Consider the following 202,979-nt stretch of genomic DNA (forward strand, 5'->3'; position numbering starts at 1 on the left):
AACCAAACGAGAATTCAAAAGGGTTTAGGCTATAAATCGCCAAGACAGGTGTGGTTTGATTATTATCGTCAGGCTGCGTAACTAAAATCTCCCAAGTTTAGTTGTACGGATTTGACGGCAGGGGTCATATCTACAAAGCCAATGAGCAAGGCAAAGTGGTTAAATCAGTGGGGCGCTTTTATCCAAGTTCAAAAACCTGCTCAAACTGTAATCATATCCTTGGTAAAGATGAGCTAACATTAAAAATACGTGAGTGGATCTGTCCTGCCTGTCAGGTTTCTCATAACCGCGACCTCAACGCCAGCATCAATATTTTAAATAACGCGACTGTTATTTTAACAGCGGCATAACCTCGTTTATTGGACGGTGAGTTCCATCGCCAATTAAAAAAAGTCTGTGGAGTCGTGGTCAGTCTAACTCTCAAATGAGAGGTAGCGCGTGACAATGAAGTAGAAAGAAAACGTCAAATCTGGCTAATAGTTAATATTAGTTAGGTTTGAGTAAGATTTTTGGAACGGTTAGAAGCGATGTATGCGGAACTTTTACTTTTAAAGAAAATGATCTATTTATGATAGTAGGGGTTTTTCTGTTCGTAAACCCTCTCTACGTTTTACTAACCCTCTGTATCATCCAAAATACAAGCCCCTGTCCAGAGTTTTTACGGACGTGCGAATGGGTTGTATTCTAAATAAGAATAGTGATAATATGTTGAAAGCTGACCAAATAGTCAAGTATCATCTGGTGTCAGTTTTCTATCGAGACTGACACACAATTGCCGCTACCTTTAATGCCACGCTTTCAAGAGAAAAGGGATGTCTTTATATTTTTAAGTTTGATGGATCATGGTGTGTAATAACCTTCTTTATCTAACATAATAGAGTATTGTAGTCATCAGCGTGCTCAGTATGTGGGTTCGTATCGATCGCTAAGAAGCGCTGTCTAAATGATTGCCATGTGATACAAGTCAAGCACTTGATTTTAGTATGCCAGCCGTTCACGTCCTTAAGCCTTATGCTTATATTTATTATTTTATTTTAGCCGAGTCTTGCTATGATTAGTTTTTATTTGAATGGGAAACGCCATGAGCTAACCCAGCTTAACCCTAATACGACGGTGCTTGAGTATCTACGATTGCATGAAGGCCAAACGGATACCAAGGAAGGCTGCGGTAGTGGCGACTGCGGGGCGTGTACCGTCATGGTGCAGCGCCTACCTGTGGCAGGTCAGCCGCAAGATGATGCCGAACCGTTTTATACCATCAATTCTTGCATCACTTTGGTGTCGCTCATGGATGGTCACCATCTTATGACCGCGTCTTATTTGGCGGACAATCCTGAGCATCATCCAGAACGTGCGTGGCTGCATCCAGCGCAGCAAGCCATGGTGGAGTGTCATGGGTCGCAGTGCGGTTTTTGTACGCCTGGGTTTGTGATGTCGCTTGCTTGTGTCTACGAAAACAATCGTATGCAGAAAAATCAAGAGGTGGTGAGCCAGAGCGCCACAGCCAATCAACTGAGCTATGAGAAAGTGGTTGCCTCGATATCTGGCAATCTGTGTCGCTGCACAGGGTACCGGCCTATTATCGAAGCAGGCCTATTGATGAGCGATATCGGTCAGCGAAGAGAGGCTGAGCAGTCAGCGGTGAAAGACTTGACCATCACTCTAGCGACAGATGTCATGGCAAGTACAAAAGAGTCAGCAGTATCTAAAGAGGCGCCAGTGGCAGCTGCGTTAAACGATGGCGCATCTATGACTGTTGAACCTGCCCTGATTGATGCTGTAAGGCAGTTATATATCCCAAAAACCTTAGATGAGCTTGATGCGCTGTTAGCTGCCAATCCTCAGGCAACTATTTGGGCAGGTGGTACAGACTTAGGATTGAGTGTCACACAGCACTTGGTCGATCATGATGTCATCATTCAGCTCTCAGGGGTTAAGGCTCTAAAATCTTGGACGCTGTCTGACTCAAATAGTGATAAATCGAGTAATCATCAAGCCAAACGCCAATCATTGGTGATAGGCGCTGGTATGAGTTACCAGCAGATGCAACCTGTGCTTGAGCAGTATTTTCCGGTCTTTGCTCAACTGTTTGAGCGTATTGCCTCACCGCAAATTCGTAATATGGGCACCATCGGTGGTAATGTAGCCAACGCCTCGCCGATTGGGGATTTGCCACCGATTTTATTGGCGTTGGATGCGTCCATTCATTTGCGTCATTGCGCGCTTAATCGCGAAAACTCAGGCGGTGAAGCCAAGACAGGTAGTGAAGCCAATAAGAGTAACGCGCTTTATACGGATGAGATCATACCGTTATCAGAGTTTTTCTTAGATTATAAAAAGACCAAGCTGCAAGCAGGCAGTTACGTTGTCGCTATCCATCTTCCCCTGATGCAGGACAACCAGCACTTATTTATTCATAAAATTAGCAAACGTTATGAAGATGATATCTCGGCGTGTTTGCTGGCTGCACGAATCGATGTGTCAGCAGATGGCACGTCTATTGAAAACGCAAAGCTGGGTTTAGGCGGCATGGCGGCAATACCTCTGTTGGCCACAAAGTGTCAGCAAGCGCTTATTGGTCAAGCTACCGAAGTTGCGAGTTTTGAGAAGGCAGCACAAGTGTTATCCGCCGATGTGACACCAATGACTGATGTCAGAGCCAGCCGGGAGTATCGCACCCATGTGGTACAGCGGCTGTTGGTAAAGTGCGGCAAGCAATTGGTAAAAGAATTACAGGCTGAGAGCGTTTGATGGCCAGAGCAATCTAGTAGTGATATTTGCCAAAATAAACAGCAGCATTCATAAAAGCGTACTAATAGAAGAGATTTGCTATGAGCCACCATTCATCCTTATTTGACAGTTACAGTATCCGCCGTGTGCGTCCGCCAAAAAACAAAATTGGCACCTCAGCCAAGCATGACAGTGCGATCAGCCATGTGATGGGGACAGCGACCTATGTGGATGATATCGCAAAACCACAAGGCACTCTGCATCTGGCAGTGGGTAAAAGTAATCATGCCCATGCCCGTGTATTGAATATGGATTTAAGCGCTGTCAGAGACGCTGATGGCGTCGTGGATGTCTTAAGCTTCAAAGATTTACCGGCACAGACAGACATTGGTGCGGTGTTTGATGGTGAGCCACTGATGGTGGATGAACTCACAGAATACGTGGGTCAGACGCTATTTGTGGTGGTGGCAACCAGTCATCGCGCTGCCAAAAAAGCAGCTCTGAAAGCGGTGGTAGAGTATGAGCCACTACCAGCGGTGCTGAGTATTGATAAGGCATTAGAGCAAGAGCTGTACGTGCGCCCGAGTCATTTTATGAAGCGCGGTGATGCAGCGACTGCACTTGAGAACGCGCCAGTTCGTATTGAAGGTCATATTCATATGCGCGGGCAAGAGCACTTTTACCTAGAAGGACAAGTGTCTTATGTGGTGCCTTGTGATGATGGTGGACTAGAGGTATATACGTCTTCACAGCATCCGAGTGAAGTACAGCAACTCGTCGCTGAAGTGACGGATTTGCCGTTCCACGCGGTCAATACAGTCGTGCGCCGTATGGGTGGCGGTTTTGGTGGTAAGGAGACGCAAGCTGCTGCGTGGGCGTGTCTGTGCGGTATCGTCGCTAAACGTCACAATGTGCCAGTCAGCATGCGTTTAGATCGGCAAGATGACATGGTCGTGACCGGTAAGCGCCATGAGTTTGCTAATCGCTATGAAGTCGGCTTAGATGAGTCTGGTCGTATACTAGGCGTCGACATGCAATTGGCTGGACTGTGTGGCTACTCACCGGATTTGTCCGATGCCATCGTCGATAGAGCGATGTTCCACTGTGATAATGCCTACTATTATCCTGCGGCTCATGTGGCAGGGCATCGTTGTAAGACACATACGGTATCTAACACTGCTTATCGAGGATTTGGTGGGCCACAAGGGTTGATGACGGCTGAATATATGATGGATCATATTGCCTATACGTTGGGACAAGATCCGCTGCAAGTGCGCTTGGCAAACCTATATCAAAATGGTCAAAGCACTCACTATGGGCAGACAATTGAGCATTTTGATCTGGCCACCATTATGAGCAAGCTTGCCAAAGACAGTGATTATGAGACACGCCGTCAGCAAATCATAAAAGCCAATCAACAAGCCGCCGCTGAAGGTAGCGACAAACGCCTTGGTATCGCTCTGACGCCAGTGAAGTTTGGTATCTCATTTACCGTGCAGACCCTCAATCAGGCAGGCGCGCTGGTACATATTTATACCGATGGCAGTATCCACCTCAATCACGGCGGGACAGAGATGGGACAAGGGCTATATATCAAAATTGCCCAGATCGTTGCCAATGAGTTTGATGTGGACTTAGATACCGTTAAAGTATCAGCGACGCGTACGGACAAAGTGCCGAACACCTCACCAACTGCGGCCTCATCAGGTACAGATATTAATGGTAAAGCGGCACAAAATGCTTGTCTGAGTATTAAGGCGCGTATCGTTGAGTTTGCGGCTGAGCACTTTGAAGTGGCGCAAGAAGCCATTCGGTTTGAGCAAAATCATGTCTATATCGGTGACAAAGAGACACTCACTTTTGCTGAAATGATCCAGCTGGCGTATCAAAACCGGATTAGCTTGTCGTCTACCGGCTACTATAAAACGCCCAAGATATTTTATGATCGCTCTAAAGCATGGGGTCGTCCTTTCTTTTATTTTGCATTGGGCGCAGCCTGCGCTGAGGTTGAGATTGATACCTTGACAGGCGAGTATCAAGTTTTGCGCTGTGATGTACTGCATGACGCTGGGCAGTCGATCAACCCTGCTATTGATATTGGGCAGATTGAAGGTGGCTTCGTTCAGGGAATGGGCTGGCTGACCGCTGAAGAGCTGATTTGGGATAGTACAGGGAAGCTTGCATCTAACAGTCCTGCCAACTACAAAATTCCAACTGCCCATGATTTGCCCAAGCAGTGGAGTGTCAAATTGTATGACCGAAAAAACAGCGAGCAGACGATTTATAACTCTAAAGCGGTGGGTGAGCCGCCATTTATGTTGGCCGCAAGCGTTTGGTGCGCTATCAATAATGCCGTTGCCAGTCTTGGTGATTATCAGAAAAACCCAGAGCTGACCATGCCTGCGACACCAGAAGCCGTACTGAAGTCAGTCATGCGTATGCAGGGCACCCCTTGGGAAGTGGATGCTGAAGTAGACACCGATACGGTTTTGAGTCTAATCAAGGGTGCGGAAGAAAACAGCGATCTTTATAATGATAAGGCGATGCCGCAAGACGTGCGTCATGCCAAAGACATCGATCCAGCGGAGGTCGAGGGCAGGCAAGTGGATGATCAGCCTGAGGCGATAGAGCATCCAAATGTAGCAGGGGCAAGAGGGCCTGCGCACAGTGAATGAGTCGTTAGCAACACCAGTCGTCTGGTATGACGGTTTGGCGAAATATCAGCAGCAAGGCATTGCCCACGTTTTGGCAACGATCGTAGCAGTGAATGGGTCGGCCCCCCGAGCGCTGCAGGCAAAAATGATCGTCACGCAGCGTAGTATTGTGGACACGCTCGGCGGCGGCGGTTTGGAACACGACGTAGTTACCACCGCGCGGCAACTTTTGAACGGCGAGATGGCCGAAACAGTATCAAAAGAGATAAAGCTCAAAGGTGCTGAGATAAGCTGCAAGGGGCCTACAGAGCCTGCTAAAGCTGTGCGCCGCGATGCTGTTTACACCAAGCACTATCCACTGGGAGCAAAGCTCGCACAATGCTGTGGGGGCAGTGTCACGGTGATGTTTGAGTGTTTTAATGTGACGCCGCCGATGTCGATTCTGGTCTTTGGGGCAGGACATGTGGCTGCTGCGCTAATGACTGTCCTCGCTGAGCTGCCTTGTCAGGTGGACTGGGTGGACAGTCGTCCAGAGATGTTTGAGCGTTATTTGATCAATAAAATCAGCACCAGTACCGCTAGCCAAACCGCCGCTATTCATAAAAATGGACAGGCGCAAGCAGCAGAAAATCAATCAGTGCTTTACCACTTGCCAGCGCACATTCGTCCCCATATCGATGATGAACCTACTGATTTTGTGCGCCCATTTATCGAGCAAGGCGGTCAGCGGTTTATTCTGATTATGACTCATGATCATAGTGTCGATTTTGAGCTGGTGCGGACAGCACTAGATACCGTGGTCGCTAACAGCCCCTCACTAGACCGTGATTTAACGGACAGTAGCTGCTCATCCATTTCGATGCCTTACATCGGCTGTATTGGCTCGGCAACCAAAGCCAAGCGTTTTAGAGATCGTCTGATCCAGCGTGGTTATAGTGAAAAAATAGTGGATCAGTTAGTCATGCCAGTTGGGTTGCAGGTTGGGGGTAAAGAGCCTATGGCTGTTGCGGTTTCAATCGTTGCACAGCTTTTACAACAGTATCATCAGGCTAGCCTCTGAACTTGAATTTGCTACTCACTAAGTACAATCTTATCACCTTTAATTGAAGCGCTCAGTATCATTCAGCCATGTGAGACACACGAATGACCTTACACATTTATCAAGCTCGACTGCTACACTATCTGACTGAAAGTGATCTTACTCTACGCACTGTACCTGATGGCAATGCGCCTGATCCTCTCAAAACGCCGACAGTCATTACAGACACAGAGTTACTCCCTGTTATCGAGGGCGTGCGCATTTGTCCTGAGTATATCGCTGATGGTGCGTTGGTTGTGGATGACGCGACGGGTTGTATCGTGGATTATGGCAGCCGTCAAGCCATGTTAGCGGATTACGCTGATACAGCAGCTCAAGAAGGCCGAGAACCGGTAAAAATACATGACCACCGTGATAAGCTGATCATGCCAGGTTTTATCGATACCCATGTGCATTATCCGCAGATAGACATGATTGCCGCATACGGTGAGCAGTTGCTTGACTGGCTCAATAACTATACCTTTGTTACCGAAGCCAATTTTGGTGATCCAAAAGTGGCGCACGATACGGCTCAGTTCTTTTTAAACCAGCTGCTGGCCAATGGTACGACGAGCGCCATGGTGTTTGCTACCAGTCATCCTTTATCAGCGGAGGCCTTTTTTACGGAAAGTCATAGGCTTAATACGCGTATGATCACAGGCAATGTCCTGATGGATCAAAACGCGCCTGCGCCGCTGTGTGTTCCTGCCGAGCAAAGTATTCGAGACACCCAAGATATCATTGATAACTGGCATGAACGCGGACGTCAGCATGTAGCGATTACCCCGCGATTTGCGATCACGTCGACGCCCAAACAGCTACGTATGGCGGGTGATTTGTATGCCAGTTATGACAGTGTCTACTTACAGACGCATCTGGCCGAAAACCGTGATGAAGTGGTTTTTGTGCAAACCCTTTATCCCAATCATAAAGGCTATTTGGATGTCTACGATGATATGGGTTTACTGGGTCGCCGCACAATGTTGGCCCATGGTATCTACCTTGAGACATCTGAGTACGAGCGTCTGCGTGACACTGGCACACAAATAGCGCATTGTCCCACGTCCAATCTGTTTTTGGGCAGCGGTCTGTTCGATTTACCTAAAACATTAAGCTATACGGGTGTGAGCATTGCCACTGATGTGGGGGCGGGAACGAGCCTGTCGATGCTGACTACCTTATCAGAGGCGTATAAAGTTCAACAATTACAAAGCAACCCACTGTCCGCGCATCAAGGACTGTATCAAATTACTTTGGGCAATGCCCAGTCGTTATTATTGGACAAAAAGATCGGTAACTTTATGCCCAATAAAGAAGCGGATTTTGTCGTGATTGATCTGGGGGCAACGGCATTACTTGAACGGCGTATGGCACAGACCAACACGCTCGAAGAGCAGCTATTTGTGCTGATGATGTTGGGTGATGATAGAGTGATTGAGCAGACAGTGGTCGCGGGCGTGAGTCGCTACCAAAAATCTAACGCTTTATAAACTAGTGAAAAATACTCGCAACGAAAAGCCCCGTTTATGATAAATATAAACGGGGCTTTTATCGGTTTGGACTGTGTTTAACGATCGCTTAGCTGCGTTCGTCTTCTAATTCGATAAACACCTGCCAGTCAGTGATATCTACTTCATGGCAATTGTTGCCATCGCCATTGATACGATCAATCACCAAAAAATCGCTGTCACGGCCAAGGGCCAATAGGGGGTGATGCCAGACATTGGCATCGTACTGTACGCCTTGATGAGACTTGGCATAAAACACCGCTAGATCATCAGGCGACTGTGGCGACGCGCCAGCCTTAGCGACGACCACGATATAATCTTGACCTTCCATCGATACAAATGCTTGCGTCCCAAATGGATGATACTCCATCACTGAGAGCGCAATAGGGTTCTCACGTTTTTTGGCTCGAAAGATACTCATACCAACGGTGCCTCCATCGAGCTTGCTTGCGGCAAGCGCATGATGGCGAACGGCATAGCCATTATTGATCTCATAGCAGTTGTCTGATGTTTGCTCATCAGCACTATACCGTTCAATAACCGAGCCGTATGGGGCAAAGCCTGCTTTGGTTAAAGGCTTAGCCGTTAGGGTGACAGTCATTATTTGGCCTCTTTGCTATCAATATTAGTATCAACACTGGTATTCACTTTGCCATAAACGCGCACGCGGCTGATACCGCCATCAGGGAAGATGTTGACCCGAATATGAGTGATGGGTTGGTCAAGCTTGAGCTGATCTTTGCCAAAGCTGTGGATATCGTTGGCGTTGGTTTTTTGCGGCTCAAGCAAGGTCTCCCAAAACATGCTTTGGGTGACTAAGGTTTGCTCTGGGGTGTTTGGTGCGTAGACGGCTTGGATCGAGACTTTATCAGGATAGTTGCCTTTGAAATGCGCGGTATCTATCTCGATGGCGTCAACCACACCCGCTTGACCTAAGGCAATAATGCACCAGTCGTTACCGGGCTCACGGCGACGACGAGTCTCCCAGCCATCACCCATATTAGGGGCTTTGGTCGGTAACAGTAAATTACTTGCTGCACCAAAGTGCGCATCATTACTGGCGATGGCACGGCCACCGTTTAGAGCGCCTGCCAAATCGATCGTCTCACCTTGTTGGTTAAGACTGGCATCAAGCTGGATATCGCCATAGACGCGCAGACGGGCAACGCCGCCATCTGGATAAATATTCAAACGCAGGTGTGTCACGGTTTGGTCGTTATGGATCTCGATAAAATCATGGTTATGACCTTTTAGGGGTGTCATATCAACAAGCGCTTGCCAGTCTTTACTATCCCAGTCTTCTTTGTTCAAACTGGTAAGTTCAGCATCGTCCTGCTGTAGTAGTTCTGGCGCGTACAACACATCGATACTGGCTGAGGAGGGGAAGTTACCCGTAAAGTGACTGGTGTCAATGTCCAGACCTGCAATTTTGGTCGGGCGGGCAAGTTGAATAACTAAGTAATCATAACCCAGATGGCGCTTGCGACGCGTCTCCCAGCCGTCCATCCATTTACCATTGTCATCGAACTTGCCTACCATAAACACAGGCGCGTCCGGGTTTAAGATACGGCTCTTATCTGCAAAGAAATCATCAGTGGCAAATAATGATTTTGCCCCCAAACGACTGTCCGCAACGTTTGATTTTTTGGTAAATGTAGGCAAGGTATCAGGCAAATTATTGGCGGAGATGAGCTGGCCAACTTCTAAGGTATTTTGACTCATAATGATTCCTGTTATTTAGTAATGGGATTTATTGATAGTGTGCGGCTAGTATGACAAATGCGGGACTACATCCAGTCGGTGATATTGTCTGGCGTAGCAGGGTGGTTGTCATACCAATGCTTGGCGATGTCATCACGGCGACATATCCACACGTCAGGCTTACTGGTGATGTATTGCAAGAATTGTTTTAGCGCTTTGATACGTCCAGCACGACCAATAATACGGCAATGCAGACCGATGGTGAGCATCTTAGGCGTGTGCGCGCCTTCTTCATATAAGGTATCAAAGCTGTCTTTGAGATACTGATAAAACGGTTCAGCATGGGTAAAGCCTGGACTGGACGAAAAACGCATGTCATTGGTCTCTAAACTATAAGGGATCACCAAATGCGGCTTACGGGTGATCGTGTTGCCATCTTGAACTTTGACATCAAGCCAGTAAGGCAGCTCGTCCCCATACGAGTCAGAGTCGTAGATATAACCACCTTGTTCAGCGACTAACTCGCGGGTGTTTGGACTATCACGACCTGTATACCAGCCGAGTGGCTGCCCGCCCAGCATACGCTCAAATATTTTGGTGGCACAGCGAATGTGCTCACGCTCAGTCTCGCGGTACATGTACTGGTAAGTGATCCAGCGCAGACCATGACTTGCGATCTCATGGCCATCTTCTAACACCCGCTCGATAATATGTGGTGTCTTTTCGGCCGCTGCTGCACAGGTGAAAGTGGTGATTGGCAAGCCGTATTCTTTAAAAACATCTAGTACACGCCAAACACCGACACGGCTACCATATTCAAACGCAGACTCGATAGACTGATGCCGGTTGTTAAACTCTGGTGTGCCTAAGATGTCAGACAAAAAGCGTTCTGACTGACCATCGCCATGAATCACGCTGTTTTCCGCGCCTTCTTCAATGTTTAATACAAACTGCACCGCGATTTTTGCGCCACCTGGCCAGTTGGCTTTTGGTGGGTTGTCAGCGTAGCCTTTTAGGTCGCGGGGATACGTACTGTGATCAAAATCACTCGTAATTTTTTGGGTCATTATTAGGGTTCCTATATCGCTTAAAGCAGTCATTGTATAGTCAAATTAACATAAGAAAGATACCGCGGGGCTGGGGTAAATTTTTTGTAGCATCGAGCGGCGTAGGCACAGCAAGCCAGAAAAATTTGTACCAGTCACGCAGCATAGTATCGTGTATCCATTTTATTCAATATTGACCATATCAATCTCAAAAAATATGATTCGCTTTGTGAGACTCGCTCAGCCTACTCAGTGGCGTACTTGCACATGTTTTCTTTGCTACTCAAATCTTTGTAAATGGTCTACTTATATAAGCGCTGCTGATCAAAAACAACGCTGTGTTGGTTTGCCAGTCAAAGTGCCGATACATATGCCACGAGCTGCTGGCGCTCTGCATCGGTTAACTGCGTGATATTGCCAAGCGGCATATAGCCGGTTTGTACGGCAGTCACTATTTTCGCTTTATGGGTTTTTAGATCATTTGGCGATTGTAAAATAATACCTGCTGGAGGCGCCGCAAAGCCTTGTTGGATTGGCTGAGCCGCATGACAAGTACTACAGCGCGTATGCACAACATTCATCATAGCGTCATCTGCCGAAGCGCTTACTGGTACTGCTGCAGTAGTGGTGGTACTAGTACTAACAGTCGCATCAGTATCAGCGTTTGTGTCAGTAACAGCGCTTGTCGCTGGTGGGGTGCTATTGTTGGCCGTAGGCACTACTGAGGCCGTAGCAGGCGTGACAGGGGCTGGCTCAATTGGCTCGGGGCGCATCCAGATAATCAACAATACCGTCAGTATCGCCGGAATGACTAAGTAGCGCGGTTTTTTATGCCCCAAATGTTTTTGATTAAAGTAATGGCGGGCGGTTGCGGTAATGACACCGACGAAGACCAATACCAACCAACCTTGCTCATGAGCATACATCATTGGATAGTGGTTACTGATCATGGTAAAGATGAGCGGTAGCGTAAAGTAGTTATTCATCAGTGAGCGGTTTTTAGCTTGTAATGCCAGTTCAGCCACTTCTTTACCGGGCTTTTCGCCGCGCTGGACACAATCAACGAGCGCGCGCTGCGCTGGCATGATACCAAAGAACACATTGCCGACCATCACCGTACCCAAAATCGCCCCAATGTGAATAAAGGAAGCGCGATCACTGAAGAGCTGGTAAGAGCCCCAGCTTGCGATGACCAGTAAGATAAAAATAAGGGTGCTAAAAATTAATGCGTTTTTACCTAAATGACTACGTACAATGACTTCATAAATAAAGTAACTGCCGAATAAAAACAGTAAGCTTGTCGCAATGGCACCAACATCGGTAAAGGCAATTTTGCTTGGATCGATCAGGTAGGCAGTGGCATTGGCATAATAAACGATAGACATCATCGCCGCCCCAGTCAGCCACGTGGTATATGCTTCCCATTTAAACCAGTGTAGCGTCTTTGGCATCTCTTCTGGTTCGAGCTTGTACTTGGCAATCTCATAAAAACCACCCCCATGCACCGCCCAAAGATCCCCAGAAATCCCTTTATCTGTTTTCCACTGCGGCGGCTTACGTAGACTGAGATCAAGCCACACAAAATAAAAAGAAGCGCCAATCCATGCCACCCCAGCGATAACATGAAACCAGCGGAAAAATAAACTCAACCATTCGAGAAGATAGGCGCCCATAAGTGTCCTTTAATATGATGGTGTCTTAATAAAATGTCTTGATACAAGGGAATGAGGTGTGATAGTGATGCCAGAAAATATATAGGCATATGTTTAACATTAACGATAGATAAGATACACCTCAGACGATAAGTAAGCAGACTATGAACCGCGATAGGTGCTATAACCGTGCGCGCTGAGTAGTAGTGGTACGTGGTAGTGACTGGCATCGTTTACCATAAAGTCGATCACAACTTGCGGGTAAAATGCTGTCAGCTGCTGGGTATCAAAATAAGACAGGGTATCAAACGTCACGGTATAGCGTCCGATGTTTAGCTGACACTCAGTGCTATCGATGGCGGTGTCAAACTGCCAACTGTCTGGTGTGACGCGCCCATCGGCGTTGGTCGTACCATGGGCCAAAAGTGTGGTGGCGCCGCTGTCATGTACGCGGTGTAAGGTAACAGCGATGCCAGCGGCAGGCTTACCAAGATGAGTGTCTAAAATATGCGATGATAGGGTGGCAGACATAAAGCTTCCTTTGTATTCAGTAGAAACGTAAATAGGGTGATATTGCGAGCGTATTTTATAAATGGGCCACTGTAAAAGACACGATGACACGCTTTAGCGAAATTCGCTTAGCCATCTAAGCGGTGCCAAAGAGCTTGTTTAAACGCAAACGTGTGATTTTATTTTGTTCAGCGGCGGCATTGGTAAGCTCAGTGGTGCGATCGTTAGGCAGACGCGCTAGTAGCAGATCGAGCATTTGCTGGGCGCTTTTACCCGTCGCAAAGACAATAAAAATAAAACCAAATTTATCCAGATAGTCTTGATTGCCTTGTGCGAGTGCTTCGAGTACGTCATCCTCGGCATTGTTAGCGCCTGATTGCTCATGTGCTGCGCTATTTTGCGTGTTGCGATACTTCTCTTTTAAAGAGGCGACATTACCGATTTGTGGATGGCCGTCAAAGGCTTCTAGTAAGTCATCCTCATTGGTTTGTAGCTTATGCCAGATATCGTCGCTCTTCATTAATAGCGCATTTTGGTCTATAAAGGGTCGTGCACAGGCAAGCTGATGTGCCCAGTTACTACTGGTACAGCAGGTTAAGAGTCGTGCGATGGCTTCTTCTTGAGACAGAGTGTTAAATTGCGCTAAAGTTAAGCTCACGATGACTTCCTTTTATTATGTTAGGACAGCCCACTACACGTAGCGGACAGTGATTGCTTAATAGTGGTTTAAACATTCTGGTTATTTGCATAAACTTAAGGGTATAGACAGACGTTTAAGGGATTGATATTTTTGGTCTCAGGACCAACTCAAAGTCAAATGACGATATTATGTGTCTTGTCAATCATGTGAGGGTATAGACTGTATTCCGTTTGCTGATGTTTACCTCATGATGGACTGACAATATGAAACAGATTTATAGAGAAAACACTGATACTTTGGCCGCATAAATGACATGATCGAGTCATCTTAGTCATAATGTGAGTGATCTACAGCCCCCATTTTGCTAAAACCTGACTAATTGGTCAACTGTTTTATAATAAATATTTTTATTTAGCCCGTTATATTCCCAAACTTTATGCTCTGATATCAGAATATACAAGGGAGTATAGCGACTACTTTTTCGAACCTGCCACTTGGAATGAGACACTACCGCTATGACGCAACACAACCAAAAGGTCAACATGCTATCTACTGATGCGCCCTCGCATCGTAGTCAACAAGCCACGCGCGCGCACAATCAAGCGCTTATCTTAGCGGCCGCCGAAGAGGAGTTTGTCCTCCAAAGTTTTCGCGGTGCCACCATGCAAGGGATTGCTGATCGGGCAGGATTACCCAAAGCCAATGTGCATTACTACTTTAAAAATAAAAAAAATCTGTATAAAGCCGTATTGCGCTCTATCATCCAAGAGTGGAATGAAGGCTTGGTCACCATGACGGTAGACAGTGACCCCAAAACAGTCATCGAAAAATTTGTGCGGACCAAATTACATCAAGCATTTGTGAATCCTAATCGTCATAAACTGTTTGCCCTTGAGGTCATTGGCGGTGCACCGCACTTACATGATTTTATGTCGACAACCATGAAAGCGTGGGTGCACGATAAAACGCAAGTGATGAGAGAGTGGCACAAGCAAGGTAAGATTGCGATTGACGACCCACTCCAGCTATTGATTTTGATCTGGGCCACGACTCAGCGTTATGCAGAGTTTGAGATCGAAATTGTCGGCTTGATGGATAAGGCGACTTATGATGCAGAGGATGAAGCACGGGCGGCAGAGTTTTTGGTGCCGTTTATCCTGCGAGGCTGTGGCCTTGAGTGAGTGTGATTAAGCCACGTTGATTAGCGGAAGAGGTGCGTAGACTGATTCTATCGCACCTTTTTTACTAATAGATATCTGTCTTACGCCACTTCGCGAATCGGTTTTAAGCCGTCATCAGCATGTTGCGCGGCAGTATCAAACTCGACACCGTAGTTTTTTGGCAGAATCATATCAAGTGTGATCGCCACAATCCCTGACATGGTAACCGCTGAACCAAAAATGTTTTGAAAAAACTGCGGCGTTTGTGAGAGCACGTCAGGCACGAACGCAATGCCTGTCGCTAGCCCCAACGAGGTGGCAATAATTAAGACATTGCGGTGGGTGAAGTTCACGGTAGATAGGATACGAATACCCGCAGTTGCGACCGTGGCAAACATCAGTAGCGTCACGCCGCCAACGACAGGTTTGGGCAGTTGAGTGAAAATGGCCCCAAGGATTGGGAAGAGTCCCATCAAGCATAAAATACCAGCGACATAAAAACCGACGTAGCGACTGGCAATCCCAGTCATCTGGATTACACCGTTATTTTGGCTAAAAGTGGTCACAGGGAACGTATTAAACACTGCCGCAATCAGAGAGTTGATACCATCTCCCAATACACCACCTTTAATACGTTTCTCGTATAGAGGACCTTTAATCGGTTCACCTGAAATCATCGAAGTTGCAGTCAGATCGCCCGAGGTTTCAATACTGGTAATGATGTACATAAAGGCAACCGGAATAAAAGCCTGCCAGTCAAAACCAAAGCCGTACTTAAATGGGATAGGAACCGTAAAAAAAGCCGCTTCAGCGACCAAGGAAAAGTCGATACGCCCCATAAACATAGCTGCGAGCAGACCGAGCATCAAACCGATAAAAATAGCGCTAGAACGAATGACTTTATTATTGATAATGCTAATAAGTACCACACTTGCCAACACGCCACCACCCAAGAGCAGGTTCGGTATACTGCCGAAATCCTCAGCCCCAAACCCACCCGCCAAATCTGTTAGACCTACTTTAGTCAAGGACAGACCAATCGTAACGATAACGCAACCAGTCACAATAGGACTCATAAAGGATTTGAGTTTGGTAATAAACTGACTCAGAAAAATCTCAACAAATGCACCGAGAAATGAGACCCCAAAGATCACTGACAAAATCTCCTCAGGACCACCGCCTCGGTTTTTTACCACAAATCCTGCGGTAAGCACCGCAGCTAAGAAGCCAAAGCTAGTTCCTTGGAGCGCCATCAAGCCAGAACCGACAGGGCCCACTTTACGAGTTTGGATGAAGGTTGCCACCCCAGACACGATTAACGACATGCTAAGAAGATAGGGGATATGTTCTCCTAAGCCTAAGGTGCCTCCTATGATGAGCGAGGGGGTAATGATACCGACGAAAGCGGCGAGTACGTGCTGTATCGCACCTAAAGAGGCTTTAAGGGGGGTAGGACGGTCATGCAGTCTATACAGTAAATCGGTGTTTGCTGGATCGTTTTCACTCATGGTGGTTTCCTCCTAAAGTAACTGCTTAGCACCCGCTTAACTGTAGAGATCAGCCAATGTCATAAATCAGTAGGTAAAAGTTAAACCCAGTTCTTGACTCGTTTGTTCGATTTAAACAATAGGGGCACACATCCGTGTTTGAAACAGCCCACAAACCTGTGTGATATTTGTTGGCTATTACTGTAATAACCTGACCAATTAGTCAGGTCTATTTAGGATATATGCAAAATACAAACCATTGCAATGTTTTTTTTCGATCCTGCGCGTTTACTCATTTGTTACCTAGGGAAGGGGAGAAGGAGCGTGATTTCGCATGAGGCAGTTGCGATAGCGCCATAGCTTTGTGCTAACCATCACCTTATTAACGTGCTGTCCAGCGATACGTCATAAAAAAGCAGCCCCAATCACAATAATTATGATTGGGGCTGCTTTTTATCATTAGGTTGGTAGACTACTTTTAATACTATCCTGTGGCAGCCTTTTGAGACTCAACCCAATAGAATGCTTTTGGCAAATAAAAGATTACTGAGGGCTAGATGACCACACGGGTGAGCGGATGACACCTTGACCAGATTTGCCGAATGATTCACCGCCGTTAAGTGATTTAATCGTTAGCACACCTTTGCCGCCTTGGGTGGAGGCATATACCACGCGCTTACCATTGGGAGAAAAGCTTGGTGCCTCATCGATACCAGTATTGCCCAAATTGGCAGTGATGGCGCCGTTGCTATTCATGATGGCGGCTGAGCGTCCATTTAGAAAGGCAATTTTAGAGCCGTCGCTACTAAACTGTGGACTGGTCGCATAGCCACTACTTGAGACTTTAGACGTACGACCTGAACCAAATTCGTAACGGTAAATCTGCGGCTTATTGAATCCTGCGCGATCACTAACAAATACAAAAGATTTGCCGTCAGGTGCGTAACTTGGCTGTACTTCACTACTCGGCCAGTTGGTGATTCTTCTTGGCTGTCCGCCACTGACGCTCATCTCATAAATATCGGCGCTGCCTTCAAAGCTGCTTGAGAACAGTATGGTGCTGCCATCAGGGGAAAACGCGGGACTCAAATTACTGCCAGCAAAAGGCGTTAACGCTCTGGCTCCACCGCCACTCACATTTTGGACATAAATGACTGGATAAGATTGATCACGTTGTACCGAATAAGCGATACGGTTACCATCTGGCGACCATGTTGGTGAGAATATAGAGCCTGTTACTTCAGTAATGGTTTTGGCGTTTTCACCATCTGCATCCATGACCTTTAAACGTGATACTTTCCCTTTTCCAGTGCCAACTTCTTCAATATAAGCAATACGCCCTGAAAAATCACCTGGAACGCCCGTAATCAGCTCATACACTTTATCAGCGATGACATGGCCTGCATAACGCATGCTGTCTTTATTGTTATCAGCGGTTAGGCTTTGCTTGCCCTCAATAACCCGCCCAGATTTTACATCAATCACTTCGTAATTGGTCACTATTTTGCCGCGATTGCTGCGAGTATTACCGACGACTAAATAAGGAATTCCCATACTTTGCCATACCGGCAACGTACCTGCCAGCTCGCTACTGTTATGCGGCTGCTGTGGTAAGTTCTGACTGGTGATTTTTAGCTCTGTTTTACTCAAATCGTTTAAGACAATCGGCGATAGCACAGAATCACCCGCAAATGGCACAAAAGCGACTTGATTTTTTTGGACAGGAATCTCGTAATCCAACTCTAAGACAACAGGCGCGGCAAGCAAACTAGGCGAAATGAGCAGAGTCGAGGTAGAAGCAAGCAAAGAGGCGAATAGTTTCTTATAGGTATGCATGAGTCGGTTGAGCTCCTAAAATAGGGTGATTATCATTTTTATAGGTGATTAGCGAATCATTAAGATAAGACAGGATATTTTGCGGTACAAGCCACTTAATGTAACGTTATCAATAATATAAGATGTGAGCAACTGATTAATTGCTGCCCTTAAACTGTATGGTAAAGGTGGGGTATTTCGGGTCATCAGTGTCGATTGGTAGTTTGCCCGTGTTTAATACGGCTTGTTTGGCTGCATCATTGACGGCACTGTCAGGCCCTGACGCCGACACATTGACTATATTTCCGCTAGCGTTGACGGTGATGGTGAGCGTGGCACTCTGAGTTGAGCCTCTCGCTGCGGTAGGCGGATGATAGTTGCGTTTGATTAAGCGGATGATTTCGCTGTTACTTGCACCGCGATTACCACTTGAGGCAGATTGGCTGCTGCCTTTGGTAGGGCTAGACGTTGCTATATCACCAGAAATGGTGGACTGTCCATCTGATAGACTAAAGGTTTTACCGGCGCTGCCAGTATTGATTTCTATATTGCGATCATTTTCAGTAGGGCGCGTAATCCTAGGCTGAGTATTTTGTTTACTACGAAAATCTCCCAGTTTTTTTTGTTCTTCTATGCGCTGCTCTTTTTTGTCTTGTTCGACTTGCTCATGCTCTTCTGTCACTGACTCATCTAGTTGTGCGGCCCACTCAGCCATACGGCGCTCATATTCTTGGTTTTGCTCAAGCACGCGCTGATGCTGCTCTTCGCTCATTAGCATGGTGCGGTTGGTAGGATCTTCAGTGCGCGTAAAGACAGGCTCGCGCTGAGAATTTGGCTGGCTTGGGGCTTGAGTGCTAGCGCCACCATCAAAGGTTTCTGTCTGTGGGGTACTGGTTGCATCACTTTTGGTCTGTATCGCACTGGCCGCTGCTGCACGATTGGCCAATATTTGTCCTTGCATTTCAGCCAGCTGTTCAGGTGACACCATGACGGTTTCGATGCTACCAGTGGTTTCTACGTCGGTATGTTGATAGGTATAAATGAGTATGCCAATCACCAGAGCATGAGCCAACACACTGAGCAACGTCGGCAATGTTAGCCCGTTACCTTCAGGTTGGGTTGGCACATAAACGGTAGGAGCGTTACGCATGATAGGGATACTCAAAAACGAGGGTCATCAAATTGTCTACTTTATTATAACAAGCGCTGCTAAGCATAGGGTTTATTACAATGTGGGTGTGGGTAAGGGTGCACCGGTTAACAAACCGACCTTTTCAATACCGGCTTGTTGTAAGGTTGCCATGAGTGTCATGATGGCGCCATACTGATTGTTTTGGTCAGCGTTAATCATGACTTGTAAAGGCTGAGCACCAGCATTGCTACTTTGGTTTTGCAGATTGGATAGGGTATCAATCAGCTCGGGCTCACTAATGGGCAAGTCGATGTTATTTTCATAACTGATAAAAATCTCACCGCTATCGGTCAAAGAAACAATGACTGGAAGCTGGCTTTGGCTCATGGTATTGGTCTGCTCTTTTGGCAAATCCACATCGACACCCGTAATCAGCATCGGGGCGGTGACCATAAATATCACGAGCAGCACCAACATCACATCGATATAAGGCACGACGTTCATCTCCGCATTCAGCGCTTTTTTTTCACGGCGATAGGGACTTTGCTTCATAACCCTCTCACCTGGCTGGCAGTAGATTGGGTCTCTTTATGAGCGATGTGTTCTGCACTGGTCTCACGCTGGAGCATGCCGGTCATTTCATCACAAAATAATGCCCGTGAGTCATAGAGGCGACTAGATTTAGCCGTGAAGTGGTTATAGGCCAGTACGGCTGGAATAGCGGCAAATAAACCCATGGCAGTGGCGATTAAGGCTTCAGCGATACCGGGGGCGACAGAAGCTAGCGTCGCTTGCTCAGTTTGCGACAACCCCAAAAAGGCATTCATGATGCCCCAGACGGTACCAAATAACCCAATATAAGGGGCAACCGAGCCGATACTCGCTAGGGTCGTTAACCCTGACTCTAACAATTGCTGCTGTCGTCCTAAGCCGACTCGTAATTTACGCTCAACACCATCGATGATGTCATCTTTGGGTTGGCGTTTTTTATGCATTCTTAAATACTCCGAAAACCCGACATAAAAAATTTGCTCAAGCCCTTGACGCTCAGGTGAGCCTTGCACCCCTTGATAGAGTTTGGCCAAATCTTCCCCTGACCAAAACCAAGTCTCGAACTGTTGATCGAAGTTTTTGGCTGTACCAAGCCGCGCACTCATACGAAATATAATCACCCAGCTAAGTAGAGACGCTAACAGCAATAACGCCATCACAATCTGTACCAAAAGGCTGGCTTGAGTAATAAGGTCGATAATATTTAAGGATTCAGGCATGTATGGGCTCATGGATAATGAATAATAACTGGCATGGTGCGATACGCAGATTAAATCGTAACGTCGCTAACTAAAAATAGAGTCGCGCGATCATTCTGCATACTGATATCAACCGCCTAGTGTACTGCTAAATACAGAAAAGGTCATTTATTAAAGTGTTAAACCGATCGAAAATGCGACGTATCCAACTTTTGGTACTTGTCAGTATTTTCTAGTCACCATAGAAGCGAAGTACTACGTTTGTGCCAAATACAAAGGTAGGTGTTTGCTCAGTATCTTTCAGTCAACGCAAATGATAGTTTTATACGAATTAGACACTATCAGAGATTGAGTTTGTAAGATAACTCGTCTAATATGTTACGCTTTGTTACTACGTTCTTCTTAATTGTGGCATCATTATTTTTTGCTAAAATCATGTTGAATTTTAGGTAGTGGCAACTTTTTACTGGCCAGTCGGGGCGACACTTATGAATGCAATTGAACGCTATTTTGGGATTAATGGTGACAATACCACGATCAAAACAGAAATCATCGCTGGTACAACCACGTTCTTGACAATGGCTTACATTATCTTTGTCAACCCTAACGTATTAGCAGATGCGGGTATGGACAAAGGCGCTGTATTCGTGGCCACCTGTTTGGCGGCCGCGGTAGGTTGTTTTATCATGGGTATTTATGCTCGCCTACCGGTGGCGTTAGCCCCTGGTATGGGTCTCAACGCCTTCTTTACGTATGGCGTGGTTCTGGGTATGGGCTATGCGTGGCAAACAGCGTTAGGTGCCGTGTTTTTGTCTGGTTGTATCTTTGTACTGCTCAGCTTGTTTAAAGTTCGTGAAGCGATCATTAATGCCATTCCAATGTCTCTTAAAAATGGGGTAGTCGCTGGTATCGGTGCGTTCTTAGCCTTTATTGCCTTACAAAGCGCCGGCATTATCGTAAGTCACGATGCGACTTTAGTTGGCCTTGGTGATATGACGTCATTTGGTCCTATAATGGCCTCGTTGGGTTTTATTGTTATTATCGGTTTGTCTTACAAGCAAGTCCCAGGTGCGGTCACGATCGGTATTTTACTGGTTGCTTTGATTAGTTTACTAACAGGCTACACACAGTTTTCTGGGATTGTCTCTGCGCCGCCTTCAATTGCGCCAACGTTGCTACAGCTTGATATTGCTGGGGCGTTCGATGTCGGTATGATCAGTGTGATCTTTGCCTTTTTGTTTGTGGATTTGTTTGATACCGCAGGTACCTTGATTGCGACGACGAGACAGGCCAACCTGACTGACAAAGATGGTAATATCCATAATATGGGCAAGGCACTATTAGCCGATTCAACAGCGACTGTGGCAGGCTCATTACTAGGTACCTCATCGACGACTAGCTATATGGAAAGTATCGCTGGGATTGCGACAGGTGGCCGTACAGGCTTGATGGCAGTCACGGTTGGGGTGTTATTTTTATTAAGTGTTTTCTTTTCTCCATTAGCGGGAATGATCCCTGCTTACGCGACTGCTGGTGCCATTTTTTATGTGGCTGTCCTTATGATGGGCACACTAAAAGACATCAACTGGGGTGACCTCACAGAAGCGGCGCCTGTGGTGGTGGTATTGCTCTTTACGCCGCTGACATACTCTATCGCGGACGGTATTGCACTCGGCTTCATCACTTTTACGGCGATTAAAGCAATTGTGGGCAAGTTCTCTGAGATTAGTGTGGCGGTATGGTTATTAACCATCATTTTATTACTTAAGATTGTCTTTTTATAAGACACATTTTTACCGTAGGGACGGCTCTCGTAATCTCGCCCTCTTGATCATAAAAGATCAAGAGGGTTTTTCTTTGACAGCGACATCGTCTTAGGCAACAGCCTAATAATATGGACTACAATTAAACCCCAATACTAAACAGTAAATAGCAAAATGTAACCAACGCGTCATAGTCTGTAAACTACTGATAACTGGTTGGTTTTTTGGCAATATATTAATTTGTGAAAATAATAAATAGTGTTAGTTTGAAAATTTTTTTCATGCTACCATGCCCAAGTTAAGCGCATCACCTCAATCAACGCCGTAGAGGTTTTTCTTACAGTGAATTAGCGTCATATAAGATGGCAGATTTAGTGATAATCAACGCGATGTTTCCTTATCGTTATTTTGATAAGCCACTAATGAGTCTGACCATCACACTCCTTTCACTACTAACAAGAAGAAGGCACTAATGCCGCTTAACTGTTTGTTGTTGCCTTTGTATTGTTAACGTAGCCCGTTTAACACTCGAACGACCTACTTAACCATTTCCAGCCTATGCTGGATTTTCCCGTTTTGTGATGGTGCTGTTTGGTCTTTTGATTATTGCTGTGAGTATCAGTTAATGACCACTATTAGGTTAATGGTAGTCATAAGCAGTGAGACAGGACGATCAGAATTCCTAAAGCACCATTTATTATGGTTTTTAAACGATAGTTATGGAGTTGTTATGAACCCAATAGACCAGTTTACCCCAGAAGAGCCGATTTTATTTGATCCTGTCGATTTGCTGTCGCCAGAGTATATTGCCCAGTCATCAGAAGAGCTGCATGCGCGTATTTCGCCATTGTATAGCGCCGATGAAGATCGCTGGTTGTCTCAATTATTGCCACTTGCCAAACCTAGTACGGATGAACGCAATGCTGCTGCTGAGCAAACGCGCCAGTTGGTTGAGCATGTCCGTAATGATGGCAAAGCTGTCAAGATGGTTGATTCGTTGTTGCTCGAGTACAGCCTTGATACCCAAGAAGGTATCTTGCTTATGAGCTTGGCAGAAGCGCTGATTCGAGTACCAGATAACTATACGGCTGACGCGCTTATTCATGACAAGATGAGTGTGGCTGACTGGAAAAAACATATAAAAAATGACAATGGTTTTATGGTCAACGCCTCATCGTGGGGTATGATGATGACGGGCCGTGTCGTGAGTATTGACAGTAACACCACCGCATCCGGATTTTTGGATCGCATGACCAAAAAAATGGGCGAACCTGTTATTCGTAGTGCGATGCAAAAAGCCATGCGTATTATGGGTCATCAGTTTGTCTTGGGTGAGAGCATCGAAGAGGCGAATAAAAACAGTCAACCGTATCGCAATAGAGGGTATACCTACTCGTTTGACATGTTAGGTGAAGCGGCGATTACCCATAAGGATGCGGAAAAATACTTCAATGACTATCTGCATGCGATTAGAGCCACTGCCAGTATTAAAGTCAAAGAAGGTATGCCAAAGCCTTCGGTATCTATTAAGTTATCGGCATTGCATCCACGCTATGAAGCCACGCAAGAAGCGCAAGTGATGGGACTGCTACGTCAACGCTGCTTATTGCTTATTGAAGCGGCACGTGAAGTGAACGTTGATATCAGTATCGATGCGGAAGAAGCCGACCGTCTTGAGATTTCTTTAAAGCTATTTGAGTCTTTGTACCGTGACAACTTGACGGCTGGATGGGACGGTTTAGGAATCGTGGTCCAAGGTTATTCTAAGCGTGCTATTGCTGTTTTGGCCTGGCTTGCGCGTCTGGCAACAGAAGTGGGTGACCGTATTCCAGTACGTCTGGTGAAAGGCGCGTATTGGGACACTGAGATTAAACTTGCTCAACAAAAAGGCTTGTCAGGTTATCCTGTGTGGACGCGCAAAGAAGGAACGGATACGGCTTATCTTGCTTGTGCGCGTTTCTTATTGTCAGACCATCTACGCGGGCTAATTTGGCCGCAGTTTGCCACTCATAACGCGCATACACTGGCGTCCATTATGACCATGAGTCAACATAGGGACTTTGAGTTCCAGCGTCTGCACGGTATGGGGGATGCACTTTATGATCATATTTTACAAGCTTATCAAATCCCTGTGCGTATTTACGCGCCCGTTGGGGCACACAAAGACTTACTGCCGTACTTGGTACGCCGCTTGCTCGAAAACGGTGCCAACAGCTCGTTTGTGCATCAGTTGCTAGATAAGTCTTACCCGATTGATAAACTGACGGTACATCCCTATGACAAGCTGCTGACCAATGCGACGTTGCACAACCCAGATATTCCATTACCACTAGAGATCTACGGTACACGACGTGCGAGCTTTGGTCCCAATATATTTGTAGAGTCGCAGTGGCTACTATTTAAATCTGCTATCGACAGTCATTTGCATAAAACCTGGTCGGCCACTTCTATTATCAATGGTAAAGCCATTGATGAGTATGGGGCTGATGGCGTCGCCCAAAAGCTTGACCGTCAGACCGTCCGTGCGCCTTGGAACAATGAAGTCAGGGCTGGTGAGGTAACCTATGCCAATGCAGCAATCGCCCGTCAGGCTATCGATGCGGCCGTAGCAGGGCAAAGTACGTGGCAAACAGTACCCGCCAGTAAACGCGCTGAAATACTACGCAAAACTGCCGATCTTTTCGAAGAAAACTACGCTGAATTGATGGCGCTGTGCCAAGTGGAAGCTGGTAAGACCATGCAAGACAGCATTGATGAGATTAAAGAGGCGGTTGATTTCTGCCGTTTTTATGCTGATGAAGCCGAGCGTTTAGACGAGGTGGTATATGAGTTTACAGATTTGGCAGGTAAGCCGTCTCGTCAAGCTTATAAACCACGTGGCACCTTTGTGTGTATCAGCCCCTGGAACTTCCCATTGGCTATTTATACTGGCCAAATCATGGCAGCGTTAGCAGCGGGTAATACGGTGGTGGCGAAACCGGCCGAACAAACCAGTTTGATTGCCCATTTTGGGGCACAGTTAATGTATCAAGCGGGCGTCCCAACAGAAGCCTTGCAGTTAGTGATTGGGGCAGGCGAGGTTGGTGGTGCACTCACAGCGGCTGATAACATTGCCGGAGTTATTTTTACTGGCTCAACCCAAACCGCTCAACGTATCAATCAAAGCCTAAATGATCATGCGCAAACCAGCGGTGATTTGCCTGTGTTTATCGCTGAGACTGGCGGTCAAAACGCCATGATTGTCGATTCGACAGCGTTGCCTGAACAAGTCGTGAAAGATGCTGTGTTATCTGCCTTTGGTTCAGCAGGTCAGCGTTGTTCAGCTTGTCGTATATTGTGCGTGCAAGAGGAAATGGCCGATGATTTGATCGAGCTGCTGCAAGGGAACATGGCTGAGCTGGTGGTCGGTAATCCACTATATGCTGCTACAGATGTGGGCCCAGTGATTGATAACGATGCCAAACAAGGTCTTGAAGCCCATATCGAACGTATGAGCGCGGAGCCAACGGCTACTATTTTGGCACAAACACCGATGAGTGCCAGCTCGGTCGTGAGTCAGGAGCAGTCAACCTTTGTTTTACCAACCGCGATTGAAGTAAAAAGTATCGATGTGATTGCGGGCGAACACTTTGGCCCCATCCTGCATGTACTGCGTTATCAAGCGCGTGACTTAAACAAACTGATTGATGCCATCAACGGAACAGGGTTTGGTTTGACTTTGGGTATCCACAGCCGCATCGAAAATACGGCTGAGCACATCGAGCGTCGTGCTTTTGTGGGTAATACCTACATCAACCGTAACCAGATTGGCGCGGTCGTAAACGTTCAGCCCTTTGGTGGTTGTGGGTTGTCTGGTACTGGACCCAAAGCCGGTGGTCCACACTATGTCGCGCGTTTGATGCAGTTAAGCACAGACCAGTCAACCACTGAGCAAACAGCGTCTCAAAATAATACCACACCCATTCAAACAGAAATCGCGTAAGGAGTAGCAACATGGCGACTGAATTCAAAAAAAATCATGCCCAGGTTTGTGAGTCTTGGCGATTGCTTGGCGCAGTGAATCGCGCCGTTTACCTGCAAGCGGCCGTACCAAAGCTGGCATTGCTTACAGGGGATGCCAATAAGGCAAAGCGCCTGTTCAATCACTTGTTAAGTGCGGCGCCGAGTTTGGATGAAGTGCATCGCATGACGGGCGCGACTGGTGAATCTAACGATCTGTATGTGACCGCCCGTGGTAAAACGATGGTCATCGGCGGTGAGTCAGCGAGAGCAATGGCAGTGTTAGGCCAGCTCATCGCCGCGTTATTAACGGGCAATGAAGTTATTTTGCATTGCCCAAGCCAAGATGAGATGTGTGTTGAAGCGGCCAACATACTTTACGGCACAGGTATCAGCGATGATGTGTTGAGCGTTGCTAACGATTCGCAAACGATCACGCTTTTGTATATCGACCGTCTGGCGCAAGTTGCTGTTTCAGGCAATCGAGATGAAGTGCAAGCCATCAGTCAAGAGCTGGCCAATACCGATGGTATCCTGACGCAAGTGATTGCGGTCACTGATATGGAAGGCTTGTCAGAGATGCTCACACCAGACTATCTGCATCGCTTTGTCACTGAGCGCGTCAAGACAATCAATACCACTGCTATCGGTGGCAATGCAAGCTTACTTGAGCTTGGTACAGAGTAGAGGTTTTCATTAAAGTTGCGCTTAGCCTTTATAAACGCTAAGCGTCATTACCATCGTGTTGAAAGCTAGAAAATAAAAAACCGATGTCTGAACAGTATTCAGGCATCGATTTTTTATGTGTTTATATACAGTATGCAGTGTTATCACACTCAACCAGACTTGTTAGGTTAAACGTTATTCAGCAAACTCTATCCAAATCCAGCCATTTTCTAACCATTCGCTTAACTCATCTGGATCTACGTCCTGCACATCTTGACCGTATAAACGCTCACCATTTGCCAAACGTATAAGTACAGCCATTGCCGCCTCATCAAGACCATCAATACGCTGACCATTTGCATATAGCGTGACACCATCATGGGTTTGATTATAGAGCAGACGATTACTATAGTCCGCTTGTAGGGCTGCACCCTCTGTTAAAGCCTGCAGCAATTCGTCAGTATCTAAGGTGTCTTCTGGCATCAGGGCATCGTATTGACGCTTGCTAACCACTTCAGAGACGGCTTGACGAATGATATGATCACCGCGCTCCGATTGCAGCATTTGTAATAATTGAGCTTTGATCGCATCGATACTATGCGTTTGCAGCTCACCTGACGCTTGCAGCATTTGGGGGAGCAACATTGGGATAAACAAGTCACTGTCGTTGGTTGCGATATCAGCCATACTGTCGATGATTTGCATCAAGTTTGGCCGACGACAGCCAAAAGAGAAGGTCAAACAATCATCTTGTGCCACCCCAAAGTGAGACAGTTTCGGCGGTACGTAGAGTACATCACCCGCTTCTAATATTTCATCAAAGACAATCTCGCCCATATCATCAAAGAGGCGAATTGGCTCGTCAGCGACAAACTCTGTGTCTTTATCACAAAATTTGCCCAACTGCCAACGGCGATGGCCATATCCTTGCGCTAAAAACACATCATAATCGTCGTAGTGTTTGCCAACCGAGCCACCCTTAGGGGCGTATGAGACCATAATATCATCACGTTGCCACTGCGGGATGAAGCCAAACGCTTGCCATAATTGACCAAGCTCTGGCGACCATTGCTCAAGATTCTGTACCAGTACGGTCCACTGTTCTGGCAGGTTGGCAAAATCCGCTTCCGTCAATGGGCTTTTTTTCAGTTGCCACTGCGCCTGACCTTCTTTTTTACTGGCTGCTTGGGTCAGCAGTCTTGCGGAAGCATCTTCTTCAAGCGCAAGGCCCAGCATGTCCTCGGGTTCAAACATGTCAATTAGTTGCGGTAAGCCTTGTTTGATGAGTAGCGGCTTTTTTTGCCAGTACTCTGCTAAAAACTGCTCAGGCGTGATAGATTCCGGTAAACAAAGTGGCATAGAAGTCATTGATACATCCGTATTTGAAAATGGGTATGAGGTTAATAGTAAAGGGCGCTTTATAGGACGGTTTGAATGGTTTATGATTGTCGCTTATCTGATGATTACTGTCAGAGCAGCCAATCAATTGTAGGAAGTTTATGAAAAAATTACATTTTATCGTGATCATCAGCAGCGTTTTTTTACTACAAGCCTGTGTCCATAAGATTGTTACCGTGCCCGCTAAAATCGCTTATAAAACCACCAAAGGCGTGGTCAAAGGCACCGTCGCTGTTGGGAAAGCTATTATACCGGGTGACAGTGACGATGATAATGACAAAAAGGATAAAAAATAAAACCTTACCCATCCACTATGTATGGTTAAAGACCAATCATAGTATCCAAAGTAAGGTTGTTATCTATCGAGACATAAATGGGTGGTCAGTCGAACCCATTTATATCTGTGCTTAGCGACTATTAAAGTTTGGCAATCCACTCTTTAATAGTACGGGCTTGCTCCGCAGCGTTACCTGTATAGGTAGCAGGTGTCATCTCGCGTAGACGAGCTTTGTCAGCGTCGCTTACCGCAGACAACTCATCACTTTCAACGAACGTCAGCATGGCTTCACGAGTCATGGCATTACCGCGGGTTAGGGCTTTTAGCTTCTCGTATGGGTTTTCTACGCGGTAGCGACGCATCACCGTTTGAATTGGCTCAGCCAACACTTCTTGTGCTTGATCAAGATCGTCATTCAAGCGCTGGGCATTTAATTCAAGCTTACTGACGCCTTTTAAGCACGCATCAAAAGCGATCATGCTTTGTGCCAGACCAACACCAATATTACGCAGAACCGTTGAATCAGATAAATCGCGCTGCATACGTGAAATGGGTAGCTTTTCACCCAAATGTGCAAGCATAGCATTGGCAACGCCCAAGTTACCTTCTGAGTTTTCAAAGTCAATCGGGTTGACTTTATGTGGCATGGTAGAAGATCCCACTTCACCGTCTTTTAGGCGCTGTTTAAAATAGCCTAAGCTAATATATTGCCAAATATCACGGTTAAAATCGATTAAGATGGTATTGAAACGTTTTACCGCATCAAACAACTCAGCGATATAATCATGTGGCTCAATTTGCGTGGTATAAGGATTAAAAGTCAGCGCTAGACGCTCATCAATGAACTGCTCTGCATGCGTCTGCCAGTCAACCTCAGGGTATGCTGAAAAATGCGCATTATAGTTACCGACTGCGCCATTGATTTTACCCAGTAGTTCAACTTGACTGATTTGCTTGATTTGACGGGCGAGGCGGTAAGCCACGTTTGCCATTTCTTTACCAAGCGTCGTTGGGCTGGCTGTTTGACCATGCGTACGTGACAGCATTGGTTGGTCGGCATGAGCAACGGCCAAGTCTGTGATGCTATCGATCAGTTGCTGCATTTTAGCGACCACAATCTCGCGGCTGTCTTTGAGCATTAACGCATACGATAGATTGTTAATATCTTCACTGGTACAGGCAAAATGAATGAATTCTAATGAGTCAATGAGCGCATCCTGACCACGGAATTTATCTTTGATAAAGTACTCAACCGCTTTTACATCGTGATTGGTTGTGGCTTCGATGTCTTTAATCGCTTGCGCGTCGCTTTCACTAAAGTCATCGACAATGCTGTTTAAAAAAGCATTGGTATCCGCATCAAACGCTGCTAACTCACCAATGGCACTATTATCCGCTAGTGACTGTAACCAGCGAATTTCTACCGTAACGCGGGCTTTAATCAGACCAAATTCAGATAAATACGGGCGCAAGCTGTCCGCTTTGGACGCATAACGGCCGTCGATTGGGGAGAGTGCGGTAAGTGGGGTCATAGCAATACCTCAAGTGGTTATTGGGAGTGGAAGTGACTCAGAAAAAGGAAAAAAGACATCAAAATACAAAAAAATTAAAATCCGCAAGGCGCATCGATAGAGGCAATCACGCCACCACCCAAACACACTTCATCTATATAAAATACCGCTGACTGACCAGGGGTTACCGCCCGTTGTGGCTTGTCAAATACCGCACGGACTTCGCTACCATCAGCATTTGTCGCAAACACACGGCATGCTTGGTCTGGCTGACGATAGCGAGATTTTGCCATGCAGCGGAGTCCCTCACCGCTAAAAATATCGTTTGGTGGGAGGCCATCGATCCAGTCAAGCTTGTAAGCGTGCAGCTCATTACTCATCAGCATGGGATGCTCATGTCCTTGGCCGACGATTAAACGGTTTTTATCTAAATCCTTGGCTAATACAAACCACGGCTCTTCTGGACGGTCTTTGACGCCGCCAATGCCGATGCCACCACGTTGCCCCAACGTGTAGTACATCAAGCCATCATGAGTACCGATGGTTTTGTGGTCATCCGTGACAATGTCGCCTTTTTGTGCAGGCAAGTACTGTTGTAGGAAGTCTTTAAAACGGCGCTCACCGATAAAGCAAATACCGGTAGAATCTTTCTTTTTTGCGGTAATCAGATCATGCGCTTCAGCAATTTGACGCACCACAGGTTTTTCAAGCTCGCCCACTGGGAATAGCGTTTTGGCAATCTTATCGCCGCCCACCGCATGTAAGAAGTAGCTTTGGTCTTTATTATTATCCAGTCCACGTAATAGCTGGGCGACAAGCGTACCCTCTGCGTTGGTATAGTTCACACTGCGGCGCGTATAGTGACCGGTAGCAATATAGTCAGCACCAAGGGTTAACGCGTAGTCTAAAAACGCCTTAAATTTGATTTCTTTATTGCACAGTATGTCAGGATTGGGCGTACGACCCGCTTTGTATTCTGCTAAGAAGTGCTCAAAAACCCGATCCCAATATTCCATGGCAAAGTTAGCCGTATGCAGCTTGATGCCGATCTTATCACACACAGCTTGCGCGTCTGCTAAGTCCTCCATCGCGGTACAGTACTCAGTACCGTCGTCTTCTTCCCAGTTTTTCATAAACAAGCCTTCTACCTTAAAGCCTGCCTGCTGGAGTAAGACGGCCGAGACAGAAGAGTCGACCCCACCTGACATACCCACAATCACATGTTTGGCATTTGGATTGTCGATATCGGCAAGCGTTAAAGGACGATGGGCGGTAAAAGTATCTGAGTTTGGTAGGATGGCTGACATAGAACGGCTCAACTATTTATACTTTTTCCAAAATTTATAACGGCGCAGACAGTAAGAGCACGACGACAATGGATCGTCTTAGCAAGTTGACAGTGCCAGTTTTTCTTTTGGATTTGGTATTATGATAAAATAAGCGTCACATTATACCAGTTAATTGAAACTGGTGGCGACCTATGGCATTTTACTGTGAGGAAAATCGCTTTCAAAATTCAGATAGTGGTTTTGAATAATTTTAATCACAATGTATTAATTTGGAATAATAATGATAAAAATTGGACAAGGTATCGACGTTCATGCTTTTCACAATAATGGAGAGCAGCAGCAATATGTCATACTAGCGGGTGTGCCCATCGAGCACACCCACAGTTTGCTGGCACACTCTGATGGTGATGTGGTGCTACACGCGCTCGCAGATGCATTGCTTGGGGCATTGGCGCTTGGTGATATTGGTCAGCATTTCCCTGACACAGACGCGGCGCACGCTGGTTTGGATTCGAGAGTGTTGCTACGCTACGTTTATAGCAAGGTACGAGAGGCCGGATATAAGCTTGGTAATGCTGATATCACGGTCATGTGTGAGCGCCCAAAGCTTGCGCCCCACAGTCAAGCCATGCGCGATAACATTGCCAGCGACCTACAAACCGATGTGAGTAATGTCAGTGTTAAAGCCACTACCACTGAAAAACTGGGATTCACAGGGCGCCAAGAGGGCATTATGGCCAATGCCGTGGTATTATTGGTCTCTAACGCTACCGAAGTTTAACGTTTAACGGCTGTTTATGCCAATATAGCAATTGTGCTTGTAATATGGCGGCACTCGCCCCATGTATCAGCCATATTGTCATCCAATACCTTTGCAATATCGCTATTTTAATGTATTGCCTTTTTAATGTACCGCCTTATCAATAGGAGTTTTTATGAGTGAGCAAACCCCAAATACTGCTACAAATGATGTCGAACAACTGATTCGTGACCAAATCCGTGACAACAAAGTTATTATCTATATGAAAGGCACGCCGCAATTTCCGCAGTGTGGTTTTTCTGCCCGTTCTATTGAAGTATTGACTCAGATTGGTCGTCCTTTTGCGTTTGTCAATATCTTAGAAAATCCAGAAATTCGTGCCACGTTGCCAAAAATCGCCAATTGGCCAACGTTCCCACAGTTGTGGATCGACGGTGAATTGATGGGCGGATCAGATATTATTTTGCAGATGTATCAGTCAGGTGAACTAAAACCATTGGTCGAAGCCAATAGCCCAGCTGCTTAATACTAAAAAAGGTTTATGGCATTACTATTTATGGCATTGTTATGATGTTTTAAAAATCAGTGATACATGAATCCGTTTTGCTATTGAAGCACCACGAACCCAAGTAGTCTTATGGCTATTTGGGTTTTTTGTTGTTTTTGCCCTTTATTGCTTTTACAGGTTTTGACCCCATATAGGGGTTAACATAAGCGAAATGACAGTGGCTAATAAATAACATAGTTAATCCGCTATAAAATAAATATAGCGCGACCAAGATAAATTTTTCATCGACTCTGTCTGCGCAGACACAGCAAGCAAGGACAATTTATCTCAGTTGCGCGTCGTAGTGTATGGGCTTTTTATCTAAAGCTGGCTGTAAGTACAATTAACAAAAAAGAGAATCTTATGAGTAATCAAACACTTGATGAACAAGCGCAAAAAGCCGCGGCCGAGCAAGCACTTATCGAAAAGCGTCGTGAGCGCCTAAAAAATGACTCTATGCGTATCATTGAGATCGCAAGCAACGAGGCCAACTCAGCCCTTAAGTGTATTCATCAGTTGAGTGTGGCAGGCGGCGCGACAGAGGCGACTTATATTGCTATTGAGCAGCGTATTGTTGCAGATCAAGATCCTGCTGGCGCTTATCATTTGGCACTACTGGCGCAAAGCACGTCAGATTTGCCGATTGATGCGCGCCAGCTGATTGAGCTTGTGGTCAATAAAGGTGACAATCAGCAACGCTTAGCACTACTCAAAAACTTACCGCTACCGCCCGTTGATATCATTAAAGAACAGATTTTAGCCAGTGATGATGGTGATGCTATTGGTCAAATGAATGCGTATTTGCAGATCAATCCAGAAGGTTATGGCAGTCACCATATGCTGGCTAGTGGTCAATCAGATCAAATCGTACCCCTGAGTCCAGGTAATTCGTCAAATTAATATAGATAATTGAGAGGTAATCTGGCCGCTTTGATAGGTGGGTTTTTCTATCACTTAATTTTAACGGTTTTTGTCTTAACGTTCTTTAAATGTCAAAAAATTGTTATAATTACCGGTTATCTACTTAAGTTTTAAAGACTTATATCATCCGTTTATAAAATACGACTGACGTTCATTAATCAGGTAGTAAGTTGTTGTTATCAATAATTTATCGGCGAAAATAACGTCATTCAAGCGAGGCATGCATGCAATATCCAAAAAATTACGACGTGGTAGTGATCGGTGGTGGTCATGCTGGTACAGAAGCTGCTTTGGCTGCCGCACGTATGGGCGCGCAGACCTTGCTGTTAACACACAATATTGAGACCCTAGGACAGATGAGCTGTAATCCAGCGATTGGGGGAATTGGTAAGTCACATCTAGTACGTGAAATTGATGCGCTGGGTGGAGCGATGGCACTTGCGACGGACAAAGCAGGTATCCAATTTCGCGTGTTGAACAGTCGTAAAGGTGCGGCTGTCCGTGCCACTCGTGCGCAAGCGGATCGTATTTTGTATAAAGCCGCGATTCGTCATACGTTAGAGAACCAGCCAAATCTAGATTTATTTCAGCAAGCCGCTGATGATATCTTGGTAGAGAATGGTCGTGCTACCGCAGTTGTGACTTCTACAGGCATTATTTTTAAGACCGAAACGGTGGTGTTGACCTCAGGGACTTTCTTAGGCGGGGTTATTCATATTGGGCTTGAGAACTCAAATGGTGGCCGCGCAGGCGATCAGCCTTCTATCAAGCTTGCCGATCGTTTGCGTGAGCTGAAACTACCCGTTGGACGTCTAAAGACGGGTACGCCAGCTCGTATTGATGCGCGCAGTGTTGATTTTAGTGTCATGACGGTACAACCAGGCGATACACCGCTACCAGTCATGAGTTATATGGGTGATGTTGCTATGCATCCTGAACAGGTTAACTGTTATATCACGCATACCAATACTCGTACTCACGACATCATTCGTGAGAATCTTGATCGTTCGCCCATGTTTTCTGGAAAAATTGAAGGTGTCGGACCCCGTTATTGTCCTTCTATTGAAGATAAAATCCATCGTTTCGCTGATAAAGACAGCCATCAGATATTTATCGAGCCGGAAGGGTTGACCACGCATGAGCTGTATCCAAATGGTATTTCGACCAGTTTGCCATTTGATGTGCAGCTAGACTTTATTCATAGTATGAAAGGGTTAGAGAAGGCGCATATTACTCGTCCAGGCTACGCGATTGAGTATGATTACTTTGATCCGCAGAGCTTGAAGCCAACGCTTGAAACCAAATCTATTGATCGTTTGTACTTTGCAGGTCAAATCAATGGTACGACAGGCTACGAAGAAGCGGGTGTGCAGGGTTTGCTGGCAGGGACGAATGCGGCGTTGGTGACTACCAACAACAGTGAGTTTGAGACGTGGACACCGCGCCGTGATGAAGCCTATCTTGGTGTCTTAGTGGATGATTTGATTACCCATGGCACCACGGAACCATATCGTATGTTTACCAGCCGTGCTGAGTATCGTTTGCTGCTACGCGAAGACAACGCTGATCAGCGCCTAACTGAGACGGGTCGTAAGCTTGGTTTGGTTGATGATGTGCGCTGGCAGGCCTACCAAGAAAAAATGGAGGCAATCGCCACAGAGTCCTCACGCCTAAAAGACATGTGGGCCACGCCTACCAATGCCTTGGGACAGCAAGTGACTGAGCAAACAGGGGAGGTGCTATCAAAAGAAGCGACGGCCTTTGATTTGCTAAAACGCCCGCAGATTCATTTTGCTGACATCGCTGCTATCACTGACTCAAAAGTCGATACACAGGTGGGTGAGCAGATAGAAATCTCTGTCAAATACGCAGGCTACATAGATCGTCAGTCCGATGAGATTAATCAGATGAAGCGTCTGGAAAATACCGCGCTGCCGGTGGATTTTGATTACACGGTGGTCTCTGGGTTATCAAATGAAATTGTACAAAAGCTCACGCAAGTGCGCCCTGCAACGCTTGCCCAAGCGGGACGGATAAGTGGTGTGACGCCGGCTGCTGTACAGTTACTAGCAATGACGGTCAAAAAACAAAAAAAGGCAGCAACGGCATTAAATTTATCGTAAGCAATCAGTAAAAGAATCCTAAAAGAGCTCATAATGAGATAACGTTGTGAGCTTTTTTTATGTCTAAACGGTAACAATGTCAAAACAACTTAGGCCGTCTTTATGCTGTTTTGAGAAGAAATAATGGGTAGAATGGAAGTTAGTAGTCAATGATGCTAGTTTCTTACAGAAAAGGAGCGATTTTATGCCTTACGATAAATTATCAGACTTGCCAGACGAGGTAAAAGACAACTTACCCAAACATGCTCAAGAGATATTCAAAGCGGCTTTTAATAGTGCGAGCGAACAGTACGATGAGGAGTCACGCTGGTTTGCTATTGCATGGGCAGCCGTTGAAAATGTTTATCAGAAAAATTCTGATGGTAAATGGGTAAAAAAACCAGATCACAAATAAATACTGAATCAGTGACGATTCCATCTACCTAATTACTTACACTGACCTATATCACACATGCTCTCATGGCTCAATAACATGGCTTTGAGTACGTGGTTGATTTGAGCTTATCTATGATTGAAGCTATTATATTTGCGATTACTATCGTACTGCCCAACCTTGCTTTGATGGGGTTGGGTTTTTTTATGCAAAGACACGGACAAGCCAGCAAAACCTTTATCGACCAGTCGTCAAGCTTTGTTTTTAACTACTGTTTGCCATGTCTGTTGTTTTTTAGCGTGGTCGATAGCGACGTTGATTATGGTAAGCAAATCACGTTGATCGTTGCTGGAATTCTTGTGACCTTTATTTTATTTATTGGGGCAGAGTTTTACGCCAAGCGTTTTGTTGGTAAACCTGCCGATCAAGGCGTGTTTGTCCAAGGCGTGTTTCGGAGCAATATGGCCATTATTGGACTAGCAACCGTTGCGAATGCCTATGGGGAGCGAGGATTAAGTATCGGTGCTGTATATATGGGGGTGGTCACGATACTGTTTAATATTTTAGCCGTCATTACCCTGAGCCGTGTCTCTAAAAAGGTGGATGATACGTTACGCAGTCGTAGTTTGATGATTGTTAAAAAGCTATTTACCAATCCCTTAATACTGGCGCTGGTGGCTGCATTTGCGTATAAGGCGTTCATGTTACCACCGCTTACCGGTGTCATTCATACGACGGGCGACTTACTAGCAGCAGTTGCATTGCCGTTAGCATTGATTTGCGCTGGTGCCAGTATTGATTTGAAGTCGATGCTACACCCGTCAGGATTATCCATGCAGGCTAGTATTGGGCGTATTGTTATTGCTCCATTAATAGCCATCGCGATTGGATTGGGATTTGGTTTATCCGGTGTACATATGGGCGTGCTTTTTTTGATGGTGGCATCGCCAACTGCAGCAGCCAGCTATGTGATGGCAAAGGCTATGGGTGGCAATGACGTGCTTGCGGCGAATATTTTAGCGTTTACCACGGTCGTAGGGATGTTTGGCATGGCGATTGGGGCCGCAATCTTACGTGTGTTAGGTCTAATGTAAGATTATTTTTAGCGTCATACCATACAAATAAGCCCAATAAGGAGAGGTGCATTGGTACACTCACACTGCCGTTTTTAAACCAAATAGTTCCACCGAATATCCATATGCGGAGTGAGCGTTAACGTGTTGCAAGCGTGTGACATGTGACTGTGTTACTCATGCGTATAGAAAAAGCCCTCTTTTTTAATCAGAAAAGAGGGCTTGTCTTATTTTAAATTGTCTCGATTGCGCTTATCTTCTCGGCGCTGTTTACGCTTTGGGCTGACTCGGTAGGTAAAATAGACACCCACTACCGTCACGACAAACAACGCTGCAATGTAAAAAAATATCGATGAACCAATAAAAGTAGAAAATTCCATGACCTTTTTCTCGTTATAGTTTATCAATAATTATGCAAGTGCTATTTACGATTGTAAAGTAAACAACTTTAGCTGAGATGTAAGTTCAAGTGAACGCAAGCGTGCTGCCTGATCATAGACATTGGCCGTAACGATCAGTTCATCAGGCTGATGCGTGGCTATAAACGCCTCAAGTTTTGGTTTGACGGTTTGCACAGAACCAATAAAGGACACTGATAACGCATTATCTACCATCATTTTCTCAGCAGAACTCCAAATGCTGTCCATATCATGAGTCGGCTTTGGCATTTGACCTGTTTCACCACGGCGCAAACGTACGAAACTTTGCTGAGCTGAGGTAAAATGGTAATGGGCGGTCGCATCGTCATCCGCCAGTAGCAAGTTTGCTGCCAACATCACATAAGGTTTGTCCAAGTACGCTGATGGTTTGAATTGTTCACGATAAGTACTAATCGCTTGAGCGAGCATTTGCGGTGCAAAATGAGAGGCAAACACATAAGGCAGCCCAAAGTGTGCGGCTAAGGTGGCGCCAAACAGAGAAGAACCTAGAATCCAGATAGGAATGTTGGAGTTCGCCCCAGGGAAGGCTTGTACAGGACTGTCTTCTGTATCATTGCCTAAAAAATACATCAACTCTTGTACATCTTGAGGAAAGCGTTCAGCGTCTTTCATTTGCCGACGTAATGCTTGAAAAGTGGCGCCATCCGTACCAGGGGCGCGGCCTAAACCCAAATCGATGCGGTCTCCGTACAGTGCCTGTAATGTACCAAACTGCTCGGCAATTACGAGAGGCGCGTGGTTTGGCAGCATAACGCCGCCTGCACCGATACGTATGCGCTTGGTTTGACTGCCGATATGCGAGAGTAGTACTGAGGTTGCCGCACTAGCGATACCTGGCATATTGTGGTGCTCTGCCATCCAAAATCGGTTTAGACCGAATTTTTCTGCTTGCTGCGCTGTCTCGACAGTTTGAGCGATGCCTTCAGCGATGGTTTTACCTTCAGGAACGGGTGCGAGATCTAAAAAGGATAAGGGGATTGTATTACTCATAAATCATCCAGTAAAATAGTTAATTATTTTCTATTGATATGCTTGTGGTCAGTGCTAGTTTCAAGTAGATCTAGCAAGTATTAATAAATCATAACAAACCGTGCAATGCGACTTTGCATTGCGCTGCATGGCGATTAATCGGAAGTACGCTTAATCGTTAATAGTTTTATTGATAAGTAGGCGTACGCCACAAAAAAAGCAGGTGACCGAGTCACCTGCTTTTTTGGTTTATCCAGTTCTAAAACAAAAAACTGGACGATTACTAGAACGGTCTGATCAATAACACATAATACTATTCGGCTTGATCGGCAAGTTTATAGGCCATGACATAGTCACCAATAGTTGTGCCAACTGAACCATGTCCACCAGCAACCAACACTACCATTTGCTCACCTTTAGAGTTCAAGTAGGTCATTGGCGTGGCCTGACCGCCTGCGGGGATGCGCACATTCCACAACACGTCGCCATTTTTTAAATCATAAGCGCGGAAATTGTTTTCAGTAGCAGCTGACAAGAATGCCACGCCCCCTTGGGTAATAATGGGTCCACCAATACCAGGAACACCCAGCTCCAGTTTTAGTGGAATAGGCGATAAATCCTGTACAGTACCATTTTTACGCTGATAGGCAATCTCACCGGTCGCTAGGTTAGCCCCTGCTATGGTGCCCCATGGTGGCTGCTGACATGGTACGCCTAACGGTGATAAGAAGGGTCCCATTTCTACCGCATAGTCTGCGCCTTTATTGGCATTAACCCCTTGTTCACCTTTATTGGTTTCTGCATCACCAAGATTGTCTCTGGGAATGAGTTTTGACTTAAATGCCAGATAAGTTGGCATACCAAACATTACGCCATTTTTAGGATCGACAGCAATACCGCCCCAGTTAAAGGTACCGAAATTGCCAGGATAGACTAGAGTGCCTTCAACCGATGGTGGCGTATAACGACCATCATAATTGAGCTGATTAAATTCAATACGGCACATCATCTGATCAATTAAGCTTGCACCCCACATGTCTTTTTCAGTGAGTGGCTCAGGCTCAAAGCTCAAAGCAGAGTAAGGCTGCGTGGGAGCGGCGTGTTCACCTGCTACCAGATAACCTTGTGGTGCTGGGCGCTCTTTGATCGGTACAATGGGTTCACCTGTCGCACGGTTTAGGACATAGACATCGCCTTGTTTAGTAGGAACGACAAGGGCAGGCTGCACGCCATCGGCGGTGTCTAGATCCAGTAACGTGGGCTGGGCAGGTGTATCCATATCCCAAAGGTCGTGATGAACAAACTGCTGAACCCAGCGTGCTTCACCTGTTTTGAGATCTAAAGCAACAACGGACGTCGCGTATTTTTCTTCAGCGGCGTTTCGATAGCTACCTAGTTGGTCGGGCGTACGATTACCCATTGGGAAATACGCCAATCCAAGCGCTTCATCGGCACTGGCTGTCGACCATGAATTTGGCGAGCTGGTGCGATAAACTTGGGTTGGATCATTGACGTCAAAAGGTGCTGTTTTGTCAGGATCGCCTGAATCCCAGTTCCACATGAGCTCGCCAGTATTGACATCATAAGCACGGATAACACCAGAGGGAGAGTTGACATCATAGTTGTCATTGACTGCCCCCGCCACAATAATAACACCGCCTGCGACGATCGGTGGAGAGGTCGAATAATAGTAACCGGCTTGCTTAAAGGGCATGTTATGCATCAAATCTAACGCACCATCGTCACCAAAATCTTGACAACGTTGTCCAGTGTTTGGGTCGAGTGCGTATAATTTGGCATCAGAGGTAGGAATAAAGATTTTGGCATCACATTGAGTCGAGGCGTTATCAAAAGTGTTGCCCGCAATTTTTTGTACCATCACATTGCTGGTGGTCGCTTTACTAGTAGCAGTGTTGATGACACTACTATTGCCACTTGCTGCCGTATTGGTGTCTGCAACGACGTTATCAGCACCCGCTTGACCAGCATAATAGGACACGCCTCGACACGTTTGGTGTTGACGTTGTAGGTTTTTCTCTACTTTAGGGTCAAACTTCCACAAGGTCTCACCAGAGTCTGCATCCAATGCCAGTACCCAGTTGTGCGGAGTACACATGAATAAAGCATTGCCGATTTTTAGGGGCGTGGCTTGATAGGTCGTCTCACCGACATCATTAGGACCTTTTACATCGCCTGTTTGGATTTGCCAAGCAAGCTCTAAGTCTTTAACGTTACTGGTGTTGATTTGAGTCAGAGGAGAGTAGCGTTGCCCATAGTCAGTACGACCATATGCACTCCATTCACCCTCTGACGTTTGCTCACCATTTGATAGTGGGTCACCAAGATTGGCAGACGTATCAGTTGAAGTGGCGGTCAAATCAAGTTCGCCTAATTTGTCAGTGGCGTTGTTTGCTAAGCTGCCAAAAGAAAGCAGGGCACCAACACCAACGCTGGCTAACAGACCCCAATAATAAAGAGGGTTTTTCTTAAAAGTGTCTTTATTTAGCGCGCTGTTAGTATTATCTGCCGATACTCGGGTTTTCTTGCCGTGCATCTTATTAGCTACCCAAGGCAATAACATCAACAGGCCAAATATGAGTGGAAAGCCGACTCGAGGCGCTAGTGCCCACCAATAAAAGCCGGACTCCCAAAGTGCCCACGCGACAGTGGCAATAATAAAGACAGTGTAGAGCCCGTAAGCACTCCAATGTCTTTTAAACAATAAAAATGCTGTGACAAGCATCGTGATGCCAGCAATAACATAATAGGGACTGCCCCCTAAAGAGAGCAGATAAGCGCCGCCGATCAGCAAAGGGGCGGCAAAAACTGCCATAATGATCGCTACGAGTTTTTCCATGAGCGGTATCACCTGTTTACATAAGAGCAAATGGACATGCAGTGATCGACACCCAGGCACAATTCAATGTCTAGGCGTCCAGCAATACATGCAGAAATAAAAAATAAGTCAAACGTTGAATAACGTTCTAGACTCTATTTTATCACTTATACATAAGCTCGGTAAAGGTAGGGTAAGGTGACACCAGCCGTTTAGCCGCCTTGTTTTAGTTGTCAAATTGTTTCTGACACAGCTCCATAAAGGCACGTCCGTATTGGCGAATCTCTGCGTCATCACGTACGGCCATCCAACTGGTGAAGCGTCCAAAATGATCCACTGGAATGGCCGTTAAGTTTTGATAGTGGCTCGGCTCAAACGCCATTTCTGCGATAATACCAATGCCTAAACCAAGACCCACGTAGGTGCTGATCACATCAGCATCGAGCGCTGCTATGACGATATCTGGCTCTAAGCCTGCTTCCTCAAAAGTCTTGTCAATCGCTCCGCGTCCTGTAAAGCCGCCGTGATAGGTGACAATGGGGTAGCTGGCAAGGGTCGGTAAGTCAATAGACGCTTGGTTGGCAAGTTCATGATCGCTTGGTACGATGACGCGATGCGTCCAGTCATAGTATCGGTAGCATCTGAGGTAACTGTTATGAAGTAGAGACTCGGTGGCAATACCAATGTCCGCTTGGCCACGAATGACCATCTGCGCGATGGTCTCAGGATCTGCTTGTTGGAGGATTAAATTGACCTTAGGAAAACGATCTTTGAATTCTTTTACCACTTGTGGCAACACATAACGCGCCTGCGTGTGAGTGGTGGCAATGGTCAGTGTGCCGATATTTGGATTGTTAAAATCAAGGCTAAGGTTTTCAATCGTACGGATTTCAGCAAATATCGATTCGATGTGAGGCATGAGTGCTGTGCCCATAGAAGTCAGGCCGGTCAGCCGTTTGCCTTGACGAATGAAGACTTCGGTTTTAAGTTGATTCTCAAGCGCAGCAATGTGTTTTGACAAGCTCGATTGACTGGTATGCAGTACTGTCGCTGCTTGGCTTAAGTTATAGCCATTAATCACCGTATGCCATACTGTCTCCAGCTGTTTGAGCTGAATTTGTAAATGCCGCTGATTGACCACTACATCGATTGCCATTATTGAATCCTATTGTGTAAATATACAAACCCTGTCTGTATACATAAAATGAAAAGGTAAAAATATGTCGTAAAGGAGTAGTGTAAAACAAAGTTATTATTCTTGTATATAATAAATAGCTATCAATTTATAATAATTGGGAATATAGAGTGTCTCATTTATTTAAAGATAAGCAGGAATGATGGGAAATAAGCGGCCATGACTGCATAAAAAAACCGCTGTCTTCTAGAAGACAGCGGTTTATCGATTGTACATTCAATCACTAAGATTGGAGTGAATTAATACCTCACTCAGCGATATCAAAACGATCCGCATTCATGACTTTGTTCCAAGCGCGGACGAAATCATGAACGAATTTTTCTAGATTGTCGTCTTGCGCATATAGTTCAGCGTAAGAACGCAATATAGAGTTTGAGCCAAACACCAAGTCCACACGGCTGGCTTGCCATTTGGTTTTTCCTGTACTACGCTCGCGTACCTCATAAGTATTAGCGGTACTGCTTGTGTTATCGCTTGTTTTTACAGGATGCCAGGTGTAGTTCATATCCGTTAAGTTGACAAAAAAGTCATTGGTCAGCACGCCAGCTCGTTCAGTAAAGACGCCGTATTGGCTTTGACCATGATTGGTATCTAGCACGCGCATACCACCGATCAGCACCACCATCTCAGGCGCGGTCAAGCCCATCAATTGAGTGCGATCGAGCAGCATCTCTTCAGGTGATACGATGTACTCACCTTGGACCCAGTTACGATAGCCATCGTGTAAGGGTTCCAAATCAGAGAATGAGTCCGTGTCAGTCATGGCGTCGGTTGCATCACCGCGTCCCGCTTTAAATGGGACAGTGATGTCTACGCCCGCGGCGTCTGCGGCTTGCTCAATCGCGGCATTACCAGCCAAAACAATCAGGTCGGCTAAGCTGACGTCTTTGCTAAATTCCGTTTGAATACGTGTCAACGTCTCAAGCACACGTTGGAGCTGCTCAGGCTCATTACCTACCCAGTCTTTTTGCGGTGCTAGACGAATGCGCGCACCGTTGGCGCCGCCGCGATAGTCTGAGGCGCGGAAAGTACGTGCGCTATCCCATGCCGTGATGATTAGCTCACGGCGGCTCAGCCCACTACTTAACATTTGCGATTTTAAAGTTGCAATATCATCAGCCGTCAAGTCAGTGTTGCCGGTTGGAGTAGGATCTTGCCAGACAAAGTCTTCTTCTGGTACGTCTGCGCCTAAATAGCGAGACTTAGGACCTAAATCACGGTGCGTCAGTTTAAACCATGCTTTTGCAAAGACTTCATCGAAATAGTCTGGATTTTGATGAAACTTCTCTGAAATCTCACGGTATATAGGGTCTTTGATCAAGGCCATGTCCGCATCAGTCATGATTGGGTTGCGGCGTACACTTGGATCGTGCGCATCTAGCGGGCGGTCTTCTTCTTTGATGTCGGTTGGCTCCCACTGCCAAGCACCTGCTGGACTTTTAGTCAATGCCCAGTTGTGACCTAACAGAAGCTCGAAGTAGCCGTGATCCCATTGAGTAGGATTGGTTGTCCAGGCCCCTTCAATACCACTTGTAACGGTGTCGCCTGCATTGCCACGACCTTTAGGATTGCGCCAGCCTAAGCCTTGCTCAGTCACATCAGCGGCTTCTGGTTCATCTTCTAATACAGTCGCATCGCCATTACCATGACACTTACCAACGGTGTGTCCACCCGCGGTCAATGCCACCGTTTCTTCATCGTTCATGGACATGCGAGCAAAGGTAGTACGCATGTCTTTAGCGGTTTTTAGTGGGTCAGGATTGCCATCAACACCTTCAGGGTTGACATAGATTAAGCCCATCTGTACCGCTGCTAACGGGTTTTCAAGCGACTCACGGTTTTCATCGCTGTCGTAACGATTTTCGGTAGCGGCCAGCCACTCACGCTCCGAGCCCCAATAGATGTCTTTTTCTGGATGCCAAATGTCAGCGCGCCCACCAGCAAAACCTAAGGTTTTAAAACCCATCGATTCGTAGGCCATATTGCCCGCTAAAATCATCAAATCTGCCCAAGACAATTTACTGCCGTATTTTTTCTTGATAGGCCATAACAGGCGACGGGCTTTATCAAGGTTGACATTGTCAGGCCAGCTATTTAATGGGGCAAAGCGTTGGTTACCCGTATTAGAGCCGCCGCGACCGTCAGCACGACGATAAGTACCAGCAGAATGCCATGCCATACGAATCATAAGACCACCATAATGGCCCCAATCTGCTGGCCACCACTCTTGTGATTCAGTCATTAAGTTTTTTAAATCTTGCTTAACCGCTTCTAAATCTAGCTGCTTAAAAGCCTCCGCATAATTAAAATCCGCACCCATAGGATCGGTCTTTTTGTCATGCTGATGCAAGATGTCTAAATTCAAACTGTTCGGCCACCAATCAGTGGCGGCAGAGGAAGTGGTGGTGTGGGCTTGGTGCATGACAGGGCAGCCACCCATACTAGGGCGCTGTGGCGCGTGAGCGTGATCTATATTTTCACTATGAATGGTGGGACCTTGGTCGTCACCTTGATCATAGGTGGTGTTAGTAGCAGCCGTACTGCTGTTGTGATTTACAGGGCAACGCTCCATGTCTGGCGTCGCTTTTTTATCATTTGGGGTAGCGGTTGAGTCGGTCATTGTGTAACTCCTAGACTATGGTGATAGGGTGGATAAACAGTTAATCGTCATAACCATTGCTTATGTACTAAGCATAACTAAGTATTTATAATTTATAAAACTTATATATAAGGATTATAAGTTTTAAATAATTAATCGTGAAAAATCTTAACATTTTAAATTATCAATGCGCTATCAACGTCCTTATTCGCTATCGCTAAATGATCTGGCGCTACTGTCACCTATACTTATATATTACACGTAAAGTAGTGAATTGCTAGCCATCTTTAATGAGAGAAGATAGAAAGGAAAACATCGGTCAATGTAACCTTAATGAAAAGCTAGCGTCATCTGCGTTACCCTATGAAAAATAAGCCCTCCCTAAACCTTGCAATCAGTCAGTTAATGCAAAAACATCTAGTCAAGGTAGGCGTTCTCAAGTACCATAATTGAATTTTGTTATAACGGCCGTATTTGTGCAACGTTAAGCAATTTTTATCGATCCTCATTGTCGACATCTGATAAAAATGATTGATAAAAATTGTGCGCAGTTGTGTTCTTTGTCCCAAGTGTTAGTGAGTGATTATGTCTGCTGTCAAATCTGTACCACCCAATCAAACCGATGCCAAAAAATCATGGGGTGAGGCGGCGAAAGCGTATCTCGATCGCCGTGCTATTATCATGTTGTTTTTGGGCTTTGTTGCTGGCATTCCAATTCTGCTTATTTTTTCAAGTTTGTCACTATGGCTTCGTGAAGCAGGTATCGATCGCAGCGTCGTGACTATGTTTAGCTGGGCTGCCTTGGGTTACTCGTTCAAATTTATTTGGGCGCCGCTGGTCGATGCGGTACCGCTGCCTATATTAACCAAATTATTGGGTCGTCGCCGCAGCTGGATATTGGTCGCTCAATTACTGATTATTCTGGCCATTTGTCTGATGGCCAGTGTCAATCCAGTCGATGAAAGCAGTCTGGTTTGGATGGCAGTTGGTGCCGTCCTGCTTGGTTTTTCTTCTGCCACGCAAGACATCGTCATCGATGCGTACCGTATCGAGCTTGCGCCGCCAAGTCTGCAATCTGTACTATCGGCGATGTATACGGCGGGCTATCGCTTGGGCATGATTGTTGCGGGTGCAGGCGCTTTGTACTTAGCAGACTATTTTGGCTCGACAGAAGCACTTTATAGCTATGAGGCGTGGCGTAATACCTACTGGATTATGGCGGGTGTTATGGGGATTGGTGTGGTCACTACGCTCCTCATTCATGAGCCGGTGAGTGAGCAGGTACGTGTGCCGCGCCAGACATCAGACTACACGCGTTTGGTCTTGGTCTTTGCTTTATCAGTGATTGGTTTTGTCATGGTGTTTGCCAATGTTGGGGACATACTGCCTGACACTGAAAGCGCGCTATGGGGCTTTTTAATTGAAATGGTGCATTTGGCGTTGAGTTTGACGACCGCGTTAGTCATTGGTTATGCACTAGTAAAAGTCGGCGTGGTCAAAGAAGAGGTAGCAAGAGCGACATGGATCGAGCCTATTGCAGATTTTTTTCGTCGTTACGGCAAAAAAGCCCTGTTACTACTGGCGCTGATTGGACTCTACCGCATATCTGATATCGTCGCTGGCGTGATCTCCAACGTTTTTTATCTTGATATGGGCTTTACTAAAACAGATATTGCCAACGCTGTGAAGTTGGTTGGGGTCGTTATGGTGATTGCGGGCGGCTTTTTAGGTGGCCTCATGGCGCAAAAGCTGCGCATGATGCAAGCGATGATGGTCGGCGCGATTTTGGCCTGTGTGACCAACTTATTGTTTGTGCTGTTGACTTATCATCAAGGCAGCTTGCCTGTGATGTACATGGCGGTGATTTTTGATAATTTAGCGGCAGGATTGGCCAGTGCGGTCTTTATCGCCTTCTTATCCGCACTGACGTCTATTCGTTTTACGGCGGTACAGTACGCCATCTTTTCATCGCTTATGACCTTACTGCCGAAAGTATTGGGCGGTTATTCAGGTACTATTGTTGATAATATGGGTTATCCATTCTTCTTTATTTTCACCTTTGCCATCGGTATTCCAATTTTGGTGCTGATTTATCTGGTTGATAAACATATCGTCATTGGTGACAACGATGATATCTACGGAGATAATGATGGCAATGATGACGGTGGCAACGACGTCACCAATAAACTTGCCAAGGCCAATCCGAACTTGACAGATACCAAAGAGCCACCACGCGCATCAGAGTAGTGGACGGACTCAGTAGTACGTTAGTTTTTATCACCTACAATATTTTTAAGAGTAATTTATGACCACAGTAACCATTCGTCAAATAAAGCAGCACATTCAGCAACTGACGAATGGCGACACGGATAATCAGCTACCATCGTTTTGGCTAACGGATTGGTTGCTACATGTCATTCATAAACCTGCGTTGTTTTTACTCACTGATGAAGGCTATGAGCTGACGAGTAGTGAGCTTACGCAGTTCAATGCGGGTGTGGTTAAAATGCAGCAAGGGACGCCACTGGCCTATTTAACGGGTCAGCAAGCGTTTTGGTCCCTTAGCTTTACTGTCAATGAGCATACGCTGATCCCTCGGCCTGATACGGAAGTATTGGTCGAGCAAGTATTAGGCTGGATAAGTACTCAACCAACGTGCACAAGTAAGAAACAACTACTTGATTTAGGCACTGGCTCAGGTTGTATTGCCATCAGTCTTGCGCATGAATTAAAGCATGCCAACTGGCAAGTGGTCGCTGTCGATCTATCGCAAGAAGCGCTTAACGTTGCTTGGCATAATGCCGTTGTCAATGATGTCGCCAACATTGAATTCATACAAAGCAGCTGGTATAACGAGCTGTCTATATATGAGAAAAAGTCATTTGATGTCATCGTCTCCAATCCCCCTTACATCGATGAGGCAGACGCGCATTTAGCACAGCTAAAAGCCGAACCTATCAGTGCGTTAAGTGCGCCTAGGCAGGGTTTGGCTGATATCGAACATATCGTAGAGCAAGCATCGCCCTATTTACGCGTAGGGGGGCTGCTAGCAATTGAACACGGTTTCGACCAAGGCGCTGCTGTCCGTCACATATTTTTGGATAACGGTTTTGAGTCCGTCAATACGGTGCAAGATTATGGCGGTAATGATCGCGTCACGCTTGGCCAGAGTCAATAAGCAGATAGCTGACAATCATCGTTTTAATAATAACGATTATAGTTGAAGATTTTTTAGTTGATAGTTTCTTTTAATCAGTAGTCAGTTTTATCATAATAAAGTTGTTTAATCATCGGTTTCAAATAAATCATAGGTTTCAAATAAGTATGACGCACTCACTCGAGACAGGGCAGTTATTAGATGAAGAGTTGCTGCGTTATGCGCGGCAAATATTGCTTGATGGCTGGGATATTGATGCTCAGCTAAGATTGAAGTCTGCGCGCGTGGTAATCATTGGTGCAGGTGGACTGGGTTGTCCCGCTTCTGAGACCTTGGTGCGAGCAGGACTGGGACAGGTTCATCTGATTGATGATGATGTGATTGAGGCGAGTAATTTACAGCGGCAAACGTTGTTTTTGCCCGAAAATATCGGTCAACCCAAAGCCCAGACAGCGGCGACAATGCTAAAGCTTATCAACCCATTGATAACGGCGCACGGTACGGTGGCACGATTGAATGAAGACAACGCTTATGAGTTGCTCGATATGGCAGTGAGTAAGCCTGATTTACTCTTAGACTGTACGGATAATTTTGCCACGCGTGACATTATCAATCGCATCAGTGTGCGCTATCAAATTCCGCTATTGTCGGCTTCAGCGATTGCAATGCAAGGGCAGTTGGCGTTGTTTGAACCGCATCTAAATACGGGTTGCTATCACTGTGTGTTTGGTTCAGTGGTACTTGATGAAGCAAGTGATGAGCGTACTTGCGCCAATTCAGGCGTGCTTGCCAGTACCACGGCCATTATGGGCAACCTACAGTCCAATGCCGCCTTGCAATACTTGGGATTAACCAAAAATCCACTGACAAACAAGCTGCTACTATGGGATGGTAAGCAGATGCAGCAACGGCTGATGGGTTATCGCAAAGATCTAGAGTGTCCTGTCTGTAGCAGTCACTAATCTTTATTGAACACTGACTGTTTAACGCATGCTTGCCTGTCCTTTAATCTTCTTTTTATTACCATAGTTGTTTTTTATGAAAATTCATCGTCCGCATTTATTAAAGCACACTTTTAATGTTGTGAATCGTGTTCGCCAGACGGCGAGTGTTGCTGGTCTATCGGCGCTAAGAGTCGCCAAAGGTGAAAAGCCTGACGCGATGCTACTCAAAGAGACGTTTGAGCAGTTAGGTACGACATATATCAAAATTGGTCAGTTTATTGCCAGTACGCCCTCACTGTTTCCACGTGATTATGTCACCGCGTTCCAGAGCTGTTTGGATCAAACCACGCCATTGTCTTACGCTTATATTGAGCAAGTATTAACAGACGAGTTGGCGATTGATGGTCTGACGCTTGACGAGATGTTCGCCCATATTGACTCAGAACCGTTAGCATCAGCCTCTATCGCTCAAGTTCATGCGGCACGTCTACACAATGGTGATGAGGTGGTGCTAAAAGTACAAAAACCTGGTGTCGAGACCATCATGCAGACGGATTTAGGCGTTTTGCACGGTGTCACCAAATTGCTTGAGATACTGATGCCATCGATGAAGTTTGCCAGCATCGCGCCGATTATCGATGAGATCCGTCTGCGTATGCTTGCTGAGACAGATTTTATCGCTGAGGCGCAGAATATTCGAGATTTTCAGCAGTTTTTAGCGGTATCAGGGAATACCCGTGTGGTGGCCCCAAAAGTATACGAGGCGCTAACGACCAAGCGGGTACTGACCATGAGTCGCTTATACGGCGTCTCTATGGTAGATGAGTCGCTAATGCGTCAGTACTGCACGGATCCTGCGCAAGTTATGGCAGATACTTTAAATACATGGTTTGCCAGTCTTATGCTGTGCAATAGTTTCCACGCTGATTTACACGCTGGGAACTTAATGCTACTGACTGATGGTCGCATTGGCTTTTTGGACTTTGGTATCGTTGGCAAGTTAAAAGCAGAAAGCTGGCGCGCGTGTATGGGTATGATGCAAGCGATGCAGGACAGTGATTATCAAGCGATGGCGCGCCATATGATCGATATGGAAATGACTCATGGTGGCAATCAGGTGGACGTGGTGGCGCTGGGGGATGATTTACAGCGTATGATGAAAAATATCATGGCAGAAGACAAAGCCTTTACTAGCGGTGTGCCTTTTAACAGTAAAGAGCAAGCCGATGAGCTTAATACAATGATGCTTGAGATTGTCGAAGTGGGTAAGCGTCACGGTATTCACTTTCCCCGTGACTTTGCTTTGTTGACCAAGCAGATGCTCTATTTTGATCGCTTTATGCGTACACTTGCGCCTGACATGGATATGTTCAACGATCAGCGCGTACAAATGCTCGGACAAACAAAGACCGAGACGGATACAGCGTCAACGTTGGATGTGTCCTAATTTTTCATAATGTTTTAAATGATCTGCTCGTTACTGCTTTCGACTGTTTTAACACAAAGGATTGTGTGCTAGCTGCCACAAAATGGCTCTGTCATGATGACTGCTTTCAAAAGCCGTGCGTTTCCTACGATTACCAATGAGACCGCTATTGCTTTTATCGGTCTTTATTGCATGGCAGTGGTCATGGGTTATGGGCGCTTTTTGTTTACCGCCACTTTGCCTGATATTATGGTGCAACTGTCGTTATCGACGACGATTGCAGGCTGGCTTGCTTCCATCAATTACATCGGTTATTTTATCGGTGCACTCATTGCTATGTTTGTCCCTCAGCGTTCGACATGGCAAGCAATGATGCTATGGACGGTGGTGAGTGTCGTGACGACGATGCTGCTGGTCGTGCCCGACATGTCATTAAGCCTATGGTATATTATTCGGCTGTTGGCAGGTATTGCAAGCGGGATAGCGATGATTTTAAGCTCATCCTTTGTCATTCAAAGCTTAACCCTTGCACGCCGATCGGTACTCTCAGCAGTACATTATGCCGGTATCGGTGTTGGGATCAGTGCCTCTGCTATATTGACTTGGTGGTTGTTGGTATTAGGCTATCATTTTGATGTGATTTGGCTAGTGGCGGGGTTGAGTAGCCTGCCGCTTTTGGGGTTACTCTGTGCCATAAGGCCCAAGAACTCTGACTCTATTGATTTAAATCATGCCAGTCCGCGCCTCTCACTATATCAAACGTATTTAAGCTTTAAACACGCCTTGTACGAAGCTATTGCAGGACATCATAAAGCCATTGCTTTATTGTCAGCAAGCTACGTGCTGGCAGGGTTTGGCTATATTACGTCTGCGACTTTTTTACCTGTTATGGCCGCCCAGCGCCTCACAACGCAGACGTATGCAGGGCTGCTCATTTGGTTGGTTGTGGGTATTTTTGCGATGCTCTCTAACCCCTTATGGGGGGCCCTAGCCAAACGAGTCGGGGAAATAAAAACCTTAATAGGCTTAACCATATTACAAGCGTTTGGCATGTGTTTGCCGCTCTGGTTTGACGGGGCTGTGGGTCTGTATGGTAATGCCGCCATTCTAGGACTGACTTTCGTTGGTATGGTATCAATGACCCTGACGTTGATTAAAAACATCAATCCCGCTTACTCAAATTTGCTCATAGGGCTGGCCACGCTGGCCTATGCGTTAGGGCAGTTCTTAGGGCCATTGGTGACAGTGGGCTTAGCAGGGCAAGACGGCAATTTCAATGCCGGGCTACTCGTTGCCGCTATAGGTCTATTTATTGGTTTGATACTACTTTTATTGTTCCGTCGACAAACCAACCGCGAAAGCTGATGAGCATGACCTAAACCACACTACGGCTAAATACTTCTCGCAACTCAAAACTGGTATGTACTTGCGCGACGCCTTCGATACGATTTAGTCTGTGTAAGAGAAACTCTTCATAATGCGCCATATCACGCACCCGAACTTTAATCAGATAATCTTCTGTGCGACCAGTGACAATACTACAGCTGACCACTTCATCAAAGCTTTGGATCTTCGTTTCAAATTGCTCAAAGCGCTCAGCAGTGTGACGGTCCATACTAATCGCAATAAAGACCGCTAGTGGGTAGCCCAGTTGCTGTGCATCCGTTTTGGTATGATAGCCGGTAATAATCCCTGCCTCCTCTAAACGTTTAATACGGCGCGCGCAAGGAGTGGCTGATAAGTTGACGCGTTCGGCAAGCTCAGTAATACTCATGCGTGCCTGCGTTTGTAATAAGCGTAATAACTGTCTGTCGGTCTCATCTATATCGGCTAAAACCTCGTTATCAGAATGGCTGTTTGGCATGATATGCTAATTTATTAGTGGATTTACCTAATTATAGGCAGTTATCAGATGTTTTTCACTAAAAAGGTGGGATTTTTAATGAAAGAAAGCTGATTTCTATGCTAAAAATTTTGATATTATAATGGTATAAGTATGGGTTATCTCGTATGATAAACAGATGGTCTCATCGCAGCCCTCAGCCAAAAATATAAACGCCCACCTCATCTAAGGATTGATTATGTCTGACCAAGCCACACGTCATGTAGCCTCAAAAACTGCAAAGATGACACCAAAAAGCGCCGCTTTTGACTTCCGTAAGTATCGTCCTTTTGCGTTTGCGCCTTCACTGCCAGATCGCACTTGGCCGAGCAAGACGATTGAGAAGTCACCAATATGGGCAAGTGTGGACCTGCGTGATGGCAATCAGGCGCTGATTGATCCGATGACCATCGAACAAAAAATGCGCTTTTTTAAAACGTTAGTAGACGTTGGTTTTAAAGAAATTGAGATCGGGTTTCCGTCAGCCGCACAGGTTGAATTTGACTTTGCTCGTAAACTCATCGAAGAAAATCATGTGCCTGACGATGTGACGTTGCAAGTTTTAGTACAGGCCCGTGAGCATTTGATTGCCCGTACCTTTGAATCATTAAAAGGCGCAAAGCGGGCGGTGGTTCATGTTTACAATTCAACCAGCCGTGTACAACGTGAAAAAGTGTACGGTAAAGATAAAGCTGAGATTAAAGAGATTGCTATTGCGGGCGCCAATTTGTTGGTTGAGTACGCGGCTAAATATCCTGAGACTGAATGGGTTTTCCAGTACTCGCCTGAAAGCTTTAGCCAAACAGAAACGGCTTATGCCGTAGAAGTCTGTGATGCGGTTTGTGAAGTATGGCAGCCGCAGCAAGGGCAGGAAGTCATTCTTAATTTACCAGCGACCGTTGAAGCCTCCATGCCTAATGTGTTTGCCGATCAGGTTGAATACTTTTGCCGAAACCTTGCCCAGCGTGAGCATGTGATTATCAGCTTGCACACGCATAATGATCGTGGCTGTGCGGTGGCCGCTGCTGAACTTGGCGTCCTTGCTGGTGCTGATCGCATCGAGGGTACGCTATTAGGTAACGGTGAGCGTACGGGTAATATGGATATTATGGTCATGGCCATGAACCTATTTAGCCAAGGCATCGACCCTGAGCTGGACTTCAGTAACATGAGCGAAATCGTGCAGGTTGTGAGTGAGTGCAATAATTTACCTTTGCACCCCCGTCATCCTTATGTGGGTGAGTTGGTCTTTACAGCCTTTAGCGGTTCGCATCAAGACGCCATCAAGAAGTCTCTCGATTATAATGAGAAGCATCAAGATGAGACCGACAATGTTTGGGATGTGGCTTATCTGCCAATTGATCCGGCGCATATTGGTCGCAGCTATCAAGATGTGGTGCGTATTAATAGCCAGTCTGGTAAAGGCGGCGTCGCCTACATTCTACAACGTAACTATGGCTTTAACTTACCACGCTGGATGCAAATTGACTTCAGCGGTGTGGTACAAAAGCAAGCTGAGATGGCGGCGCGAGAGCTACAGAACGATGAAATCTTACAGACTTTTGAGGATACGTATCTACAGCAAGGCAAGTTTGAACTATTAGATTATAGTGTCAACAATAAAGGCGGTGACGTTTATTTTAACGGTCAAGTGCAAATGAATGGTGAAATCATCAATATTGATGGCACCGGTAATGGCCCATTATCATCGTTTATTGATGGTCTTGCACAGCACACGGGTAAATCACTCCATATTATTAACTATGCTGAGCATGCGATTAACCCGCATCACAACAGCGCTAACGGTATCGACGATGATACCAATAGTGATAACAAGACCAATGCGAATGCCGCAGCTTACATTCAGCTCAATGTAGATGGCGAGGTTTACTCAGGCATTGGTACTTGCAGCAGTACGGTATCGGCCATGCTAAAAGGCGCTTTATCCGCCTTTGCTCAAGCAGTAAGTACTACAGCCGCTTAACGTCACAGGGTGGTTTAACAGCTAACACTAGCTCTTTCTCAACGTCATTGCTTCTTGTGTCTTGCAAGTAAAGCGATGACGTTATTTTTTTGAGCAAGTAAGAGTGCTAGTATGATACAACACAAAGCACACTAAGTTGTTATCATGTTCTATCGTGTCTTTTTTACAGACATCGCGACGAATAGCATAATGTTACTTGTGTTTTTGGTGTCTAAGACTTACGCTAATGTACATAGCGCACATTATTATAATCAAAAGGTTAATTATGGAACCTCTATCATTTGCTTCATTTTCATTGGCATCTATTCTGGCATCATTGCCAGCAAATGGTGAAGTGATCACCAAACCGACCATTACCACTCACATTAGCCCTGCTATTGCTGGACAATGGGAGATAGATTTAGATAGTGGCGTCACGATGACAAAAGAGGCGGAAGCTAAATTAAGAGGCAGCCAAAAGGCGAAGAGTGACGAACCTAAAGTACTTGCTGGTACAGAAGGTGGTGTTCTGACTCAAGAAGAAAAGCGTGTTCTCAGTATACAGCCCAATACCAATAAAAAATTAATCGCATCTGCTAAAAAATCTAACCAATGCCGTGAGCTATATAACTTTGGCGCTGACAATGAGATGTGGTCAGTTAGTGGCAAAGAATGGACGTACGGCCGCTACTTAATCACACACCGTGAAGAAGGGCTGCCTATTATTGCGCTTAAAACAGTGTATGACAACAACGAAGTAGACTGTTCTGGTAATCAGATTGATCAGACCGATGAAGCGTTGATTGCCTTTTTAAGTCATGATGACAATCACATGCAGTGGTGTGCTGACCCTGATGGTAAAGAATGCTTTATGAGGTTCAATAGAATTCTACCCTAAACAGTGAGATGAGCAAAACGTATCGACTATGAAAAGATCCATTTAATTACACTAAAAAACCGCTACTCAATAGCGGTTTTTTAATGTGTATAATTTATGGCAGAGTGCTTATGGCCAAAGTTATGCTGGTTTTTTGGCTTGGTTTGCGGTTAAAAGCTCTCTTTCAAGATAGTGAATGTTTTGCGCTTCATGGACAAAGTTTTTATCCGCCAAAATGACATCACGATGCAGGGGTATGTTGGTTTTGATACCTTCAATCACTAGCTCATCAAGGGCATGGAGCGTTTTAGAGACCGCTTGTTGGCGGGTTTGACCATGACAGATAAGTTTGCCTATCAATGAATCATAATACGACGGTATCTCGTATCCAGGATACAAGTGTGAGTCAAAGCGCACGCCCGCGCCACTGGGGGCAAACAACTGGTTGACCGTACCAGGGCACGGCATAAAGGTCGCTGGATCTTCAGCATTGATACGACATTCAATCGCATGGCCTTGAATCTCAATCTCACTTTGACGATAAGACAAGCCGTAGCCCGCAGCGATTTTCAGTTGTTCAACGACCACATCAATACCAGTAATCATTTCAGTGACTGGATGCTCAACCTGTACCCGAGTATTCATTTCGATAAAGAAAAATTCATTATTTTCAAATAAAAACTCAAACGTACCGGCGCCGCGATACTTCACCAGCTCACAAGCTTTTACGCAAGCTTTTAGGATGGGCTCACGAACGTCATCAGGAATGTCAGGAGCAGGGGCTTCTTCTAGTACTTTTTGGTGACGACGCTGCAATGAGCAGTCCCGATCGTATAGATGGATAGCATTACCGTTACCATCACCAAGTACCTGTACTTCTACGTGACGTGGGTTTTGTAGATAGCGTTCCATATAGACGGTATCGTCGCCAAACCACAGTTCAGCTTCTTGTTTTGCGGCTTGTACTTGTCCGATAAGCTCATCAAAGCGCTCAACGACTCGCATGCCGCGACCACCGCCACCAGAAGCCGCTTTAATCAGTAGCGGAAAGCCAATGTTGCGCGCTTGTTCTTCGGCATTATGTAGTGTGACGGCACCCACAGAGCCTGGCACTGTCGGCACGCCGGCCTTTTTCATGGCATTAATCGCTGAGACTTTATTACCCATTAGGCGGATGTGATCAGCGTTAGGACCGACGAAGGTTAAGCCTGCTTCTTCAACTTGTTCAGCAAACTCAGCATTCTCTGATAAAAAACCATAACCAGGATGAATGGCGTCAGCACCCGTGATTTCAGCAGCGGTCAAAATGGTATTGATATCAAGATAGCTTTGATTGGCATTAGGTTTGCCAATACAGATTGCCTCATCAACAAAGCGCAAATGCATCAAGTTTGCATCAGCCGTGGAATAGACGCCAACGGTTTCTATTCCAAGTGCTTTACAAGCTCGAACAATACGTAGGGCAATCTCACCTCTATTGGCGATGAGCAGTTTTTTTATCATGGGGTCATCCTTGTCGAAGCGGCAGTCATCGACTGAGTCTCGATATATGGCATCGTACTATTAAAGATAACGTGACACATATCAAAAGACATCAGTCATAATGAAGTAAAGGGTGGCAAATAGCGTTACGCTTTATAGCGTATGACAGGTTGGCCAAACTGTACCACTTCAGAATTATCTACCAAGATTTCATCAACAATGCCACTTTGAGTCGCTTCAAGAGGGTTCATGATTTTCATGGCTTCAATGATGCCTAAGGTATCACCGGCTTGAACTTTTTGCCCAATCTTTACGAATGGGGGATCGTTCGGACTTGGTGCTGAGTAGAAAACACCAACCATGGGAGACGTCTCAACGCTACCCGCTTTTTCTGCTGGTTTTGGCGCAGCAGCAATAGGCGCCGCGCCTGCAGTAGGAGCGGCCATCATTGTAGGGGCAGGCGTATCATAGTGACGAGTCAAGCTGATATGTTCGTCGTCTGAGCTGATTTCTAAATTAACCAGTTCGCTTTCTTCCATGAGTGCAATTAGGGTGCGTATTTTTTCAATATCCATAGTTTTAATCTTGCCTTGTACTAAATTCGAGAAATAGTGTAACTAAATATTGTGTAAATATTGTGTAGATAACTGCTAATGATACCTATATTCATGGCAATGAGCAATCGATGTACAGTTGTTAACTGAGTTTTTTTACATATTATGACGTAAGCGGGCTTGCGAGTAAGAAATATTCAATGATTTATCATAGTCTATGTGCCCATGGAGTGCTAGTCATTATCACTAGTGACGACATTTGAACGGGCACATAGTTAGCACTCCATAAAATGGTTACACTGATACTCATGTTATGGGTATAAATTTTAGCTCGCTATTTGTAAGCGTAACAGAGACAGCAAAGAAACTTGGCCCGTAGCTCTGTATCACTTTAAAGCCTTATAACTATACTCTAAATCAACATACCCTAAATCAACGCCAGATTGTGGTTAAGCGTTTTTGTTGATAGCGCAGTCGTAGGGTCAGTAGAATAGAGGATAAAAATAGACCTGTGATTAATGCCATCCAAAACCCTTGTGCACCGACGTCAGTAAAGCGCACTAAGTAAATACCGAGTGGTAAAGCAACCAGCCAATAACAAAACAGCGTGACCCACATTGGGACGGTGGTGTCCTGCATACCGCGTAATATACCCGCTACGTTCACTTGCCACCCATCAAACAGCTGATAAGCAAGCGCAAAGATAAGTAGGTGCATAGATTGCGCGATCACCAATGGATTGTCAGTGAAGGCGGCTGCCAGTTGTGGTCTAAATAGCCATATTCCCAGCATACAAGTGAGCGCGATCAATACGGTCCATATCAGACCAGTGGCTTGCACTTGACGTAGCGCCATCAGGTTTTTTTCACCAAAGCGATTGGAGATCATGATGGTCAGAGCCATGGCGACCGATATGGGTATCATAAACAGCTGTGACGTTACGGCCAGTGCCACTTGGTGTGAGGCGGTTGCCAACTCACCCAAAGGACTAATGACCAGCGCTCCTAAGCTAAACAGACTGGCCTCAAAGAAAATGGATATGCCAATAGGTATACCAAGCTTAAGCAGCTTTTTGATCTGTGTGCGATTCGGACTGGCAAAGGCATAAAAAAAACGTGTGCTGGCAAATTGCTGGCGCTTAGTGAAGCTGGTGTAAGCGGCAAGTAATAGCACATTTATCCATAACACTAAGGCCGTCGCGACCCCGCAGCCAGCCCCGCCCATCTCAGGCATCCCAAACAGACCATGAATAAAAATATAGTTCAGAGGAATATCGGCCAGCAGGCCAATGATACTAATAACGGTCACCGGCTCAGGTCGTCCAAGCGCCTCGCAATAACTGCGTAGCACGGCATAGACTGCCAGCGCTGGGAAGCCAAATGACACGCCATGCAAATACTGCGTAGCAATCGGCTGGATATTTTCAGGTACACCCATGATTCCAAGTACACTTGGGGCTAAATTGACCACAATAAAGCCAATAATACCAATGACGCCAGCCGTCCATAAAGATTGTTGCGTGATATGGGGTACTTGACTGTGCTGATCTTGCCCTATCGCCTCACCAATCAGAGGCGTGGTTGCGATTAAAACACCCGTGGCTAATAAAAACAGCGGTAGCCAAATCCCAGACCCAACAGCCACAGCCGCCAAGTCCAGCGCAGAAACTTGACCTGCCATAATGGCATCGACTACACCAAGGGCTGCTTGGCAAAACTGAGTGATTAAAATAGGCAGTGCAAGCACGCCTAAACGTAAACTGTAACTTTTGAAATCTCTAAAAGATAATGGGAAAGCCATAGTGAGCAACTTTTTATTCTTTGCAGTCATTATTATTGATGAGCAAACACTGCCATCAACAAGTTAATAGCGAGACAGTAAAATAGGAGTAGTGCCGATAATACTCCGATAAATAATATGAGCAAGCCCATATGAACAGAGTAAGAAAATAAAAGTGAAGGCACAAAAATAAAAATAACCCGTCAATCCAAGCAGTAGATTGACAGGTCATAAATAAATAAGATGGTAAAGAAGCTGGGGTATGATGTCAACGGCTTCTTCACCGGTGGTTTTAATTGACCGACGGTATTAAGGTTTATGGATACCATCAAAGTTTTGCGTCACCTGATAGAAGATCTAGGGTTTCTGCCATGGCCATAATGGCGTGCCAATGTTTGGGCTCTAGTGGCATAATGGTCAACTGCTCACAGCCTTTTTTAAGCAACAGCGAGTCTTCAAGCGCGGGTAGAAACTTCAGTTCTGACAAAGGTAGAACGTCTACAAAGGCCTGCTCAAAAGTCACATCGACCATATACCAGCGCGGTGCATCTTCGGTTGCGAGCGGGTCGTAGTGACGGTGCTCGGGGTGAAATTGCGTGGGATCAGGATAGCCTGCTTTACTGACAGTCATGATGCCAGCCACCCCCGAGGGTTTGGCGCTAGAATGATAAAAGAAAACCTTGTCACCAACACGCATATCATCGCGCATAAAGTTGCGGGCGCGGTAGTTGCGGACACCATCCCAACTGTCTGTTTCTAACCGTCGCAAATCCTTAATCCCAAAAAACTTAGGGTTAGATTTCATCAACCAGTAAGCCATATAATTCATCCTTCCATTATTGGCTATTGATTAGCCGTTTTATATCAAAGCGCTGTGGATAGCGTTAATCCACCATAAACATCATATACAGCTACTGGAATAAAGATTACTTGTATGCTGTGTCTACGCTGACAGAGGCGGCGCAGCATTTATCCCAGCCGCACATCAACATTAACGTAAAACTATGTCTTGTATCGACTATATCTTGCCGATAAGTTACCAGCATTAACACCCATTTTTGTAAGTGGCTTTATGGATACTTTTGTTATCATCGTGCTTTTCTTTATGCGGTCTAGCCGTTATCCTAGCGCTACTTTTGCTAATCACAGCAGCTAACCATTTATTGAGACATTCAATTATGTCAAATACCAAACCTGTTCACGTATCAGACAATATCAGCCCGCCTAATAACGCCACTGTGGGCACGATAGACGTAAAGGATATCCCACTAGCGCTTTATATCCATATCCCGTGGTGTGTCAAAAAGTGTCCTTATTGCGATTTTAACTCGCACGAGCTGCCGATAGATACCCAACTCTCCATGTATGACGAGTACGTAGATGCGCTATTGCTAGACGCAAGTATGCAACAGTCATTGTCTCAAGGGCGCAAGATTGGTTCAATATTTATTGGAGGGGGGACCCCGTCCTTGCTGCCCATTGCCCAGTATCAACGACTATTTTCTGGCCTACGCCATGTCTTTACATTTGCTGATGACATCGAAGTGACGATGGAAGCCAATCCAGGCACGCTAGAGCACGCACCTTTTGCCCAGTATTTGAGTGTGGGTATCAATCGCTTATCGATTGGTGTGCAAAGCTTTGCTGCTGATAAATTACAAACGCTTGGGCGTATACATGATCCTGTTCAGGCATTATCAGCCATTCAGGCCGCGCGTGCGGCTGGCTTTGAGCGGGTCAATGTGGATTTGATGCATGGGTTGCCGCAGCAGAGCATGGATGAAGCGCTGGCTGACATACAAATGGCGCACGATGCAGGTGCCACGCATATCTCTTGGTATCAGTTGACGATTGAGCCCAACACCGTGTTTTATCGTAGCCAGCCTATACTGCCAGATGAAGACAATCTGGCGGATATTGAGCAAGCAGGTCAAACCTTACTACAGCAATTGGGCTACAACAATTATGAGGTCTCCGCTTGGGCGGGCGCATCAGATAAACCATGTCGGCACAATGTTAATTATTGGCAATTTGGTGATTATCTCGCAATTGGCGCAGGCGCGCATGGCAAAGTGTCAATAGGCAACAACGCCTCAGCACGAGATAGTAACGAGTCGAGACCGTCCGACAAAGATAAAGTGCTAGAGAATGACTGGTTGGCAGAGGCAGGTATTTATCGTTTTAGCAAATCACGTTTGCCTAAAGATTATATGCTTCAAGACGGTATGCGCTATCAACCAGCTGCGCACTCTGATACTCACCAAAATGCACCAAAAATGGTGGGCTGGCAAAAGATTGCTAGTGATGAGCTGGTTAGTGAGTTTATGCTAAATGCGCTACGGTTACACGGCGGGGTAGATTGGGCATTGTTTACCGCAAGAACGGGAGTTGGTTATCAGGACATTGCAGGACAAGTGAGCAAACTCGTGGAGCAGGGATTATTGATAGACAGCTCTGAGCAGCTACAGCCGACAGCGTTAGGACAGCGTTATCTCAATCAGATATTACGAGCATTTTTATAGCACGGTCTTTTACCCGTACTCTTGGGTCAAAAGATAAGAGGATAAAAAAAGAGCTTATCAAATAAATGATAAGCCCTTTTAAAAGTCTAAGAAGTGAGTACTTAGATTTTTTGTTTGACGTCTGTCGCTGTGTTACTTACTGCTTCACCAGCGCCTTCTACGTCTTGGCCTAGACCTTTAAAAGTGTTGCAGCCAGTTAGAACAAACATAGCAGTTAAAGATGCGATGATTACTTTTTTCATAATAGTATCCTCAAAAATAAATGGGTTGTTAAAAATAATAACAGTGACGCTAAGCGCTGGGCGCAAGCTTCACTGAGGGGTATTAGACACGCTGATAATGTATAACTATTATCTCGCTATCCGTTACAGACATCATAGAGAAAGTTAAAAACGCTGCCCAGTATCAAAATGTAATTATTGCCAGTAAACTGTAACTTTTATTTACACACAGCTCATCAATTTCACCATAGTTCGGCTTTACCACTTAAGGAGTTAGTATGACCATTCACATTGTACTGGTAGCCCCCAAAATGCCTAGTAACACGGGCAATATTATTCGGTTATGTGCTAATACGGGCGCCCAGCTGCATTTGGTCAGGCCTTTAGGGTTTGAGCTTGATGATAAAAAGCTACGCCGTGCAGGCTTGGACTATCATGAGTATGCCCATCTACAAGTACATGATGATTGGACAGCAGCAAGACAGGCACTACAAGCTGCTGACTGCCAAACCGTTACCGCTCTGACCACCAAACTGAGTCAACCTTTCTATGACTATGACTTTATTGGTCAGCAAGAGGCTGGGGCCACAGGTGAGGCTTTAATGCCTAATATTGCGCTGGTTTTTGGTTCTGAAACCGCCGGATTGGCAGATGAGATTCGTGAAGATATTGGTGCGAGCAATTGGTTGCGATTGCCGATGCTGGCTGATTCACGCAGTTTAAATTTGTCCAATAGCGTGGCAATATGCCTGTATGAGATATGGCGTCAGCAAGGCTTTCGTGGCGATGAAGGCCGTAGTATCGGTTATGAGACATTAACCGTCTATGACTCAAAATAAACACTCAGATGCTGACTGGTGTGCTCAAAATGCTAAAGGACTAATGCGGAGCGGAGCAGTCCCCATTAGTCTTTATAAACAATAGTTTTTATAAACAATTAGGCGGCTTAGGCAGGCCAGCAAGGCGATTTACATGGCGGGCGACCAAGCCAGTATTGAATAATTGCTGCAATTTTTGATTGTTGATGTCTTGCTCCGGCAAGGTTTTTTGTAGCCACTTAATGAGCGGCCTTGTCGCTGGCGCGTGATTAAATTTAGCAAAAAACGCCCGTACTTGTTGCAAAATCTGTATATGCTCAGTGCCTAAATCCACATCTAACGTGTTCGCCAGTTGCTGGGCAATATCGGGTGTCCAAAGAGTATGGTCACACAAATGGCCATCTTGATCTAGCTCAATGTTCATAGCGGTCATAGTAGGGGTGGTCATATTATTGTTGCTCATAAGGCTATGGTCACGACTTTATCAAACTGATTGTCTTGAGTCAGATTGACCCACTCTGTGTCTGTCAACACACCACTTAATTTAGCGGATAGATTTAACTTGGCGCTGGTATTAGTCGTGAGCTGAGCCACATCATCGGCTAGCGCGTAAATACCCGCGATACCTTGTATCTCGCTATCAGCGACGTAGGCATCGAACCAATCGATAAAAGCGACCGTGGTGCCAAGCAAGACAATACTGTCACCAGTACGCCACGTGCGCGACATCTCTTCGGTACTGCGCCTAAGCGTGTCCATGGTACTGTGTAATTGATATAACGTTGTCATAATGATGTCCAATTGCGGTAGTTATTCTAGTATCAAATATTCTCGTATCAAACAGGGCAGCTCATATCGGGTTAAACAGAGAGTATTGCCATTAGAATCTCAGTATCTGCTCAAAGGCTTGCGAGTTTATCACATCCGGAACTAGTGTCAGTTGTGAGGCCAAATCGGCTGGCAACATCCCTATGGCCCAGCCACTAAAGACATCATCAGGCAGCCAAGCGGCTGGCATATCGTACAGCTCAAGCGACTGAATCATGCCATGCAAGCGTGACTCAGGTTGCATCAATAGGCCAAAGACTGGGGCGTCTAAATACAGCTGTACTTCATGGCCAAAGGTAGCCAACGTTAGCGCAAGCGCACAGCCTTCATAGCTGGCCATCTCTGTCGGCGTATGCAGCTGAATTAATAATTTCATGATTGGTTCCTAATCTGTTTGATCGGCTAGGATCGATATCGTAGCGTCCGTTTTATAACATTGCAGTCTATCAAAAAAGCAAAAGAGGACTCCACCCGACATTAGGGTGGCGGTGAATTTTGCATCGCTGGCTAGCCTTGCTGGTTCTGAATATATTGTTTAATAATATCTAATGGCGCACCGCCACAAGAGCTTGCAAAGTAGGAACGTGACCAAAGCACAGGCTTGGAATAAGCTGCTCTTAAATCAATAAAACCTCCCCTCATTCGCCTACTTGTGACTGACTTCAAGTTATTAACCAATTTGCTTAATTGCACTGTTGGTGGATACTGGATAAGCATGTGAATGTGATCCGCCTCACCGTTACATTCCTTTAGCTCAGCATCAAAACTTTTACAGACCTCAGCCACACACTGACTAAAACACTCATGATGCAACTCACCTAAAACCTTTTTTCGGTACTTAGTAATAAAAACTAAGTGAACGTGAAGATTAAAGGCGGCATGGCGATTTTTATATATCTCACTCATTGCAACAAATATCCTTAAATGCTAGTATTATAAGCATAATATCAAATACATACTCATTAATAAAGAAAGCATTTATGAAACTCAACAAAGCGTATAAATTTAGGCTTGAGCCTACTATAGAGCAGGAGATTATTCTAAATAATCTTGTCGGCTCAGCGCGTTTTGTTTGGAATCACATGCTGGCAATCTCATTTGAGATGTTTGCTAAAAATGACTTTATCAATGCCACCAACCTCGTTAATAAAATCATGGATCTAAAGAGTAATCCTGATTTTGCCTTTCTGAAATCTAGCTCTAATGCCGTGTCCTTACAACAAAAGGTACGCGATCTTGCGTCTGCTTGGTCACGATTCTTTGACCCCAAAGTACACGCCAGATTCAAAGAGAATAAAAAGAAACCCAAAAAGCCCAAGTTCTTTAAACTGGCTGATGGCACAGAGATTCAACGACGGGCACTGATGCCACAATTTAAGCGCAAAGCAGATGGCTGCGATTCAATCAGACTGGTTCAGTTTGATAAGTATTGCCGTGTTGAGGGCAACCGCATCAAACTACCGAATGGCATTGGTCTAGTGAAATTTAGAAAGTCTCAAGACATCATCGGTGTCATCAAGAATGTCACCATTAGCAAGAAGTCAGGTCACTGGTACGTGTCGTTTGGCACTGAGCGCGAACTGGCCGAAAAGCCGGTTCACCCTGCCACAAGCGCCATTGGCTTAGACATGGGGATTAGCAAACTCATCACCACCTCAAACGGTGAATATATCAAACCCAAAAACAGCTTTAAAGCCAACCAGGTTAAACTTGCCAAATTACAGCGTCAATTAAGCAGAAAAGTTCTGTTTAGCCAAAACTGGAAAAAACACAACCGCAAGATTCAAAAGCTCCACCATCATATCGCCAATATTCGTCATGACTACTTGCATAAAATCACCACCAGCATCAGCAAAAACCACGCCATGATCGCTTGTGAAGATTTAACAGTCATCAATATGTCGACATCAGCCAGCGGGTCGGTGGAGAACAAAGGCCGTCAGGTCAAAGCCAAGTCAGGATTAAACAAATCCATTTTAGATCAAGGCTGGGGTATGATGATTGATATGCTTGAATACAAGCAGCAGTGGCGCGGCGGCTTACTTATCAAAGTAAACCCACGCTACACCAGCCAAACCTGCTCTCAATGCCAGCATATCGCCAAGGAAAACAGACAAACTCAGGCAAAGTTTGAGTGCGTCAAATGTGGTCATAAAGCCAACGCTGATATTAATGCAGCTCGTAATATTTTATCGGCAGGACATGCCGTTTTGTCTGCGGAGGGAGGATGCAGTCAAGGTCGCCCGATGAAACAGAAAACTTGTGACATTCGTGAGAAAGTCGCCTAAGAGCTTAGGCTTTTAGAATCCCCTACTTGAGCTTGGCGAAAGTGGGGGGAGTGTGTCAATCAAGTGATCCGTTATTTCAGTGAGAGACGGTTAAAACTGCATTAAGTGACGACTGCCTTGCATCATCATGGCAAGCTCACTAAGTCCAACTAATGCAAAACCTCTAGCAAGATTATTGCCATCAAGTTGATGACGCGTGCTGTTATCTGTGTCGCTGACACCGCGACTGAGTGCGGTACTGACACAGACGGGCAGTGACAACTCGTACTGCTCAGCGAGATTTTGCCACTCTTTGGTTAAGTTAACTTGGTCGGCAGACTGCCAGCGTAAACAATTGGCGATATGAGCAGCGTCTCCATAAAAAAACACGTTTAATGTGCTATTTTGGGTATTGTCTTTATGAGCGGTGCTTTGCAAATGAGCGCGAGCATAGCGTAATGCCAGATGGGCAAGTGGGTGACTAGGATCAGCAGTCAATAGGAGTAATGGCGTAGTAGGTGTCATAGGAGGTCTTATCAATCATCTGTGCTAAAGTTGTTTATGCTAACATAAAGCCGTTCAAAGCAAATAGGTTCACGGTTATTAAACATAGTTTTGTGTCAAATATTGACATATTCCGTACGGTTATTTGATACTGTGACTGCCTCGTAAGAAAAAACAATAAACTTATAGGCTAGGTTCACGTAGTCTTATCACTCTATATAAGGAGTTTATGTCCCTATGTTACCTGCTATGCCTTCACGTATGAACCATGGTACCGATTATCAGCCGACGGCCGAACAACTGCATGTCCTGCAGACGGCGAGTGCCTTTGCTTATCAGATTTGGGAAAGCCGGACGGTATCATGTCAAACGTTTTTACGTAGCTATCCATTAGATCAGACTCTAACGCGCCAGCAAATAGACGATTTGATTCAAGACTATACGTTGGATGAAAATTATCAACTCGCTGATGAAGCGAAGGTCATGAGCGGTCTGCGCCATCTGCGGATGCTACTGATGATGCGCTGGATTTGGCAAGACGCTTTACAGATGATAGCACTTGAGCAACTGACCGATGAGCTGTCCGAATTTGCCGATGGTTGCATCTCGTTTGCGAAAGACTATACGTATCGGCATTTGATTAAAAAGTATGGTGAACCGACTTTTATTAATGCACAAGGTAATGTACAAATTGATGACATGGCGATCATGGCCATGGGCAAGCTTGGCGCTCAAGAGCTGAATTTATCGAGTGATATCGATCTCATTTTTGTCCATCAAGCACGCGGTGAAACCAATGGGAATAAAGACGAGGGCACTCGTAGTATAGACAACAAGCGTTTTATGACAAGGCTCGGTCAAGGTATCATCAAATTGCTTGATAATAAGACGGCCGATGGTTTTGTCTTTCGAGTCGATATGCGCCTGCGTCCGTGGGGTGATGGGAGCGATTTGGCCATTCACCTTTCAGCGTTACAAAAGTATTTTGCTTTGCACGGCCGCGCCTGGGAGCGTTTTGCTTGGTTAAAAGCACGGGTAGTGGGGCAGGTAGAGCAGCCTTTCTATGATGAGTTACAAGCGCTTATCAAGCCATTTGTCTTTCGTTATTATGTGGACTACAGTGCCTTTTCAGCACTTAGAGAGATGAAGTCGCTTATCCAAAATCAGGTTGCTCAGCGTGAGGATTTGGATAACATTAAGCTTGGTGCCGGTGGTATTAGAGACATTGAGTTTATCGTACAAGCCTTTCAGTTGATCTATGGCGGTAGACATCCACAGCTACAGATTAAGTCCTGTTTGCAATCGATGCAAATGTTGTACGAACTCGGATATCTAGAGCTATCAACGTTTGAGCAACTACAATCCGCTTATCGATTCCTGCGTCGGCTTGAGCATGCCATTCAGGCCATTAACGATCAGCAAACTCAACGCTTACCACATGATCCGCATTGGCAACATAACCTGGCTCTCATACTTGGATTTGACGATTGGGACGCATTACTAAGCAGGCTCAATCATCATCGGGACACTGTCAATGATCCATTTGAGCGTATGGTCACGGAACGCCAAGTGCCTGATCAAGAAGGTGTGGATCTTGAGCCCGAACAACTCGATGCGCAGATAGCACGGTTGAATGAAGTGCTCACCGCAGAAAATCGTGAACTGTTACAAGAATTTTGGCAATCAAAGATGGTCGCCAATTTAAGTGACGAGGCGAGAGAGCGTTTGGATGATGCGTATCCTGTGATTGTGCATGCACTATTGGCGCATCAAGAACAGCAGCAATTGGCCAATACAGCCCTGCCGCGTCTCATGGCATTGCTTGAAGCTATTTGCCGCCGTTCTATCTACTTGGTCATGATTGCAGAAAACCCCAATGCAACGATAGAGTTAATACCGATGCTATCGGCCAGTCCTTGGATTGCAAAAGAATTGGCTCAGTACCCTGTTTTGTTAGACAGTTTTTTACAGCAACGCTATCGTCATTTACCGGACAAGCTTGAGTTGCGTGATATTTTGCGCCAACAGTTATTGCGGGTAGAACCCAATGATGAAGAAGAGCTGCTTAGCGTCCTGCGGTTGTTTAAAAAGAACCAAGTGCTGGCAGTTGCCGCCAGTGACGTGTTAGCCGAGCGTCCGATTATGAAGGTGTCTGACTCTTTAACGTATATCGCAGCAGTCGTATTGGAAGCGGCGTTGGAGCGCGCGTTTGCCGAGATTGTCAAACGTTATGGTTATCCTATCGGTAAGGATGGTGACCCGGTGACGGAAGCTGATTGCGGCTTCGCTATCATCGGTTATGGCAAACTTGGTGGGTTAGAGCTGTCTTACGCTTCCGACTTAGATTTGGTGTTTTTACATAAAATAAAAGAGCAGGGCATGACCACTGGGGAAAAATCAGTGAGTGGAATGAAGTTTGCTGCGCGCCTGGTGCAAAAGCTGATGAATTACCTTAATACGCAAACTCGAGATGGGCGCGTGTATGAGATTGACATGCGTCTACGTCCTTCTGGTAATGCTGGCATGATGGTGGTGTCTTGTGATGCGTTTGAGACTTATCAGCTTGATAAAGCATGGTCATGGGAGCATCAAGCGCTGGTTCGTGCTCGAGCCATTTGTGGAGATCGACGTGTGACAGCACGTTTTTGTGACATTCGGCGAGACGTGCTGGCGCTGCCGCGTACGATTGAGCAAGTACGTAGTGAAATCACCAGCATGCGTATAAAAATGCAAAAACATCTAGGCACCAGTCAATGGCAACAACAAGCTGGTAAGTTTCATCTTAAGCAAGATGCAGGTGGCATTGTAGACATTGAGTTTTTGGCACAGTTTGCTGTGTTGGCGTATTCGCACGAATATCCAAGCTTGACCAAATGGAGTGACAATGTCCGTATTTTTGCAGAAGTTGCGTTACTTGGTATTTGGGACGAACAAGTCTGTCAGGACTTAACCGATGCGTATCTCAGAATCCGTGCTGCGACCCACCAGTTGGCGCTATCAGAGCAGTCATTACTGGTAGAGGAGTCGCTATGGCAGGAGACGCGGGCATTGGTACAAGCACAGTGGCAGCGTCTAATGGGTGTGGAGTCCCCTAAAGAATAATATCAAACTTGTTGCTACTAGGGGTTATTAAACAGTTACCTAAAACCTATCTAATCTTAATTATTTATAATTAAAATAAGCAATTCATCTATCAACCAAAAGAAGTTAAAAAAGCATTATGATCCGTGGTCACTCAATCGAACTCAAACCCAACAACGTACAAGCAAATCACTTTGCCCGTGCTTGCGGTGTGGCGCGAAAAGCCTACAACTGGGCTTTGCATGAGTGGCAACGACAGTATGCACTTGACAAGGCGTATCGTGAGGCGTGTTTGGCGACTGGTATTGAGATTGATACCAAAAAGCTAAACAAACCCTCACAAGCGAAGCTCAGACGCGAATTGAATGCTATTAAGCGTGAATTATTTCCTTATATGCTGGAAGTCACCAAATGCGCTCCGCAAGCCGCAATCATGCAATTGGGTGATGCTTATAACAACTTCTTTAAAGGCCTCACGAAATACCCAACGGCTCGTAAGAAAGGGCGTGACGATAAATTTAGTCTGTCTAATGACCAATTCGCTATCAAAGGTAAGTCCATTCGCATACCCAATCTAGGCTGGGTTCGATTAAAAGAAGCATTGCGATTTGACGGCAAGATCATGTCAGCCACCATCTCCAAGCGTGGCGGTAAGTGGTTTGTCAGTGTGGCCGTTGAGATGCAAGCATCTTCACTTCCTACTAAAAAGACAGGTAAAAGCGTGGGCATCGACCTTGGTATTACTGATTTATTGGTTTTATCAGACGGCACTAAAATCAAAGCACCAAAGCCACTAAAAGCAAACCTTAAAAAACTAAGAACGCTAAACAAAGTGCTCAGTCGCAAGAAGAAAGGTAGTAAAAACAGAGAAAAAGCGAAAACCAAGCTCTCTCGTTTGCACTACAAGATCAGGAGTATTAGGCAAGACTCTCTCCATCAAATCACATCAAAGCTGGTCAAAGCGTTCGATGTGATGGCAATTGAGGATTTAAACGTCAAAGGTATGGTCAAGAACCGCAGATTGTCACGGGCGATCAGTGATTTGGGTTTCTTTGAATTTAAGCGACAGCTTATCTACAAAGCCAATGAGCAAGGCAAGACGGTAAAGTCAGTTGGGCGCTTCTATCCCAGCTCCAAGACCTGTTCAAACTGCAATCATATCCTTGGTAAAGATGAGCTGACGTTGAAGATGCGCGAGTGGATCTGTCCTAGCTGCCAGACAAAACATGACCGCGACCTTAACGCCAGCATCAATATTTTAAACAACGCGACTGTCATCTTAACAGCCGCATAACTCCGTTTTATTGGACGGTGAGTTCCATCGCCAATTAAAAAAGTCTGTGGAGTCGTGGTCAGTCTAAGTCTCAAACGAGAAGTAGCGCGTGACAGTGAAGCAGAAAGAAAACGTCAAATCTGGCTAATAGTTAATATTAGTTAGGTTTGAGTAAGATTTTTGGAACGGCTTGCTGATACTCAAAAAGACTCTTAAACTGTAATGCTTTATCATAATTAAAAACCCTGTGACCACCAACCAAAAGATTTCATTTGCCAACACGGCCAGTGATATAATCGGTTGAGTTTTAAGTCATAAAAATTGTCGCTGCGGTGTTATGATACGATGTTGATACCCACTGTTAAATACAACCTACCTAAAAAAGTTAGACGTCAGTGCTAACGTAAGGACTATAAAATGAATATGGCAACACAAGATGGTAAGCTTTGGATGAATGGCACGATGATTGAACAGCCAGATGCTAAAGTCCATGTGCTCACTCACAGTCTGCACTATGGCATGGCTGTGTTTGAAGGCGTGCGCGCTTACCAAACTGCCGATAAACGTACGGCGATTTTTCGCCTAAAAGAACATACTGAGCGTCTACTCGGGTCTGCAAAAATCTTTCAAATGAATGTACCCTTTGATGCAGCGACTCTAGAGCAAGCGCATAAGGATGTGGTCAAGCAAAACAACTTAGCAGAAGCCTATATCCGACCGCTGATTTGGGTGGGTGCAGAAAAACTGGGTTTGTCTTCACGTGATAACAGTATCAACGCGATGGTCGCTGCTTGGCATTGGGGCGCTTATCTTGGTGACGAAGGTATCAAAAACGGTATCCGCGTAAAAACCTCATCGTATACGCATCACATGCCAAACGTCACGATGTGTAAGGCGAAAGCATCTAGTAACTACCCTGTGTCTATCATGGCAAACCAAGAAGTCACTCGTAGTGGCTATGATGAAGCGATCTTAATGGATCCACAAGGCTTTGTTTGTCAAGGTGCTGGCGAGAACTTATTTTTAGTGAAAAACGGTGAGCTACACACCCCAGATTTGTCTGGCGGCGCTTTAGACGGCATCACTCGTCGTACTATCCTTCAGTTCGCGGCTGATTTGGGTATCAATGTTATCGAACGCCGTATCACTCGTGATGAGTTTTATTTAGCAGATGAAATCTTTATGACCGGTACTGCTGCTGAAGTCACGCCTATCCGTGAGTATGATGATCGTATAATCGGTAATGGTGGTCGTGGCCCGCTGACTGAAAAATTGCAAACCCTCTACTTTGATGTGGTGCATGGTCGCAATGAGAAATATATGGACTGGTTAAGCTTTATTGACTAACCAAGCCATTACTTTCAAGGCTAAAAAGGCTGAACATAATTGTTCAGTCTTTTTTTTATGCTAATATAGCCATCATATTTATTCACACGATTAAAGTGAGCAGCCAATGCCAATAGATTCTAGTGCAGCAGATAATAAAAACGTCAAACAAATCATTTGTATTAAATGGGGGACAAAGTATGGTGCGGATTATGCCAATAAATTATACGGCATGGTCTCTCGTAACATCACGCCACCGTTTCGTTTTGTCTGTTTTACAGATGATACGACCGATGTACGCCCAGAAATCGAATGCCAAGAGTTGCCACCGCTAGATGTCACTATGCCGACCAATACGTTGGGTAAATGGCCAAAGTCGCGTTTATGGGGTGAGAAGCTAGGTGATTTGACAGGCACAGTGCTGTTTGTAGATTTGGATGTGATTATAGTAGACAGCCTTGATCCTTTCTTTGAGTATGGGGAGCCAGATGACGTTATTTTGTCCTATAACCCGAGTAACCCCTTAGAGCGCTTAGGGCAGACTTCTTGCTTTAGATTTCAGGTAGGATCGCTTGTTTCATTACAAGAGACATTCAAAGCCGATCCACAAGGTATCGCTGATGAGTATCGATTTGAGCAGCGCTTTGTCACTCGGAATGCCCCAGGCGGTGTTAAGCTGTTTCCAAAGGCATGGGTAGCACATTTTAGACGTAAATGCCGTCAGCCATTCCCGCTGAACTATATCAAGGAACCAAAGATTCCTAAGGGTGCCCGTATCGTTATCTTCCCTGGCGACTTATACCCTACGCATGCTATTGAAGGTAGATACAACAAAAATGCGGCTAACAACGCCAAAGATCACCTAAAAAGACTCACTGAACCCAAAAATTTAAAGAGACCACTACGTCATTTGCGTCATTTTATCTTACCAGTAGGGTGGATAGAAAAATATTGGAAAGAGTAAGCTCAATGCTATATTTGAGTACTTTCACGTTAAAAAATCAGTATTAAAGCTTTATGTCATAGATATGAGACTTGGAGCATTCATCAGTCAACGGATATAATTATGAAAACAAATGATACTATTAGAGTTTTTGTCGGTTGTGACCCAAATAACTGTGATCTAGAGCAGATGATGGTATTAGATTATAGTATTCATAAACATACCAGTGTACCAGTTGAAATAGTATGGATGCAATTATCGCGTGATCCTAATAGCTATTGGTATTCTAATCCTGAGACTGGTGAAGGATGGAATACTACTAATTGGGACACACCATTCTCAGGGTTTCGCTGGGCGATTCCAGAATATTGTAATTATTCTGGACGTGCTATTTATATGGATACAGATGTCGTTATTTTAGATGATTTGTTAAAATTGTGGAATCATCCAATTGATGGGAAGTCTATAGTAGCGGCTAAGAAAGTTTCTAAAAAGACTCGTATGTGTACCTGTGTATGGGATTGCAGTCGTGCTAAAAATAGTCTTCCTTCAGTTGAGAAAATCATGGAGGACGCTGATAGTCATAAAAGAATAATGGAAATGATAAAAAAGAACCCACGACTTTTAGCACCCTTCAATGACAGCTATAATTGTATTGATGGAGAGAGTTTACCGATAGAAGATATTAAAGTTTTACATTATTCTGATATGGGTACGCAGTTTAGTCACAAGTACTCATTGAAACGGCTTGAAGCAGAAGGTTCAACGCATTGGTTCGATGGAGAGGTTTTACCACACCCTAGACAAGATTTAGTTGAATTATTTGATAACTATTATAATGAAGCTTTGACTAATGGCTATCAACTAGAGAATTATCGAATAGATCCTTTTGGTACCTTTCCAAAAAAAACTCAAAAAGGCTATGTTGGTAATCAAGTTACCCGTCCAACGTCTTCTAAATCTCTGTTTGCAAGGCTGTTCAAGCGCTAATAGTTTCTATAATACAGTTGTAATTTTTTCTAAAGAATGTGCAATAATTTATTTATAGGTCGTGTTATATGAATCAGCATAAAAAAATAGCGTTACTCGTTATTAATTGCTTACAAGGTGGCGGTGCCGAACGTGTTGTACTTACGCTAGGACAGGGATTCCATGAATTAGGTTATGAAGTACATGTTTTAAGATTCAAACCTCTGATTGAGTACGATCTAAATTCAAATCTAAATTACCATATACTTAAATTCAAACCTTATAAGCTAATACCAGGTTCACAACGTCGCGATAAAATTTTTGCTCATGCAGTAGATAAGTATATTTTAAAAGAAATAGGCAGCCCTGATATCATATTATCTAATCTTGATCGGGCTGATAGTATTATGAGCAACAGTGAGATGCCTAATATTATGTATGTCATTCATACTACATTGTCGTTAAGCCATCAAGCTAACCAAACCAGCGAGTCTCATAAATTAAAGCAAAAGTTAATTAATAGGTATTCTAAACACCCTTGTATATGTGTGAGTAAAGGCGTTCAGGAGGATCTCATAAATTATCTTGGTGATATCACTCCTATAACAACTATCAATAACCCTATAGATAAAGTTGCCATTGAGAAAATGGCTGAAGCATTTGTTCCTGACTATCAAAATTATATTGTGCATATTGGTAGTTTCAAAGAAGCAAAGCGGCACGATATTTTATTAAAAGCATATGCTCAAACAGATATGTCTCTACAGTTACTGATTTTAGGGAAGGGTAAGCTCAAACGTGAAATAGAGGCATTAATTATTGAGCTCGGTCTAGAAGGTAAAGCGATATTGGTGGGTTTTCATGACAATGCCTTCCCTTATGTGAAAAATGCAAGTTTTGAAATATTGACATCCAATAGAGAGGGGTTCCCTTTAGTTATTGCAGAAGCCTTAGCCATTGGGATTCCAGTCATCAGTACTGACTGTCAGTCTGGTCCTGGCGAAATGTTACCTGCAAAAAACTTGATGTTGACAGATGATATTCATTCAATTAAAGAAAAGTTGAGTCAAGCGATGAAAGATCCAAATCAATTTAAATCTGATTTTGATGATAGTCTTCTTCCGATAAAAGTAGCCAAAAAATATCTTGAGTTTATGGACAGTCACAAATAAGAGAAAGATTATTAAACTCTATTCGTCCCACCATTTAGACCAATCGTCTTTATGTAATGATCTGAGGGCATTGAAAGCGGTATTATGATGTTGTATCTTTTCAAATACGGTTAGTAATATAGTAGTGGCCAATCTATCAGTTTTATAGAATGTTTTATAACGTTTACGCATATTTCTTAAGCTATCATCTCCGCCGACACGGAAGTAGGTAAGACCATCGTACAAGGGTAAGTCGCTAGCATAAAGTAGTTCGATTTTTTCAGCCAATAATGATGTATGTTCGGTATTAATAGGTAGCTGCAGAAAGTTTTTGGTTTCATAGGTTCTTAAGGTATTCATTAGAGTAATGACATTCATTAGAATAGCAGCTCTAAGAGTATTATTTGAGTGGTCAATAAAAGTATCGCAGGCTGAGACTATCCAGCGCAACGAAAGATGCTTTAACAAATAGTCGCTCTCTGCTTCCCATAATCTCTCAAATTCAGAAAATGTTTTATCTATTTTATATTTACGACGCATCAATATAATAAGTGTATTGTGATAAAAGCAGAGCTCAGATTCCCCTAGTGATTGGTATTTCAAATTATTCAAATGATTTTCTAAATCTTTGCTTTTGCGCTCATCTGTTAGTGCCTCAATATCACACATTGACTCAGTAATAATTGTTGCTTTCATCTCATCAAAGCTTTTACCATCATAATTTTTGATAATTTTACCCGCATTCAATCTTTTTTCGCTTCGGAATACTAACAGCAATTTTCTTTGCCAATTTGAAGATGTAGTCATATGTTTAGAATCCTTTGAGCAAATATAGCGATATTAAAGATCAAACGCTTGAATTATAGGAGTTGGAGATTTTTTGTTCTTATTTAAACTGAATAGTATTCTCTATACCAATCCACAAATCTCTCAATACCCTCTTCGATACTGGTTTCAGGCTTAAAGCCAGTATCATCTATCAATTCATCTATATCTGCATAAGTAATCGGCACGTCGCCTGCTTGCATCGGTAGTAGGTTTTCCTGAGCCTTTTTGCCACACGCGTCTTCGATGGCAGTGATAAAGCGGCGCAACGTGACGGGCTGGTTATTGCCAATATTGTAAATCTTATAGGGGGCAGACGCTGTAGTAATAGTAGAATTTTGGGGTAAGGGAGGTTTGTCTATTATTCTAATAATGCCTTTGACGATATCATCAATATAGGTAAAATCACGCTGCATCTCACCATTATTAAATACATTGATGGGCTCTCCAGCTAAAATCTTTTTGGTAAAAGAAAAATATGCCATATCAGGTCGGCCGTAAGGACCGTAAACAGTAAAAAATCGCAATCCTGTCGTCGGGATATTATACAAATGACTATAGCTGTGGGCCATAAGCTCATTGGATTTTTTGGTGGCCGCATATAGGCTGATAGGAAAATCAACACAATCAGCAGTGGTAAATGGCTGTTTAATATTCATGCCATAGACAGAGCTAGAGCTGGCATAGATCAAGTGCTTGATATCGTGGTGACGACAGCCCTCTAATACGTTAACAAAGCCAACCACGTTCGAGTCAATATAGGCATTTGGATTTTCGATAGAGTAGCGTACGCCTGCTTGAGCACCCAAATTAATCACGGTATCAAATTGATAGGTGGAGAAGAGATTGGACATTGCTGTGCGATCAGCAAGGTCTAATTTCATGAAAGTAAAATTTTCTGGTGCTGATAGCTTACTTAATATCTGTAAACGCTCTTCTTTTAGACCAACATCGTAATAGTCGTTGATATTATCAATACCAACGATATGATAGTCTTTATTGGGTGAGTTGGTGTCTAACAGGGCTTTGATCAAGTGAAAGCCTATAAAGCCTGCAGCGCCAGTGACTAAAATTTCCATCAGTCGCTCCCAAAGAGATCTCGAGTAAACACTTTGTCGGCCACATCTTTTATATCATCAGATAGGCGGTTTGCGACAATGACATCACTCATTGATTTAAACGTCTCTATGTCTTGAATAACTCGTGAGTTAAAGAAGTCATCTTCTTTTAGCACAGGCTCATACACCACAACTTCGATACCTTTGGCCTTAATGCGCTTCATAATCCCTTGTATGGCAGAGGCTCTAAAGTTGTCTGAGCCACTTTTCATGACTAGTCGATGTATACCCACAATTTTTGGCTGCCTTTCGATAATTTTATCAGCAATAAAGTCTTTGCGTGTTCTATTAGAGTCGACAATGGCTCTGATAAGGTTACTTGGCACCTCATCATAATTTGCCAATAATTGCTTGGTGTCTTTAGGAAGGCAATATCCGCCATAACCAAATGACGGATTGTTATAATGATTGCCAATACGTGGATCCAAACCAATGCCTTCTATAATCTGTTTGGTGTCGAGACCAAACATCTGAGCATAAGTGTCAAGCTCATTAAAATAAGCCACGCGCATGGCTAAATAAGTATTGGAAAACAATTTAATCGCTTCAGCTTCAGTTGGGCGCACAAATAATAAGGGCACGTCTTTTTTAACTGCGCCTTCAAGCAACAAGTTGGCAAATACTTCAGCACGTTCAGACTGTTCACCAACGATGATTCGGGAGGGGTAAAGGTTGTCATGCAGGGCTTTGCCTTCTCGTAAAAACTCAGGCGAAAACATAATACGATCAGTCGCATACCGTTCTCTGACCGTGACCGTGTATCCGACAGGAACAGTAGACTTTATAACAATAGTCGCCTGTTGGTTCACCAACAGCACTTGTTCAATCACCGATTCTACCGTTGACGTGTTGAAATAGTTGGTCTTGGTATCATAATCAGTTGGCGTTGCTATGATGATAAAATCGGCATCTTGATAGGCTGCGGCAGCATCAAGCGTTGCAGAAAAATTGAGGTTTTTATGCGATAAAAACTCGTCAATATCTTCATCTTCAATAGGAGATTGCTTCGCATTTAACAACGCTATTTTTTCAGGGAGGACATCGACAGCGACGACTTCATTGTGCTGTGCCAACAACACTGCATTTGATAAGCCTACGTAGCCTGTCCCTACTACTGCTATTTTCATAATGAATCCACATGATTTTTAAGTTTACGCTATGAATGATTTAATCCAGTACTAAATATAGTCAATTCTAAATAAAACAGAGACATCATATTCTAACGTGGAACTGGTATAAATTTTTCTGGCGTGCTGTGCCTGCGCAGACAGAGGCTGCAAAAAATTCATCCAGTCCCACTGTATCGCTTTTATACTGAACTCATTATAGTTCTAAGATCAACACAAGCTGAGGCCAAAGCCAAAGCGGCAATTTAGGGTCATTCACTGCTGTTTTTTACTACTGAGCGTGGCAAATAAGCTGAGAACTTATGAGTCATGGCTTGGCTGACTTTTTTCTGTAGGTCTGGCTCAAGAAGGTCTAAGCTTTGAATACAGCCGTATTTAACAGTTTCATTCTCCAAAGTAACTATAAAATCTTCTACGCTACTTTTGTTTTTTAAATAGTTGACAGGTATATTTGGCTTTAGTTCTGCCTCGTCTTTTTTGATTTTTAGATGGTTCATCAAGGTGACAGGGTTTACTTGGGCGACGTTTCTAAATTTATATTTAATCTGTTCTATCAAAAAGTCAGGATTACTGAGTAAATGGTTTTTTAAAATATTTTTATCGATAATATGGGGGTAATGATGTATCTCAAAAAATCGATCCATACCCAGCACTTTCGCACTTAACATCTGCGCTACGGTGTGGCTTGGCTGTATTGGTGTCCCAAATAATTTAAAGCGAGATTTGCGAACATTGAGCTTGGCATTCAAAGCAGCATTTTTGCGCCAATGCCCATGAATGATAAGCTTTTCATTGTCCAAAAAATCATTGATCGTCACTGGTTGATTAAAAAAGAAATCATCGTTCATATAGATAAAGTGGGCAGACAGTCCTTCGATATTCCATATCATTGTCTCGATCGATCGGGTATTAAACGTCGGTAAGTACTGCTCATATCCAGAAAATATGTCTTTATGATCGATGATGCGTATTTTATCGGCTGAACAAATATTTTGCTTAGCAAATTCATCGATGAAGGCTGGCCGTTGTTGGTCCGTGACAACATAGATATGACGGCAAAAAGGCACGTATTTGATGATAGACGCAATATTATAGTAGATCTCATCGTCACTAGCGAAACGTGTGGCCGTTACTGCCTCTGAAGCCACTGATTTGCCCGATTTATAAGCTTCTCTTTTTTGTTTAAGGCGAGGGTCGTCGCCATCTACCCAAGCAATGACCACGTCTAGTGTTTTTCCGTCAGGTTGTTTCAAGATGTTCCCCATGTGCTTATTGCCAGTGCTCTTTTAGCCAAGGACTTGGTTTCACATGACGGTACCATTTGCCACTGCCACCTTTGATAGCGTCTGGTGGATTGATCTCACCATGAAAAATAACGATTTTTGCGCCATCTGGTAGGGTAGGTGTTCGTACAAAGTTAAATGGGATGGGTGCGATGCATTGATATTTAAAACTCACGCACCATGTCTTGTCCCAATACTCCAGATGATGATGTTCACGTAAATAATTCGACAAATAGGCTTGTTCGTGGCGAACTTGCTGGCGAATGGTATCAAAGTTACGCTCAAAATTTGCTAACAAATCAGGGTAGGTATTCATACCGATGTTAAAGCGATACACAGAGCTGTTACCAATCATCCGCCACGGTTTTTTCCAGTCACGGATGATGACCACACTGTCTTCATGGGCGGCTTTATAAGTAAAAAAAGCATCAATATTATCGACAATCACAATATCAATATCTAAAAATAATGCCACGCCTTTTAGATCGTAAAGTTCAGGCTTAAAGGTAGTCAGCTTTTTCCAGCCACGCTCAGGGCCTGCGGGTAGGTCCATTTTAGGAATAGGATAACAGGCAATAGTAGGGTCAATGCCAGTACTGTCATCAGTGAGGCAGACCATTTGAAAATCTAAAGTCAGATGGCGGCTGACCATGTTATACAAGCGATTGACGTACTCAGGACCATATTTATCGCCCCATTTCATACAAATAATATAACGCTGTTCAGCGGCATTTGCGTTGGTTTGCGTTGGGTTTGGAGGTTGGGTCTTAGTTACGTCAGATGTCATAATGCACTCATATTGAGGTAAGTGAATGATCAATGTTAAAAATGGTATGAGGTAAAATTCAGCCAATATTAGCACATTGTGTCTAATGCTACGTTTAAATAGTTAAACGATAGTACGGTTATTATTTATGATTATCGAGCTTAGCGTTATCATTAACGTCATTATCAGTACGTTCAAAATCTGTAGAGTAGTGAGCTTGAATAAAGGCTTTTAAAGCTGCTTTATCCGCATTATAAGGATTGCCTAAATTTGGGATACGTTTAAAACGACGATAGCCCCACATATAATGGCTATATTTATCCTCAATCATACGCTGCATGGCCAAATTAAGCGCATGAGCCGCTGTTTTTGCATCGCGATCATAAAGTGCTGGATCGTCAAGCTTATAGCAATAAATATCGAAACCGTGCCCGTCCTCACGGCGAATACAAGATAGACCGACCAGTGCACATTTGGTCTTGCTGGCCAGTTTGGAGGCGAGGGTGCTGGTTAATGTTTCGATACCAAAAAAAGGCACAATCACACCACCTGAAGGATCAGGAACATGATCAGGTAGCACAATACTAAAACCGCCCTGCTTAAGGGTTTTAAACACCGCTTTCACACCACTACCATCGGTAGGTACTAGTGTCGCATTCAGACGCGCACGCCCCTGAAGGATAAACTCATTCGCGTATTTGCCGTCAACTGGTTTATACATAATGGTTGGTGAGCCAAATTGATTGAGCCACGCGTTCATCATCTCCCACGTACCAAGATGCGGTACGATGGCGAGCATGCCGTTGGGATTGGCAAGGCCTTCCAATAAAATATCTTGATGATGGACATCACGGATCTGATTGATGCTCCATTCAGGCGGCATCGCCCAGCTCTTAATAGACTCAATGCTAGTCAAGCATTGATGGTAGACAATATCTTGGGTTAACGATTTTTTCTGAAGATCAGATAAGGTGGGAGCAATCAGCGCCATATTAATACGAATGGTACGCCTAATACTTAAGTTGGGTAGTTTGACAATCACCCAAGCAGCAAAACGTGCCAGTATCTGCAAAACAGACAATGGCACGACTTTAAAAATATGATACGGATTCATAACCACTCGCATAGCAATGAATCACATAACAAGCTGTGTAGATAGCAACTAAGCATCATCAAGCGTTTTATTGAGCAGATTTGTTGGTATCAGCTTGTGCTTTTTCACGCACACGAATGCCAAGATCACGTAACTGCTTACTATCGACTTCAGCAGGTGCCTGAGTTAGTGGGCACTCAGCAGTTTTGGTTTTCGGGAATGCAATGACGTCACGAATAGAGTCCGCGCCTACCATGAGCATAATCAGGCGATCTAAACCAAAGGCCAAGCCACCATGCGGCGGTGCACCAAATTTTAAGGCATCAAGTAAGAAACCAAATTTATCTTCAGCTTCTTGCTCGCCGATACCTAGCGCATCAAGTACGGCTTGCTGCATATCATAGGTATTGATACGTAAGCTACCACCGCCAATCTCAGTACCGTTTAACACCATATCATAAGCGATAGACAGGGCAGATTCTGGGTTGTTTTTTAGCTCTTCAACTGAACCTTTAGGCTTAGTGAACGGATGATGCATGGACGTCCAACGACCATCGTCAGTCTGCTCAAACATTGGGAAGTCTGTTACCCAAAGCGGCGCCCACTCACAGGTAATCATTTCCAAGTCTAGACCGATTTTTTGGCGTAGTGCACCGATCGCATCGTTCACAACGCTGGCTTTATCAGCACCAAAGAAGATAATATCGCCATCTTCTGCAGCAGTACGCTCGATCAGGCTGACCAGTACATCGTCAGTCATGTTTTTGATAATTGGAGACTGTAGGCCAGATTCTTGATCCACACCGTTGTTGATCAAGCTTGCGTCATTGACTTTGATATAAGCCAAACCGCGTGCGCCATAGATACCCACAAACTTAGTATAAGCATCGATTTGCTTACGGCTTAATGAGGCGCCACCAGGGATACGTAGGGCTGCCACGCGACCTTTAGGATCGTTCGCAGGACCGGCAAATACTTTGAAGTCCACGTCTTTCATCAAGTCGGCAACGTCAACCAGTTTTAGTGGGATACGCAAATCAGGCTTGTCTGACGCATAGTCACGCATCGCTTCAGCATAAGTCATACGCGGGAACTGCTCAAACTCAACATCCATCATAGTCTTAAATAAATGCTTAATAAGACCTTCGTTGATGTTCATGATTTCTTCTTCGTTCAAGAAAGACGTCTCGATATCAACCTGAGTAAATTCAGGCTGACGGTCGGCACGTAAGTCTTCATCACGGAAGCATTTAGCGATTTGATAATAACGGTCAAAACCTGACACCATCAATAATTGCTTAAATAGCTGTGGTGATTGTGGTAATGCAAAAAAGTTACCAGGGCGGGTACGTGATGGCACAAGATAATCACGTGCGCCTTCTGGCGTTGCACGAGTCAAAATAGGGGTTTCAACATCCAAGAAGCCATGATCGTCTAAGTAACGACGAATCGCTGAGGTTGCTTTGGCACGGAACACCATACGCTCTTGCATTTGTGGACGGCGCATATCGAGGTAGCGATATTTGAGGCGCAAGTCTTCTGATACCGAGGTTTTTTCGTCATTCAATGGGAATGGCGGTGTCTCAGATTTGGCCAATACTTCAATTTCTTTGCCCAACAGCTCAATTTGGCCGCTGGTCATGTTATTGTTTTCAGTACCTTCATAACGGCGGCGTACGCGACCAGTTATCTTTAGTACGTATTCAGGACGTACGGCGTCAGCAGTGGCGAACGCTTCTGGTGTATCAGGATCGACAACTACCTGCAAGATACCTGCGCGGTCACGCATGTCTAAGAAAATCACTCCACCGTGATCGCGACGACGATGTACCCAGCCTACGATACTAATGGTTTGCTCAAGTAAGCTTTCGGTTACGGCTCCGCAATATTCGTCTCGGTATTCGCTATGCGTCATAATATAATTATCCAGTTATCAGCCCAATTCGAAGTACAATAATGCAGCCATTGCTGTGGGTTTCAAGCTTTTTGCAAAAAAAACACACAAACAACGCGATTAAGACATAGGGTCATCACGTTGGCTGCAGAAAATTTGATATAAACGCATATTATGCCTAATCTCCCTTTGTTATACAACCAGCGGATTTTAATCCAAGCGCAGTCATGCTCAAGTATCAGCTGTATTGATGCAACAGTACTTATATTGAGTTAAATATTGTCATTCTGCTTGAAAATACTGTCAAGCGTGCTCATATCAACCGCACGCTAATAAAAACAGCCATATTGATATATCTACTGACTTGAGGACTTGTAATTATGCTATTTCATCCGCCCAAAAATCCTGTTGAACTAAAGGTTCTTCATCTTAATGAAGCGCAAAAGCAGCGCCGTGAAGATTTAATGGAAGCGACCCAAGGCAAAGCTGCCCTCAAACAATTTAAAAAAGTAATGGCCAAAAAAGCCAAGAAAGCGCTAAAAAGCAAAAATAAAAAGAAAGATGCTGATAATAAATCACAAGTATTCGTTTTAGACTTTGATGGTGATATCAAAGCGACTGCGGTCAAGCACTTACGTGAAGAAATCAGCACGCTTATTAGCACAGCAAATAAAGGCGATGAAGTCATCGTGCGCCTAGAATCAGGGGGCGGTTTGGTGCATGGTTATGGATTAGCAGCGGCGCAATTGGCCCGTCTAAAAGACGCTGATCTCAAACTAACGGTATGCGTGGATAAGGTGGCGGCAAGCGGTGGTTATATGATGGCGTGTGTCGCAGACAATATCATTGCCGCACCTTTCGCCATTATCGGCTCAATCGGTGTGGTGTCACAACTGCCTAACTTTCATAAGTGGCTTAAAAACCATGACGTAGATTATGAGATGTTTACCGCGGGTGACTATAAGCGTACGGTGACAGTGTTTGGCGAAAACGATGCAGAAGATCGTGCTAAGTACCAAGAAGAGCTTGAGCAGACGCACGAGTTGTTTAAACATTTTGTGAATACGTATCGTCCAGCATTAGAGGTCGCTAAAGTAGCCACTGGTGAGCACTGGTATGGCGAAGATGCGCTAAAGCTTAACTTGATTGACAGCTTGCAAACCTCCGACAGTTATATTTTAGAGCGCATGGAAAACAGCGACGTGTATGCCCTACATTCACGCCAAAAGCCGACGCTAGCAGAGAAGCTCGGACTTGCGCAAGCAGCAGAGGCGACCCTTAGCATGGCAGTGGATAAACTGCCGGATGCGTTAGCACGTTTTGACTTAAACAGCCGCTTAAATATTTTAAAATAATGTTAAATAACATCATGATGCCTCATAGCTAATATTTTAGTGGTTAGATGACCTACTGTACATTGTTTGTATTTTGTAAAAGGCGTGTCCTAACTGGTCGCGCCTTTTTGCTGTTTATTCATAATCGCTGTGTTATAAATGTAGCGTATAGAAGACAGTATACGTACGTACACTATATGCTTCTTATATCAAAAAAAATTATTGAAACGTGATGCAGATACTCCATAAGGAAAAGGAAGTCCCCTATGTCTAACAATACATTGATGTTTACGGCAACAGAGCATGGTCAAGCCATGCACGCCAAAGTCAAAGCGTTTATCGAGACGCATATTGAACCAATCGAAGCGCAGTTTTGGCATGATTGTCATGAGCAAAACCCTGATGGTAATTGGCGCAACTGGCAGTGGCCAGAAAAGTACGAGAGTTTGCGCAAACAAGCACGCGAAGCTGGCTTATGGAACCTGTTTTTGCCTGATGACACGTTAGGCGCTGGACTGTCAGTGACTGACTATGCCCCTATTGCGGAGTTGACCGGACGCAGCTTATTAGCGCCTTATGTGTTTAACTGCAATGCACCCGATAGCGGTAATATGGAGCTTTTGTGGCGCTATGGCTCAAAAGAGCAGCAAGACAAGTGGCTCACCCCAATTTTAGAAGGTAAGACGCGCTCTGTGTTTTGTATGACAGAGCCGGATGTGGCCTCAAGTGACGCGACCAATATGCAAGCGACTGCCGTGGTTGAGGGGGATGAGATTGTCATCAACGGCAGTAAGTGGTGGTCATCTGGCCTAGGTGATCCTGCTGTTGATGTTTTGATTGTTATGGCCTATACCCCTGATGAAAATAAAGACCGCCATCATCAGCATTCGATGGTACTGGTACCAGCAAAAACAGCCGGTGTAAACATCGAGCGTATGCTCAAAGTATTTGGTGATTATGACGCGCCGCACGGTCATGGCGAAGTCAGCTTTGACAATGTACGTGTGCCAGTCAGCCACTTTATCGGTGGGCCGGGTATGGGGTTTGAGATTGCGCAAGGTCGCCTAGGGCCAGGACGTATACATCATTGCATGCGTTGTATTGGTGCGGCCGAAAAATCGCTAGAGCTGGCCGTTAAACGCGGTATGGAGCGTACGGCTTTCGGAAAGCCGTTATTACAATTGGGCGGTAACTTTGAGCGCATCAGCGATGCTCGTATCAAGATTGATCAAGCACGTCTGCTTACCTTGTATGCGGCACAAAAAATGGATGCGCAAGGCACAAAAGCGGCACTCACTGAAATCTCTGCCATTAAAGTCGTTGCACCAACCGTGTTGCAAGAAGTGGTGGATATGGCGATACAGATTCATGGTGGTATGGGCGTGTGTCAAGACACCATGTTGCCAAACTTCTTTGCGCAAGCACGAGCGCTCCGCTTGGCCGATGGTCCTGATGAGGTGCATAAAACCATGATTGCTAAGTTAGAATTAAAGCGTCAAGGTTTTAGCCGCTCGTCGAAATCTGAAAAGTCTTAATTTCAATGATTACTACCTTCGATGACTGGTTGTGAGGATCATTCATAATGTCACCGCTTAAGTATTATCGGAGTTGAGAGACAAATAAGGCCAATGAAGCATTCACTATTAATGATTCAGTAGTGAATTTTTCATCCCTAAACGACGTTAGAAAAATAAATGACCACATGATAAGGAATGTCTCATGGTAACTGACACTCGTGCCAAAAACACTGGCATCAAAGACACTCAGGCCAATAATAAAGTACTGGATAAAGGCGGCGCCGTTCGTGAGGGCGAAGAGCTGGATGCCAAAGCTGTCAGTGAATGGCTGCGCAATCAAAATGTTGAGGTAATAGGGGAGCCGACCGTCACTCAGTTTTCAGGGGGCGCGTCAAACTGGACGTATCGTTTGCAGTATGAGGGTGACAATAAAAATCAAGATTTAATATTACGCCGACCACCAAAAGGCACCAAAGCCAAATCTGCCCATGACATGGTACGCGAATATACGGTCCAACACGCACTAAAAGATGCTTATCCTTATGTGCCTAAGATGGTTGCATTATGTACTGATGAAGACGTGATCGGTGCTGATTTTTATGTTATGGAGCGGATGGAAGGTATCATCCCTCGTGCCAATTTACCAAAGGGGATCGATCTGGATCCTGAGCAAACTCGCGTGCTTTGTACCAATGTCATTGATGCTTTGGTTGAATTGCATCAAGTGGATTATAAGGCACATCCTGATTTAGTGAATCTTGGACGCGGTGAGGGTTACTGCGAGCGTCAGGTTAGTGGCTGGGATAAGCGGTATATCAAAGCGAAAACGCCTAACGTTCCAAGTTTTGCTTTGGTCAGACAGTGGCTTGGTAAACACACCCCGGCTGATAGCCAAACTTGCCTCATTCATAATGATTGGCGCTTTGATAATGTGATCTTAGATGCTGATGATCCAACTAAAGTCATCGGTGTCCTTGATTGGGAGATGGCAACACTAGGGGATCCTTTGATGGATTTGGGCAGTGCATTGGCTTACTGGATTGAAGCAGATGACAATATTGTCATGCAGCAGTCGCGTCGCCAGCCCACCCATTTAGAGGGTATGATGACTCGTGATGAGGTGGTGGCTTATTATCTTGAGCAAACAGGATTAGAAATAGACAACTGGACCTTTTATGAAGTGTTTGGTCTGTTTCGTTTAGCAGGTATCGTTCAGCAAATTTATTATCGTTACTATAATAAACAAACACGCAATCCAACGTTTAAGAATTTTTGGATCATTGTGCATGTACTCCATGCTAAATGTCTTAAGTTAATTGCTCAGTATGAGGGCGAGGCATTATTTACCAGCCATGTACAGCCGCACTTACAAGACATGGGGGTGGATGCGGCTACGATTGGGCAGTTACCGAGTCCTGTGCAAGCGGTTATTAAAGGCATTTTACCAAAAAGCTATTTTTTGCCCACTTCTTATAAATCTGAAGAGCCTGAGTAACCAGTATCTAGGGCGACCCTTAATGTAATCGATAGTCATCTCGGTGGTCTAAAAGTGGCTAAATTTTGCCAAACAGCTGGATAATATCTTAATGTTATCTGCGCTGTTTTTCTTGTTTGACGGTAATTTATTTCATTTTTACCACCACTATTAAAATGATGACACGCCTAGAAAACCACGCTTGATAAAATACAATAAAAAGGTACTATTTTATGACAACCATACTGTTGGCGCGTCATGGCCAAGCGTCCTTTGGCCAAGAAAACTACGACCAACTCTCAGAGCTTGGCGGTATCCAAGCGCAGCTGCTTGGACAGCATTACGCCACCACACAGCGCCGTATTGATGCTATTTTTACGGGTAGCTTGGTTCGACAGCGAGACTCTGCTCAGCATTTCTGGGAGCGCTATCAATCATCTATCACCTCTGAACACAGTAATGGCGCGCTGGCATCTGTCATCGATGTAAATGAGCCCAACAGTTATACACTGCCAGAGTTTGATGAATTCAATCATAAAGACGTGTTTATCAAATCTGACCCTGTCTTTAATAGTCGAGCCGCGATCGCGGCTGAAATTGCTAAGTCAGATGTTCCAGACACACGGTTAGCTGAGCTATTTGATCAAGCGATGCAGCGCTGGCATAGTGGTGACAATGATCAGGATTATGTTGAGAGCTGGCCACAGTTTAGCCAGCGGGCACAACAAGCACTGGAACAAGTACGTCAAAGAGTGGCAGGCTTAAACTTAGATCGTGATAGTACGGTGTTGGTTTTTACCTCAGGTGGTGTGATCGCTGCTATTACCGCACAGTTATTAAAGCAAGGCAGTCAAACCGCTTATCAATTGAATAAAAGCTTGGTCAATACTGGGGTAACGTCTGTCACATTAAAGAACCAAAGTGCTCGTTTAATGTCTTTAAATGAATACAGTCATTTATTTTCTGAAGGCAAGCGTTTTGTAACGTGGCGATAAACGGATCAATGGTGGTAGTGACACAATAGAAAAGAAGGAGTCGTGACCCTAAACACGCAAGCGCTATTATAGACTATCAAAAAAGCGAAAGAGGACTCCACCCGACATTAGGGTGGAGGTGAATTTCGCATCACTGGTTGGTTTTTTGACTCAGGTATTACACAACCTACTCATTGAAATAAACACCCTTAAATTCTAGTATTATAAGCATGTTATCAAACACACACTCATTAACAAAGAAAGCATTTATGAAAATCAACAAAGCGTATAAATTTAGGCTTGAGCCTACTGCAGAGCAGGCGGTTATTCTAAATAATCTTGTCGGCTCTGCGCGTTTTGTTTGGAATCAAATGCTGGCAATATCGTTTGAGATGTTTGCTAAAAATGAGTTTATCAATGCCACCAACCTCGTTAATAAAATCGTTGGCTTAAAAAACAACCCTGATTTTGAGTTCTTAAAAACAAGCTCAAATGCCGTAACCTTACAACAAAAGGTACGCGATCTTGCATCGGCTTGGTCACGATTCTTTGACCCCAAAGTACACGCCAGACTCAAAGAAAATAAAAACAAACCTCGTAAACCCAAGTTCTTTAAACTGGCTGACGGCACAGAGATCCAACTACGACCTCTAATGCCACAATTTAAGCGCAAATCCGATGGTTGTGACTCAATCAGACTGGTTCAGTTTGCTAAATACTGCCGTATTGAGGGCAACCGAGTCAAACTGCCTAATGGCGTGGGCTTCGTGAAATTTAGAAAATCGTAAGAGATCATCGGCACGATTAAAAACATCACCATCAGCAAGAAATCAGGGCACTGGTACGTGTCATTTGGCACTGAGCGCGAACTGGCCGAAAAGCCGGTTCACCCCTCTAAAAGTGCACTAGGCTTAGACATGGGTATCAGCAAACTACTCACCACCTCAAACGGTCAGTACATTAAACCTAAAAACAGCTTTAAAGCCAATCAGATCAAACTTGCCAAATTGCAAAGAGGACTAGCAAAGAAAAAACTGTTTAGCGAAAACTGGAAAAAGCAAAAGCATAAGATTCAAAAATTACACCACCATATCGCCAATATCAGACAGGACTACTTGCATAAAATCACCACCAGCATCAGCAAAAACCACGCCATGATTGCTTGTGAGGATTTGAAGGTCGCCAATATGTCGACATCAGCCAGCGGGTCGGTGGAGAATAAAGGCCGTCATGTCAAAGCTAAGTCAGGATTAAATAAATCCATTTTAGATCAAGGCTGGGGTATGATGGTCAATATGCTTGAGTACAAGCAGCAATGGCGCGGTGGATTACTGATCAAAGTAAACCCACGCTACACCAGCCAGACCTGCTTTGAATGTAAGCATATCGCTAAGGAAAATAGATAAACTCAGTCCAAGTTTGAGTGCGTCAAATGTGGTCATAAAGCCAACGCTGATATTAATGCAGCTCGTAACATATTAGCGGCAGGACATGCCGTTTTGTCTGCGGAGGGAGGATGCAGTCAAGGTCACCCGATGAAACAGAAAACTTGCGACGGTCGTGAGAAAGTCGCCTAAAGGCTAACGCTTTTAGAATCCCCCATTTGAGCGCAGCGAAAGTGGTGGGAGTGTGTCAACCGACTCTATCCAATATTGAATAAAAAGGACTGTCCATGCAAAACAAATGGAGAAACTTAGTAGTCAAAAGCGCCAACCAAGGTAAAAGTCAGCTGTTTAGTGCGATGCAACCCTCACGCTATTTACAAACCTTAAATAAGCAGCAGGCTGGAAAAGGAAAAACGGTGCTTATTACTGGTGCTAGCTCAGGTTTGGGTGAGGGCATGGCAAGACTCTTTGCCAAGCTTGGTTATAATCTTGCAATATGCGCACGCCGAACCGATCGTTTAGCGCGTTTAAAGGCAGAGCTAACCTCAAAATATCCCAATATCCGTGTTGAGTATCGAGCGCTTGATGTTAGCGATTACGATGCTATTTTTGCCGTGTTTGACGCCTTTGCCGATGATTTTGGTGGTATTGATCGGGTGGTAGTAAATGCTGGTATTGGTGACAGTCGCCGCATTGGTAAAGGACGTTTTGATACCAACCGCCGCACGGTCGAGATTAACTTTATCTCGGCATTGGCGCAATGTGAAGCGGCGATGAATATCTTTCGCGCTCAGAACAGGGGGCATCTGGTCGTGATATCAAGCATGTCAGCGATGCGTGGTCTGCCTAAGCACTTGACGGCTTATGGCGCTAGTAAGGCAGGCTTGGCTCATTTAGCAGAAGGTATCCGTGCTGATATGCTTTTAACCAAATTGCCGATTAAGGTTTCTACGATTTATCCAGGTTACATTCGTACTGAGATTAATGAAAATGCCAAACCATTACCGTTTGAAGTGGATGCGAAGACGGGTACTAAAGCAATCGTCGCAGCGATTGAGGCTGGTGTAGATGAAGCCTGTGTACCAAGTTTGCCATGGTCAATAGTTGGGCAGGCGATGAAGCATTTGCCATTACCGTTAATCAATAAATTAAGTTAACACGGTTAGTTGTATCAGTAGTAGATAAGAAAAAGCCCTCTATGTTTAATGTAGAGGGCTTTTTTATACGCTGTTTCCGAGGTTAGAGGGTTTGAGGATTGTCTAACATGTGCTGTTCACGCAGCTTTTGGCGCAGCACTTTGCCTACATTACTCTTTGGCAGTTCGCTGACGAACTCTATGTGGCGTGGGCACTTATAACCCGTCAAGTTATCTAGGGCAAAGTCTTTAATATCACTTTTGGTGACATTGTTGTCAGCGGGGACGATATAGATTTTGACCGCTTCACCTTGATGTTCATCAGGAATACCAATCACCGCACAGTCAATAATTCCATCACAGTCTAGCATGACGGATTCAATCTCATTGGGGAAGACGTTAAAGCCTGAGACCAAAATCATATCTTTTTTGCGGTCAAGTAGGGAGATATAGCCTTGTTCATCCATACTAATGATATCGCCAGTACGGAAGTAGCCATCGCTGGTAAAGTCGTTTGAGTTGTCTTTATTGAAATAGCCGGAGGTGATGTTTGGGCCCTTAATGCACATCTCACCCGCTTGATTTAATCCTACACGTTCACCATTATCATCGACAACGATAATATCGACACTAGGAACGGGGATGCCAATAGTCCCGTTGAATTTACGGTCAGTAATGACGTTCGCAGTACCGGCCGCGACGCCTTCAGTCATACCCCAACCTTCCACCATCGGGCAGCCAGTAACATCTAACCAGCGGGCAGCTGTTTGCTCAGTTGCGGCCATACCACCAGCTTGGGTGATGCGTAGTGAGCTAAAGTCTAAGTCTTTAAAGTTTGGCTGGTCAAGCAAGCCTTTAAACAGCGTGTTGACCGCTGGGAAAATGTGGAACGGCTGTTTGGAGAGGGTTTTGATAAAGCCTGGCATGTCGCGTGGGTTTGGCACCAGGATAAAGGTGTAGCCTGAGCGCATACCCAATAAGCTAAGCATAAAAGCAAAAATATGATAGAGCGGTAACGCCATGACCATATTGATATATACCTCATTGATCTCTGAGGTCACAGGACGGTACCAAGCTTCTGACTGCATCGCGGCTGCTACGACGTTACGCTGAGTCAAAACAGCACCCTTAGACAGACCTGTCGTGCCACCCGTGTACTGTAGGATGGCTTTTTGTGGCATGCTGGTTTTTGGTGCTTGGATAGGTAAATTTTTCCCTTTTTTTAGCACATCAGGGAACTTGGTGACATTGTATTTAGGATCATTAAGGTTGTATTTGGGTACTAAGCGCTTGACCTGACGGATGACTGTATTGACCAGTATTCCTTTTAATCCCATCATATCACCCATCTTTGATAGGACGATACGCTTGATATTTGTTTCTTCAATCACCTGCTCGAGCGCTTGCGCAAAGTTATCGACCACAAAGATAACCTGAGCCCCTGAGTCATTTAACTGATGGCGTAGCTCACGGCCTGTGTATAGAGGGTTCACAGGGGTGCAAACATACCCTGCACGTAAAATACCAATCATCGTTGGCAAGTACTGAGGCACGTTTGGCATCATGAGAGCAACGACACTGCCTTTAGGGATCCCTTGAGCTTGTAACCATGCTGCCACAGCAAGTGACGCCTTATCAACGTCGCCATAAGTGTGAGTGACGCCCATACAGATAGTCATTGGATGCATACGAAAGCGGTTAAAGCACTCTTCATATAGCTCTATGAGGCTCTCATACTGATCAGGGTTAATAGTCTTGGGTACGTTTTCTGGATATTGAGCAAGCCAAGGCTTATCTGCTGTCATACTTAGCGTCCTTAAATGTTGAGATAAGTTAAGGTTCTATAAAGAAGTAGTCACATCCATGTCAACAATGCCAGTCATCGCGTTAAACGCAATGGATTGTCGCGTGCTATCCTATTTATTCACAGACTGCTCAAATACGGGCCTTTATGTCGTTTATTCAACTACTAAGAGCAAGCTTATCAGTCGAGTAAACGGGTAATACTGGTGCTACTAGAACGTATCACTTATAAACAAAGCGAACAAACTGACTTTTAATGAATGTAGTATTTACTTACATTAATAAAGAGTAGCGTAACGTATTTTGGCAATACATTAACATAACCACTATTGATTTCGTTACACTTATAAAAGAACTTAATAGTTTATAATTAAGTTTGATAAATGGAAGAATATATGGTGTAACTCTAAAAGGATGAATGGTAGGTAAAAGAAGATAAACGGTAACTTCTTTAGGAAAATCCAATAAACATTATATTTAACCTTTAGGAATGAAGGATAGTTGATAAATTATTCTTAACCTAACATTTACAAACTGGCAATGTTTTGCATAAAAGTTATGGCCTTACATGAAAAAAGCACGCCACACTGAGTGTAGAATGCTTTTTGGTCATAGATTGACTACGTATTACGCAGGATGGTCGGCACGGTGTTTTTCACGCAGCTTTTGGCGCAGTACTTTTCCTACGTTACTCTTGGGTAATTCACTGACGAATTCTATGTGGCGTGGGCACTTATAACCCGTCAAGTTATCTAGAGCAAAGTCTTTAATGACTTCTTCAGTCACGTTATTATCAGCGGGGACGATATAGATTTTGACCGCTTCACCTTGACGCTCGTCAGGAATACCAATCACCGCACAGTCAATAATTCCATCACAGTCTAGCATGACGGATTCAATCTCATTAGGGAAGACGTTAAAGCCTGAGACCAGAATCATATCTTTTTTGCGGTCAAGCAAGGTAAAGTATCCTTTATCATCCATGCTGGCAATATCGCCAGTACGGAAGTAGCCATCGCTGGTAAAGTCATCACTACTGTCTCTGTTCAGATAACCTGAGGTCACGTTTGGCCCTTTGATACACATCTCACCCGCTTGGTTTACGCCAACTCGCTCACCATTTTCATCAATAAGAATGATGTCGACGCTAGGAACAGGGATGCCAATAGTCCCGTTGAATTTACGGTCAGTAATGACGTTCGCCGTACCGCCAGCGACACCTTCAGTCATTCCCCAACCTTCCACCATCGGGCAGCCAGTGATTTCTAACCAGCGTGTAGCTGTTTGCTCAGTTGCAGCCATACCACCAGCTTGGGTGATGCGTAGTGAGCTAAAATCTAAGTTCTTAAAGTTTGGCTGATCAAGCAAGCCTTTAAACAGCGTATTGACCGCTGGGAAAATGTGGAATGGCTGTTTGGAGAGGGTTTTGATAAAGCCTGGCATGTCGCGTGGGTTTGGCACCAAGATAAAGGTGTAGCCAGAGCGCATACCCAATAAGCTAAGTGAAAAAGCGAAGATATGATAGAGCGGTAATGCCATGACCATATTGATATATACCTCATTGATCTCTGAGGTCACAGGACGGTACCAAGCTTCTGCCATCAATGCAGCAGATACTATATTGCGCTGTGTCAGTATAGTGCCTTTAGACAGACCTGTCGTGCCACCCGTATACTGTAGGATGGCCAATTGGTCTAAGCTCATTTTTGGCGCATGGAACGGTAAGTTTTTCCCTTTTTTTAGCACATCAGGGAACTTGGTAACTTCATGCTTGGGGTCGTCGAGCTTATACTTAGGGATGAGACGCTTGACTTGACGGACAATGGTGTTGACCAACATTCCCTTTAGTCCCATCATATCACCCAGTTTAGATAAGATAATACGTTTGATTGCAGTCTCATCGACTACCTGCTCGAGCGCTTGCGCGAAGTTATCGACCACAAAGATAACCTGAGCCCCAGAATCATTTAACTGATGGCGTAGCTCACGGCCTGTGTATAGAGGGTTAACAGGCGTGCAAACGTACCCTGCTCGTAAAATACCAATCATCGTTGGTAAGTACTGAGGCACGTTTGGCATCATGAGAGCAACGACACTGCCTTTAGGGATTCCCTGAGCTTGCAACCATGCTGCCACAGCAAGTGACGCCTTATCAACGTCGCCATAAGTGTGGGTGACGCCCATACAGATAGTCATTGGATGCATACGAAAGCGGTCAAAGCACTCTTCATACAGCTCCATTATACTGCTATATTTATCTGGATTGATCGTCTTAGGTACACCATTAGGATAATGGGCTAGCCAAGGTTTATTCGGCGTCATAGTCAGCGTCCTTGAAGTCTAAAATAGGTTGAGATTGTGTAGTAAAGCAGTCTTATCCGTGTCAATAAAACCCATCAGCGCTGACATAAAACGTGTATCGCTGAGAGTAATCCTATCCTTATCTATTGACTGGCTGCTAGGTTTTAATTGCTGTTGTACGACTTTACTTAACGATTCTTCAGGAACCGAGCTAAGTAAAACAAACAACTCAATAATACACTGTGGCTTTTGTAAAAGCGCTATCTGTTATTTATCATCAAAATAATAAATAAATGATACATTTAAGAAATACATTAGCATGAATACACGCTAATACCACACTAATATGCAAGACTGTGCAGTACAAAAATAAAGATGAAAAGTTCAAATTATGTCTAATATAAGACTAGCAGGTCTCTCGCCAGCTCTCAGCTTGAGATAAAGTGACAAGTATTGCGATTATATGTGTAAAAGACATCAGCTCTTACCGACCTATTAAACGAATATTTGCCAAAATTTAGCATAAGTTAGCAGAGTGAGAGTACGCTCAGCCCAATACCGTTCATTTCTTGATAGGGATTAAGGCAGAATAAGTTGTTTGTTTTTATTAAAAAACCGCCGATAAATGAGTAAAGTGCTGATCGTACAGCCAAGCGTGCTACTTACACATATCAGGAACATGGTGACTATCTGATAACGAACGGCTTGAGTGGGATCAGCCCCAGCCAGTATTTGACCCGTCATCATACCGGGCAAGCTGACAATGCCGACAACCAACATAGAGTTAAGCGTGGGCGTCATACCATTAATAATTGCGGCCCGTATTGGTTCGTGTACCGCTTCAAATGGACGAGCTGCTAGGCTTAACATCATCTCAATTCGGCCTTGCTGCTCGTGAAAGCTTTCAATCAGCTGATTGCTGGTCAATGAAATAGCGGTCAAAGAGTTGCCTAATATCAAACCTAAGATAGGGATAATAAACTGCGGTGTATACCAAGGCTGGACGTTTAAAATAACAGTGATGGCTATGGCAGTGACCAATACAGCCGAAGCACTGACTGCGAGAAGGGTATCGACCAACAGGCCTTTATAGTGGCGTTTGACACGATTTTTGGCCGCGCTCCCTGCAATGAGGGTCATAATGGTTAAAATCAGTAGTACTTCATACCACTGTTCACGGGCAAAAATCCACGCCAATATCAGACCAATAAAACTCAGCTGAACAACAGTACGAATAGCAGCGGTTAAGAGGGTTTTAGTGAGCTGCAAGCGTAGTTGCCAAGAGATGATAAGGACGATGATAATAAGGCTGCTGGTAAGAGCAATATCACCATAAGTTAAAAATATTTGCGTGTCGTCCATACCGATCATAGTGACTCATTATCAAGGAGATGAAAGCAGGGTGAGGTCCAACGAGACTGTGTGCAAAATTTTTGTGTGTTGATCTTAGGGTTAGGGCGTGTCCTCAATTCAATTTATCTCATTTTGATGAGCATTTTTAAAATAAAGACGGGCCTAGAACACTTTACTTAATACGCCTGCTTGCATAGACCAATGCTGATCAGCGAATGGCATGACATCTTGTGTGTCATGAGTCACCCATAACAACGTACGCTGCGTCTCGGCCCGAGCCCAGTTAACGAGTAAATGTACCAATTGGGTTGAAACTTCGCTGTCTAAAGCAGCGGTAGGCTCATCCAATAATAGTACTTGCGGGCTCAGTTGTAAAAGACGTAAAGTATTGACCAGCTGTCGCTCACCGCCGGATAAGTAATTGGCTTCTTGCTGCAAAAAATCAGCGCTACGCCCGAGGGAGGAAAGCTGCGTGATGTGCCAATCCATATCAAAATTTCGATGCTGATGGGCTTGTAAATTATAAGGCATTTGTAGGTTATCTAACACACTACCTTCTAATAGCTGGGGGCGCTGAGCGAGTAAGGAGACTTGTGTGCGCCACTGCGTCGGCACAGTATCATGGATACTGTGATAACTTGGGTTATGTAGTGGGTCTACGCTTTGCAAGCAGACCTCACCGCTATCCATGGGTAATAATCCTGCAAGCACGCGTAATAATACTGACTTGCCGCTACCAGAAGCACCAGTCAAAACCGTCACCTGTCCTGCTAACAGTTTGCCACTAGCATCGCTTATTAATGGATGCTGATGAGGGGCTGAGACGGCCTCTTTATTGGCATTGTTCTTTATTTTGGCGAGCCACTTGTAGTATGTGCCGGATAGGGTGGATGCGGTAGTAGAACGGTTTTGTTGACTTGGCTCCACGCTCATAGAGCGCTTATTATGTATGCAGATACTTTTAAATTCTAGCATAAGGCGCTTCTTATGAGTGTGTTAATAAAATAAGTCATTACTCATCAGCATTTTGTGTGATCGCTTGTTGAATGGCGTCCCGTAAGCTTTGAGGCACACGAATAGGCCGCATAGGCGCAGTACGAGTAGCTTGAGTCTCATCGTTAGACATCGACTCTGGTGTTACTTGGTTTTGTACGCAAGCAATCACAATTTTAGCGCTACTTAATAAATGGTTACTGTTTTTGGTGTGGTCGGTCGAGTTACCTTTTGGTGTATGCCGGTGAATGCTTTGATAAAATACCATGCTGGCAGGTTTTAGTTCGACTTTATCGATACGCACGTTGATGATTTCATCTAAAAGGATGGCTCTTTTATATTGCAAATCTGCTTGGCTCACAACAAAATGCTGTATGTCGCCGCTATCAGACTGTAGAAAGTAACCGTTTAAACCAAGCTTAGTAAACCAGTCACGTCGGCAGTTTTCAAAAAAGACCAGATGGTTGGCATGATAGACTATGCCACCGGCATCAGTATGGTTGATGTAAACGTTATAGTCAGTCGCAAACAGCGGTGTGGTTGTCTGGTCAGATTGTGCCTTGTTAGCAATTGATATGGTGTTTGTAGGGTTGCTTTTAGGGGTTGTCATAGTAATACTCAATCAAGTGTTGATAGCGGTCATTTAATAAAGGTGATTTAATAAAAATCGATGTGTGTGATAATAATAGCTACTCTAGCTTAAGATATAAAGGCACGCAACAGAAAGGCTGGCCTACGACTGTTATCATGGTTGTTTTAGCGCCACATTTTAATCAATTAGTATAGGATGGTTTATGCCCCGTTTTGTCAGTTTTAACATCAATGGTATTCGCGCCCGTCAACATCAGCTTGAGGCGGTACGCGAGGTAATCGATCCTGATGTGATAGGTCTACAAGAAACCAAAGTTCACGATGAGCAGTTTCCACTCGATAACATAGAAAGTCTTGGCTATCACGTAGAATACTTTGGACAAAAAGCCCACTATGGCGTGGCTTTACTGTCCAAGGTGGCCCCTATATTTGTCCAAAAAGGCTTTCCTGACGAAGATGGTGAGGCACAAAAGCGTTTTATCCACGCTCGCTATGAGTTTGAGGGACGCGAAATTGATGTGCTTAATGGTTATTTTCCGCAAGGAGAGAGTCAAGACCATCCCACTAAATTCCCAATGAAGCGGGCTTATTATGCTGATTTAATGGCTTACATTGATACGTTAAAAGCGGAAGGACGTTCGCTTGTCATCATGGGTGACATGAATATTGCTCCAGAAGATATCGATATCGGTATTGGTGAGGTCAATGCAAAGCGCTGGCTTAAAAACAGAAAAACCTCTTTTTTACCAGAAGAACGCGCGTGGTATAGCGCATTGATGTCGCGAGAGCTGACCGATACTTACCGTTTGCACTATCCAGAGAGCACAGAGTTATATAGCTGGTTTGATTACCGCAGTCGTGGTTTCAATGACGATCCTAAGCGTGGCTTACGTATCGACCATATCTTATGCACCGCTGATCTCGTTGATACTTGTGTCGATGCAGGTATCAGTTATGAACTACGAGCCATGGAAAAACCCTCTGACCATGCGCCAATTTGGTCGGCATTTGATCTGAGTAAATCGTAGTAATGATAGGGTGTTTGCCAAAAAACACTTTACTATATAAACAATACTGAAAGTTAAAAATAAGGATGTAACGATGGCCGTCGGAAATGTTGCAGTACCCAATACTATTTATCCTATCGAAGGTATCAAGCTCAGTGCCACTGCGGCAGGGGTACGCTATAAAGATCGTGACGATTTGGTCGTGATGGAAATAATCGATACCGCCACCACTGCAGTTGTCACGACAAAAAATACCTTTTGTGCCGCCCCTGTACGCGTACTGCGTGAGCATTTTTCTAAGACCAGTCCACGCTATTTAGTGACCAATACTGGCAATGCCAATGCGGGTACTGGCGCTGATGGTAAGCGTCGAGCCATCGATATCTGTGCGGCATTGGCGAGCAAAGCAGGTGTGGATGTGAGCGCCGTATTGCCATTCTCTACAGGTGTGATTGGTGAGCCGTTAAATAGCGATGCTGTTATTGCGGGCTTAGATGAGGCCATTGCTAATTTGGCTCCTAACAATTGGCTAGCTGCGGCTAATGGTATTCGTACCACTGATACTATTCCCAAGCTTGCCAGCCAAAAAGTTGATGTGGGTAATCTCAGTTATCACATTACCGGTATGTCAAAAGGGTCAGGGATGATACGCCCAAATATGGCGACCATGCTAGGCTACGTGGCAACCGATGCCAATATCACGGCTGACTTATTACAAGAGATGCTAAGCGCAATCAATGAACAGTCTTTTAATCGCATCACAGTCGATGGCGATACCTCAACCAATGACTGCTGTGTCCTAGTAGCGACAGGCACGGCCAGCTCAGAGATCATTGACAGCCCAGAGCATCCGCACTATCAGCCAGTGTTTGCGGCTTTAACTGAGGTTTTTGTACGCCTAGCGCAGTTAATTGTACGAGATGGTGAAGGTGCGACCAAGTTTATGACAGTAAAAGTCACTGGTGGGCAGACGACACAAGAGTGCTGCGATGTGGCCTATGCGGTTGCGCATTCACCTCTAGTGAAAACAGCATTCTTTGCTAGTGATGCCAACTGGGGTCGTATCTTGGCGGCAGTGGGTTATGCTGGAATCGAAGATCTCGACACAGAGCAAGTCGATGTGTATTTAGATGAAGTGATGATTTGCCAAAATGGTGGCGTTGCCCCTCATTATACAGAAGAGGCGGGCAAGACGGTCATGAGCCGCCCTGAGATTACCATTCATATCGATCTTGCTCGTGGCGAAGCCAGTGATACGGTTTATACTTGCGATTTATCCTACGATTACGTCAAGATTAATGCCGATTATCGTAGCTAAAGGTTTTTATACCTAGTAATTTTTCGCTGTTCTTATCGTTAAGCCAGGGTGCGCATCACTCTGGCTTTTTATTTTTTATTGTTTACTTCTCATTTTGCCTGATTAGCAATTCACTCTATTATTGCATACGTTTTCTTAACATCAGTTGCAAAAGCTGACGTTACTTTACAAAGCAGTCATAGAGGGCAAGCGGATTGGCGACCTATACTAGTTTTAGTAAAGGAAAGGCAGTATTATTGATTCTGTCAGACTCTCGTTAAATATTTTTATTTAGCGACGTTTTATCTAGCATCGACAGTAGCATGATAACAATGACCCAATTGCCTGATATGTTTTGAGTATGTATTAATCACAACAAGACGTTCACAACAATAAATTCAAACAGGTAATAGAGACTTAACCCAATTAACTGAGGATTAAATAATGAAAAAATTAGCACTTGCAGCATTGATGACGACTTTTGCCCTTTCAGGTTGTTCTACCATGGGTATGGACAATGAGCGTACGATGGTTGTGGAAGGACAGCCCATGAGCGTTAAAGTGGTTAACATTCCAAGCTTTGAAGTAGAAATAGCGCCACGTAAAGCAGTCTGTGACCTTACTGCTACTGATGGCAGTAAAGTTGAAGCACAGTGCTTGCAGTATCGTCAGACGTATCACAAGAACTATACGACACTAAATGGTAATATCCAAGGCTTTACTTATGAGCCAAATTACCGCTACGTGCTTGATGTACGTCAAGAAGCTGTAACTGCTGAAGGCTCTAACGTGGTACAGCCAGTTTGGATTCTAAATGAAGTAGTGTCAAAAACTGCTGAATAATCACATGGGTACTCGCTTGTATTTATAAGCGGCTACTCTCATATGATAAAGGCCTCTAATTCGTTAGAGGCCTTTTTTGTCGCTATTTTAACTGATTTAGCAATTTAGCAGTTCACATGATAACTGTACAAATGACAATGGCGTTTTAAATTAACATTGGCTGTAGTTTACACTGACGCCACGGGTGGCCGTTGGTATGCGATTATCCGCATAGACGGCAAGTCCCCCGCGAGCGGTCTCTTTATATTTATCTGACATATCAGCTCCCGTCTGTTTCATGGTTTCAATGGCTTTGTCCAAAGAGACAAAATGTTGCCCATTGCCTCGGCAGGCGAGACGTGCCGCATTAATTGCCTTCACGGCGCCCATGGCATTACGTTCGATACAGGGCACTTGCACCAAGCCGCCAATAGGATCACAAGTAAGTCCTAAGTTGTGCTCAATGCCAATTTCTGCTGCATTTAAGCACTTGGCTGGTGTGCCGCCCATAATTTCTGCTAGGGCAGAGCCTGCCATAGCACAGGCGGAACCGACTTCCCCTTGACAGCCTACTTCAGCGCCAGAGATTGAGGCATTCTGTTTAATCAAGCTACCGATAGCGGTGGCGTTCAATAAAAACTTGCGCACGCCCTCTTGGCTGTAGTTGGATAAGAAGTCACGATAATAGTGTAATACTGCTGGAATGATACCGGCAGCACCATTGGTAGGGGCGGTGACGACTTTACCGCCATTGGCATTTTCTTCGTTGACAGCCAGTGCGTATAAATCAACCCAGTCCATCGCTGCCAATTTATCATTTTTTGATATGGGCTGGTCTTTTTCAGCACTCAGCTGCAAATGCAAATCCTGTGCACGGCGTTTGACATCGAGACCACCAGGTAAAATGCCAGCATTTTCACACCCTTGTTTGACACAATCTTGCATCACCTCCCAGATACTATCTAAGTAGGCATAGATTTCTTCTTTATCATGGAAGTGGCACTCGTTTGCCAGCACTAAGTCACTGATACTTAGCCCATGTTGATCACACTGATCTAGCAGCTCTGCGGCGCTATTAAAAGGGTAGGGCACACGATCGATAGTTGGGCTGGCATGGTCTTCGTCTGGGTTGTTGGCATCTTCTTCATTGATCACAAAGCCACCGCCGACGGAGTAGTAAGTTTGCTGATAACGTGTGCCGTCTGCCAGTATTGCTCGAAGTGACAACGCATTGGGATGATAAGGAAGCACGGTATCGTCGTACCAATAAATATCCTGCTCCGTATCAAATGCCACTGTATGGGCACCTGAGAGATTCAATTTTTTCTCAGAAAAAATAGGAGACAGATAATTGCTAGTCATGCGTGTATCAATGGTGCTGGGTGTATGTCCAAGCAAGCCGAGTAGGATGGCGGTATCGGTTGCATGTCCTTTTCCTGTCGCGGCTAAAGAGCCATAAAGCTCAATTTCAATCTTTTGAATGGCAGTCAGCTCTATCTGCTTTGTCAATGAGGCTAAAAAAAGATTTGCGGCTACCATTGGTCCTACCGTATGAGAGCTTGATGGACCAACGCCGATTTTGAATAAGTCAAAAACACTAATCATAGAAAATTACCGAAAGTTTTAAGGGCTTTAGCACGCTGTGTAGATGCTTTAGGCGCTTTTATTGAGAATAAGATAGGCCGCCATCACTCTTAGGCACCGATAAGAGGTGTGTATGAGGCATTGCCTGTGAAAGATCAAAGTAAAGGAGTACAAATGGTGACTGAATAATAACTTTTATTTGTTTTGAAACTCCGCTATCATGCACGGAGTCAACGGCTATGTAACATCCTGTAAGTGGGGGAGCTGTTATAAAGTACGTTGAGCCATAACGGTTTAAAACCATTTTTAGTAGAACATATCCGGCCCCAGACATCTAGCAAAACATAGTCATCATACCAAATATTACTTTTGGTTTGCCATATTACAATATAAATGAATAGATTAGGGCGGCATATTATAAATGTAAGAGGGTCAGAGTTACAGTAACTTCTAACCACGTATCTTATCTATTAATCTCTCAATGTCATTTTTTCATTAATTGTCGCCTATTATTTTAGCTCAGCTCACATAGGACAAGCGCGCATGCCATCTCAAAAAGACCACTCATCACCTTCAGAAAACAGCGCTCACAGTCAGTCAGCTCAAAACGCGTTAGAAGCTGCAGGTGTCGAGTCAGCAGCCCTCCATTATTCACCCAATCCAGACTTTGAAAATGGGCGTTGGTTTCCGACATGGCGTCCGTATAAGGGCGATTTAGATCGTGATCCAGTCGGTATCAACGACTATTTGCCACCGTCAAAAAGTATATTATTGGGTGTCCAGCATACTTTTGCGATGTTTGGGGCGACTGTATTAGCACCTTTATTGATGGGCTTTGATCCTAATTTAGCCATTTTGATGTCGGGTATTTGTACCGTGATGTTCTTTATGATCACAGGCGGGCGCATGCCAAGTTACTTGGGCTCAAGCTTTGCGTTTATTGGTCCTGTCATTGCAGTTACCGCTTACGCAGGTGCAGGGTTTAACGATAACTTGAATGTCGCGTTAGGTGGCATCATGGCTTGCGGTATCATTTATGCGTTAATTGGTCTGCTGGTGATGAAAACTGGCACAGGCTGGATTGAGCGCTTGATGCCGCCAGTCGTGACGGGTGCCATCGTCATGATTATTGGTCTCAACTTAGCCCCAGTGACTATCCAAGGGGTGTCTGCGAATCAGTTCGATGCTTGGATGGCCACATTGACTGTGTTGCTTATTAGTGGGGTGGCCGTGTTTACACGCGGTATGCTACGTCGTCTACTATTATTGGTGGGCTTGGTATTGTCTTACATTGCTTATTTTGTGATGACTAACATCATGGGCTTTGGGACGGCTATTGACTTTAGTAGTGTGGCAGCTGCTTCGTGGTTTGGCCTGCCGAGCATTCATACCCCGCGCTTTGAGATGAGTGCCATTGTTTTAATTGCGCCTGTGGCCTTTATTTTGGTTGCTGAAAACTTGGGGCATTTTAAGGCTGTCGAAGGTATGACCAAGGCGCGTGTAACGCCTTACATGGGGCGAGCTTTTTTTGCTGATGGCCTAGCGACCACTTTTTCAGCAGGATTTGGTGGGACAGGCGTCACCACTTACGCGGAAAACATCGGGGTGATGGCCGTGACCAAAGTCTATAGCACCACGATATTCGTTGTGGCAGGGTTAGTGGCAATCTTGCTAGGTCTATCGCCAAAGTTTGGTGCCATCATTCAAACGATACCAGCGGCATTATTGGGCGGGGCTTCTATTGTGGTGTTTGGCTTGATCGCTGTTGCAGGCGTAAAAATTTGGATAGACAATCACATCGACTTTAGCAAAAACAGCAATCTGATTATCGCTGCTGTTACTGTCATCATGGGGACCGGTAATTTTAGCTTGCACTTAGGCGGCTTCGATTTGGGCGGTATTGGCACGGCTACTTTGGCTGCTATCCTTTTGAATGCTTTGTTTAATCAAGGATCTGAGGCGAAGGCTGCCCGTCAGTCCTTGGCCAAGTAACCAATGGGCTTTTATATATAACCTTCTTAAGACGTTATATGTAACTGAGCAAAACTAAAAAAGCGCCCAGCCTACACGTAGGTTGGGCGCTTTTGCTTGGAAAACAGTATTCAGGTTACTTGTATTTACGTTTATAAAATCGAGCAAAAAACCGATAACGGCGTAGCGCGCGTGGTTTAGGTTTTAATGAGCCTAAATAAATGGCAAACATAGTCAGTAGGGCGCCGCTCCATTGTAAAGTGTTAATCGGTTTGCCCAGCCAGCTATAATCAATAACCAGTGCTGCGATGGGTTCCGTTAACAGTAACAACCCCGTCAATGCCAGAGATAACTTAGGTATAGAGTAGGCAATCAGGCCCCATGCCAAGCACTGCATGACGGTGCCATATACCAGAACCCAGCCGAACTCAGACCACGTATTGGGTAGGATACTACCCGTATCAAATATCACCATCGGCACGATCATTGCTAGTACGCCGCCGATACTAATCAGCTGCATCAGCATAAATATCGGTGTCGGCTCAGTGTCATGTGTTTTACGGATAAAGGTCATCGAGGCTGCTAGCATCGCCCCTGAGATGATGCCGGTGACAAACCCCCAAGTAGCGGCAGTGTTGCGTGCAAACTCAGGACTGCCTATCATTGCCACGCCGAGCATCGCTAAAAACAAACTGATAAGCTGAACAATAGATTGGCGTTCATTAAAATACAAAAAGCCGATCGCCGCCAAGAAAAAGATTTGTAAGCTATTGAGTAGAGTTGAAATACCAGGACCAACGGCATAAATACTCTCGTGCCATAGGGCCAAATCCAACCCTAAAAACACGCCTGACAATAGACTGTAAAAGATAGCACGTCTTGAGCGCGGTAGGCGTTGCCCCGTAATTTTGGCTAAGACAGAGAATACGATACCTGAAATAGCTAGGCGCCAAAACGACATCGCCCACCCACCGATGTCAACGTGAGCGACGATCAAACTACCCAGACCAAATATGATACAGCCAATGACTAAGCCAATAGGGGCAGACCGTGTAGAAGCGATAGCCATAGGTTGTCCTTATATCCGTACTATTGTTATTTATTTCAGACTATTAACATGGGCGTTAACCCAAGCCATATTGTCGAGGTTTTGAACCTAAAATGAAATGGTTAAACCATAATTTATTCTGATTATTAAATTGGTTGCCACGATATTGACTGCTACTTAGTATGGCGTGTTTGTATAGTCGAGTAACATCCTTACAGGAATGACATTGGCACAGATCACAGCGTTTGCTAATCTTGTGATTTATAATGGGAATATGTTATAAAATTTTACCAAAAACCCCAGTACTATCCACTTAGGTTTGCTTATGTTTCGACGATTACGATCAAAACGACCACGATCTTTTGTCTGTAGTTCACCGCCCTCAATGTTACAATATGGTTTTGCTATTAGCATCTCATCTATCGTGCTATTGGCAATGCCGACTGCACAAGCAGCCAGTTGTAACATTCCCAAAAGCTACTATAAAAATGTCTCTTGCACAGCGAGCAGTCGCTATTTTTTAGCAACGAAAGATTTCGGTGCGCCAGTTGCTTTGATTGACCGTAACGGCAAAAGGGTGGTCGACTTGACACGCTATCAAAAAGTCGATGTCAATAAGCTATCGGGTGGTCTATTGCCTGTACTGCGCAACAGTCATGTCGGCTATCTGAATATGCAGGGTCGTGAAGTCGTACCGGCGATGTATGATATGCTGTCAGAAAGCCAAGGGTGGGCGCGCCCCGTCTCTGATGGCCGCATCGTGGTGAAAAGAAATGGCAACTATGGCGTCATTAACACCGCCAATCAAACCATCGTTCCGTTTTCGGCCGCCATTAGCGAAATTGATAATTATCAAAACGGTGTCGCACGAGTAAGCAAAAACAGTACGACCAGCTGGTTGGATAAAAACGGTAACGTGAAGAGTGATCCAAATAGTAAGAATAATGAGCAGGCCACAGCAAAACAAACAGAGTCTAATCGTTTTACGACGCTACAACCGCGTCAGCAAGATGGTAAATGGGGGTTTGTGGACGACAATAACGTGACCATGATTACCTATTCTTTTGATGAAGTACAGCCATTCTCTGAAGGATTGGCTGGCGTACGTATTGGCAGGGAGTGGGGTTTTGTTAATCTTGGCGGTGAGCTGGTGATTCCTTTTCGCTTTGCGAATGCGGGCGTGTCGGCTGCGGGTCACTACAAAGGTAAGCCGGCGTTTGTATTTACAGCGGGCAAGGCTTGGATTGGTAACTTAAAAAATGGCGATAAGATGTGCATCGATAAAGAAGGGGCTGGTGTCAGTTGTGACTAGATTTACTGCTTAAAACCCAAGTCCAACACATAGTTAACACACTTTAAAATAGGTACAGTGCTACTGGTATTAATTTTCCTTGCGTGCTGTGCCTACGCCGACAGAGGCTGCGCGAAATCAATACCAGTAGCACGTGGCACAGCGTGCCAATTTTATTTTGGATTGACTATACTAGATCTAACATAAAAAAGAGGGTAAAACCTACGTGTCAACGACAGGTTTTACCTTCTTTTTATATTAAGTTCACTCAAAACCAAATTAGCAAAAGCTATTTAGCCAATAAATGATTACTAATCAAATCGACCATATAAGGCTGATAGTACTCGGGAATGTCGTGCGCCATTCCTTCGATTAAATGAAACTTGGCATTAGGAATGGTCTTGGCAACCACGCGTCCTTGGGAAGCTGGCAGCAACCCATCTGCGCTACCGTGTAGTACGATCGTTGGTGCTTTGACTTGTTTACTGAATCGGCTGATAGAGCCTGAAGCCAAAATCGCATTGAGCTGTTGTACCGTACCGAGCGGATGAAAGTTACGTTGATACCGTATTTTGGCAATTTCACGGACCATACGCACATTCACGTGTCCAGGCGTACCAACCGTCTTCATAAACCAGACGCTGTGACGCACGATATCACGCTCAGAATGGCTCTCAGGACGATTAATCAGGGTATATAACTGCTTGGGTTTTGGGGGTCTTAAAAATGCGCGGTTGGTTGTGGTAAACATCAGTGCCATCCGCTGTACCAAGCTTGGATAACGGGCTGCCACAATCTGTGCGATCATACCGCCCATAGAAGCCCCTAGCAGATGGGTGGTACCAAGGTTAAGCGCTTTAATTAAACGCGCTGTATCCTCTGCCATGTCGGTTAGGTTATAAGCAACTGGCGCGCCTTTATTAGACAAGCCAGTTTGCAAACGCATCATCATTTTGAGTTGACTGATACGGGGTAGACCCTCAATTTGGACTTTAGACGACAAACCAATATCGCGATTGTCAAAACGAATCACAAAAAAACCGGCATCAATAAGACGTTTGATGAAATTATTTGGCCAAAATACCATTTGTGAGCCAAGACCCATCACCATCAATAAGGGCGGGTTGTCGGGATTACCACCTGCCTCAACACAAAGCTCAATACCATCACCGATATCGATCATTGCTTGGTGAAGATGTTCGCTAAGATCAGAGTCACGCCACTGATGCGCCCCGAATTTCTGCCACTCAGAAGTTGGATAGTGACTAGAGTTTTCAGCTACGGTTTCAGACAGCTCTGTGCCATTGATATCATTTGATTGGGTCATGAAGCATCCTAATTAGAGTGTCGTCTACTAAACTTCTAGCATCTCAAAATCAAGCTTGCCGACACCGCACTCTGGGCATGTCCAGTCATCAGGAATGTCTTCCCATTTGGTACCAGGCGCAATGCCTTCTTCAGGGCAGCCAAGCTCTTCATCATATATCCAGCCGCAGACGATACATTCATAACGTTTCATAAATAGTCCTATCGATCATTACCAGTATTACAGTCAGTTGTTAACGCTCATTTAGAGTAACAGTCATTATATTAGACTGCAAAAGCGCACGTAGTTTAGCATATAACCGTGATTTTCGTCGTTAAGTTTACACTTGTATATTGAGATTATTTGGCTTTTATCAAGCCCATTATTTGCTCTGTTTTGAGATGAGTGATACCACTTGTATGCCGTAAGCCGAAAAATTTATCCCACCTGTGCTATAATACTCGCCGCAAAATTCATAGTGATGTTCACGCGTCACTACTGTGATCTATATTGTAGTGTTATTTAAATACTGTTATCTAAGCCATATGAACTAAGGGTTATTATGAGCAGCAATGCCGCCATGTCCGTTAACAACGTAGCCGATCCGTCTAACATGCTCAATACTGACCATCGATTTTGGCAAATTATTCGTACAGTACCAAACTTCCCAAAAGTTGGCATTGATTTTTATGATATTACGCCGTTACTGCGCAGTCATATTAATGATGTCATCGATGCGCTGCTTGCAGCATTGCCAGACGGGTTGATGGATGAGGTAGACTGCCTAGGGGCGGTAGAAGCGCGTGGGTTTGTCTTTGCAAGTCTGCTGGCAGGCCGCTTGGGTAAAGGCATGATTTTGCTGCGTAAACCAGGTAAACTGCCACCGCCCGTTGCCAATAAAGCCTATGCGTTGGAGTATGGTAAAGACACACTTGAGATGCAAAACAACCTACCACCTGAACGTGTACTGTTGGTCGATGATATTTTAGCCACTGGTGGCACGTTGACGACGGCTTATGAGCTTTGCCAATCAGCCAACCATACCGTGGTAGGCGCATTGGTCTTGCTAGATTTGGTTGATTTGCATGGCGAGTTTCCAGTGCCAGTTTATACGGTGTTAAAGGCTTAATTCTAGGTTTTTGAGTTATTATTATCAAATACAAAAGCGCGCTGAATGATGTCAGCGCGCTTTTGTATTTTGGCCACTCTTAAACTTTTTAAGTCATCTGCTCATAGCGTTTACACGCCTCATCAACTAGGGTGCGACCAATCGTTTTTGGATTCGTGAGTGTAAAGTCCTTTGTCGTCAGTATGGGCTTTTCTGAATGCCAAGACTTTGTGACTTTATCATCAGCGTTGTAGTTAACGTAAGCTCTTTTATAATAACTGGCATCTTTGCAAGAGATCAACAGTTGCTGATCACTATGATGAATGCTGTTTTCTTTGGCTTCTTTTAGGTCGTTTTTTGGCGTAGGGTACGTTTTACGAATAGACACTGTGATATTTTTGACATTTTTATCATCTATGATATTGATATCTGAGCTTTCGATAGAGTCCAAATCTAAGCTAAAAATTGAACCGGTAGGACTTTCTGACACTTTTGACCAGTTCACTGCATGTGCGCTGATGGCTAGAGCACCCCCTGCTAATAACACTGATAACCGTTTCATAATCAAGCCTTGCTGCTTATTGTTTAAAAGTAGGTCATAGTAGCCAACTTATTATGAGTAGGCAATTCTCTTTTGTGGCCTACCATTCACGCTCGTAAAATAACGTCGATATCAAGGACTGCCCATATGGATTAGTTACGCATCGCCGTCAACGTTTGCGCAAGCTCATCACGAGCGCCAATAAAGCCATCAATTCCCTTTGGTAGTAAGTCTTGTGTGATCGTGTCTTGTTGATAGGCTGCACTAAATTCTTCACGCGTTAAGCTCACTCGAGTCATATCAGCCATATCCATTGACATGCTTGGCGATAGCTGACGAGTAACCTTAGTGTCCATTGCTGCTAGCTCATCGATAAGGTTAGGGGCTATCGTCAATAGGTCACACCCTGCTAGTGCCAATATCTGCTCAGTCGAGCGAAAACTTGCGCCCATCACTTGAGTATGATAGCCATGTTGTTTGTAGTATTGGTAAATGCGCTTCACCGATTGTACGCCCATATCATCAGAAGCAGGTACATTTTGACGGTTTTGTTGACGTTTTTGCCAATCTAAAATACGACCAACGAAAGGCGAGATCAGGGTCACGCCAGCATCCGCACAAGCAATCGCTTGGTGCTGCCCGAATAGTAAGGTCAGGTTACAGTGGATATCTTGGGTTTCAAGATAGCGTGCTGCCTCAATACCCTGCCAAGTAGCAGCCATTTTAATCAATACACGCTCTGAGTTGATACCTGCTTTTTGGTAAGCCTCCATAAACTCTAAGGCTTTATCGATGGTCGCTTGAGTGTCATAAGACAAACGGGCGTCAACTTCGGTAGAAACCCGACCGTCGATGAGCGCTAAAATATCACAGCCAATCTGTACGGTAAGCTCATCAATAACAGCATCTACATTGCCGTTATGACGGCTCATGGTTTCTGAAAGCATGCCTTGGTTGTCAGGATGGACAAGCGCTTTGGTAATGAGGCTCGGGTTGGTAGTCGCATCGATAGGTTTTAGGCGCGCAATGGCGGTTAGATCACCAGTATCAGCAACAATAGTAGTCATGGTGCGAAGCTGTTGTAATGCGCTCATCATTTATCCTTTTTTAACAATTACGAGAGTGTTTTCTTATCTATGGGGTAGGGTCTTATTTATATACTACTATTTGGTAGTCGCTTTAAACTGTAACACAGTTTTTAACCAGTGTTCTTTGATAGTTTGCTCTTGCACCGCTGTCACCTGCTGTCACTTTGCCCATATTAGCTGGTTTCCGCGCATTTACATCTGTTTGCACCCATTTACACGTGGGCACTGACGATAGTTTTTGTTATAGTAGAACAGGTCAGCTGTCAGGCGGCGGTATTTGCCGTTTGATGTATTGTCAGTATGTAGTAATCGTATAAGATAGGACAAGCAAGGTACAATATTTTTGCTAGACTTGTCTGTTGAGTACTAAAATAAACAGCGTAATACCTAACAGTGATAAAAATCAGTAATAACATTAGAAAAAGGATGGGCGGTAATGAGTGAGCAGTCATCAGAGCAAAATGTGGATAATCTAAATCAAAGTATCAGCGATACCACAAATGAAAAAGAGTTTTTGGACAGTATTCGTCAAAACATTGATGCAGTAGACTGCGAGATTCAGACGTTAATAAATAACCGCGCTAAGCTGGCTCAGCAAGTGGCAACCGTCAAAAAAAATCACATTGCCAATAACGTGGCAACTGACAGCAGCAATCCTATATTTTATCGTCCTGAGCGCGAAGCACAAGTGCTAAAAGCGGTGATGGAGCGCAATACTGGCCCGATCGCTGATGAAAAAATGGCGCGTTTGTTCCGTGAGATCATGTCGGTCTGTTTGGATCTAGAAGCCCCGCAACGCATTGCTTTTTTGGGTCCAGTCGGCACCTTTACTCATGCTGCAGCCCTTAAGCATTTTGGTAAAGCGGCCGATACGGTGCCAATGACGACCATCACTGATGTGTTCCGTGAAGTAGAAGCAGGCACGGCCATGTATGGTGTGGTACCCGTAGAAAACTCATCAGAAGGCGTGGTCAATCACACGCTAGACGGCTTTTTATCTTCTAGTCTTAAAATCATCGGTGAAGTTGAGTTACCGATTCATCAAAATTTCTTAGTCGCTGAACACACCAAAATTGATGGTTTAAGCCGTATTTATTCGCATCAGCAATCATTGGCTCAGTGCCGTCATTGGCTCGATGTGAACTTTCCAAATGTTGAGCGCGTGGCAGTCTCGAGCAATGGTGAAGCGGCCCGTCGTTTAAAAAACGAATGGCATTCAGCAGCGATTGCAGGCGATGTGGCTGCGGCGGAATATGACTTACATAAGCTTTATACGAATATTGAAGACAATCCAAGTAACACCACGCGCTTTCTCATCATCGGTCACGAAGCGATTGCACCGTCAGGTCAAGACAAAACCTCTATCGTGGTCTCCGCCCATGATAAAGCGGGTGCGCTGATCGAAATCTTAAAACCTCTGTCGTATCATGGCGTCTCTATGACCAGTATTGAGACACGCCCTGAACGTCCTAATAAGTGGGCCTATGTCTTCTTTATTGACATGAACGGCCATATCGATGAGGCAAATGTGAGTGCTGCTATTAATGATATCCGTCCGTTGGTCAAAGATGTGCGTATACTAGGCTCCTACCCAAAAGCGGTATTATAAATAGGATAGAGGCCACGCCCTTATCATCAATAGCGGTCATAGCCCACTAAAACCAACAAGCTTCATCAATGATAGATGTCTTACCACATCTAAGGATAAATCATGCAGTCACCTCAATCGACACAGTCAAATTTATCACCGCTAGTGCCGGCCTATGACAGTATTTTAGAGTTGGCGCCTTATCAAACAGGAAAGCCTGTTGAAGAGTTGACGCGTGAGTATGGCATCTCAGATGTGGTAAAGCTGGCCAGTAATGAAAACCCGAGGGGCTGCTCACCGCATGTGACGTTGGCAGTGACTGAGCAATTGGGTCAGTTGTCGCGTTATCCTGATGGTAATGGGTACTATCTAAAACAAGCTTTGGCTGATTTTAACGATGTCAATGCGGATCAGATTACCTTAGGTAATGGCTCTGACGATTTGCTTGATATTTTGGCGCGTAGTTTTGTAGGTGCTGATGACACCATCGTTTATAGTCAGTATGCGTTTATTATTTATCCGATGCTGGCTAAAATGCAGGGGGCAACGGCTATAGAGGTGCCTGCTCATCGCTTTGGTCATGATCTAAAAGCAATGAGTCAGGCGGTTCAAGACAGTCCCAGTACTAAGATGGTGTTTATTGCCAATCCTAATAACCCAACGGGCACTCAGCTTGAGCGTAAAGCGCTACGCGAGTTTGTGGCTAGTGTGCCAAGTTCGGTGTTGGTAGTGTTAGATGAAGCTTATATTGAATACAGCCCTGAAAGTAACAATCGCGCGCTGTTAGATGAATTTAACAATGTGGTGATTGTCCGTACGTTTTCTAAAGCGTATGGATTAGCAGGTCTGCGTGTCGGTTATGCACTTAGCTCAGTACCGGTAGCAGATTTACTCAATCGCATTCGTCAGCCATTTAATGTCAGTCGTGTGGCACTTGCTGCGGCCGCGGCGGCACTTACCGATCAGGACTTTATCGAAAAAACTCGAGTGACAAATGATGAGCAAATGCGTTGGTTGGAAAAACAGTTTGACGCGCTCGGATTGGGGTTTGTTAAATCACATGCCAACTTTATTATGGTCGAGGTAAAATTTGAGATGGAGGACACCACGGCTGCTATGATTCACCAAGCGTTACTGGAACAAGGTGTTATCGTGCGGCCACTGAGCGCTTATGGTCTACCTAATTGGCTGCGTATTACCGTCGGCTTAGCAGAGGATAACCTGCGTTTGATTGATACCTTGCGCTCTATCTTGACCGAAGACTGATAAAGTAACTATCTTTTTCAAAGAGATAAGTCTCTCTGTTAGCCACTAAATTTTATGATACGAACGTTAGACTGTTTTGTCGAAATGAACGTTCGTTTGCACAACGAGAAAAGCCGTGAGTCGTCAGCAAAAAAATCATCAGAATAATAATCACCCCCTTTTAACCACTCAGCCGCCATTATTTAAGCAAGTTTGTGTGATTGGACTTGGGTTAATCGGTGCCAGTCTTACACAAGCCATTAAAGACAATGGTTTGAGTGAGCGCTTAGTCGCCGTCGATCGGCATGGTCCAAGTATAGAAGAAGCCATCAAACAAGGATTGCTGGATGCGGGCAGCTCAAGACTGAGTGAGGTGGTCGATGGTAGTGATTTGATTGTCATTGCGGTACCAGTACAGGCGGTACAAGCAGTGTTCAGTGATATTAAACAGGCGATGGATGACGGGCAGCTTGCTACCGATTGCATGATTAGCGATGTCTGTAGCACCAAGCTCAATATCATTGAGGCGGCCAAAGCGGTGTTTACTTCTTTGCCAGTGGGCCTGGTGCCAGCGCATCCGATTGCTGGCGCTGAGAATTCAGGGTATCATGCCAGGCGCGCTAACTTGTTTGTCAATCATAGCGTTATTATCTGTGAACTACCCACGACCAATGAGAATTCTATTGCCAAGCTACGCCTGTTGTGGGAGTCGGTAGGGGCAACGGCTATGTCAATGGCCGCTGATCATCATGATGCGATATTGGCCCACACCAGTCATTTGCCACACTTACTGGCGTTTAATTTGGTTGAGCAGCTGGCAAGCCATGATGACAATTTGGATATGTTTCGCTATGCCGCTGGTGGCTTTCGCGATTTTACCCGTATTGCTGCTAGTGACCCTAAGATGTGGCACGATATATTTTTTGCCAATCAAAGCGCGATTGTCAGTGCCCTTGACGAGTATGGCGTCTACCTACAAACCATGCGCCAGCTTATCATTAATAAAGATTCAACCGCCCTGATGGGACTTTTGGGCCGTGCGCAAGCCGCGCGGCGACATTTTGGCCATATGTTAGCCAGCACCCCTTATACGGATACTACTGCCATGTCAGCTTCTTATATTATTACGCCAAGCAACACCGTTTCTGGCACGATTACCATTCCTGGTGACAAGTCTATCTCTCATCGCAGTATTATGCTGGGTAGCCTTGCAACAGGCGTGACACAGGTTACTGGATTTTTGGAAGGAGAGGACGCACTTGCGACGTTGCAAGCGTTCCGTGACATGGGCGTGAGTATTGAAGGGCCTGATAACGGCAAGTTAACCATCCATGGGGTTGGTATGCATGGCTTAAAACCGAGCAAAACCCCGCTTTATATGGGTAACTCTGGGACCAGTATGCGCCTGCTGTCTGGTATCTTAGCGGCACAGCCATTTGATAGTGTGCTGACTGGGGATACCAGTCTAAACAAACGACCGATGGAGCGTGTGGCTGCACCGCTACGTATGATGGGTGCTGTCATACAAAGTACGGGGCATAGTGGGACCGCGCCACTCAGCATCACTGGACGAGATACGGTCGGCAAACCATTACAAGGCATAGCGTATGATATGCCAGTCGCTTCTGCACAGATTAAGTCTTGCTTGCTATTAGCGGGTCTATGGAGCGAGGGCACCACAACGGTGACTCAGCCAGAAGTCAGTCGTGACCATACCGAGCGTATGCTATCAGCCTTTGGCTACCCTGTGACAGTAGAAGGCAACCGCATCAGTGTAACAGGCGGCGGCACACTGACAGGTGGTGATATCGCCGTACCTGCTGACATCTCTTCAGCGGCCTTTTTTATGGTGGCTGCTGCCATCAGTCAAGGTAGTGAGCTGACCCTCACGCAAGTGGGTATTAACCCGACACGTACTGGCATTCTTGATATCTTAAAATTAATGCAAGCCGATATCAGCTTGAGTAATGAGACACATGTAGGCGGTGAACCAGTCGCAGATATTACGATTCGCAGCTCAAACCTGCAAGGTATTGAGATACCGGAGTACTTAGTGCCGCTGGCGATTGATGAGTTTCCAGTGTTATTCATTGCGGCTAGCTGTGCTAAAGGCCGCACGGTATTGACGGGGGCAAAAGAGCTTCGGGTCAAAGAATCCGACCGCATTGCGGTTATGGCCGACGGTTTGCAGACGCTTGGCATTGATTGTACGGTCACGGATGATGGGTTAATCATTGAAGGCAAAGGAACTGCAAGTAACGGTGCTGCAAGTCAAAGCGGCAACGTCAATAACAGTCACCCTATCTTTGGTGGTGGCCAAATTACCTCACATCATGATCATCGAATTGCCATGAGTTTTGCGGTTGCCAGTTTACGGGCTTCAAAGCAAATTGTCATTGAAGGGGTCGAAACCGTCAATACCAGCTTCCCAGGATTTGCTGAGCTTGCCAATCAAATTGGTATGTCCATTCAAGTTGATGATGCGAGCGCTTAATGCTTGATGGCTTCGCTTTTAAGAAAGTAAGTCATGCACCCATAGACTCATCCATAGGGTAATAGTGCTTATTTACTGACTTTTAGATAAATGTGTTTCAAAATAGTGGTTATCGTTAGCAATGTGTTGATGTCGATACGGACATTCGCACATTGCTTTTTAACTTGTGTCCTACTTGTAGTAACCCTGTGTTTTTGCGGTTCACCTAAAAATATAATCATAACTAGGCGACCATGCGCGAGAATACGCTTTGCTCTAAATGAAGTTGTACTGACTTATGACTACTCAAAACGTCGTCAAGAAACCGGCTGTCCCTATTAAAACGACCAGACGTGGCATCGTAACCGCGCTGATTGCTTTTTTTATCTGGGGCGGTTTTCCGTTATATTTTAAACAGTTGGCTGCCTATGATGCAACCGAGATCATTGGCCACCGGATTGTCTGGACATTCATGTGCTTACTTATCGTATTGGTGGTCACCAAACGCTGGGGGTGGGTCGATACCCTAAAGAAAAACCCAAGATGGATCGCATTTTCTTTTATATCGGGTTTGATTATCGCAACGAATTGGCTCACGTATGTATGGGCGGTCAATCACGACCGTATACTTGAAGCCAGCTTGGGGTATTTTATTGGGCCGTTGGTGGGCGTGGCTTTATCAATGATTTTATTCAAAGAGCGCTTGCGACCTTTGCAATGGATCGCCATTGGCTTTGCGCTACTCTCTGTGGTTATCCAAGTGGTGATGATTGGTAGTCTTCCTTGGATATCGCTCATCTTGGCTTTTAGTTTTAGCACTTATGGTACGATTCAACGGCAAACGCCTCTGACGGCTGTCGATGCCATGTTTGTTGAAACAACGATGTTGGTGCCGATTTGTCTGTGGTGGTTTTGGCAGGCAGATGTGGTCAGTAGTCAGCTGAGCTTTTGGTTCAGTCCAAGCATTTGGCTACTGATGATTGCAGGTCCTATTACCTTGATACCGTTGTTACTGTTTAATAAATCGACCAAGCTGGTGGCCTATAGTATTTTAAGTTTTATGAACTATCTGACCCCGACCTTTATTTTCTTCTTAGCGGTGTTTTATTATAACGAGCATTTCGATTTACATCGTTTGGCGGTGTTTGGGTTGATTTGGTTGGGTCTGCTCTTGTTCAGCATTGATTTGTGGCGCCATCGTCCCAGTAAAGTATTAAAAGCTGAGCGTCTACGTGAAGAGGCGTTGCAGCAAGTTAAATAAAAACCTTCCACTAAAAATGTGAATTAAAAATTAGCAAACAAGGATGACAGCATGTTTCATACCCAATCTGACGTAGTATTTATAAAAGGTTTAAAAGTAGAGGCGGTGATTGGCGTGTATGAGTGGGAACGCGCGATCACTCAGCCATTATTGATCGACATCGCGCTTGAGACCGATATCAGGCGTGCCGCTAAATCGGATGATGTCACTGATGCGCTGAACTATAAGGCGGTCTGTGATGATGTGAGCGAGTGGTGCCAAGCCATTAAAGCGAAGCTACTTGAGCATTTGGCTGGACAAATCGCAGACAAATTGCTGACTAAATATGCCAGTCACAAAGTCACGTTAAGTATTGCCAAGCCGACTGCCATTCAGCAAGCGGATGCGGTTGGTGTGCAAATCACTCGTCATGCCGCCGCTTCCTCTGATGAGCCTGCGGTGAACCACGCTGATAACCATCAATCTAACGATGTATAAAAAGTTGGCTGACTTGAATTTTGAGAAGTTAGAAAAGCGTGCGCCCGAAGCGTTGCAGGCGCAAACGTTGACGGCTGTCGTATTGGCTTTGGGGAGTAATTATCACGCTGAGACGTATTTACCGATCGTGCGCGAGCATCTAGCAGCGTTAGGTGAAATGCAGCTATCTAGCGCTTTTCAAAATCCGGATTTTACAGCGACTCTTGCGCTGCCAAAACCTGACTATACCAATCAGTGTGTCTATCTGTCTCTAAAATCGTCCACAACGTTGCAAAAGCTACAGCAAGTGCTAAAACAATTTGAATGTGATTGTCATAGGCAACGCTCAACAGAACGGTCGCTGCCTATAAAAAAAGTCACCATGGATATTGATATACTGCTCGTGAATGTGGGTCTTTCCAAAAATAGCCTAAGCAAAAATGAGACATCTAAGTGGGTAGTGATGTCAGATCGTTACCCATTCAAAGCGCATGAAAAAACTGGCATTGAGGAGTTGATAACGACTGGTTTTTTAGGCAGTTAAAAGACCATTCAAACGAGAAAGCTGTTATCAACAATATTGCGTATTTTTCTTACTGAAGTCTGAGCAGAACATGTAACCTAACTGACTTCCTTCTCTCCAAAATGGGGGAAGGAAGCTGAAGACTGGTAGACGTTTTACTTTAATGTCGCGTCGGCTTCATCTGCCTCAGCACGACCAATGACATCTAAGTCTTCTAAGCAGAGCTTATCGTATTCTTTTTTGCAAAAATCAGGATCGAGTTGGCACATCGCGGCTTGTAGCTGATCTAGACGATTTTCTGATTGTTGAATGTGCTCGAGCATTTTAGCAAACGCTTCTGCGACAGGGTCTTGTGAAGAGGGGTCAATACCATAAGCCTGAAAAGCGGTGGTGCGTGCTGTGCTGGCATTTGAGTTTTTAGTCTGGTTTGTATTTGCGGTACCGGCCTGTGCTACTTTTTCTTGCTGCTTGGCATCTTGTACTTTGGTGGTGAGGGGATTGCCTTTTTCATCATGATGGTCTGAGATCATACGGGCTGCACTACCGACCATGGTGGCGCCTGCTGGGACAGGTTTGACCACCACCGCATTTGAGCCTATTTTTGCGTTTTTACCGACGGTAAATGGACCCAAAACTTTTGCACCCGCACCAACTGTGACACCATCTTCTAGCGTTGGATGGCGTTTGCCATTATTCCAAGAGACCCCGCCCAACGTCACACCATGATACAACGTGACGTCATTACCAATCTCAGCGGTTTCACCAATGACGACGCCGACACCGTGGTCAATAAAAAAGCGCTTGCCAATTTTTGCGGCAGGGTGAATCTCGATACCAGTCATGATGCGTGAGCCGTATGAGACAACACGTGCTGCCAGCTTTTGTTCGTTATTCCAAAGACAATGCGCCCCGCGATGTAAGATAAGCGCATGAATGCCAGGGTAGGTCAGTATGACCTCCAGGCTATTACGTGCCGCAGGGTCACGGTTGAACACCGCATCAATGTCTTCTTTGAGCTCTTTTTTGATACGGGTAAGCGATTTGAACAATTTGGATGGCAGTGACATAAAGCGTCCTATCTATTCGTCGGTAAAGTGTCGTTTCTAAAAAATCTTACAGCTTTCTCTTAATTTATCACTATTATCTTTTAATGTTAGTGAAATTTTATTTCTGCTTGCGCTGTTCCAGTTATAGCAGCTTTGCACTACAAAATATAGTGATGAGCCATCAAAAAAAATTGCCGATAAACGAATATCAGTTTATTAGGGCGTGTCCTCATTTTAAAAATGGTGATAAATTGCAGTCAAACAGCGGCAAAATTTAGCCATTTTTAGTCCAGTTAGATGACTATCGATTGATTGAGGACACGCCCTAGCATCAATTTTAGTGGTCAGAATACTACTAATAGGCTGTCAAAACCTCATGCTAGCTGCACTATATTGCTTTTAAAGTATTTTAACTATGGTTGGCTTTAAGATTAAATCGGCTGCCTAGTCTTTTGAGATTTTAGCAATCACAGCACTTAACAGCTGGTATTCTTTTTGGTCAAGCTGTAATCGCGAGCCCAGTCTGGAGAGTCTCGACGGCAATGATTTTAAGTGCTCGCTGTCTGCTAAACCGCGCTGAACCATCAGCTCGGTCATACGCTGAGTAAGCTGTTGCAGCTGCTGCTGGGTAATGGCTGGCTCATCCCATTGCTGACGTATATGGACGTCTACTGTTGGTTGAGCCGTTGTGCTCAAGTTGTTATCTAGGTTGTTGTTGGTCGTTTGAGCGTGTGTCTGCGCGTAAGCAAAGATAAAGCTGGCAATGACTTGTACGGCTGAGGCGACATTGAGAACGGGATAGGCTGGGTTGGCATCGATTTGAATGTGATAGTCTGCGTAAGCCAACTCTTCATTGGTCAAGCCACGATCTTCACGACCAAATAAGATGGCAATATTTGGTTTGCTTGAGGACGGAGCGCTTGCATTGTCATTGGCTATATCGAGAGTGGACTGCTTATCGACAAAATCAAACATAATCTTGGCCGCTTGCGTTGGTGTCACCACAGGACGTGGTAAATGACGACTACGACTACTGGCGGCAAACACAAGCTGACAGTCCGCTAACGCAGACTCTAAGGTAGGTACTATCATTGCGGATGACAACAGATCACTACCACCGGCAGCGTGAGAAACACTGGTGTCATCAATCGGCCGCTTAGGGTCAACGACCGTCAAACGTGATAAACCCATGGTATGCATGGCACGGGCGGCCGACCCAATGTTGGCGGGCAATGTTGTGTTAACCATGACCACTTGCACACAAGCAAGATAGTCACTCACACTATAAGCTTGGGGTGCTGAGGCGGTAGATGATGAATAATCGTTACTCATTTATTGTCCCAAACGTTGATTTATTTCTTGTTCAGCACGTTGTAGTGCTACTGCGATGTCTTCAATAAGTGCAGTTTGCTCACTGATGCGGTGTTCACAACATAGTTTTTGTAATTGACTGCTAAGGTTCACCAGTTGCGTGGTACCCAAGTTGGCGCTCGCGCCTTTTAGGGCATGGGCAATTTCAAAACCGTTGGTATTGTCGTTTTCTTGCTGCGCGATTCGTAGGGACGCGACTCGCTGTTGACTGTCAGTCATATACACTTGTATCAAATCAGCAAAATCTTCTTCTAGCAAGTCACGCATATCTTCAAATTGCTCATGATTAACAATTTCCTCAGTCTGATTAGTCACCGTATTACGTGGGATGTCAACCATAGTTTTATATCCAGTTTTTGAAAGTTAAAGTAATAAAATCGCTATGACAGATTTTTTGCGGTAAAAAAGCCTTAGTTGTAATGGAAGTGTAAGTTATCTTCACTCACCATGCCCTTTAACTGCTGTAAGTTGTCGTCGTTAGGGTAGATGCGCCAATGCTCAGATAGACCAACATTCGCAATACCGAACGCCTCATAAATGCTGAGCCCAAGTGGCAGACAGTTATCATTAATGGACGTATCGGTATTACTCAACGCATTATTGGCATAGCTATTGCCATTTTGCAGCGCATCTTGACTCATATCATTTTCTAAAGCCAATAAATCATTACCGTCTTCATCGTACAAGCTACCACCCATAGCAGGATCATAAACGCTATTGTTACTATGGCCACCTTGCTCGTCCTGCTCACTGTTATACGCTAAGCGCGGTGCAGGTATGATGTCTGCTTGTGCTGATTTGAGTAAAGGTTGCAAGCGTGTGAGCAAGTTAACGTCGCTACCATGAACTTTTATACTGATTTTTTTGAGCCAACGCAAGCGCGCGTCAACCATACTCATGGCACTATCAAGACGCGCAAATAAACGTCCATCACGCTCACGGATACTGCCTTTAATAATAACCACTTCATCGACTTTTAGCTGCTCTTTAACACGGTTAAAGCGCTCGGCATAACAGCTAACTTCAAGACGAGAAGACCCATCATCCAAGGTAATCACATTGCGATTACCAAAATTGGCAATATCGATAATAAGGCCTGCAAAATAGCAGCTGCCGTTATAGCCGGTATCAGTGAGTTTATCTAGTCGTATGCCTGAGGTATAACGTTTTAGCTCATCCAAATACTCATTGATGGGGTGTCCGGTCAGGTATAGTCCCAAGGTGTTTTTTTCAGCCTTTAGACGATGCTTATCACCCCAAATGAGCTCTGGCGTCATTACCAATGGTGGCGCGGCGACCACGCCATCCATCTCACCAAACAAATCCATCATACCGATCTCGCGGTTTTGGCGGTCTTGTTCAGCGGCTTGCACAGCACTTGGCAACTGACTCATCAATGCACCGCGGATCTCGTAAGCCGCGTCTGCTGGCAAGTCAGGTCGTAGTGTCGCTGCAAAGTCATCAAAACAGCCTGCGCTTACTAACGCTTCAAGCGTGCGTTTGTTGACTTTTTTGATGTCTACTCGGCGACAAAAGTCATATAAGTCTTTAAAAGGGCCATTCGTGCGACGGGCTTCCACAATGGACTCTACCGCCCCTTCACCAACGCCTTTAATAGCCCCAAGTCCATAAATAATGTTGGTCGGGGTGTCAGCAACGAAATGCCACTCACTACGGTTAACCGATGGATTCACCACGGACAACCCAAAGTTTTCACGGCAGTCGTTGATAAAGAAGACGACATTGTCGGTGTTGTTCATATCAGACGTTAGGACTGCTGCCATAAACTCAGCAGGGTAGTACTGTTTTAGATAGGCAGTCTGATAAGCCAAAACGCCGTAAGCTGCCGAGTGTGAGCGGTTAAAACCGTAACCGGCGAACTTCTCCATCAAGTCAAAAACGCCGCCTGAGGTGACTTCATCAATGCCTTGGGAAGTGGCACCTGTCACAAAAATATCACGCTGTTTGGCCATCTCTTCGGGTTTTTTCTTACCCATGGCGCGGCGCAACATATCTGCCCCGCCTAAGCTATAGCCCGCCATCACTTGCGAGATCTGCATGACCTGTTCTTGATACACAATAACGCCGTTGGTGTTTTCTAAAATTGGCTCAAGATTGGGATGATCATAAATGACTTCTTCGCGGCCGTGTTTACGGTCGATATACATCTCTACCATGCCCGCATCGAGCGGACCTGGACGATAGAGCGCACACATAGCGATCACATCTTCGATATTGGTCGGTTGTAATTTGGCTAAGTATTTTTTCATACCCATGCTTTCTAACTGAAAGACGGCCGTGGTTTTAGCGTCTTGCAACAGCTTATAAGCTTTGGTGTCATCTAATGGCAAATCTTCTAATACCAAGGCATCAACGCCTTCTTTAGCGCGGCGTAGATTGATGTTTTCAACCGCCGCGTTAATGACGGTTAGATTACGCAACCCTAAAAAGTCAAACTTCACCAGTCCAACGGCCTCGACATCATCTTTATCAAACTGACTGACGCGATGACCGTCGTCATCACAGTAAATGGCGCTAAAATCAGTGATTTTATGCGGTGCGATCAGGACGCCACCAGCGTGTTTACCGACATTGCGACACACCCCTTCAAGTTTAATGGCCATCTCCCAAATCTCAAGGGCGTCTTCATAGTCCATGTTGTCAGGATTGGAGATTAAGTCTTTAAGCTGTGGTTCTTGCTCAAGTGCTTGGCTCAGCGTGATACCGGGTGTCTTAGGGATCAGCTTAGATATTTTATTGGCGAGGAAGTATGACTTGCTTTGTACGCGCGCCACATCGCGCACCACCGCTTTTGCTGCCATCGTACCAAAGGTGATGATCTGTGAAACCGCGTCACGACCATAAGTTTGCGCCACATAATCAATAACTCGATCACGACCTTCAATACAAAAGTCGATATCAAAATCAGGCATGGAGACACGCTCAGGATTTAAGAAACGCTCAAACAACAGATCATAATGGATAGGGTCAAGATCAGTAATGTTCAAAGCGTAGGCAACGAGTGATCCTGCACCAGAGCCACGACCAGGACCTACGGGTACACCATTAGCCTTTGCCCAGCGAATGAAGTCCATAACGATGAGGAAGTAGCCGGGGAAGCCCATCGATAGGATGATGTTCAATTCATACTCTAGGCGTTCGTCATATCTTTGACGAAAGTCACCCCAGTTGTCACGACGCTCGGCAACAGGGAAGAGCTTGTCTAAGCGCTGTTCAAGGCCACGCTGGGACTCTGCGCGAAAAAACGACTCAATCGTTTCACCCTCAGGTACTGGAAAGTCAGGCAATACATTAATGCCAAGCGTCAAGGTCACATTACAGCGTGTGGCTAACCGTAAGGTATTGTCAATAACCTGAGGAATATCCTCAAATAACTGTGACATTTGATCTTGAGTTTTAAGGTATTGCTCATCTGAGTAGGTTTGCGGGCGATTTGGATCAGCAAGAACGTAGGAGCCTGCAATACAGACACGGGCTTCATGCGCATCAAAATCATCTTGTTCTAAAAACCGCACATCATTGTGGGCAATGATAGGAATGGCGTGTTTGGCCCCTGAGTGAATAGCGGCTTTAATAAACGCGTCTTCCCCTGAGCGATTGGTCCGCTTGATGGCAAAATATAAGCGATCGTCAAACTGCGCTTGCCATTCAGCGAGTAACTCATCGGCTTTTTCTGGCATAGAGCCGACTAAGGCCTGACCCACGTCTGATTTTTCAGCGAGCAGTACGATCACACCTGCTGCATGCTCTAAAATATGGCTGCGCTTAATGACCGGCGTGCCATGATTGACAGGGTCAGCGCGTCCTTCGGTAAACCCAAGCGAGACGATACGGGTAATATTTTGATAGCCCTCGTTGTTCATCGCAAGCAGGGTTAACCTTGTGTCTTCATTATCCATGATGACTTCACTGCCGATAATCGGTTTGATACCAGCGCCTAGGCAGGCACGATAAAACTTCACCGTCGCATAAAGGTTGGATAAGTCAGTCAACGCAAGCGCGCGTTGATTGTCAGCCGCGGCGGCTTTGACCAGCGGCTTAATACGTACGATAGAATCGGTGATGGAATATTCGCTGTGAATACCAAGGTGTACAAATGCCATAGAGGACTCTTACGGATACGAGCAAAAAAGAGGCTAATAATAAAATAAAGCTATTATTATCAATGTTTTATTAAGAAAAAATGAGACAAATAATACAGTGAAAGTTGTATGTATTCGTTTTAAATTAGGTCGGTAATAATACCATTATTTGCCGTAGACGGCCACTGCTTGAATTTAGTAATTGCTATTAGATAGACCGTTTGTTTCTTACACTCAAGTGCGAACTATTGATGCTTTTTGCTCTAATAATTGATAGTATAAACATTTGTTACTAAGTTATTAAGATAAAGGTGACTATACTTTTCACGCACACTGTACAGGCAGTCAAAAAAAGACGATAACACTATGAGTAATATTACGAAGCTGCCCGCATTTGGTGACATGTTAAATGCAGGAATACAAACCATAAAAAACCTAAGTACACGGAATACTATTGGTCGCACTGTGTTTTATAGAGAGTTTGAAAAGTCGGCGCAAATTGTAAACGATCATAAAGAAATCAATTACATGAGTAATTACGACGTACGTCATGAATGTCATGACGGCTCACCTTGTTATGATGAAATTATTGATTTGATTTTATTGTGCTTATCTGCGATGGGTTTGGTTAAAGAGGATAAGTTTAGCTTGGTACCGAATTTAAATCAAAACTTCGCTAATTTTATTACTTTTGATGAAAAAGTAACGCCAAAAAATATCATACGTTTAGACCCTTTTGGTAAAGTCTACTTTTGGTTAGCTGGAAACAATTTTACTCAGTATATCGGTGAAGGTATCCCAAACAGTGACTACATTGCCAATTTAAAGCGTTTTGATAATAAAGCTTTTGCGGATTTGCAAAAAGTAAATATTGCTGCGTATGGTAAAAATGGTGATGCACTTGTTAATCATTTAATAGAAGAGACTCAGCGTCGAACATCTATATTTATGAATAATTATGCGGATGCCACCGTTGGCAATGACTTCGTCAAAGTAACGCCGGACATGATTATGGCTCAGATTGAGAGCTTATCGCCCTTACAGTTCGAATGGTTCTGTCTGAAACTGATTGAACGCTCTTTAGAAATTGAAAGCCCCGAAAGTAACTTAACTTCTCGTCATACAGGACGCTCAAACGACAATGGTATTGATGGCCTTATTATTCAGGATTTCCCAGATGGCGAGGTGCATAACTATTACATTCAAGCCAAACTGTACAGCACCGGCAATAATATCTCTAACGGCGATTTGAGAAATTTTATAGGCGCTTACCCACCACAAAAAACCAATCATCATGGTTTGTTTATTACCACAACAAGCTTTACCAAGCCTGCACAGGAATATGCCAGCTCAACTGATTCGCACAGTCTTATTCTGATCGATCAAATGAATCTAATTGAGCTTATGATGCAACATAAAGTGGGTTTGAAAGAAGTAAATGCCAAACCAAAGTTGTTACTAGACAACGAATTTTTTGAAAAAATTAAATTATATTGATGTTTGTTGCCCTGTCTATATAAAGAGACAGGTATTAATAAATCAATATCCAACCACCGCCGCATCGACAATACGTGGATCAGAAGATCCATAAACGCCATTCGGGGTGATCATAATCGACTGCGTGGAGCCCATCGCGGCTTTTGGGCTAATCGTATGCCCCATTGATTCTAGTTTTTTGATGGTATCTACATTGAGCGCTTTTTCGATACGAATCTCATCGGGCAACCATTGGTCATGAATGCGCGGTGCGTGAGTCGCCTCGGCGATATTCATATCATGGTCGATGACATTTGAGAGGATTTGGGTGACCGTAGTAATGATGCGGCTACCACCTGGGCTACCAGTGACGATATAGGGCTTGCTGTCTTTGAAGACCAGCGTTGGACTCATAGAGGATAGCGGACGCTTATTGGCTTCAACGGCATTTGCCTCACCCCCTAGTAGGCCGTAACCGTTCGGCACACCCGGCTTGGCAGAGAAATCGTCCATTTCATTATTCAATAAAATACCTGTCCCCTCAGCGACCAGACCCATGCCGTAAGAGAAGTTTAGCGTATATGTATTCGCTATCGCATTGCCATCCTTGTCGACAATAGAAAAGTGTGTGGTCTGATCACTCTCATACGGGAGTGGATTGTTGGCCTTAATTGTCGATGCTGGCGTGGCTTTGTTTGGATCAATCAAACTTCGTAACTTATCAGCGTAAGCTTGTGACGTTAAACCGCTGGCAGGGACATCGATAAAATCAGAATCTCCTAAGTATTCAGCACGATCCGCATATGCCAACTGCATGGCCTCCGCCATTAAGTGAATGGCTTGGGCGCTGTTTTGTCCGTAGTCTTTTAGCGGATAGCCTTCTAAAATATTTAAGATTTGGACGATATGAATACCGCCAGAGGAGGGCGGCGGCATAGAGACAATCTCATAGCCACGGTAGTCGCCTTTTACAGGCTCGCGAGCGATGGCTTCATAGTTGGACAAATCCTGTAAGCTCATCCGCCCGCCCGCGTCATTGACTGCTTTTACCAATTTACTGGCCGTTTCACCTTTATAAAATCCATCGGCTCCTTTGGCAGCGATCAGCTTGAGTGAACGAGCAAGCTCCGGTTGCGTCAAGCGCTCGCCCGGCTGATAGGCGCTGCCGTCAGCTTTAAAAAACACCTTCTTGGTACTTGGCCACTTTTGTAAGCGCTCGCTTAATGCCGTGAGTGATTCAGACAAGCCAGCAGTGACTTCGATACCATCCTCTGCCAATGCTATCGCTGGTGCCATGACTTGCTCGCGGCTCATTGTGCCGTGATCTTCTAGCGCTTTGAGCAGTCCTGCGACTGTACCCGGTACGCCAACGGCGAGACCATGATAACGAGATAAATCACTAACGGCATTGCCATCACTATCCAGATACATATCGCGAGAGGCGCTACTTGGGGCTTTTTCACGATAATCGAGTGCCACGGTTTTGTCCTGCTTGGCATCATAAATCATCATAAAACCACCACCGCCAATGTTGCCTGCGCGTGGTAAGGTAACGGCTAGCGCAAAGCCAACAGCAACCCCAGCATCCACAGCATTACCGCCATCTTTTAAAATCTGAAGCCCGATATCAGAGGCCAGCGCTTCTTGGGTGGCGACCATGCCATTCTTTGCCCAAACTGGATGATGAATGGCATCTTCAGAATAGATGGCTTGGTCACTATTAGCATTGTGGGCAGTGTTAGCCGTAGATTTAAGGGTGCTGGTTTTTGCTCGGGTGATGCGCTTGGTTTCAGACAGGACGGTTGGATTGTCAGCCATGATGGCTAAGTTTATCGCGCTGGTATTGATGGCGGTGGTGTTGACCGTAGCGTTATTGACTGAAGTGGTTGGATCTGCCGCATGCGCGGAGACAGACAAAAATAGCGTACTACTGATAAATAAGATACTGGATGTTAGGAGTGTGTTAATTTTTGGTTTATTTTGCTGAGCCGTTTGACGATAAGAAAGTGATTGTGACATCGCAAAGTCCTTTTTACGTGAGTGGGAATGTAAGCTTACAAGAAGTTGAGCTCATCAAGTGACAAAGAGATAAAGGTATCTGAATAGTAGCGAAAATAGGGAGTGGGAGAAAGGTGTTTATGACAATTTACTTTTTATCTTGTTCAGACTGCGAGTATTGTTACAGCTGCTAGAAGCCATTTGGTATCATTTTGGAGTCATTGATTGGGTACACAATGAGCGGGTGGGTGTATGGTGGTAGGCGAAAAAAAGTGCACCGTTTATACGATGCACTTTTTGATTTGATGACACTTAGTACTATAAGACACTTAGACTATCAGACATGACGCATGAATGTCATTCTGTCTTTAACGATGATTTACATACCTTGGTGCTGTTTACCATGCATTTTACGGTGTTCTGAGCCTTTATGACCTTTAGCCATTTTTTCAGCTTTTAATTTGGCCATTTTGTCGCGCTGCTCAGGCGTCAAGACTTGAGAGATGGCGTGTTGCATTTGTATGCGTTCGATAAAGCGCTGTTTTGCTTTAGCGGCTTGCTGATTGGCCAAACGATTGACGGCAGCGTTGTTTAGCGTGCTTGCATTGGTCAGCGCTTGCACCTGCTGGTGCATTTGCGCACGCTCTGCTTTGTGTTGGGCGCGATCGGTTTTATAGTCACCGTGTTTTGCTTCTATGATGGCTTTGATTTGTGCTTGCTGCGTCGCAGTCAGATCCAACTGGGACATGGGGCCTCTCATACCGCCTTTTTTCATCCCATCTTTATGCTGCATTTTGCTGGTCTTGGGCGCTGTGTCAGTGGTTGCATTGACGCTAGTACACGCAGTAACGGTAAATACACTAGATATGGCGATTACTGAGCCCAATAGTAGTTTTTTCATGATGATATCCCTTATTTAACTTAATTTTATATGGAGTGGTTAAATGAACAGTAAGGTCTTACTTGGCCAGTATCAGCTTTTCAGCATTTTTTAGGACAATAGATAAGTGCCATATTTACTGTTGATAGTGGCTATCTTACGACAGTTAAAGGTTACGAACATTTATGAAATATTAAGAAAGGTAACGTTTATGGCGTATTGATCAGCACATGCCTGATAATATGAGCGATAAAGCTAGGTAACGCTGAAGGAGACAGACGTGCCAAATATACTGTTAGGCGACGATGATGAAGAGTTGACTCAGTTATTACAAGAGTATTTGCACAATCATGGTGTGACATGCGATTGCGTCCACGATGGAGAAGCAGTGATTCAGAAACTTAAGACGGCGAATAGTAAGGTTGTGACTTATGACTTGCTGGTACTTGATATTATGATGCCAAAAATCGATGGACTGAGTGTGCTACGTCAATTACCAAGTATCAGTGATATCCCCGTGATCATGCTGACGGCAAAAGGGGAGGAGATTGATCGTATCATTGGTTTAGAGCTTGGCGCTGATGATTATATTACCAAGCCCTGCAATCCTAGAGAGCTACTGGCGCGCATCAATGCAGTGATTAAACGTACTAATGTGGCTGCATCGGAGCACATGCCTTTACCTGAAAGTCGCTTACAACTTGATCAAAATCAGCGAGTTTGCCAGATAGATGGCACAGAGTTACAAGTGACTGGTACCGAGTTTGATCTGTTGGTCGCGCTGCTTAAACAAAAGGGTGAGGTCGTCAGTAAGACGTGGCTGTCAGAGCATGTTTTGCAGCGTGAATTGCAGCCGTTTGATCGAAGTCTTGATGTTCATGTTTCGCGTCTGCGTAAAAAACTACAACCTTTTCACGATGAACCGATCAAAGCGGTTCGTGGGAAAGGGTATCAGTTGGTACTTTAATGATGGATTCAATGATGAAAACGCCTATATTTAAGGTACGAGTCACCATTTTTTGGCGTCTATTTTTAAGTCTGTTATTGACGATTTTAATGACCTCTGTTTTGTCTATTATAGTGGAGCGTTGGCTGGTTGAGAAAGAGCTGACGGCTCGCATGGATGTGCAAATTGACCGTTTACTGATTAAGCGTCAGGAGATGGTTGACGCGTTACAAGCTGGAGATTTGACGACAGTCAGGCAGATGTATCGTCAAGACCGTTGGCTGATGAGTCAGGTTAGAGTCTATGATGAGCAAGGGGCCATCATGTTTCCGCGCTATCTGGATAGGGGTGAGCAGCGCAGGCAAGAGCGTATGCAAGAGGATAATCAAACGATAGATTCGTCATCCATACAAACCGCACAGTCAGTACCAGCCATGTCCAAATTGGATACTATTAAAAAGTCGAAAGACGACGATGGTGTGTCGCGTGATAAGCCGTCTGTTTTAAACCATATTCTATCCCCAATGGTACCGCGTAGCGCTACGTTAGCTGACCCTGATAATCGCCCTGAATTGGCTGACGTGACAGTTGTGTTGCCAGACAAGCAGACAGTCATTATACAGCTGCGCCCACATTTGCGTTTCTCAGATGTGATAGAGCTGCAACGTGGCAACTTTCCGATACGTTTGTTATTGATTATTGTTTTTAGTGTCTTAGTCTGTGTCTGGCTCAGTCGTACGCTGACTCGGCGCATTCGCCGTGTCCAACACACGGTGCACCGTATGATTGACGGCGACTATCAGGCTCAACCAAATCTATCCAAAATGGGGGATGATGAGTTGGGGTTATTGGCCAAAGATGTGGCCAAACTGTCCACGCGCTTGGCTGAGAGTGAGCTGGCACGCAAGCAGATGTTAAGTGATATCTCACATGAGCTACGCTCGCCATTGGCGCGTCTGGAAGTTGCCACTGAGCTGACTCGCGACTTTGCTCCTAATGCCAGCCGTTACCTTGATCGCATTGATAAAGAATCTACACGTATGAATGAGTTGATTGGACAGATCATTCATATCCAATCTTTACAAATGCAGCAATACACTGTCGATAGTCTAGAGAGTGAAGCGGTCGATATCTCTGAGATTATCAGTGAGATTGGACAAGATGTTTGTTTTGAGTTTCAACATAAAAACGTGAGCTGGCAATGGCAATCACCCAAATTTTCATCAAAAAATTCTCCAATAACTTCTTGGACGGTGCTTGGCAATCAAGAACAGTTGCACAGTGCCCTTGAAAATGTCATCCGCAATGCTTTTATGCACACGGCCTCTGATTCAGTGGTGATGGCTGACGTTAAAAAAATAGAGGTGGCTAATAAGATACCTGCTATTCAAATCAATATAACAGATGCAGGCGGCGGCATTGCAGATAAAGATCTAGAGCGTATTTTTCAACCGTTTGTACGCCTTGATTCTGCCCGTCACCGAGAAACTGGGGGCTATGGGCTGGGGTTAGCAATTGTCCACGCTGTGGTGATGGCACATAAGGGATATATCAATGTTTATAATCGCCAAGATGGCGTACAAGGATTGACGGTGCAGATAGTACTGCCTATGAGACACGGAAGGTAAGTTCGTACAGACAATAAAGGCTAAAAACATTATATTCATTTATAAGAATATAACCGATAAGTGGTATTAATCATCGGATAGGCTGCATTGTTACTCTCTATATATTCGGTAATACTAATATATAGAGAGGGTGATAAACACTTACAAGAAAAAACGTCTTGTTAACTTTAATGCAAATGACCGCCTAAAAAAGGCGATAGGATTATAAGCTTATACCCCGTTTTATTTTGTGATATCGACTCTCTGAAAGATAGATTTTATCTCTGATTTTTTCAAATCTGACAAATCTGTAAGGGAGTACATATCATGAACCGCATCTATAAAGTCATCTGGAATGAAGCCTTAAGTTGTTTTACCGCAGTCGGTGAATATGCAAAGGGACGCGGCAAATCTTCCAAATCTAGTGTTAACTCTAACGCTACCATCAATACAACGTCTAATCTGGCTTCTGTCAATAAATTACGCCTAAGTGCTATTGGACTAGGACTGCTGGCTGCTGGTTTTGGTATGCAAACCAATGCGACAGGTACTGACAATCATCATGAGGGTAACTATAGTCATAGCCACGGCAGTCATGGTGTCCACAGTCATAGCCCTGGTAACAACAGTCACAACAATAATTCTAACTCTGGTGGCTCAGGAGGTTCAATAGCGCTAAAGTTTGAAGGGGATAATGCTACAACTATTACACGCAGTGATGGTGAGACACTCAATATCTTAGGCGGTGCAACAGGACCGCTAACGAATGGCAACATTGGTGTCTTTGGTACAGGTGATACTTTAACCATCAAACTAGCTCAAAATATCGATCTTGGTGCTGATGGCAGCCTCAAAACTGGCGATACCTTAGTCGACAACTCTGGTATCAAAATCACGGCTAGTAGTGTAGCCAATAATGTCGTTTTGAGTAGTAGCGGCTTAAATAATGGCAATAACAAGGTAATTAATGTAGCTAACGGGTTGATTAATGCTAGTAGTAAAGATGCGGTTAATGGCTCACAACTGCATAGTTTAACCAATACCGTCGCTGCCAACAAAACCAAGTACTATAGTGTCAATTCAACCGCTACTGGTAATGCCAATAACGATGGCGCAACCGGACCGAATGCTATGGCTATGGGCGGCAATGCAACTGCTACGGGTGGTCAAGCCATCGCTATTGGTAGCGGAGAGAGTGGGCAGAACACCGTAGCTAGTGGACAACAGTCTATCGCTATCGGTGCAAACGTCGTGTCAAAAGGTGCGTCTTCTATCGCTATTGGAGGCGATGATCTAGATGATGCCTCAAAAGCCAATATCAATGGGACCTCAGCATCCACACTCAATGGCGGCGATGTCAATACTACTTTCTTCTCCTATACAGGTCGTGATTTGGTTGAAACGCCGCGCTATAAGGTAAACACTGAGTCAGGTGGTGCCGCCTCCATAGCTATTGGGGCAAAGTCGCTATCTGAAGGTGCACTATCTACCGCTATTGGCATACAGTCCTCTTCATCTGGTGTCGCGTCTTCTGCCTTTGGTATCGGTGCTTCAGCAAGTGAAAAAGGATCAGTCGCACTTGGTGCAGGTTCAGTGGCTAATGTGGCAGGCGGCGCAGATGGCTATGTTCCAACAGGCGCAAGTATGGGAGCGACCACCGCCATCACAGCGACACAAAGCGGCGCAGATTACGGTGCTGTTTCAGTAGGAAGCAGTATTGAGGGCGGTGCTCGTCAGATCGTCAATGTCGCTGCCGGTAGTCAAGACAGTGATGCAGTGAACGTGGCCCAGCTCAAAGCATTAGATACGATCGTTGCTGGCATTGATTTCCCTATTCGCTCTAGCAGTACCCAGCCATACACCACGTCAGTCACAGGCATTGATGCTCTTGCGGTTGGCTCTAATGCTAATGCAAACGGTGATAGTTCAACCGCTGTTGGAGAGAATGCGTTTGCAAACGGTATTCAGGCTAGTGCCTTTGGTGCTGGTGCAGAAGCAACAGCCCGTAGCAGTTTGGCGTCAGGTTTTGAGGCTAAGGCTAAAGGTGGCGAATCAGTTGCGCTAGGTGTCAAGAGTAGTGCAGATGGTTTAGGTGCGACAGCTGTTGGCCCTACTGCTAGTGCGCGAGGCGAAGATAGTGCAGCACTAGGTCGTCGCTCTCGAGCGGATGGTGATGGTGCTTTAGCGTTAGGCGGCTTCTCTAAAGCTGTAGGTGCAAACGCATCAGCGGTTGGCTTTAAAGCTGAAGCTACTAATAAAAATGCGACAGCGATTGGTGTCAATGCTAAAGCCTTAGGCGAGCGTTCAGTGGCTTTAGGTGAAGGTGCGCAAGCTACTACTCTGACAGGTACGGCTATTGGTTCGCGTACGCTCGCTAGTGCAGTACAAAGCACCGCAGTTGGTGTTGGCTCTAAGGCAACTAAACAATGGGCAACGGCTATGGGCTTTAGTTCAGAAGCAAATGGCGTTAGTTCTGTTGCTCTAGGCGATCGAAGTGTAGTGGACGGTAAAGAGTCGATAGCGATAGGTAAAGGCAATACAGTGAGCGGTGCTAACTCAATCGCCATAGGGACTGAGAATGACGTAACAGGCAACAATTCAGGTGCATTTGGTGATCCTAACACCATCACTGGCTCAGGCAGTTACGTGATGGGTAATGACAATACGGTTGGTAACGACAATACTTTTGTTCTAGGTAACGAGGTTAAAACCACTCAAGACAACAGTATTGTGCTAGGCAATTTATCTACTGATCGTGCTGCCACCACTGAAACTGGAATTATTATTAACGGAACGCCTTATACTTATGCAGGCTCAGCGCCAGTAGGGGTAATGAGTGTTGGTTCAGTTGGTAATGAACGTCAGATCATTAACGTCGCCGCAGGCGCTGTCAACGCAACCAGTACCGATGCTGTTAACGGCAGCCAGTTGCATGCGACGAATGAAGCCGTCGAAAGTAACACGACTACTATCAATAAAGGCTTTGGTTTAAAAGCTGCTGATGGTTATGTCGTACAAAAATCATTAGGTCAAGCGGTAGAAGTCGTCGGCTCTAATGACAACATCGACACAAGAGTGAGAAATGGCAAAATAGAAGTCAAGCTCAATAATGATCTTGATCTAGGCAGCAACGGCAGTATCAGTACAGGTAATATCTTTAGTGGCACTCAAGTTAATCGCTTGGGCATGGTCACAGGTGGTCTAGCAATGGGCGGTGTGACTACAGTTAGTGGACTTGGTGTGACGGTAACAGGTACAAATCCATTATCTAATGCAACGTTGACCAGTGATGGTCTAAGCATGTTCAATGGCCCAAGTATTACTAAGTCTAATGGTATCAATGCGGGTAATAAGAAAGTTACAAACGTCAAAGCGGGTGTCTTAGACAAAGACGCTGTCAATGTCAGTCAGCTGAACAGCTCAACTGCCGCTGCTAAAACAGAAGTGGTTGCAGGTACTAACGTTGCTGATGTTGCGAAGTCGACAGGTGATAACGGTCAAGATGTGTATACCGTTAATGCCAATGGCACTAAAACCTCAGCAGGCTCTTCAGCAGTAACAGTAAGCGCCGCTACTGATACCACTAACTTAACTGATTACGCGGTTGATTTAAGTCAAGATACTAAAGACAGTCTGATTAAAGCAGATAATTCAGTGCAGTATAATAACTTAGCCAAAACTAGTGTAACACTAGGTGGCATGGGTTCAACCTCCCCAGTCACACTGACTAACGTCGCTGCGGGCGATATAAGCGAAGCTAGCACCGATGCAGTCAATGGCAGTCAGTTATTTGAAACCAATACTAAGGTTAACCAAGGCTTTGGTTTAAAAGCTGCTGATGGTCAAACGGTAATGAAACAGCTAGGAGAGCAAGTTGAGGTAGTTGGTTCTAATGACAACATCGACACAAGAGTAAGAAATGGCAAAATAGAAGTCAAGCTTAATAACGATCTTGATTTAGGCAGCAACGGTAGCGTTAAGATGGGTTCGAGTTTTCCTTTCGGACTAGGAAGGACAACGACGCTTGATCGTTCTGGTCTCACAACAGGTAATTCCTTATTAAATACAACCGTTGATGGCTTAGGTGTTAGAACAGGTAATGCCCTCGTTAACACGAGAGTTAGTAGTTTGGGTGTTACTGTATCAAACCCATTCTCTACTACCGTTCTATCTAGTAGCGGTCTTAACATTGACGGTGGACCAAGCATGACGACTACTGGTATCAATGCGGGTAATAAGAAAGTTACAAACGTCAAAGCGGGTGTCTTAGACAAAGACGCTGTCAATGTCAGTCAGCTGAACAGCTCAACTGCCGCTGCTAAAACAGAAGTGGTTGCAGGTACTAACGTTGCTGATGTTGCGAAGTCGACAGGTGATAACGGTCAAGATGTGTATACCGTTAATGCCAAGGGTTCTAAAACCTCAGCAGGTTCTGCTGCAGTAGAGGTAAGTTCTACTACGGATACCAATAACATGACTGACTACGCAGTGGACTTGAGTGAATCCAGCAAAGCCAGTCTAGTAAAAGCGGACAGCGCTATACAGACTGTCATCACACAGATTGATGGTCAAAATGTCAAAACTCTGGATAAAACAGACAATACTGCCAATTTCCTAACAGGGGATAATATTGTTCTCACCGCTGAGGACAATGGTATTAAAGTGTCTACAAAGGACAAGGTTGCCTTTACCGAAGTGACTACAGGCAACACCTTGGTAAACACTGGTGGTGTCAGCTTCCTAGAAGGCAGTACCGTCAGACTGAGCAGCACCGGTCTTGACAATGGTGGTAATCAGATCAAAGGGGTTGCTGCCGGTGTGTTAGATAGCGATGCCGTGAACTTTGGTCAATTACAAGCCACGACTACCACAGTGGATAAAGGCTTAAACTTTGGCGGGGATAGTGGGACTGACGTCAACCGCAAGCTTGGTCAAAAGCTCACGGTTAAAGGTGGCGATACTATCGATGCTGATCCAGCGACGAAAAACATTAGTGTCACCGCTAATGGCGCTGATACGTTAACTGTCAGGTTGGCTAAAGATATTAACCTTGGTGATACAGGAAGTGTCACCACTGGTAATACTCAGGTTAATAATGCGGGTATCACTTTATATAACGGTGATAACAACCAAGTGGCGCTGACGAACAATGGGCTTAACAATGGCAACAATAAAATCACGAATGTGGCTGATGGATTGTTGAGCACTACTAGTCAGGACGCAGTGAACGGTCGTCAGTTATTTAAGACTAACGAAAACATCGCTAAAGGCATCAAAATTGGTGATGGCAATAGCGCCAACGACCAGCAATTCGCCTTAGGAGATACCATCAATGTGACCGGTGATAGTAATCTTACTACCGTTGCTTCTGCCACTGGTGTTCAGGTTCGTCTCAACAACCAATTGGACTTGGGCGACGATGGTCGTATGCAGATAGGGGATAGCATCATGAACAGCACAGGTTTTACCTTTGTTGATAATGGCTTTGGTAGAACGGTCTTGCTGAGCAGCCGTGGTTTAGACAATGGTGGAAACCCAATCCGCAATGTCGGTAAAGGCACTCTAGACACTGATGCCGTAAACGTCGGGCAATTAAACGAAGTCGCCGTTGCTTTAGATCAAGGTTGGGGGGTCACAGCTCAAGGTGATATTGCTACCATGGTCAGACAAGGAAGCACGGTTGATATGAATAGCAAAGATGGCAACATTAAAGTGTCTAGAACGTTAGTCAATAATGCTGCTATAGGTGCAAGTGCGGCGGCGGTACCTGCTGGCCCGAATGATATCAGCTTTGATTTAAATCCAGATATTAGCGTGGTTAGCGTCACAGCGGGTGATACCATTATCAACGATAACGGTCTCACTATTGCGGGTGGTCCGAGCGTCACTAAAAGTGGCATTGATGCCGCTGATAACAAGATTACCAATGTTCAAAATGGTGCGGTGACAGCAGGCAGCCAAGATGCCATCAACGGTGGTCAGCTCTATGCACAAGGCAGTGGTATCAGCAGCATTATTGGCGGTAATACCGTCTACAATCCGCTAGATGGTACTTTTACCAATAGTAATATCGGCGGGACCGGTCAAGGCAATATTGATGGTGCGATTGCTTCTATCAGACAAGGTACGATTGCAATCAATGAAAACGTACAAAATAACACCACGGCGATCACCACTAACACCACTAATATTGCCACTAACACCACCAATATCAGCACCAATACTACAAACATCGCGGCCAATAAGGACAGGCTCGATGCTGGTCTCAATTTTGGGGCAGACAGTGGTGCTAATATCAACAAACCAGTCGGGGATGCTAGCGTCTTAAGCTTCACAGGTGGTAACAACATAACGACCACCGCAGAGGGCAGTAGCATCAAATTTGACTTGAATGGTAACATTAACGTAGATAGTGTGACCGCTGGTACGACGGTTATCAACAGCAACGGTATTAGTATGCAAGATGGTCCAAGTATGACCGCTCAAGGTCTATATGCAGGCAATCAGCGTATGACTGGTGTTGCTGATGGGGTAGAAGCTCGAGACGCCGTGAACTTCGGTCAATTAGATGCGGTTAGTAGAAGACTAGGTGACAACATGAATCAATTAGGCTATAAAATTGGTGAAGTTGAAGACGATGCAAACGCGGGTATTTCAGCCGCCATGGCGATGTCCTCACTACCACAAGCCTATATTTCAGGTAAGTCGATGATAGGAGGCGGTGTGGGTACGTACAATGGAGAAAGCGCCGTTGCTATCGGCTTCTCTAAACTATCTAATGACGGTCGTTGGGTCATGAAGCTAAGCGGTACCGCAGATACGCAAGGCAATGCAGGTGCCTCGATCGGTGCAGGCTTCCATTTCGACTGAGTAAGCAGCCGCGCCAAGTATTAAGATGATTAACAAGACACAAAAAAGCAAGACAGTCGCTGTCTTGCTTTTTTATGGATTAAAGAGATAGGGTTTAACGCATTTAGACAGAGAATAAAAAATTTTCTTAAGTGGCTATTCGTTTTCCCATTGGTTTCCACTGGCGTTAGACACTCATTACAGGAATGCTTTGAGACTTATTAGGCTTTTGGCGCATCAGGTTGCACCGTAGGATCAGCGTCTGCAAATGCTTTTAGCGTGCGACAATGCGTATCGATGTCGACGATATTAGGATAAGCACTAAGATCCACCTTAAAGCGGTGAGCAGAAGAGACTTGCGGAACCAAATAGCAATCTGCAAAAGTAGGGCTGTCACCGTAGCAGAATTTTCCACGAGTTTTATCGGTCGCTAGGCGTTTCTCTAAAGCGGCGAACCCCTCACTCATCCAGCGGTTGCACCATGCCATCACTTCCTTCTCATCTACTGACAACTCATGGCGTAGATACTGTAAGATACGACGGTTGTTGATTGGGTGAATGTCACAGCCAATCATGGCGCTCATAGCGCGCACGTGCATACGACCAGCTGGGTCTTTAGGTAATAAGGGATTTTCAGGATAGACTTCCTCCAGCCACTCTAAAATAGCCGGACTTTGGTACAACAATAAGTCGTCAGCTTGCAGAACAGGCACCAATCCTTGAGGATTGATGGATTGAAACGCTTTCTCTAGCTGCTCATCTTGCGCCAGATTAACGGTGATATTATCGTAATCTAAGCCTTTTAAATTCAAGGCGATACGAGTACGGTAAGAGGTGCTGCTACGAAAGTAGCCGTAAAGTTTCATCATTATTAATTCCTTTTATTGTGGTATGTTGACTGTAGAATAAGACGTTATAATGATTGATACCAAGCTTATTTCACACAGTCAACGACAAGTATTACTGAGTCACGTTTTTATTTAATTGATATTTAATCGAGCAACCCATGCCAGTAGCCAAAAGCCTTATAGATAACTCTGCCACGAGCAAAAACCAAAGTGGCGTGCAGTCACTCGAGATTGGACTGTCGATATTAGATGTTCTCATTGAGCACAACGAGCCTATGATGCTAAAGGACATCGGCCAAGTGATGCAGATGCATCCGGCAAAGTGCCATCGTTATTTAGTCAGTCTCATTCGTAAAGACTACGCCCGTAAGCTTAGCGATGGCCGCTATGGACTAGGCGAGAGGGTCAATGCCTTGGCAGCGTTGGGGCACACAGGATACAATCAAAACAATGTATTGGAGCGTCTCACGCAGGTTGCTAGTGAAATAAAAGACATTTTCAACTGCGGGGTACAAATCGCTAAATGGTTTAGTGAAGGCCCTATCATCATACAATCTGTTGAGCCGGACAGCCCAATTAGCATTATTACACGTATTGGTTCACGTATGCCGCTGACGACCTCGGCGACAGGACAGTTGTTTGCGAGCTATCAACCTGACAAGATTGTTAAGCCATTGGTCATGGCAGAGTGGCAGACAAAAAATGACGCGGTAATAGCCGATAAATGGCAAAATTTTACCCAACTGCAAGCTAAGATTCGCACCCAAGGTTATGCGACCGTCACGGGCGATATGTTGATGGGTATCAATGCCATCACAGTACCTATAATCTTGCCCCCACTTACCAGTATTACGGCTTCTCAGCCCTTTAGCAATGACAAGCCCTCTGTCGAAAGCTTGCCACTAGAGTACGCCATTACAATCATCGGAACCACAGAGCAGCTACCAATGAGTAAACAACGTAACGTGGTTGAGCAAATAATAGCGATAGCGCAGCGGTATCAAGTGGCATAGCCAAGAACACAGGCGCTACCTTAGGGAGTAGGGTGCATCAAGTGAGGCTTACTCACCGACAGGGACTACCTCGCGTGCCTCAGCCAATTCTTCAGCATGCAAAAATTGAGTATGCGTTGGTGCGCGTTTGGTACGTGCCCACTCATCAAGCATCTCTTGCTTCATCTCTTCGGTGATCATAGAAATTTTTGATTCGGAAGCGGAGTCGTCATAGGTCAGCTCTAAGCGGTGACCGTTGGGATCAAAGAAGTAAATAGAATGGAAGATACCATGATTGGTCACCCCGATCACATCGATCCCCGTTTTTTCTAAATGATCTTTAGCCACCAGCAACTCTTCACGATCTTTAACCTTGAGTGCCAAGTGCTGAACCCAGTTTGGTGTATTGGGATCAAAGCCCATCTCTGGTTGATTGGGCACCTCGAAAAACGCCAAAACATTGCCATTACCCGCGTCTAAAAAGACATGCATATAAGGGTCAAAGGCTTTGGTCGAGGGTACATGATCTTCAGCGAATGCGAGGATAAAATCCATATTTAGATGTTTTTGATACCATTCAACGGTTTCTTTGGCGTCTTTGCAGCGGTAGGCCACATGATGGATTTTTTCAATTTTAAAGCTCATATCAAACTCCTTTTGATAAGGCGTGTCACTCAACAAGCCACCAGTACAGGAAGTGAGATGACTGGTAGCTCGGTTTGATTCATTGCACGCCTGTTTTATGTGTCAATACTATTTGTCAAAATCAAAGTTGATAGCGGGTAATACTTTGCCGCGTACTTCCCCAAAACCGACACGAATGCCGTTCTTTTCGCTATAGCCTTTCATGATCACGGTATCGCCATCTTCGATAAAGCTGCGGGTCTCGCCACCTTTGAGTGTGACGGGTTTGGTGGCGTTCCAAGCGATCTCTAGCATTGAGCCATAAGAGTCAGGCGTTGAACCTGAAATGGTACCTGAGCCCATCATGTCACCCACTTCTACTTTACAGCCAGTGATGGTGTGGTGGGTGAGCTGCTGAGCCATTGACCAGTACATGTATTTAAAGTTGGTTTCGCAAACCACCGTGGCGCTCTCAGCATTTTCAGGTAGTAGCTCTACCGATAGATTGATATCAAAGCTATTATCCGTGTCTTTTTCGTTCAGATAAGCAAGCGGTTTTGGCTCTTGGGTTGGACATGAGGTTTTGAAAGGGGCCAACGCATCCATGGTCACAATCCAAGGGGACACTTCTGAGGCAAACGTTTTGGCGTTAAATGGGCCTAAAGGCACGTATTCCCACTTTTGTATGTCACGGGCTGACCAATCGTTGAGCAAAACCATGCCAAAGATGTGCGCAAAAGCATCATCTACTGCAATCGGTTGACCAATATTATTGCCTTTACCGACGACAAAAGCGGTCTCAAGCTCAAAATCCAGACGCTTACAGGCTGAAAAAACAGGGCGCTCATCGGCATTTGGTTTTAGCTGACCCGATGGGCGTACAACATCTGTACCAGTCACGATAACTGTACTAGCACGGCCGTTATAGCCAACTGGCATCTCAGTCCAGTTAGGGAGGAGCGCATTGTTCGGGTCACGGAACATAGTACCCACATTGGTTGCGTGCTCTTTAGAAGAGTAAAAATCTGTAAAGCCTGGTACTTGCACAGGCAGGTGCATGGTGACGTCTGCTTGCTTAAACAGGGCTTTTTTCTGCAAGTCTGCGTTGTCACGTAAGGTGTCATTGTCACTAGATAGCAGTGATTGAATGGTGTGACGGGCCTGGGTCCAGTTATTTCGACCAGAGTCAATAAAAGCATTTAGGGTGGGTTGATCAAAATAGGAACCACCCTCTAAATTTAACAAACCTTCTGCTTCGATGACAGACAGATCCAATACTTGCTCGCCAATGGCCACACCAGCGCGGCGTTTGCCATCGGTAGTGTCGCTAAAAATGCCATAAGGCAGATTATGAATAGAGAAATCAGAATCGCTCGCGATGTCGATAAACGAGGTGAGGGCGGTGTCAGTCGTTGACATGAGGGGCTCCTTGCTAAGAATGAATAATAAATTACGTTATAGTTAACCACTTATGAATAATGTAATTTATAGAGGCGTATATTGCAAGGATTTTTATGCAGAGTTTTTATCACTCGTGTTACGCAGGGCGGATGTGGTGGGTTGCTATTCACTTTTATTAGTTGAGAAAACACCGTGCATAAAAAACACCGCGCATAAAAAAGGCTGAGCAACTAAATTGCTCAGCCTTGTCTGTTATTATCTGTTTTTTCTAAGCCATGTCATTGGCTACAAAACCGAATCAGTCTTTTAAAACGTCTGCCATCGCATTGGCAACATAATCGATATTGCTGGTGTTTAAGCCAGCCACACACATGCGTGAGTTAGAGACCATATAAATACCAAACTCGCTTTGTAGACGTTCGACCTGCTCAGGTGTTAAGCCGGTAAAGCTGAACATCCCATTTTGACGGGTAATATAATCAAAGTCGCGGTTAGGAATTTTGGCTTCTAACACGGATTTGAGCTTGAAACGCATGGCTTTGATGCGATCACGCATCGCATACACTTCGCCAACCCACTGTTCGTGTAACGCTTCGTCATTCATCACGATATCGACGACGCGGCCACCGTGTGACGGTGGGCTTGAGTAGATACGGCGTACGGTAGCATTTAGTTGACCAAATACACGCTCGGTTTCGTCTACGGTTGGACAAACCACCGATAAACCACCAACACGCTCGCCATACAGCGATAAGTTTTTAGAGAAGGAATTGCTGACAAATAATGGCAAACCCATATCGACGGCTTTACGAATGGCATAAGCGTCGCTGTCCATGTCTTCGCCAAAGCCTTGGTAAGCAATATCCATAAATGGAATCAGTTCACGCGCTTGAATCACGTTTAGTACCGTATCCCATTGCTCACGGGTCAAATCCATACCCGTTGGGTTGTGGCAGCAAGGGTGGAGCAAGACCACATCATTTTTATTCAACGTCTCAAAGAACGCAATCATCTCATCAAACTTGACACTACTATTGGCTTTGTCGTAGTACGGATATTTGCCAACGACAACATCAGAGCCCTCAAAGATGGCAATGTGGTTGCCCCACGTAGGATCGCTCACGTAGCACTTAGCTTGCGGGAACCAGTCATGGATGAATTCAGCGCCGACTTTTAGGGCACCAGAACCACCGATCGTTGCGATAGTCGCCACCAAACCGTCTTTTAAGATTTGAGCGTCTTTACCAAAGAGCAGCTCCTGACAGCCTTTACGGTGTCCTGGCAAGCCTGCCATAGGGAGGTACGGGCGAGGAGCGATAGGGTCTGCAATGCGTTGTTCGGCAGTTTTTACACAGTCGAGTACAGGCAGTACGCCGTTTTCGTCATAGTAAATACCAATGCCTAAGTTGACTTTATTGGGGTTGTTATCCGCCAAAAATTTTTCCATCAGCCCTAAAATTGGATCACCAGCGTAATAGTCGATACGTTCAAACATGTTGCTTCCTTATAGAAATATAAATCGAACCGGCAAAAATCATAGAGCAAATTGACGGTTAACTCAATATGAGATTCAGTTATCTTGAATAATTAACCAAATAGTGGGCTAAAATTATTTTTTTTAGACGTATATAAGCGCGAGTCACGCTTGAGTGGACAACACTTAGACACGTTGTAAGTCATTAAAATGGCTAGAAAAATAGGTCTGCAAGAATGCCTTAAAGGCAATGGTGGCAGGGGACATCGCTCTAGAAGAGCGTTGGTATATAAAAAATTGACGCATTTTAAAAGGTTGCATCAATGGCCTCATTTGTAAGCCGTTGGCGCTGACCCAGTCAATGACCTCAGGCATATAGGGCAGACACAAGGTGATACCAAAGCCTTGGCGGGTCATCTCAAGGGCGGTGGACATAAAATTTACTTTGTAGCGAGCTTGCTGGATATGGGTCGCAACCCTGTCATCCAGCTCTGCCGTTACTTGCTCGATAAAGGGGCCTTGCAGCGTGATCAGCGGAATACCCAGTAAGTCCTGCCAAGTGATTTCAGATTTTTGCGCCAACGCATGGTTATCCGGTGTGACCACACAAAACGGTAGTTGGTACAACAAATCGGCGCTGATATCGTCCTCAGTCTCCATAAAACCAAGCTCAGTACCAACCCCTAAATCCACTTCAATATCTTGAATGTGTCTGAGCAAATTTTCTGCCGAACAATCCAATAACGACACACTAATCTCAGGATGCTTCTTGGCAAATTGGGCGATGACTGCTGGCATAGAGGAAGCTGCAAACTGTGAAACGGCAAGCCGTACTTGCCCTTGCGCTAAGCTTGTCAAGCTACTGGCCTCATTTTCAAACAGTTGCATCTCATTCAAGATGCGCCGAGCTTGCGGTAATAAATGCCGTCCTACGGCTGACAAAGACAGCTGGCGGGTCGTACGGTCAAATAACACGATACCGAGGCTGGATTCTAGCTCTTTAATCAAGCCACTGACGGCAGATTGGGTCAAATGCATCTGATCGCTGGCACGAGTAAAACTGCCGTTGTCAGCGACGTTGATAAAAGCGGTTAATTGGCGAATGCTGATATTCATAAGTAAACCTGATAAATAAATCATAAAAAACAATTAGTCTTATAAATAAAGCTAATCTAATATAAATACATCGTCAATAAGAATTATTGATTGAAAGTACTTTTTTATACTATTTTACTGTGTTTTATACCACCAATTGAAATTAAGGATGATGACAATGGCAGATTTATTTGACAACCCAATGGGCCTAAATGGGTTTGATTTTGTTGAATTCGCCTCCCCTAAACCCGACGCGGTCGACGCGTTATTTAAACAGCTTGGCTTTGTGCATGTGGCCAACCATCGTTCAAAAGACGTCGCTTTGTACCGTCAAGGTGACATCAATCTTATCCTAAACCGTGAGCCAAAAAGTCAAGCCAGCTACTTCGTTGAAGAGCACGGTGCGGGTGCTTGTAGTATGGGGTTTCGCGTACAAGATTCTCAAAAAGCCTACGAGCGTGCCATTGAGATGGGCGCTCAGCCAGTAGACGTGCCAACAGGCGTGATGGAGCTGAGACTACCTGCTATCAAAGGCATCGGCGGCTCGCTGATCTACTTAATTGACCGTTATAAAGATGGTGAGTCTATCTATGACGTCGACTTTGAGTTTTTTGCTGATATTGATAGAAACCCGATTGGGCATGGCTTTAAGGTTATCGATCATTTAACCCACAATGTGTACCGTGGTCGCATGGCTTATTGGGCAAACTTTTATGAGCGTATTTTTAATTTCCGTGAAATCCGCTATTTCGATATCAAAGGCGAATACACAGGTCTGACCAGTAAAGCCATGACCGCGCCTGATGGCAAAATCCGTATACCATTGAACGAAGAGTCAAAGCAGGGCGGTGGCCAAATCGAAGAGTATTTAATGCATTTCAATGGTGAAGGTATCCAGCATATTGCCTTAGCCTGTGATGATTTGTTTGCTAGTATCGATAAGTTAAAAGCCGCTGGTATTCCGCTGATGACGGCGCCAAATGATAGTTACTATCAGATGCTTGATGAGCGCCTACCAGGCCACGGCGAGAATGTTTCTGAGTTACAAATGCGCGGTATCTTGCTAGATGGTACGACTGAAAGCGGCACACCACGTCTATTGCTACAGATTTTCTCTGAAACCATCTTGGGTAGCCCCGTGTTTTTCGAATTTATCCAACGTAAAGGCGATTACGAAGAAGGCTTTGGTGAAGGTAATTTCAAAGCGCTGTTTGAATCCATCGAGCGCGATCAAGTACGCCGCGGCACGGTTGGTCAACAAGAAACGGAAACGCCGTAGTTTTCAGTCAGGCTTTAACTCAGTAAATCTTTTAAACATGATAAATGGGCAGGGCAAAAGGAGTTTGTCTTGTCCCTATCAACCTTTTACTTACCAATAAGGTAACTGAAATAAGTGAGTGATAAGTCAGTGATTGATATGTAGGTCGCTGGTCGTAACGTTACTCATATCAAAAACTTACTAATCGCAAAGTAAAAGATTGATCGCAATAAAAGGAGTATAGGCATGGAACGCCAACAACATACCACTGCTCACAACACAGTCAGTGTGAATGACACACTCATCTCTAAAGTCGAGGCTATAGGCACTGATGCGTCTACTCATGACGACGCCACTCATAAAAAGCCACCTTACATCTCACATCAACCAGATAGCCATGGTTATATTCATTACCGTGATGATGACAATGCCATGTGGCAAGCACTGCTTGCGCGTCAAGCCGATCAAATCCCCAATCGTGCTTGCTCAGCCTACATAGAAGGTTTAACGAAGTTAAATCTCCCCACCACGCACATACCGCAGCTAAGTGACATTGATGAAGTACTACAAGCGACCACAGGCTGGAGGACAGCGGCTGTTCCTGCATTAATCAGCTTTGGCAAATTCTTTAAACTGCTGGCTGATAAGCGATTTCCTGTGGCGACTTTTATCCGTCGATTTGAAGACATGGATTATATCGAAGAGCCTGACATTTTTCATGAAATCGTCGGACATTGCCCGCTGCTGACCCATCCTGCGTTTGCAACGTTTAATGAGACTTATGGCAAGCTTGGTCTTAATGCGACTAAAGAAGAAAGGTGGTTTTTGGCACGGCTCTATTGGTTTACCATTGAGTTTGGTTTGGTTGGGCGCCGCCGTGAAGATCGCAGAATCTATGGCGGCGGCATTCTAAGCTCACCTTCTGAGACGATCTACGCGCTGAGTGATGAGCCAAAAAACGGCCCAGAGTATCGAGCCTTTGATTTATTGGATGTATTACGTACGCCGTATCGTATCGATCAAATTCAGCCAATTTACTACATCATCGACGATTTAGATACGCTATTTGACATCGTCGATAGTGACATCATGGGCGTAATCAAGCAAGCCCGCACACTCGGATTGTTCCAGCCTACATATTCAGTTAAAACCAGTTAGTGGCCTAAAAAATAGTTTTGGCGTGTTAAATATTTAGAGAAGGGTAAACCGACATCGACACAGGTATATGTGTATTAAAAAAACAATCGTTAAAATAAGGATATTATGATGACTGAGTTATCACAAGGCAGCTGCGAAGCGTGCCGTATTGGCGCACCGACAGTCGATGAGACTGAGGCACGCGTGCTGTTACAACAAATACCAGATTGGTCATTGATTGAAGTCGATGGCATCAAACAGTTACAACGACAATATAAATTTAAAAACTTCGTTAAGGCGATGGCATTTGCCAATCAACTGGCAGAAATAGCCGAAGCAGAAGGGCATCACCCAGGCATCCTAGTCGAGTGGGGCAAAGCGACCGTAACGTGGTGGTCGCACAGTATTAAAGGTTTGCACCGTAATGACTTTGTCATGGCGGCTAAGACCGATGGCTTATTTGATCAATAATCCGATTGGTAATCGCCAAACAAACTCATTAAACTTGCCTCCACTTAAATTCAATATTTAAATTCAATCTAACGCCAGATTACGCTGGCGCTCTAAGGATGTGTGATGCCTCCAAAAATATTAACCCAAATTTCACCTCAACTGGCATTTATGATTTCTGCCATTGTCATTGCCATTATGGGCGTTACCATGATTGGTTTTGGCTGGGTGCCTCATTTATCGCTCATACTCGCTATCTGCGTTCTACTGGCTATTGGTCTGTTTAAAGGCTTGAGCTTTGATGAAATGCAACTGCAAATGGCATCAGGGGTTATGCGGGGTATTGGTGCGATATATTTATTCTTCTTCATCGGTCTGATGGTCGCCGCCTTGATGATGTCAGGTGCCATTCCAACGCTGATGTATTTCGGCTTTCAGTTGATATCCCCTGAATATTATTATATTTCCGCTTTTGTATTAACGTCTATTATCGGTATTGCGTTGGGCAGTAGTTTGACGACAGCGGCAACGTTAGGCGTGGCGTTTATTGGTATGAGTAACGCCTTTGATGCCAATGTTGCGATTGCGGCTGGTGCGGTCGTCTCGGGTGCGTTTTTTGGAGACAAGATGTCGCCGTTATCTGATACTTGTACGATAGCCTCCTCTGTGGTGGGCATCGATTTGTTTGAGCACATTCGTAATATGATGTACACCACCGTACCAGCGTGGATACTGACAGTCATTATTTTTTGGTTTTTCTCAGGGCAGACGGCAGGTTCTGATCTCAGTCAAGTGACCGTATTGCAAGGCCAGCTGATTGAAAGTGGCTTGGTGCACGGATATGCGGTGTTGCCCTTTGTGGTACTGGTTGGGTTAGCGGTTTTTCGCGTCAATGCCATCTACACGATTATTTGTACCATCGCTGCCGCTCTTATCATTACTTACTTGCATAGCTCGCCAAGCTTTGGGCAATTGGGTGGCTATCTATTTGCAGGCTATGCGCCCGCCGCTTCATTAGAGCTTGGAGAGGTTGGGGGTATGCTGTCGCGCGGCGGTGTGCAAAGTATGTTCTTTACTCAAGCGATTGTGATACTGGCATTAAGTCTTGGTGGGCTTTTGACCGCATTAGGTATTTTGCCAGCCCTATTATCAGGTATAAAACACACATTAACCACGTCAGGACGTGCCATATTTGCCGCTGCGATGTCAGCACTCAGTATCAACGTGCTGATTGGTGAGCAGTATTTAAGTATCTTGTTGTCTGGTACTGCTTTTCGTCCCACATTCGAGCGCTTAAATCTACATCCCAAAAATCTGTCTCGCACCATTGAGGATGCAGGTACAGTCATCAATCCACTCGTGCCTTGGAGTGTCTGCGGTGTGTTTATCAGCCAAGCGTTAGGCGTGCCTGTGCTTGACTATTTGCCTTACGCGTTCTTCTGTTATTTGTCGCTACTACTGACGATACTGTTTGGTTTTACAGGACTAACGATTAGTCGGGTAAAACGTCATGAGCCAGTTAAAGCAGTGTAAGAGATTTTTACATCAATAAAGTCTTTATCTCAAACAACTAGGGCGTGTCTTCAATGAGGGCGCGCCCAAGTTTTTTAAAAGCTTTGCAGCATGACAGTATCGTTGTTTAACGCCACTTGATAAGCAGCCAGCGTTACATTTCCATCGTCTAAGCACTGTCCTGTGGCAAGGTTAAAGCGCTGTTTATAAATAGGCGAGGCGACATAAAGCACTTCTTCGTCTGTGCCCGTCTCATTCACAATCATTGTGCCACCAATCAAACCGCGAGACAGCACGTTGGCTTGACTGAATGGGTCATAATTATCAAGGGCGAAGAGGTCGTTTTTTTTGGTGCGAAAGATGGCAATTTGTTTGCCCTCTATCAGTGCGCAAACGCCTGTGTCAGGAATGATGTCGTTCAGGCGGCAAATAGTGTGCTGTTTCATGGAGCGTTATCCTTGAGTATGGTCGCGTTAGTAAAGTGTTCTGCTGGTCTCTAATTAAGCCAATTCCACCACTTGAATGGCCGATTTTTCAGCATCCGTGGCGGGGCGGATTTGATCGCGTTCGGTCACAAACACGACGTTGTCATCGCCTTGCTCACTGTTTACAAAGTGACGGAAGCGTTTGAGCTTTTCGGTATCGTTAATCGTCTCAGCCCACTCACAGACGTAATTTTCGATGAGCAGCGCCATCTGTGCTTCAAGCTCCTCGGCAATCCCTAAGCTGTCCTCAATAATAACCGCTTGTAAGTACTCAAGCCCGCCGTCTAGACTTTCGCGCCATTTTGAAGTGCGCTGGAGCTTGTCGGCTGTTTTGATATAAAACATAATGATGCGGTCGATGTATCTGACTAGGGTTTCGGTATCGAGGTCGGTTGCGAACAGCTCGGCGTGGCGCGGCGTGATACCGCCATTACCGCAGACGAATAAGTTCCAGCCGTTTTCGGTCGCAATCATGCCAAAGTCTTTGCTTTGCGCTTCAGCACACTCTCTCATACAACCTGACACCCCCATCTTAATCTTGTGCGGTGAACGCACGCCTTTATAGCGATCCTCTAATCTTAACGCCAGACCAATGCTGTCATCGACGCCATACCGGCACCAGTTGTTACCGATGCAAGACTTCACGGTGCGTAGCGATTTACCATAGGCATGACCAGTCTCAAAGCCTGCTTGCACCAATTGTGTCCAGATATCAGGCAGCTGCTCCATACGTGCACCAAATAAGTCCACACGTTGTCCGCCTGTGATTTTGGTGTATAAATTAAATTCTTTTGCGACTTGCCCCAGCACGATGAGCTTGTCCGCTGTGATCTCACCACCCGGTACGCGCGGCACGACTGAATAAGTGCCGTCTTTTTGGATATTGCCCAAGTAGTAATCGTTGCTGTCCTGTAGCGGGGTTAGTTCAGGCTTGAGCACATAATCATTCCAGCACGACGCCAAAATAGAGGCAACGGTCGGTTTGCAAATCTCACAACCATGACCGCGACCATGCTCCTTCAGCAGCTCATCAAAAGTTCTGATACCATGAACGCGAATCAAGCTGTACAAGTCTTGACGAGAATAAGCAAAGTGCTCGCATAAGTCGTTGTTGACCTCAAAACCAAGCGTTTTGAGTTGGTAACTCACGGTGTCTTTTACCATTGGCGCACAACCGCCGCAGCCTGTGCCGGCACTCGTTACGGTTTTTATGTCAGAAATCGAGTACGCGCCGTTTTCGACTGCGCAGCAAATCGCCCCCTTCGATACGTTGTAACAAGAGCAAATCGTGGCGGTATCGGGCAAATTGTCGATGCCCATCATAGGTTTTTCGACGTTGGGTAGTATCAGGCTTTCGGGATGCGCTGGCAGATCAATGTCATTGAGATACAACTGCAGCAAGTTATTATAATCTTCGGTATCACCGACCAACACGGCACCAAGCAAACGTTTATTGTTCGCTGTGGTGACAAGCTTCTTATAAATACCTTCGGCAGGGTTTTGGTACAGGTAGCTTAGACTGTTGTCAGCAGCACCATGCGCGTCGCCAATACTACCGACATCAACGCCCATCAGTTTTAATTTGGTGCTCATATCAGCGCCCGTAAATCTTTGTTCCTGATTGCCGGCAATTTGGGCGGCACAAATGCTCGCCATGCTATAACCGGGTGCGACCAAGCCAAAGACTTGATTGTTCCACACCGCGCATTCGCCAATGGCATAGACATGCTCGGCATTGGTGCGACATTGCTCATCGATCAAAATACCACCTCGTGCTCCCATGGTAATCCCGCATTCAGGGTTGTTTTTTATTATGCCATCTTGCGGCCTGATACCCGCACTAAACACAATCATATCGGTATCTAATGAGCTGCCATCGGTAAATTGCATGGTGAGATAATTGGCATCACTGTCTGCACTATCTGTATTAGAAACAATGTCTTGGGTGTTTTTGCCTGTTAGGACTGTGACGCCCAGCGCCTCGATTTTACGCTTTAAAATCTCGCCACCTGCCGCATCAAGCTGAACCCCCATCAACTGCGGGGCAAACTCGACCACATACGTATCAAGGCCAAGGGTAACCAGCGCTTTTGCCGCTTCTAGTCCGAGTAGTCCGCCACCAACCACCACGCCTTTTTTGACTTTGGGTAATTCAGCAATGGCCAAAATCTCGTCCAAATCTGCAATTGTACGATACACATGACAGTGCGGATGCTCACGACCGGGAATCGGTGGTACAAAAGGATACGATCCTGTTGCTAGTACCAGCTCACTGTACTCAATTTTCTCGCCAGCTTGCGTGGTTATAGATTGATTGATCGAGTCGATCTCCACAACTCGCTGGTTTAAATGCAGTTGTATTTTTGATGAATCATAAGTGGTTAAATCGACTAGGTTTAGCTTGCTGGCATCTTTGTGCTCAAAATAACTGGACAAATACACACGGTCATAAGCAGGGCGGTCCTCTTCTGCAAATACATGAATCTCAAATTGTTCATGCAAGCCTTGCTCAATGGCTCTCTCAACAAAATGATGACCGACCATGCCGTTGCCAATCACGACTAAGTTGCCTTTACTTTCTGTGTTTGTGTTTTTTGTGCCTATTGTAGTGCTACTCATGCGTCTGTCCTCTATATAGCTGATAAATGACATTTAGATGCCTACTCATACAGAGCATTCAATAATTGTGCCAAGCAACTTTATTCTTGTGTATTTCTTGAGGCACGCCGTTATAAGCGGTTGAGTAAAAGACAAGGGCAAACAGTATGCTTATTAAGGTTTCTGAGAAATTTAACAGAGGCAAAAGAAAAAAAGATGCCTCTGTCTGTGTTGCTGATCATAATGTCGATTATAAGTTTTCTATCAATGCCTCCATAAGATACAAATGCACCAACATAGAGATTACGTTGCCCCAATTTGGGTTCTCTCGTTGTGGGTAGGTCAAAACACTGCTTTTGTTTTTCTCCTCTTTTTTTGGTTCTTATAAAAAGGGTCATAAAGTTTTAGTGCCGTGGTAAAAGCGTCGTAAAAGCTTAGCAAGCAGGCGTTGTAGCTCTGCCTTAAAACCCTTGCTCATTTTAAAAACGCAATTTATTACCACAACTGGCATAGCCATTGCACCGCCTTAACTGTCTTAATGGATTTTTTTTGAACATTTGACGCTTTGCAATAACCGAGAAGTTAACCATTTAAGGAAGCCGCTGCCTATGTCATCGTCATCATCGACCCCTGTTGCCTCTACCCCAGACAAGCTAAACGTCTTATCTTTTTCAGGTAAAAATAAAATTCTTCACTTAGGTTGGATGGCGTTTTTTCTGACCTTTTTTGTGTGGTTTAACCACGCTCCGTTTTTATCCGCGATTGGTGAGACATTGAGTCTCACAAAAGACCAAGTCAAAACGCTTCTGATATTGAACGTGGCGTTGACCATCCCAGCCCGTGTCATTATCGGTATGTTGACCGATCGTTTCGGCCCGCGTCTTGTCTATACGGCGATTTTGGCTATCGGTGCGATTCCTTGCTTTACGTTTGCGTTCGCGCAAGATTACAACACCTTGGCGTTGTCCCGTTTTTTATTGGGGTTTGTTGGCGCAGGTTTTGTGGTTGGTATTCGTTTGATGAGTGATTGGTTCCCAACCAATGAGCTGGGCACGGCGGAAGGGATTTATGGGGGTTGGGGCAATTTTGGTTCAGCCGCAGCGGCATTACTACTACCCACCGTGGCGATTATAGCGGCAGCGATCTTTGGGGGCGATGAAGGCTGGCGTTATGCCACCGCCGTGTCAGGTGTGGTGATGGCGCTTTATAGTGTGATTTTTTATAAGATGGCGCGAAACACGCCTAAGGGTGCGACTTACTTTAAACCCAAAAAGTCGGGCGCTATGATGGTGACCTCATCGGGCGACTTTTGGCTGATGATGGTGTTTAAATTACCCATGTATTTGGCACTAGCTTTGTTGGCATGGAAGCTATCACCTGCGGGCGTGAGCCTGCTCAGCCAGTCTAGTGTCACGCTGATTTATATTGGTCTTGCTGTCCTGTATATCTACGAGTTCATCAGCAGTTATCGCTTTAATAAAGAGGTCTTTACCACGCCTGTGCCTGACGCGCATCGGTATGACTTTAAGCAGGTCGGTATTTTAAATATTCTGTACTTTGCAACTTTTGGTTCAGAGCTTGCTGTCGTATCGATGTTGCCATTGTTTTATCAAGAGACCTTTAATCTCTCGATCGTTATGGCGGGCGTGTTGGCGTCGAGTTATGCTTTTATGAATCTGATGTCACGTCCTGGTGGGGGTTGGCTCAGTGATAAGTTTGGTCGAAAAATCACCTTGCTGATTTTGACAGCAGGTTTGGCTGTTGGGTATTTGTTAATGGGCATTCTTGATTCAACATGGCCACTTGCGCTCGCGTTGTTAATCACCATGTTTTGCTCGTTTTTTGTGCAGGCAGGAGAAGGGGCGGTCTTTGCGGTGATTCCATTGATCAAGCGTAGTATGACGGGGCAGTTCGCTGGTATGACGGGTGCGTACGGTAACGTTGGTTCGGTGGTCTATCTCACGGTACTGAGTCTGGTGTCTTATCAAGTGTTTTTCTTCGTCATCGCTGCGACGGCAGTGGTGGGTTTCTTTGCGCTGTTTTTACTCAAAGAACCTGAAGGGGTCATTATTGAAGAGATGCCAGATGGGTCATTTGCTGAGATTCAAGTCAGTCATAGCTAGCACGAGAAAATAAATAAGGATGATTTTGAATACCATTCAAAAAGACATACAAAAAAACAGTCAACAAGGTGCTCATATGAGTGTCGATCAGGCAAGTAGTGCTGCAAGTGTGGCAATGAGTAGGGCTAGTGAATCCAGTCACCACAGCGTAGACTCTGCGTTGTGGTGGCTTGACTTTTTTACGATGAAAGGTCGTAAAGCCGAAAACCAAGACAGTCTCCTGATCACGACCTGCCTGCCGCGTTATCTTTTGGGTACCGCGTTGACCGAGTCTGACGACGTAAATCAAGACAACGCTTCTAAACCATCAGCACCACTGTTGGTGCTGATGGCAGATGGGGTAAGTGCTTGCCAGTTTCCCAAGCAGGCAAGCCAGCTGGTCGTCAATACGGTCGCGGAAAAAATAACGTTAGCCTTATCAAAGTTGCCGCACGTACAACAGCCGTCACAAGATCAGCTTCCAGCCATGCCTTTATGTTTGGATGATGATCATGTTGCTAGCATCATTAGGACGGCGGTAAATAAAGCCAATGATATGTTGTATTTTCCGCAAGCGTACCAGCGGGTGCCGCCTTTGTTGTCTACGCTGTCAGGGTTGTTGTGCATTGGTGATAGTATCCATCTGTTTCATACAGGCGATTCTCGTATTTACCGTGTTGGATTAGACAATCTGACGGTTCTTAGTGCAGACCACCGCATTCATCGGGGGGAAGACAAAGGGGCGCTGTCGGCGGCTATCGGCGCAGATGGACAGCTTGATCTACAACAGTCGGTGTTTACGCTGCATCAAAACGAGTGCTTGGCAATCATGACGGATGGGATTTATGAGCACATCGATGAGGTTGAGTTAGCGTTTGAGCTGTGTACAGCGGCGACAAACATGTGTCAGGCGCTGTCGGCCACGCACAGCTTGCCAGCAGGATTTCATGCCAGTCAAACCTTGTGCGAGCACGCTTTTACAGAAGGCAGTCATGACAACTTAAGTATGATCATGCTAAGTATGAATGCGATGCCAAAACCATCCAATTTAACAGAGAATTCTGGCGCTCGTTTTGAGTGTGATGGCTCTCATCTTGAGCATAATACCAGCGCGACCCACGATACTCCTCGCTATCAGCTGCCGCCAGCTTTAGAAATAGGGGGTAGCATTGATGGTTTTACCGTGCTGAGCATCATTGCGCGCACTGCCCGCAGTCACGTGTATTGGGTACAAGATAAAGACTGTAATGACTTTGTGCTGAAGTCGCCGAGCCTTGATACCATAGCGGATGGTCATTATTTGCGTGATTTTTTACAAGAGCGCAAAATTGGCCTGAGCTTGTCAAAGCACCGCCGCGCGGGCGAGTCTGCTTATAATCAAGCTGACCCCAATCGCTTGCAAGCGATGGATTCAAACAAAGCCCACGTTCATGGAATGGGCTCTGGGCTGAGCGGCTCAGGGCTACTGCGTTACTATCCAGTACCCGCCAGCACCACCTATCTATATCACCTAACTGAGTATATCGAAGGCGAGAGTTTACGTGACTTCATTGAACGACATGCGCCATGTGATGTTTGGCAGACCTATGATTTGCTGACCAAAATAGGTATGGCGGCGCGAGTGATGCACCGCAATTATCTCTTGCACCAAGATATCAAGCCCGAAAACGTGCTGTTGACCAAATCAGGCGCGGTGAAACTGATTGACTTTGGCTCTGCCAGCTCATCAATCTTAAAAGGTAGTACACGTCCTCCCAATGGCGATCTGCACTACGCTGCACCAGAGTACTACAGTGATGCACCAAAAGGGGTGCACTCTGATCTGTTCTCAATCGCTGTGATTGGTTATGAGCTATTGACAGGACAGCTGCCTTTTGGTTCGCAAGAGTTGATGAATCCGAAGCAGACCTTAGTCATGCCAACGCAGCCACTGCGACAACAAAACATACCGCCTGTTAGCCAACAAGCGCTTGTACGGGCGCTACATCCCAATACCAATGTTCGTTATCAAGCCATCGGTGAGTTTTTACAAGATTTCAACCCTGATAACCGCGCACGCAGCCGCGATCCTGAGCCACTTATTAAACGCAATCCTTTACTGGTGTGGCATGGCATTTGCTTCGTACAGACTGTCATCATTGTCTTGTTGCTATGGGTACATCTGTCATAGGTTGCCCATTTTCAAAGACGTGTCATCACTTGTTTAACGCTGCACTATGCTGCTAAGGAACTTCGTTTTATGTTGCTCCATACATCAAAAAATGCCGCCAAATCTGCGATTGATACAGATTCCCCTGACATACCTATCCATCAAGTTGTAACCGACCATACTTGTGAATGTAGTAATGATAAATATGGTAATGATAAATATAGCGCTGACGAATACAGCACTGATGCTCACAAAACCAACTGTTGCCACGATAAAATGGGTAGCGAGGGTGTTATCATCATCGGTGCGGGTATGGCAGGTAGCCGTTTCGCCATTGAGCTTGCACGGGTGCAGCAGCAAAGTATACAAGCGAAAAATGAGCGCTTAGACAACCTGCATTTAAAAAGCCCTGACATACCACTACCCATTACTCTGATTGGTAAAGAACCACAAGTAGGCTACAACCGCATTATGTTGTCGCCTGTACTCTCAGGAGATGCAGCGTTTGAGGACACCTATTTATACGATAAAGCGGATTACGAGGCGCTGGGTATCACCGTCTTGGCTGGGTTGAGTGTCGATACGATTGATACTGAGCAGCAGTCTATTGAGCTTGACAATGGACAAGTGCTCCGTTATGCCAAACTGGTCATTGCCACTGGTTCAACTGCCCGCGTTATTCCATTTCCCAATCATACGGCAAAAGGCGTTCATGTGTTTCGAGACGTGGCTGATGTCACAGCTTTGATTGAGTATGCTCGTCAAGGCAAAACAGGATTGGTGATTGGCGGCGGCGTACTAGGGTTAGAAGCCGCCTGTGCAATGGCCATGCAAGGGGCAAGCATGACCGTCATTCACGTGGATGACTATGTGCTCAATCGCCAGCTGGATTTGCCAGCCGCCCAGCTTTTACAAGCTGAGTTAAGTCGCCGCGGTGTTGGTCTTGAGGTATCTGCAAAGACAGAAGCCATCGCCATCAATGATAGGGACGAGGTGTGCGGGTTGGTCTTAGAGTCTGGCCGTATCTTACCGGCTGATTTTATCGTGATGGCAGTGGGCGTGATACCCAATACCTCCTTGGCCAAAGACAGCGGGCTTGATGTCAATCGCGGTATTGTCGTTGATAACTGCATGCACACCAGCTGTCCTCATGTGTATGCGATTGGTGAGTGTGTCGAGCTAGATGGGGAGCTGTTCGGCATGATCGCCCCGGTAAATCAGCAAGTTGATACGCTCGTCACGGTTTTAAAAGAAGCGGTAATATCAAGCTCCGTCATAGCAGCAGATAATACCAAATCCTTACAAACGCACTGGAAACCCTTCGTCAGTAAACCCTTGTCATTAAAATTAAAAGTATCTGGCGTGGCAGCCTATTCGGCCGGTCAAATTGCCTTTGACGATGGCGACGCTGAGACCATCGAAACCCTCGTCTATCGCCAGCCTACCTTAAACCATTATCACTGTCTCTACCTGAAAAATAATCGGCTCGTTGGCGCCGTACTCTATGGTGATGTCAATGATGGCAGTTTCTACAGTCAGCTTATTACGGATAACGTCGATGTATCGGGCATAAAAGATCATTTAATCTTTGGTAGCGCTTATTGTGATTTAGACGTACTGGCTATGAGCAATGTCAGCACTGATAGCACAAGTGACGACGTAGACATGACTGAATTAGTGGAGGAGGCGTCATGAGTGACATGGCTATTCATAAAATCTCAGCGACCAATACAATCACAGATGCCAGTCATACCAAGCAAACGGCTGCGTCAAGTCATTTGGCTCACCCCGCTAAAACAGCGATGAGCCAGACGATAGCGACTCATACCATCAGCACTGCTGAAGATGTCCATGAAGCATCATCGCTGACCCCAGCTGATGGCGCGAGCAAAATGATACGTACCACTTGTCCTTATTGCGGCGTCGGTTGCGGTGTCCTAGCGAGTGTTAATGATAGGGGAGTAATCAGTGTCAAAGGAGACCCCGAGCATCCTGCTAACTTTGGCAAATTATGCTCAAAAGGCAGCGCGCTTGTCCAGACGCTTGGCACCGAGCGCCGATTGATTCAGCCTTACTATCAAAACAAGCGGGCATCCATGCAGCAACAGCAGCCTCTGCCATTGAATATCGCTTCTCACTTGAATCCTATCAAAACGTCTGATAGGCAGCCACTTATTGAGAACACCGATTGGGACACTGTGTTAGGGGATATTGCTAAGCGTTTAAATGATACGATCGATAAGTATGGGCGCGACAGTATTATGTTTTATGTCTCAGGCCAGCTATTGACTGAAGACTATTATGTTGCCAATAAATTCATCAAAGGCTTTATCGGTAACAATAATATCGACTCCAATTCTCGGCTGTGTATGTCATCAGCGGTAGCGGGACATAAGCGCGCGTTTGGTGCAGATCTGGTGCCGGGTAATTATGAGGATTTTGAAACCTGTGACTTATTGGTACTGGTTGGCTCAAACATGGCATGGTGTCACCCCATCCTGTTTGGGCGTTTCTTGACGGCCAAAAAATTGAACCCAAATAAAAAACTGATCGTGATTGATCCGCGGCGTACGGACGCTTGTGAGTTTGCCGATTTGCATTTGCCCATTGCGGCTGGTACTGACACGCATTTATATAATGGTTTATTGCGTTATCTTGAGCAGCACGGTTGCCAAGACAAGCAATATACTAGGCAATGTGTGGGTGTTGATGAGGCTTTGTATGCAGCCAAAATGTGGACGATTGACAAGGTGGCGAGCGCCTGTCAAGTGTCACCCGATAGTGTCCGTCAGTTTTATGAGTGGATTGCTGCCAATGACAAGACCGTGACTGCATTTAGTATGGGGGTGAATCAATCCAAAAGTGGCACAGACAAGGTCAATACCATTATCAACACCCACCTATTTACGGGGCGCGTGGGTCAAGTAGGGGCGAGCCCATTTTCATTGACTGGTCAGCCCAATGCGATGGGTGGGCGAGAAGTTGGCGCGCTTGCCAATTTATTGGCGGCCCATTTGGACTTAGACAATAGGGAGCATCGTCAGCTGGTGGTGGATTTTTGGGCGTCCCCTCAGTCTATCGCTGCAAATGTTGGTGTCAAAGCTTGCGATGCTGCCGATGCAATTTTGGATGGGCGCATCAAGGCCATTTGGATTATGGCAACCAATCCTGTGGTGAGTTTGCCAGAGGCGGACAGATTTCGCCAAGCGCTGGCTGAATGCGACTTGGTAATCGTGTCGGACTGCTCAGTAGACAGTGATACGGTAAAATGTGCTGATATTGTCCTGCCGGCCCAAGGTTGGAGCGAAAAATCAGGCACGGTGACCAATTCTGAACGGCGCATCTCGCGTCAGCGATCTTTACTGCCTGCGACAGGTATGGCAAAGCCTGACTGGTGGATACTGTCGCAAGTCGCCAAGCGTATGGGGTTTTCAGGGTTTGATTACCAGCACCCCAGCGAGATATTCAATGAGCACGTGGCATTGACAGCCTATGGCAATGATAAAAATCAAACTGTCTCAACCAAAAACCAGCCGCGTTATCTCAATCTTGCCAAAGACCTGTCTGTTTTGATGGCAGAGGCAACGCATAGCAATCACTCTATCCACCATCGGCGCATGCCAAACGCGCTTAGCAATGAAGACTACGACATGATGCGGCCATTTCAGTGGGGCGGCGCGCGTATTTCAATGACTGAGGCGGCAAATGAGCGGTCAGATGATTTATTAGGTGATATGACTATTCAGACGGCCTCTTGCATCAAAGCACAGCTGATAGCCATCACGCCTGCTGATAATGCCAGTGTGCCCAATCGGCACCGACACAAGCAAAGACACAAACGGCGATACAACAATATATCGTCAAAACTGAATGCGCCAACCCTTGATTTGCGTCTCATCACAGGTAGATTGCGCGATCAATGGCATACCATGACTCGAACGGGCCTCGCCCCGCAGTTAAATCAACACCAGTCAAAGCCAGTGCTGACGCTACATCCTGATGATGCCGCGCAGCTTGGTGTGGAAACTGATGATTTTGTACAACTGCATCGTCAGTATGAAGAAGGTGTGATAGCTGAGCAAGAGGCAAGTCAGGTGCTGGTACAAGTGGCAATGAGCGATGTGATGCGAGTTGGTGATGCATTTATGTCGATGCACTGGAGCAATGCTTTTGCCAGCTTTGCCCGTATGGGTACGCTTATTCCAACGGTCGTTGATCCGCACTCAGGACAGCCCGAGCTTAAAAATTCAGCCATCCGTCTTACCGCAGTGCCCATGCACACGTTTGGTAAGATTTTGGTGCATCCTGACTGGCAAGACACCGTTATAGTGCAATTGCGTACGATCTTGGACAATTTTGAGAAAAAGAGGGTGCAAGAAGATGTATTCGAAAAAAAGAGTCACACAGGGACAAATGCTGCTTTGGCAAACCAATTGCCCGCCCTTACTTGGAACTTAAGCCGTCAAATGAATAGTGTACTGATTAATTTTGCCAGCCCAAATATCAGTGTGAGTCATACTTTAAACACCTCTGACTTTTGGCAGCAGCTTGCAGAAGCGATACAACCTTTAGGGCAGTTGGCATCACAAACGCACACGACCAATACGGCGTTTACCGTCAGTAAACAGCGTGATCAATTGCGCTTCATTATGACCCAGTCCATTCGTGCAGCGGTAAACAGCAGCGTGTCAGCCAGCACTGATCATACAGACAGTATCGCAACAGAGGGTGAGGGGGCTAATGAGAAACTCATCATGGCTGTCTATCTTGCACCAACGCCCAAGGCCTTACCCAGTGTCCAATGGCTCGATAGCTGCTTTGCCGATGCCAATCAAATGCCTGTCAATCAGCGTTATAAATGGTTACTGGCTGGCCGTCCTGCCAGTGGCTATGTCGATCCTGGGCCACTCGTCTGTTCGTGCATGTCCGTTGGCGAAAACCGTATTATTGAGGCGATCACTAAGCAGGGCTGTACCAGTGCGACAGCTGTTGGAGAGCAGTGCCGAGCGGGTACCAATTGTGGCTCTTGTGTCGGTCAGATTAATGACTTAATCACAAAATATACTCAATTAGAGTCAGCTTAATGGCTTGGTGGCATGTCGCTTGCAACGGATAATGTGCGACTAAAAATTGGCTGAGCCTGAGTAGAAGTTTACTAAATCGCCTTATTTTTAGTACGCTACTTTACTGTACTTATACTGTCATCAGGAGCGACCATCATGCCCAATTCACCTGCCTTTATTGCAAACAGCGCACCCTACGGTTTAACGAGTCAAAGTCGCATGGAGAGTGGGGTGCAAGACACCCAATTGAGTCAGAAACAAGGCGCGGTCTATCTGGTAGGCGCAGGATCTGGTGACCCCGAATTGTTGACGCTAAAAGCGCTGAGGGTGATGCAGCGCGCAGATGTGGTGCTGTACGACAGTTTGGTCTCTGAAGATATTTTGGACATGTGTGCGCTGACTGCCGAAAAGATATTCGTCGGTAAACGTCGTGCCAATCATGCGCTACCACAAGAGGGAATCAATGAGCTGCTCGTCAAGCACGCCCTTGCTAATAAAACAGTGGTTAGACTAAAAGGCGGTGATCCTTTTATTTTTGGACGGGGCGGTGAAGAGATCCAAGAGGTAGTACGGTATGGTATTTTTTTTGAATCTATTCCTGGTATCACTGCAGCCAGTGCCGCGGCGAGTCGCGCGGGTATCCCATTGACACACCGCGATCACGCCCAATCGGTGCAGTTTGTCACAGCTTGTAAAAAACTGGGCGCACCCAATGAGGACTATAGTGAATTACTGGACAGTACTCAGACGGTCGTTTTTTATATGGGATTGCATCGTTTGGATGAGATGACAAAAGGGTTGATAGAGGCAGGGCGAGACGGTGCGACGCCGTTTGCGATCATCAGTCACGCAAGCCTACCCACGCAGCAAGTACTCATCGGCACGTTAAAGGATATCGCCGAGCAGCAAGCATCCGCCAGCCTGCCCACACCAGCACTGCTGATTATGGGCGATGTGGTCAATTTGTATGGTGAGTTTGCAAACTATAACCTTGCGTCACTTAGTCAAACCTTGGAAGTCAGTTGTGTGTAAGCAGGATATCAGACAGGCTCATAAGTAGCCTCAGTCTTTGCGCCAATATACCTTAATAACGGAATCACTACGCTCTAATCCTAGCCTTTGTTGAATCAGCCCTCGAAGTGCTTTTGCTGTACCCGCCTCTAAAGCGCCCCAAACCTTCTCAATTTGTAGAGGGTGGTTAGTCAGATAGTTGGCCAATGTCTGATCAATTAAGACAGCCAACTCTTTTCCTGAATGGATCTTACCTGCCACCAAAGGCAACAGCATAAAGTTGTTGTCTGTTTGACACTCAGTACTTTGTCTTGTCTTGTCACCGTTTTTTTTATCAGTGCCTATTTTAACTGCATCAAAGTACGCTTGATCGGCTAGCTCTTGGGTGACACAAAGCACCAAAGGCGGTATCGGATTGTCCCAAAGCTCCAGTAAGCGTGCCACGGTGGGCATCGAGGTTTCATCAGCAATCAGTAATGCTTGTCCATCCTGCAAATGGGCCGTTTTTTCAGGGAACTCACGTTTACTCATGACGGTATCGCCTATTTGTAATGAGCTTGCCCAATGACCACCGGGCGTATCCCCATGCAAAAAAACATCAACCCATGCGCGTACGCCATCTGACGTCTGCCATGCTTTTCTTAATGTGTAATAGCAATGAGCACGCGTAGGCGAGGCCTTATCGCCCACGTTTTGTGAAGCGCTGGCATTATGCGCCAAATCAAACAAGTACGCATAACCTGCTTCATCAACGGGGACAGAGTTTTTATTGGAGACATCCAACGTAGACCCCGTCAATTCAAGTCGCAGCATATTTGGACTGACCTTATAGCTGTCCTGTACTAAAAAAGTCTGTTTGGTCAGTTTGATGGTTTTTTTGCCGAGTTTTTTATCCGCTTGTTGTTTGAGCAAAATATATTGCGTATTTAAGTCACTAAACTGGGTGATGGGCGCTGTAAAGGCTATAAAAAATGTCGGGTTGTGTGCCTGAGCAGACGTTTTTTTTGTGCCTTTATATTGTATTTGTAAAGCGATTGCCTCGGCATAGATATCAACCAGCTGTACGCTTGCCTCATCCATGTCTTCTGACGACAGAGAAGTAAAAGCGGTCAAAAACCCGAGCAATTCATCGTAATGCTCTTCATTGATGTGAGTGATGGCGCTGGCAAGTTCAGGAAAGTTTAAGGGGGTATAGGCGTTTGCTTGGGCATAAGAAGTGGGATTAGCAGAGGAGGTAGAATGGGTCATTTATATACTCACGAACAATAGTGGAGGAAGATAAAAAATATATTAAGTTAATGATAATTGTTTTTATTATCATTTACGAGTAAAATCAATTTTTATTGGCTTTTTTAGACAAATATCACGACTTTAATGAACGACGGGTAACTATATGTTATGTGCAGATCAACTGACCATCAGCCGCCAAGGCAACACGTTACTAGACAATGTGAGCTGTGAGATGGATACCAATGAGCTGGTCGCCTTAGTGGGGCATAACGGCTCAGGCAAATCCACTTTGATTAAAGCGTTGGCAGGTGAGATGACAATTAATGGTGGCAGTATCCGCTTAGATGAGCGCCACATTAGCGACTACAGCAGTAAGGAGCTGGCCAAGCAAATGGCCTATCTACCGCAGCAATTGCCGGATGCGGCTGGATTTACGGTGCGCGAGCTGGTCATGCTAGGACGATATCCACACCAAAAATGGCTACAAAAGCCCAACCAAATTGACAAGGATAAAGTTGCACAAGCGATGCGTATTACTCAAGTAGAGGCGTTCGCTGACCGTACGACTACCACGCTGTCAGGCGGTGAGCGAGCACGAGTTTGGCTTGCCATGTGTCTGGCGCAAGACACCCGTTATCTATTGCTCGATGAACCATTAGCAGCACTGGATATGCATTATCAATTAGAAGTGATTCAGCTTATTCGTCGTTTGGTCGATGAGCAGGGCTTGTGTGTGATTATTATTGTGCATGATATTAATCTGGCCGCGCAGTATGCGGATCGAATTATCGCCCTAAAAAACGGCCGAGTTTGTCACAAGGGTGATATCAAAAGCACCATGCAGCCCAACATACTGCGCAGTATCTTTAATGTGGATATGCAGCTGCTCCGTCATCCTATAACGGGACAACCTGTCGCCATCGCTTGATGTCTGATTTATCTTCTTTTTTTATTCATTGATTCTTCTTACTCGCCTAAAAAGATAGACCGTTATGTTTTCTGTTCTGTATAAATACAAATTCTTTCGTCTGATAATCAAACCTTTAATATCTGATTGTTTCAATTTTGCGCTGCTTAAGCGAAAGGGATGGTCTGTCATCACGGCATTGGTATTCACCACTGCACTTACTGCATGTCAGCAACCAACAACGGGGCAAAAAGATGCTCGGATAGATCAGTCTGATAACGTTACAATCAATATTGCTTCTCCTGATTGGGGCAATGCGGCGACGTTGACGGCCATGGGCTATCCTCCGATTGCGACAGGCGATATCAGAGTGTGGGACAGATGGGTCGGTACGCCTAAACTGCCGACCTCGACGGTTGATGTCGGTATCCGTTATCAGCCCAATGCCGAGTTAATCGCTCAGCTGCCAGTGGATATGGTCGTGGATAACTTTTTTTATGAGCATGCTCGCAATCTTTATGGCGACGTCCCCGCAGAGTCGATTATGTTTGCTGCTAAAGGGGAGCGTGCGACTTGGGCGGATTATACTGAGCCAACTCGTCAGCTGGGCAAACTGATCGATGTGCCTAAACTGGCTGAAGACTATGTTATCAAAAGCCATAAAGATATCAATCTTGCTGGTGCGCGCCTGCAACAGCGCTATCCACAAATCAAGAAATTTGCCGTCGTACAGTTTGCGGATGCTAATAATATGCGTATGTATGTTGCTAATAGTTTGTTCCAGCCCGCGCTTTCACAGATGCAAAAAGAGCTTGTGGTACTGGGCATAGGCAATAGTTACGGCTTCGTTCCGATACGAATGGGCGATTTGGCGCAGTTAGCTGAAGACGTGTGCTTATTAATTATAGATCCCCTTAGTCCAATCACTAGGGCTGAGATTAAAGACAGTTTGGTGTGGCAACGCTTAAGCTATGGGAACCAGCGTTGTATGGGCGAGCTGCCACCCGTATGGATTTATGGCGGCATGTCATCATTGGTAGGGTTGGCACATAACTTATCCACTGTTGAATTAAAAGGCGGAGCTGCGTCATGAACACCCATATTGACAATCACCCTCAACACCTTAATGCCAATAATACTAATAATAATGCCAATCCTATGACGTCACTTTCCACTTCTCAGTCGGTTGAATTATCAAAGCAGTCCCCAAAAATGAGACAACAATCATACGTCCCCCCGCCAACTCCGCCGCAACAACAAAACGTCTCCTTGTTCATTAATTCTTGGCGACTGTGGGTTATGGTTACCACCCTCATCCTGTTGTCATTATGGAGCAGTTGGGCATTGATTGCTCAGGAGTGGACGCGCCCACTAAGCGAGTTATTTCTTCCAAGCTCGCAATTGGATATCGCCAGTATGGCAACACAGCTACATCTAGTGGCGACCAGTATCGTGGCGCTGTTGGCAGGAGGGCTGCTTGGGGTGGTCAGTATCTTGCTACAGCAACTGGTCAAAAACCCGCTCGCTTCAGACACCACCTTGGGTGTCGGCGTAGGAGCACAATTGGCGATGCTGATCGTGACGCTGTTTTTACCAAGCTTGGCGATTTATGGTGGTGTTTATGTCGCCTTTGTCGGGGCAGTTATCAGTATGGGGCTGGTTTTTGCTTTATCGGCACCCAGTCGATTTAACCCTTTGATTTTAATATTGGCAGGCTTGGTGGTAAATATTTTGCTCGCTGCCGTCGCCAACGTATTGGTGTTATTTTTTGCTGAACGTAGTAACGGGATGCTGTCGTGGGCCGCGGGTTTTTTGGCGCAAAACAGCTGGTCTACCAGTGTGATGCTTGCGATTACCACGATCGCGATGACGGCTGTGTGCTTGCCTTTATTGAAGCCACTGACCTTGATGAGTTTGGATGACATGCAAGCCAAGCGTTTGGGGGTGCCGATTAACGGTATACGTGCCACCGTGGTACTTATCGTGGCTATCGTGACGGCTTTGGTGGTCAGTGAAGTCGGTCTGATAGGCTTTATTGGTCTTGGTGCTGCAAGCTTAGTCAATGCCCTTGGTGTTTCTTCAATCAACAAGCGTTTGGTCGCTGCTTTTGGCCTAGGTGCCCTGCTGTTATGGCTAACCAGCAACGTGGCGTTATTACTTGAGCCGATACTGAGTATGCAAATTCCTGCAGGGGCTATGACGGGAATTCTTGGGGCACCACTCATTATTTGGCTGATTTTACGTCAGCGACGTGAGCGTATAGAGACAGTGATTCCAACGCTGACGGGTAAGAACATGCCTGTCGCATATTGGCGCTGGGGTCTTGGTGTGGTCGTGATGATCGTACTGGCTTGCCTTTTTGTGCAGGATGTCAACGGCTGGGGCCTGAGTACGGACTGGGCAATCACCGAGCAGTATAGACTACCACGCAGCTTGAGTGCGGCGGCAACGGGTCTGATGCTGGCTGTTGCAGGTGTATTGTTACAAACACTCACGCGTAATCCGATGGCAAGTCCAGAGGTATTGGGGGTCAGCTCAGGAGCCGCGCTTGGGGTTATTTTAGGGTTTTTATTGCTACCAAGTTTAGGAATTACCGCTGGCGCAGGTACTTTGCTGATGTCAGGATTGTCTGGTGCGATAGCCGTATTGCTATTGATTATTTGGCTGGCACGCAGGGTAAGCTCAGGCTATCTGTTATTGGTTGGTATCGGTATTGCTGCCATGATGGATGGAGTGATGCACATGGTCAAGCTGTCTGGTGATCCGCGCCTAGAGGCGATGCTCAGCTGGTTATCAGGGACGACTTATAGCGCTCAGCCTAGTACGGTATGGTATCTCATCGGCATTGCGCTTGTCTTATTTGCCTTAAGCTTATTATTCATCAAACCCTTACGGGTTCTTGGTTTGGGTACGGGCGTCGCTCGCACGCTAGGGGTGGCCGTAACCCCAGTGACGATAGCGCTATTAGCACTAGTGGCAGCGCTTAGTACAGCCAGTACGCTTGCGGTAGGACCGCTCAGTTTTATTGGTTTGATGGTGCCACATTTGGCGACCTCCCTTGGTGCGGTAAGACTTGAGCGACAACTGCCTTTGGCGGCACTATTGGGCGCAGGGGTGATGGTGTTGGCAGATTGGGTAGGACGCTACGTCATCTTTCCGTATGAGCTACCGGCGGGCACTATTGCTGCCATCATTGGTGGCGCTTATTTCTTATGGCTGATTCGTAAAGTGCCCGTGGCCGTGAGTCGATAGTTTCCCAGAAAAAAGACAGGTTGATGACAATGCTGATGAGTTTACACTTGTGAGTATTTGTCGTTTGTCTGCGACTGAGCGTTAACAAACCTTGTTTTTGTACCAATTCTTGAGTTAATCGTTCAAAAATAAATAAAGTGGGTTGACAGCTGCGCAAAGGTCATCAATAATACGTTCCACAAATGATAATGATTATCACTTTTATTATCATTTAATATTTTGATCGAGGTTGTAGTGGATTTACACTATGTTTTTTAAATAAAGCTGACTGCACTAGTAATCATCACGTTTTTAATAACTGTGTTTTTAAGAGCCATATTTTAATAACTGAGCTTTTAACCCCTATTGTGTTCAATGATGGTATCTACAAACAGTCTGCAAACATTAAAACTTGTATTCGAGTTTTAGTGCATAAGCCGAATAAGGTTCGATGCTATGTCTACGTCTTTCTCAAAAGAAAAAAACAATAATAAACGCTATTTACATCGCCAAGCGCAGTTTGAATCCAAGGTGCGCAGTTATCCTCGCAAACTGCCTTTTGCGATCCAATCAGCTACAGGCGCTTGGATTACTGATGTGGAAGGCAATAAGTACATAGACTGTCTATCGGGCGCAGGGACACTGGCACTTGGGCACAATCATCCTGTGGTCACTGAGAGCATCAAACAGCTTTTGGACAGCAATCTGCCGATGCACACCTTAGACATTACCACGCCATTAAAAGACAAATTCAGCGAATTTATGTACACGCTTTTGGCGACCGAGAGTGACGAGTATTGCTTGCAGTTTTGTGGACCAACGGGCGCTGATGCGGTAGAAGCCGCGATGAAATTGGCAAAACAAGTCACTGGTCGCTCAGGCATCGTCAGCTTTAGTGGTGGCTATCATGGGATGACGCATGGCGCGCTTGCTGTCACTGGCAATCTGGCACCCAAGCAAGGCATTGAAGGCCTGATGAGTCCGGTACAGTTTTTACCGTATCCCAATGCTTACCGTTGCGCTTTTGGTTTGTCTGCTGAGCAAAGTGTCAGCGCTCATATCACTTATTTTGAAAATTTTTTAAAAGATGTAGAAAGCGGCGTGGTCAAACCCGCGGCCGTCATTTTAGAAGTCATTCAGGGAGAAGGCGGGGTCAATCCGGCACCAATTGAGTGGCTCAAGCAGGTACGCCGAGTGACCAGAGAGCTTGATATTCTATTGATCATTGATGAGGTGCAAACGGGATTTTGCCGTACGGGAAGCTGGTTTGCGTATCAATACGCAGACATCGATCCTGACATGATTGTCATGTCAAAAGCTATTGGCGGCGGTCTGCCACTTGCGATACTCGGTGTTAAGAAGCAATACGATGCCTGGCAAGCGGGCAATCACTCGGGCACCTTCCGTGGCAATCAGTTGGCGATGGCAACAGGACTTGCCACCCTCGAATATCTAAAAGACAACGATATGGCAGCTTATGTGGCTGAGAGCGGCGCTTGGTTTATGTCAGAGTTAAAAGGACTACAAAAACGCTATCCGAGAATTGGGCATGTCAGAGGTCGAGGCCTGATGATCGGTGTGGAGATTATAGATCCGGCTCTGCCTAGACACAGTGATGGCAGTTATCCTGCCGATAGTGCGGCGGCGGCAAGCATTCAGCAGGCGTGTTTTAGACACGGTTTGGTCATTGAAAAAGGGGGACGCGGCGGCACCGTCCTGCGCTTCTTGCCACCGCTTAATGTGACAAAAGACGAGCTACACCAAGTATTAGACAAGCTAGAGCAGGCGCTACAAGAAAATCAGTAGCGCATCGTAACACTCGTATAATTTTAGCTTAAAAAACGCATAACAATAATCGCATCTCTCATTTTAATAGAGGCGCAAGACAAACTGGTGAGGATATTTTGCATTTATTAAACGAGAAAACCAGTGAGCAATACCTCACACATATGCATAAAACGAGTGCCATCATTAAACAGTGGCTCAATGACAACAACGTCTATTCAGGTGGGACCCCGCAGCAAGTGCAAGCAGCGAATTCGGTCAGTATTCAGTCACAAGGACGAGATATCGAAGCCATACTGGCGGATATACAAGACAAGTTTTTGCCCAGCTCTGTATCCACGGCACACCGTCGTTGTCTAGCGCACTTGCATCCACCGACCTTAGTGATTGGTCAAATTGCCGAGATGATCATTGCGGCGACCAATCAAAGTATGGACTCTTGGAACCAAAGCCCTGCCGCCACTTATATCGAAAAAGATTTGATCGAGTGGCTGTGCCAGCTGTGCCATTTTGAAACCAGTGATGATGTTCAAATACACACTCAAACAGACGCTGATGCTGATAACCAAGCAAGACACAAGGCAGGTGGCGTGTTTACCAGTGGCGGTACCCAAAGCAATTTGATGGGATTGCTCTTGGCGCGCAATAAGTTCTATGCAGCCAAAGGCATCAATGTACACAAAGACGGCATGATGGGTCAGCCGCGCGGCATCATTCTTTGCTCAGACCAAGCGCACTTTTCTATCGAAAAAAATGCAGCATTGTTAGGGCTTGGCATTCGGTGCGTTGAAAAGGTAGGTACCGATGCGAGTGGCGCGATGCTTGTCTCTCATCTACAGCAAAAAATAGAGGAGATAGGCGCGGATAATGTGATGGCAGTGATTGCCACGGCTGGCACCACAGATTTGGGTGCGATTGACCCTTTAGCTGACATTGCCAAGATGTGCCGTGAGCATAAGATATGGCTACATGTGGATGCGGCTTGGGGCGGGGCTTTGCTCCTGTCTCAGCGTTATCGTCACCTCATTGACGGCATACAAGCAGCGGATTCCATTACTTTAGACTTTCACAAGCATTTCTTTTTGCCGATCAGCTGCGGTGCTTTTTTATTACGGGATCAACAAGACTTTGAGAGCATTCGTCATCATAGTGAGTATCTCAATTCCTCCGATGATGAAAAAGACAATATCCCAAATCTGGTCACGTATTCTCTCCAAACCACGCGTCGATTTGACGCCTTAAAGCTTTGGATGGCGCTTGACTTATTAGGGACGGATGATTATGGCGCATTGATTGACAACTGTCTTAGGACAGCGAGACAAGCGGCAGAGCTGGTTGAAGACCACGCTGATTTTGTGTTAGTGCATCAGCCGATTATCAGCAGTGTCTTATTTTACTTTAAACCAAAAGATACCGCGTTGTCCGATCAGCAGCTGTCTCAGTTAAATCGCCAAATAGCGCAGGACTTGTTAATCAATAATATTGCCAACGTGGCCACCACTCAATACGAGCAGCACCTTTGCCTAAAATTCACTATTTTAAATCCTAATACGCAAGCCTGTGACATCAATACCATTATAGAACAGATGACTATCGCTGGTTTTAATCGACTCCAAAATTATGAGGGACAGCCCTATGATGCAACAAAAAACGCTTGATCGTTTGACACTACAAAATTTAGTGAATGCCTACTGTTACGAGACAGGGCGCGGCAAAATCATGCCAGTCAAGGGGCAGGACTTACTATATAAACAGATCTCGCAAGACAAGCCTGTTTTGGTATTAAATCTGGCACAGCACAACACTATTATGGCGGTGCCCGTGGACAGAGTCAGCCAGTTGGGTCAGCACCGTTTTGCTGACACGCCTTCTGTATTAAATGCAGCTTCATTAAACGACGCTCAATCAGAACCTCAATGGCTAAAACCGTCTGCTGTGAGCCTTGCGTCTTTTATTATCGAAGACATCGTGCATCAGCACAAAGATGATGTAAAACTCGATGGTAATGGTGTACTAAAGCGCTGGCTTGAAAGCTATGAAGGGCTGCAAACTATTTTAGCGCATCGCAGTGATGAGCTTGATGACATTATCGATGACACACAAGATTTTATTCAAACCGAGCAAAGTCTGATTTATGGACATGCCATGCATCCGACCCCAAAGGGTCGTGCAGGTTTTTATGGTGCTGAGTGGGCAAAGTATGCCCCCGAAACCAATAGCAAAACGCAGCTGAACTATTGGCTGGTGCATCCGGACTATATTGTCGAAGAGTTTGTCGATGGCGATAGTATTACCGCTGAGCTAAAGACCAAGCTACTCGCGGATATGAGCGACTATCAACGACAGCTTATCAACCAATATCCCAACCATAAATTATTGCCACTACATCCTTGGCAAGCGACGTTTTTGCAGCAACAAGTCTGGTATCAGGCGTTAACTGAAAAAGGTCAGCTGTTTGATTTGGGCGGGCTTGGCTGGCATCTGCATCCGACGACATCAGTGCGTACGCTCGCGGCATTTGAGGCACCGTGGATGTTTAAGTTATCGCTATCGGTAGCGATTACCAATTCTGTGCGTATCAATTTGCCCAAAGAGTGTAAGCGCGGTATGCACGCCTGCCGGATATGGCGTAGCGATTATGGTAAGCAGTTGGGCGCTGAGTATGACACGATTGCGGTATTGAACGATCCTGCGTGGATTGCGTTGTCTATAGACGGCAAAATCATCGATGAGACCATCTGTATCTTGCGTGACAATCCTTTTACTCAGTCCATGCAAGTCACCAATCTTGCAAGCTTGAGCCAAGATCATCCCACTCGTCTCACCAATCGCTTTGCCACTTTATTTGCGTCTATCCATCAGCGTACCGGTAAGCAGTTGGACGAGATTGCAACTGAATGGTTTGACACTTATCTAAAAGTCGGTTTTATACCGCTCATCCACATGTACTATCAGCATGGCATTGGTTTTGAGGTGCATCAGCAAAACAGTCTGATAGAGCTAAAAGAGGGCTATCCTGCAAAGTTTTGGGCGAGAGACAATCAAGGGTTTGGCTATATTGCTGAGTATGCGATGCCGCTGATTGATGCTTATCCTGAGCTGATTAGTGAAGGTGAGTGCGTCATTCCAGAAGATTTTGCCGATTCGCGCGTGGCCTATTATTTAGTTGGCAATACTGTTTTTGGTCTTATCACCGCGATTGCTCGTACTCAGCTTGTCAGTGAAGCCACTTTATTGGCCACGTTTCGAGATTGCTTAGAGATGCTGGACCGTCAGTACCCGCATCGCTCGTTATTTGATCTATTACTGCGTAGTCCGACGCTACCATTCAAAGGTAATCTGCTGACCAGACTTCATGCGCTAGATGAGCTGACGGCACCTGTTGAAACCCAGTCTATCTATGTCGATATTCCCAATCCTATGAGCGCTTAGGGTCGGTATCGTCGATACTCAATGAAACAGATATGGGTCGTTGTAGTCAGTTGAAAATAAAATCGATACATTAATATCCCATTCCCTGTGTAACGATTTTAAACAGGATGGACGATAGCATGTAGAACTGGTACAAGTTTTCCTCGCTTGCTGTACCGATAATGACAGAGGCTTTGGAGCATTTATCTCAGTTTTGCTGACAGACTTTTATGTTGACTTAACGATAGCTCAGTATCAATCAATATGTAAATAATCGGTATAAATCAGTAAGGAATCAACGTGTTAGATCTTCTCGGTATCGGTTTGGGGCCATTTAATCTTAGTCTAGCGGCGTTGCTCGACAAAACAGACGTCAATGCCAAATTCTTTGAGCAAAAGGCGGGGTTTAATTGGCACAAAGGTATGATTTTACCGCACACCACACTACAAGTGCCCTTTATGGCGGATTTGGTGACATTGATAGATCCGACCAGCCCGCATTCATTTTTAAACTATCTGCATACGCAGCATCGACTGCTCAAGTTCTATTTTTTAGAGGATTTTAAGATTTATCGTAAAGAATACAATCACTATTGCCAATGGACTGCAGGGCAGCTAGGTAGCTTGGTGTTTGATGCGCAAGTGATAGAGGTGGCGTTTAATCAAGACTGTGATGAGAGTTCCAACGCTAAGGAACATAATGGATTTGTCGTGACGGTTCAGGAACAAGGCGAGCAAAAAACGTATTACGCCAAAAACCTAGTCATAGGCACGGGCACGCAGCCGACGCTACCGACTGCACTGCAAAAACTGGCCAATCAAGCACCTGAGCGCTGTATGCATACCGCGCATTTTGCCAATAACTTCGATCTTGAAGCCATTCAGGCAAAAAGTAGCAAACACAATGACAATAAGTCAGACGATAGATTAACCAAAATCGTGGTGTTGGGATCTGGTCAGTCGTCAGCTGAGGTATACCGCGAATTGTTTGACCAGCAACTTGATAGCAATGATGAGCCAAAATTCCAATTGGACTGGATAACCCGCTCGTCTGGTTTTTTTCCGATGGAATACTCGCCATTGGGGTTAGAGCACTTTAGTCCCGCCTATACCGATTACTTTTATCAGTTGGACGGCGCGACCAAAGCACAAGTCGCGCCCAAGCAGGACTTGCTCTATAAAGGCATGGGGTTTGACACCATACGCGATATTTATCATAAGCTCTATGAGCGCAGCATTGGCAATCAAGCGCCATATACGACACTACTGTCCAATTGTGCCGTGATCGAGGCAACCTTTGACGATACTTTATTTGATGACACCTTAAAAGTAACGTTTGAGCAGTGTGAGCAGCAGCAGTTTTTTACGGCGGATTACGACTGCCTCATCGCTGGCACCGGTTATCGTCATGCGCTGCCTACCTGCCTAAACCCATTGCTACCATCCATTGATTATGATGAATTTGGCCAACCAAAGATTGATCGGCACTACGCGTTGATGTATCAAAATCGTGATAGTAATAGCGGCAAAGTCTTTGTACAAAATCAAGAAATTCATACTCATGGCGTAGGTACTCCTGACTTGGGGCTGGGTGCCTATCGAGCCGGGCAAATCATCAATCAATTACTAGGTAAGGCCATTTACGACACCGATGCATTAGAGGTGTTCCAAAAATTTGGCGCATCCTCCTAATGCCATGGTCATCATATCAATGAGCAGTATCGCGATTTATTTTAAAAGGCGTACGTTTTTACTAAGAGAAATTTTGCAAAGCCTCTAAACCACACAATAAGGAACCATCCATGCCGACCATCACACAAAATCTGCCAGCCACCTTTGCCGTAGAGGCTTATGGTAAGGCGTTTGGGCTACGAGCGGTTAAATATCCTGAAGACATGCCAATGCTCTATAAATGGATGCACGCTGAGCACGTGGTCGATCAGTGGCAATTGCATCTGCCTATGCCGCAGCTGCGCGTACATTTTGAGAAAATGCTGGCCGATGACCACCAGCGTCTCTACATCATACTTTGCGAGGGCGTGCCTATTGGTTATACGGAGATTTATGAAACCGCTCGTGATCGACTGTCTTATTATTATAAAGCCAAAGACACTGATATGGGCTGGCATATTTTATTGGGTGATCCTGCTGTCGTGGGCAAAGGTTATTTGAAACCAACAGGGATGATGATCAGTAAGTTTATCTTTGAGCATACCGATGCCAAAAAAATAGTGGTCGAGCCGGATAGCAAGGTTGAGGTGTATAAATGGGTGGCCGATGGTTTTGCCTATCACGTACAACGACTGATCGACATGCCTGAAAAAAAGGCATCGCTTTACTTTTGTCATCGTGATGAGTTTTTTGAATCGAGAGGCTATCTTAACTTTTATGGTGCCGTTGCTTCATAAATGAAATTTTTACGCTCCCTAAGTCTATCACTTTTTACAACGCTTGGCAGTACGGCAGTGCTGGTCACGCCCTTACTGGTCAATGATATAAATGATGGCATCTCTTAACAGCAGTCAGGAACTGACAGGTAAGTCGCGTCAACAGGTGCTGCTGACACTATTGCTTGGCGGTACAGTCATCAGCTTTAGTAATAGTGCCCTCAATCCTGCTATTCCCATCTTTATGTCGGTGTTCGACGTCGATATTGTGATGGGCGGCTGGGTACTGAATGCTTATGTGCTGTCTATGAGCGTGGGGTTAATGCTCAGCGGCTATTTGCATAAAAAATTTGCGTTTAAGCCGGTTTATTTAACCGCAATCATTGGGTTTATGCTGGGTTCAGTGATTGGTATGTGTGCGCCCTCCATGACGATGGTGATTGTAGCGCGCGCTATACAAGGGCTGAGTGGGGGTCTGACGATTCCGCTGTCTATCGGCATGCTCTACCAGATTTATCCGCAGCATAGACACGGTAGAGTGATGGCGCTGTGGGGCATCGTTATTATGATGTCGCTGGCATTTGGTCCGTTAGTGGGTGCTTACTTGGTTGAGCAATTTACATGGTGGACGTTGTTTGCTGTGACGCTACCGCTAAGTGCGGTGGTCACTCTGATGGTTTGGCAGTTTTTACCAAATATCGGCTCGTCCAAGGTTGATAAGACTTTTGATGTGATAGGGTTTGTCAGCTTATTGGTTTGGCTGCTGGCTTTGATGACATGGCTGAGCACGCTCAAAACAGATTTTCATAACAGCCCTATAAGCGTGATTGAGACCAGCCTGATTGCTGCCATGTTCTTGATATCTTTTATGGTTTGGTGGGCGTATGAGCGCCGTCAGAGTCAGCCATTATTGAACGTACGCTTGTTTAGCAATACCGTGTATCTGCACAGTACGATTATCAGCGTGACGCAAACCTTGGGTCTGATGGTGGGTTTGTTGTTATTGCCTATTTTAGTTCAAGAGGTCATGGGCGAGAGTGCCTTATGGACTGGCGTGATTTTGATGACTGCGACGCTGATGTCTAGTATCACCACGCATTTTGCAGGCAAGCGAGTGGATAAGCACGGCGCTAGAGACATAGGGATGTTGGGCATCACCCTTAGTGCGTCGTCCATGCTGCTGCTGGCATGGTGCTTGTATCAGCCAACGCTTTGGTTATTGATATTCATCATGAGTTTACAAGGGGTGGGGGTGGGATTGGCCTATTTACCCACCACCACGGTTGGTTTTAGTAGCTTAGCCAAAGAGGTGGTGACAGAAGGTGCGGCGCTCAACAACATCAGTCGCCGAATCGTTTCTACTATTTTTATAACGTTGGTGACGGTCTACGTGGCAGGGCGCGGGGCCCAGTTGTTAGCGACGGGTAGTACACAAAGCGTTGGCACGGCTATTCAAGAAGTGTTTGTTATGCTGGCTGTGATTTTGTTTTTGACCATCTTTTCAGCGCGGCGATTACCCAAAGCTGTCTGAATGAATGATCGAACGCTCAACAAACCCTGCTCGACCAGTCCATCAAACAAACCAAACTAAGGCGTTTTTTTAAACAAAAAACGTAAATAATTATCATTCGCTTTAAAATTTATTAATCATATCTACTTAATTCAACCGCTTATTTTTTTAGTTTTAAGAGAGGGTAGTGAACTATGAAAAATCATCAAATAGACCATAAAAGTCATCGCCAAACTATTGACGTGACTGCGCCGTGGCAAGCGCCAATCGATCATAAGATCATGCAGCGCGTAGAACAACGCGTGATCAAACAACTCCTACAAGCACTGCTGTATGAAAACATCATTGAGTTTGAATATGAGAGTGCGGCATCGAGCAGTGACGCCGTCCTCTTAGACTTTACCATCAAGGCCGCTGATAATATCCATTATCAGGCTCAAGGTTATATCCATTATAGCTTTGAGATTATTCGTTTTAATGATTGCAACGTACAGCGCATCATCGCTGGCAAGGCTTACAATGCCACGCTTGAGAATGTCATTAGTGATATTTTGTTAAAAATAGAAGATGCTGCGTTAAAAGACAGTTTTATCAAAGAGCTGCGTCACACTTTAATCAATGAAACCCAAGTGCAGCGACTGTCGCTTAATTTATCAGTACCAAATATGGCAACTGCTGTTGATACGCTCACTTACGAGCAACTCGAAGGCTATTTGATGGCGGGGCATCCATATCATCCTTGTTTTAAGTCGCGTATCGGCTTTGATTTACAAGACAATTATGACTATGGGCCAGAGTTTGATCAAAATATCGAGGTGGTTTGGTTGGCGGTCAAAAAGGATCTGTTGGTCAGCAATACCGCTATTGATATTGATGTCGACGAGTGGATTAAAGACTATGTAGGCGCGGATAATTTTGCCGCGTTACATGACAAGTTAACCCATATCCTTGCGACCACGAGTGAGCAAAATGAAAACGAAGCCACTACGGCTACCGCTTATGGTTTGATACCCGCACATCCTTGGCAATGGCAAAACACCTTAATTTTAGCGCTACAACCACTCATTGAGACACAAGAAGTCATCTATCTGGGCGGTACGGGCAACCAATACCGCGCCCAGCAGTCGATTCGTTCCTTGTCTATGTTGCAAGCAGATAAAGCTTATTTAAAACTCAGTATGCATCTGATGAATACCTCAAGCACTCGTATCTTAGCCAAGCACACAGTGATGAACGCCGCGGTCGTGACCCAATGGCTGAATCAATTGGTGGCAGAAGATGGGGCAGCGCAGGCGCTACAAATCGCCTTTTTGGGTGAGACAGTGGGTGTCAGTCTAGATCATGAGATGCTACAACAACGTGGCTACCAGCACCCACATATCTATGGTGGACTGGGCGCGATTTGGCGTGAAAACGTGAGCCAATATCTATCGACCAGTCAAACGGCCTTTCCTTTAAATGGGGTCAGTTATATCCATACGGACGGCTCGATACTCATTGATCCTTGGATTAAAAAGTACGGCGCTGAGGCTTGGACTGCCCAGCTTATCAAAGTAACGGTGGCACCGGTACTGCACCTCTTGTTTGGTCATGGTGTCGCTTTGGAGTGTCATGCGCAAAATATCGTACTGGTCCATGAAGCGGGCTTCCCCGTAAAAATCTTATTAAAAGATTTGCATGACGGCGTTCGTTATTCTCCAAAACATCTGACCCGCCAAGATTTAATTCCCAATTTTTATAGCTTGCCTGCCGCTCATGCCGCGCTCAATCGTGGCTCCTTTATCGAAACAGATAACACCGATGGTATTCGAGACATGACGGTAGCTTGCTTGTTTTTTGTAGCATTTGCGGACATTGCTACCTTTATGCAAACCCATTATCACTATCCTGAGGCCGAGTTTTGGCAACAGGTGTCTGACTGCGTCACAGAGTACCAGTCTCGTCACCCAGAGCATAAAGCAAGGTTTGCGCTGTTTGATGTTTTCGCTCCGCAAACGCGCATTGAGTCTTTGGCGAAGCGTCGCTTGTTCGGCGATCAAGTATTTCCAATCAAATACATCAACAACCCATTAGCCAAAAGCCGAGTACAGATGCCATGTTAAACATGGAGACAGTGCCAACTTTATTTCCGGTTCAGACGGATCATCCAAATATCAAACCAGACGTGGCAAGGATACAAAGCGCGTTGATTACGTATCTGATCGAGTGCGTTTTACTTGAGCAATGGATAAAAGATCCACTGATTGAGGTGACGACGACGATTGACTATCTAGCCAGCCAAAAATGGCAGCAGTGTTTGGCATCATTACCAAGCGCTTATCAAACGTGTTTTGCTCAAAATAACCCGCTATTGGTGATTCAGACGAGTAAAGATGACCGCTTACTGTTACTGGTAGAGTCGGGGTATACGGCGGCATGGCGATTACATAAATCATGCTTGCCCGTTTTATACCGCCAACAAAATACGCCTCATCTCAACGACTCTGGGCTTAATAGCGATGGTTCCAACGATCATTCGTTTAAACCACTAGAGATCGTAGAAACCGTAGAGACGCTTCTGGATATTTTACTGTCTGCTATGGATCGCGCATCTTTGAGTGAGACCGGTATTATAAAGCTAAAAGAGAGCTTGCAAGCGTCCTTAGTTGCCAAGACCCAGTCTGCTCGTGCTGACATCACCACGACGGTTTATGGTCAACCGCATTGGTATCAAACGCTAATCGCCGCCGAGCAATGGGGCTCATTAATGGATCGGCCTTTTCATCCATTGGCAAAGGGCAAACTGGGTTTTACCGCCATAGAGTATGAGCGCTACATGGCAGAGTTTCATCAGCCCATTGCGTTGGCATGGGTAGCAGTTGCCAAAACTCACCTCATGGTGGCGGATCAGGTAGAGGACATCAACAGACAGAATCCAGCGGCGTATTTATTAGATAAAGCACAGCAGAGACGTCTGGCAGAGGAGATGGCGGAGCGTCATTTGAGCGATACGTATGTGGCGCTACCTGTACATCCGTGGCAGTTGACTCAGGTGATTGAGGATGCTTCTGGCAATGGTTCTTTTGGTCATTCTTCCTTTAATAATGATGCTGATGGTTACGCTGATAGCTATGCCAAGGATTTGGCAGATGGCACGATTGTCAAATTAATCTTTAATGCGCCAACCACTTATGCCAGCGCCTCCATGCGTAGTATGTTATTGAGTGCCGATACACCGCATAGTGTCAAGCTGCCGATAGGGGTGTATGCCTTAAACTCCAAACGCTATTTGCCAGCCCTAAAACTGATTAATGGTGAAAAAAACCAAGCCATTTTGATGCAGGCAAGACAGATAGATGGCACATTATCAGAGACACTGCGGCTGTGGGATGAGCGTGTTTGGTGGGGCTATATGTCGCCCATGCATCTACATAACAAGTGCTCGACCAATCATTATTTTTATCAAGAAAAACCCACGCATCTGGGCGCGATGCTCAGAAGTTTGCCTGCTGATTTGTGCAATGATCAAGTCCGCCTGATGCCTATGGCAAGCCTAGGTATGTTGGTCTATAAAGAAGGCGTCAGTCATCATCCCTTTGATGAGATGATTCAAGCAAAGTATTCAGGCTATCAATCAGCCTCCATGAAATTAGAGGATATAAAATCTGCGGCTATTGAGTGCTTCCAAAATCTGTGCGATGTGTTTTTGGGTACCATGCTGCGCTGCTTACGTTTGGGGCTTGCGCCAGAGATGCATGGACAGAATATAGTGATGGTCAGCAAAAACCATCGTTTCACCAGTTTATTGCTGCGCGATCACGATTCGTTACGCATTTACTTACCGTGGCTTGCGCGTCATCAGATCGCAGATCCTGAGTATGTAAGCCCGCCCAATTTTACAAACCGACTGTACCGAGAGACCTCGCAAGCGCTGATATTTTATTTACAGTCTTTGGGTATATTGGTCAATATCCGCGCCATCATTGAAGCGCTGTCTGAACATTATGATCTTAGTGAAAAAGTGTTGTGGCTTGAGGCAATGAGCAGTATTGAGAACGCGCTGGCATGTATTGACTTTGATGCCGATCAATCGCAGTTTATCCGTGAGCAGCTACTGACCAATCCATACTATCCGCATAAAACCTTGCTATTGCCCGTCATTGAGCGCGGTGACGATCCTCATGGCAGTATGCCAGCAGGGGAGAGCAGAACCATCAATCCTTTTTTTAGAGCAAAAAACATCGAAGCAAACCTTATGGTGGATTTAATACGACAGGATGGAGAGATAAAAAGCAATGGATGACATCGATATTATTGATACGCTTATAGAAAACTATACAGGAATAGCCACATCCACGATTGGTCATTTGACCGAGGTGGGGTATTTACCAGACATCAAAGCGCTATCTTCTTGTACGCACACGGTCGCTGGAAAAGTCGTGACAGTGATTTTGAACTCCGATAACACAGAAGTAATCAATCAAGCACTGATCCAAGCGCAGCCTAATGACGTCTTGTGTATTGATGCGCAAGTATTAGGTATCAAAGCGTGCTGGGGCGCGTTGCGTACTTGCGCTGCTATTTATGAAAAGCTTGCAGGCGTCATTGTCATTGGACAGGCAACCGATTCATTACAAATTCAGCAACTGGGTTTTCCTGTGTTTGCTCAAGGCGTGAGCGCGGTCACTACGTTCAAGAGTCATGAAGCAAAAGGCGTGTTGGGAGCTGACATCCGCTATCGTTTTGGCGCGCAAAGCTCCCTTATTCGCTCAGGCGACATTGCTATTATGGATAATGACGGGGTGTTTGTATTGCCGCTAGAAGTTGCTCAGCAGTTATTGCATGATTGCCAAGACAAGCATCAGCAAGATGAGACAAAATTCCGGCTATTTTTTGACGCTTATAAAAACAATCAGCTGGACTTATTGTTTTAGTCACAGGTAGGTAGGGCAGATGAGTATGTCAATAGAGCTGGTGATGCCTCTTTCTGACGCACTTATCTGTTATGTAGGACCCAGTAACCTTTGAATTTGTAAATAGGTATAGAAGTGTTAATAATTATCATTTACAATACCATTCACAAAATTAGTACGCTCTGCAAGAAAATTTAAACATAGCACCGATATTTCTCCATCTTTCAGTTACTCTTCAAATAAGTGAAATGACAATGAAAAGCCATCATCAAGTTGCTCTATCCGTTCTTACTTTATGTATTAGTCAGCAGTTATATGCGCAAACCAACGTCACTACCCCAATGACAGGCACGGCCGAAAACTCGGTAGCCAGTGAGGTACCAAACGTGACTTTAGATACTATTACGGTCACAGCCAAAGCCAAAACAGGGACAGCATTGGCACAAAAAATCAGTGAGATGCCAGCGGTTACCCAAGTGATTGGTGAAGAAGATATTCGAGAGCAGGCCACAGGCAACCGTACGACAGGCGATATATTGGCTCAGCTGATTCCGAGTTTGGGTGCCAGTAGTGGCTCAACCAGTAACTATGGTACGACCATGCGTGGCCGTCCAGTCCAGTATTTGCTGAACGGTGTGCCTTTATCAGGATCACGCAGCTTGTCGCGAGAGCTAAACAGTATTGACCCAGCCCAGCTTGAGCGAGTAGAGGTGTTGTCTGGTGCCACGAGTATTTATGGTGCAGGCGCGGCAGGCGGGCTGATCAATCTAGTGACTAAGTCAGCGGCAGGGATGGGTTTTACGGGTCAAACCCGCTTAGGGATTGATAGTAGTCGTGAATTTGAATCAGATTCCCTTGGTTATCATGTGGGACAGAGCTTGGGTTATGGCGGCGAGCGCGTCTATGGCCGTCTAGATGTGGACTATGACAATAAAGGCGGCAAGTTCGACAGCCACGGCGACCGTATCGGCCCAGATGTCTATCAGACCGATCAGCAAGATACAGAGTCATTAAGTGTCAATGCCAACTTGGGTATGGACATCGATGACAGCCAAAGCGTGAATCTGGCGGTGACTTATTATAACGATGAGCAAGATACCGACTATGGTCCAGATTATGGTAAAAATTTACAAGTATTGTTAGATCCTGATGCAGCACCTCCCTCATTAAAAGCGATCGATGGTGCGCATATCGAAAATCAGCCTTATACCACCAAGACCTCAGTAAACCTCAATTATAACAATGACGACGTTGCTGGTTCTAACCTAAGCATTACGGGTTACTACCGTGATGAAAAAGGCCGTTTTTATCCTTCTGGCAAAACTGCTGATAAACAAGCCTCTGAAGTCTGGCAGACAAACGGCCTAACCGATGAAGACACGTTAGGCAAGCTCCTAGGCGCTGCAACTTACGTGATGCAGTCAGAAGCCGATATCGAAGTAATGGGTTTACGTGCAGCGATGCAGACGGACACAGAGCTTGGTGGCAAACACACACTGTTGAGCTATGGTGCGGATTTTGAGCGTGAAAACAGCGAACAAACCTACTATGGGCAAGACTTAAACCAGTTCATCGCCAGTAATGGTCTGACCGCTGTGTCTAACGGCAAGACTTACAATGCTGGGCCAGAGACCACCATCGATAAGATTGGCGCGTTTGTCAATGCGGATATAGATATGACGGATAAATGGCATGCTAGTGCTGGTGTGCGCTATCAAAAGCTCAAATCAAAAACGGATGCCTTTATCCCGATTTATGAGCAACTGTTAGACGAATACTTTAACGATCCTCGTATCATTGGTGTGAGCAAGCAGTATGGCATTGACTATCAGGCCGGTGAAGTAGCAAAGGGTGATACTGACCATGACAAAACCTTGTTTAATATCGGCAGCAGTTATCAGCTAACACCGAACGATCAGATATTTGCTAATTTCTCACAAGGCTTCACGACCGCTGACATACAGCGTGCCCTACGTGATGTGCGGGCAGGTTTTGTGGTGAACTCGGACAACGTGCAGCCAATCGCCATTAATAACTACGACTTAGGCTGGGAAGGTAAGCGCGGTGATACGTCAGCTAGAGTAACGGGTTTTTATAACACTTCAGATAAAACCGTTCAGTTTACCAACGACTATACCGTAGAAGTAGTCGATACCGATGAGCGTGTCTATGGCGTAGAAGGCTCGCTCACTCAGGATATCAGCGATAACTGGCAAGTAGGCGGTAGCGTGGCTTATACGCGTGGTCAGTATAAGAAAGACGGCGATTGGCTTGAGCTGGATGCGGTGCGCTTGACCCCACTCAAAGGCACGGCATTTGCACAATATAACTTTGATGAAGGCAGCAATATCCGCTTGCAAGCGTTGGCAATTGGCGGCGATGATAGAGCCTTTAAAGACCAACAAAAAGACCCTAATACAAGTGCGCAACCCGTCACAGGTTACATGACGTTAGATGTATTGGGTCAAGTAAAAATGCCTGTCGGCCGTGTCGGTTATGGCGTTTATAATGTACTCAATAAAGACTATCAAACGGTCTATCATCAAACCACGTTTGGCGATATGAACCGTCTACCCGCCACAGGTACCACGTATGGCCTGAGCTATACGGTGGATTACTAAGAGGTCGCAAATACTTATTGAGTAACTACTTATCGACTAACGTAGGAAGTTCGCCGCGTACGCTCCTAGCCCTAGATTAACTGCCGAGCTATAGCCCTAAGAGTATCGTTGTTAGCCGCTACCTGTTAGCGGCTTTAGCTTTGAGCACCCCCACGTTTGTCGCTACTATATTTTTATTACAAATGTAAATGTTAATAATTATCATTATTATTTGTATTATATTTATAATGTTGCTAGAGTGTACGTTCTTTAACACCAGACAGTGGATATTGCTTTGCGCAAGCTCTTGTCAGGTGGTGGGCTGTATTCATACTTTAGTCGTTTAGCTTGTGTCATTGAAAGGGTAAAAAGTCCGTTTAGTCTGCTAAAGCGCCAACTTTACTTATGTGCCATGTCTTAAGATTCATGCGCTTTGTTCATCTGTCCTCATACTGATGTAACAAATGGGCGTTATGGCATGTGAGCATCCTTTTATCAAACAAGCTAAAAGGTCTTGATAAAACTAAGTACTTTTAGGATTGTTATTTATGCCAATGTTTTCAAATGCTTCTACCGATAAAACGTGTGTTTATTCACGCAAGCCGCAACGCGGTTTAGCAACCAATCAGGCCTTGCTAAGCATCGCCATTGCGTCTATTTTTAGTACGACTGCGTTTGCTGCTGAGAGTAATGAGCGTCTTACACCGCAACAAATAGCAGCACAAGAGGTTGCCGAAGAACAATCCATGCCAAGCGTTGAGCTGGACACGATTGTCGTCCGTGCGGCGAGAGATGAGCTGGTGCAGGCTGCTGGTTTGTCCATTATCAGTGAAGAGGCGATCGAAAAATCATTACTGTCTAATGATGTCGCAGAAATCGTACGTAAAATGCCGGGTGCGAATCTTTCAGGAACGTCTACTTCAGGTCAGCGGGGCAACCAGCGTCAAATTGATCTGCGCGGGATGGGACCAAATAACACACTTATTTTAATCGATGGTCGTCCCGTCACATCCCGTAATGCTGTGCGTCCTGGTCGTGCCAGCGAGCAAGACACTCGTGGTGACTCACAGTGGGTACCACCAAGCGCCATTGAGCGCATCGAAGTGTTGCGTGGTCCGGCTGCAGCTCGTTATGGCTCTGGTAGTATGGGCGGGGTGGTGAATATCATCACCAAGTCTCCCAATAAAAAAGAGTTTTCTGTGACTGGACATTATGAAATGCCAGAAAGTGACCTTGAAGGCAAGGATTGGCGTACTAACATCAATATGGCCGGCCCGTTGACGGACAAGCTGTCTTTTCGTACGACGCTTGGATATCATGACAGTGAAGGGGATGACCCTTATATTAATGAGGAAGAGGCTCAGATTGTGGATGGTCGTGATGGACCAGCGGCCTCTGTTGCAGCAGGCCGTGAAGGTGTCGAAAATATAGACGCTCGTCAGCTTTTTGAATACGCCATGGATGCAATGAATACCGTCGGCTTTGAGGTACATTATAGTAATCAAAGTAACCGCTGGACAGGTGATTCGCAGTTTCAAACGGTGGATGAGGAATTGGTCAACACCTTGGCAGGCCAAGAAACCAATAAAATGGAGCGCTATGGAGCTGCATTCACTCACCGCGGTGAATATGATAACACCAGTAGTAACAGCTACCTAGAGTATACGCGTACCATTAATGAGCGTCTAAACGAAGGTGCTGCTGGTCGTTATGAAGGTCAAATTTTGCCATCTGAGGCAGGAGAGTATGTCTGGACAGAAGCCACTTATGACACGCTAAACGCTAAATCAGAGTGGGATATTTATTTTGATCGTCATACACTGACTGCTGGCACAGAGTTTCGTGGTGAAAGACTAGACAATCCGCTGGTTTCTGATTTCGTGTTTGAGGAAGGCTTTGAGTTTGGCGATACAGAGACTGATCCAGCTAAGCGTGATCCAGTTTCAGACGCTTATCTTGTTGGTGCTTATTTAGAAGACAATTACCAAGTTACGCCTGATTGGTACATCACGCCTGGTGTACGTCTTGATTATCACAGCCAAACAGGTACCAATTGGTCACCGAGTCTTAATACCACTTGGGACTTTAGTCCGAACTGGTCGGTAAAAGCGGGTGTCAGTCGCGCTTTTAAAGCACCAGCGCTGTATCAGCTCGATCCAAACTACATCTACTACACCAGAGGTAATGGCTGCCCATCTTGGATACCTACTGATCAACGAGGCTGTCAAGTACTGGGTAACGCTGAGCTTGAGAATGAGATTTCTTGGAATAAAGAGCTGTCTTTCATCTACGATGATGGTACTGGGCTTAACGCGGGCCTGACTTACTATCATAATGCTTATGACAATCGAATAGGTGCGGGGATAGAGCGCGTGGCTGTAGACAATGCGACCAATCGCTCGATTTTCCAGTGGGAAAACCAAGGGGAGGCTATCATTGAGGGACTTGAAGGGTTTGTAAAAGTCCCCGTTACTGATACGGTCTCGTGGACAACTAACTTGACGGGTAATATCCGCTCAGAGCGTAAAGACAATGGTGAGCCGTTATCCTTAATTCCTAAATTTACCATGAACTCAAATGTCAATTGGGACATCACTCCGCGCTGGAACACGGATGTTGGCGTCAGCTACTATGGCACCATTGAAGCCCCTGACGTTTCTGTGACTACGGGTGATGCGCTTGACACACTAAAACTTGACCGCAAACCCTACGCGATCGCTAACGTTAGCACGCGTTATAAACTGACGGATGACATCACTGTGGGGGCGGGTATCAAAAATCTATTTGACAAGCAAATTAAACGAGAAGGCACGGGTACAAATGCCGGTGCCCGTACTTTTAATGAACCTGGCCGTTATTATATCTTTGATATCAGCGTTGATTTTTAACGTCTCGTACTGCCAAGCTTTTTTAGGATAAAAGGTCTGGGTGAGGTTTGAGCAGGCCCAGACCTTTTTATGTATTGTTCTTTAGGTTCTTTTTTAATAAATGGTCAAATATAAATGGGCCAAATGGTAAGAAAGACCCAAGTACGCCTGCGGGTATGGTCCAGTAAGGCGTTTTTATTTTAACGGCCGTCACCATCAGTATGATGATGTAAGCGATGAACAATATACCGTGTGCCATACCGATGTATTGCACAGCTTCTGAGATGCCCATCATGTATTTTAGGGGCATGGCAATGCAGAGTAATAATAGAAAAGAAGTGCCTTCTAGGTAACCTATGATCGTGAGCGTTTTTAATGTGGAGTTTTGTTTTTTGCTCAGATTAAGGGCGGGTTCGATAGTGGGCGTAGCCTGCGACACTGTATGTTCCTCTTGTAATATCAGTAAATAACGTAGGGGTGAGCTGTCAATATTGGTATGATACTAGATATGCGAAGCGCATTTGAGCTTTATTATTAATCGCCCTATATCCCCACTCTAAAGTACAAGCTAAAGTGTAAGGATATAAGGCGATTTTGGTCAACTATGATGTGAATAAATATGCTGTTCTTTACGTTACCCCGTATTACGCAGACCAGCCGCCAACGCATTGATACTACGGATGAGTGGGTCTTCAACGGCAAGAGTACCGTCTTTATCTGTAGTCTCTTCTTGTCTGGCACGTTTTAACAACTCGATTTGTATATAATTAATGGGATCTAAATACGCGTTTCGCCATTGCAGTGACGCGGCAAGATTTTGTTGATTAGATAATAAGGAGCTTTGGTCCAGTAAAGCGTTCAGGCCTGAATAGGTGAGCTCATGTTCATCAATGACGGCTTCCATGATGTTTTCACGTAGCGTGTCGTCGTCGCACAATTGGCTATAGGCCTGAGCAATACTCATCTCAGATTTGGTAAAAGCCATCTCGATATTGCTGATAAACACGTTAAAAAATGGCCAGCAATCATTCATCTCCTTCATCAATGCTTCGTCTTCTTTGACGCTATGCAGCGCACTACCGACGCCATACCAAGCAGGTAACGTAAAACGGGCCAATGACCACCCAAATACCCAAGGGATCGCTCGCAAGGTCGTTTTACTGGGTAAGCCTTTTTTACGATGGGCTGGGCGTGAGCCGATATTTAATAAAGAAATTTCCTGTACTGGGGTCACCTGTGAGTAGAATTGATAAAACCCTTCCGTGTGATCCGTAAGTTTTCGATAACGCCGCTCACCTGCTTCTGCTAAACGCGCAAAGAGTGACTCATAAGTTGGCAACTCAGGTGGTTGGACGACAAATCTTGAGGAGCATGCTTTAAGCGTACCGGTAATACCCATGGTCAGCTCAAATACAGCGGTATCGGTGTTGGCGTATTTGGCATAAAGGACTTCGCCTTGTTCCGTGACTTTAATTTGTCCGTGTAGTGTACCCGCTGGTTGAGCTGCGATAGCATCATGGGTTGAGCCACCGCCACGACTGACAGAGCCACCGCGACCATGGAATAAGCGGGTTTTGATGCCATATTCATCCGCGATACGATTGATGGTTTGCTGCGCACTATAAAGTTGCCATGCCGAGGTGATGATACCGCCATCTTTTGAGGAGTCTGAATAACCCAACATGATTTCTTGGGTGTTATCTGAGTGCGCAAGCAGTCCTCGATACAGCGGGTTGTCCAAAACGGCAGGTAATATATGATCGATGTTTTTAAGGTCTTCGATGGTTTCAAACAAGGGTGCGACGGGTAAATCAGCGGACAGTTGCCCTTTGTCATCAACGCTGCATAAGCCTGCAAAACGCATGAGTAGCAACACCTCAAATAATTGACTGGCGTTGTTGGTCATCGAAATCACATAACTGCCAAAAGTATCTTGCCCGACCAGTTGACGTAAGGTCGCCACAGAGTTCATCAACGCCAATTGCTCGCGGGTTTTATCGCTCAAGTTGTCGCTATAGATGAGCGGTGTGCCGGGTCTTTCAAGCAAGCGCGTCAGCCACTCTTGCCGCTCCGTTTCATTAAGCGTTTGATAGTCTGGCAAATTAGACGCACTGGCAAAAATATCGGCAATGACTTCACTGTGATAAGACGACTCTTGACGAATATCGAGCGCCGCTAGATGAAAACCACAGGTTTTGACCAAACGAATCGTATCGAGCAATAAGCCTTCGCCATGCGCGGTATCGTGGGTATTCACACTTTGACGGATGATACGTAAGTCTTCTAGTAGTTCTTGTGGGTTGGCGTAGGCGTCTTTGTTAGCCTCACGATCATCACCTTTACTTTGAATCAGTTGATTGGTGGCTTTGACTTTATTAAGAATCAAAGAGAGTAACCGGCGATAAGGCTCGTTACTATAATCATCAAGATTGTAAGCAAATACCCGCTGATCAAGTTCGGCGTAATGGTTGATCTTGGCATACACCTCAGGGGCAATCGTAACGATTGTATCGCTATGAATCAGCTGGCGGCGCAGTTTTTTAATCAACACTTGATAGTGACGCAAGACAGTATCTGCATGCATCAATACGGCCATTTCTGTGGTGTCGTGAGTGACAAAAGGATTGCCATCTCTGTCGCCACCGATCCAAGACCCAAAGCTTATGAAAGCGGGTAATGGGTAGTCGGTAAGCTCTGGATAAACCTCAACAATGGCGTCTTTAATATTACGGTAAACCTTAGGAATGGCATTGAATAAACTGGCATTAAAATAGTGTAGACCATTATTGATCTCATCATAGACTAAGGGCTTACGCGTACGCACTTCATCCGAGGACCACAATAAATCAATCGTTTGTGCCGTTTTTTCTTTCGCTTGCTCGTAGGCAAAACTGTCTTCTGCAAGATTGTTTAAGGCGTCGCTATGCGTGAATAAACTCTGCAATAGATTCATCGTTGTCCGGCGACGCGCTTCAGTAGGATGCGCGGTAAAGACAGGAATGAATTTTAGCTGATCAATCAGCTCCTGCATTTGAGTGGGTTCAACATTGCGCGCGCGGCATTCAAGTAAGGTGCGACGAAACGAGCCTTCCCAGCTTTGATCGGACTGCATACGTAGTGCATGGCGCTCTTCACGCAAATAGTTTTCTTCACTTAAATTGGCTAAGAAAAAATAGATAGAAAAGCTACGGATGACGTTTTTTAGGGTCTTATTGTCTAATGAGGCAATAAAGTCAATGAGCTGCTGCTTGTTTGCTTCGTTAGGCGCGCGGCGCTGCTGGATAAAACCTTTTCGTAGGGTCTCAATCGTATCAAGCGTTTGTTCGCCAGTCTGACGAGAAATCGCATCTCCTAGAAATGACCCTAACAAGCTAATGCGTTCACGTAATACGTTGTTATCCATAATCGTCCTTAACTTTCTTATTAATAAATAAACGGGCTCTTAGTGCAGCAGAGTATTAATAAAGTAGAGAGTTTATCAAGCGCAGTCAAGTCACTTTGGAATGTGCGACTTATTTAACAAGCGTCACAGGCACTTGTTCTCAAAGCGCTGATAGATGAGGCGCTAAGAGATATGTGTTCATATAAAGATAAGTTGAGTCAGTTTTAAAATGTCTGTAAGGTTGTTTAGTCAATCTACGTTTTAGTCGTGGTATTATTATCCGCCTGCTGTTACCTGACCCAGATATCACTAGTATTCGTTAATTCAGAAAAACGGTTTTTTATGAAGAGTCATATACGTGATCAGTGCCATATCTTATTCAAAACACTAAACCAATTTTTTGACGTCACCTTTTCAATGAGTTGATCGGAGAAGTGCCGTTGTTGCATGCGCTCAATCAGCACTTCGAGGCGACTGATATCAGACAAATCATCAGGCAACAGGCAACCATCAAAATCAGAGCCAAAACCAACATGGTCTTCACCTAGATGGTCAATCAAATAGGCCAGATGATCGACAATCACATCAAGCGAGGTTTGCGTGTTACGCTGTCCATCCGCACGAAGAAAAGCAACGTCAAAATTTACCCCAACCATACCATCGCTTTGTTTGATGGCCGCCAGCTGGCGATCGGTCAGATTTCTTGCTTGCTGACACAAAGCGTGCGCATTGGAGTGGGTTGCGACAATAGGCTGATCAGCGATCTCTAGCGTATCCCAAAAAGCGCGCTCATTCATATGTGATACATCGATCAGCATACGCTTGTTACGACACGATAAAATAAGGTCTTTGCCTTGATTTGTGAGACCAGAGCCTGTATCTGGCGAGTGCGGAAAGGACGCATTTAAGCCATCACCAAAGAGACTTTTTCTATTCCAAAGCGGACCGATACTTCTGAGCCCAGACTCATAAAAAACATCCAACAATTCCGGCTTAATGGCTAAAAATTCAGCACCTTCAAGGTGAAGGACGATGGCCAATTGTTGATTTTTTTGACAGGCTCGAATTTGTGCAATAGACGTACAAATTTGAATCTGACCATCTGAGCGCGCCTGTAATTGCTGTGCAAGCGCTAACTGGGCACGGCAAATATCAATGATTTCTTGCGGAGTGAAGTCTGAGTGCGAAGGATTTACTAACTTGTCAGGATGGTTGTTTTTAACATAAGCGTAGGGCGGCAAGAAGATAGAAAACAATCCGCCCATCCATCCCGCTTTTTGGCAGCGCTTTAAATCTAAATGCCCCGGTAACGTGCCATAAATAAAATCATGCACAGGATCTTCTGCTGAGCTCAGCCACAAGCGGGTTAATAGATCATTGTGTCCATCAAAGATGACTGGCTGAGTATTCATATTTAATCCATTACCGTACGAGTAGGAATCAATTGCTCTTGGCTTAATAGTTTAGAATTTTTAGGGTTCCTAAAGCGCAACTCTTCAAAAGGGACGGGCGTTTCGCTGTTGGCCCGCGCTTCTTCAATCAAGTAGTGATAAGGCGATTTGCCACACACAGGATCAGCATTTTTGGCATCGCCCGTCAGCATAAAGGCTTGGCAACGACAACCGCCGTAATCGCGTTCTTTGTCTGGGCAGCTTTGGCACATGTCGGGCATCCAGTCGTCACCGCGAAACTGATTGAAGCTGGCAGAGTCATACCAAATGTCTTTTAGAGGCGTTTGTCTTACATTAGGAAAGTCTATAGGCATCTGTCTGGCGGCATGGCAAGGTAGGGCAGTGCCATCGGGTGCTACGGTTAAGAAAATCTTGCCCCAACCATCCATACAAGGTTTTGGGCGCTCTTCGTAGTAATCAGGCACTACAAAAATGAGCTTGCATTTGATCCCACGTTCTTCAATCTTTTTGCGATACTCATTGGTAATGAGTTCGGCTCTAACCACTTGCGCTTTGGTCGGCAATAGACCTTCGATATTTTCAAATGCCCAACCATAAAACTGACAGATAGCCAGCTCAACAGTGTCTGCTTCAAGCTCTAAACACAGATCAATTATCTGATCGATCTGATCAATGTTTTGCCGATGAATCACAAAGTTAAGCACCATTGGATAGTCGTATTGCTTGACCAAACGCGACATCTCATACTTTTGTTCAAAAGCATGTTTTGAGCCTGCCAAGGCATTATTGACTGTAGGATCGCTGGCTTGGAAACTGATCTGAATATGCTGAAGACCAGCTTCTTTTAGACTAGCGATTCTAGCCTCAGTCAGTCCCATACCTGAAGTGATCAAGTTGGTATAAAAACCTTGTTTATGGGCATAAGCGACCAGTTCTTCTAAGTCTTGACGAACGAGAGGCTCACCACCAGAAAACCCAAGCTGCACCGCGCCCATCTGCCGCGCCTGATCAAACACATCAAACCACTCCTCTGTCGTCAGCTCCTGCTTATACTGAGCATAATCAATGGGGTTTGAGCAATAAGGGCATTGCAATGGGCAACGATAGGTTAGCTCCGCAAGTAGCCATAATGGAAGCCCTACTGGCGCAGTCATTCTAACTCAATCCAATGTTCACGCTGGGCCACCAGCATATACTCGATAATGTCTTGCTCGATTTCAGGAATGTCACCAAACATGGCTTTCACCTTTTTAATAATATCAGCAATGGATGCTTCACCATCAATATGTTGACCAATGATGCTGGCACTGTCATTGAGTTTGATCATACCTTCAGGGTACAGTAAGACATAAGCGTTTTGCGCCGGCTCAAACTGAAAGCGATAACCATGCCGCCACACCGGTACGATAGATTGGTCTAGATCAGGTAAACTCATTTAAACAATCCTTTATGCCAGACATTATCAGTCGTGACGCTTTGGTAAGGGGCTTGGTTATGGACATAAGCCAAGCTCAAAGCATCCAAAATCGTCCATAAAATATCAAGTTTAAATTGTAGGATCTCAAGCATGCGTTCTTGTTGTTCAACCGTTTTGAATGAGTCTAATGTGATGGTTAGGCCGTGCTCAACATCACGGCGGGCTTGACTCAAGCGTGAGCGGAAGTAGGTGTACCCTTCTTCTTTAATCCAAGGATAATGCTTTGGCCAAGACTCCAAGCGAGATTGATGAATCTGCGGAGCAAAAAGCTCGGTCAGTGAGCTACTGGCCGCTTCTCGCCACGACGTACGGCGAGCAAAATTCACATACGCATCCACAGCAAAACGAACACCCGGTAGCACCAATTCTTCAGAAATCACTTGCTCACGAGTCAGACCAACCGCTTCTGCCAGACTTAACCACGCTTCACGGCCCCCGCCATCAGGATATACCCCATCTTGATCAATCATGCGCTGAATCCACTCTTGACGCACCCGCTGATCGGGGCAATTTGCCATAATAGCCGCATCTTTTAGCGGGATGTTGATTTGATAGTAAAATCGATTGGCGACCCACGCTTGGATTTGCTGCTGCGTCGCTTGACCTTCGTGCATCATGATATGAAAGGGATGGTAAATATGATAATACTGACCTTTCGCCAAAATCGCTTGTTCAAATGCTTCTGGGCTAAGTGCTGTTTTTTCTGCTTGCATCGTCTTCACCTTGCTGTCGCCTTACAATTCAATCTGCATGCCATCAAAAGCTACTTCAACCCCATGTTGTTTTAACTGGGCAGCTTGTTCAGATTTTTCATTGAGTATCGGATTGGTATTGTTGATGTGGATCAATATTTTGCGAGTATGGTCGAGTTGATCTAAATAATGGAGCGAGCCGTCTTCGCCGCTGATATGTAAATGCCCCATGTCTTGACCGGTTTTGGTGCCGACACCGCATTCTTGCATTTCGTTGTCAGTCCATAGAGTGCCATCAATCATCACGCAATCAGACGTTTTCATGATTTGCATAATGTCATCGTCAATTTTGCCCAATCCCGGCGCATAAAAGAGTTGTTTTTGTGTTTTTAAATCTTTCACAATCAGAGCAATATTATCGCCATCATGCGGATCATTGCGATGCGGCGAGTAGGGCGGTGCTGAGCTTCTAATTACCAAAGGGGTCAATTCTAAATTGCTGAAGCCTTCAATGTTAAATGTCTGTTTTGGATCAATTTGATTGTATTGTAGGCCGCCATTCCAATGCTTTAACATGTTAAAAATAGGGAATCCTGTCGTGAGATCTTGATAGACCATGTCGGTACACCACACAGGAATTGGACAACCTTCGCGCAGGGTCAATAGCCCTGTGGTATGGTCAAGCTGACTGTCCATCAAGACCACATTGGTGATCCCTGTGTCTCTCACTCCACGAGCTGGCTGAGCCGCCTTAAACTCAAATAATTGCTGGCGAATATCCGGTGACGCATTGAATAAAATCCAATCTGTGCCATTTTCTGATATGGCGATTGATGACTGGGTACGAGTCTGTGCTTCAATCGTCCCTTGACGAACGCCATGACAATTATAGCAATTGCAGTTCCACTGTGGAAAACCACCACCAGCCGCTGAGCCTAAAACATGAATATACATAAATCAATATTTCCAAAAAAATAAAAGCCCTAATCATCTAGGGCTTTTAATGGATTGAGGTCTAGTAAGTTTTAACGAGCTTCGAAATACATCGTGATTTCGAAACCGATACGAATGTCTTGAAAAGCAGGTTTAGTCCATTGCATGGGATTACTCCAAAAGGATATGATGGATTCATCGTTGAGATGACTGAAAGTAATTATCAATGGTAGTATAAGCTGACCCTTTATGTCAATTTGTTAGATGTTAACTTGGTAGGTTTTAGTAATGAAGCCTGAGGGCAAAATTCAAACTGTATCTGTCTTGGCGGTTTAGCTGTTTTCACCTGAGAATCTGTAAGAAGTTTGATAGGCATGGTCAAAATGACGGTATCCTGTTTGGTGGTATCGGTGAATACCGTAAACTACCATGGCTTATCGGCAAACAAAAAACCCTTGCAGCGCGTGGCATACAAGGGATTATCGGTAATTAAAATTATATTTGATGGCGCGCCCACCAAGACTCGAACTCGGATCGGTCGCTTAGGAGGCAACTGCTCTATCCTGTTGAGCTATAGGCGCATTATGGAGAGACATTGTAGGAAAAAGCTGTCATAAAAGCAATCAACAAAACCTAAATAGAGACAATTTATCAGGATTTGCCGTTACTAAGCGCATCAGCGACATCTACAGATGTATCATTTGATGCTTGTTTTGCCCGTGATGTTGGATTAAATAAGTCGTTTACGCTATTTTTATAACCTTCAATATTGTGATAATCATATTTTTTTAATATGTCTTGTCCTGTGCTTGAGAGTAAAAAGTTGCGGAAGTTAACAGCGGCAGTATTGTCTGTCAAAATAACACCTTCAAGCGTTTTCTCGTCTCTCAACGCATAGTTGTAAGAGTTTAGGGTGCGTGAATTTGTATCATCTATCTTAGCCGTGTCGGTTTTACTGATCGCTTCTTCTTGATTGTTTTGAGCGGCTTGTAGCTCTGCTTGTAATGGTGCAAGTCGTTCTGTGGGCAGGCTATCATTAGCGATAATCATATCTACACCTACCACAAACTCTGAGCGCTCATCGTCACTAGAAGTGGCATTCGATAGTGTCAGAAGAGTATGAGCGGGTACGTAGCTTGCCTGCACTTGTACGTGAGGATAGCGAGACTCAAAGCTGACGACGACATCTTCTAAGGCTGCTTGTAAATTTTCTTCCGCTTGTATGTATAAGGTGCTGTTGGAGACGGCATTTTCCTCTTCTTCAGGCACTACGATAGGTTCTTTTTTGTTGGCCATGACAGGTAGGGGGTCTATGTTCTTACGATTATGAATCCATAACCAAGTGAAGACAGCAATGAAGAGTATCAAAAGCAGTAAAATCAGCCCAGCCAGTAGCAGCTTGTAGTCTTTCATAGGTGACCGCTCTTCTTGTTAGTTGGTTTATGTTAAACGTCAAATAAGACAGTGTACGTGACGTATGGCTTGGTTTAAATCTGCTGATGCAGCACTTCGTCTGCTAAGTCGGCCAGCATTTCTGCAAAAACATCTGTATTTTCAGAGGGTTTTATTGCCTGTTCACTGCTTTTATGACCAGTACCAGTACCGTCACCGGAGCGCGCGGGTTGATAGTTTGAAGGGGAAGTGGAGTGGTTGTCAATCGCTTTTGTAAGCGTTGTCGCTTGATGCGCTGCTAGTGGTGATTGCCCTGTGGTAAGTTTGTCTTTAAGCCACCTAAAGCCGTGTGCTTCCCACCATGCTTCAAAGCGTGGTAACGTACTGCCGCGCACTGCGTTCGGCAAATTTAGTGTCCGCAATTTTTTTGCCAACACAGGGTCGCTAATAGCCTGATGAATACTGAGATAGAGGGCACTGCTATCATCAGTAAATGGGCGCCTATTTTGCCATGACGTGTTATCAATTTTCATACGCGGCAACTGCCATAATTCACCACGATAGTAAACCACGTATAAACGTTGTTGAGGGTGAACGAAAATGGCATCAATAGGACGCAAGGGCATAGTGTTAAATTGTCTCGTTGATAAAAAGTTAAATGTACACAAGGCACAGAAGTGGCACTAAAAAAATCGTCATTCTCTCTTCTGTTAAGCGTGAGCTGTTGTTAAACATGAGCAGCGTAACAAGGCGACACCAGCCGTCGCAAGGTATTATAATACTGGTATCTACACTAGTAAACGATAACCATCAATGGCACACTGACAGTCAGCGCAGTTTTAATGCTCATCGTCAATGTCTGAGAACAATGAGCGTTGTCACTTTTTGTTTATAATCATCATGCTAGCAGAAATGCAATACCGTAACGACTGCCAAACATGTATTGATGAGTATCGTTTGTGGCTTGATCTTTATTTTTATCAACATCTTTAATCTTAGATTTTTTATCTTATCTACTTTAATTCGTGTTTGTTCGTCTCATTATTCTACCATTTCATCTAGATTATCCTCTATGTTTACTATTATTCAATCGCACCGTACCGAAAATCTTGTGGATCAATTGCTCTTGCAATATCAGTCAAAGGAACAATCTGTTTTTGAGCCTTTTATTGTCATTGTGCCCTCAATGGTATTGGGCGACTGGTTGGATAAGACGATTGCCAGTCGTGCTGGCATCAGTACGTTGGTGCGTACTAAATTTTGGGGTCAGTATCAGTGGACGCTGATGCAGGATGTGCTCACCCGTCATAACGCCTATTTGTTAGAGAATAACCCTGAAACAGCAGTTTTGAATGTGCCTGAAGTTGCCGTATTATCGCCGACAGTGATGCAATGGCGCCTGTTTGGGTATCTGACTTACTATCAAGAGTCGATTGTTAAAAATGAAGCGCACCCAGTACACCCGCTATTGGCGTCTTTGATTGAGGGGCCACAAGAAAATGTTAAACAAGACGCTCTACGACTAGACACGGCACAACAAGATAAGGCGCAGCAAGATGCGCGTATTTGGCAGCTGGCAAGTGATTTGACCCGAGTGTTTAACCGCTACTTAACCCACCGTGAGGATTGGTTAGCATTATGGTCAAATAATGAGCCACTTGATGTAGATGCACTGATAGCGGATAAAGACGCGTTATCACTGCGCTTTGACAAGTATGCACGCGGAACGCCTGAGTGGTTAATGGAGCATTATGTAGAGCTGGAAGTTGCGCAACGATTCTTATGGTCGCATCTGTTTGCCGATGTTCATCAGCACCGCGTGACCATTGAAGACAATTTCTGGTCAGCCTTAAAGCATAATAAGGCAAATGAGCGTGATCAATTGCCCAAGGTGCTGCGCATTTTTACCATTCAGCAACTGCCTCAGACCGAGCTTGATTTTTTACAGCGCTTATCGCAATACATGGACATCACATTATTACACTACAACCCCTCAAAGCTGTTTTGGGCAGATATTGTCGATAAGTCGTGGTTACAGCGTCAACAGATCATCAATCCTGAAAGTGTGTTTTTACGTGATTATGGGCATAGTTTGTTGTCGCGTTTGGGAAAACAGTCTCGCGATACCTTTGCCATGCTGGCGAATTTGTCAGGTAATGAGCAATATCAAGAGGCGCTTGTCGAATGGCAGGATAATTTTGATACTAGTTTTGATGAAACGGGTAATACTATTGATGGCAGCGTCTATGATGTTGATAGCGCTGATAGCTTTCAAGAGGCACAAAACACCTCAAGCTTATTGCGACGTTTGCAAAACGATGTGTTGATGCTGGATGAGCAATCGACCCAGCAGGCGACAGCGGCAAAAGTGTCAGAGGCCGTCAGTCAGCAAATAGAGTTGGGCTTTGAGCAAGAAGCGTCAGACACGCCATGGTACGACGATGACGTGCTAGAAAATAAGCGCTTTGAAAAGGATCGTTTTTGGGCCATATCATCGCAAGATAATAGCCTAAGCATTCATTCGTGTCACAATTTACAACGCCAGCTTGAAGTACTGCGTATTATGATTGGTCGCTGGCTAAATGAACCTATCCAAACGGGTGAGAAAAAACGCCACATATCCGATATTGTGGTGTTGCTACCGGATGTTGAGCGACATCATGCGCTCATTGGTTCTATTTTCGTCAGTGGTAAAGGTCAAGATGGTTTGACCTTGCCCGCAAAGGTAACGGGTGTTGTCGATACTGACATTCGTCAGCTATGGGAAGCGATTATTGGGTTTTACAAATTGTTGGGCAGTCATAGCGCCCGTTTTGAAGCAGCTGAGGTCTTAGACTGGCTGATGTTGCCTCCTTTGTTTGAAAGCTTTGGGCTGACTCATGAGCAAATGAGCCGTGGTTGTGATTTATTGGTAGAAGCGGGCTTTATCCGCGGCTTTGATGAGCGGCATCTTAAGCAAACCTTAGACGCTAATGACTACGATTATCGCTTTAGTTTTGCCCAAGCGTTAGACCGATTGGCCTTGGGGCTTGTGATGCCAGAGGCCAGTTTGAGTAATTGCTTATACCCTTTGCGTGAGGGTGAGTGGGCAAGTACGGCAATGCCTGAGATGAGTTTGCCATTGCCACAAGTGAGCCTAAATGATGCGATGATTGTGGAAGCGCTTAGCCGTATCTATGTAGGTTTGGTGGAACGACGTGACGATCATACCCAAAGAATGAAAGCGGAAGATTGGCTGGATCAGATTGAGACGCAAGTGATCCATCGCTACTTTGGCGATGTCGATCAAACGCGGACGATGCGTGCCATATATAATGCCATGAATGGCTTTAAATCAAGTTTGCGCGCCAATCGTCATTATAAACAGTACGCGAGCGGTGATAGCGCCAATAAGGAAGTGGAACAAAGGCTGGCAGGCGTTGAGCAGCTACCATTAAAGCTAAGTTTTATGCTAGATAGTATCGAAGACGAGTTAGAAAGTCAGCAAGTCAGTGCTGAGCCCACTGGCGTAATTACATTTGGTCGATTTGGTGCCCTTAGGAATGTGCCTTTTGAATTGGTGGTGATGCTTAATATGGATCTTTCTGAGTTTCCTGCGCGTGACCGTGATAACCGATATGACTTGATCAAAGCCACTAACGCTCGTCGCGGTGATAGAGTCAGCGAGGATGATGACAATGGGGCATTTTTAGATGCGATGCTGTGTGCACGTAGTGCGTGCTGGATATTCTACAATGGTCAAAGCCTGACGGATACGCATGAGCACTTACCAGCCAATCCAGTCAGTGAGTTGCTACAGTTCTTACAAGGTGAAGTACAGTGGCAAGTGAATTCACTTGACACCCTGCCTGAAAATATTGACCCAACGACCGAGAGTCTCAAACGCTATTTACCTAAGCTGATCAAACAATGGTTAGTGACTGAGCATCCCGCATTGCCTTTCCATCGCAGTTTATTTGAGACAGACATTGAAGGTACGGATGCTTCTGAGCAACAGACCAACATCAATGCCAATGAGCGTCAGTCCAATGATGATGCTCAGGATAGTGGCTCTATTAGTGTAGCGGATGAGCTGGGTATTTTATTAAATAAAGCCATGCGTAAAACCAAGCTGGCGCAGAAAAAACAATTTCCACCCGCGCCGCTATGGCAAGCTGTGTTTGATACCTTAAATGGTAGGATCGCGAGCGAGCACACGCAACTAGTTGGTCTGCCAACCAAAACACAGTACGGAGCAATCGCTACGATGCTTGGTCAAGGCTTGGGTCAACTGGGACAAGTAAATAATCAAACCTTATCTGTCTTGGCTGAGATGTTAGCGCTAGATGATACTTCTGATATCAGTGAGGCGACTAAAGCGATTATCCAATTTGTATTTAACATCGGGGAGATAGATATTGAAGGCAGCCTAGTTTATCAAGTACGTCACCCGGCCAAAGCATTTTTACGTACTCAAAAAGTGCATGTGGTGCAAGGCGAAGAAGCGTTGGCGCATCAAGAGCCACTGTTTTTAGACAGTTTGACGACTTATCAGATTAAAGCGCATTTGCTTAAGTCACTGGCGGCTAATGCAACCGAACAAAGTGATGGCAATGCAGCGATTGAAAATGCTAACGCCACTATGATGTACCAAAAAATGATGCCAGCAGGGGTGGCGCGCCAAACCACGCTACCCAATCAGCAACGAAAACTACAGCAGCAATGTGTGGAGTTCAAAGAGCAGTTAATTGCTAATGGTTTTGATGAGGGCAAAGAAGCGGCCACAGGTTTGCAGCTACTGACTGCAACGAGCGAGCATTCTGTGCAGCTAGAGCTAAAGTCGGTGATCAATAGGGTTAAGACTATTGATACTAATGAGTCAAGCTGTCAGACGGATATTGAAGCAATGCTGACACTGTTGCCAAAGGCTATTAAGATTAAAGGTCTGGTGCCGATAGATGCTCATAAGCAGGCAGGCGTATCTTATACTGAGCACTCACCAAAGCAGTGGTTAAATATTTTGCCAAATTCTGCGAGTCCCAGACACTTACTCAAGTTTTGGTTATCACATTTATACTGGCAAGTTGCCAGACGCACCACAGCTGAGCAAGTGGCATTAAACGATGGCACAAGTATTTGGCGCTTTAATAAAGCCAGCTCGCAAGTAGATAGCTATAAAAATACTATCGCATTCAAGCTAAGTCCTATTGCCTATGAATATGCGGTGATTGAGCTGATTAAGTGGGCGATTTTTGGCAACCTGTCAGGTCAAGTTCCTATTACGCTACTGCCTGAGTATGCACTCAACTACCTTGGCAAGCGTTCAAACGTTAAAGAAAACGAGGGCACAAATGGCGGCTATTGGCCAAAACGTGCAGATTTTTCCGACTGGTTAAGACCCAGTTATCATTCAGACACGGTATACGATAACTGCTCACAGCACGCCATTTGGCAATACCTATTGCGCGATCAAGACGCATTTAAAGCGCTAACAGCGGCCTTAACTACCTTGGCACAGCCGCTGTACGAGCCAATGTTTGTCGCACTAAACGGTTTAGATAATTAGCTAGGATGGCTACCGCCCAGTTTATTTCGCTGTTTATTTTGACCTGATAGATTTTGATTTCATAGATAATCATTAAAAGTACCCCACTCTCAACTTCGAAAGTGATTGAAAAAAGAAGAGCACCTCACTAATCTATTGTTTTCGACCAAGAATACAATGGAGTTGTGAGATGCCCATAGACGAATTTATCATCAATATCTATTTAAT

General features: G+C 45.2%; 150 protein-coding genes, 1 tRNA gene and 1 pseudogene. 79 read left to right on the plus strand and 73 right to left on the minus strand.

Translation table 11 applies throughout. The features are described from left to right. Positions 1 to 101 precede the first annotated feature (101 nt). The 5 genes from DVY93_RS04110 (at position 102) to guaD (ending at position 7,952) form a co-directional block, all read left to right on the plus strand. Positions 102 to 350 carry a transposase gene (locus DVY93_RS04110; RefSeq protein ID WP_269062812.1) on the plus strand — a complete coding sequence of 83 codons (249 nt, stop codon included), beginning with the start codon at positions 102 to 104 and terminating at the stop codon, positions 348 to 350. A gap of 700 nt (positions 351 to 1,050) precedes the next feature. Continuing rightward, the gene (locus DVY93_RS04115) at positions 1,051 to 2,751 is read left to right on the plus strand and encodes a xanthine dehydrogenase small subunit (RefSeq protein WP_230709262.1); all 1,701 of its coding nucleotides are present in this window, start codon (positions 1,051 to 1,053) and stop codon (positions 2,749 to 2,751) included. 80 nt (positions 2,752 to 2,831) lie between these two features. After that, positions 2,832 to 5,405 carry a xanthine dehydrogenase molybdopterin binding subunit gene (xdhB, locus tag DVY93_RS04120; protein ID WP_198334714.1) on the plus strand — a complete coding sequence of 858 codons (2,574 nt, stop codon included), beginning with the start codon at positions 2,832 to 2,834 and terminating at the stop codon, positions 5,403 to 5,405. Continuing rightward, positions 5,398 to 6,444 carry an XdhC family protein gene (locus tag DVY93_RS04125; protein WP_230709264.1) on the plus strand — a complete coding sequence of 349 codons (1,047 nt, stop codon included), beginning with the start codon at positions 5,398 to 5,400 and terminating at the stop codon, positions 6,442 to 6,444. The genes xdhB and DVY93_RS04125 overlap by 8 nt, the downstream gene beginning before the upstream one ends. Positions 6,445 to 6,527: 83 nt before the next feature. Further along, positions 6,528 to 7,952 (plus strand): guanine deaminase, encoded by a 1,425-nt coding sequence (gene guaD, locus DVY93_RS04130; RefSeq protein ID WP_230709266.1) that lies wholly within the window; start codon positions 6,528 to 6,530, stop codon positions 7,950 to 7,952. A gap of 88 nt (positions 7,953 to 8,040) precedes the next feature. On the opposite strand, the gene DVY93_RS04135 is transcribed toward guaD, so the two are convergent. The 6 genes from DVY93_RS04135 to uraD all read right to left on the minus strand — a co-directional run bounded on the left by DVY93_RS04135 (position 8,041) and on the right by uraD (position 13,537). Beyond that, complete coding sequence (locus DVY93_RS04135; RefSeq protein WP_230709269.1) at positions 8,041 to 8,571, minus strand: ureidoglycolate lyase; 531 nt, start codon at positions 8,569 to 8,571, stop codon at positions 8,041 to 8,043. Then, positions 8,571 to 9,692 (minus strand): allantoicase, encoded by a 1,122-nt coding sequence (gene alc / locus DVY93_RS04140; RefSeq protein ID WP_230709271.1) that lies wholly within the window; start codon positions 9,690 to 9,692, stop codon positions 8,571 to 8,573. The genes DVY93_RS04135 and alc overlap by 1 nt, the downstream gene beginning before the upstream one ends. Positions 9,693 to 9,757: 65 nt before the next feature. Continuing rightward, positions 9,758 to 10,738, minus strand: coding sequence for an allantoinase PuuE (gene puuE, locus DVY93_RS04145; protein ID WP_230709272.1), 981 nt, complete (start codon positions 10,736 to 10,738; stop codon positions 9,758 to 9,760). 332 nt (positions 10,739 to 11,070) lie between these two features. Continuing rightward, positions 11,071 to 12,390 (minus strand): urate hydroxylase PuuD, encoded by a 1,320-nt coding sequence (locus DVY93_RS04150; RefSeq protein ID WP_230709273.1) that lies wholly within the window; start codon positions 12,388 to 12,390, stop codon positions 11,071 to 11,073. A gap of 141 nt (positions 12,391 to 12,531) precedes the next feature. After that, positions 12,532 to 12,900, minus strand: a complete 369-nt coding sequence (uraH, locus tag DVY93_RS04155) for a hydroxyisourate hydrolase (RefSeq protein WP_230709274.1) — start codon at positions 12,898 to 12,900, stop codon at positions 12,532 to 12,534. Positions 12,901 to 13,015: 115 nt separating this feature from the next. Next, complete coding sequence (uraD, locus tag DVY93_RS04160; protein WP_230709275.1) at positions 13,016 to 13,537, minus strand: 2-oxo-4-hydroxy-4-carboxy-5-ureidoimidazoline decarboxylase; 522 nt, start codon at positions 13,535 to 13,537, stop codon at positions 13,016 to 13,018. A gap of 497 nt (positions 13,538 to 14,034) precedes the next feature. Between uraD and DVY93_RS04165 the strand changes: the two genes are divergently transcribed. Next, on the plus strand, positions 14,035 to 14,700 hold the full coding sequence (locus DVY93_RS04165) for a TetR/AcrR family transcriptional regulator (protein ID WP_230709276.1): 666 nt from the start codon (positions 14,035 to 14,037) through the stop codon (positions 14,698 to 14,700). Between the two features lie 80 nt (positions 14,701 to 14,780). Here DVY93_RS04165 and DVY93_RS04170 read toward each other — a convergent pair whose 3' ends face one another. The 5 genes from DVY93_RS04170 to tolQ form a co-directional block, all read right to left on the minus strand. After that, a complete protein-coding gene (locus DVY93_RS04170; protein ID WP_230709278.1) occupies positions 14,781 to 16,187 on the minus strand; it encodes a nucleobase:cation symporter-2 family protein in 1,407 nt (468 codons plus the stop codon). Positions 16,188 to 16,709: 522 nt separating this feature from the next. Continuing rightward, positions 16,710 to 18,002 (minus strand): PD40 domain-containing protein, encoded by a 1,293-nt coding sequence (locus DVY93_RS04175; protein ID WP_198334724.1) that lies wholly within the window; start codon positions 18,000 to 18,002, stop codon positions 16,710 to 16,712. Positions 18,003 to 18,138: 136 nt separating this feature from the next. Continuing rightward, the gene (locus DVY93_RS04180) at positions 18,139 to 19,146 is read right to left on the minus strand and encodes a cell envelope integrity protein TolA (RefSeq protein ID WP_230709280.1); all 1,008 of its coding nucleotides are present in this window, start codon (positions 19,144 to 19,146) and stop codon (positions 18,139 to 18,141) included. A gap of 60 nt (positions 19,147 to 19,206) precedes the next feature. Further along, on the minus strand, positions 19,207 to 19,665 hold the full coding sequence (tolR, locus tag DVY93_RS04185; protein ID WP_198334726.1) for a protein TolR: 459 nt from the start codon (positions 19,663 to 19,665) through the stop codon (positions 19,207 to 19,209). After that, positions 19,662 to 20,396 (minus strand): protein TolQ, encoded by a 735-nt coding sequence (tolQ, locus tag DVY93_RS04190; protein WP_198334727.1) that lies wholly within the window; start codon positions 20,394 to 20,396, stop codon positions 19,662 to 19,664. Before tolQ ends, tolR begins: the two co-directional genes overlap by 4 nt. Positions 20,397 to 20,851: 455 nt before the next feature. Between tolQ and DVY93_RS04195 the strand changes: the two genes are divergently transcribed. The 3 genes from DVY93_RS04195 to DVY93_RS04205 all read left to right on the plus strand — a co-directional run bounded on the left by DVY93_RS04195 (position 20,852) and on the right by DVY93_RS04205 (position 26,812). After that, positions 20,852 to 22,147, plus strand: a complete 1,296-nt coding sequence (locus tag DVY93_RS04195; RefSeq protein WP_193006788.1) for an NCS2 family permease — start codon at positions 20,852 to 20,854, stop codon at positions 22,145 to 22,147. A 709-nt stretch (positions 22,148 to 22,856) separates the two neighbouring features. Beyond that, the gene (gene putA / locus DVY93_RS04200; RefSeq protein ID WP_230709281.1) at positions 22,857 to 26,108 is read left to right on the plus strand and encodes a bifunctional proline dehydrogenase/L-glutamate gamma-semialdehyde dehydrogenase PutA; all 3,252 of its coding nucleotides are present in this window, start codon (positions 22,857 to 22,859) and stop codon (positions 26,106 to 26,108) included. A gap of 11 nt (positions 26,109 to 26,119) precedes the next feature. Next, positions 26,120 to 26,812, plus strand: coding sequence for a 1-pyrroline-5-carboxylate dehydrogenase (locus tag DVY93_RS04205; RefSeq protein WP_193006786.1), 693 nt, complete (start codon positions 26,120 to 26,122; stop codon positions 26,810 to 26,812). 174 nt (positions 26,813 to 26,986) lie between these two features. Here DVY93_RS04205 and DVY93_RS04210 read toward each other — a convergent pair whose 3' ends face one another. After that, a complete protein-coding gene (locus DVY93_RS04210) occupies positions 26,987 to 28,159 on the minus strand; it encodes a cupin domain-containing protein (protein ID WP_198334729.1) in 1,173 nt (390 codons plus the stop codon). Between the two features lie 131 nt (positions 28,160 to 28,290). On the opposite strand from DVY93_RS04210, the gene DVY93_RS04215 reads away from it, so the two are divergent. After that, positions 28,291 to 28,485, plus strand: a complete 195-nt coding sequence (locus DVY93_RS04215) for an NF038104 family lipoprotein (RefSeq protein WP_198334730.1) — start codon at positions 28,291 to 28,293, stop codon at positions 28,483 to 28,485. A gap of 121 nt (positions 28,486 to 28,606) precedes the next feature. Here DVY93_RS04215 and purB read toward each other — a convergent pair whose 3' ends face one another. Continuing rightward, complete coding sequence (gene purB, locus DVY93_RS04220) at positions 28,607 to 29,998, minus strand: adenylosuccinate lyase (RefSeq protein WP_230709283.1); 1,392 nt, start codon at positions 29,996 to 29,998, stop codon at positions 28,607 to 28,609. 74 nt (positions 29,999 to 30,072) lie between these two features. Beyond that, the gene (mnmA, locus tag DVY93_RS04225; RefSeq protein WP_230709439.1) at positions 30,073 to 31,185 is read right to left on the minus strand and encodes a tRNA 2-thiouridine(34) synthase MnmA; all 1,113 of its coding nucleotides are present in this window, start codon (positions 31,183 to 31,185) and stop codon (positions 30,073 to 30,075) included. 361 nt (positions 31,186 to 31,546) lie between these two features. Here mnmA and ispF point away from each other — a divergent pair, with 361 nt between their 5' ends. The 6 genes from ispF to DVY93_RS04255 all read left to right on the plus strand — a co-directional run bounded on the left by ispF (position 31,547) and on the right by DVY93_RS04255 (position 37,084). Next, entirely contained in the window at positions 31,547 to 32,047 is a 501-nt protein-coding gene (gene ispF, locus DVY93_RS04230; RefSeq protein WP_193006781.1) for a 2-C-methyl-D-erythritol 2,4-cyclodiphosphate synthase, read from the plus strand. A 154-nt stretch (positions 32,048 to 32,201) separates the two neighbouring features. Next, the gene (gene grxD, locus DVY93_RS04235) at positions 32,202 to 32,552 is read left to right on the plus strand and encodes a Grx4 family monothiol glutaredoxin (protein WP_198334733.1); all 351 of its coding nucleotides are present in this window, start codon (positions 32,202 to 32,204) and stop codon (positions 32,550 to 32,552) included. A gap of 384 nt (positions 32,553 to 32,936) precedes the next feature. Continuing rightward, positions 32,937 to 33,473 (plus strand): hypothetical protein, encoded by a 537-nt coding sequence (locus DVY93_RS04240; protein ID WP_230709285.1) that lies wholly within the window; start codon positions 32,937 to 32,939, stop codon positions 33,471 to 33,473. Between the two features lie 245 nt (positions 33,474 to 33,718). Beyond that, positions 33,719 to 35,617 (plus strand): tRNA uridine-5-carboxymethylaminomethyl(34) synthesis enzyme MnmG, encoded by a 1,899-nt coding sequence (gene mnmG / locus DVY93_RS04245; RefSeq protein ID WP_198334735.1) that lies wholly within the window; start codon positions 33,719 to 33,721, stop codon positions 35,615 to 35,617. 184 nt (positions 35,618 to 35,801) lie between these two features. Further along, entirely contained in the window at positions 35,802 to 36,011 is a 210-nt protein-coding gene (locus DVY93_RS04250) for a ChaB family protein (RefSeq protein WP_198334736.1), read from the plus strand. 113 nt (positions 36,012 to 36,124) lie between these two features. Beyond that, positions 36,125 to 37,084 (plus strand): AEC family transporter, encoded by a 960-nt coding sequence (locus DVY93_RS04255; RefSeq protein WP_198334737.1) that lies wholly within the window; start codon positions 36,125 to 36,127, stop codon positions 37,082 to 37,084. A 206-nt stretch (positions 37,085 to 37,290) separates the two neighbouring features. Here the strand turns inward: DVY93_RS04255 and DVY93_RS04260 are convergent, their stop codons facing one another. From DVY93_RS04260 to katG, 5 genes are all read right to left on the minus strand, one after another. Further along, on the minus strand, positions 37,291 to 37,443 hold the full coding sequence (locus DVY93_RS04260) for a hypothetical protein (RefSeq protein ID WP_193006776.1): 153 nt from the start codon (positions 37,441 to 37,443) through the stop codon (positions 37,291 to 37,293). A gap of 45 nt (positions 37,444 to 37,488) precedes the next feature. Further along, positions 37,489 to 38,493 carry an LLM class flavin-dependent oxidoreductase gene (locus DVY93_RS04265; protein ID WP_193006775.1) on the minus strand — a complete coding sequence of 335 codons (1,005 nt, stop codon included), beginning with the start codon at positions 38,491 to 38,493 and terminating at the stop codon, positions 37,489 to 37,491. A 292-nt stretch (positions 38,494 to 38,785) separates the two neighbouring features. Next, entirely contained in the window at positions 38,786 to 41,329 is a 2,544-nt protein-coding gene (locus tag DVY93_RS04270; RefSeq protein WP_230709287.1) for a membrane-bound PQQ-dependent dehydrogenase, glucose/quinate/shikimate family, read from the minus strand. 205 nt (positions 41,330 to 41,534) lie between these two features. Then, positions 41,535 to 42,464, minus strand: a complete 930-nt coding sequence (locus DVY93_RS04275) for a LysR substrate-binding domain-containing protein (RefSeq protein ID WP_193006773.1) — start codon at positions 42,462 to 42,464, stop codon at positions 41,535 to 41,537. Between the two features lie 286 nt (positions 42,465 to 42,750). Continuing rightward, complete coding sequence (gene katG / locus DVY93_RS04280) at positions 42,751 to 44,943, minus strand: catalase/peroxidase HPI (RefSeq protein ID WP_230709441.1); 2,193 nt, start codon at positions 44,941 to 44,943, stop codon at positions 42,751 to 42,753. Between the two features lie 744 nt (positions 44,944 to 45,687). Between katG and DVY93_RS04285 the strand changes: the two genes are divergently transcribed. From DVY93_RS04285 to DVY93_RS04305, 5 genes are all read left to right on the plus strand, one after another. Continuing rightward, the gene (locus DVY93_RS04285; protein WP_230709289.1) at positions 45,688 to 47,349 is read left to right on the plus strand and encodes an AmpG family muropeptide MFS transporter; all 1,662 of its coding nucleotides are present in this window, start codon (positions 45,688 to 45,690) and stop codon (positions 47,347 to 47,349) included. A 58-nt stretch (positions 47,350 to 47,407) separates the two neighbouring features. Beyond that, positions 47,408 to 48,280 carry a peptide chain release factor N(5)-glutamine methyltransferase gene (gene prmC, locus DVY93_RS04290; protein WP_230709290.1) on the plus strand — a complete coding sequence of 291 codons (873 nt, stop codon included), beginning with the start codon at positions 47,408 to 47,410 and terminating at the stop codon, positions 48,278 to 48,280. A 146-nt stretch (positions 48,281 to 48,426) separates the two neighbouring features. Next, entirely contained in the window at positions 48,427 to 49,221 is a 795-nt protein-coding gene (locus DVY93_RS04295) for a HesA/MoeB/ThiF family protein (protein WP_198334741.1), read from the plus strand. Between the two features lie 76 nt (positions 49,222 to 49,297). Further along, entirely contained in the window at positions 49,298 to 50,650 is a 1,353-nt protein-coding gene (locus tag DVY93_RS04300) for an ABC1 kinase family protein (RefSeq protein ID WP_198334742.1), read from the plus strand. 93 nt (positions 50,651 to 50,743) lie between these two features. Then, positions 50,744 to 51,994, plus strand: a complete 1,251-nt coding sequence (locus DVY93_RS04305) for a YbfB/YjiJ family MFS transporter (protein WP_230709292.1) — start codon at positions 50,744 to 50,746, stop codon at positions 51,992 to 51,994. A 10-nt stretch (positions 51,995 to 52,004) separates the two neighbouring features. Here the strand turns inward: DVY93_RS04305 and DVY93_RS04310 are convergent, their stop codons facing one another. Next, a complete protein-coding gene (locus DVY93_RS04310) occupies positions 52,005 to 52,493 on the minus strand; it encodes an Lrp/AsnC family transcriptional regulator (RefSeq protein ID WP_193006767.1) in 489 nt (162 codons plus the stop codon). Between the two features lie 217 nt (positions 52,494 to 52,710). Here DVY93_RS04310 and leuA point away from each other — a divergent pair, with 217 nt between their 5' ends. Together leuA and DVY93_RS04320 are read left to right on the plus strand one after the other, a co-directional pair. Beyond that, positions 52,711 to 54,495 carry a 2-isopropylmalate synthase gene (gene leuA, locus DVY93_RS04315; RefSeq protein ID WP_193006766.1) on the plus strand — a complete coding sequence of 595 codons (1,785 nt, stop codon included), beginning with the start codon at positions 52,711 to 52,713 and terminating at the stop codon, positions 54,493 to 54,495. 265 nt (positions 54,496 to 54,760) lie between these two features. Further along, positions 54,761 to 55,372, plus strand: a complete 612-nt coding sequence (locus tag DVY93_RS04320) for a hypothetical protein (protein ID WP_230709294.1) — start codon at positions 54,761 to 54,763, stop codon at positions 55,370 to 55,372. Between the two features lie 120 nt (positions 55,373 to 55,492). On the opposite strand, the gene accC is transcribed toward DVY93_RS04320, so the two are convergent. From accC to DVY93_RS04340, 4 genes are all read right to left on the minus strand, one after another. After that, positions 55,493 to 56,854: an acetyl-CoA carboxylase biotin carboxylase subunit gene (gene accC / locus DVY93_RS04325; RefSeq protein WP_230709296.1), complete on the minus strand. Its 1,362-nt coding sequence runs from the start codon at positions 56,852 to 56,854 to the stop codon at positions 55,493 to 55,495. A 125-nt stretch (positions 56,855 to 56,979) separates the two neighbouring features. Continuing rightward, a complete protein-coding gene (gene accB, locus DVY93_RS04330) occupies positions 56,980 to 57,408 on the minus strand; it encodes an acetyl-CoA carboxylase biotin carboxyl carrier protein (RefSeq protein ID WP_193006763.1) in 429 nt (142 codons plus the stop codon). A gap of 411 nt (positions 57,409 to 57,819) precedes the next feature. After that, the gene (locus tag DVY93_RS04335; RefSeq protein WP_230709298.1) at positions 57,820 to 59,187 is read right to left on the minus strand and encodes an MATE family efflux transporter; all 1,368 of its coding nucleotides are present in this window, start codon (positions 59,185 to 59,187) and stop codon (positions 57,820 to 57,822) included. 307 nt (positions 59,188 to 59,494) lie between these two features. Next, positions 59,495 to 59,986 (minus strand): EVE domain-containing protein, encoded by a 492-nt coding sequence (locus DVY93_RS04340; RefSeq protein ID WP_230709300.1) that lies wholly within the window; start codon positions 59,984 to 59,986, stop codon positions 59,495 to 59,497. 358 nt (positions 59,987 to 60,344) lie between these two features. Between DVY93_RS04340 and hemW the strand changes: the two genes are divergently transcribed. After that, positions 60,345 to 61,688, plus strand: a complete 1,344-nt coding sequence (gene hemW / locus DVY93_RS04345) for a radical SAM family heme chaperone HemW (RefSeq protein ID WP_198334748.1) — start codon at positions 60,345 to 60,347, stop codon at positions 61,686 to 61,688. Between the two features lie 101 nt (positions 61,689 to 61,789). On the opposite strand, the gene DVY93_RS04350 is transcribed toward hemW, so the two are convergent. Continuing rightward, on the minus strand, positions 61,790 to 61,930 hold the full coding sequence (locus DVY93_RS04350) for an entericidin A/B family lipoprotein (protein WP_193006759.1): 141 nt from the start codon (positions 61,928 to 61,930) through the stop codon (positions 61,790 to 61,792). Between the two features lie 257 nt (positions 61,931 to 62,187). On the opposite strand from DVY93_RS04350, the gene DVY93_RS04355 reads away from it, so the two are divergent. After that, positions 62,188 to 62,748, plus strand: a complete 561-nt coding sequence (locus tag DVY93_RS04355; RefSeq protein WP_193006758.1) for a tRNA (cytidine(34)-2'-O)-methyltransferase — start codon at positions 62,188 to 62,190, stop codon at positions 62,746 to 62,748. 88 nt (positions 62,749 to 62,836) lie between these two features. Here DVY93_RS04355 and DVY93_RS04360 read toward each other — a convergent pair whose 3' ends face one another. The 4 genes from DVY93_RS04360 to tnpA all read right to left on the minus strand — a co-directional run bounded on the left by DVY93_RS04360 (position 62,837) and on the right by tnpA (position 64,461). Next, positions 62,837 to 63,151, minus strand: coding sequence for a TusE/DsrC/DsvC family sulfur relay protein (locus tag DVY93_RS04360; RefSeq protein ID WP_193006807.1), 315 nt, complete (start codon positions 63,149 to 63,151; stop codon positions 62,837 to 62,839). A gap of 35 nt (positions 63,152 to 63,186) precedes the next feature. After that, positions 63,187 to 63,516: a hypothetical protein gene (locus tag DVY93_RS04365; RefSeq protein ID WP_198334750.1), complete on the minus strand. Its 330-nt coding sequence runs from the start codon at positions 63,514 to 63,516 to the stop codon at positions 63,187 to 63,189. Positions 63,517 to 63,607: 91 nt separating this feature from the next. After that, positions 63,608 to 63,931: a hypothetical protein gene (locus tag DVY93_RS04370; RefSeq protein WP_193006756.1), complete on the minus strand. Its 324-nt coding sequence runs from the start codon at positions 63,929 to 63,931 to the stop codon at positions 63,608 to 63,610. Between the two features lie 131 nt (positions 63,932 to 64,062). Then, positions 64,063 to 64,461, minus strand: a complete 399-nt coding sequence (gene tnpA / locus DVY93_RS04375; RefSeq protein WP_198334751.1) for an IS200/IS605 family transposase — start codon at positions 64,459 to 64,461, stop codon at positions 64,063 to 64,065. Positions 64,462 to 64,535: 74 nt separating this feature from the next. On the opposite strand from tnpA, the gene DVY93_RS04380 reads away from it, so the two are divergent. Continuing rightward, the gene (locus DVY93_RS04380) at positions 64,536 to 65,843 is read left to right on the plus strand and encodes an RNA-guided endonuclease InsQ/TnpB family protein (RefSeq protein WP_230709311.1); all 1,308 of its coding nucleotides are present in this window, start codon (positions 64,536 to 64,538) and stop codon (positions 65,841 to 65,843) included. A gap of 90 nt (positions 65,844 to 65,933) precedes the next feature. On the opposite strand, the gene tusD is transcribed toward DVY93_RS04380, so the two are convergent. After that, on the minus strand, positions 65,934 to 66,347 hold the full coding sequence (tusD, locus tag DVY93_RS04385; RefSeq protein ID WP_198333495.1) for a sulfurtransferase complex subunit TusD: 414 nt from the start codon (positions 66,345 to 66,347) through the stop codon (positions 65,934 to 65,936). A gap of 216 nt (positions 66,348 to 66,563) precedes the next feature. On the opposite strand from tusD, the gene glnE reads away from it, so the two are divergent. From glnE to DVY93_RS04415, 6 genes are all read left to right on the plus strand, one after another. Continuing rightward, on the plus strand, positions 66,564 to 69,428 hold the full coding sequence (glnE, locus tag DVY93_RS04390) for a bifunctional [glutamate--ammonia ligase]-adenylyl-L-tyrosine phosphorylase/[glutamate--ammonia-ligase] adenylyltransferase (RefSeq protein WP_414706645.1): 2,865 nt from the start codon (positions 66,564 to 66,566) through the stop codon (positions 69,426 to 69,428). Between the two features lie 118 nt (positions 69,429 to 69,546). Continuing rightward, positions 69,547 to 70,701, plus strand: coding sequence for an RNA-guided endonuclease InsQ/TnpB family protein (locus DVY93_RS04395; protein WP_230709318.1), 1,155 nt, complete (start codon positions 69,547 to 69,549; stop codon positions 70,699 to 70,701). A gap of 396 nt (positions 70,702 to 71,097) precedes the next feature. Continuing rightward, positions 71,098 to 72,027, plus strand: coding sequence for a branched-chain amino acid transaminase (locus DVY93_RS04400; protein WP_193006625.1), 930 nt, complete (start codon positions 71,098 to 71,100; stop codon positions 72,025 to 72,027). A gap of 106 nt (positions 72,028 to 72,133) precedes the next feature. Then, entirely contained in the window at positions 72,134 to 72,970 is an 837-nt protein-coding gene (locus DVY93_RS04405; protein WP_230709320.1) for a glycosyl transferase, read from the plus strand. A gap of 102 nt (positions 72,971 to 73,072) precedes the next feature. Beyond that, positions 73,073 to 73,939 (plus strand): glycosyltransferase, encoded by an 867-nt coding sequence (locus DVY93_RS04410; RefSeq protein ID WP_198333497.1) that lies wholly within the window; start codon positions 73,073 to 73,075, stop codon positions 73,937 to 73,939. 68 nt (positions 73,940 to 74,007) lie between these two features. After that, the gene (locus DVY93_RS04415; protein ID WP_198333498.1) at positions 74,008 to 75,090 is read left to right on the plus strand and encodes a glycosyltransferase; all 1,083 of its coding nucleotides are present in this window, start codon (positions 74,008 to 74,010) and stop codon (positions 75,088 to 75,090) included. 18 nt (positions 75,091 to 75,108) lie between these two features. On the opposite strand, the gene DVY93_RS04420 is transcribed toward DVY93_RS04415, so the two are convergent. From DVY93_RS04420 to aspS, 7 genes are all read right to left on the minus strand, one after another. After that, positions 75,109 to 75,876 carry a hypothetical protein gene (locus DVY93_RS04420; RefSeq protein ID WP_230709322.1) on the minus strand — a complete coding sequence of 256 codons (768 nt, stop codon included), beginning with the start codon at positions 75,874 to 75,876 and terminating at the stop codon, positions 75,109 to 75,111. 83 nt (positions 75,877 to 75,959) lie between these two features. Then, positions 75,960 to 76,973 carry an NAD-dependent epimerase gene (locus DVY93_RS04425; RefSeq protein ID WP_230709324.1) on the minus strand — a complete coding sequence of 338 codons (1,014 nt, stop codon included), beginning with the start codon at positions 76,971 to 76,973 and terminating at the stop codon, positions 75,960 to 75,962. Next, positions 76,973 to 78,139, minus strand: a complete 1,167-nt coding sequence (locus DVY93_RS04430; protein WP_198333501.1) for a nucleotide sugar dehydrogenase — start codon at positions 78,137 to 78,139, stop codon at positions 76,973 to 76,975. The genes DVY93_RS04425 and DVY93_RS04430 overlap by 1 nt, the downstream gene beginning before the upstream one ends. A 251-nt stretch (positions 78,140 to 78,390) precedes the next feature. Then, on the minus strand, positions 78,391 to 79,392 hold the full coding sequence (locus tag DVY93_RS04435; protein WP_404671889.1) for a Stealth CR1 domain-containing protein: 1,002 nt from the start codon (positions 79,390 to 79,392) through the stop codon (positions 78,391 to 78,393). A gap of 16 nt (positions 79,393 to 79,408) precedes the next feature. Then, positions 79,409 to 80,209, minus strand: coding sequence for a glycosyltransferase (locus DVY93_RS04440; protein ID WP_230709327.1), 801 nt, complete (start codon positions 80,207 to 80,209; stop codon positions 79,409 to 79,411). 121 nt (positions 80,210 to 80,330) lie between these two features. After that, positions 80,331 to 81,302, minus strand: coding sequence for a lysophospholipid acyltransferase family protein (locus DVY93_RS04445; protein WP_230709329.1), 972 nt, complete (start codon positions 81,300 to 81,302; stop codon positions 80,331 to 80,333). A 67-nt stretch (positions 81,303 to 81,369) separates the two neighbouring features. Continuing rightward, entirely contained in the window at positions 81,370 to 83,196 is a 1,827-nt protein-coding gene (gene aspS / locus DVY93_RS04450; RefSeq protein ID WP_193006638.1) for an aspartate--tRNA ligase, read from the minus strand. A 359-nt stretch (positions 83,197 to 83,555) separates the two neighbouring features. Between aspS and sohB the strand changes: the two genes are divergently transcribed. The 6 genes and pseudogenes from sohB (at position 83,556) to DVY93_RS04485 (ending at position 91,016) form a co-directional block, all read left to right on the plus strand. Then, positions 83,556 to 84,530 carry a protease SohB gene (sohB, locus tag DVY93_RS04455; protein ID WP_230709331.1) on the plus strand — a complete coding sequence of 325 codons (975 nt, stop codon included), beginning with the start codon at positions 83,556 to 83,558 and terminating at the stop codon, positions 84,528 to 84,530. Positions 84,531 to 84,793: 263 nt separating this feature from the next. After that, a complete protein-coding gene (locus DVY93_RS04460; RefSeq protein WP_226949553.1) occupies positions 84,794 to 86,044 on the plus strand; it encodes an acyl-CoA dehydrogenase family protein in 1,251 nt (416 codons plus the stop codon). Between the two features lie 184 nt (positions 86,045 to 86,228). Continuing rightward, positions 86,229 to 87,521 carry a phosphotransferase family protein gene (locus DVY93_RS04465; RefSeq protein ID WP_230709333.1) on the plus strand — a complete coding sequence of 431 codons (1,293 nt, stop codon included), beginning with the start codon at positions 86,229 to 86,231 and terminating at the stop codon, positions 87,519 to 87,521. A 212-nt stretch (positions 87,522 to 87,733) separates the two neighbouring features. Continuing rightward, complete coding sequence (locus tag DVY93_RS04470; protein ID WP_230709335.1) at positions 87,734 to 88,495, plus strand: histidine phosphatase family protein; 762 nt, start codon at positions 87,734 to 87,736, stop codon at positions 88,493 to 88,495. A gap of 248 nt (positions 88,496 to 88,743) precedes the next feature. Then, positions 88,744 to 90,051 (plus strand): annotated as a pseudogene (locus tag DVY93_RS12450) (RNA-guided endonuclease InsQ/TnpB family protein). Between the two features lie 164 nt (positions 90,052 to 90,215). Next, positions 90,216 to 91,016 (plus strand): SDR family oxidoreductase, encoded by an 801-nt coding sequence (locus DVY93_RS04485; protein ID WP_226949513.1) that lies wholly within the window; start codon positions 90,216 to 90,218, stop codon positions 91,014 to 91,016. Between the two features lie 82 nt (positions 91,017 to 91,098). On the opposite strand, the gene DVY93_RS04490 is transcribed toward DVY93_RS04485, so the two are convergent. The 5 genes from DVY93_RS04490 to DVY93_RS04510 all read right to left on the minus strand — a co-directional run bounded on the left by DVY93_RS04490 (position 91,099) and on the right by DVY93_RS04510 (position 98,054). Continuing rightward, positions 91,099 to 92,799: an AMP-binding protein gene (locus tag DVY93_RS04490; protein ID WP_230709339.1), complete on the minus strand. Its 1,701-nt coding sequence runs from the start codon at positions 92,797 to 92,799 to the stop codon at positions 91,099 to 91,101. A gap of 625 nt (positions 92,800 to 93,424) precedes the next feature. Next, complete coding sequence (locus tag DVY93_RS04495) at positions 93,425 to 95,119, minus strand: AMP-binding protein (RefSeq protein WP_230709341.1); 1,695 nt, start codon at positions 95,117 to 95,119, stop codon at positions 93,425 to 93,427. Between the two features lie 558 nt (positions 95,120 to 95,677). Then, positions 95,678 to 96,469, minus strand: a complete 792-nt coding sequence (locus DVY93_RS04500) for an ABC transporter permease (RefSeq protein ID WP_193006354.1) — start codon at positions 96,467 to 96,469, stop codon at positions 95,678 to 95,680. Between the two features lie 144 nt (positions 96,470 to 96,613). Next, a complete protein-coding gene (locus DVY93_RS04505; RefSeq protein ID WP_230709347.1) occupies positions 96,614 to 97,426 on the minus strand; it encodes an ABC transporter ATP-binding protein in 813 nt (270 codons plus the stop codon). 37 nt (positions 97,427 to 97,463) lie between these two features. Further along, positions 97,464 to 98,054, minus strand: a complete 591-nt coding sequence (locus DVY93_RS04510) for a thioesterase family protein (protein ID WP_442966499.1) — start codon at positions 98,052 to 98,054, stop codon at positions 97,464 to 97,466. 184 nt (positions 98,055 to 98,238) lie between these two features. On the opposite strand from DVY93_RS04510, the gene xthA reads away from it, so the two are divergent. From xthA to DVY93_RS04525, 3 genes are all read left to right on the plus strand, one after another. Continuing rightward, on the plus strand, positions 98,239 to 99,063 hold the full coding sequence (xthA, locus tag DVY93_RS04515) for an exodeoxyribonuclease III (protein ID WP_230709349.1): 825 nt from the start codon (positions 98,239 to 98,241) through the stop codon (positions 99,061 to 99,063). Between the two features lie 73 nt (positions 99,064 to 99,136). Further along, positions 99,137 to 100,360: a bifunctional glutamate N-acetyltransferase/amino-acid acetyltransferase ArgJ gene (gene argJ / locus DVY93_RS04520; RefSeq protein WP_230709351.1), complete on the plus strand. Its 1,224-nt coding sequence runs from the start codon at positions 99,137 to 99,139 to the stop codon at positions 100,358 to 100,360. Positions 100,361 to 100,783: 423 nt separating this feature from the next. Continuing rightward, a complete protein-coding gene (locus DVY93_RS04525; protein WP_193006359.1) occupies positions 100,784 to 101,182 on the plus strand; it encodes a DUF4377 domain-containing protein in 399 nt (132 codons plus the stop codon). Between the two features lie 150 nt (positions 101,183 to 101,332). Here the strand turns inward: DVY93_RS04525 and DVY93_RS04530 are convergent, their stop codons facing one another. After that, a complete protein-coding gene (locus tag DVY93_RS04530) occupies positions 101,333 to 102,766 on the minus strand; it encodes an L-serine ammonia-lyase (RefSeq protein ID WP_230709353.1) in 1,434 nt (477 codons plus the stop codon). Positions 102,767 to 103,288: 522 nt separating this feature from the next. Here DVY93_RS04530 and DVY93_RS04535 point away from each other — a divergent pair. Further along, entirely contained in the window at positions 103,289 to 104,737 is a 1,449-nt protein-coding gene (locus DVY93_RS04535; RefSeq protein WP_193006361.1) for a solute carrier family 23 protein, read from the plus strand. 115 nt (positions 104,738 to 104,852) lie between these two features. Here the strand turns inward: DVY93_RS04535 and DVY93_RS04540 are convergent, their stop codons facing one another. Next, the gene (locus tag DVY93_RS04540) at positions 104,853 to 105,785 is read right to left on the minus strand and encodes a DMT family transporter (protein WP_230709355.1); all 933 of its coding nucleotides are present in this window, start codon (positions 105,783 to 105,785) and stop codon (positions 104,853 to 104,855) included. Positions 105,786 to 106,149: 364 nt separating this feature from the next. Between DVY93_RS04540 and DVY93_RS04545 the strand changes: the two genes are divergently transcribed. Then, complete coding sequence (locus DVY93_RS04545; RefSeq protein ID WP_227670177.1) at positions 106,150 to 107,076, plus strand: WG repeat-containing protein; 927 nt, start codon at positions 106,150 to 106,152, stop codon at positions 107,074 to 107,076. 268 nt (positions 107,077 to 107,344) lie between these two features. Here DVY93_RS04545 and DVY93_RS04550 read toward each other — a convergent pair whose 3' ends face one another. Together DVY93_RS04550 and DVY93_RS04555 are read right to left on the minus strand one after the other, a co-directional pair. Then, entirely contained in the window at positions 107,345 to 108,382 is a 1,038-nt protein-coding gene (locus DVY93_RS04550) for an alpha/beta fold hydrolase (RefSeq protein WP_230709357.1), read from the minus strand. A gap of 27 nt (positions 108,383 to 108,409) precedes the next feature. Then, complete coding sequence (locus tag DVY93_RS04555; RefSeq protein ID WP_131668884.1) at positions 108,410 to 108,574, minus strand: rubredoxin; 165 nt, start codon at positions 108,572 to 108,574, stop codon at positions 108,410 to 108,412. 400 nt (positions 108,575 to 108,974) lie between these two features. Between DVY93_RS04555 and DVY93_RS04560 the strand changes: the two genes are divergently transcribed. Then, entirely contained in the window at positions 108,975 to 109,490 is a 516-nt protein-coding gene (locus DVY93_RS04560) for an adenine phosphoribosyltransferase (protein WP_230709448.1), read from the plus strand. An 88-nt stretch (positions 109,491 to 109,578) separates the two neighbouring features. Here DVY93_RS04560 and DVY93_RS04565 read toward each other — a convergent pair whose 3' ends face one another. Both DVY93_RS04565 and DVY93_RS04570 read right to left on the minus strand, forming a co-directional pair. Next, on the minus strand, positions 109,579 to 110,031 hold the full coding sequence (locus DVY93_RS04565) for a hypothetical protein (RefSeq protein WP_230709359.1): 453 nt from the start codon (positions 110,029 to 110,031) through the stop codon (positions 109,579 to 109,581). 131 nt (positions 110,032 to 110,162) lie between these two features. After that, positions 110,163 to 111,104 (minus strand): transaldolase, encoded by a 942-nt coding sequence (locus DVY93_RS04570; RefSeq protein WP_230709361.1) that lies wholly within the window; start codon positions 111,102 to 111,104, stop codon positions 110,163 to 110,165. Between the two features lie 430 nt (positions 111,105 to 111,534). On the opposite strand from DVY93_RS04570, the gene pheA reads away from it, so the two are divergent. From pheA to DVY93_RS04600, 6 genes are all read left to right on the plus strand, one after another. After that, entirely contained in the window at positions 111,535 to 112,707 is a 1,173-nt protein-coding gene (pheA, locus tag DVY93_RS04575; RefSeq protein ID WP_193006367.1) for a prephenate dehydratase, read from the plus strand. Positions 112,708 to 112,809: 102 nt separating this feature from the next. After that, positions 112,810 to 113,952: a histidinol-phosphate transaminase gene (gene hisC / locus DVY93_RS04580; RefSeq protein WP_230709363.1), complete on the plus strand. Its 1,143-nt coding sequence runs from the start codon at positions 112,810 to 112,812 to the stop codon at positions 113,950 to 113,952. Between the two features lie 115 nt (positions 113,953 to 114,067). Continuing rightward, complete coding sequence (locus DVY93_RS04585; protein WP_230709365.1) at positions 114,068 to 116,425, plus strand: bifunctional prephenate dehydrogenase/3-phosphoshikimate 1-carboxyvinyltransferase; 2,358 nt, start codon at positions 114,068 to 114,070, stop codon at positions 116,423 to 116,425. A gap of 277 nt (positions 116,426 to 116,702) precedes the next feature. Further along, complete coding sequence (gene rarD, locus DVY93_RS04590) at positions 116,703 to 117,665, plus strand: EamA family transporter RarD (RefSeq protein WP_230709367.1); 963 nt, start codon at positions 116,703 to 116,705, stop codon at positions 117,663 to 117,665. Positions 117,666 to 117,716: 51 nt separating this feature from the next. After that, positions 117,717 to 118,142 (plus strand): dihydroneopterin aldolase, encoded by a 426-nt coding sequence (gene folB / locus DVY93_RS04595; RefSeq protein WP_230709368.1) that lies wholly within the window; start codon positions 117,717 to 117,719, stop codon positions 118,140 to 118,142. Between the two features lie 4 nt (positions 118,143 to 118,146). After that, positions 118,147 to 118,665, plus strand: a complete 519-nt coding sequence (locus DVY93_RS04600; protein WP_230709369.1) for a 2-amino-4-hydroxy-6-hydroxymethyldihydropteridine diphosphokinase — start codon at positions 118,147 to 118,149, stop codon at positions 118,663 to 118,665. Between the two features lie 134 nt (positions 118,666 to 118,799). Here DVY93_RS04600 and cysE read toward each other — a convergent pair whose 3' ends face one another. The 4 genes from cysE to dnaE all read right to left on the minus strand — a co-directional run bounded on the left by cysE (position 118,800) and on the right by dnaE (position 125,185). After that, positions 118,800 to 119,711, minus strand: coding sequence for a serine O-acetyltransferase (gene cysE, locus DVY93_RS04605; protein WP_193006373.1), 912 nt, complete (start codon positions 119,709 to 119,711; stop codon positions 118,800 to 118,802). A 423-nt stretch (positions 119,712 to 120,134) separates the two neighbouring features. Next, the gene (locus DVY93_RS04610) at positions 120,135 to 121,022 is read right to left on the minus strand and encodes an RNA methyltransferase (protein WP_230709370.1); all 888 of its coding nucleotides are present in this window, start codon (positions 121,020 to 121,022) and stop codon (positions 120,135 to 120,137) included. Next, complete coding sequence (locus DVY93_RS04615; RefSeq protein WP_193006375.1) at positions 121,023 to 121,400, minus strand: Hpt domain-containing protein; 378 nt, start codon at positions 121,398 to 121,400, stop codon at positions 121,023 to 121,025. It abuts the gene before it with no gap. A 71-nt stretch (positions 121,401 to 121,471) separates the two neighbouring features. Further along, positions 121,472 to 125,185: a DNA polymerase III subunit alpha gene (gene dnaE / locus DVY93_RS04620; protein WP_230709372.1), complete on the minus strand. Its 3,714-nt coding sequence runs from the start codon at positions 125,183 to 125,185 to the stop codon at positions 121,472 to 121,474. A gap of 345 nt (positions 125,186 to 125,530) precedes the next feature. Between dnaE and DVY93_RS04625 the strand changes: the two genes are divergently transcribed. Continuing rightward, positions 125,531 to 126,661 carry a restriction endonuclease gene (locus DVY93_RS04625; RefSeq protein WP_230709374.1) on the plus strand — a complete coding sequence of 377 codons (1,131 nt, stop codon included), beginning with the start codon at positions 125,531 to 125,533 and terminating at the stop codon, positions 126,659 to 126,661. A gap of 42 nt (positions 126,662 to 126,703) precedes the next feature. Here the strand turns inward: DVY93_RS04625 and ggt are convergent, their stop codons facing one another. Further along, complete coding sequence (gene ggt, locus DVY93_RS04630; RefSeq protein ID WP_230709376.1) at positions 126,704 to 128,659, minus strand: gamma-glutamyltransferase; 1,956 nt, start codon at positions 128,657 to 128,659, stop codon at positions 126,704 to 126,706. Between the two features lie 358 nt (positions 128,660 to 129,017). After that, positions 129,018 to 129,539: a Spy/CpxP family protein refolding chaperone gene (locus DVY93_RS04635; protein WP_230709378.1), complete on the minus strand. Its 522-nt coding sequence runs from the start codon at positions 129,537 to 129,539 to the stop codon at positions 129,018 to 129,020. Between the two features lie 259 nt (positions 129,540 to 129,798). Between DVY93_RS04635 and DVY93_RS04640 the strand changes: the two genes are divergently transcribed. The 3 genes from DVY93_RS04640 (at position 129,799) to DVY93_RS04650 (ending at position 138,941) form a co-directional block, all read left to right on the plus strand. Next, on the plus strand, positions 129,799 to 130,485 hold the full coding sequence (locus DVY93_RS04640; RefSeq protein ID WP_198333527.1) for a response regulator transcription factor: 687 nt from the start codon (positions 129,799 to 129,801) through the stop codon (positions 130,483 to 130,485). Positions 130,486 to 130,586: 101 nt separating this feature from the next. Beyond that, positions 130,587 to 132,092, plus strand: coding sequence for a sensor histidine kinase (locus tag DVY93_RS04645; RefSeq protein ID WP_227670182.1), 1,506 nt, complete (start codon positions 130,587 to 130,589; stop codon positions 132,090 to 132,092). 306 nt (positions 132,093 to 132,398) lie between these two features. Further along, positions 132,399 to 138,941 (plus strand): YadA-like family protein, encoded by a 6,543-nt coding sequence (locus DVY93_RS04650; protein ID WP_230709383.1) that lies wholly within the window; start codon positions 132,399 to 132,401, stop codon positions 138,939 to 138,941. Between the two features lie 200 nt (positions 138,942 to 139,141). Here the strand turns inward: DVY93_RS04650 and maiA are convergent, their stop codons facing one another. Next, positions 139,142 to 139,786 carry a maleylacetoacetate isomerase gene (gene maiA, locus DVY93_RS04655; protein WP_198333762.1) on the minus strand — a complete coding sequence of 215 codons (645 nt, stop codon included), beginning with the start codon at positions 139,784 to 139,786 and terminating at the stop codon, positions 139,142 to 139,144. A gap of 140 nt (positions 139,787 to 139,926) precedes the next feature. On the opposite strand from maiA, the gene DVY93_RS04660 reads away from it, so the two are divergent. Beyond that, complete coding sequence (locus tag DVY93_RS04660; RefSeq protein ID WP_198333529.1) at positions 139,927 to 140,781, plus strand: IclR family transcriptional regulator; 855 nt, start codon at positions 139,927 to 139,929, stop codon at positions 140,779 to 140,781. Positions 140,782 to 140,829: 48 nt separating this feature from the next. On the opposite strand, the gene DVY93_RS04665 is transcribed toward DVY93_RS04660, so the two are convergent. From DVY93_RS04665 to DVY93_RS04680, 4 genes are all read right to left on the minus strand, one after another. Continuing rightward, positions 140,830 to 141,405 (minus strand): VOC family protein, encoded by a 576-nt coding sequence (locus tag DVY93_RS04665; RefSeq protein ID WP_193006383.1) that lies wholly within the window; start codon positions 141,403 to 141,405, stop codon positions 140,830 to 140,832. A gap of 108 nt (positions 141,406 to 141,513) precedes the next feature. After that, positions 141,514 to 142,803, minus strand: a complete 1,290-nt coding sequence (gene fahA, locus DVY93_RS04670) for a fumarylacetoacetase (protein WP_230709385.1) — start codon at positions 142,801 to 142,803, stop codon at positions 141,514 to 141,516. Between the two features lie 280 nt (positions 142,804 to 143,083). Further along, entirely contained in the window at positions 143,084 to 144,280 is a 1,197-nt protein-coding gene (locus DVY93_RS04675; RefSeq protein ID WP_198333530.1) for an amino acid aminotransferase, read from the minus strand. Positions 144,281 to 144,445: 165 nt separating this feature from the next. Then, positions 144,446 to 145,375, minus strand: a complete 930-nt coding sequence (locus DVY93_RS04680; protein WP_230709391.1) for a LysR family transcriptional regulator — start codon at positions 145,373 to 145,375, stop codon at positions 144,446 to 144,448. Between the two features lie 157 nt (positions 145,376 to 145,532). Between DVY93_RS04680 and hppD the strand changes: the two genes are divergently transcribed. The 4 genes from hppD (at position 145,533) to DVY93_RS04700 (ending at position 149,732) form a co-directional block, all read left to right on the plus strand. Next, on the plus strand, positions 145,533 to 146,633 hold the full coding sequence (gene hppD, locus DVY93_RS04685; RefSeq protein WP_198333531.1) for a 4-hydroxyphenylpyruvate dioxygenase: 1,101 nt from the start codon (positions 145,533 to 145,535) through the stop codon (positions 146,631 to 146,633). Between the two features lie 225 nt (positions 146,634 to 146,858). Beyond that, positions 146,859 to 147,770: a phenylalanine 4-monooxygenase gene (gene phhA, locus DVY93_RS04690; RefSeq protein ID WP_198333532.1), complete on the plus strand. Its 912-nt coding sequence runs from the start codon at positions 146,859 to 146,861 to the stop codon at positions 147,768 to 147,770. Between the two features lie 108 nt (positions 147,771 to 147,878). Beyond that, positions 147,879 to 148,220, plus strand: coding sequence for a 4a-hydroxytetrahydrobiopterin dehydratase (locus DVY93_RS04695; protein WP_193006389.1), 342 nt, complete (start codon positions 147,879 to 147,881; stop codon positions 148,218 to 148,220). A gap of 105 nt (positions 148,221 to 148,325) precedes the next feature. Then, positions 148,326 to 149,732, plus strand: a complete 1,407-nt coding sequence (locus DVY93_RS04700) for a Na+/H+ antiporter NhaC family protein (RefSeq protein WP_198333533.1) — start codon at positions 148,326 to 148,328, stop codon at positions 149,730 to 149,732. 74 nt (positions 149,733 to 149,806) lie between these two features. On the opposite strand, the gene nirD is transcribed toward DVY93_RS04700, so the two are convergent. Beyond that, positions 149,807 to 150,157, minus strand: coding sequence for a nitrite reductase small subunit NirD (nirD, locus tag DVY93_RS04705; RefSeq protein ID WP_230709394.1), 351 nt, complete (start codon positions 150,155 to 150,157; stop codon positions 149,807 to 149,809). A gap of 54 nt (positions 150,158 to 150,211) precedes the next feature. Continuing rightward, positions 150,212 to 152,815, minus strand: a complete 2,604-nt coding sequence (gene nirB / locus DVY93_RS04710; RefSeq protein ID WP_230709396.1) for a nitrite reductase large subunit NirB — start codon at positions 152,813 to 152,815, stop codon at positions 150,212 to 150,214. A 587-nt stretch (positions 152,816 to 153,402) separates the two neighbouring features. On the opposite strand from nirB, the gene DVY93_RS04715 reads away from it, so the two are divergent. The 5 genes from DVY93_RS04715 (at position 153,403) to cobA (ending at position 163,140) form a co-directional block, all read left to right on the plus strand. Next, positions 153,403 to 154,917 carry a NarK family nitrate/nitrite MFS transporter gene (locus DVY93_RS04715; RefSeq protein WP_198333536.1) on the plus strand — a complete coding sequence of 505 codons (1,515 nt, stop codon included), beginning with the start codon at positions 153,403 to 153,405 and terminating at the stop codon, positions 154,915 to 154,917. A gap of 25 nt (positions 154,918 to 154,942) precedes the next feature. Beyond that, on the plus strand, positions 154,943 to 157,066 hold the full coding sequence (locus tag DVY93_RS04720; protein WP_330165958.1) for a protein kinase domain-containing protein: 2,124 nt from the start codon (positions 154,943 to 154,945) through the stop codon (positions 157,064 to 157,066). Between the two features lie 69 nt (positions 157,067 to 157,135). Next, positions 157,136 to 158,740, plus strand: a complete 1,605-nt coding sequence (locus DVY93_RS04725) for an NAD(P)/FAD-dependent oxidoreductase (RefSeq protein ID WP_226949381.1) — start codon at positions 157,136 to 157,138, stop codon at positions 158,738 to 158,740. Beyond that, positions 158,737 to 162,129: a molybdopterin-dependent oxidoreductase gene (locus DVY93_RS04730; protein ID WP_404671816.1), complete on the plus strand. Its 3,393-nt coding sequence runs from the start codon at positions 158,737 to 158,739 to the stop codon at positions 162,127 to 162,129. The genes DVY93_RS04725 and DVY93_RS04730 overlap by 4 nt, the downstream gene beginning before the upstream one ends. Before the next feature lie 198 nt (positions 162,130 to 162,327). Then, a complete protein-coding gene (gene cobA / locus DVY93_RS04735) occupies positions 162,328 to 163,140 on the plus strand; it encodes a uroporphyrinogen-III C-methyltransferase (RefSeq protein ID WP_404671833.1) in 813 nt (270 codons plus the stop codon). 30 nt (positions 163,141 to 163,170) lie between these two features. Here cobA and DVY93_RS04740 read toward each other — a convergent pair whose 3' ends face one another. Next, the gene (locus DVY93_RS04740; RefSeq protein ID WP_230709400.1) at positions 163,171 to 164,367 is read right to left on the minus strand and encodes a siderophore-interacting protein; all 1,197 of its coding nucleotides are present in this window, start codon (positions 164,365 to 164,367) and stop codon (positions 163,171 to 163,173) included. A 145-nt stretch (positions 164,368 to 164,512) separates the two neighbouring features. On the opposite strand from DVY93_RS04740, the gene DVY93_RS04745 reads away from it, so the two are divergent. The 14 genes from DVY93_RS04745 to DVY93_RS04810 all read left to right on the plus strand — a co-directional run bounded on the left by DVY93_RS04745 (position 164,513) and on the right by DVY93_RS04810 (position 187,960). Next, entirely contained in the window at positions 164,513 to 165,277 is a 765-nt protein-coding gene (locus tag DVY93_RS04745) for an ABC transporter ATP-binding protein (RefSeq protein ID WP_198333539.1), read from the plus strand. A 64-nt stretch (positions 165,278 to 165,341) separates the two neighbouring features. After that, on the plus strand, positions 165,342 to 166,349 hold the full coding sequence (locus DVY93_RS04750) for an ABC transporter substrate-binding protein (RefSeq protein WP_230709406.1): 1,008 nt from the start codon (positions 165,342 to 165,344) through the stop codon (positions 166,347 to 166,349). Beyond that, the gene (fhuB, locus tag DVY93_RS04755) at positions 166,346 to 168,508 is read left to right on the plus strand and encodes a Fe(3+)-hydroxamate ABC transporter permease FhuB (protein WP_230709408.1); all 2,163 of its coding nucleotides are present in this window, start codon (positions 166,346 to 166,348) and stop codon (positions 168,506 to 168,508) included. The genes DVY93_RS04750 and fhuB overlap by 4 nt, the downstream gene beginning before the upstream one ends. A gap of 435 nt (positions 168,509 to 168,943) precedes the next feature. Next, positions 168,944 to 170,293: a diaminobutyrate--2-oxoglutarate transaminase family protein gene (locus tag DVY93_RS04760; protein ID WP_198333541.1), complete on the plus strand. Its 1,350-nt coding sequence runs from the start codon at positions 168,944 to 168,946 to the stop codon at positions 170,291 to 170,293. Positions 170,294 to 170,391: 98 nt separating this feature from the next. Continuing rightward, complete coding sequence (locus tag DVY93_RS04765; protein ID WP_230709410.1) at positions 170,392 to 171,930, plus strand: pyridoxal phosphate-dependent decarboxylase family protein; 1,539 nt, start codon at positions 170,392 to 170,394, stop codon at positions 171,928 to 171,930. Beyond that, a complete protein-coding gene (locus tag DVY93_RS04770; RefSeq protein WP_230709411.1) occupies positions 171,908 to 173,704 on the plus strand; it encodes an IucA/IucC family protein in 1,797 nt (598 codons plus the stop codon). Before DVY93_RS04765 ends, DVY93_RS04770 begins: the two co-directional genes overlap by 23 nt. A 279-nt stretch (positions 173,705 to 173,983) precedes the next feature. Further along, positions 173,984 to 175,375, plus strand: coding sequence for a lysine N(6)-hydroxylase/L-ornithine N(5)-oxygenase family protein (locus tag DVY93_RS04775; protein WP_230709413.1), 1,392 nt, complete (start codon positions 173,984 to 173,986; stop codon positions 175,373 to 175,375). Between the two features lie 110 nt (positions 175,376 to 175,485). Beyond that, positions 175,486 to 176,091 (plus strand): GNAT family N-acetyltransferase, encoded by a 606-nt coding sequence (locus DVY93_RS04780; protein ID WP_230709415.1) that lies wholly within the window; start codon positions 175,486 to 175,488, stop codon positions 176,089 to 176,091. A gap of 91 nt (positions 176,092 to 176,182) precedes the next feature. Continuing rightward, positions 176,183 to 177,601, plus strand: coding sequence for an MFS transporter (locus tag DVY93_RS04785; RefSeq protein ID WP_230709416.1), 1,419 nt, complete (start codon positions 176,183 to 176,185; stop codon positions 177,599 to 177,601). Between the two features lie 173 nt (positions 177,602 to 177,774). After that, entirely contained in the window at positions 177,775 to 179,682 is a 1,908-nt protein-coding gene (locus tag DVY93_RS04790) for an IucA/IucC family protein (protein ID WP_230709418.1), read from the plus strand. After that, a complete protein-coding gene (locus DVY93_RS04795) occupies positions 179,676 to 181,862 on the plus strand; it encodes an IucA/IucC family protein (RefSeq protein ID WP_230709420.1) in 2,187 nt (728 codons plus the stop codon). Before DVY93_RS04790 ends, DVY93_RS04795 begins: the two co-directional genes overlap by 7 nt. Further along, positions 181,855 to 182,493, plus strand: coding sequence for an RraA family protein (locus DVY93_RS04800; RefSeq protein ID WP_230709422.1), 639 nt, complete (start codon positions 181,855 to 181,857; stop codon positions 182,491 to 182,493). The genes DVY93_RS04795 and DVY93_RS04800 overlap by 8 nt, the downstream gene beginning before the upstream one ends. Positions 182,494 to 182,726: 233 nt before the next feature. Beyond that, entirely contained in the window at positions 182,727 to 185,093 is a 2,367-nt protein-coding gene (locus DVY93_RS04805; RefSeq protein ID WP_230709424.1) for a TonB-dependent receptor, read from the plus strand. A gap of 527 nt (positions 185,094 to 185,620) precedes the next feature. Further along, positions 185,621 to 187,960, plus strand: coding sequence for a FepA family TonB-dependent siderophore receptor (locus DVY93_RS04810; protein ID WP_230709426.1), 2,340 nt, complete (start codon positions 185,621 to 185,623; stop codon positions 187,958 to 187,960). A gap of 67 nt (positions 187,961 to 188,027) precedes the next feature. On the opposite strand, the gene DVY93_RS04815 is transcribed toward DVY93_RS04810, so the two are convergent. From DVY93_RS04815 to DVY93_RS04865, 11 genes are all read right to left on the minus strand, one after another. Continuing rightward, positions 188,028 to 188,378, minus strand: a complete 351-nt coding sequence (locus tag DVY93_RS04815) for a DUF3817 domain-containing protein (RefSeq protein WP_230709428.1) — start codon at positions 188,376 to 188,378, stop codon at positions 188,028 to 188,030. 195 nt (positions 188,379 to 188,573) lie between these two features. Continuing rightward, positions 188,574 to 191,342: a phosphoenolpyruvate carboxylase gene (gene ppc / locus DVY93_RS04820; RefSeq protein ID WP_230709429.1), complete on the minus strand. Its 2,769-nt coding sequence runs from the start codon at positions 191,340 to 191,342 to the stop codon at positions 188,574 to 188,576. Positions 191,343 to 191,683: 341 nt separating this feature from the next. Further along, a complete protein-coding gene (locus DVY93_RS04825; RefSeq protein WP_230709431.1) occupies positions 191,684 to 192,733 on the minus strand; it encodes a dipeptidase in 1,050 nt (349 codons plus the stop codon). 2 nt (positions 192,734 to 192,735) lie between these two features. Beyond that, complete coding sequence (pqqE, locus tag DVY93_RS04830; protein WP_230709432.1) at positions 192,736 to 193,887, minus strand: pyrroloquinoline quinone biosynthesis protein PqqE; 1,152 nt, start codon at positions 193,885 to 193,887, stop codon at positions 192,736 to 192,738. Next, positions 193,884 to 194,168: a pyrroloquinoline quinone biosynthesis peptide chaperone PqqD gene (pqqD, locus tag DVY93_RS04835; protein WP_198333555.1), complete on the minus strand. Its 285-nt coding sequence runs from the start codon at positions 194,166 to 194,168 to the stop codon at positions 193,884 to 193,886. The genes pqqE and pqqD overlap by 4 nt, the downstream gene beginning before the upstream one ends. Further along, entirely contained in the window at positions 194,165 to 194,923 is a 759-nt protein-coding gene (gene pqqC / locus DVY93_RS04840; RefSeq protein WP_193004946.1) for a pyrroloquinoline-quinone synthase PqqC, read from the minus strand. The genes pqqD and pqqC overlap by 4 nt, the downstream gene beginning before the upstream one ends. A 21-nt stretch (positions 194,924 to 194,944) precedes the next feature. After that, positions 194,945 to 195,856, minus strand: coding sequence for a pyrroloquinoline quinone biosynthesis protein PqqB (gene pqqB / locus DVY93_RS04845; protein WP_198333556.1), 912 nt, complete (start codon positions 195,854 to 195,856; stop codon positions 194,945 to 194,947). A gap of 71 nt (positions 195,857 to 195,927) precedes the next feature. Next, on the minus strand, positions 195,928 to 196,002 hold the full coding sequence (pqqA, locus tag DVY93_RS04850; RefSeq protein WP_075107140.1) for a pyrroloquinoline quinone precursor peptide PqqA: 75 nt from the start codon (positions 196,000 to 196,002) through the stop codon (positions 195,928 to 195,930). 338 nt (positions 196,003 to 196,340) lie between these two features. Then, positions 196,341 to 196,416, minus strand: a tRNA-Arg gene (locus tag DVY93_RS04855). A 70-nt stretch (positions 196,417 to 196,486) separates the two neighbouring features. Then, positions 196,487 to 197,248 (minus strand): hypothetical protein, encoded by a 762-nt coding sequence (locus DVY93_RS04860; RefSeq protein WP_230709434.1) that lies wholly within the window; start codon positions 197,246 to 197,248, stop codon positions 196,487 to 196,489. A gap of 74 nt (positions 197,249 to 197,322) precedes the next feature. Continuing rightward, on the minus strand, positions 197,323 to 197,853 hold the full coding sequence (locus DVY93_RS04865) for a hypothetical protein (protein WP_193004949.1): 531 nt from the start codon (positions 197,851 to 197,853) through the stop codon (positions 197,323 to 197,325). A 446-nt stretch (positions 197,854 to 198,299) separates the two neighbouring features. On the opposite strand from DVY93_RS04865, the gene DVY93_RS04870 reads away from it, so the two are divergent. Continuing rightward, a complete protein-coding gene (locus DVY93_RS04870) occupies positions 198,300 to 202,772 on the plus strand; it encodes an exodeoxyribonuclease V subunit gamma (protein WP_198333558.1) in 4,473 nt (1,490 codons plus the stop codon). Positions 202,773 to 202,979 lie beyond the last annotated feature (207 nt).

Source organism: Psychrobacter sp. CCUG 69069, from assembly GCF_021023115.1.
GTDB classification, from domain to species: domain Bacteria; phylum Pseudomonadota; class Gammaproteobacteria; order Pseudomonadales; family Moraxellaceae; genus Psychrobacter; species Psychrobacter namhaensis.

Bases quoted from the DNA above. Each gene is read 5' to 3' on its own strand.
- DVY93_RS04115 (WP_230709262.1), top strand. From the start codon at position 1,051: ATGATTAGTTTTTATTTGAATGGGAAACGCCATGAGCTAACCCAGCTT.
- xdhB (WP_198334714.1), top strand. From the start codon at position 2,832: ATGAGCCACCATTCATCCTTATTTGACAGTTACAGTATCCGCCGTGTG.
- guaD (WP_230709266.1), top strand. From the start codon at position 6,528: ATGACCTTACACATTTATCAAGCTCGACTGCTACACTATCTGACTGAA.
- DVY93_RS04135 (WP_230709269.1), bottom strand. From the start codon at position 8,571: ATGACTGTCACCCTAACGGCTAAGCCTTTAACCAAAGCAGGCTTTGCC.
- alc (WP_230709271.1), bottom strand. From the start codon at position 9,692: ATGAGTCAAAATACCTTAGAAGTTGGCCAGCTCATCTCCGCCAATAAT.
- puuE (WP_230709272.1), bottom strand. From the start codon at position 10,738: ATGACCCAAAAAATTACGAGTGATTTTGATCACAGTACGTATCCCCGC.
- DVY93_RS04150 (WP_230709273.1), bottom strand. From the start codon at position 12,390: ATGGGCGCCTATCTTCTCGAATGGTTGAGTTTATTTTTCCGCTGGTTT.
- uraH (WP_230709274.1), bottom strand. From the start codon at position 12,900: ATGTCTGCCACCCTATCATCGCATATTTTAGACACTCATCTTGGTAAG.
- DVY93_RS04165 (WP_230709276.1), top strand. From the start codon at position 14,035: ATGACGCAACACAACCAAAAGGTCAACATGCTATCTACTGATGCGCCC.
- DVY93_RS04170 (WP_230709278.1), bottom strand. From the start codon at position 16,187: ATGAGTGAAAACGATCCAGCAAACACCGATTTACTGTATAGACTGCAT.
- DVY93_RS04175 (WP_198334724.1), bottom strand. From the start codon at position 18,002: ATGCATACCTATAAGAAACTATTCGCCTCTTTGCTTGCTTCTACCTCG.
- tolR (WP_198334726.1), bottom strand. From the start codon at position 19,665: ATGAAGCAAAGTCCCTATCGCCGTGAAAAAAAAGCGCTGAATGCGGAG.
- tolQ (WP_198334727.1), bottom strand. From the start codon at position 20,396: ATGAGCCCATACATGCCTGAATCCTTAAATATTATCGACCTTATTACT.
- DVY93_RS04195 (WP_193006788.1), top strand. From the start codon at position 20,852: ATGAATGCAATTGAACGCTATTTTGGGATTAATGGTGACAATACCACG.
- putA (WP_230709281.1), top strand. From the start codon at position 22,857: ATGAACCCAATAGACCAGTTTACCCCAGAAGAGCCGATTTTATTTGAT.
- DVY93_RS04205 (WP_193006786.1), top strand. From the start codon at position 26,120: ATGGCGACTGAATTCAAAAAAAATCATGCCCAGGTTTGTGAGTCTTGG.
- DVY93_RS04210 (WP_198334729.1), bottom strand. From the start codon at position 28,159: ATGACTTCTATGCCACTTTGTTTACCGGAATCTATCACGCCTGAGCAG.
- DVY93_RS04215 (WP_198334730.1), top strand. From the start codon at position 28,291: ATGAAAAAATTACATTTTATCGTGATCATCAGCAGCGTTTTTTTACTA.
- purB (WP_230709283.1), bottom strand. From the start codon at position 29,998: ATGACCCCACTTACCGCACTCTCCCCAATCGACGGCCGTTATGCGTCC.
- mnmA (WP_230709439.1), bottom strand. From the start codon at position 31,185: ATGTCAGGTGGGGTCGACTCTTCTGTCTCGGCCGTCTTACTCCAGCAG.
- ispF (WP_193006781.1), top strand. From the start codon at position 31,547: ATGATAAAAATTGGACAAGGTATCGACGTTCATGCTTTTCACAATAAT.
- grxD (WP_198334733.1), top strand. From the start codon at position 32,202: ATGAGTGAGCAAACCCCAAATACTGCTACAAATGATGTCGAACAACTG.
- DVY93_RS04240 (WP_230709285.1), top strand. From the start codon at position 32,937: ATGAGTAATCAAACACTTGATGAACAAGCGCAAAAAGCCGCGGCCGAG.
- mnmG (WP_198334735.1), top strand. From the start codon at position 33,719: ATGCAATATCCAAAAAATTACGACGTGGTAGTGATCGGTGGTGGTCAT.
- DVY93_RS04250 (WP_198334736.1), top strand. From the start codon at position 35,802: ATGCCTTACGATAAATTATCAGACTTGCCAGACGAGGTAAAAGACAAC.
- DVY93_RS04255 (WP_198334737.1), top strand. From the start codon at position 36,125: ATGATTGAAGCTATTATATTTGCGATTACTATCGTACTGCCCAACCTT.
- DVY93_RS04260 (WP_193006776.1), bottom strand. From the start codon at position 37,443: ATGGAATTTTCTACTTTTATTGGTTCATCGATATTTTTTTACATTGCA.
- DVY93_RS04265 (WP_193006775.1), bottom strand. From the start codon at position 38,493: ATGAGTAATACAATCCCCTTATCCTTTTTAGATCTCGCACCCGTTCCT.
- DVY93_RS04270 (WP_230709287.1), bottom strand. From the start codon at position 41,329: ATGGAAAAACTCGTAGCGATCATTATGGCAGTTTTTGCCGCCCCTTTG.
- DVY93_RS04275 (WP_193006773.1), bottom strand. From the start codon at position 42,464: ATGGCAATCGATGTAGTGGTCAATCAGCGGCATTTACAAATTCAGCTC.
- katG (WP_230709441.1), bottom strand. From the start codon at position 44,943: ATGGGTGGCTGCCCTGTCATGCACCAAGCCCACACCACCACTTCCTCT.
- DVY93_RS04285 (WP_230709289.1), top strand. From the start codon at position 45,688: ATGTCTGCTGTCAAATCTGTACCACCCAATCAAACCGATGCCAAAAAA.
- prmC (WP_230709290.1), top strand. From the start codon at position 47,408: ATGACCACAGTAACCATTCGTCAAATAAAGCAGCACATTCAGCAACTG.
- DVY93_RS04295 (WP_198334741.1), top strand. From the start codon at position 48,427: ATGACGCACTCACTCGAGACAGGGCAGTTATTAGATGAAGAGTTGCTG.
- DVY93_RS04300 (WP_198334742.1), top strand. From the start codon at position 49,298: ATGAAAATTCATCGTCCGCATTTATTAAAGCACACTTTTAATGTTGTG.
- DVY93_RS04305 (WP_230709292.1), top strand. From the start codon at position 50,744: ATGATGACTGCTTTCAAAAGCCGTGCGTTTCCTACGATTACCAATGAG.
- DVY93_RS04310 (WP_193006767.1), bottom strand. From the start codon at position 52,493: ATGCCAAACAGCCATTCTGATAACGAGGTTTTAGCCGATATAGATGAG.
- leuA (WP_193006766.1), top strand. From the start codon at position 52,711: ATGTCTGACCAAGCCACACGTCATGTAGCCTCAAAAACTGCAAAGATG.
- DVY93_RS04320 (WP_230709294.1), top strand. From the start codon at position 54,761: ATGGAACCTCTATCATTTGCTTCATTTTCATTGGCATCTATTCTGGCA.
- accC (WP_230709296.1), bottom strand. From the start codon at position 56,854: ATGATAAAAAAACTGCTCATCGCCAATAGAGGTGAGATTGCCCTACGT.
- accB (WP_193006763.1), bottom strand. From the start codon at position 57,408: ATGGATATTGAAAAAATACGCACCCTAATTGCACTCATGGAAGAAAGC.
- DVY93_RS04335 (WP_230709298.1), bottom strand. From the start codon at position 59,187: ATGGCTTTCCCATTATCTTTTAGAGATTTCAAAAGTTACAGTTTACGT.
- DVY93_RS04340 (WP_230709300.1), bottom strand. From the start codon at position 59,986: ATGGCTTACTGGTTGATGAAATCTAACCCTAAGTTTTTTGGGATTAAG.
- hemW (WP_198334748.1), top strand. From the start codon at position 60,345: ATGTCAAATACCAAACCTGTTCACGTATCAGACAATATCAGCCCGCCT.
- DVY93_RS04350 (WP_193006759.1), bottom strand. From the start codon at position 61,930: ATGAAAAAAGTAATCATCGCATCTTTAACTGCTATGTTTGTTCTAACT.
- DVY93_RS04355 (WP_193006758.1), top strand. From the start codon at position 62,188: ATGACCATTCACATTGTACTGGTAGCCCCCAAAATGCCTAGTAACACG.
- DVY93_RS04360 (WP_193006807.1), bottom strand. From the start codon at position 63,151: ATGAACATTGAGCTAGATCAAGATGGCCATTTGTGTGACCATACTCTT.
- DVY93_RS04365 (WP_198334750.1), bottom strand. From the start codon at position 63,516: ATGACAACGTTATATCAATTACACAGTACCATGGACACGCTTAGGCGC.
- DVY93_RS04370 (WP_193006756.1), bottom strand. From the start codon at position 63,931: ATGAAATTATTAATTCAGCTGCATACGCCGACAGAGATGGCCAGCTAT.
- tnpA (WP_198334751.1), bottom strand. From the start codon at position 64,461: ATGAGTGAGATATATAAAAATCGCCATGCCGCCTTTAATCTTCACGTT.
- DVY93_RS04380 (WP_230709311.1), top strand. From the start codon at position 64,536: ATGAAACTCAACAAAGCGTATAAATTTAGGCTTGAGCCTACTATAGAG.
- tusD (WP_198333495.1), bottom strand. From the start codon at position 66,347: ATGACACCTACTACGCCATTACTCCTATTGACTGCTGATCCTAGTCAC.
- glnE (WP_414706645.1), top strand. From the start codon at position 66,564: ATGTTACCTGCTATGCCTTCACGTATGAACCATGGTACCGATTATCAG.
- DVY93_RS04395 (WP_230709318.1), top strand. From the start codon at position 69,547: ATGATCCGTGGTCACTCAATCGAACTCAAACCCAACAACGTACAAGCA.
- DVY93_RS04400 (WP_193006625.1), top strand. From the start codon at position 71,098: ATGAATATGGCAACACAAGATGGTAAGCTTTGGATGAATGGCACGATG.
- DVY93_RS04405 (WP_230709320.1), top strand. From the start codon at position 72,134: ATGCCAATAGATTCTAGTGCAGCAGATAATAAAAACGTCAAACAAATC.
- DVY93_RS04410 (WP_198333497.1), top strand. From the start codon at position 73,073: ATGAAAACAAATGATACTATTAGAGTTTTTGTCGGTTGTGACCCAAAT.
- DVY93_RS04415 (WP_198333498.1), top strand. From the start codon at position 74,008: ATGAATCAGCATAAAAAAATAGCGTTACTCGTTATTAATTGCTTACAA.
- DVY93_RS04420 (WP_230709322.1), bottom strand. From the start codon at position 75,876: ATGACTACATCTTCAAATTGGCAAAGAAAATTGCTGTTAGTATTCCGA.
- DVY93_RS04425 (WP_230709324.1), bottom strand. From the start codon at position 76,973: ATGGAAATTTTAGTCACTGGCGCTGCAGGCTTTATAGGCTTTCACTTG.
- DVY93_RS04430 (WP_198333501.1), bottom strand. From the start codon at position 78,139: ATGAAAATAGCAGTAGTAGGGACAGGCTACGTAGGCTTATCAAATGCA.
- DVY93_RS04440 (WP_230709327.1), bottom strand. From the start codon at position 80,209: ATGACATCTGACGTAACTAAGACCCAACCTCCAAACCCAACGCAAACC.
- DVY93_RS04445 (WP_230709329.1), bottom strand. From the start codon at position 81,302: ATGAATCCGTATCATATTTTTAAAGTCGTGCCATTGTCTGTTTTGCAG.
- aspS (WP_193006638.1), bottom strand. From the start codon at position 83,196: ATGACGCATAGCGAATACCGAGACGAATATTGCGGAGCCGTAACCGAA.
- sohB (WP_230709331.1), top strand. From the start codon at position 83,556: ATGCTATTTCATCCGCCCAAAAATCCTGTTGAACTAAAGGTTCTTCAT.
- DVY93_RS04460 (WP_226949553.1), top strand. From the start codon at position 84,794: ATGTTTACGGCAACAGAGCATGGTCAAGCCATGCACGCCAAAGTCAAA.
- DVY93_RS04465 (WP_230709333.1), top strand. From the start codon at position 86,229: ATGGTAACTGACACTCGTGCCAAAAACACTGGCATCAAAGACACTCAG.
- DVY93_RS04470 (WP_230709335.1), top strand. From the start codon at position 87,734: ATGACAACCATACTGTTGGCGCGTCATGGCCAAGCGTCCTTTGGCCAA.
- DVY93_RS04485 (WP_226949513.1), top strand. From the start codon at position 90,216: ATGCAACCCTCACGCTATTTACAAACCTTAAATAAGCAGCAGGCTGGA.
- DVY93_RS04490 (WP_230709339.1), bottom strand. From the start codon at position 92,799: ATGACAGCAGATAAGCCTTGGCTTGCTCAATATCCAGAAAACGTACCC.
- DVY93_RS04495 (WP_230709341.1), bottom strand. From the start codon at position 95,119: ATGACGCCGAATAAACCTTGGCTAGCCCATTATCCTAATGGTGTACCT.
- DVY93_RS04500 (WP_193006354.1), bottom strand. From the start codon at position 96,469: ATGATCGGTATGGACGACACGCAAATATTTTTAACTTATGGTGATATT.
- DVY93_RS04505 (WP_230709347.1), bottom strand. From the start codon at position 97,426: ATGCTAGAATTTAAAAGTATCTGCATACATAATAAGCGCTCTATGAGC.
- DVY93_RS04510 (WP_442966499.1), bottom strand. From the start codon at position 98,054: ATGACAACCCCTAAAAGCAACCCTACAAACACCATATCAATTGCTAAC.
- xthA (WP_230709349.1), top strand. From the start codon at position 98,239: ATGCCCCGTTTTGTCAGTTTTAACATCAATGGTATTCGCGCCCGTCAA.
- argJ (WP_230709351.1), top strand. From the start codon at position 99,137: ATGGCCGTCGGAAATGTTGCAGTACCCAATACTATTTATCCTATCGAA.
- DVY93_RS04525 (WP_193006359.1), top strand. From the start codon at position 100,784: ATGAAAAAATTAGCACTTGCAGCATTGATGACGACTTTTGCCCTTTCA.
- DVY93_RS04530 (WP_230709353.1), bottom strand. From the start codon at position 102,766: ATGATTAGTGTTTTTGACTTATTCAAAATCGGCGTTGGTCCATCAAGC.
- DVY93_RS04535 (WP_193006361.1), top strand. From the start codon at position 103,289: ATGCCATCTCAAAAAGACCACTCATCACCTTCAGAAAACAGCGCTCAC.
- DVY93_RS04540 (WP_230709355.1), bottom strand. From the start codon at position 105,785: ATGGCTATCGCTTCTACACGGTCTGCCCCTATTGGCTTAGTCATTGGC.
- DVY93_RS04545 (WP_227670177.1), top strand. From the start codon at position 106,150: ATGTTACAATATGGTTTTGCTATTAGCATCTCATCTATCGTGCTATTG.
- DVY93_RS04550 (WP_230709357.1), bottom strand. From the start codon at position 108,382: ATGACCCAATCAAATGATATCAATGGCACAGAGCTGTCTGAAACCGTA.
- DVY93_RS04555 (WP_131668884.1), bottom strand. From the start codon at position 108,574: ATGAAACGTTATGAATGTATCGTCTGCGGCTGGATATATGATGAAGAG.
- DVY93_RS04560 (WP_230709448.1), top strand. From the start codon at position 108,975: ATGCTCAATACTGACCATCGATTTTGGCAAATTATTCGTACAGTACCA.
- DVY93_RS04565 (WP_230709359.1), bottom strand. From the start codon at position 110,031: ATGAAACGGTTATCAGTGTTATTAGCAGGGGGTGCTCTAGCCATCAGC.
- DVY93_RS04570 (WP_230709361.1), bottom strand. From the start codon at position 111,104: ATGAGCGCATTACAACAGCTTCGCACCATGACTACTATTGTTGCTGAT.
- pheA (WP_193006367.1), top strand. From the start codon at position 111,535: ATGAGTGAGCAGTCATCAGAGCAAAATGTGGATAATCTAAATCAAAGT.
- hisC (WP_230709363.1), top strand. From the start codon at position 112,810: ATGCAGTCACCTCAATCGACACAGTCAAATTTATCACCGCTAGTGCCG.
- rarD (WP_230709367.1), top strand. From the start codon at position 116,703: ATGACTACTCAAAACGTCGTCAAGAAACCGGCTGTCCCTATTAAAACG.
- folB (WP_230709368.1), top strand. From the start codon at position 117,717: ATGTTTCATACCCAATCTGACGTAGTATTTATAAAAGGTTTAAAAGTA.
- cysE (WP_193006373.1), bottom strand. From the start codon at position 119,711: ATGTCACTGCCATCCAAATTGTTCAAATCGCTTACCCGTATCAAAAAA.
- DVY93_RS04610 (WP_230709370.1), bottom strand. From the start codon at position 121,022: ATGAGTAACGATTATTCATCATCTACCGCCTCAGCACCCCAAGCTTAT.
- DVY93_RS04615 (WP_193006375.1), bottom strand. From the start codon at position 121,400: ATGGTTGACATCCCACGTAATACGGTGACTAATCAGACTGAGGAAATT.
- dnaE (WP_230709372.1), bottom strand. From the start codon at position 125,185: ATGGCATTTGTACACCTTGGTATTCACAGCGAATATTCCATCACCGAT.
- DVY93_RS04625 (WP_230709374.1), top strand. From the start codon at position 125,531: ATGAGTAATATTACGAAGCTGCCCGCATTTGGTGACATGTTAAATGCA.
- ggt (WP_230709376.1), bottom strand. From the start codon at position 128,659: ATGTCACAATCACTTTCTTATCGTCAAACGGCTCAGCAAAATAAACCA.
- DVY93_RS04635 (WP_230709378.1), bottom strand. From the start codon at position 129,539: ATGAAAAAACTACTATTGGGCTCAGTAATCGCCATATCTAGTGTATTT.
- DVY93_RS04650 (WP_230709383.1), top strand. From the start codon at position 132,399: ATGAACCGCATCTATAAAGTCATCTGGAATGAAGCCTTAAGTTGTTTT.
- maiA (WP_198333762.1), bottom strand. From the start codon at position 139,786: ATGAAACTTTACGGCTACTTTCGTAGCAGCACCTCTTACCGTACTCGT.
- DVY93_RS04660 (WP_198333529.1), top strand. From the start codon at position 139,927: ATGCCAGTAGCCAAAAGCCTTATAGATAACTCTGCCACGAGCAAAAAC.
- DVY93_RS04665 (WP_193006383.1), bottom strand. From the start codon at position 141,405: ATGAGCTTTAAAATTGAAAAAATCCATCATGTGGCCTACCGCTGCAAA.
- fahA (WP_230709385.1), bottom strand. From the start codon at position 142,803: ATGTCAACGACTGACACCGCCCTCACCTCGTTTATCGACATCGCGAGC.
- DVY93_RS04675 (WP_198333530.1), bottom strand. From the start codon at position 144,280: ATGTTTGAACGTATCGACTATTACGCTGGTGATCCAATTTTAGGGCTG.
- DVY93_RS04680 (WP_230709391.1), bottom strand. From the start codon at position 145,375: ATGAATATCAGCATTCGCCAATTAACCGCTTTTATCAACGTCGCTGAC.
- hppD (WP_198333531.1), top strand. From the start codon at position 145,533: ATGGCAGATTTATTTGACAACCCAATGGGCCTAAATGGGTTTGATTTT.
- phhA (WP_198333532.1), top strand. From the start codon at position 146,859: ATGGAACGCCAACAACATACCACTGCTCACAACACAGTCAGTGTGAAT.
- DVY93_RS04695 (WP_193006389.1), top strand. From the start codon at position 147,879: ATGACTGAGTTATCACAAGGCAGCTGCGAAGCGTGCCGTATTGGCGCA.
- DVY93_RS04700 (WP_198333533.1), top strand. From the start codon at position 148,326: ATGCCTCCAAAAATATTAACCCAAATTTCACCTCAACTGGCATTTATG.
- nirD (WP_230709394.1), bottom strand. From the start codon at position 150,157: ATGAAACAGCACACTATTTGCCGCCTGAACGACATCATTCCTGACACA.
- nirB (WP_230709396.1), bottom strand. From the start codon at position 152,815: ATGAGTAGCACTACAATAGGCACAAAAAACACAAACACAGAAAGTAAA.
- DVY93_RS04715 (WP_198333536.1), top strand. From the start codon at position 153,403: ATGTCATCGTCATCATCGACCCCTGTTGCCTCTACCCCAGACAAGCTA.
- DVY93_RS04725 (WP_226949381.1), top strand. From the start codon at position 157,136: ATGTTGCTCCATACATCAAAAAATGCCGCCAAATCTGCGATTGATACA.
- DVY93_RS04730 (WP_404671816.1), top strand. From the start codon at position 158,737: ATGAGTGACATGGCTATTCATAAAATCTCAGCGACCAATACAATCACA.
- cobA (WP_404671833.1), top strand. From the start codon at position 162,328: ATGGAGAGTGGGGTGCAAGACACCCAATTGAGTCAGAAACAAGGCGCG.
- DVY93_RS04740 (WP_230709400.1), bottom strand. From the start codon at position 164,367: ATGACCCATTCTACCTCCTCTGCTAATCCCACTTCTTATGCCCAAGCA.
- DVY93_RS04745 (WP_198333539.1), top strand. From the start codon at position 164,513: ATGTTATGTGCAGATCAACTGACCATCAGCCGCCAAGGCAACACGTTA.
- DVY93_RS04750 (WP_230709406.1), top strand. From the start codon at position 165,342: ATGTTTTCTGTTCTGTATAAATACAAATTCTTTCGTCTGATAATCAAA.
- fhuB (WP_230709408.1), top strand. From the start codon at position 166,346: ATGAACACCCATATTGACAATCACCCTCAACACCTTAATGCCAATAAT.
- DVY93_RS04760 (WP_198333541.1), top strand. From the start codon at position 168,944: ATGTCTACGTCTTTCTCAAAAGAAAAAAACAATAATAAACGCTATTTA.
- DVY93_RS04770 (WP_230709411.1), top strand. From the start codon at position 171,908: ATGATGCAACAAAAAACGCTTGATCGTTTGACACTACAAAATTTAGTG.
- DVY93_RS04780 (WP_230709415.1), top strand. From the start codon at position 175,486: ATGCCGACCATCACACAAAATCTGCCAGCCACCTTTGCCGTAGAGGCT.
- DVY93_RS04785 (WP_230709416.1), top strand. From the start codon at position 176,183: ATGATGGCATCTCTTAACAGCAGTCAGGAACTGACAGGTAAGTCGCGT.
- DVY93_RS04790 (WP_230709418.1), top strand. From the start codon at position 177,775: ATGAAAAATCATCAAATAGACCATAAAAGTCATCGCCAAACTATTGAC.
- DVY93_RS04795 (WP_230709420.1), top strand. From the start codon at position 179,676: ATGTTAAACATGGAGACAGTGCCAACTTTATTTCCGGTTCAGACGGAT.
- DVY93_RS04800 (WP_230709422.1), top strand. From the start codon at position 181,855: ATGGATGACATCGATATTATTGATACGCTTATAGAAAACTATACAGGA.
- DVY93_RS04805 (WP_230709424.1), top strand. From the start codon at position 182,727: ATGAAAAGCCATCATCAAGTTGCTCTATCCGTTCTTACTTTATGTATT.
- DVY93_RS04810 (WP_230709426.1), top strand. From the start codon at position 185,621: ATGCCAATGTTTTCAAATGCTTCTACCGATAAAACGTGTGTTTATTCA.
- ppc (WP_230709429.1), bottom strand. From the start codon at position 191,342: ATGGATAACAACGTATTACGTGAACGCATTAGCTTGTTAGGGTCATTT.
- DVY93_RS04825 (WP_230709431.1), bottom strand. From the start codon at position 192,733: ATGAATACTCAGCCAGTCATCTTTGATGGACACAATGATCTATTAACC.
- pqqE (WP_230709432.1), bottom strand. From the start codon at position 193,887: ATGACTGCGCCAGTAGGGCTTCCATTATGGCTACTTGCGGAGCTAACC.
- pqqD (WP_198333555.1), bottom strand. From the start codon at position 194,168: ATGAGTTTACCTGATCTAGACCAATCTATCGTACCGGTGTGGCGGCAT.
- pqqC (WP_193004946.1), bottom strand. From the start codon at position 194,923: ATGCAAGCAGAAAAAACAGCACTTAGCCCAGAAGCATTTGAACAAGCG.
- pqqB (WP_198333556.1), bottom strand. From the start codon at position 195,856: ATGTATATTCATGTTTTAGGCTCAGCGGCTGGTGGTGGTTTTCCACAG.
- DVY93_RS04860 (WP_230709434.1), bottom strand. From the start codon at position 197,248: ATGAAAGACTACAAGCTGCTACTGGCTGGGCTGATTTTACTGCTTTTG.
- DVY93_RS04865 (WP_193004949.1), bottom strand. From the start codon at position 197,853: ATGCCCTTGCGTCCTATTGATGCCATTTTCGTTCACCCTCAACAACGT.
- DVY93_RS04870 (WP_198333558.1), top strand. From the start codon at position 198,300: ATGTTTACTATTATTCAATCGCACCGTACCGAAAATCTTGTGGATCAA.